Below are 229,547 nucleotides of genomic sequence, written 5' to 3' on the forward strand. Positions count from 1 at the left end.
CAGAACACCTACGTCGCCAAGCAGTTCACCGGCATCGAGGGCTCGACCGTGCCGCTGGCCGACACGATCGAGGCGTTCACGAAGATCGCCGACGGCGACTTCGACCACTTCCCGGAGCAGGCCTTCTTCATGTGCGGTGGTCTCGACGACGTCGAGCGCCAGGCCGCGGAGATCCAGAAGAACCTCTGACCCGTCCCGTGACGTCAGCAGGGCCGGTGCCGCGCGCGGTGTCGGCCCTGCTGGTGTCAAGGAGCACGGCGCCGGAGCACCCATCCGGCGCCGGTACACTTCAGACCCACCCCACTCCCCGGAGGAACACGTGAGCCAGCTGCAGGTCGAACTCGTCGCCGCGGACCGCAAGGTCTGGGAGGGCGAGGCGAGCCAGGTCAGTGCCCGCTCCATCGAAGGTGAGCTGGGCATCATGCCCGGCCACACCCCCCTGCTCGGTGTGCTGGTCGAGGGCGAGGTCCGCATCCACGGCGAGGGCGGCATCCGGACCGCGACCGTCGACGGCGGGTTCCTCTCTGTCGACCACGACCGGGTGACGATCCTCGCCGAGGCCGTCGACGCCTCGGGCATGGGCAACTGAGCCCAGGGCGGGACGTGCCATGACGCCCCTCGTCACCGCCGAGCTCGTGCTCGCGGTGGTGGTCGGCGTCCTGCTCCTGTCGCTGCTGTTCGTCTGGCTGCGCCGCCGCTGGATCTCCGGTGGCAAACCGCTGATGATCTGCGCGGTGAGCACGGGCCAACGCCGGTGGCGGCTGGGCCTGGCCCGGATCGCCGGTGACAACCTCGACTGGTTCTCGGTCGTCGGTCCGTCCCTGAGCCCGGAGCACTCCTGGATGCGCCACGAGCTCGATCTGGGAGCACCGTCGCCCCTCGCGGAGCCCGTCCCGGGACTGCCGGCCGACGCCGTGAGCGTGCGGGGGATCTCGGCCAACTCCGACTACCAGCTCGCCCTCAGCCCGGCGGCCTACACCGCGCTCCGGGCCTGGCTGGAGAGCTCGCCCCCCGGCTTCAACGTCAACGTCGCCTGACCACGGTCGCCGAGCTCCCGTCGTCCGGAGACGTCAGTCGTCGTCGGTGAGGGGGTCGTCGTCGACGGCGACCGCCCCGGCCTTGGTGGTGGGCGCCTCGGCCCGACCGCCACCCGGCTGCCAGAGGACGTCGCCTCCGGCGTCGAGGTTGGCCACGCGCGCGAGGATGAAGAGCAGGTCGGAGAGCCGGTTGAGGTAGGCCGCGGTGAGGGTGTTGATCCCGCCCTCGCCCTTGGCGGTGCCCACGTCGGTCCCATGGTGCTCGACCGCCGCCCACGTGCTCCGCTCCGCCCGCCGGACGACGGTGGTGGCCTGGTGCAGGTGCGCGGCGGCGACCGTGCCCCCGGGCAGGATGAAGGAGCGCAGCTTCTCGAGCCTGGCGTTCTGGGTGTCGCAGTCGGCCTCCAGCTCGTCCACCCATTCGGCCTGCACGCGCAGCGGTGGGTACTCCGGGTTCTCGAGCAGCGGGGTGCAGAGGTCGGCACCCACGTCGAAGAGGTCGTTCTGGACGCGGGTGAGGATCGCCCTGACGTCGTCGGGGAGGGTACCGGTCGCGAGGACCACGCCGACCACGGCGTTGGCCTCGTTGACGTCGGCGTAGGCCGCCAGCCGCGGGTCGGTCTTCGTCGTGCGGCTGAAGTCCCCGAGCGACGTGGTGCCGTCGTCGCCGGTGCGGGTGTAGATGCGCGTGAGGTTGACCATGGGGCGAGCCTGCCAGATACCTTTGCCGATTCTTTACCCGTGGCTCGTGGCCCACGTGGGCTGCGTCACGTTCAATGGTCGTCACGGGAAGGGGGACGCCATGGGGCATCCTGCACACACGATCGTCACGCTCGACGAGCGCCGTGACCACGTGGGGCACCACGTCTCCCTGCGCGGTCGCCTCGACATCCACTCCGTGCCCGACCTGCGGATGGTCCTGCACCGCATCGTCGACGACGGCAGCGACGACCTCCTCGTCGATCTCGCCGAGTGCGAGATCGGTGACGCGACCGGCTTCGGGGTGATCGTCGAGTGCCTGCGCCGCGCCCGCCGCGGCTCACGGTCCTTCCGGATCGTCGATGCCGACCCCCGCACCCACCGGCTGCTCCGTCGCGCCCGCCTCGGCCACCTCGTCGGTCCCGCCGACCCCGTGGTCTCCGTCGCCGTCAGCTGACCGCGTCCTCGATACTGGCCGGGTGACGACCTCCGGCTCCACCCCCGCACGCGTCCTCGGCCTCGACGCCGCGCGGGGTGTCGCGGTGGTGGCGATGGTCGTCGCCCACGCGCTGCCGTTCATCAGCGACCGCGTGCCGGAGGCGGTCATGTTCCTCCTGCTGCAGGTCAACGACCTGGCCTCGCCGCTCTTCGCCCTCGTCATGGGCGCCGCGGCGGGCCTGGTCTTCCCCGGACCGTCCGCGCTGCGTGGGACCGCCCGCGCGCTCGTCCGCGGGCTCGCGCTCATCCTGCTCGGGGTCGGTCTGGAGCAGCTCGACCACTGGGTCGCCGTCATCCTGCACATCCTCGGGCTGCTCGTCATCGTCGGGACACCGCTGCTCGTCCTGGGCACGCGGTGGCTCCTCGGACTGGCCGCGGTCCTCTTCGTGGCCGGGCCTCCGGTTCTCGAGGCGGTGACGCGCGCGGCGGGAGGAGTCGCCGGTGGTCAGGCACCCACCGCGGCGTGGGCGAGCAACCCGCTGGTCCAGTGGCTCCTGCTCAACACCCACTACCGGGTGCTCACGCTGCTGCCGATCTTCCTCGTCGGTGCGGTGCTGGCCCGCCGCGGCCTGCACGACGAGCAGGCGTCCTGGTGGTGCCTCATGGGTGGCCTGGCCATGGTGTGGGCCGCCTTCGCGCTCGACCTGCTCGGGATGCCGGTCGTCTTCTCCGGCGACCACCCGGACCAGGTGCAGGAGACGGGACTCGCGTTCGCGGCATACGGGCTGGTCATGGCGAGCGACATCGCTCGGCAACGACGCCCGTCCGCGGGCACGCTGCTGCGGCCGCTGGCCGTCATCGGGCAGGTCGCGCTCTCGCTCTACGTCGCGCACGTCGTCCTGCTCGTCCCGGTGATCCCGGTGTTCCCGGCGGGCGGCTGGCTGCCGTTCCTCTTCTTCGTGTGGGTGAGCGTCGCCGGCGCCTGGGCCTGGGGCCGCTTCGTCGGCCGGGGTCCGGTGGAGCGCGTCATCGACGCTCTGTCGCCCTCGCGCCGTCCTCGCGTCGAGGTGGCGGCGTGAGCACTCTCACCGGCTGAGGGCCTGTCTCGCCACCGGACCCGCCGGTAGCGTCCGACGCATGCCCGACGACCGCTTCGCCGCACTGGTGCCCGCCTCCGTCCCCGCTCGACCCGAGCGCGACCGGCCGTGGGTCATGCGCACGTATGCCGGTCACTCCAGCGCCGCTGCGTCGAACGCGCTCTACCGCCGCAACCTCGACAAGGGGCAGACCGGGCTCTCGGTCGCCTTCGACCTGCCGACGCAGACCGGCTACGACCCGGACCACGTGCTCGCCCGCGGGGAGGTCGGCAAGGTCGGGGTGCCGATCTCGCACATCGGCGACATGCGGGCCCTCTTCGAGCAGATCCCGCTGGGCCGGATGAACACCTCGATGACGATCAACGCGACGGCGATGTGGCTGCTCGCGATGTACCAGGTGGCGGCCGAGGAGCAGGCCGACGCGGCCGGGGAGGACCCGGCCACCGTCGTCAGGGCGCTCGGGGGCACGACGCAGAACGACATCATCAAGGAGTACCTGTCCCGCGGGACGTACGTCTTCGGCCCGGCGCCGTCGCTCCGGCTGATCACCGACCTGGTCAGCTACACGGTCGCCGAGATCCCGAAGTGGAACCCGATCAACATCTGCAGCTACCACCTGCAGGAGGCGGGCGCGACGCCCGTGCAGGAGATCGCCTATGCGATGTCGACGGCGATCGCCGTCCTCGACGCGGTCCGCGACGCAGGGCAGGTGCCGCAGGAGCGCTTCGGCGAGGTCGTCGCCCGCATCTCGTTCTTCGTCAACGCGGGCGTGCGGTTCGTCGAGGAGATGTGCAAGATGCGCGCCTTCGTCCAGCTGTGGGACGAGCTCACCCGGGAGCGCTACGGCGTCACCGACGAGAAGCAGCGCCGCTTCCGCTACGGCGTGCAGGTCAACTCGCTCGGGCTCACCGAGGCCCAGCCCGAGAACAACGTGCAGCGCATTGTGCTCGAGATGCTCGCCGTCACGCTCTCCAAGGGGGCACGCGCTCGCGCGGTGCAGCTGCCGGCGTGGAACGAGGCCCTCGGCCTGCCGCGTCCGTGGGACCAGCAGTGGTCGCTGCGCATGCAGCAGGTGCTCGCCTTCGAGTCCGACCTGCTCGAGTACGACGACCTCTTCGAGGGCTCGGCCGTCGTCGAGGCCAAGGTCGCCGAGCTCGTCGCCGGGGCCCGCGCCGAGATCGCGCGCGTCCAGGACCTCGGTGGCGCCGTCGCCGCCGTCGAGAGCGGCTACATGAAGTCGGCCCTGGTCGCCTCGCACGCGCTGCGCCGCCAGCGGATCGAGACCGGTGAGGACGTCATCGTGGGCGTCAACCGCTTCGAGACCACCGAGCCGAACCCGCTCACGGCCGACCTCGACACGGCCATCCAGACCGTCGACCCCGGAGTGGAGGCCGCGGCCGCGGCTGCCGTGCGCGCCTGGCGCGAGGCGAGGGACGCCGAGCCGGTCCGCCGCGACCGGGCGGCGGCTGCGCTCGACCGGCTGCGCTCGGCCGCGCAAACCGACGAGAACCTCATGCAGGCCTCGCTCGAGTGCGCCCGCGCCGAGGTGACGACGGGGGAGTGGGCCCAGGCCCTGCGCGACGTCTTCGGTGAGTTCCGGGCGCCGACCGGCGTCACCGGCTCGGTGGGGCTCACCGGCGGCGCCGCGGGAACCGAGCTGTCCGCCGTGCGCGAGCGCGTCAGCGGCCTGCGTGAGGAGCTGGGCGAGACGCTGCGCCTCCTCGTCGGCAAGCCCGGCCTCGACGGTCACTCCAACGGCGCCGAGCAGATCGCCGTGCGGGCGCGCGACGCCGGCTTCGAGGTCATCTACCAGGGCATCCGGCTCACGCCGGCCCAGATCGTCGCCGCAGCGGTCTCCGAGGACGTCCACCTCGTCGGGATCTCGATCCTGTCCGGGTCACACATGGAGCTCGTCCCCGAGGTGCTCGACGGTCTGCGCGAGGCCGGCGCCGGGGACATCCCGGTCATCGTCGGAGGGATCATCCCCGAGTCGGACGCCGCGCGGCTCAAGGTCCTCGGCGTGGCCGAGGTGTTCACTCCCAAGGACTTCGGCCTCAACGACATCATGTCGAGGTTCGTCGACGTCATCCGGGAGTCGCGGCTGGGCGCCCCTGCCTAGCCTCGGTGGGTCAGAAGTGGGTGACGCAGTGGGGCGAGGGTGACCCGTCGGCGAGGTCGGCGAAGCGGGCCAGCGCCTCGTCGCTGCCCCTGACCCGCCCGGCGCGTGCCAGCGGGTCCACCGCGACGTCGCCGAGGTAGAGGGCACCCAGCGTCTCGACGTCGAGGGTCACGTCGGGAGCGTCCCGCGACGGGGTGACGGCCGCTCGGCCGCCGGAGGCGTCGATGCGAACCGCTCCCTCGGCATGACCCAGGGGGTCGGCCATTGACAGGACGAGCGAGCCGTCGGCGAACCACGGCCTCGCCTCGAGGCAGCGGCGCACGTCGAGGATGCGCACCCACAGGTGGTCGGGCACGGAGGTCACCCGGCGCACCCGGTGGTCGACGAGCGCGTGGGCGAGCGGGTCGACGGCGGGGGCAGGCGCAGTGACGACCGGGGCCAGGTCGATGTCGGCGAGGAACTGCCACAGGTCGAGGTATGCCGTCGCGTTGGCCGTCACGAGGTCGTGCACCTTGACCTCGCCTGCGTCGTCCTCCTCCTTGACGGTGTACGCGACGTAGCCGTCCGGCTCCCCGTCGGGATCGACGCGGATGCCGAGGCGGAGCTTGCGGTCCTCGCTCTGCTCGTCCCAGTCGTAGCCCGAGAGCCACTCCTCGTAGTACGCCGGCCGGCCCAGTGCCCCACGCGTCACCTCGTGGTGGCGCGCGGTCGCCGCCGCCAGTGCCGGCCACGATTCGCCGGGGTCGGCCATGAGCACGCGCCCACCGTCGCGCGGACGGTCGCGGAGCCGGAAGCGCGAGGAGGTGTCGACGCGGACCCGGGCCTCTCGGGTCGCCGGGCCGAAGCCGAACCGCTGGTAGATCCCACCCTCGGACGCGGTGAGCACCGCCACGGGGACGTCCGCGGCGACGGCGGCCTCGAGGTTCTCGGTCATGAGGCGACGCATGAGGCCGCGGCGGCGGTGGGTCGGTGCCACCGTGACGTCGGTGATCATCCAGGCGGGGACCATCGAGGCGCCGGCGTTGAGGTCCTTGACGAAGTGGGCGAACGTCGCGACCGGGACGTCGGCGGGCAGCCCCGCGGCGGGGGAGTCCCAGACCCCGCGGTTGACCGCCCCGTCGGCGCGGGCGACGAGGAGCCACTTCTCGCGGAAGCCGTCGGTCGGGCGTCCTTGTAGGAAGCCGCGCAGGATCGCATCGAGCCACCCGCGGACGCGCGGGTCGTCAGCGGCGTCCTCTGCGTGCAGGTCGAGCGTCTCGAAGTCGAGGTCGTCGGTCACGCCGTCCAGCCAACCAGCCGCGGCGCCGCGGTGTCGACCGAATTGGGTGGGCGGACGGCATACGGGCGTGGTGTCGGTCGAGCATGGGAAGGTGAGGCGATGAGCGACCTGCAGTGTCCCGCGACGATCCTCGTGGCCCGCCACGGTGATGCTGACTACCCGCACGCGCGGGTGCTGTCCGACGACGGTGGGTGGCTGACCGAGACCGGAGTGGAGCAGGTGCGGGCGCTCGCCGCCTCACTCGCGGACCGCAAGGTGGCCGCCGTCTACTCCAGCCACCTGCGTCGGGCGAGCGAGTCGGCGGCAGCGGCCGCGGAGGCTCTCGGCGTCGGCTGGCGGGTCGTCGACGGACTGGAGGAACTCTCGGTCGGACTTCTCGCCGGACGGGAGCACGACGACCCGGAGCTGCTCGGCGTCTACGAGGCGTGGAGGGCCGGTCACCTCGGCACCTCCGTGCCGGGCGGTGAGAGCGGGGAGGAGCTGCTGCGGCGCTACCGCGGGGCGCTGGAGGAGATCGCCGACCTGCACCGGGGCGAGACGGTGCTCGTGTTCTCGCACGGCGCCGTCATGTCGTTCTGCCTGCCGCGCATGGGGCGCAACGTCCGCGACGACCTCGCGGCACAGATGTTCCTGCCCAACTGCGCGGTGGCAGAGGTGAGCATCGACGCCGACGACGTCGCGATCCTGTCGTGGCCGGGGAGCGCCGACCGCTCGGTGGTGTGAGCAGGTCCCGGGTCAGAAAAGACGGTGCTCGCTGTTGTCGATGCCCTTGAGGGTGTCGTAGTCGAGGACGACGCAGCGGATGCCGCGGTCCTCGGCCAGGGTGCGCGCCTGCGGCTTGATCTGCTGGGCGGCGAAGACACCGGTGACCGGCGCGAGGTGGGGGTCGCGGTTCATCAGCTCGAGGTAGCGGGTGAGCTGCTCGACGCCGTCGATGTCGCCGCGCCGCTTGATCTCGACCGCGACGCTCGCCCCCCGGGCGTCCTTGCAAAGGATGTCCACCGGCCCGATGGGCGTCATGTACTCGCGCCGGGTCAGCGTGAAGCCGTCGCCCAGCGTCGTGATGTGCTCGGCGAGCAGCCGTTGGAGGTGGGCCTCGACGCCGTCCTTGACGAGGCCGGGGTCGACCCCGAGGGCGTGGCTGGTGTCGCTGAGCACCTCGTGCAGGCGCACCCGCAGGCGGTCCTCGGACTTGGCGTGCTGGACCACCCACACCGCGGTCACCCCCTCGGCCACCTCCGCCTCGTCGGGCTCGACCTCCGCCATGGCGCACGGCGGCGACATCCAGTTCAGCGGCTTGTAGGAGCCACCGTCCGAGTGGATGAGCACCGAGCCGTCGGCCTTGACCATGAGCAGCCGGGTCGCCAGCGGGAGATGGGCGCTGAGGCGTCCGTCGTAGTCGACGCTGCAGGTCCCGATCACCACTCGCACCGGGTCACCCTAGTCGTCCCTCGGGGAGCGGACCGAGCCCCCCCGGGCTCCAGCGGGTACTAACGAGCACGCGCGGGTGGGAATGCGATCGCACGCTCCCTCCTTGCACAGTGGTGATGCGGGCTCATTGGTGCGCGCCGCAACCGTGAACGAATCCGACGTCCCAGGAGCCAGCAGTGCCAGCGCGCCCCGTCCCCTCATCTCCCCAGGTCCTCGCCGAGCCGATCGGCGGCGGAGGTGTCCTCACCGAGCCACGGCCCACGCCGGCCGCGGTGACGCGGCCCACGCCGGTCCCCGTCGGACGTGCCTACCTGCGGATGGTCCTCGTCCTCGGTGCCCTGGTGGCCCTCGGCCCCCTGACCATCGACACCTACCTGCCCGCGCTGCCCACCCTCGCGGACGAGCTCGGGGCCACCGAGCCCCAGGTGCAGTTCACGCTGACCGGCATCATGCTCGGCCTGGGTCTCGGGCAGCTCGTGCTCGGGCCGGTGTCGGACGCCGTCGGGCGTCGGCGGGTCATGCTCAGCGGGATCGCCGCCCACGCGTCGATGTCCGTCCTCGCCGCGTTCGCGCCCTCCATCGAGGTGCTCACCGCGGTTCGCGTCGGTCAGGGCATCTCCGGCGCAGCCGTCGCCGTCACGGCGATGGCCGTCGTGCGCGACCTGTTCACCGGGCGTCGGGCGGCCGGGCTGCTCAGCCACCTCACCCTCGTCATCGGGGTGGCCCCGATCCTCGCCCCGTCGCTCGGCAGCCTCCTGCTCCAGCTCACCGGCTGGCGTGGGATCTTCGTCGCCCTCGCGCTGGTCGCCGCCGTGCTCTTCGTCGTCGCGCTGCGCGGGATGGACGAGACCCTCCCGGTCGCGCGCCGACGCCCCGCGCGGATCGGTGCGACCCTGCGCACGTATGCCGGCCTGCTGCGCGACCAGACGTTCGTCGGCCTCGTGCTGCTCGCCGGCCTGATGTTCAGTGCCCTCTTCGCCTACGTGGCCGGATCGTCGTTCGTGCTGCAGGAGTACTACGGCCTCGACGAGCAGCAGTTCGGGATCCTCTTCGGCGTCAACGCCGCGGGACTGATCGTCGCGACCCAGGTCAACCCGTTCCTGCTGCGCCGGTGGGAGCCCCAGCACATCCTCACCGCCGGGGTCGGGCTGGGGATGGTCGCGACGACGGCCCTGCTCGTCGCCGCCCTGACCGAGGCGCCACTGGTGCTGGTCCTCGTGCCGCTGTGGTTCGTCATGTTCGCCGTGGGTCTGTCCTTCCCGAACACCCCCGCCCTCGCCCTCTCGCGACACGGGGAGGCCGCCGGCTCCGCCGCGGCGCTGCTCGGCGCGGTGCAGTTCGGTCTGGCGAGCGTCATCACCCCGCTGACCGGCCTGGTCAGCACGGGCAGTGCCGTCGGCATGGCCGTGGTGATGACCGGTGCGGTGTGGCTGGGAGCCGTCGTCCTGCTGGTGCTCGTGCGGCCCTCCCGCATCACCGCCGAGCAGGGCGAGGTCACCGGCCTGGCGTCCGCCGGGGCGCACTGACGCCCGGTCACCCTCGCGGGGTGGGCAGGCTCACGTCGGGAGGGTGACGACACGGGAACCCCACTCTGGGAGACTCGCCACCATGTCACGCGAGTTCACCACAGTAGGCGTCATCGGCTTGGGCACCATGGGTGCCGGCATCGTGGAGGTGTTCGCGCGCAACGGAATCGACGTCGTCGCGGTCGACGTGACGGACGAGGCGGTCGAGCGCGGGCGCTCCTTCCTCACGAAGTCGACGGGTCGCGCCCTCGAGCGCGGGAAGATGGACCAGCAGGCCTACGACGCCCTGCACGGGCACGTCACCTACGCCTCCGCACTGGAGTCGCTCGCCGACTGCCAGCTCGTCGTCGAGGCCGTGCCCGAGCACCTGGACCTCAAGAAGGAGATCTTCGCCAAGCTCGACGCGATCGTCTCCGCCGAGGCCGTCCTCGCGACCAACACCTCGTCCCTCCCCGTGACCGAGATCGCGGCCTCGACGAGCAGCCCGAAGCGCGTCGTGGGGATGCACTTCTTCAACCCGGCGCCAGTCCAGCAGTTCGTCGAGGTCATCCGCACGGTGATCACCGCCGACGACGTCTTCGAGGACGTCAAGGCGCTCGCCGAGCGGATCGGCAAGAAGCCGGTGATCGTCGGCGACAAGGCAGGCTTCATCGCCAACGCCCTGCTCTTCGGCTACCTCAACCACGCGGTGTCGATGTTCGAGAGCCGCTACGCCACCCGCGAGGACATCGACGCGGCCATGAAGCTCGGCTGTGGCTATCCCATGGGCCCCCTGGCGCTGCTCGACCTCATCGGTCTCGACACGGCATACGAGATCCTCGACACGATGTACAAGCAGGGCCGCGACCGGCTCCACGCGCCGAGCCCGATCATCAAGCAGATGGTCTCGGCCGGTCTCAAGGGTCGCAAGACCGGACGCGGTTTCTACACGTATGCCGCGGCCGGCTCGCCCGAGGTGGTCACCGACGCGCAGACGCCCGGCGAGGGCGTCGCCCCCGGTGTGAGCGTGCGCGAGGTGAGCTCGGTCGGTGTCGTCGGCTCGGGCACCATGGCGACCGGGATCGTCGAGGTCTTCGCCAAGGCCGGCAAGGAGGTCACCTTCGTGGCCCGCACCGAGGAGCGCCTGGCCGAGGTGCGTACGGCCATCGAGAGGTCGCAGGCGCGAGCCGTCGAGAAGGGTCGCACGACCCGGGAGGAGGCCGACGCACTCCTGGCGCGCCTGCGCCCGAGCACCTCCCGCGCCGACCTCGCCGAGGTGGACCTCGTCGTCGAGGCGATCGCCGAGGACCTCGACCTCAAGCAGCAGCTGTTCGAGGACCTCGACCGCATCTGCAAGCCCGGGGCGATCCTCGCGACGACCACGTCGTCGCTGCCGATCATCGACTGCGCCAAGGTCACCTCACGTCCGCAGGACGTCGTGGGCATGCACTTCTTCAACCCCGCGCAGGTGATGAGGCTCGTCGAGGTCGTCCACACCGTCTCGACCGCCGACGACGTCGTCGCCACCGTGCAGGAGCTCTGTCGCGAGATCGGCAAGCACCCGGTGACGTGTGGCGACCGGTCGGGGTTCATCGTCAACGCGCTCCTCTTCCCCTACCTCAACGACGCCGTCAAGATGCTGTCGGCCAACTACGCCACCGCCGACGACATCGACACGGCGATGAAGACCGGCTGCGGCCTGCCGATGGGACCGTTCGAGCTGCTCGACGTGGTCGGACTCGACGTGTCGCTGGCCATCGAGCGTGAGCTCTACATCGAGTTCCGGGAGCCCGGCTACGCGCCGGCGCCGCTGCTCGAGCACCTCGTGACGGCCGGCTACCTCGGTCGCAAGTCCGGGCGCGGGTTCCGCACCTACGCCTGACCCCCTGCCGTTCCGTCCCACGGCGCCGCGCGTGCGGTGACCGCGGGTCAGGGGTCGAGATCGGGTGACACGCGCGGCAGCCCGCGGCATCCTGCGCGTGTCACCCGATCTCGTCCGAGCCTGTGGATGACGCCGGGGCCCGCCCTCGCGGATCGGCCACAGTGCTGTCACGGCCGCCGACGCGTACCCCGCGACGCCCGTCCTCTCGCTGCTCGACGCGAGGTCGATGGGCCTGAGCGACGCCCAGTGGCGGGCGGCCGGGCTGCGCCGGGTCACCCGGGGGGTCAGGGCGACCGTCGAGCTCGACGCGCTGGCCGACCGGTGCCGCGCCTTCGCGCTGGTCCTTCCGGACGACATCGTCTTCAGCCACGTCACGGCGGCCCGGCTCTGGGGCCTGCCCCTGCCGCGGTGGGCCGAGGAGGGCCCCGACCTGGACGTCATGCGAGAGAGTGTGCGGCCGTCCATCGAACGGCGGGGATGCCGGGGCCACCGCGGCCCCGAGGTCCGTGTCGTCCGGGAGCTCGGTGGGCTCGCCGTCACCTCGCCGGCCGACACGTGGGTCGACCTGGCGGAGCTGCGCCGCCCGCGTGCCCTCACGCGTCGACGACCTCGTCGTAGTCGCCGACGCCGTCCTCATGCGCTGGGCCACCGACCTCGAGGTGGCGCCCGGCGAGGAGGAGTGGCAGGAGACCGACGGCGGCACCCGCTCCCGGCCGGACCGCCGAGCCCGGCTGGTCGCCGCGCTCGCTGCCCGAACCCGGCCACGCGGAGGAGTCCGGCTGAGGCAGTCCCTGGAGATGGCACGGGTGGGCTCCCGCTCCCCGATGGAGACGAGGTCGCGGCTCCTCGTCGTGCGCGCCGGCCTCCCCGAACCCGAGCTCAATGTCGCCATCCACGGCCCCTCCGGATGGCTGCTCGAGGGCGACCTCGTCTGGCGTCGCGAGCGGGTCATCGCCGAGTACCAGGGCGGCCACCACGGGGGCCGGCGACGACGCAGCCTCGACGAGGCCAGACGCGCGCTCGCCGAGGACGAGGCATGGACGGTCGTGGAGATCTACGCCGAGGACCACCACCGTCCGCCGCGCCGCCGGGCCCTGCTCCGTCGGCTCGCCGGCCACCTGGGGGTCGGCACGGCCGGGCTCGACCTGCGCTGACCGACGAGATCGGGCGACACGCGGGTGGTGGTGCGCGATCCCGCACGTGTCGCCCGACCTCGACGTCGCCACCCCGGCTGCAGCCGTCCGGGTGGCCGGGGTGGGTAGCCTCCGAGCGTGAGCTCCTCCGCGCTGCCCGACCGTGCCCGCGTCGTCATCCTCGGCGGTGGCGTCATCGGCGCCTCGATCGCCTACCACCTCGCCCACGCCGGGGTGACCGACGTCGTCCTCGTCGAACGGGACCGGCTCACGAGCGGCACGACCTGGCACGCCGCCGGGCTGATGACCTGCTTCGGCACGACGAGCGAGACGTTGACCGGGATCCGCCTGTACTCCCGGGACCTCTTCGCCCGGCTCGAGGCCGAGACGGGGCTGTCCACCGGCTTCCGGCCCGTGGGCGTCATCGAGGCGGTGGGGGACCGCGACCGGCTCGAGGAGTACCGCCGGGTCGCGACCTACCAGCGCCGCCTCGGCCTCGAGGTCCACGAGATCGGCCCGGCCGAGATGAAGGACCTCTTCCCGCTCGCCGACATGGACGGCCTGGTCGCCGGCTTCCACGTCCCCGGCGACGGCCGGGTCAACCCCGTCGACCTCACGATGTCGCTCGTCCGCGGCGCGAGGGCGCTCGGCGTCACGGTCGTCGAGGGGGTGAGCGCCGGCGACGTGACCACCCGCACCGACGGCGCCCTGCCCCGCGTCACGGGCGTGCGCACCAGCGCCGGCGACATCGAGTGCGAGACGGTCGTCAACTGCACCGGCATGTGGGCCCGCCAGCTCGGGGAGCAACACGGCGTCGTCATCCCCAACCAGGCCGCGGAGCACTACTACCTCATCACCGACACGATCCCCGGCCTCGACCCCGACGGTCCGATCTTCGAGGACCCGGCCCGCTACGGCTACTACCGAGAGGAGGGCGGCGGCATGATGGTCGGGCTCTTCGAGCCGGTGGCGGCACCCTGGCACCTCGACCGCATCCCCGAGGACTTCTCGTTCGGCACGCTGCCCCCGGACTGGGACCGCGTCTCGCCGGCCCTCGAGACGGCCATGTCGCGCGTCCCCGTGACCTTCGACGTCGGCGTGCGGACGTTCTTCTGCGGGCCGGAGTCGTTCACGCCCGACCGCCTCCCCGCCGTCGGCGAGGCGCCGGGGCTGCAGGGCTACTTCGTCGCCGCCGGGCTCAACTCGGTCGGCATCCTCAGCAGCGGCGGGCTGGGCCGCGTGATGGCCCACTGGATCACGACCGGTCGGCCCGACGTCGACGTCACCGCGATCGACGTCGCCCGGTTCAAGCCCCACCAGCTCCACCGCGACTACCGGCGCGACCGGGTCATGGAGGTCCTCGGCAGGACGTACGCCGCCCACACGCCGGGGGTCGAGCTCACCACCGGTCGCGGCACCTTCGTCTCGCCAGTCCACGACGAGATGGTCGCCGCGGGCGCCCGGCTCAAGGACGTCTCCGGCTGGGAGAGCGCCGACTGGTATGCCGGTGACGGACAAGTCCCGAGGCTCACCCCCTCGTGGAGCCGCCAGCCGTGGTTCGACTGCTGGGAGGCCGAGCACCGCGCCGTTCGGGAGGCGGTCGGGCTGATCGACATGTCGTTCATGGCGACCTTCGCGGTGACCGGGGCCGACGCCGGCGCCGTCCTCGAGCGGGTCAGTGCCGGTCACGTCGACGGTGACGTCGACCGCATCACCTACACCCAGTGGCTGGGGCCCGACGGCGGCATCGAGGCCGACCTCACGGTGACCAAGCGCGACGAGAACGACTTCCTCGTCGTCGCCTCGGACACCGCGCACGGTCACACCCTCGCCTGGCTCAGGCGCCAGGTCGGCGACGCGGACGTGGCCATCGACGACGTCACCGAGGCGACGGGGCAGCTCAACGTCCAGGGCCCGCGCTCGCGCGAGCTGCTGGCCGAGCTCACCGACAGCGACCTCTCGAACGAGGCGTTCCCGTTCCGGACCGCCCGGCGCGTCACCCTCGCGGGGGTCGACGTCCTGCTCGTGCGGATCACCTACGTCGGCGAGCTCGGCTACGAGCTCTACGTCGCCCGAGAGGACGCGGGCGCGGTCTGGCTGGCACTGCGCGAGCGCGGCACGGCATACGGGCTGGTTCCGGTGGGGCTCAGGGCGCTGGGGTCGCTGCGGCTCGAGAAGGCCTACCGCGACTTCGGTCACGACATCGACAACACCGACACCGTCGGCAGCGCCGGGCTCGGTTTCGCCGTGGACCCGGGGCACGACTTCATCGGCCGCGACGCGGTCCTCGCCGAGCGTGTGGCTCCCCGGCACGACCGGCTCGTGCAGGTCCTCCTCTCCGACCCCGGGCCGCTGCTCTTCGGGGCCGAGGTCGTGCTGCGCGACGGCGTCCCCGTCGGTGATGTGCGGTCCGCCTCCTACGGCTGGACGCTGGGCGCGGCGGTGGGCATCGCGTCCGTCGCCGCCGACGGCCCGGTGACCCCCGCGTGGCTCGACGAGGGCACGTGGACGGTGGACGTCGCCGGCGTCCGGGTGCCGGCCCGCGTCTCCCTCCGTCCCCTGTACGACCCGACGAGCGCCCGGGTGAGGACCTGACGGACCGGCCGCGGAGCTGTGTCCCAGGTCTCATCGAACGGTCCACGAGAGGGGACCAACGTCCCTGACGCGGAGGTGCTGGACCGGGCGAAACTGGTTGTGCCAGAACGGCACAGACACCAGAAACGGGCCCGAGCCCAGAACAGGAAAGAACCGCCATGCGACGACGTACCTTGGATGCACTGCTCACGACGGGCGGCCTCATCGTCGCCGTCGTCCTCCTCGTCGCGGGCGGCCTGCTCACCTGGGCCAGCAACTTCGTGGACGACAACGTCCGGACCCAGCTCTCCGCTCAGCAGATCTTCTTCCCCGAGGCCGGCAGCGAGCAGCTGAACGACCCGGCCGTCAAGCCCCACCTCGAGAAGTACGCGGGCCAGCAGCTCCTCACCGGCGACCAGGCCAGGGCCTACGCGGACCACTACATCAAGGTCCACCTCGACGCGTCGACGGGTGGCAAGTCCTACTCGGAGCTGAGCAACATCTCGCGCGCCAACCCCACCGACGAGAAGGCTGCCGGCCTCGTCCAGCTCGCCTTCCGCGGCGAGACCCTGCGCGGCCTGCTCCTCAACGCCTATGCCTTCGGGACGATGGGCAAGATCGCGGGCTTCGCCGCCTGGGCCGCCCTCGCCGGCTCACTCGGGATGCTGGTCCTCAGCCTCCTCGGCTTCATGCACCTCCGCCGGGTCCCCGTCGAGGAGGAGGTCGGCGTCCCTGCCACCACCAAGGTCGCGGCCACGCCGGTCACCGCCTGACCGCACCGCCCAGACCGAGACGGTCCCGCAGCACCGACGCTGCGGGCCGTCTCGCACGTGCCGCCCGGTCCGCGTCGGGATCGGCGGCCCCGACGCGGGAGACTGGTCGCATGTCCCCCCGTGCCAACCGCCGTCGCCGAGACGAGGTGCCCCTCGCGTTCGGCCGCCTCGGCGGCGGCACGACGACGGAGACGTATGCCGGCCAGCGCTGGGCGGTACGTCGCCTCACCGGGGCGTCCTCGGACCGCACCTACCTGTGCCCGGGCTGCGAGCAGGGGATCCCGCCCGGGACGCCCCATCTGGTGGCCTGGCCCGAGGAGGGCGTCGGCGGCGTGGGGGACCGGCGGCACTGGCACACATCCTGCTGGTCGGCGCGGGAGCGACGACACCCTCCGGGCGCCATCCGCTGACGGGCCCCCCGCGCGGCTAGGGTGACGCCCGAGGAGGTCACGTGAACCTGAGCTGGGGCAAGAACTCGATCCGCAACTGGCGCGACTACCGCACCCGTCAACGGGCTGCGCTGCGCGAGAGCAACCGGATCTCGCACGAGGACGAGCACCTCGAGCGGAGCCTGCTGACCGACCTCCTCGACCGCACCGACGGCGACGAGCCCGACCGCGGGTCGGACGGCGCCGACGCCGCCGCCGCTCCCGCACGCGGCTCCGGGGCGACGGCCGTGCCGCCGACGGGCTCCGGTGCGACGGGGAAGACCCAGTTCGGCGAGATGGGCCGACCGATGAACCGCCAGTCGGCGTTCTACCTCGGCTTCGTCGGTGCCCTCGGGGCGCTCATCGCCATCGGCCTGTGGCACTCGCTCGGGCGGCTCGCCACGACGCTGACCATCCTCGTCGTCGCCTTCTTCCTCACCCTCGCGCTCAACCCCCTCGTCGAGTGGCTGGGTCGCCGCAACCTCACCCGGTCGCTGTCGGTGGCCATCGTCTTCGTCGGCGTCCTCGTCGTCTTCACCCTCCTCGGGCTGCTCGTCGTCCCGCCCGTGGTGACGCAGGGGGGTGAGCTCGTCCAGCAGGCCCCGACCTACGTCGACCGGATCCTTGCTGCAGCCTGGGTCCAGGAGCTCGACAAGAACTACGACGTCGTCGAGAAGATCAACGAGGAGTTCAACAAGCGGCTCACCGACGAGACCTTCCTCAGCTCGGTCCTCGGCGGTGTCCTCGGTGCGGGCCGCGCCGTCCTCAACGGCGTCTTCCAGACCTTCACCATCCTCATCCTCACGCTCTACTTCCTCGCCTCGCTGCCGAAGATGAAGCGCACGGCCTACTCCATGGTCCCCGCCAGCCGTCGCAACCGCGTCGTCCAGCTGAGCGAGGAGATCATGCGGCGCACCGGGTCCTACGCGATCGGGCAGGTCGCCATCGCGACCATCAACGCGATGCTCAGCTACGTGATGATGACGCTGCTCGGGATCCCGTACGCCGCGGTGCTGGCCGTCCTCGTGGGCTTCCTCGGGCTCATCCCGATGGTCGGTGCCACCCTCGGCGCCGGGCTCGTGTGCATGGTGGCCTTCTTCGACGAGCCCCGGTCCGCCCTCTTCGCGGGGCTGTACTACCTCGTCTACCAGCAGGTCGAGAACTACGTCATCGCGCCCAAGATCATGCAGCGCACCGTCTCGGTCCCGGGAGCGCTCACCGTCGTCGCGGCGCTCGCCGGAGGGACGCTGCTCGGTGTGCTCGGCGCGCTCCTGGCCATCCCGGTGGCCGCCGCGGCACTCCTCCTCGTCGACGAGGTGCTTATCCCGCGCCAGCGGCACCAATAACGCGTCGCTCGGCTCGCCTTACTCCCGCTGCGCTCGCGTTCGTCGGAGGGCGCTCAGCGAGACGCCGGCCAGGTCGGTACGCAACTCTCGCCTCGTAGAAATGGCCGGCCTCTCGACGCACCCTCCGACGAACGCCATGCTCCGCTCGGGTCTCGTCAGGCGTCGCGGAAGCGGTTGATCTCGGTCTCGAACTGGGCGCGTTTGGCGGGGTCGGTGACGCCGAGGCCCGGTTCGGGGGCGAGGGTGAGGACGCCGACCTTGCCCTGGTGGAGGTTGTGGTGGACGTCGAGCGCGGCCTGGCCGACCTCGTCGAGGGTGTAGGTCCGGGAGAGGGTGGGGTGGATGAGGCCGCGGTTGACGAGCTCGTTGGCCTCCCAGGCCTCGCGGTAGTTGGCGAAGTGGGAGGAGATGATCCGCTTGAGGTTCATCCAGAGGTAGCGGTTGTCGTACTCGTGCAGAAAGCCGGAGGTCGAGGCGCAGGTGACGATCGTGCCGCCCTTGCGGGCGACGTAGACGCTCGCGCCGAAGGTCTCACGGCCCGGGTGCTCGAAGACGATGTCCACGTCGTGGCCGCCGGTCAGCTCGCGGATCCTCTTGCCGAGGCGCTGCCACTCCTTGGGGTCCTGGGCGGTGTTGTCGTCGTTCCAGAAGCGGTAGCCCTCGGCGCTCCGGTCGATGATGAGCTCGGCGCCCATCTGGCGGCAGATCTCGGCCTTCTCGGGGGAGGAGACGACGCAGATCGGCGTCGCGCCACCGGCGAGCGCCATCTGGGTCGCGTAGGAGCCGAGGCCGCCGGAGGCGCCCCAGATGAGGACGCGGTCGCCGAGCTTCATCGCCGCGCCGTTCTTGGAGACGAGCTGCCGGTATGCCGTGCTGTTCACCAGGCCGGGTGAGGCGGCCTCCTCCCAGCTGAGGTGGGTGGGCTTGGGCATGAGCTGGTTGGTCTTGACGATCGCCAGCTCGGCGAGCCCGCCGAAGTTCGTCTCGAAGCCCCAGATCCGCTGCTGCGGGTCGAGCATCGTGTCGTTGTGCCCGTCGGCGTCCTCGAGCTCGACCGAGAGGCAGTGGGCCACGACCTCCTGGCCGGTGCGCCACTTGGTGACGCCGGGGCCGGTGCGGAGCACGACGCCGGCGAGGTCGGAGCCGACCACGTGGTAGGGCAGGTCGTGGCGCCTGGCGTACTCGCTGGTGCGGCCGTAGCGCTCGAGGAAGCCGAACGTCGAGACCGGCTCGAAGATCGAGGTCCAGACGGTGTTGTAGTTGATCGCGCTCGCCATGACCGCGACGAGCGCCTCGCCGGGCGCGAGCTCCGGGACGGGGACGTCGTCGACGTGGAGCGACGTGCGGGGGTCCTTGTCGCGGGCCGCGAGACCCTCGAACATCCCCACCTCGTCCTTGTGCACGGTCGCGGCCCGGTAGGTCCCCGGGACCTCGAGGTTCGCGTAGGTCTCCTCGGTGCGGTCTCCGCTGAGGATGGCGGCGCGGATCTGGTCCATGGGTGAGGGTGCTCCTTGATCTGGGGTGGTCAGGTCAGGTGATGCGCTGTGGACGAGAGGTCAGTGGGCGGCCGGGGCCGGCTGGACGAGCTCGACGAGGATGCCGCCCGCGTCCTTGGGGTGGATGAAGTTGACCCTGGAGTCGGAGGTGCCGCGCTTCGGCTCGTCGTAGAGCAGGCGCAGGCCACGGCCGCGCAGGGTGGCACTGACGGCCTCGATGTCCTCGACGCGGTAGGCCACCTGCTGGACGCCCGGGCCGGAGCGGTCCAGGAACTTCGCGATCGTCGACTCGCGGGAGAGGGGAGCGAGCAGCTGCACGTGGGAGCCGGAGTCGCCGACGGCCATCATCGCCTCGCGCACGCCCTGCTCCTCGTTGACCTCCTCGTGGGCGAGCGTCATGCCGTAGGTGTCGCGGTAGAAGGCGATCGCCGCGTCGAGGTCCGGGACGGCGACGCCGACGTGGTCGATCGCCGCGAACAGCGGGGCGTCGGAGGGCTGGCCTGGTGCCGAGGTCATGAGGGGAGCCTAGGGACGGGAGTGGACGACATACAGGTCTTGAGGGTGTGGTGCTGGACACCTACGGGACCTGCGTCACGCCGTGTTGGGAGCGCTCGCGGAAGTGGCTAGCATCGGGAGCACGACCGTGGGCCACGGCCCGACATCGACGTTGGAGGACACGCAGTGAGCACCGCCACGACCCCGAACCCCGACCCCACCGTCATCGTCGCGGGGGCACGGACCCCCATGGGACGGATGAGCGGCAGCCTCAAGGGCTTCAGCGGCTCCGACCTCGGCGGCTTCGCCATCAAGGGGGCGCTCGACAAGGCCGGCGTGAGCCCGGAGTCTGTCGACTACGTGATCATGGGCCAGGTGCTCACCGCCGGCGAGGGCCAGATCCCCGCACGCCAGGCCGCGGCCAAGGCGGGCATCCCGATGTCGGTCCCGGCGCTCACCATCAACAAGGTGTGCCTGTCCGGCATCGACGCCATCGCGCTCGCCGACCAGCTCATCCGCGCCGGTGAGTTCGACGTCGTCGTCGCCGGCGGCCAGGAGTCGATGACCAACGCGCCGCACGTGCTGCCCAAGAGCCGCGACGGCTTCAAGTACGGCGACGTCGTGCTCAAGGACCACATGGCCCAGGACGGCCTGTGGGACGCCTTCACCGACCAGGCCATGGGCCTGCTCACCGAGGCGGCGAACACCGGTGACGCCGAGTTCAGCCGCGAGGAGCAGGACGCCTTCTCCGCCCGCAGCCACCAGCTGGCCGCGAAGGCGTGGAAGGACGGCGTCTTCGACGACGAGGTCGTCACCGTCTCCATCCCGCAGCGCAAGGGCGACGCCCTCGACTTCCGCGCGGACGAGGGCATCCGCGCCGACACGACGACCGAGTCGCTCGGCCGCCTGCGCCCGGCCTTCTCCAAGGACGGCACCATCACGGCCGGGTCCGCGTCGCAGATCTCCGACGGGGCGTGCGCCGTCGTCGTCATGCGCCGCTCGCGCGCTGAGGAGCTCGGCCTCGAGTGGCTCGCCGAGATCGGCGCCCACGGCGTCGTCGCCGGGCCGGACTCGACGCTGCAGATCCAGCCGAGCCGCGCCATCGCGAAGGCCTGTGAGCGACAGGGCATCTCGGCCACCGACCTCGACCTGGTCGAGATCAACGAGGCGTTCGCCGCCGTCGGCCTCGCCTCGACCAAGGAGCTCGGCATCGACCCCGAGAAGGTCAACGTCAACGGCGGCGCCATCGCCCTCGGCCACCCGATCGGCATGTCCGGTGCCCGCATCGCCCTGCACCTCGCGCTGGAGCTCAAGCGCCGCGGTGGTGGCACCGGCGCGGCCGCGCTCTGCGGTGGCGGCGGCCAGGGTGACGCCCTCATCCTCACCGTGCCGTCGCAGCAGTGACCGCCTGACCCGCCGACCCGAGCCCGGGCCGACCGCCATCGCGCAGACGCCACGCACCGTCGACGTCCCCTCCCTCGTCACCGACGCGAGGGAGGGGCGTCCGCGTGCGGTGGCCCGGCTTCTCTCGCTCGTCGAGGACGCGCACCCCGCGCTTCCCGAGGTGATGGCCGCCCTCGCTCCGCACGGTGGTCGGGCGCACGTCATCGGTCTCACGGGGGCGCCCGGGGTCGGCAAGTCGACGACCACGTCCGCCCTCATCACGGCCTTCCGTCAGGCGGGCCGACGCGTGGGCGTGCTGGCGGTGGACCCGTCCTCGCCGTTCTCCGGCGGAGCACTGCTGGGTGACCGGATCCGGATGGAGCAGCACGCCACCGACCCCGACGTCTTCATCCGCTCGGTCGCCTCCCGGGGGCACCTCGGCGGGCTGTCCTTCGCGACGCCCCAGGCGCTGCGCGTGCTCGACGCAGCCGGCTTCGACGTCGTCCTCGTCGAGACGGTCGGCGTGGGCCAGTCCGAGGTCGAGGTGGCGGCGCGGGCCGACACGACGGTCGTGATCCTCGCCCCGGGCATGGGTGACGGCGTGCAGGCCGCGAAGGCCGGCATCCTCGAGATCGGCGACGTCTTCGTCGTCAACAAGGCCGACCGCGACGGTGCCGACGACACGGTGCGCGAGCTGCGGCACATGATCCAGCTCGGCAACCGCGAACACTCGGTGGACTGGCGGACCCCGGTGGTGAGGACGGTCGCGAGCCGCGGGGACGGCATACCGGAGCTCGTGGACTGCCTTGCCGCACACCGGGACTGGTTGCAGGAGTCCGGGCGGCTCGAGACCCGGCGCCGCGAGCGGGCCCGCGCGGAGATCGAGGCGATCGCGGTGGCCGAGCTGCGTCGACGGATGGGTGGGGACGGTGGCCCGGTCCCCGACGACCTCGCGTCCTCCGTCGCTGCCGGCACGACCGACGTGTATGCCGCCGCGAGGCGCGTGGTCGAGCGGCTCACGCGGGAGCCACGGCGCCAGTAGCGTGAGCGCGTGACCGCTCCCGGCCCGCGTCCGACCCCCGTCATCGTCGTCCTCGGCGCCGAGTACCGCGAGGCGATGGTCGAGGAGCTGTCCCGGCGCTACGCGTCGGACGACGAGATCGTCGCCCCGACGACGATGGAGGAGACGGTCGACGTCCTCACGGACCTGAAGTCCGGGCGCCGCCCGGTCGCGCTGGCGGCATGCGAGTTCTTCGCCGACGGCGAGAAGGACATCCGGTGCGGCTCGATGAAGCGCGTCGCGGCGGCGAGCGGTGAGGGCGCCGGCGTCGTGCCGCTGGTCCCCGCGTTCCTGGCGCCCGACGCGGGCTGAGCCGGACGGCATACGGTGTCGTCATGCTCGTCGCCTTCTCCGTGTCCCCGTCCGTCACCGACGCCGAGGGTGGGGTGACCGCAGCCGTGGCCGATGCCGTGCGCGTCGTGCGCGAGAGCGGGCTGCCGCACCGCACCGACTCCATGTTCACCACGATCGAGGGTGAGTGGGACGAGTGCATGGCCGTGGTCAAGGCGTGCGTCGATGCGGTCGCGGCCCGCTGCCCCCGTGTTGGTCTCGTGCTCAAGGCCGACGTGCGGCCCGGTCACTCCGGCGAGCTGCAGGGCAAGCTCGACCGCCTGGAGGCACAGCTCGACGAGGGCTGAGCACAGGGGGCCCGGTGACGAAACCGTCACGGTTGCGTCGTGCCCCCCGGTGGTGGCCCCCGGCGTGGCTAGCGTGTCGGGGGTGCGGTCGTCGCACCGTCAGCGACCCCGGGGAGAGAACGCATGTGGAAGGCCATCCGCTACCGCGGCGGTCAGTCCCTCGTGCTCGTCCTCATCTCGGCCCTGGTCGCCACCTGCGCCGCCTTCGCGCCACTGTTCTCGCGCTCGCTCGACCAGGCACTGCTGCGCGCGACCCTCGGGCGGATGGAGGCGGCCGACCTCAGGCTGAGCGTGCTGGCGGCGCGCACCACGGAGCCCACGCTCACGGCGAACGAGGTCGAGCAGCAGCTGCCGTCGACCCTCTCCCGGTGGTACGACCCCGGCATCTCGATGATGACGGCCGCCACCGACGTCGTGCCCGTGTCGGGGCGGCTGCCCTCGCCGGTCCGGCTCGTCGCCCGCGACGAGGTGTGCGAGCACGTCACCCTCAGCACCGGCGCCTGCCCCGCTGACGCCTCCGGCATCCTCGTGTCCGACGCCGACGCGAAGGCGTGGGGGTGGACGCTCGGCACGAAGCTGCGCATGGGCGATCAGGGCGGCGGCCAGGCACCAGACACCGTCGTCGGGACCTACACCGTCGAGGACGACCCGGACTACTGGCTGCGCACCGAGCTGCAGGGCAAGTCCGGGAAGCTCGTCGAGTACGGCGACCTCGTCCCGGCCGTGGACGACTTCATCGTGGCCCCGGCGGGTCTGGGACCGGGATGGACCGGAGCCCAGCTGTCGGTCGACTACCGGCTCAAGGAGTCGCTCATCACGCTCGACTCGCTGGCCGCCGCCGGCCGCGCGGTCGGCGCGGTCCGGCCTCCCTCGGACGCCTCGGTCGACAGCCCGCTGCCCGAGATCGCGACCACGGTCGCCAACGGCAAGCGCCTCGTGCGCCAGCTCGTGCCCCTGCTCATCGCCCAGCTCGTCGCCGTCGCCCTCGCCGTCCTCGTCCTCGTCGCCGGGGCGGCGGTGGCCCAGCGGCGGCCGGAGATCGCCGTCGCGCGGCTGCGCGGTCGCAGCCGCGACGCGAGCCGTCGGCTCGTCATGGCCGAGCTGGGGCTCACCGTGCTGCTCGGGTTGCCCGTCGGCGTCCTGCTCGCAGTGGGTCTCAGCGAGCTCGTGCGGCGCCTGGTCCTGCCGCCCGGCGTGCCGTTCGAGCTCGGGTGGCTGGTCCCGGTGGCCGCCCTGGTCGCGGGGCTCGCGTCGCTCGCCGTCGTGTATGCCGCCGCGCGGCCGGTCCTGCGCGAACCCATCGCCTCGCTCCTGCGTCGCGTCCCGCCGGCCACGACGGCCCGGACCCTGCGCGTCGGCGACGTCGTCCTCGTCGTCCTGGCGGCGGTCGGCATCGTCGGCATCGTCACCGGCCAGGTCACCGGACCGATGGCGATCCTCACGCCGACCCTGCTCGCGCTGGCTGCCGGAGCCGTGCTCGGTGCGGTCGTCGTGGTGGCCGCCACCACGCTCGGACGCCGGGCGCTCGACCGCGGCGGGCTCGGGACCGCCCTCGCGGGCCTCGCCGTCGCACGGCGTCCCACCACGCGTCACGTGCTCCTCGTCGTCACGGCGGTGTCGGCCCTGGTCGTCTTCGCCGCCAACGCGGTGTCGGTCGCGGAACGCAACCGCGAGAACCGCGCCGAGGTCACGGTCGGTGCCTTCGCCGCCCTGCGGACGGGCTCCAAGGACCCCACGGCCGTGTCGCGCATCGTCGACCAGCTGCCCGCCGGCCAGCGGGAGCACGCCATGCCGGTGGGCTTCGTCGCCCAGCGCGACCCCGACTCGACGACGACGCTGGCGGCGCGTCCCGAGCAGCTGCGGCGGATCGCCTTCGCGCCGCCGGCGCAGGCCGCGCTGGCGCTCGACCGGCTCGCCCTGCCCGACCAGGCGCCGGTGCTGCTCGACGGGGACAGGCTGACCGCGACGGCGGCGTACGCGCTCGCGCCCGTCGGCTTCGGCTTCGGCACCCGGCCGGCCGACGTCCCGGCCGCCGAGTGGGTCGCGCCGGTCGTCAGCGGCAACCCCCTGCGGGTCGGCATCACCGTCACCACCCCGGACGGGGACGTGCTCACCCGGGACCTCGCTGCCCTGCCGCACACGGGGACGGGGACGCTCGCCATCGACGCGCCCGTCCTCTGCCCGCAGGGCTGCCGGCTCCAGTCCGTCTGGGTCCAGCTCGCGCAGGGCACCGAGCTCGAGGGCGTGGAGGGCCGGGTCGACCTCAGCGGGTTCGCCCTCGACGGCACGTCGCTCGGCATCGACGACGCCTCGGGGTGGCGGGCTCCCCGGCCGGCGACCACCGACCAGAGCGGCAACAGCGGGAACGTCGTCATCGACCCCGCGACCGGGTTCCCCATCGAGGACCGGGGACCTCTCGCCGACAGCCTCACCCTCGCGGCGGCACCCTCCGGCGGGCTGCGGCTGGCCTTCACCAACACCGGGCGCAACGCGGCCGTGAGCCGGGCCGACGCTCCCGAGGTGACGCCGGCCCTGCTCTCCGGCCGCCTCCCCAACGGGGGGACGGCGGAGCGGTTCGAGATCCAGAGCCTCGCGGGCCGGACGACCCCCGCCACCGCCGAGCAGCAGGTCCCCGCGCTGCCCTTCGTCGGTCCTCGGGGGGCGCTGGTCAACCTCGACCTCATGCTGCGCATCGGCGGACGTCTCCCCGCCTCGGGAGCCATGGAGGTCTGGATCGACGACGCCTTCCCCGGTGGGGTGGCCGGCGCCGAGCGGGTGCTGCGGGACAAGGGGCTCGAGGTCCTCTCCACCCGGACCCTCGCCGAGGAGCGGCGCCTGCTCGACGAGTCGGCCACCGGGTGGGGGCTGCTGCTCGCGCTCTTCACCGCGGCGCTGTCCCTGCTCCTCGCAGCCGTCATGCTCGTCGTCGTCGCGATGACGACCGGCCGCGTCGTCACGCGCGACGTCGCCGCCCTGCGTGTCGCCGGCGTCTCCGGTGCCGACCTGCGCCGCGCCGCCGTGCGCGAGTCGGTGTGGCCGGTGCTCGTCGCCGCGGTGGTCGGCGCCCTGTGTGGCGTCGCGGGCTCCGTCCTCGCCATGCCGCTCATCCCGCTGTTCGACACTCCCGCGGTCGTGCCCGCACTGGACCTGACGCCGGCCTGGGGTGTCATGGCGGCGTCGTGGGCGGGCGCGCTTGTCGTCCTGGTCGCGGTCTCCGTCGTGCTCGCGCTGCGCTCCGCGCGACAGGGCGGCACCGACCGGCTCAGGGAGGCGTGGTGACCGGGCTCCCCGTGATGACCACCGGCCTCGTCCACATCTACCGGGCCGAGCACCACGACGTCGCCGCGCTCGCGGGGGTCGACCTCTCGGTGGCCGCGGGGGAGATGGTGGCGCTGCTCGGGCCCTCGGGTGCGGGCAAGTCGACCCTGCTCACGCTGTTCGGAGGGCTCCTGCGACCGAGCGCCGGACGGATCCGGATCGGTGAGCACGAGCTGTCGCGCATGTCCGAGCCGGACCTCGACCGGCTGCGCGGCCGTGAGGTGGGCATCGTGCTCCAGGGTGCCTCCCGCAACCTCATCCCCCACAAGACGATCCGGGAGAACGTCGAGTTCGCCCAGGGGCCACGGCGGGGCAGGGACGAGGGGCTCGCCCCCGTCGACGAGGTCCTCGACCTCGTGCGCCTGGGGCAGCGCGCCGACACACCCCTGCAGTCGCTCACCCCCGGGGAGCTCCAGCGCGGGGCCCTGGCGGTCGCCGTGTCGACCCGGCCCGGGCTGCTCCTCGGCGACGAGCCGACGAGCCAGCTCGACCACGACGCCCGCGACCAGGTGCTGCGGGCGCTGGGCGACATCAACGAGACCTGGGGGACGACGGTCATCGTCGTCACCCACGACCCCGACGTGGCGGCCCGTATGCCGCGCACGGTCACCATCCGCGACGGCAGGGTCGGCGCCGAGGGCCGCGAGGGCGAGGAGTTCGCCGTCGTGTCGGCCGACGGCTCCGTCCCGCTGCCGCCGCACGTGCTGGCCACCCTGGCCCCCGGCACCCTGGTCCGCCTCGTGGAGTCGGAGCAGGGGTGGACCCTGGTCCGCGACGAGATCGAGGAGGTGCCCGATGGGCCGGCACTCTGAGCGTGGAGGTCGGACCTCCGGTGCGCGTGCAGACGACGAGCCGGGCGCGGCCCGGATCGTCGACGTCCACGACGTGAGCGTCAGCTACGGGGACGTCGCCGCCCTCAGGGGCGTGTCGTTCTCCGCGGCCCCCGGCGACTTCGTCGCCGTCACCGGGCACTCGGGGGCCGGCAAGACGACGCTCGTCAACGCCATCGCCGGCATCGTCGGACTGGCCTCCGGCGCCATCGACCTCGGGGCTGGACGCGACCGGTCCCGGGACCCTGCTGCGGTGGCGATCATCCCGCAGGGCAACGGTCTCGCGAGCGTCCTCACGGCATACGAGAACGTCCTGGCGCCGCTGCGTGCCCGCGGGTGCTCACCCGCCGAGGCGGCCGAGCGCGCGACGGCGGCACTGGCGTCGGTGGGACTGGGGGAGTCGGGGACGCACCTCGTCGAGGAGCTGAGCGGCGGCCAGCAGCAGCGGGCCGCCGTGGCCCGCGGGCTCGCGATCGACGCGGGGGTGCTCCTCGCCGACGAGCCGACCAGCGAGCTCGACCACGACAACCGGGAGCGGATCCTCGACCTCCTGCGCGCCCGTGCCGATGCCGGCGGGATCGTCGTCATGACGACGCACGACCCCGAGGCCGCCGAGCGCGCCGACCGCGTCATCGTGCTCGACGACGGCCTCGTCGTCTGAGCCCCGGACTCAGGGGCGGCGGAAGAGGGCGGCGACCCCCGGGTGGGCCCGGCGGTAGCCCTCGAGCAGCGCCCGCGCCGTGCTCACCGAGTCCACGAGCGGGTGGAGCGCGAAGGCCTTGAGCGCGGCGGACTCGGACCCCAGGCTGGCCGCCTCGATGACGAGGCGCTCCACGGCCTTGACCCGCTGCATGAGACCGAGCATGTGCCCCTCGACGGCGGGCAGCGTCCGCGCGTGGGGGCCGTCGCGGTCGACGCGGCAGGGGATCTCGACGACGGCGTCGGACGGCAGGCCCGCCACGGCCCCGGCCCCGCGGATGTTGAGGATCATCGACGACTCCTCGCCGCGACCGATGGCCGCCATGATCGCCAGCGCGACCCCTTCGTAGCCACCGCCGGCCACGTCTGCCTCGTCACGCTCCTCGTCCTCCTCGCGGGCCTCTCGCATGTAGGTCGCGTCGCGCTCCTCACGCACGCGACGCCACTGGGCGGCAGCACCCGACGGGTCCCGCGCCACGGCAGCGTAGAACGCGTCCTGCTGGTCACGGAGGAACTCACCCCGGGTCTGGGGGGCGGCGGAGATCGCCTCTCGCGCCTCACGGGCGAAGTAGTAGTAGTAGAGGTACTCGTTGGGGATGGCGCCGAGAGCGGCGACCCACTCGGCCCCGAACAGCCGCCCCTCCTCGAGTCGGGTGAGGGCCGCCGGGTCGGAGAGCAGTCCGGGCAGGTGGTCGCGACCGTCGGCGTGGAGGCCACGGAGCCAGCCGAGGTGGTTGAGGCCGACGTAGTCGATGTCGGTGTGGTTCGGATCGAGGTCCAGGGCGCCCATCGCCCTGCGCGCCAACGCGATCGGTGAGTCGCAGATGCCGATGACGCGGTCGCCGAGGACGGACTGCATCGCCTCGGTGACGATCCCGGCCGGGTTGGTGAAGTTGATGAACCACGCCTCCGGAGCGAGCTCACGGGTGCGGCGGGCGAGGTCGAGCGCGACCGGGACGGTGCGCAACGCGTAGGCGAGACCGCCGGGACCGGTCGTCTCCTGGCCGAGGACACCGAGGTCGAGCGCCACCCGCTCGTCGAGCGTCCGCCCTGCCAGGCCGCCGACCCGGATGGCGGAGAAGACGAAGTCGGCACCGCGCAGGGCGTCGTCGACGTCGGTCGTGGCCCGCACGACAGGAGCGTGCGGCAGGTCGCGACCGTGCTGGGCGAGCACCTCGCTGACGGCACGCAGGCGCGGCTCGTCGAGGTCGTGCAGGACGACCTCGGTCACGCGGTCGTCGGACTCGTCGCGCAGCAGCGCCCCGTGGACCAGGGGCACCCGGAAGCCCCCGCCACCGAGGATCGTCAGCTTCACCGGGCTCGACCTGCGTGTCGCTGCATCACTGCGCCAACGTAGCAAGACCGAGACCGCTCACCGAGCGAATGTCCTTGCAGTGGGCGGGGAGGCGGGACACGATGACGACGTGCCCCACGACCAGGTCTTCGACCCGCTCGCCTCCATCCGACACGTCGGCGACCCCGAGGTCGACGTGTTCGTGCAGGGCACCGTCTTCCTCGACATCATCTTCACCGGGCTCGCGGCGATGCCCAAGAGCGGCACCGAGGTCTGGGCCGAGGGGATGGGGTCCTGCCCCGGGGGCATCGCCAACCTGGGCGTCGCCGCAGCGCGACTCGGCCTCAAGACGTCCCTCGGCGCGGCCTTCGGCGACGACGACTACGGCGAGTTCTGCTGGCGCTCCCTCGAGGAGCAGGAGGGCATCGACCTCTCGCGCTCACAGCGCTACCCGCACTGGCACACCCCCGTGACGGTGTCGGTCTCCGTCGGCGGCGACCGCCGGATGATCACCCACGGGCACGACGCGCCCCAGTCGGCCACCGACATGATCGGCGAGGTGCCGCGCGCCCGGTCGGTGCTGCTCGACCTCGACGCCGACCGACCCCTCGGCCAGGGCCACCCCGAGCGCCGGTGGGCCGAGCGGGCCGCGGACGACGGCGCGCGCATCTTCGCCGACATCGGCTGGGACCCGACCGGCGTCTGGTCGCACGCCGTCCTCGACCAGCTCGACCAGTGCTACGCGTTCATGCCCAACGCCGTGGAGGCCATGGCCTACACCCGCACCGGCTCCGCGCACGACGCGCTCTACGCCCTCGCGGACCTGGTGCCGCTCGCCGTGGTGACCAACGGCCGTGACGGCGCCGTCGCCATCGACTCCGACACCGGGGAGGAGGCCTCGGTGCCCGCCCTCCGGGTCGAGGCCATCGACCCGACGGGCGCCGGGGACGTCTTCGACGCGGGGATGCTCGTCGGCACCCTCGCCGGCTGGCCGCTGCTCGACAGGATGAACTTCTCGACCCTCTGCTCCAGCCTCGCGGTCCAGGAGTTCGGTGGCTCGCTCGCCGCTCCCGGCTGGGGCGACATCGCGGACTGGTGGCACCGCGTCCGGCGGCAGCCGACGTCGAACGCCGCAGCGCGGTCCGTGCAGCGTCGCTTCGCCTTCCTCGACGACCTCGTCGCCGAGGTGCCACCGGGCGCCGTCCGGCGCGCGGCCGCCACCATCGCCCAGCTCTCCGACGCGCAGGCCCCGCCCGCACCTTCACCTGTCATCACCGCCCTCACCCAGGAGACCCCATGAACCGCTCGCGCACCACGCTGGTCGCCCTCGTCGCCGGCCTCGGGCTGGCACTCGGTGCCTGCGCCCCCGGCAGCTCCACCGACAGCACCGACGAGTCGTCGGGCCCGGCGCCCGGTGCCGTCAAGACGGACGCGGCCTCCCTCGGCGACGTGACCCTGACGGTCTGGGACCAGGAGGTCCGCGGCGGCCAGGAGAAGCAGATGGCCACGCTCAACGCCGAGTTCCAGAAGAAGTACCCCAACATCACCATCAAGCGGGTCTCGCGCTCCTTCGACGACCTCGTCAAGACGCTGCGGCTCGCCCTCACCGGCGCGGATGCGCCCGACGTGGTCCAGGCCAACAACACGCGCTCGCAGATGGGGGAGTTCGTCAAGGCCAAGCAGCTGGTCAACCTCGACCCGTGGGCGAAGGCCTACGGCTGGGATGAGCGCTACCCGCAGTCGGTGCGCAACGTCGCCTCCTACTCGCCCGACGGCAAGACCTTCGGGTCCGGCTCGCTCTTCGGCATGCCGCAGGTCGGTGAGGTCGTCGGCATCTTCTACAACGACGCCAAGCTCAAGACGCTCGGCATCAACCCGCCCAGGACGTGGGCCGACTTCGACGCGGCGCTGGCAACGGCGAAGTCCAAGGGTGAGGTCCCGCTCGTGCTCGGCAACCTCGAGAAGTGGCCCGCGGGCCACGTCTTCGGTGTCGTCCAGGGACGCTTCACCAAGGCCGAGGACATCCGCCGGCTCGGGTTCGGCCAGCCCGGCGGGAGCTGGGTGACGCCGGAGAACACCAAGGCCGCCGAGACCCTCGTCGGCTACGTCGACAAGGGCTACTTCAACTCCGGCTTCAACGGCCAGGACTACGACCCGGCCTGGCAGAGCTTCACCAAGGGCCAGGGGCTCTTCCTCATCGCCGGCTCGTGGCTCCAGGCGGACCTCTCCTCGGCGATGAAGACGGACGTGAAGTTCATGCTGCCGCCGGCTCCGGAGGCGGGTGGCTCCCCGGTGACGACGGGCGGTTCCGGCCTGCCCTTCGCCATCACGCAGAAGGCGAAGAACAAGGACGCCGCCGCGGCATACATCGACTTCATCACCAGCCCCGACGCGATGAAGGTCCTCGCCGAGAACGGCAACCTGCCCGTCGTCGAGACCGCCGAGCAGAAGGCACCGGACGCGCTGGCAACGGACGTCTTCGCCGCGTTCGGCGAGGTCTCCGAGAACGACGGGCTGGTGCCCTACCTCGACTGGGCCACCCCGACGATGGGCGACACCATGGGCGCCACCCTGCAGGACCTGCTCGCCAAGAAGGTGACGCCGCAGAAGGCCCTCGAGACGCTGCAGAAGGACTACGGCGACTTCACCGGTCAGTGATGGCGGCTCGCGCCAGGGCCGCGGGCCCGCCGGGGGAGCCGCGTCGCATCGGCTACCTCTACGTCCTGCCGGCCTTCCTCGTGTATGCCGCGTTCGCCCTCTACCCGTTGCTCAAGGCCGTCTACCTGTCCCTCTTCGACTGGGACGGGCTGACGGTGGGCACGTGGGCGGGGCTGTCGAACTACCAGGAGGTCCTCACCGACGAGCGGCTGCGCGGAGCGTTCACGCACGCCCTCGTCCTCATGGTGTTCTTCGCCGTCATCCCCCTCGTCGTGGGGCTCGTCCTCGCGTCGATCCTGCACCGGGCGAGCGTGCGCGGGCTGGGATTCTTCCGGACCGTCGTCTTCCTGCCACAGGTCGTGGCGATGGTCGTCATCGCCGTGGCCTGGCGCCGGATCTATGCGCCCGACGGCACGATCAACTCGGTGCTGACCGCCGTCGGGCTGGAGTCGTGGACCCGAGGGTGGCTGGGGGAGTACGCGTTCGCCCTGCCCGCGGTCGGCCTGATCGGCACGTGGTTCGAGAGCGGGCTGGTCACCGTGCTGCTCCTGGCGGGGATGTCGCGCATCCCGCGCGACCTGTACGAGGCGGCGCGGCTGGACGGCGCGGGAGCGGTGCGGGAGTTCTTCGCCGTGACGCTGCCGTCCGTGCGGGGGGAGATCGCGGTGGCCCTGACGCTCACGGTCATCGCGGCCCTCAAGACCTTCGACCTCATCTACATGACGACCTCGGGCGGGCCCGGCCACACCACCACCGTCCCGAGCTACGAGGTCTACCGGCAGGCCTTCGAGCTCGGTCAGGTCGGGCTCGCCTGCACCATCGGGGTCTGCCTCACCGTCGTCATCTTCGCGATCAGCTTCGTCATCACCCGGGTCGGCGACAGGGCGGAACGCTGATGCGCGTCTCGCAGTCCGAGCGGACGATGAACTACGTCATCCTCACGGCCTTCGCCGTCTTCGCGATCTACCCGGTCCTCAGCATCGTCGTCGCCGGGCTCCAGCCGGACGCCGAGGCCCCGGGCGGCCTCGGCAACCTCTCGCAGGCGTGGGAGATCGGCCGCTTCGGCTCCTACCTGCGCACGAGCGTCCTCGTGTCGGCGTTCGTCGTCGCGGTCAGCACGGTGCTCTCGGTCCTTGCCGGGTTCGCCTTCGGGACGATGCGCTTCCGAGGCGCCGACGCGCTCTTCTACCTCATGCTCGTGGGCATCATGATGCCCGCCGAGGCGATCGTCGTGCCGCTGTTCTTCGACCTCCGGGCGGTCGGGCTGACCGACACCTTCTGGGCCATCGCCCTGCCCCAGGTGGCGCAGTCGGTGGCCTTCGGCACGTTCTGGCTGCGGGCGGCCTTCCGGTCGAGCTCGCGCTCGGTCGTCGAGGCCGCCCGCCTCGACGGCGCCTCGACCGGCCGCATCCTCTGGCAGGTGCTCGTGCCGCTGGCCCGCCCGGCCATCGTCACGCTCGTCGTGCTCACCTTCATGTGGACGTGGAACGAGTTCCTCATCCCGCTCGTCATGGTGCCGACGAACGAGGCACTGCGCACGGCCCCGCTGGGCCTGGGCTTCTTCTCCGGCCAGTACACCCAGGGCTACGCGCTGCTGGCGGCCGGCGCGACGATCGTCGCCCTGCCGGTCGTCCTCGTCTACCTCTTCCTCCAGCGCCACTTCATCGCCGGCATGCTCGAGGGGGCGGTGAAGGACTGACGCAGGTCGTCCGTCGGGGCCCAGCCGCTACCGTGCACGTGTGCCCAAGGACCTCAGGCTGCCCTTCGACCCGATCGCCCGCGCCGGCGAGCTGTGGCGCGCGCGATGGGGAGCGAGCAGCCAGCACACCGCGATGGTCACGGCCACGTCGATCATGCGGGTGCAGCAGCTGCTGCTCGGCGAGTTCGACGCGATCGCCGGGCGCCACGGGCTGACCTTCGCCCGCTACGAGGCACTGGTCCTGCTGGCCTTCAGCAGGGAGGGCCGGCTGTCGATGGGCCGCATCGGGGAGCGCCTCATGGTGCACCCGACGAGCGCCACCAACATCGTGCAGCGGCTGGCGGCCCAGGGCTTCGTCGACCGCATCGCCAACCCGGCGGACCGCCGCGGTGCGCTCGCTGTGATCACCGACACCGGTCGTGCGGCGATGGAGGCGACCACGGCCGACCTCGAGGCGGCGGAGTTCGGGCTGGGCATGCTCTCGAGCGAGGAGCAGGGCCGGCTGTTCTCCCTGCTCAGGGGCGTGCGGGTGGCCAACGGTGACTTCGTCGAGGCCCGGGCAGCGCACGACCGCTGACCGGCGCACAGGTGCGGGTGGCACCCTCGGGGCACCCGACGAGGCCGGTCGCGATTTGGCCCCGGACGCCCTCCTTTGTCATGGTGGATGCCGTCCGTGACCCAAATGAGACCTTGCGTCACGCCCCCTGAACCCACCAAAGGACCTCTGCATGCCCACGCTCGCCAAGCGGGTCGTCGGTGCCCTCCTCGCCCTCGCGGGCCTGGTCGTCACCGTCATCGGCCTCTGGTACGCCGTCCACCTCGGTGGCAGCGGAACCGCGACCTTCTCCGCCCCGGCCACGGGCACCAACCCGGTGCTCGTGCCCCAGACGGTGCTGAACCGCGTCGACGGTCCCGTCACCGTGACGGCCACGCCCCGCGCCGGCGGCACGGTCTGGCTGGCCGCGACCACCCCGTCCGACGCCGCGGCCGTCCTCGGCTCGACCGCCCACACGTCGGTCACCGGTGTCGACACCCGCCCGTGGGAGCTGCTCACCCGGACCAGGGGAACGGGCGCCACCCCGGCCCTCTCCGGCACCGACGTCTGGCGCAACACCGAGACCGGCCCCGGTGCCGTCTCGATGACCATCGAGCAGGCCAACGCCCCGGAGGCGGTTCTCGCGCAGGCGACCAAGGGGGAGCTCCAGTCGGTCGAGCTCACCTGGGAGCGCAAGTCCTGGTTCGTCCAGTCCGTCATCGCCGCCCTCGTCGGCCTCTTCCTGCTGCTCAGCGGTCTCACCCTGCTGTGGAGCGCACGCGGCCCTCGCCGCCGTGAGGACGAGAGCGCACCGCCGGTCCCGCGCCCGGCGACCACCCAGCAGGAGATCGCATGAGACGCCACGCCCTCGCCTCGACCCTCGTCGCGCTGACCGCCGCCGCGAGCCTCACCGGCTGCGGAGTGGGCGACAGCATCGTCGGGCTGCGTGACGCCCCGGCCGAGCGCACCGACACGGCCCCCCTCAACGTCGACGGCGCCGAGAAGGTCGCCGCCCGCGTCCTCGACGCCGCCTCGGCTGCTCGGGGAGCAGCTGCGGCGGAGGCCGCGAAGTCCCAGCCGACCGTGCTGGCAGGTGCGGCGCTCGCGCAGGCGCAGGCCGCCACGAAGCTCGGCGCTGTCAGCGCCTCGGACCCGCTGCGCAAGGCGAGCGACCCCCAGGTCGTGGCCATCTCGCGCGGCACGGCGTGGCCGCGCGCGATGCTCGTCGGCACCCTCGACCAGGCGAGCAGGACCCAGACCCTGCACGTGCTCATGTCGACGGCGGCGAAGGACCCGTTCAAGGTCTACGCGTCCGTCCCGATGCTCCCCGGCACGAGCGTGCCGGCACTGGGCGACCTGGCGGAGGGCGCCCCGTTGGTCAAGCCCGCCGACAAGGCCGGGGCGCCGCTGTCCCCGACCGAGGCACTGACCGCGTACGCCGGCGGACTCAACCACCCGAAGCCGGTGGCCTCCAAGGCCGTCACGACGACGGATGCCTACGCGACCGCGCTGCGGGCCTCGACGACGGCTCAGGTCAAGGCCCTCGGCTCCCTGGCCACGTTCACCCAGACACACATCCCGGTCGCCCAGCACACGATCGCCTTCCGCCTGGCGGACGGCGGGACGGTGACCTTCGGACAGCTGACCCGCCGCGACGCGATCGTCGTCAGCCCGACCGCCAAGAACCTCGTCATCCCGGCGAGCTACAGCAAGCTCGTGGGCCGGACCACCGCGACCAAGAACCTCGTCATCAACAGTCTCGAGAACGTCGTCATGGTCGTCCCCGCCACGGGTGCCGCCACGACCGTCGGTGCGGACGAGCAGGTGGTGTCCGCCACGGCCACGTAGGCCGCACCGTTCCCAGGACCGTCCGTGACCTGGCCGCCCGCCCTCCGGCGCGCTGCCGGGTCGACGTTTGAGAGAATTCCGTCATGAGCTCCACCCCCACACCTCCCGCCGGCATCCGCGGCGCCATCGACCTGTCCGCCCTCTCGGCCTCATCGCGCTCCGCACCGGAGGCCGCGTCGGCCGCTCCCGCATCCGCTGCCGGTGCCCCGGACGCCTCGGGGCTGCCCGAGGGCCTGCTGGTCGAGGTCACCGACGCGACCTTCTCCGAGGTCATGAACCGCACCCTGCAGGTGCCCGCGGTGCTCGTCATCTGGTCCTCGGCACATCCGCAGACCGTGGGCCTCGCCGAGCGGGTGGCCGGCATCGCTGCCGGGCTCGAGGGCCGCGTGTTCGTCGTCTCCGCCGACGTCCAGACCTCCCCGGCGATCCTCCAGGCGTTCCAGCCGGTCATCGTGCAGGCCTTCGGCCAGCTCACCGTGCCGGTGACGTTCGGCCTGCTCCAGGGCCAGCCGGTGCCGCTCTTCCCCGGCCTGCCGCCGGACGAGGAGATCAGGGCCGTCCTCGACCAGCTCGTGCAGGCCGCCGTCCAGAACGGCATCACCGGCCGGGTCGACCTCGGCCCCGCCGGCGCGGCCGGTGGCTCCGGCCAGGAGGACGAGCTGCCGGCCCTGCCCCCGCTGCACCAGGAGGCCTACGACGCCATCGACCGCGGGGACTTCGACGGGGCCGTCGCGGCCTACGAGCGGGCCCTCGCCGCGGACCCCAAGGACCACGACGCCGAGCTGGGCCTGGCCCAGGTGCGGCTCATGCAGCGCACCAGTGACGTCGACCCGCAGGCCGTGCGCGCCGCCGCAGCCGCGGCACCCGAGGACGTCGACGCGCAGCTCGCCGTCGCCGACCTCGACGTGCTCGGTGGGCACGTGGTGGATGCCTTCACCCGGCTCATCGACACCGTCAAGGCGTCGGAGGGCGTGGACCGCGACCGGGCGCGCACCCACCTGCTCGAGCTGTTCAACGTCGTCGGCAACCACGACGAGCGCGTGCGCAAGGGCCGCACCGCGCTGATGAACGCCCTCTTCTGAGGTGCCACCCAAGCTGCTCGACGACCACGTCCGCTTCCGCTGGTCCGCCACGGAGGCGGACGAGGTCGTCTCCGTCCGCCTCGACTGCGACCCGGTGGTCCCCGGCGAGCGCGGGCTCACCCTCGTCGACGGCACCTGGGAGCTCGCCCTCCCGCGCCCGGACCTCCAGCGCCTCGAGTACCGCTTCGCCGTGACCCGCACCGGCCCGGACGGTGAGACCACCGAGACGGTCCTCGACCCGGACAACCCCCTCACGGTCGAGACCGCCTTCGGCTCCCGCTCCGTGATGGAGATGCCGGGGTATGCCGTCCCGTCCTGGCTGTCCGCCCCGTCCGTCCCGGGCGTGCTCACGCCGATGGCACTGGAGGGGGAGACGACGGACGACGTGCCGGTGACCGTGTGGGCACCCGAGGGCACCGAGGGTCAGGCGCTGCCGCTGCTCCTGGTCCACGACGGTCCGGAGTACGACCAGCTCGCCTCGATCACCCAGTACGCCGGGGCGATGATCGCCTCGGGCGAGCTGCCGCCCCACCGGGTCGCCCTGACCCACCCGGTGCTGCGTGACGCGTGGTACTCGGGGTCGCCGAAATACCTGCGCACCATCGCCGGGCAGGGGATCGCACGGCTCGCCGAGCACGCCCCCGTGAAGGGACCCGTCGTCGTGATGGGCGCAAGCCTCGGCGGGCTCACCGCCCTCCTCGTGGGCATGCTCGACGTCCCCGAGATCGGTGGGGTGTTCTCGCAGTCCGGCTCGTTCTTCCAGACCCGGCACGACCACCACGAGAGCTCCTACAAGTACTTCGGACGGATCTCCCGCCGGGTCCAGGAGATCCTCGACACCCGCGAGGCCGCACGGCCGCTGCGGATCGGCATGACCTGCGGCGGGCTCGAGGAGAACGCCGCCAACAACCGGGACATGGCTGCCGCGCTGCGGCGCGCCGGACACGACGTCACGCATGCCGAGGTCGCTGACCTGCACAACTACACCGCGTGGCGCGACTCGCTCGACCCGCATCTCACCGAAGTGTTGCGAGACCTGTGGGGGGACGCGCAAGGATAGGGCGCATGCCCCACGCCGAGGTGAGACTTCCCGTGCCCGGCCACGACGCCGAGCTCACCGTGGTGCGCCACGGCCACTACGGCCGGCCGATGCTCGCCTTCCCCAGCGAGGGGGGCCGCGCCGCGGACTTCGAGGACCAGGGCATGCTCGACGCGGTGCGCGACCTCGTCGACGCCGGGCGGGTGAGCATCTTCGCCGTCGACGCGATCGACGGCTTCACCTGGTCGGACACCACGATCCCCACCGACGAGCGGGCGGCACGACACGGCACGTACCAGGCCTGGCTCGACCAGGCGGTGGTGCCCTGGATCGCGGAGCAGAGTGGTGGCTCCCTCGACATGGTCACCTTCGGCGTCTCGCTCGGCGCCTACCACGCGGTGCAGTTCGCCTTCCAGCGCGCCGACGTCGCCACGCTCGCCATGGGGTTCTCCGGCAACTACGACCCGACCACCTGGAACTCGTGGGGGCACCTCGGCGACGCGACCTACTTCGCCAACCCTGCGGCATACGTCCCGCACCTGCACGGAGAGCACCTCGAGTGGCTCCGGTCGCGGCTGTCGGTGCTGCTCGTCGTCGGGGAGGGACCGTTCGAGGTCTCACCCACCCAGTCGCTGCCGTCGACCCGCGCCTTCGCCGAGGTCCTGGCACGGAAGGGTATCCGTCACGAGCTCGACGTCTGGGGTCACGACAGCGCCCACGACTGGCCGTGGTGGCGGCGCCAGCTCGCCCACCACCTCCCACGTTTCGTCTGACCGCCCGTCCGACCCACCGCAGCACCCGACGAAGGGATCTCCATGGCAGCGCAGACTGACCACCTCATCGGCCTCCTCCTCGGCGCGGAGGACGACTGGCCGACGGCGTTCGAGGCGATGGCCCGACGGCTCGGGGTCATCCGCACGGCCGACGGGTCGGACCACCGCATCAGCACCGAGCGCATGTCGATCGAGCCGTTCAACCTGCGTGACCGGCCGCGTCAGGACCTCGTCATCGACCGGCTGGCGCACTGGTACTACCACCCCCGTGAGTGGCTGAAGAAGGCCTCGCTCATGGACGACGTCTACCTGCTCAACAGCCCGTTCACGTTCCAGTCGATGGAGAAGCACTCGGCCTACTGCGCCCTGATGCGTCTCGGGATGCACGTGCCCGACACGGTGCTCGTCCCCTACAAGAACCCTGTCGACAACGCCCGCTGGGCCTACACGTCGAGCCGCTACAACCGCGGCTTCGACCTCGACGCCATCGCCGACCAGGTCGGCTACCCGATGTTCATGAAGCCGTTCGACGGCGGTGCCTGGCGCGGCGTCTCGATGATCAAGGACCGCGAGGCGCTGCACCGGGCCTACGACGAGTCCGGTGAGATGCTCATGCACCTGCAGAAGGCGGTCGACGGGTTCGAGGTCTTCGCTCGGGCACTGACGATCGGGCCCGAGACAATGGTGATGAAGTTCCAGCCCGACGAGCCGATGCACAACAGGTATGCCGTCGACCACGGCTTCCTCGCCGAGGAGACCGGACGCGAGGCGGTCACCATCGCGCAGACGGTCAACGCCTTCTTCCGGTGGGAGTTCAACTCCTGCGAGATGCTCGTCAAGGACGGGGTGGTCTACCCGATCGACTACGCGAACGCCTGCCCCGACGTGGCGGTCACGTCGCTGCACTACTACTTCCCGTTCGCGATGAAGGCGCTGCTGCGCTGGTCGGTCTACTGCGCCGTCACCGGTCGCCGGGCCCGCACCCAGGTCGACACGGGGCCGTGGTTCGACGTGGCCGACGACGGGAAGCTCGACTACCAGGGCAAGCTCGCGGCATACCAGGGGCTCTCGGACGACTACTTCGAGACCGAGCGCTACGCCGAGTTCTGCGCCACGTCACTGCCGCACGTCGACGAGATGGTGCACGAGTGGATCGGGTCCGACGAGTTCCGGACGATGCTGCAGACGACGATCCACCAGACCTACCCACCGCACGAGTGGGAGAAGTTCGAGGGGCACTTCGGCGGACTGCTCGGCCTCTGGCTCAGTGACGAGCAGCACCGCCTGACCTCGACCTCCTAGCCCGCCAGGGTCGCCGGGCCTGCCGCGGTGACGTGACCGGACCGGGGCGTTCGGGTCTCGCGCCACCCCTCGCACTGACCATGTCCGGTGGTCGGCGGCCGCTGGACAATGGGCTCGTCGTCGGCCGGGTGGACGACATGAGGCGGATGTGGGACGAGGGCATGGTCGATATGGCTGCCGGGCGGACGTGGGGCCGCGTCGCGCCCGGGGAACGTCTGCTCGCCCACCTCGCCGTGCTCCTGCCGTGCGACCTGGTCGTCCTGGCCCACCTCGACGACCACGGACGCACGCTGGCCGAGGTCTGCCATCCCTCCACCGCCCACGCCACGGCCTGGACGCGCTGCGCGCCGCGCATCGGTCTGGTCGTGCGCTGCGGTGGTGGGGACGTCGTCCAGCTCTGGCTCATCCGTCGGAGCCCGCCGTTCAGCGACGGTGAGCGGGCCGCCCTCGCCCTGGCCACCCCGGCGATGGAGATCGTCCTCCGCGGGACATGGCGCCGCGGCTCCCACGACGGCCTCACCGCACAGGAGGAGCAGGTGCTGCACCACCTGGCGGCGGGGATGTCGAACGCCGAGATGGCCACCTCCTCCACCGCAGTCCGGGCGTGAGGGGACGGAGCGGCTCAGGCGCCGAGGGCGGCGCCCACGACCTCCCTGGCCTCGGCCTGCACCTGCGCGAGGTGCTCCTCGCCCCTGAAGGACTCGGCGTAGATCTTGTAGACGTCCTCGGTGCCGCTCGGCCGGGCGGCGAACCATGCGGACTCGGTGACGACCTTGAGGCCGCCGATCGCCGCACCGTTGCCGGGCGCCTCGGTGAGCTTCGCCGTGATCGGCTCGCCCGCAAGGCTTTCGGCTGTCACCGCGTCGGGAGTGAGGGCACCGAGCTTCGCCTTCTGCGCGCGGTCCGCGGGGGCGTCGATGCGCGCGTATGCCGGCGTGCCGTGCTTCGCGGTCAGCTCGGCGTAGTGCTCGCTCGGGCTCCTGCCCGTCGCCGCCAGGATCTCCGAGGCGAGCAGTGCGAGGATGATGCCGTCCTTGTCGGTCGTCCAGACCGAGCCGTCCATGCGGAGGAACGAGGCGCCGGCCGACTCCTCGCCACCGAACGGGCCGGAGCCGTCGAGCAGGCCGGGCACGAACCACTTGAAGCCGACCGGCACCTCGACGAGCCGGCGACCGAGGTCGGCCGCGACGCGGTCGATCATCGAGCTCGACACGAGGGTCTTGCCGATGAAGCCGTCGTCGCGCCACTGCGGTCGGGCTCCGCCGTAGAGGTACTGGATCGCCACGGCGAGGTAGTGGTTGGGGTTCATCAGCCCGGCGTCGGGCGTGACGATCCCGTGGCGGTCGGCGTCGGCGTCGTTGCCGGTCGCGATGTCGTACTCGTCCTTGCGGCTGATGAGGGAGGCCATCGCCGAGGGGGAGGAGCAGTCCATCCGGATCTTGCCGTCCCAGTCGAGCGTCATGAACCGCCAGGTGGCGTCGACAGCCGGGTTGACGACGGTGAGGTCGAGGCCGTGCCGTTCGGCGATGGCACCCCAGTAGTCGACCGCGGCACCGCCGAGCGGGTCGGCGCCGATGCGGATGCCGGCGTCCTTGATCCTGCCGAGGTCGACGACGGAGGGCAGGTCGTCGACGTAGGTGCCCATGAAGTCGTAGGCCTGCACGCCGGCACGGGCCCGGGAGAACGGGATCCGCTTGACGTCGGCAAGGCCGCCGCGGATGAGCTCGTTGGCCCTCGAGGCGATGGTCTTCGTCGCGTCGGAGTCGGCCGGGCCACCGTGGGGCGGGTTGTACTTGAAGCCGCCGTCGCTCGGGGGGTTGTGCGACGGGGTGACGACGATGCCGTCCGCGAGACCGGCACGGGACGGCATACCGTCGACGCCGGTGACCTTGCCGCGGTTGGCGACGAGGATCGCGTGCGAGACCGCAGGGGTCGGCGTGTAGCGGTCGGCGGAGTCCACGAGCACCGTGACGTCGTTCGCGACGAGGACCTCGAGAGCCGAGGCCCACGCCGGCTCGGACAGGCCATGGGTGTCGCGGCCGAGGAACAGCGGGCCGTCGAAGCCCTGGGAGCGCCGGTAGTCGACGATCGCCTGCGTCGTGGCGAGGATGTGGTCCTCGTTGAACGCGGTCCGCAGCGAGGAGCCGCGGTGGCCGGACGTGCCGAACGCGACCTGCTGGTCGACGTCGTCGGGGTTGGGCTTCCCCGTGTAGTACGCCGTGACGAGGTGGGCCACGTCGACGAGGTCCTCGGGCCGGGCGGGCTGGCCTGCGCGTTCGTGGGTCATGCCTTGGCCTCCGTGTCGGCCTCGCCAGTGACGACCGCGGAGGCGACGATCGGTCGGTCCTCGGCGGGCGCGAGGTAGACGGCGGTCAGGCCGGCGAGGCGCACCGTGACGTGGAACGGCTGGTTGTTCCAGGGCTCCTCGACCGCGTCGAGCTCGAGGTCGGCCTGGCTGGGCGAGCTGTGCTGGTCGTAGCCGCTCGTGTCGAGGAGAACCCGCCACCTGCCACCGAAGGGGACGCCCACCCGCAGCCACTCCTTGGAGTCGCCGCCGAAGTTGACGACGCAGGCCACGACGTCACCCGACTGGCGGGCGGGGTCCTCGAAGCGCACGAACGAGTAGGTGTTCCCCTGGTTGTCGTCGGCGTCGAGCCACTCGAAGCCGGCCGGCTCGGAGTCCAGCGTCCACAGCGCGGGGTGCGCGCGGTAGACCCGGTTGAGCTCCTTGACGAGGTTGTGCACGCGGTAGTGCGCCGGCTGGTCGAGCAGCCACCAGTCGAGGGAGCGTCCGTCGGCCCACTCGCTCGGCTGCGCGAACTCGCACCCCATGAAGAGCAGCTGCTTGCCGGGGTGGGCCCACATGTAGGCGAGGAAGGCCCGCACGGTGGCGAGCTGGTCGGTCCGGTTGCCCGGTGCCTTGTTGACGAGCGAGCCCTTGCCGTGGACGACCTCGTCGTGACTGATCGGCAGGACGTAGTTCTCGCTGAACGCGTACATGAGCGCGAAGGTGAGCAGCCCGTGGTGGTGCTGGCGGTTGAGCGGGTTCTCGCCGAGGTAGCGCAGCGAGTCGTTCATCCACCCCATGTTCCACTTCAGGCCGAAGCCGAGGCCGCCCTCGCTCGTCGCCTTGGTGACGCCGGGCCACGAGGTCGACTCCTCGGCGATCGTCACGATGCCGGGGACCCGCTTGTAGGCCGTGGCGTTGGTCTCCTGGAGCAGCCCGATGGCCTCGAGGTGCTCGCGGCCGCCGTGGACGTTGGGCAGCCACTCGCCGTCCTTGCGCGAGTAGTCGAGGTAGAGCATCGAGGCGACCGCGTCGACGCGCAGCCCGTCGACGTGGAACTCCTCGAGCCAGTAGAGCGCGTTGGCGACGAGGAAGTTGCGCACCTCGAGCCGCCCGAAGTCGAAGATGTGCGTGCCCCAGTCGGGCTGGTCGCCGCGTCGCGGGTCCGGGTGCTCGTAGAGCGGGAGCCCGTCGAAGCGGGCCAGGGCCCACTCGTCGCGCGGGAAGTGCCCGGGGACCCAGTCGAGGATGACGCCGATCCCGGCCTGGTGCAGCCGGTCGACGAGGTGCTTGAACTCGTCCGGGGTGCCGAAGCGCGACGAGGGCGCGTAGTAGCCGGTCACCTGGTAGCCCCACGAGGGGCCGTAGGGGTGCTCCATCACCGGCATGAGCTCAACGTGCGTGAACCCGAGGTCGACGACGTAGTTCACGAGGTGCTCGGCGAGGTCGCGGTAGGACAGGCCCTGCCGCCACGAGCCCAGGTGGACCTCGTAGACGCTCATCGGGCCGCTGTGCGGGTCGCGGGAGGTGCGGTCCTCCATCCACGTCGTGTCGGCCCACTCGTGCCCGGCCTCGTCGACGACGGAGCCGGTGCGCGGCGGGAGCTCGGTGCGACGGGCCATCGGGTCGGCCTTGGTGCGCACGACGTCGTCGGCGCCACGGATCTCGTACTTGTAGACCGAGCCGGCGCCGATGCCGGGCACGAACAGCTCCCAGATGCCGCTCGTGCCGATGAGACGCATCGGGTGCACCCGGCCGTCCCAGCCGTTGAAGTCGCCGACGACGCGCACGGCCTTGGCCCTCGGCGCCCACACGGCGAACGAGGTGCCGCGCACGGTCCCCATCGGCCCGGCGTACTCGTGCACCCGTGCCCCGAGGACGGTCCAGAGCTGCTCGTGCCGGCCCTCGTTGACGAGGTGCAGGTCGACCTGGCCGAGGGTCGGCGCGAAGCGGTAGGGGTCGTCCTGGAGGTGCTCGATGCCGTCGGCCCAGGCGACCAGCAGGCGGTAGTCCATGGTCGCGGTGGCGTCCGCCCGCACGGCGCTCCACACGCCCTCGGCCTCGTGCTCGAGGGTGAGCTCCTCGCCGTCCTCGAAGCGCACGCGCACCGAGGAGGCCATGGGCCGCAGGACGCGGACCCGCAGCCCGCCGTCCTCGAGGTGCTGCCCGAGCAGGTCGTGGGGCTGCTGGTGACGGCCCTGGATGAGGGCGCTGATCGCACCGCTGACTTCATGGGCGGGGGTGGGGCTCACTTCGCGTCCTCCTGGGGTGCGGTCGTGGGGCTCTGGAACCCGGACGCCAGCCGTTCGATGGCGGCGAGCGGGATGTCGACCCACGACGGTCGATTGCGGACTTCGTAGACGACCTCGTACATCGCCTTGTCGAGCTCGAAGGCGGCGAGGAGGGCGGGCCTGCTGCGGGGGTCCTCACCTGCGGTGGCGGCGTAGCCGTCGAGGAAGGCGGACTGGGCGCTCGTCACCCAGTCGCGCGCCGAGGTGTCGGGCGTGTCGGCCGCGTGCTCGACCGCACCCCCGGCGTAGTCGAAGCTGCGCAGCATCCCCGCGATGTCGCGGATCCACTGGTCGGGTTGGTTGCGCTCGGCCAGCGGGCGCAGCGGCTCACCCTCGAAGTCGAGGAGGACCCAGCCGCCGTCGGGTGTGTGGAGCACCTGCCCGAGGTGGTAGTCGCCGTGGATGCGCTGCAGCGCAGGCCAGCCCACGTGCTCCGCGGCGTCGAAGATGGCCGAGACCGCGTCGTCGTGGTCGTGCAGTCCGGCGACCTCCGCGCGCGCGGCGGCGTGGCGCTCGCGCATCCCGTCGAGGATCTCCCGAGCGGTCTCGCCGCTCGTCGGGGTGGTGCCGAACGACGACGCGAGCATCGCGTGGACCTCGGCCGTCGCCTCGCCGAGCGCCCGCGCCGGAGCGCTGAAGTCCTCGCCGGAGCGCAGCGCGGCCAGGGCGACGCGCCAGGCGTCCTCGACGCCGGGCAGGAACTCCTGCGCGAAGGCGAAGTGCCCGTATGCCGTGCCCCCACCGTCCGCGTCCGGCGAACCCTCGGCGTCCGGCTCCGGCCACTGCCCGGCCACCGACCCGACGACGGCGGGGACCCGGCGGGAGCCGGCCTCGACGAGGGCGGACTGGAGGACGACGTCGGGGTTCTCGCCGGCCGACAGCATCCGGAAGACCTTGACGATCACCGGGACGGGCTCGCCGGAGGCGTCGACGCAGTCGAGGATGACCGAGGTGTTGGACTGCTCGCCCGACAGCACCTTGGAGCCGCGCACCGTGACGGCCCGGGTCCACGCGCGACCGGGCTGCGCGACGACGGTGTCGTCGAACGCGTCGCTCGCGGCCGTGGACTCGGCACGCACCCGGCCCTGGACGAGCTCGAGCAGCTGCGCGGCATACACCGGGTCGTGGGGTGCGTCGTAGACCCAGCGGCGGCCGAGCACGGAGTGCTCCATGACGCCGACGAGCGCGTGCTCCAGCTCGGGCACCGGGGCGCCGCGGTAGGTGAGCGGCACCTGGTAGACGACCGGCGCGGGTCCGGAGTCGTCGGCGACGACGAGGGTCTCGACGCCGACCTCGCCGGCCGGGTCGCCGAGCCGCCACGACGTCAGGCGACGCACCGAGGGGGAGGCGCCCTTGGCGGCATACCAACGCTGGGAACCCATCCACGACTGGACGAGCTCGGGCTTCGTCGGCGTGAGGTGGGCGCCCTTGTGCAGCTCAGCCACGGGTCTCCGCACCCACCCGCAGCCAGAAGAAGTCGCGGCTGCCCATCGTGAAGGTGACCCGCCCGTCCTCGGCGACCCAGGGGAAGCCGGCGCCACCGAAGAGGTCGAACAGCTCACGCTGGCCGAGCTCCTCGGGCAGCGAGATGGTGCCCGCCTGCGGCTTGTCGGAGAGGTTGTTGACGCACAGCAGGGTCTCGCCCGGGTGGTCGCGGTCACCGGACCAGGAGCGGGTGTAGGCGAGGATCGACTCGTTGTCGGTGGGGGCGATGTGCAGGTCGCCGAGCCCGAAGGCCGGGTGGAGGCGGCGCACGCCGAGCATCCCGCGCAGCCAGTGCAGCAGCGAGTGGCCGGTGGCCATCTGCGCCTCGACGTTGACGCCGTTGTAGTGGTAGACGAGCGAGGAGATCACCGGCAGGTAGAGCTTGCCCGGGTCGGCCGCCGAGAAGCCGGCGTTGCGGTCCGGCGTCCACTGCATCGGGGTGCGGACGGCGTCGCGGTCGGTGAGCCAGATGTTGTCGCCCATGCCGATCTCGTCGCCGTAGTAGAGGCACGGCGAGCCCGGCAGCGAGAGCACGAGCGCGTGGATGAGCTCGATCTCGGGGCGCGAGTTGTCGAGCAGGGGAGCGAGGCGGCGACGGATGCCGACGTTGGCCCGCATGCGCGGGTCGGGGGCGTACCAGCCGTACATCGCCGCGCGCTGCTCCGGCGTCACCATCTCGAGGGTGAGCTCGTCGTGGTTGCGCAGGAAGGTGCCCCACTGCGTGCCCGGTGGGATGGCCGGGGTCTCGGCGAGGACGTCGATGATCGGCTGGGCCGTCTGCTCGCGCAGGGCGTAGTAGAGCATCGGCATCACGGGGAAGTGGAACGCCATCTGGCACTCCGGCGCCTCCTCGGTGCCGAAGTAGTCGACGACGTCGGCCGGCGGCTGGTTGGCCTCGGCGAGCAGGATGCGCCCGGGGTACTCCTCGTCGACCATCTTGCGCAGCCGCGCGAGGAACTGGTGGGTCTTGGGGTGGTTCTCGCCGTTGTGGCCCTCCTCCTCGTAGAGGTAGGGAACGGCGTCGAGACGGAAGCCGTCGATGCCCATGTCCATCCAGAAGCGGACGACCTCGAACATCGCCTCGTGCACGGCGGGGTTCTCGAAGTTGAGGTCCGGCTGGTGACCGAAGAACCGGTGCCAGAAGAACTGCCGCCGGATCGGGTCGAAGGTCCAGTTGGAGGTCTCGGTGTCGATGAAGATGATGCGGGCGTCGGTGTACTTGTCGTCGGTGTCGGACCAGACGTAGAAGTCGCCGTAGGGACCCTCGGGGTCGCTGCGGGAGGCCTGGAACCACGCGTGCTGGTCGCTCGTGTGGTTCATGACGAAGTCGGTGATGATCCGGATGCCGCGCGCGTGCGCCTCGGTGATGAGCTGCTGGAACTCCGGCAGCGTCCCGAACTCCGGCAGCACCTGGGTGTAGTCGGCGATGTCGTAGCCGCCGTCACGCAACGGGCTGGCGTAGAACGGCGGGAGCCACAGGCAGTCGATGCCGAGCCACTGGAGGTAGTCCAGGCGGTTGATGACCCCCTGGAAGTCCCCGGCCCCGGTGCCGTTGGAGTCCCCGAAGGCCCGCACGAGCACCTCGTAGAAGACCGCCGTCTTGAACCACTCGGGGTCGTGCTTGAGCCCCGGCTGGTGCAGTCCGAGTCCTTGCGTCGCCGTCACGTTTCTCAGTACCTCTTCATCTCGATGATGTGGACCGGCTCGTGGTCCGGTCCCAGGTGGACCATGTTCTCGCGCAGGAAGTCCCACCACTGGTCGGTGATGAGGTCGTGCGCGCGGAACCCCTCGTCGGGGTGGAGCCCGAGGGCGGGCATGTCGAGGACGACGCGGCTCCAGCGGGTGCTGTGCGGGTCGAGGTTGGCGATGACGATGACGACGTCCTCGTGCTCCGGGGTGCCGGCGCGCTCGTCGGCGGGCACGACGCGACGCTTGCTGAACGCCAGGATGTTCTCGTCGTCGACGTGGTGGAACGTCACGTTGCGCAGCCAGTGCAGCGCCGGGTGGGCGCGCCGGATCTCGTTGAGCCGCCGCAGGTACCACGCGAGGGACTGGCCCTCGCGGGAGCCGCCGGGCTCGAAGTCCTCCCAGTGGCGGTTCTTGTACTGGTACTTCTCGTTGTCGATCTGCTCCTCGGCGCCGGGCCGGGCCACGTGCTCCATGAGCTCATAGCCGGCGTAGATGCCGTAGGTGGGCACGAGCGTCCCGGCCAGCGCCGCCCGCAGCTTCCACGCCGCCGGGCCGCCGAACTGCATGTAGGGCGTGAGGATGTCGTGGGTCGTGGGCCAGAACGACGGCCGCATGTAGTGCGCGGTCTCGGTGGCCAGCTCCTCGACGTACTCCTGGAGCTCGGGCTTGGTGTTGCGCCACGCGTAGTAGGTGTAGCTCTGCTGGAAGCCGACCTTGGCGAGCGTGCGCATCATCGCCGGCTTGGTGAAGGCCTCGCTGAGCCAGATGATCTCCGGGTGCTCACGGGCGACGTCCTGGATCAGCCACTGCCAGAACTCGACCGGCTTGGTGTGCGGGTTGTCGACGCGGAAGACGGTCACGCCGTGGTCGATCCACACCTGCACCACCCGGCGGACCTCGGCGTACGCCCCGGCCGGGTCGTTGTCGAAGTTCATCGGGTAGATGTCCTGGTACTTCTTCGGCGGGTTCTCCGCGAACGCGATCGTGCCGTCGGCGCGGGTCGTGAACCACTCCGGGTGCTCGGTGACCCACGGGTGGTCCGGCGAGCACTGCAGCGCGATGTCCATGGCGACCTCGAGGCCGAGGCCGCGCGCCGTCTCGACGAAGTGGTCGAAGTCCTCGAAGGTGCCGAGGTCGGGGTGGATGGCGTCGTGGCCGCCGTCGGCGGAGCCGATCGCGTAGGGGCTGCCCGGGTCCTCGGGGCTCGCGTCGAGCGTGTTGTTGGGGCCCTTCTTGGCCGCCTGCCCGATCGGGTGGATCGGCGTGAGGTAGATGACGTCGAAGCCCATGCCGGCGACGGCCGTCAGGCGCTGGGCGGCGGTGCGCAGCGTGCCGGAGCGCCAGGTGTGCGTCTCCTCGTCGTAGACGGCGCCCTCGCTGCGGGGGAAGAACTCGTACCAGGCGCCGCAGAGGGCGAGCTGGCGCTCGACGAGAAGCGGGTATGCCGTGCTCGCGCTGACGAGGTCGCGCACCGGGGTGCCGATCAGCTCGTCGTGGACCGGTCCGTGGGTGATGGCCGACATCCGCACCTGCGGGGGACGGGTCTCGTCGCGCAGGGCCGCGACGCCCTCGCGCAGGACCGCGGCACCCTGCGGGCTCCGGTCGGGGGTCTGCGCGGCACGTTCGAGGAAGAGGGCGCCCTCGGTGAGCATGAGGTCGGTGTCGACGTCCGCCCGCACCTTGATGGTGGCGTCGTGCTCCCAGGTGCCGTACGGATCGGACCATCCCTCGACCCGGAATGTCCACATGCCGGGACGATTCGCGACGACCGTGGCTTCCCAGGTGTTGAGACCGGGGTTGGTGCAGACCATCGTCGCGACGTGGTCGCGGCCCTCCGGATCGGTGAGGACGACGGACGCTCCGACGGCGTCGTGGCCCTCGCGCAGGACGGTCGCCGTGACGACGAATTCCTCTCCCACCACGCACTTCGTGGGGCGGGCGCCGCCGTCGACGAGTGGCTCGACGTCGACGACGGGGATACGGCCGATGGGGGACTGGGGAGGGGTGCTGAGCGGCGTCGCGGTCACCCGCCCGACGCTACCGGTCGTTTCCCCCCGGGCACGACTTGGCGCTCCCGCGGAACACCGGCAGGCGAAACCGTTTACGCGAAGGGGGTGCGTGACCCTAGGATGCACCCTCGTGAAGGCCATCCGTCGCTTCAGCGTCCGCCCCGTCCTCCCTGCCAGCATCGCCCCGCTCGGCGACCTCGCGATGAACTTGCGCTGGAGCTGGCACCCGCCGCTGCGCGACGTCTTCGAGAGCATCGACCCCGAGCGCTGGGTGTCCGTCGGCGCCGACCCCGTCGCCATGCTCTCCGCCACGCCGGTCGAGGAGCTCGACGCCCTCGCCGCCGACGAGGGCTTCGTCGCCCGCGTCGTCGAGGCCCAGCAGGGCCTCGAGCGCTACCTCGCCGAGGACCGCTGGTACCAGCAGTGGGCCGACGAGCAGGGCGAGGACGGCGCTCCGGCGTCCATCGCCTACTTCAGCCCCGAGTTCGGCATCGCCGCGGCGCTGCCCCAGTACTCCGGCGGCCTCGGCATCCTCGCCGGCGACCACCTCAAGGCGGCCTCCGACATCGGCGTGCCGATCGTCGGCGTCGGCCTGTTCTACAAGACCGGCTACTTCCGGCAGAGCCTCAACCACGACGGGTGGCAGACCGAGACCTACCCCGTCCTCGACCCCGACGGCCTGCCGCTGTCGCTCCTGCGCGAGGAGGACGGCACCCCCAGCGTCGTCTGCATCAACCTCCCCGGTGGCCGCGAGCTGCGCGCCCAGGTGTGGCGCGCCCAGGTCGGCCGGGTGCCGCTGCTGCTCCTCGACTCCGACATCCCGGGCAACGACGACGGTGCCCGCGCCGTCACCGAGCGCCTCTATGGCGGCGGCGGCGAGCAGCGCCTCCAGCAGGAGATGCTCCTCGGCGTCGGCGGCGTACGCGCCCTGCGCCTGTGGTCACGGCTCACCGGTGCTCCGACGCCCGACGTCTACCACTCCAACGAGGGCCACGCCGGCTTCCTCGCGATCGAGCGGATCAGCGAGCTCGTCACCGGCTCGAACCTGTCCTTCGACGAGGCTCTCGAGGCCGTGCGCGCGGCGACCGTCTTCACGACGCACACGCCCGTGCCCGCCGGCATCGACCGCTTCGAGCGCCGCCTCATCGAGATCTACTTCGGTGGCGACCTCGCTCCCGCCGGGGTGCCGATCGACCGGCTCCTCGAGCTCGGCAAGGAGACCTACGAGGGCGGCGACGCCTCGATGTTCAACATGGCCGTGCTCGGCATGCGGATCGCGCAGCGCCGCAACGGCGTCTCCAAGCTCCACGGTGTCGTCAGCCGCGACATGTTCGACGGCCTCTGGCCGGGCTTCGACGCCGACGAGGTGCCGATCACGAGCATCACCAACGGCGTCCACGGCCCCACCTGGGTGGACCGCAAGGTCTACGAGATGGCCAGCCGCCACACCGACATCAAGGACCTCGACTCCCGGGCGTCGTGGGAGGCCATGGCCGAGATCCCGCGCGACGAGGTGTGGGCGACGAAGCGTGAGATGCGCCAGCAGCTCGTCACCGAGGCCCGCGCCCGCGTGCGCGCCTCGTGGATCGAGCGGGGTGCCTCGCCGGCCGAGCTCGGCTGGACCAACGACATCCTCGACCCCGACGTCCTCACGATCGGCTTCGCCCGTCGCGTCCCCACCTACAAGCGGCTCACGCTCATGCTGAGCGACCCGGCCCGCCTCAAGAAGCTGGTGCTCGACCCCGAGCGTCCCATCCAGATCGTCATCGCCGGCAAGTCCCACCCGGCCGACGAGACCGGCAAGCAGCTCATCCAGCAGATGGTGAAGTTCACCGACGACCCCGAGGTCCGCCACCGCATCGCGTTCCTGCCGAACTACGACATCGCCATGGCGCAGCACCTCTACCCCGGCTGCGACGTCTGGCTCAACAACCCGCTGCGCCCGTTCGAGGCCTCGGGCACGTCGGGCATGAAGGCGGCCCTCAACGGCGCCCTCAACCTCTCGATCCTCGACGGGTGGTGGGACGAGTGGTTCGACGGCAACAACGGCTGGGCCATCCCCACCGCCGACGGCGTCGAGGACCCCGACCGTCGTGACGACATCGAGGCCAAGGCGCTCTACGACCTCATCGAGAACCAGGTCGCGCCGCGCTTCTACGACGTCGACGACGCGAAGCTGCCGCAGAACTGGCTCGCGATGATCATGCACACCGTCTCGACCCTCGGCCCCAAGGTCCGGGCGAGCCGCATGGTGCGCGAGTACACCGAGCGCCTCTACGTCCCGGCCGCCCGGTCGGGCTGGGCACTGCGCGACGGCGACTTCGCCGGCGCGAAGGACCTCGCGGCATACACCGCCCGCGTGACGAAGGCGTGGGGCGACGTGCACGTCGACCACGTCGAGTCCTCGGGTGTCGGTGACAGTCCCGAGATCGGCGAGACGCTGCACGTCGGCGCCTACGTCTCGCTCGGCGACCTCGAGCCGGGCGACGTCGAGGTGCAGATCGCCCACGGTCGGACCAACCACCGGGGCGACGAGCTGCACGGCGTCACGACGCTGGCGCTCGAGCACGCGGAGACCTACGAGCAGGGCCGCCACAAGTTCGCCGGCGACCTCAAGCTCCAGACGAGCGGCGCGTTCGGCTACACCGTGCGGGTCCTGCCGAAGCACTCGGGCCTGCCGTCACCGGCGGCGCTCGGCCTGGTCGCCAACGCCTGACCCCCCGCTTCCCCACGACCTACTGCACCGTAGGCGGTGTGACCGCACCGCCTACGGTGCAGTAGGCCGTTCGGGAGCGTGCGGGTCGCGGCTCAGCCGAGGCCCTCGAGCGCCTTCGCCGAGCCCGGGTGCAGCTCGACCGGTTCGGTCTCCTTCGCCGTCGCCGGGTCGAGGTCCTTGGCGGCCGGGTGGACCTTCTCGAGGTCGGCCTTCTTCTCGAAGAGGACCTTGGTCAGGGCGCACGCGTTGGCGTCGGACATGTCCGAGCGGACGAGCAGCACGTTGGGCACGACGACGGTCTTGGCGTCGGCGGCCGTGCCGTAGGTCGCGGCCGGGATGACGTCCTCGGCGTAGACCGGGTTGACCTCCTTCAGCTGGGGCAGCAGGGGAGTGATGTCGACGAACTGCACGTCGTCCTTCATCGCCGTCATGAGGTCGGTGATGCCACCGGTCGGCAGGCCACCGGACCACACGAGGCCGTCGATGCTGCCGTCCTTCATGCCGTCCACGGTCTTGGTGAGGTCGAGGCGCTGCGCCTTGACGTCCTTGGCGGGGTCGAGGCCGGCCGCGGTGATCAGGCGGTTGGCGATGACCTCTGTGCCGGACTTCGGTGAGCCGGTGGAGATGCGCTTGCCCTTGAAGTCCTCGACCTTGGTGATGCCCGACTTCTTCGAGACGACGACCTGCGTGTAGTTGGAGTAGATGCGGGCCAGCGCCTTGACGTCGGCCTGCTTGCCCTCGAACGCGCCCTTGCCGGTGACCGCGTCAGCGGCGGTGTCGGCGAGGGAGAAGGCGATGTCGTACTTCTTGTTGACGAGCTGCTGGATGTTCTGCACCGACGCACCGGTCTCGGCGGCGGTCGCCTTGAGCTCGGTGTTGGCGCTGATGACCTGCGCCAGACCGCCACCGAGGGCGTAGTAGACCCCGGTGCTGTTGCCCGTCGCGATGGTGATCTGCCCGGCGCTGGCCGTGCAGTCGTCGGCGCCTGCGGAACCGCTGGCGGCGGTGTCGCTCGTGCGGTCCTGCTTGCCGCCGCACCCGGTGAGGACGAGCGCCGCGGCTGCGGTCGCCGCGAGCAGGGTCGTGCGGATTCTCTTGCGACTCATGCTGTTTCCTCCAGTTTGGTGGTGGTGCTGTGAGCAGGTGGGGTATGCCGTCCGCCCGAGCGGGTGACCCAGGCGAGGACGATCGCGGCGGCGAGGAAGGCCACGCCGACCCCGATCGAGAAGGGCTGCAGGTAGAGCAGCAGGCCGGCGGCGGGCACGCAGAGTGCGCGCACCGCGAGGCTGGCCGGCCCGAAGAGCCAGCCGCCGGTGATGATCGCCAGGGCGCCGACCGCGAGCATCGAGACAACCGCCGTCCAAAGGATCGAGAGCGGGTCGCCCTGCATGAGCAGGTGCGAGCCGTTGTCGGTGATGACGAACGCGAGCGGGGCGAGGAAGGCCGGGAGCGTGTACTTCCAGGCCTGCCACATCGTCTTGATCGTGTCGCCACCGGTGATGGCGGACGCGGCGACCGCGGCGAGGGCGGTCGGCGGTGAGACCTCGGAGAGCACGGCGTAGTAGAAGATGAACATCGCCGTCTCTGGAGGGCTGACCCCGAGCGTCTGCAGGGCCGGACCGATGACGACCCACGCGATGATGAACGACGCGGTGACCGGGACGGCGAGGCCGAGGATCGCGATGGCGAACGCGGCGAAGACCGCGGTGAGGACGAGGATCCCGGTCTCGTTGGTCGTGATCGCCTGTGCCGCCGAGACGAGCATCGACGCGAGCGACTGGCCGATGCCGGTCTTGACGATGACGGAGGTGATGATGCCTGCCGCGGCGCAGACGGAGGCGACGGGCAGGACCGAGCGCACACCGGCGGCCAGACCGCGATAGAGCTCGACGGCATACGTGCGCAGTGCCTGCGGAAGCGGGGCACGCTCGGCGTGCGGGTCGAGCGGATCGCGGCCGGAGACGACCCGCTCGACGAGCCCGAACAGGGCGGCGACGGCGGTGGCGTAGACGACCGCCTTGAAGGGCGGTATGCCGAGCGCGAGGAACGCGACGATGACGAAGAGCGAGAGGAAGTGGTAGCCGAAGCGCACGAGCAGCTGGAGGGCGCTGCGGGTGGCGATGTGGACCTCGTGGGCGCCGAACTTCCGGGCGTCCATCTCGACGGCGAGGATGATGCCGAGGTAGTAGAGGACGGTCGGGATGGTCGCCCAGAAGAGGACCTGGAGGTAGTTGACGCCGAGGTACTCGGCGATGATGAACGCCGCCGCGCCGAGGGTTGGCGGGGACAGGATCGCGCCGATGCCGGCCGCGGCGAGCATGCCGCCAGCGGCCTCGCGGGGGTAGCCGGCCTTCTTGAGGATCGGCCAGGACACCGAGCCGAGGCTGACCGCCGTCGCGGTGCCGGAGCCGCTCACCGTGCCGAGGAGGAAGCCGCTGAGGGCGACCGTGCGACCCGGGGCCGAGGAGCTCTTGCGGAACGCGGCGAACGAGATGTCGATGAAGAAGCGGCTTGCACCGGTGGCTTCGAGGACGGCCCCGTAGATCGTGAAGAGCACGATGTAGGTCGCCGCCACGTCGAGCGGGATGCCGAAGAAGCCGGACGCGTCGTTGTAGAAGCCGTTGATGATGTCGCCGAAGTTCATCCCGGCGTGGCTGATCGACCACGAGACCGGCAGGAAGCCGCCGTAGTAGGCAAACGCGAAGAACACTGCACAGACGATCGGCAGCACGAGGCCGGTGGTGCGGCGGCACGCCTCGAGGATGAGCAGCATGAGCAGCGTGCCCATCGCGACGTCGACGGCGCCGAGCGAGCCCTGCCGGTCGAGGAAGGCGTTGAAGCCGCCCCCACCGTCGCCGACCGCGAAGGGCTGCACCGGGTAGAGGCAGACGACGAGCGCCAGTGCCGCCAGCGCCCAGTCGAGAAGGCTCGGGTTGTCGTCGCCCTGGCTGCCGTCGGCCGCGCGGCGCTTGGAGCGGAAGGTGCGGTAGCAGACGAAGACGAGGGGAAGGACGGCCGCGAGGAACAGGATGAGGTAGTACTGCCCGCCCTGCCGCAGCGGCGAGAACACCTGGTAGAGCACGAACACCGACACGAGGAAGCAGACCGCGGTGAGGACGTGGTCGAGCCGGGGCGACAGCCGGCGGCCGGGGCGCTCCTCGTCGTACTCGCCGATGAGCTCCTCGACCGACGCCGTCTGCTCGACGGTGCCGCCGGACCGCGTGACCTCCGTTGGCCGCCCCATGACCTCCAACCTAGGACAGTTCGGATCGGCTGAGGCGATCGAGGACCGAGCCATCCCTCCGTCGTCGTGGAGGTGACCGGTGACCACCGCGGAGGTGGTCGGGAAACTTGCAGGTCAGCGAGGTGGCAGGACCACGGGAGGGCGCGTCGGTCATCAAGGTGACCAGGTTGACATGACCCGTTGGGATGAAATCTCTGAATGGCGACCTCTGGTAGCCACTGGTTTCACCGTTTGGAGTACGCGCCTCGCCAGCGAGCTGTTCTCTTGGCCTGATCGCTCGACGCCCCTGCCAGGAGAAGATTCCATGCCGTCAACACCGCTGCGCTCCTCTGCCCCTCGCACCGTGTCGAACCGCAGGCGCATTTCTGCCGCCGTTGTGGCGTCGGCCATGGCCGTCGCCGGCCTCGGGGCGGGGGTCCCGGCGGCGCAGGCGGCGTCGGTGACGAGTGCGGTGTTCAGTGGGGGGGCTGGCACGTTCACCGCCGCCAACGGCACCGTGTACGCCAAGCAGGGCGCGGCGCTGACCCTGACCGTGAACACCGACGGCAACACCCGCTGTGTCGAGGTCATCGACGGGAACGGCAACATCGTCGCCATCAAGAGTGGCGGCAACAGCGCGACGTGGAGCTTCAGTGGCTCGGCTTACCCGTGGCTCACGGCCGGCACCGGCAGCGGGGCGGTGCAGTACACGACGATGGCGTGGCGCAACGTCAACGGAAATGGCAAGTGCGTCGCGAACCAGAACGAGACCTTCGGCGTCCAGGCCGCCGCCTACACGCTGGACAACACAGCGCCGACGGCAACCGGTGCGCTGACGCCCGCCCCGAACGGCGCCGGCTGGAACAAGAGTGACGTCACGGTCACGTGGACGGGATCCGACATCGGAGGCTCGGGCCACCAGAGCGTCGCCCCGGCCACCGACACCGTCACGGCCGACGGGACGGTCACCAGGACCACCGTGGTCACCGACAACGTGGGCAACACGGCCACGAGCGCCCCGGTCACCGTCAGGCTCGACAAGACGGCGCCGACCATCACCGGCTCCCGCACCCCGGCGGCCAACGCGAACGGTTGGAACAACACCGACGTCACGGTGTCGTTCGCGCCGGCTGACGCGACCTCTGGCGTCAAGAGCTCCAGCGTGCCGACGACGCTCAGCAGCAGCGCGGCCAACCAGTCGGTCACCGGCTCGGTCACCGACAACGCCGACAACATCGCGAGCACCACCGTCGGCGGCATCAACATCGACAAGGTCGCGCCGACGCTGTCCGGCACGCCGACCACGGACCCCAACGCGGCCGGCTGGTACAAGGGCGACGTGACCGTTGCCTGGACGGCAGCCGACGCCCTGTCCGGCACCACGAACCCGGCGAACACGACCGTCGCGGGCGAGGGTACGAACCTGACCTCGAGCGCCACGGCCACCGACAAGGCGGGCAACACCAGCGGATCCGTCGAGAGCGCCGCGGTCAGGATCGACCGCACCGCCCCGCACACAACCGTCACGGCGCCGCCGGCCTGGAACCGGTCCGACCTCACCCTGACCCTCGTGCCGAACGACGGTCTCTCCGGTGTCGACAAGACCTGGTACCGGCTCGACGGGGCCGAGCCGGTCGCAGGTACCAGCGTGCCGGTGACCGCCGAGGGCAACCACACCCTGAGCTTCTGGAGCACCGACAAGGCCGGCAACACTGAGGCCGCGCGGACCGTCTCCTTCGGCATCGACAAGACGTCGCCCACGATCGGCCACACCCAGAGCCCGGCCGCCAACGCCGACGGCTGGAACAACGAGAACGTCACCGTCACCTTCACCTGCTCGGACGCGCTCTCCGGCGTGGCGAGCTGCACCGGTCCGCAGACCGTGGCGACCGAGGGCAGGTCCCAGGTCGTCACCGGCACCGTCGAGGACAACGCCGGGAACTCGGCCACTGACCCGGCGTCGGTGAGCATCGACAAGACCAAGCCGGTCATCACGGTCGACGCCCTTCCGGCGCCGAACGCCAACGGTTGGTACCAGGACGACGTCACGGCGACCTTCACCGCGACGGACGCGCTGTCCGGCGTCAAGACTCAGGACACCGCCCACACCTTCGGTGAGGGCGAGGCCCAGACCGCCACCGCCGCCGCCAGCGACGCCGCCGGCAACAGCAGCTCTGTGACGACGTCGAAGGTCAGCGTCGACAAGACCGCCCCCACCATCTCGGGCAAGGTCGTCGGCGCGCCCAACGCGAACGGCTGGTTCACCGGGGACGTCACGGTCACGTGGACGTGCGACGACAACCTCTCCGGCGTGGTGGCCTGCCCGGCCGACTCCGTCGTGGGCGGCGAGGGCAGCGACCGCTCGGCCTCCGCGTCCGTGACCGACAAGGCCGGTCACACCGCGACCGCCACGCTCGACGGGATCAGGATCGACCGCACGGCGCCCACGACCGCACCCATCGGCGTTCCGGGTGGCTGGGTCAACGCTCCGGTGACCGTCGGCCTGCACGGCACGGACAACCTCTCCGACGTCGACACCACCTACTTCGTCATCGACGGGGCGAGCACCCCGACCAGGGGCGACACCGTCACGGTCGCCACCGAGGGCGTGCACGAGGTGACCTACTGGTCGGTCGACGGTGCCGGCAACACCGAGAATGCCAAGTCCTTCACCGTCCGGCTGGACCTCTCGTCGCCGAGCATCACCCCGAGCCAGTCGCCGGAGCAGAACGCGAAGGGCTGGAACAACACGGACGTCTCGGTCAGCTTCTCCTGCACCGACCAGACGGACCTGTCCGGCCTCGCCACCTGCACCGGACCCCAGACGGTGACGACCGAGGGCAAGGCCCAGAAGGTCACGGGCGCGGCGAGCGACAATGCCGGCAACAGCCTCACCGGCACCGCCACCGTCAACATCGACAAGACCCTCCCGACCATCACCGGGGCTCCCGACCGGTCGGCCAACGAGGCCGGTTGGTACAAGGACGACGTCACCGTCTCGTTCGACGCCAAGGACACCCTGTCGGGGATCCACGCCGTGACCGGTCCTCAGACACTCGGTGAGGGCCAGGCGCAGAGTGTTGCTGGCACCGCCACCGACAACGCGGGCAACAGCGCCTCGACGTCCGTCACGGGTATCAACGTCGACAAGACCATGCCGACGCTGGCCGCGGCGCCGACGACGACTCCCAACGAGAACGGCTGGTACAGCTCGGACGTCACGCTGGACTGGTCTGCCGACGACGTGCTCTCCGGTCTCGCCGGCCCCGCGCCCGCCGACTCGGTGCTGTCCACCGAGGGAGAGGGCAAGAGCGCCTCTGCGTCCGTCACGGACAAGGCCGGCAACACGCGGAGCGCTACAAGTGCGCCGGTCCGGATCGACAAGACCGCCCCCCGCACCGACGTCTCCGCCCCGACCGGCTGGGTCAACGCGAGCGCGACCGTCGAGTTCACCGCCTTCGACGCGCTGTCCGGAGTGAGTTCCACCCACTACCAGCTCAACGGCGGTTCCGACACCATCGGCACGTCGGTGACGCTGACCAGTGAGGGCACCCACACGATCGAGTACTCCTCGGGTGACCGTGCGGGCAACCGCGAGGCCACGAAGACCGTGACGGTCGAGATCGACAAGAGCGACCCGACCATCACGCACAGCCTCGACCCGAGGGCCAACTCCAACGGCTGGAACAACAGCGACGTCACGGTGACCTTCACCTGCGACGACCAGACCGACCTCTCGGGGATCGCCAGCTGCACGGCGCCCCAGACGGTCACGACCGAGGGCCAAGACCAGCCGGTTCCCGGCACCGCCACCGACAAGGCCGGCAACACCTCGACGAACTCCGCCACGGTCAGCCTGGACCGGACCAAGCCGACCATCACCGGCAGCCGCACCCCCGCGGCCAACGGCTTTGGCTGGAACAACACCGACGTCATGGTCTCCTTCGACGGCGACGACACGCTGTCTGGCATCGACAGCGTCACCGCCGACAGGACGTTCGGTGAGGGCACCGACCAGTCCCTCGAGGGCACCGCGGTCGACGCCGCCGGCAACTCCGCCAGCACCACGGTCGGTGGCATCAACGTCGATCAGACCGCACCGACCCTGAGCGGCAAGCCCGCCACGGCCGCGAACAGCAACGGCTGGTACAAGGGCGACGTCACCATCGGCTGGACAGCCGACGACGACCGCTCAGGCGTGGTCACGGTGCCCGCGAACAGCACCATCATCGGTGAAGGATCCGGCCTGAAGGACACCGCCACGGTGAGCGACAAGGCGGGCAACAGCACCACCGCCGACAGCGCTGCCGTCAATATCGACCGGACGGCTCCCACCACGGGTGCCGACGCACCGGCCGGCTGGAACAACACCAGCGTCACGGTCAGCCTGGCCCCGGCAGACGGCCTGTCCGGCGTCGACGCGACCTACTACAGGGTCGGCACCGCCGACCCGGTCAAGGGCATGTCCCTCACCATCAGCACCCAAGGAGTCCACACGCTGGCCTACTGGAGTGTCGACAAGGCCGGCAACGTGGAGCCGGCCAAGACCGCCACGGTGAGAATTGACCTCACCAAGCCCACCATCGGGCACGCCGTTACCCCCGCGCCCAACGCCAAGGGTTGGAACAAGTCCGCGGTCACCGTCGCCTACCAGTGCGATGACGACCTGTCCGGAGTCGCCACCTGCTCGGACCCGGTCGAGGTGACCACCCACGGTGCGGACCAGGCGGTGCCCGGCACCGCCGTCGACAACGCAGGCAACAGCCAGCGCGTCGACGCCAAGGTCAGCATCGACACCGTCAAGCCGACGATCACCGGCGCACCCGATCGTGCCGCCAACACCAACGGCTGGTATGCCGGTGACGTCACGGTGAGCTTCACCTGCGACGACGCCCTGTCCGGCATCGCGAACTGCCCGTCGCCGAAGACGCTCGGCGAGGCTGAGGGCCAGTCGGCCAAGGGCACGGCCACCGACAGCGCCGGCAACACCGATGACGTCACGGTCGGCCCGATCAACGTCGACAAGACTGCGCCGACGCTGAGCGGTGCTGCCGCCACCGACCCGAACACGGACGGCTGGTACAAGGACGACGTCACCGTCCGGTGGGTCGCCGGCGACGCCCTCTCGGGTATCGACGGCGCAGCACCCGGGGACAGCACGGTCGACGGCGAGGGGACGGGCCTGACGGCCGGTACCTCTGTCCGCGACCTCGCCGGCAACGAGATCTCGGCCAAGAGCGCCCCGGTGAAGATCGACCGGACCGCGCCGACGACCACGGTCTCGGACGTCTCCGACTGGAGCAACAGCGCCGTCACGGTCGAGCTGACCGCTGGTGACAACCTCTCCGGGATCGCCAACACGTACTACCAGCTCGACCAGGAGCCTGCGAAGGCGGGCACGAGCATCAGTATCGACACCGAGGGCGTGCACACGCTCCAGGTGTGGAGCGTCGACGTCGCCGGCAACGTCGAATCCCAGAAGAACATCGAGGTGAAGATCGACAAGACCGCACCCGGCATCAGCCACACCCAGGCTCCGGCCGCCAACTCGCGGAGCTGGAACAACAGCGACGTGACGGTGACCTTCACGTGCACCGACGCCGGCTCGGGCATTGCCTCCTGCACCGCACCCGTCACGAAAGGTGAGGGCGGCGCGCAGAAGGTCCAGGGCACGGCGACCGACAACGCCGGCAACAGCGCCACGGACGAGACGACGGTCAACGTCGACAAGACGAAGCCGACGGTCAGCGGCAGCCTGTCGGCCGACGCCAACGCCAACGGCTGGTTCAAGGCGGACGTCACCGCGACGTTCACCTGCGCCGACCAGGTCGGACTCTCCGGAGTCCTCTCCTGCCCGGCCGGGAAGACGTTCGGCGAGGGCGCTGGCCAGAGCGCCGGCGGCACCGCCACCGACGCCGCGGACAACGCCAGCGACGCCTACGGCATCACCGGCGTCAATGTCGACAAGACCGACCCCACCCTGAGCGGCGCAGCCACCACGGCAGCGAACGGCAATGGCTGGTACCGCGGTGACGTCACAGTGAAGTGGACCGCCAAGGACACCCTCTCGGGCCTCGACGGTGCCACCCCCGCCGACAGCACCATCACCGGTGAGGGGGACGACCTCTCAGCTGGAACCTCCGTGAGCGACAAGGCGGGCAACACCACGGGCGCCACCGTCGGCGGCATCAGGATCGACCGCACCGCCCCGGCCACCAAGGCCACTGCACCCAGCGCCTGGCAGAGTAGCGACGTCACCGTGGAGCTGTCCGCCACCGACAACCTGTCCGGTGTCGCGAGCACCCACTACGCGGTCGACGGAGGCGCTGCCGAGACCGGAACCACGGTGTCCGTCACCGCTGAGGGGACCCACCAGGTCGCCTACTGGAGCGTGGACGAGGCCGGTAACGCCGAGGCCAAGCAGACGGTCACAGTGCTCGTGGACAAGACGGCGCCGACGATCACCGGCAAGGCCACGACCGACCCCAACCCGGCCGGTTGGTACAAGGCTCCCGTCACCGTCGTGTTCACCTGCGGCGACGCCGTCAGTGGCATCGTCAGCTGTCAGCCGCCCGTCACGGTCGCGGACCAGGGAGCGAACACCGCGACCGGGACCGCGGTCGACAACGCTGGCAACAAGGGCACCACGACAGTCGGCGGCATCAACGTCGACACCGTCGCACCGATCGTGTCCATCGGCGGCGTCACCAACGGCGCCCAGTACACGATCGGGAACGTCCCGATCCCGACGGCCTCGGCCACTGATGCCACCAGCGGTCTGGCCGCCCCGGCGGCGGGAACCGTGACCGGGGGCACCAACGGCGTCGGATCGTTCACTTACACGGTGACCGCGACGGACAAGGCCGGCAACACCAGCACCGCCACGGTGAGCTACACGGTGGTCTACGGCTTCGGGACGACGCTGTTCCTCCAGCCGGTCAACGACACCGCCCACCAGACGGGCGTCGCGACCAGCGTCTTCAACGCCGGCCAGACCATCCCGATGAAGTTCGAACTGCGCAACGCGGCGGGTCAGGTCATCCAGGCCGCCACCGCCCCGAAGTGGCACACTCCCGTCAAGGGCGGTGCCACAAGCGCGGCTGTCAACGAGGCGGCATACACCGCCACGCCGACCGTCGGCGGCACTTACGCCCTCAGCGGGACGCAGTACCAGTACAACTGGAAGACCGAGAAGTCGATGTCCGGTTACTACTGGCGGGTCGGAGTCGCCCTCGACGACGGCAAGACGTACTACGTCAACATCGCCCTGCGGTGACCGCCTGATCCACGACGCGGCCCCACACCTCCCCGAGGTGTGGGGCCGCGTCATCTGTCAGCCGTCCCGGTCGTGTGCCATCCCACCCGAGGCCTGGAGGGCCGGCCTTCGCCGCGACAGGCGTCCCGCTGTCTGGCTATCGTGGCCCGGTCGGCGCCTCGCTGGGGGCTGTGGACAACTCGGCGGCTGAGGGCCGGATTTCTGCTTCGATGAGGACGGCGGTGCACCAGCGGGACGGGAGCTCGCAACGGGGCGCGATGAGAAGGAGGGGGAGACATGGACGCGGTCCGAACGGTGGAGGCCGAGGTCCGTGAGCTGATCCGCCGCTCCGGACTGGACCCGGCGCGCGAACCGAGCGCGGTGCAGCGGCTCGTGCGCGACGCCGTGGCCGATTACGACCAGCGGTCCATGCACGGCGGTATGCCGGTGCTCGGCGACGTGGCCAGGGCCGAGAAGTCGGTGTGGGACTCGGTTGCCGGCTTCGGTCCGTTGCAGCAGTACTTCGACGACCCGACCGTGGAAGAGATCTGGATCAACGAGCCGACCCGTGTGTTCATCGCCCGCGGCGGTGTCGCCGAGCTGACCACGACGTTGCTCACCAGCGACGAGGTCCGCGACCTCGTCGAACGCATGCTCAAGTCGTCCGGCCGCCGCGTCGACCTCTCCAGCCCGTTCGTCGACGCGGTCCTGCCGGACGGGTCCCGCCTGCACGTCGTCATCCCGGACATCACGCGGGAGCACTGGCACGTCAACGTCCGCAAGTTCATCGTCAAGGCTGACAGCCTCGACGACCTCGTCCGGCTCGGCACGCTGACCCGTCAGGCGGCGACCTTCCTCGAGGCCGCGGTGGCCTCGGGCCTGAACGTCCTCGTCGCCGGGGGGACGCAGGCAGGGAAGACGACCATGTTGAACTGCCTGGCAGCCGCGATCCCGGCGAGGGAGCGGGTGGTCACCTGTGAGGAGGTCTTCGAGCTCAAGATTCCCCTGCGGGACGTCGCATCGATGCAGTGCCGCCAGCCGTCGCTCGAGGGCACGGGCGAGGTGCCCCTGCGTCGGCTCGTCAAGGAGGCGCTGCGGATGCGGCCCTCCCGGATCATCGTCGGCGAGGTGCGGCAGGCCGAGAGCCTGGACCTGCTCATCGCACTGAACTCCGGACTGCCCGGCATGTGCACCATCCATGCCAACAGCGCTCGCGAGGCGATCACGAAGATGTGCACTCTTCCCCTGCTCGCGGGGGAGAACGTCGGCTCCCGGTTCGTGGTCCCCACCGTCGCCGGCTCGATCGACATCGTCGTCCACGCGGCACTCGAACGTGACGGCACGCGTCGGGTGCGTGAGATCGCGGCGGTGCCGGGGCGGGTCGAGGGTGACGTGGTCGAGATCGCCGACCTGTTCGTCCAGCGACGTGGCGAGCTGGTGAGGGCGGACGGGTACCCGCCGCACCGTGACCGGTTCGAACGAGCCGGCTACGACCTGCCGGCTCTCCTCACGCAGGGAGCGACGTGACCGGCGTCGTCATCGGGTTGATGTTCGGCACCGGCCTGTTCCTCATCTGGTGGAGCTTCTGGGCGCGCGAGGCAGTGACGCGTCAGAGTGAACCTCCCGCGCTGGTCCGGGCCCTGCGCGACGACCTCGTCCAGGCCGGCTTCGCGTCAGTGACGCCGCGGGCGCTGCTCGTCGGCTGCGTCGCAGCCTTCCTTCTCGTCCTGCTCCTTGTGTATGCCGTCGTGGGTGTCCCGGCGATCAGCTTCTGCTTCGCGGTGATGGCCGCCTGGGGGCCGTATGCATACGTTCGGCTGCGCGCTCGGCGGCGGCGATCGCGTCTGCGCGACCTCTGGCCCGATGCTGTCGACAACATCACGTCCGCGGTGAGGGCCGGGATGTCGCTTCCCGAAGCCGTCTCGCAGCTCGGCCACCGTGGACCCGAGGAGCTCCGTCCGGCCTTCGCCGCCTTCGCCCAGGACTACCGGATCACCGGGCGCTTCCACGACTGCCTCGACCGGCTCAAGGAGCGGCTCAGCGACCCGGTCGCGGACCGCCTCATCGAGTCGCTGCGCATCGCCCGCGAGGTGGGTGGGAGCGACCTCGGCCGGCTCCTGCGCACCCTGTCGGTGTTCCTCCGGGAGGACTCCCGCACCCGGGCCGAGCTCGAGACCCGACAGGCCTGGACGGTGAATGCGGCCCGGTTGGCGGTCGCTGCCCCCTGGGTGGTTCTTGCCATGCTGTCGAGCAGGCCGGAGTCCGTGCAGGCGTACTCGTCCACCACGGGGGCGCTGGTGCTGCTGTTCGGAGCGGTCGTGACCGGAGTTGCGTACTGGCTGATGATGCGGATCGGGCGCCTGCCCGAGGACGAGCGGGTCCTGCGATGACCACCCTCGTGCGGTCCGGGGCGGTGCTGGGGCTCCTCGTCGGCGCGGGACTGATGCTCATCTGGGTCGGCCTGCCTCGGCACCGACAACCGGGCCTGGCCGACCGCGTCCTTCCCTACCTCAAGGACACGCCACGTCCTTCGAGCCTGCTCGCCGGTGACGTCGCCACGCGGGGAGCGCTCGCGAGCCTGTTCTCGCCCGTCGTTCGTGAGCTGGCCCAGCACGTCGAGCGCGTCATGGGAGGAACGCCCTCCGTGAGACGGCGGCTGCTCCGGGCCGGGCTCGCCCAGGACGTCGACCGCTTCCGGGCCCAGCAGGTCCTCTGGGGCGTCGCCGGTGGCGTGGGCATGCTGGCCTTCGGCACGTTCTCGGCTGTCACCCGAGGCTCGAGCCCCTTCCTCGTCGTGCTCCTCACCGGCATCGGCGTCATCTCCGGCATCTCGGGCGCAGACTGGTTCCTCAGCCACCGCGCCACCCGGCGCGAGGCGCGGATGCTCGCCGAGTTCCCCACCGTCGCAGAGCTCCTCGCACTCGCGGTCGGTGCGGGCGAAGGAGCCGTGGGAGCGCTCGAACGGGTCTGCCGTCTCTCGCACGGCGCCCTCTCCGACGAGCTCCGCCGCTGTCTGGCCGACGCCCGCGCGGGCGCCAACCTGCCGGTGGCGCTGCAGGGGCTGGCCGACCGGACCGGGCTGATCAGCCTGACCCGCTTCGTCGACGGGATCGTCATCGCCGTCGAGCGCGGCACACCTCTCGCTGACGTCCTCCGCGCCCAGGCGCAGGACGTCCGGGAGGAAGGGCGCCGCTCGATCATGGAGGCGGGGGGCAGGAAGGAGATCGCGATGATGGTCCCAAGTGCCAACGTCTACCTGTACTAGCCGGGTATGACCGAATCGGTCGGGATGCACCCATAACTTGGCACCCGCGAGGTGCGCCAGGGAGACAGCGACTGATGGACCAGCAAGCAGAACTTCGCCTGAGCGGAGACATCCAGGCGTCGGTGTGGCACGGAAGCACGACAACTATATGGACTGAAAAACGGACCGTGAAGTATACAAATCAACCATCGCGGGAAACGTTTTGGCGCCTTTTTTGTCGGTAGCCTCTTCATTTACGTCCTCACAGCAATCAACGAAAAGGAAATCGATCATGCGCATTCGACTTGCCGCCGCAGCCGCCCTCACCGGTGCCGCTTTGCTCGTACCGTCCTCGGCCATGGCAGACATGGCAGCGGAAACGCCTTCGCCTGCTACAACTACGGAGTCCGAGAATGACGACAGCTCCGGCAACTGGGGTCTTCTCGGGCTGCTTGGTCTGGCGGGTCTTGCCGGCTTGAAGAAGCGGAAAGACAACCAGCCCGACTACTCGACTACCCGCACCCGCGACACGAACACCCGCTGACCGCGCTGCTCACCGAACGACGCCCTTGGCTTTGTGCTGAGGGCGTCGTTTCGTCAGGCGCTGCCATCCCTTGTGACTTGCTTTCGACACGACCGGCCTGACCGTTCCTGTTCGTGGCGCAGCCAGAAGGCTCCGCAACACCAGCCGAAATAGAACCGCCGTCTACACACTCAGGGATACCTGTGAGCGCAGCCAACATGGAGCCCACCCCTACTGTGGCCACTCTGATCAGCACCATGCAGCACCGGCTCGACACCATGCCGCCCGGCCGAGAGCACATGGTCGAATTCTTGAGCACGTATCGACGCACCACGTCGGCGGTGCGGCAAGCGATACGGGCATCGGCGTTCGAAGACCCGCACTGGGTCGAGACGTTGGTCGTCCACTTCGCCCACTTCTATCTCGACGCCCTGGACGCTGACCTGGAGGGCGTCAAGCACGTCACTCGACCATGGCGTCTAGCTTTCGACGCTCCTGCTTCATCACCCCCGTTGATCCACGTGCTTCTGGGGATCAACGCGCACATCAACTATGACCTGCCCCAGGCGCTGCTCGCTGTGATGCCGCGCCATGAGTTCGAAGATCCGGTCGTGGTCGAGCGGCGCCGCCGAGATCACGAGAGAATCGACGACATCTTGTCGAGTCGCGTTGCGGCCGAAGGTCACGAACTCGGCGCCCGGGTGGGCCGTCCGTTGCTCGACCGTGCGCTGACTCCACTGCACCGGCGGAGTGCGCGACGATTGCTCAGGGAGGCGCGCGAAAAGGTGTGGCTCAACACACTTGAATTGCATCGTGCGCGTTCTGTTGGCGCTGACTGTCTTTCAGCCCGTGTCAGTGAGCTTGAAATGCTCAGCGCCGCCCGCGTCGCAAACCTCCGTTGGCCGCGGCTTGTGCTGATTCGCCTTTCGATCACAGGATTTGGGGTCACCTTGCCGCCGACGAACGATAATCAGGGTGTCGGTGTCGGCACCTAGTCGGTTGCCCCATCGCGCATTCGGGTAGGTACCCCGCTATGAGGCAAGCCGGTGTCGCAGCCAGCGTGCTCGTGCTTGGCGAGCCGGCGGCGCAGTGGCGCTTTTCGTGGTCATCGACCGCCACGTCCACCACAACCCAGTGCGGACGTTGATCCTCGCTCTCGTCGCCTTGATGCTGACTGCTCAGGGGCCGCCGTGGTGCTGATGTGATGGTGTCTGGAGCAGTCGGGTCGCGCCCCACTCATGTGGCAGTGGAGAAGCGGGACGCGCGTTGCTTGCCGTCCAAGGTTGGCCCAGCCTGTCCATGGCCGGTGAGCCACAAGTGCGCTGGGGCTCACTGCGCAGCCGGAAGACGATGAGAGACGGATACCCAACGGCTTGGCGCCATACACGCCCGCCCAGCAACGTGCGGGATTGGTTTCGCCCGAGGTGGGTCATTTGGCAGTAGGTCGATGGGTTCAACCAAGACGCTCATAGGTCGAGGCATCCTCTCCGGCCGTGTTGGCCACTCTGGCCCGGCGAGGGTGCCGCAGTGCTCGCACCGGCACAGCACATCTAGAGCATTGTGAACTGTGGCAATGGATGCCGGCGCCTGCATAATGTGCGAATGAGTGAACCACCGTCCGCGAGCGAAAGCGAGGCCGTTCAGGCTGCTGTAGCGGAACTGCGGCTGCGTGCTGATCGAGCCGACGAACGCGCCCTAGTGAGCGAGGGCCGCGCCGACATGGCGCGAGAGCGCGCCGACCAATTGGAAGATCGCGTCGATGTGCACCAACACCTGATCACCGAGTTGCAGCATGAAGGGCTACTAGCCCGGGAACATGCGGAGCACCTCGAGCAAGCCCTGCGATCCGCCCGTCTGATCGGATCTGCCGTGGGCATGGTGATGGCCGACCGCAAAGTCAGCGAAGACGTTGCGTTCAAGACCCTGACACGGGCGAGTCAGAATACGAACGTCAAGCTCCGCCTCGTCGCAGAAGCCATCGTCCGCACGGGTGACGTGGGCCTGCTCCCGTTCCTGTAGGCGGGCGACGCGGGCACGGTTTGATGCTATTCGGGGACGCCGCAGCGCCCCCGCTCCATATTGAACGGGGGCACTGTAGGTAGGCGACGAGCGCCTACATGATGGAGGAGATCAGTCGTTGTCGCGGGCGTAGCCGCGGGTGCCGGACTTGGCCAGGCCGCGCGCGACCATGTAGCCGATGGTGAGGAACGTGATGTAGCGGAGGGCCTGCTCGGCGCTGAACGGGTCGGCGGTGTTGTCACCGTCGTCGTTCACGATCATGGAGGTGATCAGGACAGCCAGCACGGTGACGACGTAGGCGATCAGCTCGGTGGTCTTGCGTGCCGGGCGCGTCTCGCTGACGTGGTCGGTAACGGTGGTGGCGCCGTGGTTCTTGGTATTCGACAAAATGATGATCCTCAATGGATGCGACTCAGGGCACGTGTGTGCGCCACAGGTCTGGGGTGGTTGGCTGCTTTTCAGCCGAACACGCGATGGCCTGCTGCTGGACTCTCGGGAAGCCCCCGTTTTCGGGGCCGTCACCGGCGACTGCATATAGCGGCCGCATCTGCGCGTTGTCAGCAACCTTGCAGGTTGGCTTCAGGTAAGTCAAATTGAGCCCGCTACTCGGCACGCAACAAATGGATGCCCATGGGTGGGCGGTGCCACCCACCCTCAAAGCGCCTCCACGACCGCAGTTCCCGGTATTGACGGCGTACCCCCCCGCGCTAACCCCGCCTTCTACCGGCGGTGGCAGCGCCCCCGCCGGCCGAGTTGATCGAGCAGGGCCGACGGGGACGCCTAGATCGAGAGGCACCTGGTTTGAACTTGCCCGACCTAGTCTTACGCCTACCCGCGCCTCAGGCTCGGATTCATGGCGCTGCGGAAAAAAACCTCGGAGAGGGATCGCGCCCATACGGGAATGGCGGCTAGCGATGTTCGGTGGGGTGGGGTCGCCACCCCTCCAACCTCTGTGTGTGTAAGCCGCCTAGACCGGAGGTGCGGGCTGTGAAGGCTTGAGGGGGTGGCCCCGTGGGCGGGGTGGGGGGAGGGGCCAACGCGCGCTCAGCCCAACCCCGCTGGGGAGGCGTCCGCTGAGTGCGGAGGGTTCAGACATCAGGGGTGTTGCCCGACCCGGCACCGCAGCGATTAGGGCACTGTGATGCCGGGCCGGTGTCATTGGGGTCAGAGCGTGACGTAGGCGCGTGTCGCGTCGCGCTCTCGCTGCTTAGGGATGGCCGCTGCGTTGATCGCTTCAACGCGCGCTGTCACCTCGGCGGGTGTTGCCCACGCGAAGGTGCCGCCAAGGTGCGCGACTGCGGTGGGGGTGAACACGCCGTCGAGGTTGACCGGCCCGATCGAGCTGCCTGCGTGTCGGATGCCGGCGAGGGCGCGGGCGAATGCGCCGGCTTCCTTAACGTCGTGGAAGTGGGGCGGTTCGACATAGCGCAGGGCACGCACCGCGTCAGGGGCGAGCAGGTCGCTTGCGCCGGTGCCGTGGAGGAGCCGCAGCGGGGCTTCGAGGGACTGGATCAGCGCGTGCGCGTCACGCGCCTCGGTCCACGCGGTGTATTCGGCAGCGCTGAGGGTGGCGGCGTCGTCGGCTTTGAAAGCCTGCGGCAGACGTGCCGCCTGCTCGGTGAGGGTGTGCAGGGCGTCGGACACGGCGGGCGCGAATGCGGCGGCGATGACGTCTCCTGACTGCCGGATGCGCTGGTGCAGGACCGCGGCGCACCTGTCGAGCAGATGTGCGGTGACAGCGGCGTCAGCGTCGGCTGCTGCCATCTCGGCCGCGACCTTCGCACGGGCCTTGGTCATCGCGGCGGGGTTGCCCAGGTGCGCGGCGAGCTGGGAAGCGCACTGAGCCGGGTTGAGGGTAGCTCGGGTTCGCTGCTCGCCCTCGAGCGTTTCGAGGTGCTCGGCCTGAGCGGCGATCTCTTTGGGGAGGCTCACGCCGTGACGTGCTGCGGCGGCGGTGAGGGTGCGAATGTCGGTGAGGCGCTGGACGGGGATCATGCGTTGGGCTCCGTTTCGTCGGTGTCGTGCTCGGTGATCGCGGCGGCGAATGCTGCGGCGTTGTTCTCTCGGCGGGCCCCGACGCGGAGGGCTGCGAGGCGTTCGGTTTCGGCCTGTTCGGTGAGGCGTTGGGCGTAGATACGCCCGGCTTCCTCGAAGTCGGATTGCAGGGTCATGGCTGTGCGTCCTTTCGTCGTGCGCGTTCCTGGTGGAGCTGCAGGAGGGTGGGGCGGTGTCCACGGGTCACACACCACTGCTCGAGCTGGCGTGCGCGGCGCATGCCGGCGTTGAGCAGGTCATCGGGGATGGACTGGAGTACCTCTGGACGCGTCATGCGGCGGCCTTTCTCGGCTTCGGGTCCTTCGTGTAGTCGGTGCCGGCGTACACACCCCAGGTCGGGCGTTCCTCGACTGCGAGGGCGCGGCACGGGTCGAGCAGTGGGCAGGTGTTGCACAGGGGTGCGACGGCTTCACGTGTGGTGCGGTCCTCGGAGATCCAGCGGTCACCGTCCGTCCCGCAGGGGGTGCGGTGTTCGTTGAGGGCCTTGTCCATGGCGTGTCGTGCGGGTTTCATGTCGTGCGACCTAACTGGTGCGTCGTGAGGCGGTCCTGTCGGGGGGTGCCGCGCGGGCTACGACGCGGACGAGGGTGTCTGTAGAGCAGCATCGGGGTGGTGGTTGGGTGCCAGAGGGTGCATGCGAGCAGGTCAAGGCGCCTCGAAGGGTTTTTCTGATCCAAGAGAGAGACATGGAGCGATGGGCCGGTTCCTTGGCGCTGGTGTGGGCGGGGGTGCGGGGGGTGGTGGCTGCGCGGTCCGCTTACAAACTGGGTGTGCTGTGTATCCGGGTCGCACCCGTCCGCCGCAGAAGCGGCAGCAGCCGCAGATGAACAGTCCGCACTTGGGGCACTTGCCGCCGAGCTCTTGGGTGATCCGCGGGAGTCCGCCAATCGGCCGGCCCTTGCGCTCCGGCTTGCGCCGGGTTGGCGTGGGCAGGGTCTCGGTGGTGTTGTTGTCGTCCTCGAGGGGGTCGCCGTATCGGTCCACGCGGGGGGTCATGCGGCACCTGCCCCGCAATGGGCGTGGTGCGTGCCGCCGAGTGGAAGCGTGCTCGCCGGCAGTGATTCGCCACAGTCCAGGCAGCCACCAGCGTCAGTGGTGTCAAGGCTCCGTGAGTCGTCGCACGACTGACCTGACTGACACCACTGCGACTCACTGCCTCGAGTTGTGTCAGTGGTGTTAGTTGTGTGGTCTCCCCTAGACGGATCGCTCGACTGGCTTACGACCGGGGGGAGTTCCCAGTACGTGATACGCGGGAAGCCACTGCTGGGCGTCAGTATGCGCAACTTGGTGCGGGCGCCTCTGAGTGCACTGTCGGTGATCTGTGCGGCCTTGGCTGCCTTCTTGATGTCGGCACTAGGCACTTGCCCGCCGTGCATGGCTAGGTAGTCCTCGAGCCACTGAGCGGCCTCAGTGGCGGCACTTCGATCCTCGCCCACGTCCGCGGCGCGGCGCATCGCGTCACCAATGCTGTGGGTGAGCTCCTCTCCCCAAGTCAGGCTTCCGGTCCACGCGGTGCCCTCATCCGTTTCGATCGCATGCGATTCGATCGTGAAGGTAAACGTGGGCAGGTCGGTTCGGCCCAAGTTGTTCTTCGGTGTCCCGAACAGTCGCCGCTTGTCGCTCTCGTCGTCGGGGTCGGGCACGACGGTGTGCACCGACCGAGCTACAGCGGTGAACGCCTTCGATCCCATGACGAGCTGTAGGGGGTCGGCTGATCCGCTCTTGTTGTGGTGGATGAGTCCCAGGATCGCCATGCGGGTGCGATCGGCGATGGCGGCCAAGGGCTCGAGGGCCTGTCTCACTTCGGCGTCACGGTGGGTGTCGAGGTCACCGAGTCGCGACATGAGCGGGTCGAGCAGCAACAGAGCTGCGTCTACCTCTCGGGCGTGCCGCTCGAGGGCATGGTTGTCGCGGGGGAGCGACAGCCCGACGTGCACGTCTAAGGCATTCACGACTTCGACTCGGTAGACCCGTGCAAGGTCGGCGCCGGCTGCCATGAGTCGGGGCACGATGGTGTGCTCCCATGAGTCCTCGGTGGCGCACACGAGCACGGACTTCGGTGTGCCGTAAAAGTGTCCGAACATCTCGCCCTGTGTGATGCGGGCGGCGAGCCAGTAGCCGAGAGTGGACTTTCCGAGACCTTCGCGTCCGGCGAGCAGGGCGATGGTGCCTAGGGCGATGCGGCCCTTCCATAGCCAGAACACTGGTCGCGGCTTGATGGTCGCGGCGCTGGTTAGCACAACCTCGCGAGTGGATTTCGCGATGTTGATGTCGTCGAGTGGATCTGCGGCCTGCGGGTGGTTGGTGCCGTAGAAGCTCATGCGGCACCCCCTGACAAGACTGCGCGCTGCCCGAACTTCTCGGCCCTGCGAATCGCTGTGGCTCGGTCAGCTTCTGCGTCGCGCTCGGGGAGCCGAGACATCTCGAGCACAACGGCCACGGCGTTCCGGTGCATCGCCTCGGCGTAGTCGTCCGCGGCTCGCCAGCCTTCGGCATATCCGCGCTCGATGCCTGCCGCCATGCCAAGCGTGTATGCCTCACGCTCGGCCGCTGCGAGCGCGTGCCAGGGACGCGTATCGATGTTCGGTGGGACACTCGAGGAGACGCCGGTCAACGTCTTGGATGCCGCCCCGGTAGTAGAGCTGGGGCGGCTTCTGTTTGCGCTCAAGCCGCGTCACCGGGCCGAGGGACGAGCAGGAGCGCGAGCTTGTCACGCTGGTCTGCCGTCAGTGGTGGGGCGGCGTCGACCGTGCGCTTGATGTAGTCGGCCAGACGCTCGGCTCGCATGTTGCGGCGTGTGCTTCGATCAGGTCAGGATCGTCAGCAGTGCGGGATCGGGACAGAGACGCAATGCGCGCCCGTTCGTGGGTCCACGACATAGGAGAGGCTCCGTGGGTAGGACTTACCTGCTCCCACCCAAGGAGCCTAATTGCCGGGTCGAGTCTTCCGGCTTCCAAACGACTAACAGCGGAGCGTTATGCGTCGCCCTGAATCGTTCTACTTCACAGTCTAGCAGCGAGATCCGATAGCCGGACGGCGGACACTCCTGCGTCGGCCAGCTTGAATAGGAGCGGCCCCACGCGCTCGGCGCGCCATTTGTAGTTGACCGGTGCGCACAACTCGCAGGCGACGATGTACTTCACTCGCCAACCGTCGCCGAAATCGGCGTCATCAACGTCTACTGGCGTCCCGTCCGGGCCAATCAAGACGTGGTCCCCGCCTGAGCGCCAGTCGTCCGGGTTGTTGAGTTCCCCTGCGCGCCCGGGTGTAAGTAGGTCGGCGAGCTTGGGGAGCCTCCCGTGCTCGGCCTTAAAGGCTTCGCGCCACTGAGCGCGGGATCGCCGGCCGCGCGCGGTCTGTGCCCGGCTTTCCCAGTCCCACGCCCACGAGTTCTCGACCCATTGGCTCACATGGTCCCCCCAGGCAGCCTCAGTGAACTTTCCCACCGTCACAGTGCGACCGGCATGTGACGAGTCGTCGCAGTAGACCCTGATCTCACTCATTGGCCGCGCTTCCATTCAATGTCGATATGCTCAGGGTTGAACCGAATGCCCTTACCTGCGGGGAGAATTCGAACCGTCATCAACGCACGGATCGCGTCACGCCGCTCGCGCAGGCTCATACGCTTGGCGGCGGCGGCGACGTCGGATGCCTGCGCCAGGCGGGCCAGCGGATCGGCGCCAGATGCGTCCCTAATCCGTCGCTCGAGGTCGTCAATCTGCGCCGTGAGCCGGATGGCCTGAGTCCTCGCAGCCTCGGGGGAGAGTAGCCGGTCAGTAAGCATCGCAGCGATCGCGTCGCGGCTCTCTCGCAGTTCCACGACCTGTCTGCGGAGCTCGGCCACGTCCACGTCGGCACCGAGTAGATCGAGCGCGTCGGGGCGACTCAAGCGCTCCACGAGCATCCCCATGACCACTTCGTCTACGAGGTCCAGCCGGCGCGTGCCGTAGCACTTCAGGCAGCGGTAGATCGTCGCTCCCTTAGGGTTGGACGTGGCGAACATAACCGCGTCGTCGCAGCCCTCGCGGCCGCAATGGGCCAGCCCGGACAACAGGTACTTGACCTCGGTCGAGGGTGGGGCTTGCTTGCGGGCCGGGTTGCGCAGGATCGCCCCCAGCTGGTCTGCGGTCTCCTCGTCAAGGATCGCCGCGGCGCCCTTGCCGTAGTCCTCGCCCTTAGACGTGACACGCCCGGCGGTGCGGGGGTTGAGCAGCACGCGCCTGACGCTCGTAACGCTCCATTGGCTGCCGGTGGTTGTGTGGATGCCTCGCTCGTTGAGGTCGGCGGCAATGCTCGCCAGGGTGGCACCGGCGAGCACGGCGTCAGCAGCCTTGCGGATCTCGCGGGCCTCGGCCTTCACCACCTTGACCTCGTTGCCGTCGCGGTCGAACCCGAACGGGCGGCGAGTCCAGAGCACGATGCCATTCTGTGCCCGCTGCTTGTTCGCGGCTACCTGCCGGGCCGCCTTCTGTTCGCCCTCGTAGGAGGCGACCGACCCAAGCAATCCCGCGACCATGCGACCCGCGGGGGTAGAGAGGTCCAGATCAGACGAGCGCACAGTGGCGATGCGCAGGGCTCGCTTCTCGGCGACACCCAAGAGCGTCACAAGGTCCCGCAGTCGCCGGTAGAGGCGGTCGGTGTGCCAGCACACGAGAACCTCATGGCGGCCAGCGGACAGGTCAGCCAACAGCCTTGAGAACTCGGGGCGGGCCTTGCCCGTCGTAGCGCTGCGGTCGTTGTCCTGATAGACCTCCGCCACTTCCCAGCCGTTGCGCTCGATCAGCTCCCGACACTCCACGATCTGGCGAGAGACGGCCAAGGCGTCGCCACTCTTGTCGAGTGACTGGCGCGCATAGATGGCCGCTCTTGTTGGCATGAGCCAAAGCCTATCATAGAACAGGTAGGGGTTGACATCTGTGGTCCCGGTCGTCTTCCTCGTGCTCCCGGTCACCGTGCTCTTCGCCGTCTACCCCGGCTTCTCGTTCCTCAACTTCACGATGTGACACCACCGAAAGGCGCCCACCATGCATCACCTGCACCGCTCGCTCCTGCGGGCACAGCTCGCCGCCACGGACCTGCTCGAGGACGCTGGTCGTCGCCGGGAGCGTGGCGACGTCCCCGGCTGGGTCCTCATCACCCTCATGACCGCCGGGCTCGTGGCCGTGCTGTGGACGGTCGCCGAGGACCAGCTCCAGGCGATGTTCCAACGCGCCATGAACAGCGTCAGCCGCTGAGGTGGCCGCGCTCGTCCGTCGTGACGAGCGCGGGTCGGCCGTGGCGGAGTTCGTCATGGTCTCGGGGCTCGTCGTGCTCCTCTTCATGGCGGTCTTCCAGCTCGGGCTCGTCCTGCACATCCGCAACACCCTCATCTCCTGCGCGAGCGAGGGGGCCCGCCTCGGTGCCCGGGCCGACGCCGAACCGGGTTCAGGAGCGGCACGCACGCGCGAGCTCATCGCGGCGTCCCTGTCGGACGGCTACGCCGACGACGTCACCGTGGGCAGCGACGTCGTCGGGGGAGTCCAGGTCGTGGAGGTGCGTGTGCGGGCGCCGTTCCCGGTGATCGGTCTGCTCGGACCCGACGGACGGCTGGACGTCACTGGTCGCGCCTTCCTGGAGCGCCAGTGACGTGGCGAGGGTGGTGGGTGAGGTCGCGCGGCGAGGAGGGCAGTGCGACCGTCGAGTTCGTCGTTCTCGGAGTTTTGATGATGGTGCCGCTGGTCTACCTCGTCATGTCCGTGGGACGGGTCCAGGCGGGTTCGTATGCCGTGACCACCGCTGCGCGTGAAGCCGGACGGGCGTTCGTCACGGCAGCGGCGGGCGAGGACGCCGCTGGCCGGGCTCGGGCCGCGGCGGCGATCGCCTTCGCGGACCAGGGTTTCGACGGCTCGGGGGCACTGGAGATCTCCTGCTCCACGACCCCCTGCCTGACCCCCGACACCCGGGTCGAGACGACCGCCCGGGTCACCGTGCCGCTGCCGCTCATCCCGGCGTTCGCGCGAGACGTGGTCCCCCTCGAGATCCCGCTCTCGGCGAGCCACCTCTCGACGGTCGACCGCTTCCGAGCAGGGCCATGAGGGACGTGCGCGCACGAACGCGACGCCGTCTGCTCCCGGACAGCGACCGCCGGGACGAGGAGGGCCGCGTGGCCATGCTCGTCCTCGTCTTCTCGATGATCTGCATCCTGCTCGTCTCCGGTGTCATCGCCGTGACCTCGGTCCACCTGTCGAGGATGAAGCTTCTCGACACTGCCGACGGAGCCGCGCTGGCGGCGGCCAACGCACTCGACGACGCGGCATACCGGGGCGGGGTGGGTCAGGCGGTCCCGCTGAGCAACGCCACGGTGCAGCAGGCTGCCGCTGACTACGTCGGGAGCCGGTCCATGCCCACGGGGATGACGAGCTGGGGACTCAGTCCCGGGACGGGGACCCCGGACGGTCAGGTCGCCATGGTGCGGATGTCGTGCGTCGCCGACGTGCCGCTCGTCGGGTGGCTGCTCGGTGACGGGGCGCGGGTCAACGTCGTCTCCCGTGCCCGCGCGAACCTCGAGTAGCCCCCTCGTCCAGCGAGCGTCAAGCCGAGTGCAAGCGCCCGGCTCGACGGTGGGAGTCCACCCCACGAAAGGACCACCACCATGAACTCGCTGCGCACCCACCTCTGGCGCCTCACCCTCGTCGCCTCCGGAGTGCTGCTCGCCGTCGGCGGACCGATGCACCCCGAGTCCGACGCCAGGGACAGCCTGCGCGAGGAGCTCGCCACGATGACGGCCGACGAGCGCTGGGTCCCCGGCCACTCGATCATCGTCGTCAGCACCCTCCTCCTCGCGACCGGACTCTGGCTCGCGTGGCGCGACCGCGCCTGGCCCGAGCGGGTCCAGCGCACCCTGGGACTGGCCGCGACCGCGGTGTCGCTCTACGTCGTCGAGACCGTCGCCCACCTGGCCGCCGCCAGCGACTCGCACGCGCTCGCCCACGGTGAGGCCGCACCCGTCGCATTCACCCACGTCGGGCTCTCCCTCGTCCTCTACCCGCTGACCGGCATCGCCGTCGCGGCGCTCGCCCTGTCGTTCGCGAAGGCCCAGACGGGCTGGCGCCGCGGGATCGTCGGGCTGGGCATGCTCGCGGGGACGCTCCACGCCCTGTCGGTCCCGCTGACCATGGTGCTGCCCGACGTCGAGCTCAGCCCGGTGTTCGCCGCGGCCGCCCTCTCGACGGCCCTCTGGTCCATCGGCACCGGTCTGGTCGGCGCCCCGGCGCGGGCCCGGGCCGAGAAGCGCGACCTCGTCACCGTCGGCTGACCTCGGGCGGGGAACCGAGTCTCGGCGAACCCGTCCCCACCCGGACCTGCACGCCCTAGCCTGTGGCCGTGCAGGTCCGGGTGCTGGGCGAGCTCGAGGTCGTCGTCGACGGACGGCCCGTCGACCTCGGCGGGCCGAAGCCGCGTGCGCTCCTGGCCCTGCTCGTCGCCGCCGACGGCCGGCCGGTCCCGGTCGAGCGGCTCGTCGACCAGATGTGGGGCGAGGACCCGCCCGCTCGGGTCGAGGCCTCGATGCAGTCCTACGTGGCCCGCCTGCGCCGGGTCCTTGAGCCCGACCGTGACGCCCGCTCTCCCGCACGCGTGCTGCGCGCCCACGCCGGCGGCTACTCGCTCGACGTGTCCTCAGCCGACGTCGACGCGCACCGCTTCACCGACCTCGTCCGCCGGGCCCGCTCGGCCACCAACGGCAACCGCGCCTCGGCGGAGGCCTCGCTCCTGTCGGCGCTCGAGCTGTGGCGGGGCGAGCCGTATGCCGGGTGCTCCAGCCCGTCGCTCGTCGCCGAGGCCATGCGGCTCGAGGAGCTCCGGCTGGGCGTGGTCGCCGACCTGTGGGACCTGCGGCTCGAGCAGGGCGGCCACCCGGAGGCCGTGGCCGCCCTCGAACAGCTCGTCGGCCTGCACCCGCTGCAGGAGCGCCTGTGGGCCCTGCTCGCTCTGGCGCTGTACCGGGCGGCCCGGCAGGGCGACGCGCTCGCCGCCCTCCGACGGGCCCGTCGGCACCTCGACGACGAGCTCGGCGTCGAACCCGGCGCGCAGCTGCGGGAGCTGGAGGAGGCGATCCTGCGCCAGGACGCCTCGCTCGACCTGCGAGAGGCGCCTGCCACCGAGGCGACCCCCGCGGCCCCGGCCACCCAGCCTCCCGTCGTGGACGACGAACCCGCCGCCCTCGGCCCCCGCGCGACGACACTGCCCGGCAGGGACGAGCAGCTGCGCCGGGCTGATGAGGCCCTCGCCGACGCCCAGACCGGACGCGGTCGGCTCGTCCTCGTCTCCGGCGAGCCGGGGATCGGGAAGACCCGCCTCGCCGAGGCGGTCGCCGAGCTCGCCGCAGCCCGGGGGTTCCAAACCGGGCGGGGCGGGTGGGACACCGAGTCGTCGCCGGCCCCCTGGGGCTGGCGACGCGCCCTCGGGCAGGTCCTCGGCGACACCACCGTCCTCGACACGGAGTCGGGTGGGCGGGACGCCGCGTCGGTGAGCTTCGAGCAGGCGGACGCCGTGGCGCAGGCCCTGCGCGGCGGCCCGCCCACGCTCCTCGTCCTCGATGACCTCCAGTGGGGCGACACCGAGAGCCTGCGGCTGCTGCGCCGGGTGGCGGCCGAGCTCCCCGGTCTGCCCGTCGTCCTGCTGGCCACCGTGCGCACCCCCGTGACCGACCCCTCGTCCGCCCCCGCGCAGACCCTCGCCGCCCTCGCCCGCCTCGACCCCGTGCGGATGGACCTCTCCGGGCTCGGGGCGACGGCGGTCGCGGGCTGGCTCGGGAAGCAGTCGGGCCGCGACCTCGGGGAGCAGGTGGCTCGTGAGCTCGTGCAGCGCACCGACGGCAACCCGTTCTACCTCGGCGAGCTGCTCCGGCTCGTCGTCGCCGAGGGCGCGCTCAGTGACCTCGACGCGCCGGCCTGGCACGCCGTGCCCAGCGGGGTGCGCGACGTCGTGCGCCAACGGGTCCAAGCCCTGCCGGAGGGCGCGGCAGCCCTGCTCGTGTCCGCCGCGGTGGCGGGGCGCAGCTTCGACGTCGCGGTGCTCGAGCAGCTCACCGGCGACCCCGACGCCGTGGCCGCGCACCTCGAGAGCGCCCAGGTCTCCGGACTCGTGGACGAGGAGGGCCCGGGCCGGCACCGGTTCACCCACGCCCTCGTCCGTGACGCGGTCTACGAGTCGGTCCCTGCGGGGACCCGCAGCCGGCGCCACGCCGAGGTGGCCGCGGCGCTCGAGGAGGTGCACGCCGGCCGCGTCGGCGAGCACGCGACCGAGCTCGCCGAGCACTACCGGCTGGCCGGCCCGGCCCACGCACGTTCGGCGTGGGTGTTCGCGCGGCGTGCGGCGGCGACGGCGGCCGAGCACACGGCATACGACGAGGCACTGCGGCTGGCCACCCTCACCGTCGAGCTGCAGGACCTCGACCCCACCGTCCAGCCGATCGAACGGGAGGACGCCCTCGTCGCCCGCGCCCGTGCCCTCACCCGGGTCGCCCGCCCGGTCGAGGCATGGTTCCCCGCCGAGCGTGCCGCCCGGTCCGCGCTGGCGCGCGGTGACGCAGCGGCTGCCGCCCGGGCGCTGCTCACCGTCACCGGCAACCTCGTCTGGGGCTGGCGGGTCAACCCCGACTGGGACGACGACGCCATCGCCCTGTGGTCGGCGGTGCGCGACGCCTTGGAGCCGGACGGCACGCTCGTCCGGGCGAAGCTGACCGCCGCGCTCGCCTACGAGCACCTGTCCCGTCCCGGCTCGGCGGCGGAGTCGACGCGGCTCGCCGACGAGGCGGTCGCCGCGGTCCGCCAGTCCGGCCAGCACGACGAGGACGCGATGTCGGTGCTGCAGCTCGCGCAGGCGGCGCTGCTGCGCCCCGACCTGCTGCACCACCGGGCGCCGATCAGCGACGAGATCGTCGACCGCGCGCGCCGGCTCGACCACCCGCAGGCGCTGTCGGCGGCGCTCGCGGCCCGGGCCCAGGACCGGGGCGAGCTCGGCCGTCTGGACCAGGTGCACTCCGACGTCGTCCGCGCCCACGACCTCGCCGAGCGGCACCACCTGTCGCAGAACGCGATGGTCACCCGGTGGTGCCTCGTCGTGCGCCACCAGCTCGACGAGGACTGGGAGAGAGCGGAACGGGCCATCGCCGACAACGAGGCGTTCGAGTCGACGATGGCGATGTCCGGCTACGGCCTCGGGCTGTGCCAGCTCTGCACGCTGCGTGACCGGCAGGGTCGGCTCGGCGAGATGGAGGCGGCCCTGCGACCGGGTCGCACGCACCCCGGACTCCACGCGCTGCACTCGCTCGCGATGGTCCGGCAGGGCCGGCTCGACGAGCTGCGACTGCTCCTCGGGGAGTGGACGGAGCAGAGCGAGATCACCTTCGACTACCTCTGGCTGTTCCTCACCGCCGTGCGTGCCGAGGTGTGGTCCGCGCTCGGGGACACCGTCGCTGCGGCCGACCTCCACGACCGGCTCCTGCCGTATGCCGACCGGCTGGCGATCTCGGTGCCCGTCGCCTTCCACGGCAGCGTGGAGCTGTCACTCGGTCGCCTCGCGCGCACGCTCGGCCGCACCGAGGTCGCCCGTGCCCACCTCGCCCGGGCGCGCGAGGTGCACGAGCGCCTCGGACTGCGGGCCTGGGTCACCGTCACCGACGACGAGCTCGCCCGCACCTGACCGCGGATCTGCGGCCGGTCACGGCGTGGCCGTGCCGTGGACCCGCAGCGCGTGCCGGCGGAAAGCCCGCCGGGCCGCCCGCTGGAGGACCCATCGCACCGGCGTCGGGGCGTGCCCGAGCATCTTGGCGAAGTCGCCGGGGTCGCCGTCGTGCTGGAACATGCCGAGCGCCAGCAGCCCGTCCTTGCGTGACGACCGCGCACGGCCCGCCTCGCCGAGCGCGTCCCACTCCGCCTGGGTGAGGGTGCGGGCGGCGATGGGCAGCAGCCGCTCCTCCTCGGCGTCGAGGTGCTCGACGAGGTGGACGTAGAGGGTGTCGAGCGTGTCGGCCAGCCCGTCGCGCAGGGTGGGGTCGTCCGCCTGGCGCAGCCTCGGCAGGGCGGCGTCGACCTGCTCGAGGAGGGCGTCGACCCGCTGGTGCTGCGACTCCATGAGGTGGACGATCGGCGCCAGCTCCTCGGGCACGCGGCCGAGCAGCACCGGCCACAGCAGCTCGTCCTCGATGGTGTGGTGGTGGTGCAGGGCGCCCCGGAGGTAGTCGAGGTGGCCGGCGACGACCTCGGCGCGATGGCGGTCTCCGTCGCGGATGCCGCGCACGAGCCCACCGGCGAGGCGCAGCTCACGGCGGAAGAACGTGTGGATCGTCGGCATCGCGCTGGTGTCGACCAAGGTGGTGTCGTCGGCGTGCTCGGTGCTGGGGGAGGTGTGCGGGGTGGTCATCGGAGCTCCTCGTGGTGCGTCGGGGGAAGGACACCACCCTCGGAGCGGTCCCTTGCAGGGCACTTGCCTCCGGCTTGCAGTGCGGACCAGTCCTCCCGCCGACAGGCCGGTGACGTGCAGGGGGCGTGGCTAGGATCGACGATCATGGATCGCATGGCGCCCGCGGAGGCAGAGGCCGGGACGGCGTTCGTGACCGTCAACGGCGCACGGGTGGCCCTGCCCGGGTCCGCCACGCCCCACACGACGACGCTGGACTGGCTGCGCAACCGTGGCCTCACCGGCAGCAAGGAAGGGTGCGCCGAGGGGGAGTGCGGCGCCTGCGCGGTCATGGTGGCCCGACCGGGCGCCGAGGGGTCGTCGGCGACCGAGTGGGTCGCGCTCAACTCGTGCCTCGTGCCTGTGGCGGCGCTGGACGGCCAGGAGGTCGTCACCGTCGAGGGGCTTGGAACCCCCGCCCGGCTGCACCCCGTCCAGCGGGAGCTCGCCGACCGCGGCGGTTCGCAGTGCGGCTACTGCACGCCGGGCTTCGTCTGCTCGATGGCGGCGGAGTTCTACCGCGCCGACCGCAGTCCGGTCGACCCGGAGAACACACAGGCCGACCACGAGTGTGGTCCGAACGGCTTCGACCTCCACGCGCTGTCGGGCAACCTGTGCCGGTGCACGGGATACCGGCCGATCCGCGACGCGGCCTATGCCCTGGGCTCACCGGAGGAGGGCGACCCGTTGACGCAGCGGCTCCGCGCCGAGCCGACCCCGCCACGGCCCACCCACCTCGCGGCCGACGGCGCCGAGCTGGTGCGGCCGGGCACCCTCGCCGAGGCCGTCGAGCTGCTCGCAGGCCGCCCCGACGCGGTCCTCCTGGCCGGCTCCACCGACGTCGGTGTCGATCTCAACCTCAGGGGCGCGCGGCCACCGCTGCTCGTCGCCGTCGACCGGCTGCCGGAGCTGCGCGACCTCAGGGTCACCGACGAGGAGGTCTGCATCGGCGCGGCGCTGACCCTCACCGAGGTCGAGCGCGGCCTCGACGGCCGGGTGCCGCTGCTCGCGCAGCTGTTCCCCCAGTTCGCCTCCCGGCTCATCCGCAACGGCGCCACACTCGGTGGCAACCTCGGCACCGGCTCGCCGATCGGGGACGCCGCGCCCGTGCTGCTGGCGCTGGAGGCCTCGCTGGTGCTCGTGGGCACCGACGGTGAACGGGTGGTGCCGCTGGCCGACTACTTCACCGGCTACCGCGCGAGCGTCCGCCGTCCCGGTGAGCTGATCCGCGAGGTTCGCCTACCCCTGCCGCTGGCGCCGGTCGCCGCGTTCCACAAGGTCGCCAAGCGCCGGTTCGACGACATCTCCAGCGTTGCTGTCGCTTTCGCGCTCGAGGTCGTCGACGGGACCGTGACGCGAGTGCGGATCGGTCTCGGCGGCGTGGCCGCGACGCCGATCCGCGCCCTGCGCACCGAGGCGCTCCTCCAAGGTTCGCCGTGGACGCCCGAGAGCGTGTCCGCCGCCGCGGGTGTCCTTGCGGCAGAGGGCACCCCGCTGTCCGACCACCGCGCGAGTGACCGTTACCGGAGCGCGATGCTCGAGCAGTCCCTCCTCCGGCTGCACTCCGATCAGGGCATGCTCTCGGAGGTCGCGCCGTGAGCCGGCTGTCGGAGCGTCCCGCCGACGCGGTGGTCGGACAGGCCGTGCGGCACGAGTCCGCGGCCCTGCACGTCACCGGCCGTGCCCTCTACACCGACGACCTCCACCCGCGCACGAAGGACGTCCTGCACGCCTGGCCGGTGCAGGCGCCCCACGCGCGAGCCCGCGTCACGGCGCTCCGCACGCAGCCGGCATACGCCGTGCCGGGAGTCGTGCGCGTGCTGACGGCCGAGGACGTTCCCGGCATCAACGACGCCGGCATCAAGCACGACGAGCCGCTCTTCCCCAGCGAGGTCTGCTTCCACGGTCACGCCGTCTGCTGGGTGCTCGGCGAGAGCCTCGAGGCCGCGCGTCGCGGTGCGCTCGCCGTCGAGGTCGACTACGAGCCGCTCCCGTCGATCGTCACGCTGGCCGAGGCGATCGCGGCGGAGAGCTTCCAGGGCGCGCAGCCCACCGTCCAGCGTGGGGACGCCGAGGCCGCGCTGGCCCGTTCGGCGCACGTCTTCCACGGCGAGCTCGACCTCGCCGGGCAGGAGCACTTCTATCTCGAGACGCACGCCGCGCTCGCGACGGTCGAGGACGACGGGCGCATCTTCGTGCAGAGCAGCACGCAGCACCCGACCGAGACCCAGGAGATCGTCGCCCACGTCCTCGGCCTGAGCAGCAGCGAGGTGACCGTCCAGTGCCTGCGCATGGGCGGCGGTTTCGGTGGCAAGGAGATGCAACCGCACGCGTATGCCGCTGTGGCGGCTCTCGGTGCGACGCTCACCGGGCGCCCGGTTCGCCTGCGGCTCAACCGGACCCAGGACCTGACGATGTCGGGCAAGCGCCACGGGTTCCATGCGCAGTGGCGTGTCGGCTTCGACGGCGAGGGCCGGCTGCAGGCGCTCGAGGCGACTCTGACCTCCGACGGGGGGTGGAGTCTGGACCTGTCGGAGCCGGTGCTCGCCCGGGCCCTGTGCCACGTCGACAACAACTACTGGATCCCTGACATCCGGGTCACCGGGCGGGTCGCCCGAACCCACAAGACGTCGCAGACCGCCTTCCGCGGCTTCGGCGGCCCGCAGGGGATGCTCGTCATCGAGGACATCCTCGGCCGGTGCGCGCCGCTGCTCGGCATCGAGGCGCACGAGCTGCGTCGCCGCAACTTCTACGAGAACGGCCAGACGACTCCCTACGGGCAGGTCATCACCCAGGCGGACCGCGTCCAGCGCGCCTGGGAGCAGGTCGCCGTGGAGGGGGAGCTCGACCGGCGTCGGGCCGAGATCGCCGCGTTCAACGCCACGCACGACCACGTCAAGCGGGCGGTCGCCGTCACCCCGGTGAAGTTCGGGATCTCCTTCAACCTCACCGCCTTCAACCAGGCCGGGGCCCTCGTGCACGTCTACAAGGACGGCTCGGTCCTGGTCAACCACGGCGGCACCGAGATGGGCCAGGGGCTGCACACGAAGATGCTGCAGGTTGCGGCGACCAGCCTCGGGGTCCCGCTCGACATCGTCCGGCTCGCCCCCACCCGCACCGACAAGGTGCCCAACACCTCCGCGACCGCGGCCTCGTCGGGGGCCGACCTCAACGGCGGCGCGGTCAAGGACGCCTGCGAGCAGATCCGCGACCGGCTCGCGCAGGTCGCCGCCTCCCGGCTGGGGGTCCCGGCCCCGGAGGTGCGCTTCGCTGACGGGGTCGTCTCCGGGCTGGGCTCCGACCAGGTGCTGCCGTGGGCGGACCTCGTGCACTCGGCGTACTTCGCCCGCACCCAGCTCTTCGCAGCCGGCTACTACCGCACCGAGGGCCTGCACTGGAACTCCACCGTCATGCGGGGGAGCCCCTTCAAGTACTTCGCCCACGGTGTCGCCGCCACGGAGGTCGAGGTCGACGGCTTCACCGGGACGTACCGGACGCGGCGCGTCGACATCGTCCACGACGTCGGCGACAGCCTGTCCCCGCTCGTGGACATCGGCCAGATCGAAGGGGCCTACGTCCAGGGCGCCGGCTGGCTCACCCTCGAGGACCTGCGCTGGGACGAGAGCGACGGGGCGCAGCGTGGCCGGCTGGCCACCGCGTCGGCCAGCACCTACAAGCTGCCGAGCTTCTCCGAGATGCCGGAGTCGTTCAACGTCTCCCTGCTCGGCCGAGCCCACGAGGAGGGTGCCGTCTACGGGTCCAAGGCGGTGGGGGAGCCGCCGCTCATGCTGGCCTTCGCGGTGCGGGAGGCGCTGCGCCAGGCGTGCGCGGCCTTCGGGCCCGAGGGCACGAGCGTCGACCTCGCCAGCCCGGCGACACCCGAGGCGGTGTTCTGGGCGCTGCAGGAGGCCCGGGCGGGGCATGACGCGGAGGTCGAGGCGGGGGCAGGGCCGACCCCGCCGGAGGCCGACCCGGCGGCGCCCATCCGCCGCCCGGAGTCGGAGTCCGTCCTGCAGCACCTGTCGGAGGCCTGAGCCGTGCGCTGGCTCCGCGCCGTCGAGCAGCTCCGCACGGGGGGCCGCCCCGGCGTCCTGGTGACGCTGACGTCGGTGCGCGGGCACGCGCCGCGCGAGGCCGGGGCCAAGATGGTCGTCGGTGCGACGCAGACGTGGGACACGATCGGCGGAGGCAACCTCGAGGCGGTCGCCGTCGAGCGGGCGCGGTCGATGCTCGCCGAGGGGCGCACGGCGCCCGAGACGTTCACGTCCTCGCTGTCGGACAAGGTGCCGTTCCAGCACGGGATGCAGTGCTGCGGCGGTGAGGTGAGCGTGCTGCTCGAGCCGCTGCGCGTGGCGCCGGTCGTCGCGATCTTCGGGATGGGGCACGTCGGCCACGAGCTGGCCCGCATCCTCGCCCGCCACGACCTCGACCTGCACCTCGTGGACAGCCGCCCCGACGCACTCGCGCCCGACGCGCTGGCACCACTGGCCGACGCGGATGCGCGGGTGCACCCGCACCCCGTGCCGGTCCTGCCCGAGCTCGTCCTGGGCGAGCTGCCCGCGGGAGCGCACGTCCTCGTCATGACCCACGACCACGCGGAGGACGCGGCGATCCTCGACGCGGCCCTGCGGACCGAGGGGCTCGGCTCCATCGGGCTGATCGGCTCGAGAGCGAAGTGGGCGCGACTGCGCCGCCGGCTGCTCACCGAGGGTGGCCTCTCCGACGGCGACGTCGCGCGGGTGACCACGCCGATCGGCCTCCCCCAGCTGGCCGGCAAGGAGCCGGCGACGATCGCGGTGGGGGTGGCCGCGGACCTGCTGGTCCGGTTCACCACGACGTCGGTCGAGGCTCCCGTGGGGGCCGGGACACCGGTCGACGAGAAACGTGGCATCGACGTATAGGGTTTGTACAAGGTTTGGGCCTACGATGGGCGCGTGACGACCACGTATGCCGCGCCGACCCTGGGGATGCTCGACGCGATGCGCCGGGCGCCGTCCCTGCTCGCGGCGATCGAGCTCCTCGACTCCCTCGTGGACGCGGTGCGGGACGAGGGCGACGCCGCCATGTCGAGCCTGCGCGACGCCATCGATGACGACACCGACCAGCTGACGGCGATCGCCGCGGTGCACGCCGCTGCAGCCGGGGGAGCGGAGATGGCCTCCGCGCTGGTCGTGCCCCTGCTGACCTCGCCCGTGCCCTTCCTCCGGGAGCACGCCACCTGGGCGCTGCGCACGTGCACGCCGCTGCCGGAGGCGGTCGCTGCGTTGTGCGCGACGATGGGGCAGGGCGGCTTCGTCGGCATGCTCGCCGATGCGACGCTCGAGGCCTGGGGGGTCACCGGACCCGACGAGGACGTCGCGGTCCCTTCCGGCGCGCGTCCGCAGGACCGCGCGCAGCCGGGCCTGACGGTCGCCCAGCTGTTCCTCCACGCCGACCTCGACGGGAACCTGCGGAACGCCGGGAAGGGGGACACCGGCGGGATCGCGACCCTGCTCGTCCACCTCGGTGATGCCCTGGCCTCGGAGCCCGGGATCGCGCGGGTGCTGACCCTCTCGCGCAGCCATGGCGTGGAGGACCGCAGCCCCGACGGCGCGCCCGGTCCCGGGCACCACTACCTCCGCGTTCCTCTCCCGGGCGCGGCCCGGCCCTCCGGCGACACCTGGCCGCTCCGTGTCCCCACCCGACGCGGGATCCGGCGAGCGCTGGTCGCCGCGGCCCCTGTCGACGTCCTGCACCTGCGAATGGCCGACGTCGGGTCGTGGGCCGCGTCGGAGGTCGCCCGAGACCTGGGGATCCCCACGGTGCTGACCCTGGCGCCGGACCCGCACGCACTCATCGCGGCTCGCGAGGCGACCGGCACGCTCACCCGCGCCAGCTTCGGTGCGGCGGACCACACGGAGCACCTCGTGTTCCGGGTCCGGCTCCTGCGGGACCTCGCGGACCAGGCGGCGCACCTCGTCGCCTTCCCCCGCCCGCGGCTCGACCACGACCTGCGCGAGCTCCTGCACATCGATCCGGACGCGGGCCGGCGTTCGCTCACGGTCGTCCCCGAGGGCATCGACGTGGCTCCCCTCGACCGGGCGGCCCGCGAGGTCGCGCACGCCGCCGCGGGAGATGCCGTCTCGCCGGCCACGTTGCGCGACTTGGCCGAGCTGGACGCCCTGCTCGCGACGCTCCCGCCGGAACGCCGACACCTGCCGCTCGCGATCACGGTCGGGCGGCTGCACCGGGTGAAGGGCATGGCCACCCTCGTCGAGGCGTGGGCGTCCGACGCCGCGGCCGTGCAGGGCTGCAACCTGCTCGTCGTGGGGGGTGACCTGGACGACCCCACCAGCGACGAGGCCGAGCAGCTCTCGCGCATCTGCGCGTCGGTCGCCCGCGTCGATGCCGCCGACCGGGGCCTGCTCCTCGCCGGCCACCGCCCGAACGGGGTGGTCGCCAACTGGCTGGCGGCGGTCCGGCTCGGACGGCCCGGACTCAGCGCGCCGGGCGGGGTGTACGTCTCCGCGAGCCTCAAGGAGGAGTTCGGCATCGCCATCCTCGAGGCCATGGCCTCCGGCCTCGTCGTCGTCACCCCCCGCGAGGGAGGGCCGGCGACCTATGTCGAGCACGGGGTGACGGGCCTGCTCGTCGACACCACCTCCCACTCCGACCTGGCGCACGCCGTCGTCTCGGCCCTCGAGCTGGCTGCCGCCCCCGACGCGCCGGCCCGCGCCGGACGCGTGCGCAACCGGGTGGCCGCGGAGTTCGGCATCACGACGATGGCCTCGTCACTCGCGGCGATCTACTCGGAGGTCGCACGTGACGCTGCTCGTCATCAGTCCTGACTACGCCTCCCACCTGCTTCCCCTCGCCACGCTCGGCACCGCGTGGGGGGCCGCCGGTGAACGGGTCGTCGTGGCGACCGGTCCCTCCACGGACGGCATCGTGCGCCGGTTCGGGTTCGAGCGTGAGCACTTCCAGCTGGGACGCGGGTCCAACCCCGGGGTCATCCGCGCCGAGGACCAGCCGCGCGGCGAGGACGACGCGCTGCGCGGGTTCTTCGCGGCCACGCGGCTGGGAGCCATCCCCACGCTCGCGTTCCAGGCGGCCGCCCGCGGAGCCGACCTGCTCTGGGAGCCCCTGACCGTCGCGCGCGAGGTGCACCGGGTCGTGGAGCGGGTGCGACCCGACCACGTCATCGTCGACCACCTCGCCTTCAGCGCCCGCCTCGGCCTGGCCGCGGCGGGGGTGCCCCACGCCGACGTCGTGCTGGGCCACCCCACGGCCCTCACCGTGGGTGACGAGGTCTATGGCCACCCGCCGGCCTGGCCCCGCCGCATCCAGCCCGACCAGGAGTCGCTCGACAACCTGCGCCGCCAGTGCGAGGGCGTGCGCGACGCCTTCACCCACGAGTGGAACGCCGTGCTCGCAGCCCTGGACCCGGCGGCTCCGGCCAGCGACGACGCGTTCGCGGAGAGGGGGGACACCCTGCTGCTCAACTACCCCGGCGAGCTCCATGCTCCGGAGCGCACCGCGCTGCTGGGTCGGCACGCCTTCCTCGGCTCGGCGGTCCGCACCGAGGAGCGCGACGCCGAGGTGGACGCCTGGCTGGCCGGCAGCGCGGCGCCGGTCGTCTACGTCAGCCTCGGTAGCTTCCTCTCGGTGCGGTCGGACGTGCTGGCTCGCGTCGCCGAGGCGCTGCGCGGTCTGGACGTCCGCGTCGCCCTGGCCTCCGGCTCCACGCCCCGGGAGTCGCTGGGTCCGGTGCCCCCGTCCTGGCTCGTCCGCCCCGAGCTGCCGCAGGTCACGCTGCTGGCCCGCTCGGCGCTCGCGGTGTCGCACGGGGGCAACAACAGCGTCACCGAGGCCCTCACCGCCGGGGTCCCGTTGCTCCTCCTCCCGATGTCGACCGACCAGTTCGCCGGGTCGGCCGCACTCGAGGCGGCGGGTCTCGGCGAGGCGCTCGACCCGAACGCCGCGGACACGGGCGAGCTGCGTGACGCGGCATCCCGCCTGCTGTCCCTCGGGCCGGAGTCGGCGGCCCGGCTGGCGAGGCTGTCCTCGGAGCTCACCGGCACGCCCGGCGCCCAGCGGGCGCGCGCCGCCCTGCTGGAGGCAAGCCACGCCTCGGCCGGCGGGTCGCCTCCGGCCGGCACGGACGGCTGACCGGCGACGGACCCGCCCCACGGTCGGTCGCGGTGTCGGCCCGGTGCGGCAGGATGAGCGGGTGAGCGAGAGCGACCTGATGACCGAGGCCGAGCCGGCCCCCGAGGAGGCCCGTCACGAGTGGGCCGACCTCGCGGAGCAGGCGGCCGCCCACCAGTTCGCCTACCACGTCAAGGACGCGCCGACGATCAGCGACGGCGACTACGACGCCCTCATGAGGCGGCTCAACGCGCTCGAGGACCAGTACCCCTCGCTCCGCACCCCCGACAGCCCGACCCAGTCCGTGGGCGGGGCCATCTTCTCGACCGACTTCGCGGCCGTCGACCACCTCGAGCGGATGCTCAGCCTCGACAACGCCTTCTCGCCCGAGGAGATGCTCGAGTGGGCCGGCCGGGTCGAGCGCGAGGCCGGCACCGGGTTCCACTACCTGTGCGAGCTCAAGATCGATGGCCTCGCCATCAACCTCCTCTACGAGAAGGGCCGGCTCACGCGCGCCCTCACCCGCGGTGACGGGCGCACCGGAGAGGACGTGACCCTCAACGTCCGCACGATCTCCGGCATACCCACCGTTCTCGAAGCCAGCCCGGCGCATCCGGTGCCCGACCTCGTCGAGGTGCGCGGCGAGGTCTTCTTCCCCATCGAGGCGTTCGCCGACCTCAACGCCTCGCTCGTGGAGGCCGGCAAGGCGCCGTTCGCCAACCCGCGCAACGCGGCTGCGGGCTCCCTGCGGATGAAGGACCCACGGGTCACCGCGACCCGGCCGCTGCGGATGCTCGTGCACGGCGTCGGCAGGCGGGAGGGGTTCGAGCTCACCCGTCAGAGCCAGGCTTACGAGTCGCTCAAGGCGTGGGGCATGCCCGTGTCCACCCACTACGAGGTGCTCGACAGCATCGACGAGGTCAACGCCTTCATCGTCCGCACGGGGGAGCACCGCCATGACGTCGAGCACGAGATCGACGGGGTCGTGGTCAAGGTCGACGAGATCGCCGTGCAGCGCCAGCTCGGGTCGACGTCACGCGCCCCCCGGTGGGCCATCGCGTTCAAGTACCCGCCCGAGGAGGTCAACACCAGGCTCCTCGACATCCAGGTCAACGTCGGTCGCACCGGCCGGGTGACGCCGTTCGGGGTCATGGAGCCCGTCGTCGTGGCCGGCTCCACGGTCGAGCGGGCCACCCTGCACAACGCCACGGAGGTGGTGCGCAAGGGCGTCCTCATCGGCGACACCGTCGTGCTCCGCAAGGCCGGGGACGTCATCCCCGAGATCCTCGGGCCGGTGGTGGGCCTGCGCGACGGCACCGAGCGCGCGTTCGTCATGCCCACCGAGTGCCCCTCCTGCGGCACGACCCTCGCGCCGGCGCGGGAGGGGGACAAGGACATCCGCTGCCCCAACTCCCGCTCCTGCCCGTCGCAGCTGGCCGAGCGGCTCTCCGGGCTGGCCGGTCGGGGGGCCTTCGACATCGAGGCCCTGGGCTGGGAGGGGGCCGTCGCGCTGCTCGAGTGCGGAGTGCTCACCGACGAGTCGACCCTCTTCGGCCTCACTGACGCCGACATCGCCCGGGTCCCGCTCTACACGCGCGCGGCCAGGAAGACCGACCCGCCCGAGGCGGTCGTCGACGGCCGGGCCCTGTCGGCCAACGGCGCCAAGCTCGTGGCGAACCTGGAGGCGGCGAGGACCAAGCCGCTGTGGCGCGTGCTCGTCGCACTCTCGATCCGCCACGTCGGCCCGACGGCGGCCCGCGCGCTGGCACAGCACTTCGGCTCGATGGCGGCGATCCGCGCGGCGAGCGTCGAGGAGCTGTCCGCTGTCGAGGGCGTCGGCGGCGTGATCGCCGAGTCCGTGCGCGAGTGGTTCGACGGCGAGGGCAATGAGTGGCACAACGACATCGTCGACCGCTGGGCTGCCGACGGCGTCGTCATGGAGGACGAGCGCGACGCGTCGGTCGAGCAGACCCTCGCCGGGCTCACGGTCGTCGTGACCGGGTCGCTCGAGGGCTTCAGTCGAGACGAGGCCAAGGAGGCGATCCTGGCGCGTGGGGGCAAGGCGTCCGGCTCGGTCTCCAAGAAGACCGACTACGTCGTCGTCGGCCCTGGTGCCGGGTCCAAGGAGGACAAGGCCCGCGAGCTGGGCCTGACGATTCTCGACGAGGCGGGGTTCGCGACCCTGCTCGAGAACGGCTCTGCGAGCGCCGTGGACGAGACGCCGACCGACGACGAGGCCGACGCGCCCTAGCTCCCGGTCACCAGTGGCCGGGGTCGCTGCGGTGCGCGGGCGGCGACGCTGGCGCCGATGGCGCCGACGGCGCGGACCACCGGGGGGCGGCGGTCCACCCGGTCCCGTCCGCGTCCTCGGAGCCGTCCGACCCACCCTCGGCGGCGATCGTCGCCCGGCTGCGTGCCGTGGCCGCGGTGACGATGGTGTCCACCTCGGGTGCGTCGTCGCCGAACGCGAGCCGGCCGGCCCGGGCCAGCTGTGAGGCGACGTCCTCGCGGGCGGCCGTGATGGCCGCGACGACGTCCCCGGCCAGCTCCGCACCGTCACCACGGCAGGCGACGTCCGGGACGTCCAGCGACTGGAGGACCCCGCGGGCGTCGACGGTCGCGACGACCTGTCGCCCTCGACCCTGCCCGGTCATCGACACGGTGGCGGCCTGCCACTGCGAGGCGCGCTGGAGGCGTTGCACCATGCGGTCGAGGTCGCCCTGGGCGAGGCGCTCTCCGACGGGTGGAAGGTCGATGTCGCTCACCAGGTGCTCCTCGGCGACGGCGCGTCGCCCTGCTCGTCGTGGTCCCCGCCCGGCAGCTCGCCGAGCACCGCCGCCGTGGTCTGCGAGGTGGCGCCGAAGGCGTCGGACGTCAGCCGCTCCACCTCGTCACGCAGCCGGCCCACGGCGTCACCGTGGGCCCGCAGGATTGCGGCCGCGACCTGACGGCCCGACCGTGACGCGCCCTCGTCGGTGATGGACAGCGCGGTGACCAACCCGCTCGCATCGAGGGTGACGCGGACGCCGTCCTGCCGTGACTCGTCGGTCGCGCCGAGCGACTCGTACCCGGCCCGGAAGGCGGTGGCCCGGTCGGCCCGCTCACGCGCGCGGGAGATGCCGTCCTGGATCCGCGCCAGCGCCTCGTCGGCGGACGTCGAGCGGTGGCCGCGCGCGTCAGTCATCGGTGTCCTCGTTCACGTTCTTGACCGCGTCGGCCGTGGTCTTGATCCCGATGTCGCGGAAGAGGTCGGGCAGGCCGCTCTGCCACCCGTTGACGGCGAGGTCGATCGCCTCGTCCGAGGTGCGCGGAGCGTGCCTGCCGGCGGGGGTGAGCGGGACGGCCGGGGCCCCCTCGCTGAACCACCTCGGCATCTCGTCGACGATCGACTTGAGGTCGTCGAGCTTCTCGGCGAGCGACCGGCCCGACGTCACGACACCGGAGACCTGGGGGCCGACCTTGGCCGAGAGGGCCGCCGCACGCGTCGAGGCCTGCTGGATGACGAGGGGCGTCGCGGCACCCAGCGTGAGGATGAGCTCGGTGGCGTAGCTGATGATCGACCCGATGATGTCGCAGAGGCAGTCGCGGATGAGGTCGTGCACGAGGTCGACCAGCTCGCTCAGCGCCTCGTACGCGTCGGCCGCTCCGACCGAGCCCTTGTAGAGCACGTGCAGCTTGAGGGCCAGGGTCCTCGACTGCCGGTTGTAGGCCCGGACCGCAGGCCCCTCCATCGAGGCCATGCGGCTCCGGCGGTCGGCGTCGAGCCCGAAGCGGATGTTGCCCACCTCGTAGCCGATGTTGCGCCAGGTGGCGGCGAAGGCCGCCACGGCCTCGGGGTCGCCGGCCAGCTCGTCGAACCAGTCGTTGAACGGCGAGATGTGCTCGAGCACGAAGCCCAGGCCGGCCGAGATGAGGCTGCCGATCGGGTCCGAGTAGGTCGCGACGGCGTCGATGGCGAGGACACCGCTCGAGAGGGCGAAGTCGATCCACGAGTCACCGCTGAGGTCCGCGTGGAGGTCGTCGACCGAGTCCGCCCACAGCACGGCGGAGTCGAGCAGCCCACTGCCCTCGGTCGAGAGGGGACGGTCCGTCTCGGAGGCGACGAGGTCGTTCTCGGCGCTCACTTGAGCGTCCTGATGACGTTGTCCACCGCGTCGGCGTCGTTGTTGTCGTGCGTGTTCGCGTGGCTGCGCAGGGTGTCGACCGCGTCCTCCATCTCGGCGGCACGGTCGCTGAGCGAGTCCCTCGTCGCGGTCGCCAGCTCGGGAGGCGACGTGCCGAAGAAGTTGAGCATCGGTCCGAAGGCGTCCTGGCTCAGGGTCGTCTCCGCCGCGTCCTTCGCCGACCCGAGCCGCGTGGCGTAGCCGAGGACGTCCCTGGAGTGGTCGCGGATCTGCTCCGTGTCGACGCGGAACTGCATGGTCACCATCCCCCTGGAATCCAGCCGCCCCGGCTGGGCGACTGGGAGCGAGGCTAGCCGAGGGCCGGAGAGGAGGCGATGGGGAAGACTCCCCGTCGGCTTGCGGCCGAGGCGGGTCATCGGTGACCGTAGCGTCGTGCAGACACCGGTGAACGTCCTCCTCGCGGGCCTCGTGCTCATCTTCTTCGTGGTGCCGCTCGTGCGGGGGGCGCTCCAGGCGCTGTCGGAGCGTGACGCCTGGGCGCCGTTCGCGACCCGCCCTGACGGTCGAGGTGCCCACCTGGCACCGGGCCGGTACTTCTCGGCGCTGCGGGCACCGAGGCGCGGGGCGCGCACGAGCGCCGGCCTCGTGGCCCGCTGGGTCGGCTGGGTCGCCGTCACCCTCGTCCTCGTCGCCGGGGTCGTGCAGAGCGTGCTCTCCTCGGGCAGCGGCCGAGCCTGACACCTCGCACCGGCCGCCGGCCGGCGTCCCACCTCCGCACGCTCATCCACTCGTTCGGGGCCGCGGCGCCGCCGCCTAGACTGGGCCGCATGGCTGACCTCACCCGCGACGACGTGGCGCACCTCGCCGGTCTCGCCCGCATCGACCTCTCCGACGCCGAGCTCGACAGGATGGTCGGTGAGCTGGGCGTCATCCTCGAGTCCGTCGCCACCGTGCAGCAGGCGCCGATCGAGGGCGTCGAGCCGATGAGCCACCCGATGCCCATCGTCAACGTCACGCGGCCCGACGTCGTCCGGCCCAGCCTCGCCCCCGAGGACGCGCTCGCCGGCGCGCCGCAGGCCGAGCAGCAGCGCTTCTCCGTTCCCCGCATCCTCGACGAGGACTGAGGCGAACCCGTATGCCGTGAGGTGAGCCCACGGCATACCCCGCCCCTTCGAGCACCACGCCTCCCGCAACCGCAAGGACAGATGTGACCACCGACCTGACCCGCGCCAGCGCCGCCGAGCTCTCCGAGCTGCTCTCCCGAGGGGAGGCGTCCTCGGTCGAGGTGACGCAGGCGCTGCTCGACCGGACCGACGCCGTCGACGAGGACGTCCACGCCTACCTCCACGTGAACCGCGAGGGTGCGCTCGCGAGCGCGCGCGACGTCGACGGGCGACGCGGCCGCGGCGAGGAGCTGCACCGCCTGGCGGGCGTTCCGGTCGCGGTCAAGGACGTCATGGCGACCAAGGGCCTGCCGACGACGTGTGGCAGCAGGATCCTCGAGGGCTGGGTCCCGCCCTACGACGCGACGGTGGTGAGCCGCCTCAAGCAGGCCGGCATGCCGATCCTCGGCAAGACCAACATGGACGAGTTCGCCATGGGCTCCTCGACCGAGCACTCCGCCTACGGCCCGACCCGCAACCCGTGGGACCTCGACCGCATCCCCGGTGGGTCCGGTGGTGGCTCGAGCGCCGTCGTCGCGTCCTTCCAGGCGCCGCTCGCGATCGGCACCGACACCGGAGGCTCGATCCGCCAGCCGGCCGCCGTCACGGGAACCGTCGGGACCAAGCCGACCTACGGCGGGGTGTCGCGCTACGGCCTCGTCGCGCTGGCGTCCTCCCTCGACCAGGCCGGTCCCTGCACCCGCACCGTCCTCGACGCGGCGCTGCTGCACGAGGTCATCGGCGGCCACGACCCGATGGACTCCACCTCGATCGACGCGCCGGTCCCGGCCGTCGTCGAGGCGGCCCGTCGCGCGGACGTGTCCGGCATGAGGATCGGCATCGTCCGCGAGCTCACCGGCGACGGCTTCCAGGCCGGCGTCCGGGCTCGCTTCGAGGAGTCGGTGCAGCACCTCGTCGACGCCGGCGCCGAGGTCGTCGAGGTCTCGTGCCCGAGCTTCACCGCCGCCCTCGCGGCGTACTACCTCATCCTCCCGTCGGAGGCCTCGAGCAACCTCGCGAAGTTCGACGCCATGCGCTACGGCCTGCGGGTCCTGCCCGAGGGCGTCGACGACCCGAGCGCCGAGCAGGTCATGGCGGCGACGCGTGACGCGGGCTTCGGTGACGAGGTCAAGCGCCGCATCATCCTCGGCACCTACGCGCTGTCGTCGGGCTACTACGACGCCTACTACGGCTCGGCACAGAAGGTCCGCCGCCTCATCGCCGACGACTTCAGCCGCGCGTTCGAGTCCGCCGACGTGCTCGTCAGCCCGACGGCCCCGACCACGGCGTTCCGCTTCGGCGACAAGATGGACGACCCGATGGCCATGTACCTCAACGACGTCGCGACCATCCCGGCCAACCTCGCCGGCGTGCCCGGCATGTCGCTGCCGAGCGGCCTCGCCGACGAGGACGGTCTGCCCGCCGGGTTCCAGATCCTCGCGCCGGCCGCCCGGGACGAGCGCCTGTATGCCGTCGGGGCGGCTCTCGAGCAGCGGCTCCTGGCCGCGTGGGGCGGGCCGCTGCTCGACCGCGCACCCGACCTGTCCACCGCCACGACGACGAAGGGTGCGTAACATGAGCGCCACGACCACGGACGCGACTCTCGCCTATGACGAGGTGCTCGAGCGCTACGACCCGGTCATGGGGCTCGAGGTCCACGTCGAGCTCGGCACCGCGACGAAGATGTTCTGCGGCTGTGCCACCGAGTTCGGCGCCGAGCCCAACTCGCAGGTCTGCCCGGTCTGCCTCGGCCTGCCGGGCGCCCTGCCGGTCGTCAACGAGAAGGCGGTCGAGTCGGCCATCCGGATCGGCCTCGCGCTCAACTGCGAGATCGCGTCGTGGTGCCGCTTCGCGCGGAAGAACTACTTCTACCCGGACATGCCCAAGAACTTCCAGACCTCGCAGTACGACGAGCCGATCGCGTTCGAGGGCTTCCTCGAGGTCGACCTCGACGACGGCACGACCTACCGCGTCGAGATCGAGCGCGCCCACATGGAGGAGGACACCGGCAAGTCGCTGCACGTCGGCGGCTCGACCGGTCGCATCCACGGCGCCACCCACTCGCTCGTCGACTACAACCGCGCGGGCATCCCGCTCATCGAGATCGTCACCAAGCCGCTGCGCGGTGCGGGGGAGCGCGCGCCCGAGATCGCGCGCGCCTACGTCGCCGCCCTGCGCGACCTGCTCAAGGCGCTCGACGTGTCCGACGTGAAGATGGAGCAGGGCTCGATGCGCTGCGACGTCAACCTCTCGCTCATGCCCAAGGGCACGGAGGCGCTCGGCACCCGATCGGAGACCAAGAACGTCAACTCGCTCCGCTCGGTCGAGCGCGCGGTCCGCTACGAGATGTGCCGTCACGGCGCGATCCTCGACGCCGGCCGCTCGGTCGTCCAGGAGACCCGTCACTGGCACGAGGACACCGGGGTCACGACCTCCGGCCGCGAGAAGTCGGACGCCGACGACTACCGCTACTTCCCCGAGCCGGACCTCGTGCCGCTGGCGCCCACGCGCGAGACCGTCGAGGCCCTGCGCCAGACCCTGCCCGAGCCCCCCGCGCAGCGCCGCAGGCGCCTCCAGTCCGACTGGGGCTTCGCCGACCTCGAGATGCGCGACGTCGTCAACGCCGGCCTCGTCGAGCTCATCGGTGAGACCGTCGACGCCGGAGCCTCACCGGCGGGTGCCCGCAAGTGGTGGTCCGGTGAGGTCGCCCGCCGCGCGAACGCCGCCGCCGTCGACGTGCCTTCGTATGCCGCGGAGCGCGCGATCACGCCCGCCCAGGTCGTGGAGCTCGAGTCGCTCGTCATCTCGGGTCGGCTCAACGACTCGATGGCCCGTCAGGTGTGGGAGGGGGTCCTCGACGGTGAGGGCACCCCGACCGAGGTCGCCGACGCCCGCGGCCTCGAGCTGGTCCAGGACGACGGTGCCCTCGACGCGGCCGTCGACGAAGTCATCGCGGCCAACCCCGACGTCGCCCAGAAGGTCCGCGACGGCAAGGTGCAGGCCGCCGGCGCCCTCATCGGCCAGGTCATGAAGGCGATGAAGGGCCAGGCCGACGCCGGGAGGGCCCGCGAGCTCATCCTCGCCAAGCTCAGCTGACAGCACTCTCTCGACGTGTTGCGCACAACGGGCGCGTGACCGTTGTGCGCAATACGTCGTGGTCAGCGGCGGCCGCCGCCCAGCAGCCCGCCGAGCACGTCGAGGATCGACCCACCCGACCGCTCGTTCTGCTGGCTCTGCTGCGTCTGCTGGGGAGCCGGCATCCGGGTCGGGGTGCCCCCACCGAGGGCCCCCCCCAGGACGTCCTGAAGCATCGAGTCGAGTGACCCGGGCCCACCCTCGGTTCCCTGGCTCGGGGCCGGCGCCTGCTGGGTCGTTCCGCCCCCGAGCCCGCCGCCGCCCAGCCCGCCGCCGCCACCCTTGAGCACCCGGTTGGCCAGGTAGGACAGGACGATCGGCGCGAGGATCGGGATGAGGCGCTTGACCAGGCCGCCACCGGCACCGGTGCCGCCGAGGGCCGAGTAGACCTGGTCCTCGTTGGGGCCGAAGATGTGCGAGGCGATCCTCTGGCCGTCGCCCTCGTCGACCTGGCCCAGGTCGACCCCGCCGGTAAGCAGGTCGTCGTCGTGCTGCCCGAGCGCCTCGACGATCGAGCTGGCGCCGCCCGGGTCCTGGGCGTTGGCGTGGAGCCCGCCGAGGAGCGCGGGGAGCGCGGCCTGCGCGGCCTGCTGCACCTCCTGTGGCTCGGCTCCGACCTGCTGCGCCAGCTGGTCGATGGGCAGGCTCTGGAGGATGTCGTCGATCGCGGCCATGGTGGTGTCACCTCTCGTGGGTCGCCGGGCTCTCGCGCTCGGCGCTGCCCCTCAACGTACGTCCGACCACCACCCCGCAGGGGCTCACCGAGCAGCCCTCTGCCCGACCTCAGCCGACCGGCACCCTCACGACCCGGTCGTCGCCGGGGCGGGGATCGCCGCGGAAGGTGTTGCTGGTGAGCATCCACAGGGTCCCGTCCGGCGCGGCCACCACGTCACGGATGCGGCCGTACCTCTCGCGGAGCAGGCGCACCGGCTCACCCCGGCGCCGAGGCCCGTCAACTGCCACCTTCCACAGGGACTCACCACGTAGGGCCGCCAGGTAGACGGCGCCGTCAGCACCGACCGCGATCCCGCTCGGCGACGCGTCGTCGGTGGACCACTGGGCGATCGGGGCGACGAAGTCGTCGCCGCCACCGTCGAGCCCCTCCGCCTCCGGCCAGCCGTAGTTGCCCCCGGGGGTGATGACGTTGAGCTCGTCCCAGGTGTTCTGGCCGAACTCGCTCGCGAACATCGTGCCGTCGCGCCCCCAGGCGAGGCCCTGGACGTTGCGGTGACCCAGGCTCCACACCGGGCTCGCGCCGAAGGGGTTGCCCGGAGCCGGCTTCCCGTCCGCGGTGATCCGCAGGATCTTGCCGCCGAGGTTGCCGCGGTCCTGCGACCGGTCCGGCTCGGCCGCGTCACCGGTGCCGACGTAGAGGAACCCGTCCGGTCCCCACGCGATCCGGCCACCGTTGTGGTTGCCTGCCTTCGGTATGCCGGTCAGCACGGGAGTCATCTCGCCCAGCCCGTCGTCCTCGAGCGTGGTGCGCAGGACCCGGTTGCCGCTGTCCGAGGTGACGTAGAGGTGCACCACGCCGTCGCTGGCGAACGTGGGCGACACGGCCACCCCGAGCAGGCCGCCCTCCCCGCCCGCGTCGACACCGTCGACCTCGCCCACGTCGGAGCGCTGGCCCTCGGGCGTGACCCGGACGACCCGGGCCTCGTCGCGCAACGTGACGAGCGCGTCACCGTCCGGGAGGAACGCGACGGACCACGGCACGTCGAGCCCGGTGACGACGTCCGAGGGCGACCCCGCGGGGATCGGTGCACTCGAGGTCGGTGAGCCCGAGGCCGAGGGCGTCGCGTCCGGAGAGGCACTGGCAGAGGACGACGCCGTCGAGGGTGTCGGGGTCGACGGTGGAGGCGCCTCCTCGGAGGGCGCCGAGCACGCCGCGAGCGCGATCGTCAGGCCCAGCGCGAGGACGGGGGGCAGCGTGCGGCGACAGGACGGCATACCCGATCGTCTCCCGGCGGGAGCACGAAGACCATGCCGGCGCAGGGAACTTCCAGGATTCCGGGACCGTGCCGCGAACCTCGCCGCCGCGTCGCCTAGGGTCGAGCGCATGGTCGTCGTCTCCTTCCCGGACCCCACCCTGCGAGACGCGGTGGGCGAGGTGCCCGGTGTCGAGAGCGTGTTGTGGGACCCCGCCGGCGAGGCGGCTCCCGACCCCCGGATCGAGGTCGTCGTCGCGCCGTACCTCGGTGCTGCCGAGGCGCTGTCGGCGGTGGAGCAGCTCGAGGGGTGCCGGCTCGTCCAGCTCCAGTCGGCGGGGTTCGACGGGGTGCTCGAGGCGGTCCCCGAGTCGGTCGCCGTGGCGAACGCGGCGGGTGTCTACGACGCCGCCACGGCAGAGCTCGCCGTCGGCATGGCCATCGCCTCGCTGCGGGGCATCCCGCAGGCCGTCCGCGCCGGTGACGAGCAGCGGTGGGCGTCGCTCGGACAGCGTCCCTCGCTCGCCGACCGGCGGGTGCTCATCGTCGGGTACGGCTCCGTCGGGTCGGCCATCGCCCGCCGCCTGGTCCCCTTCGAGGTGTCCCTCACGGCCGTGGCCTCGCGCCCCCGTGCCGGTGACGGGACGGTCGCCGAGGTCCGCGGCGTCGACGAGCTCCCCGGGCTGCTGCCCGCCCACGACGTCGTCATCGTCATCACGCCCCTCAACGACGCCACCCGGCACCTCGTCGACGAGGCCTTCCTGTCGGCCATGCCGGACGGCGCGCTCCTCATCAACGTTGCTCGTGGCCCGGTGGCCGACACCGACGCCCTGGTCCGGCACGCAGGGCGGCTCCGCCTCGCGCTGGACGTGACCGACCCCGAGCCCCTGCCCGACGGGCACGCCCTCTGGGGCGCACCGGACGTCCTCATCACCCCGCACGCCGGAGGCAACACCACCGCCCTCCTGCCACGGATGGCCGCCCTCCTGCGCGACCAGCTCAGCCTGCTGGCCGCGGGGGAGCAGCCCCGCCACCTCGTCAGGCCGATTGTCAAGACCTGACAACCGGCCCCGGCAGGGGGCAAGATCGAGCCATGACCGCTGCTGCTGAGGACCGGACCCTCGTCCTCGTGCGCCACGCCAAGGCCGAGGCGGTCGGCGACGACGGGGACCACGAGCGCGAGCTGACGGCGCGCGGCCACCGGGACGCGCGGGCGGCCGGACTGTGGTTGAGCGAGCAGGGCATCGGGGTCGACGAGGTGCTGTGCTCGACCGCGGCCCGGGCCCAGCAGACCTGCGAGGACATGTGGAACGCCGGCTGCTCCGAGGCCGACGTCCACCACGACCACCGCATCTACAACGCGGCACCGGAGCGGCTGCTCACCCTCGTGCGAGAGGCGGACTCCGACGCCAACGTCGTCATGGTCGTCGGGCACGCCCCGGGGATCCCGGCGCTCGCCTCGATGCTCGCCGACGGGGAGGGGAGCGAGCGGGCGCACGACCTCATGAGCCAGGGCTTCCCCACGTCGGGCGTCGCGGTGCTGCGCTTCTCGGGGCACTGGAGCGACCTGGCCCTCGGCGTGCCCCGGCTCGACCGCTTCCACGTGGCGCGCGGCGCCCACTGACCCGCGGGCGCGCCGGCCCACTGCGGAGACGCTCAGGTGACGGAGCGCATCGCCTCGATCGCCCCGCGCAGGTAGCGCTCGACCAGCGCGCGCTCGTCGTCGTCGAGCGGGGCGTCGATCTCGGCGAGTTTGGTGAACATCGGCGCGAGCAGGGTGAACACCTCGCGGCGGCCCGACTCGGTGACGACCACCTCGGTGCGGCGTCCGTCGGCGGAGTGTGGCCGGCGCTCGGCATGGCCCCGGGCGACGAGCCGGTCGACGACCCCGGAGGCGGCGGCGGAGGTCACCCCGAGCGCCTTGGCGAGCTCGACCGGCCCCATCGGCGAGGCCGCGAGGTGTCGCAGCGAGTGCAGCTCGGAGACCGACAGACCTGCCCTGCGCGCCACGTCGTGCGGCACCTGCGCGGCGAGGTCGACGAGCTCCTGGAGCGCCTCGAGGGACGACGACGGACGGTATGCCGGCGCGACCGAGGTCACGGTGGTCATCCCCTCGTGGGTGGGGGCCGCGACGGTGTCGCGGCTTGCGCCGGAGCGCTGGTCTTCCGTAATATCACTCACCTACTTAGCAACTTGGTGAATCATCCGCCAAGCAACCCTATCAAGGAGCTCCCTCATGGCCGGCCTTTCTCGCCTCATCACCCGCAGGTGGGTCGCCGGCCTGCTCGCCCTCTGTGCGCTGCTCGCCGCCGGAGTGACCATCGGCGTGGTCGGCCAGGCCGAGCTCGGGCCGACGGCGACCGCGTCCCTGCCACTGGGGTCGGACAGCAGGGCCGCGACCGAGCTGAGCGCCGAGCTGCCCGAGGCTGAGGGGTCGGCCGCACTGGTCCTCTACAGCAGCGACGAGCGGCTCGGCGCCGATGCGCTCGCCGTCGTGCAGGAGCGGGCGCGCTCGCTGCCCGGTGCCACCGGAGCGCCGCCGGTCGTCGCCGAGGACGGCACCGCAGCCACGGTCTTCGTCCCGGTCGTCGCCGACGACGCCACGGAGACCGCGGACGTCGTGGCCGAGCTCCGCACCGCGGCGAAGGCGGACCTGCCCGACGGGCTCACCGCCCAGGTCACCGGGCCGGCCGCGATCCAGGCCGACCTCGCCGCGGTCTTCGACGGCGCCAACGTCCGTCTGCTCGGGGCCACGGCGGGCGTCGTCGCGCTGCTGCTCATCATCACCTACCGCAGCCCGGTGCTCTGGCTCGTGCCGCTCACCGTGGTGGGGGTCGCCGACCAGCTCGCGGCGGTGCTCGCGACGCGCACGCTGGCCGTCTTCGACGTCCAGTGGGACGAGTCGACCATCGGCATCCTCTCGGTCCTCGTCTTCGGCGCCGGGACCGACTACGCCCTGCTGCTCATCTCGCGCTACCGCGACGAGCTGCGGGTGCACGCCGACCGCCGGGACGCCATGGCCAAGGCCCTCACCCGCACCGCGGAGGCCGTCCTCTCCAGCGCCTCCACCGTCGTCATCGGCCTGCTCACCCTCCTGCTGTCGGCGTTCCCGACGACCCGGGGTCTCGGTCTCGCCTGCGCCGTGGGCGTCGTCGTGGCCGCAGCGTTCGTGCTCGTCGTGCTGCCCGCCGCCCTCGTCGTCTTCGGCCGGTGGATCTTCTGGCCCAAGGTCCCCCGTGAGGGTCAGGCCAGCCTGGCCGACTCCCGTTCGCTCTGGCGGCGCGTCGGCGACACCGTGGCGCGACGTCCCGCCGTCTTCGCCACCGCCACCGTCGTGCTGCTCGCGGTCGCGGCGACCGGCATGACCCAGATCCGGACTGGCCTCGACGGGGCCGACCAGTTCCTCCAGAAGCCGGAGGCCATCTCGGCAGGAGAGCGCCTCTCGGAGTCCTTCCCTGCCGGCTCCGCCGACCCGACGACGGTCGTGTCCCGAGGCGCCGACCCGGCTGCCCTCGCCTCGACCGTCTCGGCGGTCGACGGCGTCTCCTCGACCCGCGAGGTGGCCAGCGCCGGTGGCGTGAGCGAGATCCAGGCCGTCCTCGAGGCCGCGCCCGGCTCCGACGAGGCCACCGACGCGGTCATCGCGATCCGCGCCGCCGTCGCCGACCTGCCCGAGACCCACGTCGGGGGGACCGAGGCCGAGGCCCTCGACGCGTCCGAGGCGTCCAGCCGCGACCGGTTCCTCATCTTCCCGCTCATCCTCGGCCTCGTCCTCGTGGCGCTGGGCCTGCTGCTGCGGTCGGTGGTCGCACCGGTCATCCTCGTGTCCACCGTCGTCGCGACCTACCTGTCGAGCCTCGGCCTCTCGTGGGTCCTCTTCACCCAGGTGCTCGGCTTCGACCTGCTCGACGACGGCGTGCCCCTGCTCGCCTTCGTCTTCCTCGTGGCGCTCGGGGTGGACTACAACATCTTCCTCGTCACCCGGGCTGCCGAGGAGGCCCGCGGCCACGGCTCCCGCGAGGGCATGCTGCGGGCCCTGTCGGCCACCGGTGGAGTGATCACGAGCGCCGGCATCCTGCTCGCCGCGGTGTTCGCGGTGCTCGGGGTCCTCCCGCTCGTCGTCCTCGCCCAGCTCGGCGTCGTCATCTGCATCGGCGTGCTGCTCGACACCCTCGTCGTGCGCACCGTCCTCGTGCCGGCCATCGCCCTCGTCCTCGGCGACCGCTTCTGGTGGCCACGTCGCGTGGACGGGGCCGACCGGTCCGAGATCGCCTCCCGCGGTGCGGGCGACCCCGAGCCGGAGCTGGTCGCGGCCGAGAGGTGAGATCGGCGTCCCAGCCCATGGACACGCGTCCTACAGTTGGGCGCATGAGCGACGCTCCTGACATCAAGCCCCGCAGCCGCGACGTCACCGACGGCCTGGAGAAGACCGCGGCCCGGGGGATGCTGCGGGCCGTGGGCATGGGCGACGACGACTGGGTCAAGCCGCAGATCGGCGTGGCCAGCTCGTGGAACGAGATCACCCCGTGCAACCTCTCGCTCGACCGGCTGGCCAAGGCGGTCAAGGACGGCGTGCACTCCGGAGGCGGCTACCCGCTGGAGTTCGGCACCATCTCGGTGTCGGACGGCATCTCCATGGGGCACGAGGGCATGCACTTCTCGCTCGTGTCGCGCGAGATCATCGCCGACTCCGTCGAGACGGTGATGAACGCCGAACGGCTCGACGGCTCGGTGCTGCTGGCCGGGTGCGACAAGAGCCTGCCGGGCATGCTCATGGCCGCCGCGCGCCTCGACCTCGCGTCGGTCTTCCTGTATGCCGGGTCCATCCTTCCCGGGATCGCCAAGCTCTCGGACGGGTCCGAGAAGACCGTCACGATCATCGACGCGTTCGAAGCCGTCGGCGCCTGCGCCGCCGGGAAGATGTCGCGCGCGGACGTCGACGCCATCGAGCGTGCGATCTGCCCGGGCGAGGGCGCCTGCGGCGGCATGTACACCGCCAACACGATGGCCTCCGTCGCCGAGGCGATGGGCATGTCGCTGCCGGGTTCGGCCGCCCCGCCCGCTACGGACCGCCGCCGCGACGGGTTCGCCCGCAAGTCCGGTGAGGCCGTCGTCGAGCTGCTCCGTCGCGGCGTCACCGCGCGCCAGATCATGACCAAGGAGGCCTTCGAGAACGCCATCGCCGTCGTCATGGCCTTCGGCGGCTCGACCAACGCCGTGCTCCACCTCCTCGCGATCGCCCACGAGGCCGAGGTCGACCTCACCATCGGCGACTTCCAGCGTGTCGGCGCCAAGGTCCCGCACCTCGCCGACGTCAAGCCGTTCGGCCAGTTCGTCATGACCGACATCGACCGGGTCGGGGGAGTGCCCGTCGTCATGAAGGCGCTGCTCGACGCGGGCCTCCTCCACGGCGACTGCCTCACGGTCACCGGCCGCACGGTCGCCGAGAACCTCGCCGACATCCGCCCGCCGGACCCCGACGGCCACGTCGTCCGTGCCATGTCCGAGCCGATCCACCGCACGGGTGGCCTGACGATCCTCAGCGGCTCGCTCGCGCCCGAGGGCGCGGTCGTCAAGTCGGCCGGCTTCGACACCGACGTCTTCGAGGGCACGGCGCGCGTCTTCGACGGCGAGCGTGCCGCGATGGACGCCGTCGAGCAGGGCGAGCTCAAGCCGCAGGACGTCGTCGTCATCCGCTACGAGGGACCCAAGGGTGGCCCGGGCATGCGCGAGATGCTCGCGGTCACCGGCGCCATCAAGGGCGCCGGCCTGGGCAAGGACGTCCTGCTCCTCACCGACGGCCGGTTCTCCGGAGGCACCACGGGTCTGTGCGTCGGGCACGTCGCCCCCGAGGCCGTCGACGAGGGGCCGATCGCGTTCGTGCGCGACGGTGACGGCATACGCCTCGACGTCGCGAACGGGACCCTCGACCTCCTCGTCGACGACGGCGAGCTCGACCGGCGGCGCGCCGAGGGTGTGACCCACCCCGAGCCGAAGTACACCCGCGGGGTCCTCGCCAAGTACCGCAAGCTCGTCGGCTCTGCCAGCCGCGGCGCCGTCTGCGACTGACGGACCCGCCCAAGTGACCGGATGGTGGGATGTGGCGTCTCACACGTTGACACGACCGGGGCGCCGGAGGAGAGTCGTCGCGTGGCCCGGATCCTCGTACTTCCTCCGGCGCCCGGCCCGGCCTGAGACGGTCGGCCAGGCGCCTCCCTCCGTCGTCCCCACCGCGGGGACGGGAGGGTTTTTTTGTGCCACGCACAGCCAGCGACACCCATGACGATGCAGAGATGGTGACCGACGTGAGCGAGACCCAGGCAGCGCCGACCCCGGCGCGGCTCGCCGAGCAGGCCCGAGCCAAGGCACCGATCGAGGTGACCGGAGCCCAGAGCCTCGTCCTCTCGCTCGAGTGCATGGAGGTCGACACGGTCTTCGGGATCCCCGGCGGCGCGATCCTCCCGGCCTACGACCCGCTCCTCGACTCGGTCAAGGTGCGTCACATCCTCGTCCGCCACGAGCAGGGCGCCGGTCACGCGGCCGAGGGCTACGCCAGCGCCACCGGCAAGGTCGGGGTGTGCATGGCCACGTCCGGCCCGGGCGCGACCAACCTCGTCACCGCGCTCGCCAACGCGCACATGGACTCGGTCCCGATCGTGGCCATCACCGGCCAGGTCGCGAGCGCCTCGATCGGCACGGACGCCTTCCAGGAGGCGGACATCCGCGGCATCACCATGCCGATCACGAAGCACAACTACCTCGTCACCGACGCCGCCCAGATCCCGCGCGTCATCGCCGAGGCCTTCCACATCGCGGCCACCGGTCGCCCCGGGCCGGTCCTCGTCGACATCAGCAAGGACGCACTCCAGGCGAAGACCACCTTCGCGTGGCCGCCGCGCATCGACCTGCCCGGCTACCACCCGGTGACCCGTCCCCACACGAAGCAGATCCGTGAGGCGTCCAGGCTGATCGCCGCGTCCGAGCGCCCCGTCCTCTACGTCGGTGGCGGCGTCATCCGCGCCGACGCCTGCGAGGAGCTGCGCCAGTTCGTCGAGCTGACCCGCATCCCCGTCGTCACGACGCTCATGGCCCGCGGCGCCCTGCCCGACAGCCACGAGCTGCACCTCGGCATGCCGGGCATGCACGGGTCCGTCGCCGCGGTGACCGCCCTCCAGAAGGCCGACCTCCTCATCACCCTCGGTGCCCGCTTCGACGACCGGGTGACGGGGCAGCTCTCCACCTTCGCCCCCGAGGCCAAGGTCATCCACGCCGACATCGACCCGGCCGAGATCTCCAAGAACCGCAAGGCGGACGTGCCCATCGTCGGGTCCTGCAAGGACGTGCTCGTCGACCTCATCCAGTCCGTCGACGGCGACATCGACGCCGGCCGCGGCGGTGACTACGCCGCGTGGCGTGAGCGCACCCAGGGCTGGAAGCGCGACTTCCCCGTCGGCTACTCCGCGCCCGAGGGGGACACCCTCGCCCCGCAGTACGTCATCGAGCGGCTCAGCGCGATCGCCGGACCCGGCGCGGTCTACGTCGCCGGGGTCGGCCAGCACCAGATGTGGGCGGCCCAGTTCGTGCAGTACGAGCGTCCGCGGGCCTGGCTCAACTCCGGTGGGCTCGGCACGATGGGGTATGCCGTCCCGGCCGCCATGGGTGCCCAGGTCGGCGAGCCGGAGCGCACCGTGTGGGCGATCGACGGTGACGGCTGCTTCCAGATGACCAACCAGGAGCTCGCGACCTGCGTCATCAACAACATCCCGATCAAGGTCGCCGTCATCAACAACAGCAGCCTCGGCATGGTCCGCCAGTGGCAGTCGCTCTTCTACAACGAGCGCTACTCCAACACCGACCTGCACACCTCGCACGAGGGCACCCGCATCCCCGACTTCGTCAAGCTCGCCGACGCCTACGGCTGCGCCGGGCTGCGCTGCGAGAGACCGGAGGACGTGGACGACACGATTCGGCAGGCGATGGCGATCAACGACCGGCCGGTCGTCGTCGACTTCGTCGTGCACCGAGACGCGATGGTGTGGCCGATGGTGCCCGCCGGCGTGAGCAACGACGCGATCCAGGTCGCCAAGGACACCGCCCCCCAGTGGGACCGCGAAGAGGAGGTGAGCAGCTGATGTCGCAGCACACGCTCTCGGTGCTCGTCGAGAACAAGCCCGGCGTCCTGGCCCGCATCGCCGGGCTGTTCGCCCGACGCGGCTTCAACATCCACTCGCTCGCCGTGGGGGAGACCGAGCACGTCGAGATCTCCCGCATCACCGTCGTCGTCGACGTCGAGGACCTCCCGCTCGAGCAGGTGACCAAGCAGCTCAACAAGCTCGTCGAGGTGCTCAAGGTCGTCGAGCTCGACGCGGCCACCGCCGTCCAGCGGCAGGTCATGCTCATCAAGGTCCGGGCCGACGCGGCGACGCGCAGCCAGGTCCTCGAGCTCGTCCAGCTCTTCCGCGCCAAGGTCGTCGACGTCGCCACCGAGTCGGTGACCATCGAGGCCACCGGCCCCCACGAGAAGCTGGAGGCGCTGCTCGGGGTCCTCGAGCCCTACGGCGTGCGCGAGCTCGTCCAGTCCGGCATCGTCGCCATCGGACGCGGCCCCCGTTCCATCACCGACCGCGCGCTGCGCGGAGCCTGACCCCACACGCGAGCACACGGCATACGCCGTCCTGCTCCCCGACCACCACGCACGACAACCCGAGGAGAAGCCGAAAACCATGGCCGAGATGTTCTACGACGACGACGCGGACCTGTCGATCATCCAGGGGCGCAAGGTCGCCGTCATCGGATACGGCAGCCAGGGGCACGCCCACGCGCTCAACCTCCGGGACAGCGGGGTCGACGTGCGCGTCGGGCTCGCCGAAGGCAGCAAAAGCCGGGCCAAGGCGGAGGCCGAGGGCCTGACCGTCGAGACGGTGGCGGAGGCCACTGCCGAGGCCGACCTCGTCGTCATCCTCACGCCCGACCAGGTGCAGCGCACCGTCTACGCCGACTCCATCCAGCCGAACCTCAAGGAGGGCGCCGCGCTGCTCTTCGGGCACGGCTTCAACATCCGCTTCGACTACATCCAGCCCGAGGCCGGCTCCGACGTCCTCATGGTCGCCCCCAAGGGGCCCGGACACCTCGTGCGGCGTGAGTACGTCGACGGTCGCGGCGTCCCCGTGCTGCTCGCCGTCGAGCAGGACCCGTCGGGCACCGCCTGGGATCTCGCGAAGTCCTACGCCAAGGCCATCGGCGGCCTGCGCGCCGGCGGCATCCGGACGACCTTCACGGAGGAGTGCGAGACCGACCTCTTCGGTGAGCAGGCGGTCCTCTGCGGCGGCGCCAGCCAGCTCGTCCAGTACGGCTTCGAGACGCTGACCGAGGCCGGCTACCAGCCCGAGATCGCCTACTTCGAGGTGCTCCACGAGCTCAAGCTCATCGTCGACCTCATGGTCGAGGGCGGCATCGCCAAGCAGCGCTGGTCGGTCTCAGACACGGCCGAGTACGGCGACTACGTCTCCGGGCCGCGCGTCATCGACCCCTCGGTCAAGGAGAACATGCAGGCGGTCCTCGCCGACATCCGCAACGGCGCCTTCGCCAAGCGGTTCATCGACGACCAGGACGCCGGGGGGCCCGAGTTCACGGCGCTGCGCGAGAAGGGTGCCCAGCACCCGATCGAGGCCACGGGCAAGGAGCTGCGCAAGCTCATGGCCTGGGTGAAGACCGACACCGACAGCGACTACGTCGAGGGCTCGGCGGCTCGCTGACCGTTCCCCGACCCGTCACCTTTTCCGCCTCATCCCGGAAACCGACCGTTCCCCCCGGATCAGATCCGGGGGGAACGGTCGGTTTCCCGGGGAGACCTCCCGCGTATGCCGGCCGCACCGGTCCGTGGGTCACGCCGGGTGGGCGTGACCGTGCCGACGGGTGGAGCCTGCGGCGATGGCGCCGACGACGGCGATCCCGCCCAGGGCCCCGAGGGCGACCTGCAGGTACTCGACCGCGTTGTCGTCGACCGACACCGTCAAGGTGCTCGACGGTCCGAAGGAGTCGGAGTCCGCTGTCGAGTACTGCAGGGTCGAACCGTCGGGCCTGGCTGCCGAGCTGTTGAGCTCGCCCGGGTCCTGCCTGGCGTGGGCCGGGGCGATCGTGAGGAGGCCGGCGACCGCGGTGGTGGCCAGGGCCGCCGCCGCCCGACGGGAGGTGGTGTGGAGGTGCATGACGCTGTCCTTTCCTGGGGTGACCGGTGGTCCGGTCCGGGTGCCGGTGCTGCTGCGCCGGCTTCCCGACCAGTCCAGGGCGTCCGGGTCGCGACCCGGTCGTCACCTGGTGGGCGACCGGTCGCGGTTCGGTCGCGATGGCCCACCTCCCTGGAGTGAGGACGTGGACGACCTCCTCGAGGGCTGGCCCGTGTGGGGTGTCTTCGGCATGTTCTTCCTCATCGCCATGCTCCGCTCCAACGCGACGTACTGGGCGGGACGCGCACTGCGCGCCGGCGGCGCCCACTCGCGTCTCGCGAGGCACCTCGACCGTCCCGCCGTCGTGCGCACCGAGGGCCTCGTCGACCGCTGGGGCGCCCCCGTGGTCGCCGCCTCGTTCCTCACGGTCGGTGTGCAGACCTTGGTGAACGCGGCCGCCGGCGCCCTCCGCATGCCGCTCACGCACTACCTACCTGCGGCCGTCGGCGGGTCGCTGCTCTGGGCGACGCTGTACACGTCCGTCGGGGTGGCGTTGTGGGAGGCCGTCGCGGCCGGTCCGTCATGGTGGCTCCTCGTCGCAGCGGCTGTGCTCCTCGTCGTTGCCGGGACGACGAGGTGGATGACGCACGCCTCCGACGGGTGAGGCTCAGGTGGGTGAGTGCATCCGCCGGGGGAGTGGTCGGGGTTGGGCGGCGAGCCAGTCCTCGAACGGGCGTCCGCCGGTCTCCGCCTCGGGGCCGGGCAGGTTCCGGCCCTCCGCGAACCCCCGCAGAACCTTGCCGACCGGGGGGATGCGCACCGTGCGAGGCGGCCTGCGCCCGTCGTGCTCGGCCACCAGCGCCGACAGTGCACCTGCGTCGTATGCCGTGGGGCCGGCGAGCTCACGCGCCCGGACGAAGCCGTCCGGCGCCGCAGCCGTGGCGTGGTCCGCGAGCCGCGCGGCCACCCAGTCGATGTCCACAGGTTGGCTGCGCATGTGACCCACCGAGACGCTCAGCGGTCCGACGCGCAGCACCGAGGCGAGGAGGGCCGCGAGGGAGTGGAACTGGGTGGCCCGCACGATGGTCGTGGGGACACCGGCCCGTTCGAGGGCGGTCTCGGAGTCGAGCTTCGCGCGGTAGTAGGGATACGCGATGCGGTCGCACCCGACGATCGAGATCGAGACGACGTGCGCGGGCGACGCCAAGCGGCGCAGGGACTCGCCGATCCGCGTGGCTCCGGCGACGTCGACGGTCTGTGGCCGCCTCGGGGAGGTCGCCGAGTGGACAACGGCGTCGGCACCGTCCAGCACGGCATCCAGGCCCGCGCCGATCGCCAGGTCCACCCCGCTCCGACGGCTCGCGGCGACCGCCTCGTGCCCGCGCCTGGTCAGCTCCCGCACCACGCGACCACCCAGGTCGCCCGCTCCACCCGTCACGACGATGCGCATGCGCACAGTCTCCCCGTCGCTGGTCGAGAGAGTCGAGAGCCGGCGGGCCCCTATCCTCAGGTGTGACCGACACGATGGCGACCTGGCCGGCCGGGCTCCTCTGGGTCGGTCTCTTCGCCCTCGGCGTGGTCCGGGGACTCGGGTACTACGCAGCCGGCCGGGTGGCCACCCTCCGCGCCGCGCCGGACGGACGGGTCGCCGCCGCGCAGGCGAAGGTGCTCCGGTTCGGCGCGCGGTCGGTGCTCGTGACGTACCCGGTGTACGGGCTGGCGGGCGCGACCCAGGTCGCCAACGGCGCCGCGCGGATCCCACTCTCGCGCTTCCTCTGCGTGCTCACCCCGGTCTCGGCGGGCTGGGCCGCCCTCCAGACCGCACTCGGCGTCGCCGTGTGGCAGAGCCTCCTGGGCGGCTGACTCGCAGCGGAGCGGCATCCCGGTGTGTCGACGTCGAGCGCTCGGGTCCGGATGCCGGGCCGTGGCATCCACATTCTGGTCACCGGCCGTAGACTCGCCAGCGCACAACGCCGTGCATTCGCCCATCCGCGCCCCCGCCGAAGGAATCGCACGTGACCAAACCCGTCGTCCTCATCGCCGAAGAACTCTCGCCCGCCACCATCGACGCCCTCGGACCGGACTTCGAGGTCCGCAACGTCGACGGGGCCGACCGGTCCCAGCTCCTCCCGGCGCTCGCCGGCGTCGACGCCGTGCTTATCCGCTCGGCGACCAAGATGGATGCCGAAGCCATCGCCGCGGCCAAGAACCTCAAGGTCATCGCGCGCGCCGGTGTCGGCCTCGACAACGTCGACGTGCCCGCCGCCACCCAGGCCGGCGTCATGGTCGTCAACGCCCCGACGTCCAACATCACCAGCGCCGCCGAGCTCGCCGTGGGCCTGCTCCTCGCCACCGCGCGCAACATCGCCCCGGCCAACCAGGCCCTCAAGGGCGGCGCGTGGAAGCGCAGCAAGTACGGCGGCGTCGAGCTCCTCGACAAGAAGGTCGGCGTCGTCGGGTTCGGCCGCATCGGCCAGCTCGTCGCAGAGCGCCTCAAGGGCTTCGGCGTCGAGATCCTCGCCTACGACCCCTACGTCTCCGCGCAGCGCGCCGGCCAGCTCGGAGCGCGCCTCGTGAGCCTCGACGAGCTGCTCGCCGAGTCGGACTTCATCACCGTGCACCTCCCGAAGTCGCCGGAGACCCTCGGCCTCATCGGGACCGAGGCGCTGACCAAGGTCAAGCCCACCGTGCGCATCATCAACGCCGCACGCGGCGGCATCGTCGACGAGGACGCGCTGGCCGAGGCCCTGCGCGACGGTCGCGTGGCTGGTGCCGGCATCGACGTGTTCGCCAAGGAGCCGACCACGGAGAGCCCCCTCTTCGAGCACGAGTCGGTCGTCGTCACCCCGCACCTCGGCGCCTCCACCGACGAGGCCCAGGAGAAGGCCGGCGTCGCCGTCGCCAAGTCCGTGCGGCTGGCCCTCAGCGGCGACCTGGTCCCTGACGCGGTCAACGTCTCCGGAGGCGCCGTCGCCGAGGAGGTCCGCCCCGGCATCGACCTCGTCGAGAAGCTCGGTCGCATCTTCACCGGCGTCGCCGGCTCCGTCCCGGTCCAGCTCGACGTCGACGTCCGCGGCGAGATCACCGCGCACGACGTCTCCATCTGGGAGCTCGCCGCCCTCAAGGGCGTGTTCACCGACGTCACCGAGGACCCGGTGACCTATGTCAACGCGCCGCTGCTCGCCAAGGACCGCGGATGCGAGGTGCGCCTGCTCACCGACGCCGTCTCGGAGGACTTCCGCAACGTCACCACCCTGCGCGGGACCCTTGCGGACGGGTCGACCGTGTCCGTGGCCGGGACGCTCACCGGACCCAAGCTCGTCCAGAAGCTCATCGGCGTCAACGGCTTCGACATCGAGGTCCCGATCAGCGACCACATGGCCTTCTTCTCCTACAAGGACCGTCCGGGTGTCGTCGGTGTCATCGGACGCCTCCTCGGCGAGGCCGACGTCAACATCGGTGGCATGCAGGTGGCCCGCGACGACGCCGCCGGGCTGGCCCTCGTGGCCCTCACCGTCGACAACGAGATCCCGAGCGCCGTCGTGCACGCGATCGCGTCCGAGGTCGACGCCGACGTCCGCGTGGTCGACCTCGCGCAGTGAGCGCCCTAGTGGCGCAGCGCCGCTGACCGATCGACCGTATGCCGTGCGCTTTCCTCCCCGGGGAACCGCACGGCATACGTGTCGCGCGTCGGTTTCGGCAGGCTCGCCGTCCGTGATACTCGTTGTTCCTCAGACACACACGTCCCAGGAGGGTTTGTGAACCGTACGGATCTCAAGAACAAGGTTGCCGAGAGCGCGGGCATCAGCGGCGCCGACGCCGACCGCGCCATCGACGCCGTCATCGGCTCGATCACCGACGCGCTCGTCGCCGGTGACAAGGTCTCGCTGCCGGGCTTCGGCATCTTCGAGACGCGTGAGCGCGCTGCTCGCACCGGCCGCAACCCGCAGACGGGTGAGTCGCTCGACATCGCGGCCAGCACGTCCGCGGCGTTCAAGCCGGGTGCGGAGCTCAAGCGCAAGCTCGCCAAGAGCTGACCCCGCTGTTCGCGAATGCCGCGTGCCCTACCTCGGTGGGCACGCGGCATTCGTGCGTCAGGTCCGGTGCTGAGACCGCGTCCCACACTGTGGTCACTCCCTACCGGATGGTAGGACGTCCTCATAACCTCGACACCATGCAGCGGCAGGTCATCCTCATCGCCAGCCGCGGCGAGGTCCGGTCGTCAGCTTCCTCGTCGCGGAGACCCTGCGACGCACGCTGACCGGTTCGCCCACACCACGGGCTCGAGCCGACCGACCCGCCCACACCCCAGATGTCGAAGGACTGAAACCCATGAGTGAAGAAGCCAAGCAGGCCCAGCGGGCGCTGCAGGAGTCGCTGGACCTGCGCGACCAGGACCACACCGACGCCTGACCCACCCCCCTTTCCCGCCCGAAGTGGGTTCCTCTCACCCCGCCTGACGTCCTCAGCCAAGCGAACCGAGAGGAAGCCACTTCCGGCGGCGGGTCCCACGCTCTGCGTGGGCAAGTCGTCGAGGCAAGTTCGCATCGTGGGCACTGCGTCCCGCATCCCGAGATCTTCCTAGAGTGGACGGCATGAGCGAGCGCACCGCAGCGGACATCGACCTGGCCGTCATCGCCGGAGACGGCATCGGCCCCGAGGTCGTCGCCGAAGGGGTCAAGGTCCTCGAGGCGGTCACCGCCGGCAGTGGCACCAAGGTGAGCTCGACGGCATACGACCTGGGTGCACAGCGCTGGAACGCCACCGGTGAGACGCTGCCCGACGGCGTCCTCCAGGAGCTGCGCGGCCACGACGTCATCCTGCTCGGCGCGATCGGCGACCCGAGCGTCCCGAGCGGCGTCCTCGAGCGCGGCATCCTGCTGCCGCTGCGCTTCGCCCTCGACCACTTCGTCAACCTGCGCCCGGCCAAGCTCTACCCGGGAGTGGAGAGCCCGCTCGCCGTCGAGCGCGTCGCCCCGGACGGCATCGACTTCGTGGTCGTGCGGGAGGGCACCGAGGGTCCCTACGTCGGCAACGGCGGCTCCCTGCGAACCGGCACCCCGCACGAGATCGCCACCGAGGTCAGCGTCAACACCCGCTTCGGCGTGGAGCGGGTCGTGCGAGAGGCCTTTGCCCGCGCGCAGGCCCGGCCGCGCCGGCACCTCACCCTCGTGCACAAGCACAACGTCCTCACGCACGCGGGCCACCTCTGGCGGCGGACGGTCGAGGAGGTCGGCGCGGAGTTCCCGGAGGTCGAGACGGCCTACCAGCACGTGGACGCGGCGACGATCTTCCTCGCCACCGACCCGGGCCGCTTCGACGTCATCGTCACCGACAACCTGTTCGGCGACATCATCACCGACATCGCCGCTGCCATCGCCGGTGGCATCGGGCTCGCCGCGAGCGGCAACATCAACCCGACGGGGGAGTCCCCGAGCATGTTCGAGCCGGTCCACGGGTCCGCGCCCGACATCGCCGGCCAGGGCACGGCCGACCCGACCGCGACGATCCTCTCCGTCGCCATGCTGCTGGAGCACCTGGGCCGCACCGACGAGGCCGCCCGGGTCGAGGCGGCCGTCGCGGCCGACCTCGCGCAGCGGGGCAGCAGGGCCCGGACGACGAGCGCCATCGGTGACGCCGTCGCCGCCGGCCTGTCATAGGCTCGGGCACGGCCGCACCAACTGCATTCCTGCGTGGAAGGACCCCCGAGATGACCGACCTCTCGTTCACCGTCGAGCGACGTCAGGACCCGGCGACCGACGAGCGTCGTTCCGAGATCCACGCCGACCCCGGCTTCGGGGTGCACTTCACCGACCACATGGTCACGGCCACGTGGACCAAGGACGGCGGCTGGCACGACGGGCGCGTCGTCCCGTTCGGCCCGATCCAGCTCATGCCGAGTGCCGCGGTGCTGCACTACGCGCAGGAGATCTTCGAGGGGATGAAGGCCTACCGTCACGCCGACGGCTCGGTGTGGACGTTCCGCCCCGAGGCCAACGCCGCCCGCATGGCCCGCAGCGCCCGGCGCCTCGCGCTCCCGGAGCTGTCCGAGGACGACTTCATCGGCTCGCTCAAGGCGCTGCTCGAGGTCGACGAGGCCTGGGTCCCCCCGGCCGACGGCAGCGAGGCCAGCCTCTACCTTCGCCCCTTCATGTACGCCTCCGAGGCCTTCCTCGGCGTCCGCCCGGCCAACGTCGTCACCTACTCGGTCATCGCGTCGCCGGCCGGCCCGTACTTCCCGGGCGGCCTCAAGCCCGTGACGCTGTGGATCTCGCAGGACTACGCGCGCGCCGGCGCCGGTGGCACCGGCGCAGCCAAGTGCGGCGGCAACTACGCCTCGTCCCTCGCGGGCCAGCTCGAGGGCATCGAGCACGGCTGCGACCAGGCCGTCTTCCTCGACTCCGGCACGCACGAGCTCATCGAGGAGCTCGGCGGCATGAACCTCTTCTTCCTCACCAAGGACGGTCAGCTCGTCACGCCCGAGCTCTCCGGCACCATCCTCGAGGGCATCACCCGAAGCTCGATCCTCGAGCTGGCCAAGGACCTCGACCTCACGCCGGTCGAGCGCAAGGTGCCCATCCAGGAGTGGAAGGACGGAGTCGCCTCCGGCGACATCGTCGAGATCTTCGCCTGCGGCACCGCCGCCGTCGTCACGCCCGTCGGTGAGCTGCGCTGGGAGGGCGGCACGGCGCCGGCCGTCGGCGGCCCCGAGGGTGGCGAGGTCACCCGGGCGATCCGCTCGCGCCTTCTCGACATCCAGTACGGCCGCGCCGAGGACACGCACGGGTGGATGACCCGCCTCGTCTGACGGGATCCTGAAAGGTCCGCGAACGGACCATTGACGCCGGAGTCCGCCGTGGTGTTCTCTGTCCAGCATTGAGGTTTGCGGACCACAGGGTCCGGAAACAGACCATTGATGGAGAGTGCTCATGGCGACTCAGCGCGAACAGGACAGCACCACGACCGGGCACCAGAGCGACGAGGACATGCTGGCCGAGCTCGGCTACAAGCAGGAGCTCCATCGGGGGATGAGCGGCTTCAGCAACTTCGCCGTCTCCTTCTCGATCATCTCGATCCTCTCCGGCTGCGTCACGACCTTCTACCTCGCCATGGACGCCGGCGGTCCCGCGGCGATCAACCTCGGCTGGCCGCTCGTCGGCGTCATGGTGCTCTGCGTCGCCCTCGCCATGGCCGAGATCTGCTCGGTCTACCCGACGGCCGGCGGCCTCTACTACTGGGCGGGCAAGCTCGCCCGACGCAACAAGCGGGTGTGGGCCTGGTACGTCGGGTGGTTCAACTTCCTCGGCGAGGTGGCGGTCACCGCGGCCATCGACTACGGGGCCGCGATCACGTGGATGGCCCTGCTCAACCTCGTGTTCGGTCTGGAGGTGTCGCTGGCCTCGACGTTCGTCGCGTTCGTCGTCATCATCTGCCTGCACGGGCTGCTCAACACGTTCGGTGTCTCACTCGTCAAGCTGCTCTCGGACGTCAGCGCGTGGTGGCACCTGGCCGGTGTCGCCATCATCGTGGCCGTCCTCTGGCTCGTGCCCGACCAGCACCAGACGATGGGCTTCACCTTCACCGGCTTCGTCAACGAGACCGGCTGGAGCAGCGGCATCTACGTCTTCCTCATCGGCCTGCTGCTGGCCCAGTACACGTTCACCGGCTACGACGCCTCCGCGCACATCGCGGAGGAGACCAAGAGCGCGTCGACCGAAGCGCCCAAGGGCATCGTCCGCTCGGTCTGGGTCTCGCTGCTCGCCGGCTGGATCCTGCTCATCTCGATCACCGCAGCCATCCAGGACTACGCGGCGACCCGCGCCTCCGACACCGGGCTCCCCGTCGCGCAGGTCTTCATCGACGCCGCCGGTCGCAACCTGGGCATCACGCTGCTCTTCATCTGCGCCGTGGCCCAGTTCTTCTGCGGCATGGCCTCGGTGACGGCGAACTCGCGGATGTCCTACGCCTTCTCGCGTGACAACGCCCTCCCCGGGTCGCGCTTCTGGGCCAAGGTCAACCCCCGCACCGGCACCCCGACCAACTCGATCTGGCTGTGTGTCGCGCTGGCCATCATCGTCACCCTGCCGGCGGTCCGGAACCTCACGGCCTTCTTCGCGATCACCTCGATCGCGGTCATCGGGCTCTACATCGCCTACGTCGTCCCGGTCTACCTCCGCCGGACCAACCCCGCCTTCAGGCAGGGCCGCTGGAACCTCGGGCGCTGGTCCGCCCCGATCGGCTGGATCGCCATCGTCTGGGTGGCCTTCATCGTCGTGCTGTTCATGCTTCCGGCCTACGCACCCGGCACGTTCGGTGACGCGACCTTCAACTACGCGCCGCTGGCCGTGCTCTTCGTCCTCGCCTTCTCGACCATCTCGTGGTTCGTGGGTGGCCGGAAGCACTTCATGGTCGACGTGCCCGAGGGGCACGACACGATCCCGCCCGCCGAGATCTTCCGATGAGGTATGCCGTGAGGTCGGCTCCGTGACGGAGCTCCCCGTGGGCGTCGGCCGGCTTCCCGAGGCCGTCCTGCGCCCGGCGACGGCCAACGTCTTCGAGACCACGGTCGAGCAGCTGGCGACGGCGATCCGGCTCGGCGTGTTCGTCCACGGCGAGCACCTGCCGCCGGAGCGCGAGCTCGCCGAGCGGCTCGGTGTCTCCCGCAACTCGCTGCGCGACGCCATCGCGGCGCTGCGCACCAGCGGGCTGGTGACCACCCGACGCGGCCGCGGCGGGGGCACGGTCGTCACCTACGTCGCCCCGGTGCCGGGCTCGGTCCGGCCCCCGGTGCGACGCGGAGCGGCCCTCGCCGACGCGCTCGACTTCCGCCGGGTCGTCGAGCCGGGGGCCGCCTGGCTCGCGGCCGGTCAGGACCTGTCGGGTGACCAGCGGTCGTGGCTCGTGGAGTCGGCAGCGGCGGTGCGCGACGCCCCGGACGCGGCCTCGCACCGCATGGCGGACAGTCGCTTCCACCTCGCGGTGGCGACGCTGTCGGCCTCGCCGATGCTCATCGAGTCGGTCACCCGGGCACAGGCCGCGCTCGGCGAGATGCTCGGGGCGATACCGGTGCTCCCGCGCAACATCAGCCACTCGTGCGACCAGCACGACGCCGTGGTCGGTGCGATCCTCCGGGGGGACGCCGAGCGCGCCCGCGCCGCCATGGAGGAGCACTGCGACGCCACCTCCGCCCTGTTGAGGGGACTGATCGGATGAGACGAAGGAGCAGCACATGAGCGGATCGATCCACAGCAGTGGGCCCAGGCAGCTCACGCTCGACGACCTCCGGACCGGCGTGTCCACGGGGGAGATCGACACGGTCGTCGTCGCCTTCACCGACATGCAGGGACGGCTGACCGGCAAACGGCTGCACGCGGCATACTTCCTCGACCACGTCCTCGACGGGGCCGTGGAGGGGTGCAACTACCTCCTCGCGGTGGACGTCGACATGAACACCGTCGACGGCTACGCCATGTCGTCGTGGGAGAAGGGCTACGGCGACTTCGAGTTCGTCCTCGACCTGGACACGCTGCGTCGCACCCCCGGTCAGCCCCACTCCGTGACGATCCAGTGCGACCTCGCCTGGCTCGACGGGTCCGGCCCCGTGCGCCAGTCGCCGCGCGACATCCTCAAGGCCCAGGTCGCCCGCGCCACCGAGCTGGGCTGGCAGGCCATCGGGGGGACCGAGCTGGAGTTCATCCTCTTCGACGACAGCTACGCCTCGGCATGGGACCGGCGATACGTCGGCCTGACCGGTGCCAACCGCTACAACGTCGACTACTCGATCGTCGGGGGGACGGAGGTGGAGCCGGTCCTGCGCGAGATCCGCAACGAGCTGTACGCCGCGGGCGTCACCGTCGAGGGCGCCAAGGGGGAGTGCAACTACGGGCAGCACGAGATCGGCTTCCTCTACGACGAGGTGGTCCGGACCTGCGACAACCACGTCGTCTACAAGACGGCAGCCAAGGAGATCGCGGCCAGGCACGGCAAGTCCCTGACGTTCATGGCGAAGTACGACGAGCGTGAGGGAAACTCGTGCCACATCCACCTGTCCCTGCGGGGACTCGACGGCGAGGTCGTCTTCGCGGACGACGAGCGCGAGGGCGGGCAGGGCGTGCTGCACGACCAGTTCCTCGCCGGAGTGCTCGCGACGATGCGGGACTTCACCTACTTCTACGCACCGAACATCAACTCCTACAAGCGTTTCGCCCCCGGCTCGTTCGCGCCGACCGCCATCGCCTGGGGTCGCGACAACCGCACCTGTGCCCTCCGGGTCGTCGGACACGGCGCCGGTCTGCGGATGGAGAACCGGGTGCCCGGTGGCGACGTCAACCCCTACCTGGCGGTGGCGGCGATGCTCGCCGGTGGGCTCTACGGGATCGAGCACGAGCTCGAGCTGGAGCCGGCCTTCGAGGGCAACGCCTACCTGTCGGACGTGCCCACCGTGCCGAGGACCCTGCGAGAGGCGCGGCAGCTGCTGGCAGAGTCGGCGATCGCGCGTGAGGTCTTCGGTGACGACGTGGTCGACCACTACGTCAACGCCGCCGACGTCGAGATCACGGCCTTCGAGGCCGCCGTGACCGACTGGGAACGCGTCCGAGGATTCGAGAGGCTGTAGGCATGACGACAACGCATGACGTCGTGAACCCGGCGACGGAGGAGACCGTCAGGACGATCGACCTCGTCGGGGTCGAGGAGACCGACGAGGCGGTGGCCCGTGCCGTCGAGGTGGGTCCGGCGTGGCGCGCTCTCGCCCCGGCCGACCGCGGGCGGCTCCTGCGCCGGTTCAGCGACGTCGTCGGCGACCACGTCGAGGAGCTCGCCCGGCTCGAGGTGGCGAACTCCGGCCACACGATCGGCAACGCCCGCTGGGAGGCCGGCAACGTGCGCGACGTGCTGGCCTACTACTCCGCCGCTCCGGAGCGCCTGTTCGGGCGGCAGATCCCCGTCGGCGGTGGCATCGACCTGACCTTCAAGGAGCCGCTCGGCGTCGTGTCGGTCATCGTCCCGTGGAACTTCCCGATGCCCATCGCCGGGTGGGGCTTCGCCCCCGCGCTGGCCGCGGGCAACACGGTCGTCCTCAAGCCGGCCGAGCTGACCCCGCTGACCGCGATGCGCCTGGCCGAGCTGGCCCTCGAGGCCGGGATCCCCGAAGGGGTCTTCACCGTCCTGCCCGGCAAGGGGTCGGTCGTGGGGGAGCGGTTCGTCACCCACCCCGACGTGCGCAAGGTCTGCTTCACCGGCTCCACCGCCGTCGGGCAGGGCATCATGCGCGGGGCTGCCGACCAGCTCAAGCGGGTCACCCTCGAGCTGGGCGGCAAATCGGCCAACATCGTCTTCGCCGACGCCGACCTCGAGGCGGCGGCCGCTGCGGCGCCGATGTCGTTCCTGGACAACGCAGGTCAGGACTGCTGTGCCCGCACGCGCATCCTCGTGCAGCGCGGCGTGCTCGACGACTTCATGGGTCTGTTCGAGTCGGCGATGCGTGAGGTCCGGGTCGGCGACCCCGGCGACGAGGACACGCAGATGGGACCGCTCGTGAGCGACCGGCAGCGCGCGACGGTCCGCGGTTTCGTCGAGGAGAGCCAGGAGCCGGTCGACGTCGCCTTCCGCGGCACGGCTCCCGAGGGCGCCGGGTACTGGTACCCGCCCACGGTCGTCCTGCCGCGCTCCACGAGTGACCGCGTCTGGCAGGACGAGGTGTTCGGACCGGTCGTCGGCGTCATGCCGTTCGACGACGAGGCGGACGCGGTCGCGAAGGCGAACGACACGGCATACGGGCTGTCCGGGTCGATCTGGACACGCGACGTGGGCCGCGCCATCCGCGTCTCTCGCGGGGTCGAGGCCGGGAACCTCTCGGTCAACAGCCACAGCAGCGTCCGCTACTCGACACCCTTCGGGGGCTTCAAGTCGAGCGGCATCGGCCGCGAGCTCGGACCGGACGCGCTCGACGCGTTCACCGAGGTCAAGAACATCTTCATCAGCACCGAGAACTGAGAGGTCCGCAGACATGGGAGATCGACTCGCCGGCCGCGTCGCCGTCGTCACCGGGGGGTGCTCCGGCATCGGTCTGGCCACGGTGCGCCGCTTCGCGCAGGAGGGCGCCACCGTCGTCATCGGCGACCTCGACGACACGCAGGGCCCCGGGATCGCCGAGGAGGTGGGGGGTACCTACGTCCGCTGCGACGTCACCGACAAGGAGCAGGTCGACGCCCTCTTCGCGACCGCCAAGGAGCGGTTCGGCAGCGTCGACATCGCCTTCAACAACGCGGGGATCAGCCCTCCCGAGGACGACTCGATCCTCGACACCGACCTCGAGGCCTGGCGCCGGGTGCAGGAGGTCAACCTCACCTCGGTCTACCTGTGCTGCAAGGCCGCCCTGCCCCACATGCTCGAGCAGGGGAGGGGCTCGATCATCAACACGGCGTCGTTCGTGGCGGTGATGGGCGCGGCCACCTCGCAGATCTCCTACAGCGCCTCCAAGGGTGGTGTCCTGTCGATGTCGCGCGAGCTCGGCGTGCAGTTCGCCCGGCAGGGGGTCCGGGTCAACGCGCTGTGCCCCGGCCCGGTCAACACACCGCTGCTGCAGGAGCTCTTCGCCAAGGACGAGGAGCGGGCCGCGCGTCGCCTCGTCCACGTGCCGATGGGTCGCTTCGCCGAGCCGGAAGAGATCGCGAACGCCGTGCTGTTCCTCGCCTCCGACGAGTCGAGCTTCATCACCGCCAACACCTTCCTCGTCGACGGCGGCATCAGCAGCGCCTACGTCACGCCCCTCTGACCGGTGGACGACCGACCCGTCATCGGCGTCACCGCCTACGTCGAGCCCGTCTCCCGGGGCGACTGGAGCGGCCAGCACAGCGCCGTCGTCCCCTACGACTACGTCGCCGCGATCGAGCGCGCGGGCGGCGTCGCCGTCGTGCTGCCTCCGCGCGCCGACGCCGACGACGCGATGGTGCGCTCGCTCCTCTCGCGGCTCGACGCGGTCGTCATCGCCGGCGGTGCCGACGTCGAACCCTCGCGGTATGCCGCGCAGCCGCACCCGAGCGTGCAGGAGGCACGTCCCGACCGGGACGAGTTCGAGCTCGCGGTGGCCCGGGTGAGCGCCGAGCTCGAGATGCCGCTGCTGGGGATCTGCCGAGGGATGCAGGTGATGGCGGTCGCCGGCGGCGGGACACTCGAGCAGCACCTGCCCGACCGCGTCGGCCACACCGCCCACAGCCCCTCCGTCGGGGTGTACGCGTCGCACCACGTGTCGGTGCTGGAGGGGACGCGCCTGGCCGGGCTGCTCGGCACCGACGACCTCGACGTGCCGACCTACCACCATCAGGCGGTCGTCGAGCACCCCGGATATGTCGCCAGCGCCCGGCACGAGGACGGCACGGTGGAGGCGATGGAGGACCCTGATGTGCCGTTCCGGCTCGCGGTGCAGTGGCACCCGGAGGCCGGTGACGACGGTCGCCTGTTCGAGGCGCTCGTGGCCGCAGCCCGCGATTCCCACCTCGGTGAGTGACACTGACGTCGTGAGAGCTCCCGGACTGGCCATCGCCGCAGGAGGCCTGGGCCTGGCGGCGTGGGTCGTCAGGGCCGGACGTCCGGTCCCGGACGCCATCGGCGGGAGGGCCACCGGCGCGCGCGCTGCGCGGATGCAGGCCTCGCCCGAGTGGTCGGGCGGTCGCTTCCACAACCAGCAGCTGCGCTTCGAGCCCTCGTCGCGCTCGCTCGCCGGCAGCGTCAAGGAGCTCGTCGCCGGCCGCCAGGAGCGCCACCCCGTGGGGGACGTGCCGCTCGTGCGCGAGCCGATCGTCCCGCAGCCGGTCGGCACGCACGTCACGTGGCTCGGCCACTCGACGGTCCTCGTGCAGGTCGACGGCGCCGTCCTGCTGCTGGACCCGGTCTGGAGCGACCGGTGCTCCCCCTCGCCGCAGGTGGGCCCGCGCCGGATCCACCCGGTCCCCGTGGCGCTGCGCGACCTTCCCCCGGTGGACGCCGTCGTCATCTCGCACGACCACTACGACCACCTCGACATGGACTCGGTGAAGGAGCTCGCCGCAATCCGCGGCGTGACCCGCTTCGTCGTGCCGCTCGGGGTGGGTGCGCACCTCGAGAAGTGGGGCATCGGGGCCGACCGGATCGACGAGCTCGACTGGCACGAGGAGGCCAAGGTCGCCGAGGTGCGCCTCGTCGCGACGCCGGCGCAGCACTTCTCCGGTCGGGGGCTGTCGCGCGACGGCACCCTGTGGTCGTCGTGGGTCCTCGAGGGCACGACCGGCAAGGTGTTCTACTCGGGCGACACCGGCTACTTCATGGGCTTCGCCGAGATCGGAGAGCGCTACGGGCCGTTCGACGTGTCGCTGGTGCAGGTCGGGGCCTACGACGACGGCTGGCCCACCATCCACATGACGCCCGAGCACGGCGTCGAGGCGCATCTCGACGTGCGCGCCGGCGTGATGGTGCCGGTGCACTGGGGGACCTTCAACCTCGCGTTCCACCCGTGGAGCGAGCCGGTCGAGCGGGTCCTCGTCGAGGCTGAGCGCCGCGGTGCCACGGTCGTCGTGCCCCGGCCCGGCGAGCGGGTCGAGGTGACGGCGCTCCCGGACGCCCCCACCTACTGGTGGCGCTCGGTCACCTGACACCTCGGCGCTCGGGCGTGGGCGGCGGCTTCGTCGGCCCGGCGCACGAGGGTGAGCGGGTCGCCCGCGTCGACGGATCATCCACATCGACCGCAGGCATGTGCCGTCGTCCACAGCTCCGCGGTCTCGCTCGGGAGGGTGACGGCCGCCGGTGCGATGCTGGGCGCTCACACCAACCGGCGGGGGAGCCCATGACCAGCAGCACGACCGAGGCGGAGCTCATCGACCTGGCCGTGGCGTCGCTGCACCTCAGCCGCTCCCGCGCCTTCGACGATGTCGCGGTGGTCCTCGCGCAGCGGTGCTCCACGGGCGAGGGGGCTCGCGCCGTCGTCACCGCGCTGGTCACGGCCGTGCGTGCGGCGACGGCCGACGCCTGGCAGCGGGGCTGGCAGCCGTCCGACGTCCACCGGATGGCTCAGCGTCGGCTCTCCACGGATGAGCGGTCGTTCGTCCTTGACGCGATGGGCGACGAGCTGGACCGCCACACCCCGGCGACGGTCCACCCGGCCTGGTCCGCCCAGCTCGCCGCCCTCGATGCGAGACTCTGGTGGGCCCGTTCGCAGACCTGGCTCGACGCGCACCGCGAGCGCGGGGTCGACTGGCTAACGCTCGTCTCGCAGACGCTGACCGTCCTGCACCTGCTGCAGTCCCTTCCCGCGATCGAGAGGCTCACCGCACTGCCGGGAGCGTTCCGGGCTCCTGCGGGCGACGTGTCGCAGGGGTCATCGGGTCCGCCGAGGAACGTGGACTCGAGGATCCTCGAGCGGGTGCGCATGCTGCTCGCCAAGGCCGAGTCGACGACCTTCGCGGCGGAGGCCGAGACCTTCACCGCCGGCGCCCAGGCACTGATGGCACGCCACAGCATCGATGCCGCCCTGCTCGCCGCAGAGCAGGGCGGCACGTCCGGTGAGGGCGGCCCACACGGGCGACGCATCGGGATCGACACCCCGTACGACGGGCCCAAGGCCTCGCTGCTGACCGCCGTGGCGTCGGCGAACGGCTGCCGCATGGTCTGGACGCGTGAGCTCGGCTTCGGCACGGTGGTCGGCTTCGAGGCCGAGCTCGAGTCCGTCGAGCTGCTCTTCACGTCACTGCTCGTCCAGGCGAACTCGGCCATGCTGGCCGAGGGGTCGCGGGCCGACCACCGCGGGCGCAGCCGCACGAGGGCGTTCCGGTCGTCGTTCCTCACCGCGTACGCATACCGCATCGGTGAGCGGCTCCAGCAGGTCGCGAGGGACGAGGTGGAGTCGGCGGCACCGGAGGCCAGCTCCCGCGGCCGGGCACTCGTTCCGCTGATGGCGGCGCGGGTCGAGGAGGTGGAGCGGACGGTGGACGAGTGGTTCCCGTCCCTGACGCGTCGGCGGACCTCGTCCGTGCGCGACGCCGAGGGGTGGCACATCGGGCGCGCAGCCGCGGACCGGGCCCACCTCGACGGCTCGGCACCACGTGACAGGGTGGGGCGTCGCCGCACCGGCTGACCGGTGCCGCGAGCGCGTCAGTGCGACGGCGGACCGAGGCCCGCGACCGCGATGTGGACAGTGCTTCCCGTATGCCGGTCAGCCGTGCCAGTCTCTGCCTCGTGACACTCCTGTCCGTGGCCACCGCCACCATCATTATCGACTAGCGCGACGAACCTCCCGTTCGTCGCGCAGACCTCCCGTACCCGGGAGGTCTTTTTGTTGGGTCGACGACGGGGAGCCGGAGTCGGCCGGACAGAAGGCCCGGCCGACCACACCCCCGGTCACCGAGCAGCACGCGCGACGTCGACAGCGACACTGGAGCTCCACGATTCCCGAGACCGACGCACGAGATCGACCGAGACGAGATCCCCATGAGCGACCTGCACGTCTACGACACCACCCTGCGTGATGGTGCCCAGCAGGAGGGCCTGAACCTCTCCGTCGCGGACAAGCTCACGATCGCCTCGCACCTCGATGACCTCGGGGTCGGCTTCATCGAAGGTGGCTGGCCCGGGGCGAACCCGAAGGACACCGAGTTCTTCGCCCGGGCCGCCACCGACCTCACCCTCAAGAACGCGACGCTCGCGGCCTTCGGTGCGACGCGACGTGTCGGCGGCAGTGCCGCCACCGACCCCCTCGTGCGTGCCCTCCTCGACAGCCAGGCGAGCGTGGTCACAGTCGTCGCGAAGTCGCACATCGGTCACGTCGAGCGGGCCCTGCGGACCACGCCCGAGGAGAACCTCGAGATGATCCGCGACACCGTGTCGTTCCTGCGTGGCGAGGGACGGCGCGTCTTCCTCGACGCCGAGCACTTCTTCGACGGGTATGCCGTCGACCGCGCCTACGCGCTCGAGGCCCTGCGCGCCGCGGCCGAGTCCGGGGCCGAGGTGCTCGCGCTGTGCGACACCAACGGCGGCATGCTCCCAAGTCACATCGGTGACGTCGTCGCCGACGTCGCGGACGCGCTCGGCGTCGCCGGTGCCACGGGCACCGACACGCGGCTGGGCATCCACTGCCACAACGACACGGGCTGCGCCGTCGCCAACTCCATGGTCGCGGTCGACGCCGGGGCCACCCACGTCCAGGGCACCGTGAACGGCTACGGTGAGCGCACCGGCAACGCCAACCTCGTCACCGTCGTCGCCAACCTCCAGCTCAAGCAGGGGGTCCAGCTCATCGAGCCGCACCGCCTCCAGGAGTCGACGCGGATCAGCCACGCCATCAGCGAGGTCACCAACGTCCCGGCCTACAGCCGCCAGCCCTACACCGGCGCCAGCGCGTTCGCGCACAAGGCCGGGCTCCACGCGAGCGCCATCAAGGTCGACCCTGACCTCTACCAGCACCTCGACCCCAAGCACGTCGGCAACGACATGCGGATGCTCATCTCGGACATGGCCGGTCGCGCCTCGATCGAGCTCAAGGCGCGGGAGCTCGGCCTGGACCTCGACCCCACGAGCGCCGAGGACAGTGCGCTCGTCCAGCGCGTCCTGGCGACCGTCAAGGAGCTCGAGCTGCGTGGCTACACCTTCGACGCGGCCGATGCCAGCTTCGAGCTGCTGCTGCGACGAGAGGTCGAGGGCGCCTTGCCCGACTTCTTCCAGGTCGAGTCCTGGCGGGTCATCACCGACTCGCAGTCGCAGGGCGACGCCCTGTCCGAGGCGACCGTGAAGCTCACCACCGGGGGCAGGCGAGTCCTGCGCACCGGCGAGGGCAACGGTCCGGTCAACGCGCTCGACCACGCCCTCCGGCTCGCGCTCGCCACGGCATACCCCGAGATCGAGCACCTCGAGCTCATCGACTACCGGGTGCGCATCCTCGACGCCGCCCACGGCACCGACGCGGTGACGCGCGTGCTCATCGAGACGAGCGACGGGGAGACGACGTGGGAGACCATCGGCGTCGCGGCCAACATCCTCGAGGCCAGCTGGGACGCGCTGGTCGAGAGCGTCACCTACGGCCTCCTGCGCGCGGGGGTGCCGGTCCGCTGACCGACGCCCGCAGGACCGCCGGGCGACCGTCCGCTGTGCCACGATGAACGGCATGGGTGGACCCGGAGGTGACCTCGAGGTCCCGCCCGGTCCCGGACTCCCCGGCGGTCTGGTTCTCGCTGCGGACGAGCTGGTGGAGAGGTTCTCGCGCTCGTCGGGCCCGGGGGGACAGGGCGTCAACACGACCGACAGCCGGGTGGAGCTGTCGTTCGAGCCGGCCACCTCGCGCTCGCTCACCGAGTCCCAGCGCGACCGCGTCGTCGAGGTGCTTGCCACCGCACTGGTCGGCGGGCGCATCGTCATCGCGGCCTCCGAGTACCGCGCCCAGCTGCGCAACCGCGCCGCCGCCCGTGAGCGTCTCGCCGCGCTGCTGCGCGAGGCGCTGGCGCCCGCCCCTGCGGCCCGTAGGCCCACCCGACCGACGCGCGGGTCGCAGCGCCGCAGGCTCGATGCCAAGAAGCGACGCAGCGAGCTCAAGTCGCGTCGTGGCCGACCCAGCGCCGACTGACCTCAGCGCGCTCCGTCGAGGACGTCGAGGATCCGTCGGCGCAGCTCGTTGGACCGCTCGGAGAACGCTCGCTGGCGCTCGACGTATGCCGCCTTGCCGACTGCCGTCTCGATCGGCAAAGGCTCGACGCCGTGACCGGAGAGGTCGTAGGGCGAGGCCTGCATGTCGAGCAGGCGGATCTCCCGGGCGAGGTCGAAGCAGTCCATCGTGAGCGCACTGGGCACGAGCGGCGACAGCTTCGTCGCCCATTTGTAGGTGTCCATGCCCGCATGCAGGCAGCCGGGCTGCTCGAGCTCCACCTGCGAGTCGCGTGAGGGCTGAAGGGCGTTGCGGGACAGCGCCTGCGGTGTGAAGAAGCGAAAGGCGTCGAAGTGGCTGCACGCGATCTGGTGGCGCTCCACGACCTCGTCGGTGCCCGCCTGCCCGAGCCGGAGGGGCACCTGCTCGTGCCGTATGCCGTCCTCTCCCGCGCGGTAGACCATCGCCCACTCGTGCAGGCCGAAGCACCCCAGCCGGGCCGGGCGCGACACGGTCGCCTCCAGCAGCCGTCGCACGAAGTCCACCGCCCGGCCGCGGGCCTCGACGAACGAGGTCACGTCGAGCTCGACGGCGTCGCCCACCGGCCGGTAGTGCCGCCACTGTGCGCGCTCCAGGGCGGCAGCTCCCTCGAGCCGCACACCGGCGCCGGGGTGCCACCGTCGCAGCCGGCTCGGGGTCACCGAGTAGTAGCGGAAGAGGAAGTCCTCGACCGGGTGCGGCACCCCGCGGTCCCGGCGGGAGAGGTGACCGGCGGTGGCGGCGTCGACCCGTTCGGCGTGAGCCGCCTCGAGGGTCGTCCACGTGGGGTGGTCGAGGAGCGTGAGGACGGGCGACATGACCTCACCAGCGTAGGCGAGCCGAGATCTCCGTCTCGCGTCCCGGACACGGGTCCGTGTGCGACGATCCCCCCAGGTCCGCACCGTGGCGGACCGTGAGCACCCCTGGAGCCCCAGCCATGCGTCGAACCCTCACCGTCGTCCTCGCGATGTTTCTCGCCCTCGTCGCCCCGTCGGCCGCGGATGCCTCGGCCGCCCGCGGGACGGACAACGCGACGAGCTGGTACCTCGCGCTGGGTGACTCGCTCGCCGCCGGCTACCAGCCCGGCGTCGGCGACGACCGCGACGGCGGCTACGTCGGTGGCGTGCTCGACGCCGTCCAGGAGGACGCCCCCAAGGCCAGGCTCCGCAACCTCTCGTGCTCGGGCGCGACCACGGCGTCGATGCTCGGCACGGACCGGTGCACCTATCCCGAGGGCTCGCAGGTGGACGCCGCCGTCGAGTTCCTCCGGGCCCACAAGGCCAAGGTCGACCTCGTGACGATCGACATCGGCGCCAACGACGTCACGCCCTGCGCGCGCGGCACGGTCGACCCGGCCTGCGCGCTCGGCGCCGTCGCGACGGTGGAGCGCAACCTCACGACGATCCTCACCCGGCTGCGCGCCGCGACCGGTCCTGACACCGAGATCATCGTCCTCAACTACTACAACCCCTTCCTCGCCGCCTGGCTGACCGGGCCCGCGGGCCAGCAGGTCGCCGGGCTGACGAGCTTCCTCCAGACGCTGCTCAACGGCGCCGTCGCCCGCTCGGCCGCCGCCGTCGACGCCGATGTCGCCGACGTCGCGACCGCGTTCCGCTCGTTCGACCAGACGCCCGTCACCACCGCGTTCGGCACGATCCCGACCAACGTCGCCACGATCTGCGCGTGGACGTGGATGTGCACGAGGAACGACATCCACGCCAACGACGCCGGGTATGCCGTGCTCGCCCAGACCGTCGTGAGCCGCCTCGGCTGAGGGTTCTACAGTGAGCCCGTGCGCATCGCGAGATTCACGACAGGTGAGGACCCGGCATACGGGCTGGTCGACGGAGCCGGCGAGAAGATCGCCGAGATCACCGGTGACCCGCTCTACTCGCGGATCGAGCTGACCGGGGCGACGCACCTCGTCGAGGACGTGCGCCTGCTCGCACCGGTCATCCCTCGTAGCAAGGTCATCGGCATCGGCCGCAACTACGCCGACCACGCCGCCGAGATGGGCGGCGAGGCCCCGGCCGAGCCGATGATGTTCCTCATCCCCAACACCGCGGTCGTCGGCCCCGGTGACCCCGTCGTCATCCCGGGGTTCACGCGAGAGGTGAGCTACGAGGGTGAGCTCGCCGTCGTCATCGGTCGCCTCGCCAAGGACCTCTCGGTCGAGGAGGCGCTGTCGTCGGTGTTCGGCTACACCGTCGCCAACGACGTGACCGCGCGCGACCTCCAGCGCGGCGACGGCCAGTGGGCGCGTGCCAAGGGCATGGACACCTTCTGCCCGCTCGGCCCGTGGATCGAGACCGACCTCGACCCCGCTGCCTGCCGGATCACCACCCGCCTCGAGGGCGACGTCGTCCAGGACGGGCCGACGTCCGACATGGTCCACGGCGTCGCCGAGCTCATCTCGCACGCGTCACGCGCCTTCACGCTGCTGCCGGGTGACGTCATCCTCACCGGCACCCCCGCCGGTGTCGGCCCCGTGGTCGCGGGTCAGCGCGTCGAGGTCGAGATCGACCAGATCGGCACGCTGAGCAACCCGTTCGTCAGCGCGGAGTGACCTCCCCGGCGTCACCAGCCGGGGTCGGCACTCGCCGATCCGAGGGGTGCGCCACTACGGTCGGGTTGTGAGTGACGACAGCATGACCATCGACGAGCCCCAGCAACCGACCTTCGCCGACCTCGGTCTGGACGAGCGGGTGGTGCGCGCGCTCAAGGACATCGGCTACGAGACGCCCTCCCCGATCCAGGCCGCGACCATCCCCGGCCTCCTCGCCGGGAGGCACGTCGTCGGGCTCGCGCAGACCGGGACGGGCAAGACGGCGGCCTTCGCGCTCCCCATCCTCAGCCGGCTCGACCTCAAGCAGAAGTCGCCCCAGGCGCTCGTCCTGGCCCCGACCCGTGAGCTGGCGCTCCAGGTCTGTGAGGCCTTCGAGAAGTACGCCTCGCGGATGCCGGGGGTTCACGTCCTGCCGGTCTACGGAGGCCAGGGCTACGGCGTGCAGCTCAGCGCGCTCCGCCGTGGCGTGCACATCGTCGTCGGCACCCCGGGCCGCATCATGGACCACCTGGAGAAGGGCACCCTCGACCTGTCCGAGCTGCGCTTCCTCGTGCTCGACGAGGCCGACGAGATGCTCAAGATGGGCTTCGCCGAGGACGTCGAGACGATCCTCGCCGACACCCCGGCCGAGAAGCACGTCGCGCTGTTCTCCGCGACGATGCCCTCGCAGATCCGCCGGATCTCGAAGAAGTACCTCACCGACGCCCTCGAGATCACCGTCGAGCGCAAGGCGACGACGACGCCCAACATCACCCAGCGCTACCTCATCGTGTCCTACCCGCAGAAGGTCGACGCGCTGACGCGGATCCTCGAGGTCGAGAACTTCGAGGGGATGATCGTCTTCGTCCGGACGAAGAACGAGACCGAGATGCTCGCCGAGAAGCTTCGCGCCCGTGGGTTCTCCGCAGCGGCCATCAACGGCGACGTCGCCCAGGTGCAGCGCGAACGGACCGTCGCCCAGCTCAAGTCGGGCAAGCTCGACATCCTCGTCGCCACCGACGTCGCCGCCCGCGGCCTCGACGTCGAGCGGATCAGCCACGTCGTCAACTACGACATCCCGACCGACACCGAGTCCTACGTCCACCGCATCGGCCGCACCGGCCGGGCCGGGCGCACGGGTGACGCCATCTCCTTCGTCACCCCGCGCGAGCGCTACCTGCTCAAGGCGATCGAGAAGGCGACCCGCACCACCCTGACCGAGATGCCGCTGCCGACGGTCGAGGACATCAACGCCACGCGCCTCGTGCGGCTCGACGACCGGATCACGACGGCGCTGGCCTCGAGCGAGCTCGACGCCTTCCGCGACGTCATCGCCCACTACGTCCGCGAGCACAACGTGCCCGAGGCCGACGTCGCGGCGGCTCTGGCGATCGTCCTGCAGGGCGACGAGCCGATGCTCCTCGATCCCGAGCCGGTGCGCCCGCCGCGACGCGACCGGGACGAGCGGGGCCCGAGCCGGGACCGCGACGACCGTGGCGGGGGTGGTCGCACGTTCGGTGGCGGGGACCGCGGGTCGCGCAGCGAGCGCGGACCGCGGGGCTCGTCGGGGCCGATGGCGACCTACCGGATCGCCGTCGGGCGTCGCCACAAGGTCGAGCCGCGCCAGATCGTCGGTGCGCTCGCCAACGAGGGCGGGCTCGGTCGCCAGGACTTCGGCCACATCGACATCCGGGCCGACCACTCGCTCGTCGAGCTGCCCGCCACGCTGCCGCCCGGCACCGAGGCCAAGCTGCGCGGCACCCGCATCTCCGGTCAGCTCATCGAGCTCACCGAGTCGCAGGAGCGTGGCGGCCGGCCCGACAAGAAGCCCCACCGCAAGGGCCCCCGCGCCTGACCCGCGGGTGAGGCGTGGTGTCGTATCCGGGCCACCCCGTTCGTGGAGAGGATGAACGACACCGCAGGCGGCCACACGGGCAGCCGGTCGATTCCCGAAGGAGAACCCTCATGACTCAGTACCTGCTCTCGGTCCCCGGCTCCGTCGACGACGAGACCCCCTCGGACGAGGTCATCCAGCAGATGTACTCCGACGTCGAGACGTTCAACACCAAGGTCCGTGAGGCCGGCAAGTGGGTCTTCGCCGGTGGCCTCGAGCCGATCTCCACCGCGACCGTCGTGGACGCCACGGGCGAGAGCCCGACGGTCACCGACGGGCCGTACTCGGAGGCCAAGGAGTTCCTCGGCGGCTTCTGGGTCATCGAGGCGGACGACCTCGACGAGGCTCTCCAGTGGGCCAAGGAGGGCTCCGCCGCGTGCGGCGGCCGCGTCGAGGTCCGTCCGTTCGCCGGCGAGGCGTGAGCCGACCCGACCCGCACGACACGCTCGGCGCGGACGCCGTCGCCACGGTCGTCCGCGCCGAGTACGGGCGCGTCGTCGCCGGGCTCATCCGTCGCTACGGCGACATCGGCCTGGCCGAGGACGCGCTGGGGGAGGCGATCGTCATCGCCCTCGAGCGCTGGCCGCGCGACGGCGTGCCACCCAACCCCGCCGGGTGGCTCACCACCACGGCGAGCCGCAAGGCGCTCGACCACCTGCGGCGCGAACGCGTCCGGGACGAGAAGCACGCCGAGGCCGCCATGCTCACCGACGACACCCTTCCGGAGCCCACGGGCCCGGTTCCCGACGACCGGTTGCGGCTCATCTTCACCTGCTGCCACCCGGCGCTGGCCGAACCCGCCCGCGTCGCGCTGACCCTCCGCCTGCTCGGCGGCCTCACCGTCGCCGAGATCGCACACGCCTTCTTCGTACCCGAGACGACGATGGCGCAGCGCATCACCCGCGCCAAGGCCAAGATCGCCAAGGCCCGCATCCCCTACCGCGTGCCGGGCCCCGAAGACCTCGCCGAGCGGCTCGACGCCGTCCTCGCGGTGCTCTACCTCGTCTACAACGAGGGCTACCTCGGCTCCGGCCCGGAGGCCGCCGACCGTGAGGATCTTGCGCTCGAGGCCATCAGGCTCGCCCGCGCGCTGCGGTCCGTCGCCGCCGCCATCGGCTCGCCCCCCGAGGTCGACGGCCTGCTGGCGCTCATGCTCCTCGGCCAGGCGCGCCGCCCCGCCCGCATCGACGAGGCCGGGCACCTCGTCATGCTCGACGAGCAGGACCGGACCCGCTGGGACGCCGCCCTCGTGGACGAGGGACACGCCCTGGTGCGCGAGTGCCTGCGCCGTGGGCGGCCCGGGCCCTACCAGCTCCAGGCCGCCATCCAGGCCGTGCACACCGACGCACTGGACGTCTCGCTCACCGACTGGGGCCAGGTCGTGGCGCTCTACGACCAGCTGATGCAGGTCCGCCCCTCAGCCGTCGTCGCCCTCAACCGGGCCGTCGCCGTCGCCGAGCTCGACGGGCCGCAGGTCGCTCTGGCCGTCGTCGACGGACTCGAGCTGACGGCATACGCGCCGTGGCACGCGACCCGAGCGGACCTGCTGCGCCGCCTGGGGCGGGACGACGACGCCAGACGCGCGTATGCCGCCGCGATCGCGACCACGCAGAACCCCGCCGAGCGGGCGTGGCTGGCCTCCAGACGGGACCGGCTCGGTCGCCGGTGGGGGAGCCACCGCGGAACTCCCTAGACTCGGGGCACCATGAGCGAGCAGCCCCCCACCGCAGCCAGCAGCCCCCGACTCCGCGTCGCCCCGTCGCCGACGGGGGACCCGCACGTCGGCACGGCCTACATGTCGTTGTTCAACCTCGCGTTCGCGCGACAGCAGGGCGGGCGCTTCCTGCTGCGGATCGAGGACACCGACCGCGCGCGCTTCCGGGCCGACAGCGAGCAGCAGGTCTACGACACCCTGCACTGGCTCGGGCTGACGTGGGACGAGGGGCCCGACATCGGTGGCCCGTTCGCCCCCTACCGCCAGAGCGAGCGCCTCGACACCTACCGTCCCTACGTCGAGCGCCTCCTCGCCGACGGCAAGGCGTACCACTGCTGGTGCACCGGCGAACGGCTCACCCAGATGCGCGAGATGCAGCAGAAGACCAAGCAGCCGACCGGCTACGACCGGCTCTGCCACGGGAAGACCCGCGAGGAGCGCGCCGAGCTGCCCGGCTTCAGCGAGACGCCCGTCGTGCGGATGTTCATCCCCGAGGACGCCCCGCTCACCTTCGAGGACCTCATCCGGGGCACCGTCTCGGCGCCGCGGCCCGACGACCAGGTGATCCTCAAGGCCGACGGCTTCCCGACCTACCACCTCGCCGTCGTCGTCGACGACCACGAGATGGGCATCACCCACGTCGTGCGCGGCGAGGAGTGGATCAGCTCCACGCCCAAGCACGTGCTGCTCTACCAGTGGCTCGGGCTGGAGCCGCCGAAGTTCGCGCACATGCCGCTGCTGCGCAACATCGACAAGTCCAAGATCTCCAAACGCAAGAACCCCGCCGCGCGGCTCACCTGGTTCCGCGAGGAGGGCTATCTCCCGGAGGCGCTGGTCAACTTCCTCGCACTGCTCGCGTACCCGCCGGTGCTGGAGGAGGACGGCACCGAGCGCGAGGTCTTCACCTTCCGCGAGTTCAGTGACGGCTTCGACTGGAAGAAGGTGAACCCGGTCGGGCCGATCTTCGACCTCAAGAAGCTCGACTGGCTCAACGGCGTCCACCTGCGCGCGCTCGACCTGGGGGACTTCACGTCCCGGCTGCTGCCCTTCCTCGAGCGCGACGAGGTGCTCTCCGGCAACCCGTCGCTGGGTGAGCTCGGCCGGCTCAAGGCGGTGGCCGAGCTCATCCAGACCCGCATCGTGCACCTCACCGAGGCCTCGGCCATGGTGCGGCCGTTCTTCGTGGCCGACGACGCCCTCGAGATCGCCGATGACGCCCGCGCCCAGCTCAAGGACGATGCCGGCGCCGTGCTCGACGCCGCGACGCAGGCTCTCGGCGACCTCGACGACCACGGCACCGGTGTGCTGGGCACCGACAGCGGCTGGAACGCCGCCGCCATCGAGTCCGCGCTGCGCGCGGCGGTCGTCGACGGGCTCGGCATCAAGCCGAAGTTCGCGTTCGGCCCGCTGCGGACCGCGGTCTCGGGCCAGCGGATCAGCCCGCCGCTCTTCGAGTCCATGGAGATCCTCGGCAAGACGTCCACCCTGACCCGGCTGCGGGCGCTGCGCGACTCCCTCTGAGGCGTGGGCGCGCGGTACCACCGGACGATTTGGGCGCGGGGGAGCGGACCGGTAGTATCGCTCCTCGGTTCACCGGTGCAGGTGGTCCTCGGACCGCAGCATCAGTGATACCCCCTTGGGGTATGGTGTAATTGGCAACACTACGGTTTCTGGTACCGTCATTCTAGGTTCGAGTCCTGGTACCCCAGCAAGGTCAATGTTCTTGTGGCATAGACCAATTCGAAGATCTCACCGTTCTGCGGTAGTCTTCAAGCGCTGTTCGGGGCTTGCTCCGTCAGCACGGCTAGGGCCCCGTTGTGTAGCGGCCTAGCACGCCGCCCTCTCACGGCGGTAGCGCGGGTTCGAATCCCGTCGGGGCTACAAGCGAGACGTCCCCGTCACCATCACTGGTGGCGGGGACGTTCGCGTATGCCGGGTGCTTCCGTCGCGCTCTCAGGCCGAGTGCTGCTCCTCGGCCGTCTTCGCGTGACGGGCCAGGACCTCGGTGAGCTTGGTGGCGCCGGCGATGACCGTGGCCGCGTGCAGGCGGCCGGGCTGGCGGGAGAGGCGCTCGATGGGGCCGGAGATGGACACGGCGGCGATGACCCGGCCGGAGGGTGAGCGGACCGGGGCGGAGACCGAGGCGACCCCCGCCTCGCGCTCCCCGACGCTCTGCGCCCAGCCGCGACGCCGCACGCCCGAGAGCGTGGTCGCGTTGAAGGCCGCGCCCTGGAGGCCGCGGTGGAGCCGGTCCGGCTCCTCCCACGCGAGGAGCACCTGGGCCGCCGAGCCGGCGAGCATCGTCAGGCTCGCGCCGATCGGGATCGAGTCGCGCAGGCCGACAGGCCGCTCCGCCGCGGAGACGCAGATGCGGTGCTCGCCCTGCCGGCGGAAGAGCTGGGCGCTCTCGTTGGTGTGGTCGCGCAGCGCGCCGAGGACCGGGCCCGCAGCGGCGAGCAGGCGGTCCTCACCCGCGGCGGCGGCCAGCTCACCGAGCCGCGGGCCGAGCACGAACCGCCCCTGGAGGTCGCGGCCCACGAGGCGGTGGTGCTCGAGGGCCACCGCGAGGCGGTGCGCGGTCGGGCGGGCGAGCCCGGTCGCCGTGACGAGCTGGGCGAGGGTCGAGGGACCGGCCTCGAGGGCGCTCAAGACGATGGCGGCCTTGTCGAGCACGCCGACCCCACTGGTGTTGTCCATGTCTTGATACTGCCGTCCCAAGCCGTGAGACGCAAGTCCACCACTCGGAGGCGCGTGCGAACCTCGGACGGAGCGATGTCGCCGACCCGCATGCGGCGACGTCCCGGACCCGTTTCGTGGAGGTGTTGGCCGTGGGCAGGACCCTGGCAGAGAAGGTGTGGGACGCACACGTCGTGCGTCAGGGCGAGGGCGAGCCGGACCTGCTCTACATCGACCTCCACCTCCTCCACGAGGTGACGAGCCCGCAGGCCTTCGACGGGCTGCGCCTGTCGGGCCGTCCGGTGCGGCGCACCGACCTCACCCTGGCGACCGAGGACCACAACGTCCCCACGACGCCCGGTCCGATCACCGACCCGATCAGCCTGACCCAGGTCCACACGCTGCGGCGCAACTGCGAGGAGTTCGGCATCCGGCTCTACCCCATGGGTGACGCCGAGCAGGGCATCGTGCACGTCGTGGGGCCGCAGCTCGGCCTCACCCAGCCCGGGATGACCGTCGTCTGCGGCGACAGCCACACCTCGACGCACGGGGCGTTCGGCGCCCTGGCGTTCGGCATCGGCACCTCCGAGGTCGAGCACGTCCTCGCGACGCAGACCCTCCCGCTCAAGCCGTTCCGCACGATGGCCATCACGGTCGAGGGCGAGCTGGCCGACGGAGTCACGTCGAAGGACATCGTCCTGGCCGTCATCGCCAGGATCGGGACCGGCGGCGGGCAGGGCTACGTCCTGGAGTACCGCGGCAGCGCGATCAGGGGGCTCTCCATGGAGGGCCGGATGACCGTCTGCAACATGTCCATCGAGGCCGGTGCCCGCGCGGGGATGATCGCCCCCGACGAGACGACCTTCGCCTACCTCGAGGGCCGCCCACACGCCCCGCAGGGTGCCGACTGGGACGCCGCCGTGGCGAGCTGGCGCAAGCTGCACACCGACGAGGACGCCGAGTTCGACGCCGAGGTGGTCATCGACGCGTCCACCCTGACCCCCTTCGTCACGTGGGGCACCAACCCCGGTCAGGGTGCGCCCCTGGGTGAGAGCGTCCCCGACCCGTCGACGATGGACGACACCGAGCGCCAGTCCGCGGAGCGGGCGCTCGAGTACATGGGCCTCGTCGCCGGCACCCCCCTGCGCCGGATCGCGGTCGACACGGTCTTCGTGGGCTCGTGCACCAACGGCCGCATCGAGGACCTTCGGGCCGCCGCTGCTGTCGTCAAGGGTCGTCGCGTCGCCGACGGCGTCCGCATGCTCGTCGTCCCCGGCTCGGCCCGGGTGCGCCTCCAGGCCGAGGCCGAGGGCCTCGACACGGTCTTCACCGAGGCAGGCGCCGAGTGGCGCCTCCCCGGCTGCTCGATGTGCCTGGCGATGAACCCCGACAAGCTGGCTCCGGGGGAGCGCAGCGCCTCGACGTCCAACCGCAACTTCGAGGGACGCCAGGGCAAGGGTGGCCGCACCCACCTCGTCAGCCCGCTCGTCGCCGCCGCCACCGCGGTGCGCGGCACCCTCTCGAGCCCCTCCGACCTCGAGCCGGTCGCCCCGGCCGACCTCGTCCCGCAGGAGGCCTGACGTGGATGCCTTCACGACCCACACCGGCACCGGCGTCCCGCTGCGCCGCAGCAACGTCGACACCGACCAGATCATCCCGGCCGAGTACCTCAAGCGGGTGACCAAGTCCGGCTTCGAGGACGGTCTCTTCGCCGCGTGGCGCAAGGACGAGACCTTCGTCCTCAACGACCCCACGTATGCCGCGGGCTCGATCCTCGTCGCCGGTCCCGACTTCGGGACGGGCAGCTCGCGCGAGCACGCGGTCTGGGCCCTGATGAACTACGGCTTCCGGGTCGTCGTCTCGTCGCGCTTCGCGGACATCTTCCGCGGCAACAGCGGCAAGGCCGGCCTGCTGACGGCCCAGTGCAGCCAGGACGACGTGGAGCTGCTCTGGAAGCTCCTCGAGAACGAGCCCGGGACGGCCGTGACGGTCGACCTCGTGAGCCGCACCATCACCGCCGGTGACGTCGTCGCAGCGTTCGAGGTCGACGACTACACCCGCTGGCGTCTGCTCGAAGGCCTGGACGACATCTCCCTCACGCTGCGGCACGAGCCCGACATCACGGCATACGAGCAGCGTCGCCCGTTCTGGAAGCCGGTCACGAGCTGACCTGACGGTGTGCGACACGCCGTGTGGCAGTGGGCAGTTCACGTCGCGCAGGCGTCGCGACAGCGTGTGACGCATGTGACTGGTGTGACATCGCCGCGGGCGGCTCACGCTGCCCCGCGCATCGTCACGGTCGGCCGCGACACCGCAGAACCGTTGTGGGACAGGCGAACTGGCGCAACGGGTGCTGCGTTCCCCGAAGGCCCCATCGCGATGGTCCCCGAGGTGGGAGCCGGCGCAGAGAGTTCCCAAAGTCCCTGTGGGACAACGGAAACCATCGCGGGGTGATGGACTCGCCTGTTCCGCGGGCCTAACGTCGACTCCAGGACAGGCGCTCGTCTGGACCACACACCTCGTCGGGTCGTCCCGGCGGCAGACCGATGGAGAGACAGTGAACAAGGGAGAACTCGTCCGGGAGCTCGAGAAGCGTCTCGGCAGCCGCAAGGCAGCGACCGAGGCCCTCGATGCGGTCCTCGACACGATCGTCCGCGAGGTCACCAAGGGTGGCAAGGTCGGCATCACCGGCTTCGGCACGTTCGACCGCGCGGAGCGCGCCGCGCGCACCGGGCGCAACCCCCGCTCGGGCGCCAGCGTCCGCATCCCCAAGTCGAAGGCGCCCCGGTTCCGCGCCGGTGCGGCCTTCAAGGCGTACGTCAAGAAGCCCTCCACCCTTCCGAAGGCCTCCCCGGCGGCCCAGCGTGCGAGCGCCGGCACGGCGGCAGCCTCCAAGGCGGCTGCACCGGCCAAGAAGGCGGCCACCGCGACCAAGGCGGCCGCGAAGAAGGCGACGACCGCCACGACGACTGCCGCCAAGAAGGCCACCAGCACGGCGTCGACCGCCACCAAGGCCACCACCAAGAAGGCCACCCCCACGACGGCGAGCAAGACCGCCGCCAAGAAGGCCCCGGCCACCAAGGCCTCGGCCACCCCGGCGCGCAAGACCTCCGCGTCCACGGGCACCGCCAAGAAGTCGGCGACCAGGGCGAGCGCCACCAAGGCGAGCGCGACCAAGGCGACGACGGCCAAGGCGACGACGACGAAGGCCGCGGCCAAGAAGGCCCCGGCGTCGAAGACGACGACGGCCAAGAAGACGACGGCCAAGAAGGCGACGCGCTGACGCGTCCACACCATGGCAGGGCCGGCACCTCGGGGTGCCGGCCCTGCTGGCGTCAGGGGGTCAGCGGATCGTCTCTCCCGGACCGATGCCGACGATCCACACCCGCGTCACCGTGGTGCCGTCGAGCTCGATGCTGACGCGCTGACCGGGCCGCACATGGCGCAGGGCGCTGCCGGCGAAGACCTCTGCCGGCCAGGACACGAGCCGGCCGTCGTCGAGCAGCGCGGAGCCGGAGCCGTCCTCGGCGAAGGTGTGGATGCTCGCTTGCACGCCCCGACGCTATCGCTCGAGAGCGGCGAGGGTGCGGGGCCCGACCGGAAGGTGGGTCACGGCGTGCCGCAGCGAGATTTCGTCGTCCACGTCGTGCCGCAGGCCGGGGAGGTCGAGGTCGAGCCGGCGGTGGCCGAGAGCGAGGTGGCGGGCGGCGCTGCCGGGCCCGAAGGCCGGTGCCGGCACGGTCGTGAGGCTGGAACCCAGCAGTGCGGTGCCGGTGCCCTCCGCGTCGGGGACGAAGAAGGTGTCGTGGGGCAGGCCGGTGGCCAGGGCGGTGGCCAGCTCCTCCTCGGTGAGGCCGGGGTGGTCCCCGAGGAGCACCGCCACCGGTCCGGCCCCGCCGGCCCGTGCCGCGCGGATGCCGGCGGTGCTGGCCGCGTCCAGGCCGCCGCCGGGGTCGGGCACCACGGTGAAGCCCGACCGTTCGGCGTGTGCCGCCTCGTCCACGTCCGAGGTCACGACGACGAGCCCCGCAGGGCCGACGACACGTGCGGCGACGTCGAGCGTGTCGCGGACGATCGCCGCGACGAGGGCCCCGTCGTCGAGGGAGCGGCGCAGCCGTGACTTGGCCCCGAGCCCACCCTTGACGGGAACGACGAGGTGCCAGCCGGTTCCGCCGGATGACTCCATGCCGTGATCCTGCCTCACGGCCCGGCCTGCTCGACAGCACCCCCGGCGGCAACCAAGATGTCGCCAGACCGCATCGGCCCTCCGAGGAGCCCACCCGCCGACCCGCCACGAAAGGCCCGGATGAAGTTCGGACCGCGCGACTCCCCACCGGCCTACAGGTTCGTGGTCACGCTCCTGCGGCCCCTCCTCATGGCCCTCACCCGGCGGGACTGGACCGGGCTCGAGCACCTGCCTCGTGACCGCGGCTTCGTCGCCGTGTCCAACCACGTGTCGCACCTCGACGCCCTCGTCCTCGCCCACTTCCTCAACGACGCGGGAGTCGTCCCGCACTTCCTCGGCAAGGTGGAGGTCTTCCGGGTGCCCGTGGTCGGAGCCATCGTGCGGGCAGCCGACCAGATCCCCGTCCACCGCGGGACCGGCCGGGCGTCGGACGCGTGGTCGGCGGCGATCGACGCGGTGCGTGCCGGCAAGTGCGTCGGCATCTATCCCGAGGGCACCCTGACGCGTCAGCCCGACCTGTGGCCGATGCGCGGGAAGACCGGTGCGGCCCGGGTGGCGCTGCTGACCCGCTGCCCGGTCGTGCCCATCGCGCAGTGGGGCACCCAGGACGTCCTGCCTCCCTACAGCCACCGCCCGAGCGTGCTGCCGCGGCACACGGTCAGGATGCGAGCCGGTGCACCGGTCGACCTCGGCGACCTCTACGACCGGCCCCTCACGGCCGAGGTGCTCGCCGAGGCGACGGAGCGGATCATGGCTGCGGTCACCAGGGAGCTCGAGGCGCTGCGCGGCGAGCAGGCACCCCCCGGGCGCTACGACCCGCGCGAGCACGGGCTGCCGGGCACCGGGCCGCCGCGTGGCGCCACCGTGACGGGGCGTTCCGGCCCGCGTGCGCGCCCAGACCCCCCACAATGGGCCGACGGACCCAACGAGGAATCCCGGGACGGCCCCGACGACGGTGAGGACCACACGTGACGACTGCAGCGGTGTTCGGGACGGGCAGCTGGGGGACGGCCTTCGCGGCCGTCCTCGCCGATGCGGGCACCGACGTGCGCATGTGGGGGCGCCGGTCCGAGGTGGTCGACGCGATCAACGCCGGGTGCAACGACGAGTACCTCCCGGAGCTGCCGCTGCCCGAGCGCATCTCGGCGACGTCGGACCCTGAGGAGGCAGCCGCCGGGGCCGACATCGTCGTGCTCGCGGTGCCGTCGCAGACGCTGCGTGCCAACCTCACGACGTGGGGCTGGGTGCTTCCGGATGACGCCGCGGTCGTCTCGCTGATGAAGGGCGTCGAGCTCGGCACGACCAAGCGGATGAGCGAGGTCATCGCCGACGCCGCGGGCATCGACACCGGACGCATCGTCGTCGTCTCGGGCCCGAACCTGGCGCGCGAGATCGCCGTGAAGCAGCCGGCGGCGAGCGTCGTCGCCGCCGCCGACGAGCGGGTGGCGCAGCGGGTCGCGGACGCCTGCGCGGCGCCGTACTTCCGGCCCTACACGCACACCGACGTCGTCGGGACCGAGATCGCCGGCGCGACCAAGAACGTCATCGCCCTCGCCGTCGGCATGGCCGAGGGGCTCGGCATGGGGGACAACTCCAAGGCCTCGATCATCACCCGCGGGCTCGCCGAGACGACGCGGCTCGGGACGGCGCTCGGCGCCGACCCGGTGACCTTCGCCGGGCTCGCGGGGATCGGTGACCTCATCGCCACCTGCATGTCGCCGCTGTCGCGCAACCACAGCTTCGGCGTGCGGCTGGGTCAGGGCATGGCCGTCGACGAGGTCGTCGCGGTGACGAGGCAGACCGCAGAGGGCGTGAAGTCGTGTACGTCCATCCTCGACCTCGCCCGGCAGCACGGCGTCGACGTGCCGATCATCGAGCAGGTCAACGCGATGATCACCGAGGGCAGGACGGCGCCGCACGTCGTCGGCGCACTCCTCTCCCGGCCCCGCAAGGCCGAGACCGGCTGACGAGCCGGCTCAGAGCGCCCCGAGCGCCGCGTCGAGGTCGCGCCACAGGTCGTCGACGTCCTCGATCCCGACCGAGAGGCGCAGGAGGTTATCGGGCACGGCCTCGGGCTCGCCCGGCTGGCGGCGACGGCGCTCGATCTGGCTCTCGACCCCGCCCAGGCTGGTCGCGTGCACCCAGAGCCGGGTCGCGGCGGCCACGCGCTCGGCGGCGTCCGCGTCACCCGCGACGTCGATCGAGACCATGGCCCCGAAGCCGGGGTAGCGCACCCGCTCCACACCGGCGTGGCCCCCGAGCCGCTCGGCGAGGACCCGGGCGTTGGCGCTCGCCCGCTCGAGCCGCACCGACAGCGTGCGCAGGCCGCGCAGGGCCAGCCAGGCCTCCATGGGCCCGGCGATGGCGCCGTGCATCTGCCGGTGCCTCCGGAGGCGCTCGTGCAGCGCCCGGCCCGTCTCCGACGGGCCGGTGACCGTCGCCCCGAGGAGCAGGTCGCTGTGCCCGGAGAGGTACTTCGTCACGGAGTGCACGACGACGTCGGCGCCGAGGTCGAGCGGCTGCTGGAGCAGGGGGGTCGCGAAGGTGTTGTCGACGACGACGAGCAGCCCGCGCTCATGGGCGGCGGACGCCAGCGCCGCGACGTCGGCCACGTCGAGCAGCGGGTTGGTCGGCGACTCCACCCAGAGCATCGCCGCGCCGTCGAGGGCGCCGACCACCGCGTCCGTGACGGTCACGTCCACGGGCGTGACGACGACCTCACCGGCGGCCTCGCGGTCGGCCAGCGTTACGAGGGTGCCGTTGTAGGCGGCGGTCGGCACGACGACCCGCCCACCGTGGGGGACGAGCGAGAGCGCTGCCGCCACCGCGGCCATGCCGGAGGCGAAGACGAGGGCGTCGCCACCCTCCAGCGAGCCCAGCGCCTCCTCGAAGGCGGACCAGGTGGGGTTGCCGCCACGGCCGTAGCTCACCGCCCCGTCCGCGTGGTAGGTCGAGCTCATCGTCAGCGGTGCGCCGACCTGCTCACCGGGGGCGGACGGCACACGGCCGAGGGACACGAGGCGGGTGGCTGGGCTCAGCTCGACGGGTTCCACACGGGCGAGCGTATGCCGCCCGCACCGGGCCTGCGGGATAGGGTCGCTGGCGATGAACACCGAGAACACGCCCAGCGACGTCGCCGCAGGTCCGGGGTCCGACGGCGAACCGCGCCGCCTGCGGGTGGCCCTCGTCTTCGGCGGCCGTTCCTCTGAGCACGCCGTGTCCTGCGCCACCGCCGCGAGCGTCATGTCGGCCCTCGACCCCGAGCGCTACGACGTGCTGCCGATCGGAATCGCCAAGGACGGCAGCTGGGTGCTGGCCGCCAACGACCCCGAGCCGTTGCGGCTCGCGCCGGGGCACATCCCCGAGGTCGACGCGTCCGCTCCGAGCGTGCTCGTGCCGATGAGCGCGACGGCCCGCCACCTCATCGTCCACGAGGCCGGGCAGCCGCCGCGAGAGCTGAACGAGGTGGACGTCGTCTTCCCGCTCCTGCACGGGCCGTTCGGCGAGGACGGCACCATCCAGGGGATGCTCGACCTGGCCGACGTCCGCTACGTCGGGTCCGGGGTGACGGCCTCCGCGGTGATGATGGACAAGCACATGATGAAGGTCGTGTTCCAGGCTGCAGGGCTCCCGGTCGGCCCCTACGTCGTCGTGACCGACCGCGAGTGGCAGCGGGACCCGGAGGCGGCCCTCGACGCCGTGGGCGCGCTCAGCTACCCCGTCTTCGTCAAGCCCGCCCGGGCCGGCTCGAGCATGGGGATCTCCAAGGTCGACGGCCCCGAGGGGCTGCGCGCCGCGGTCGAGGCGGCGCGCGAGCACGATCCCAAGGTCGTCGTCGAGCAGGGCGTCGTCGGCCGCGAGATCGAGTGCGGCGTCCTCGACGGCCACGGCACCGATGCCCCGCGCACCAGCCCCCTGGGGGAGTGCATCGTCGTCCAGGGTCACGCCTTCTACGACTTCGAGGCCAAGTACCTCGACGACGACGGCATCCGCCTCGAGGCACCGGCCGACGTCCCGCCGGCAGTCGCCGACCAGATCGCGCAGATGGCGGTCACGGCGTTCACCGTCGCCGGGTGCGAGGGTCTGGCCCGCTGCGACTTCTTCCTCACCGGGACGGGCGAGGTGCTGATCAACGAGATCAACACGATGCCGGGCTTCACCCCCAGCTCGATGTACCCGCGGATGTGGGCGGCGGCCGGCCTGACCTACCCCGAGCTCATCGACGAGCTCATCGGGCTCGCCATGGAGCGTCGGGTCGGCCTGCGCTGACCTGTCCCGCACTGTCCTGCCCTCAGGTGCAGGAGAGCGAGTTCGTCGGGAGCCGGTTGGCGGCCTCGGTGAAGGCGGGCAGCAGGAGCGGCTCGGGCGCGTAGGCCTTGGGGACGAGCACCTCGATGGCCGGGTCGCGCCCGAAGGTCGTGAACCTCGTCCCGTCACTGAGCGGCTGGGCCACCCAGCCCAGCCCGTCGACCTCGATGCAGTCCTGCGTCGTGGGGGCGAGGGCGGGCACCCCGCACCGGGCGATGATGGCCGGGTCACCATAGGCGGCGCCGGCGCTCGCGTCGCTCACCTCGCGGCGCTCCTGCCCACCGGCCCGCGCCGGCCACGACGCCGCCACGGCACGGCAGGCGGCACCGGTCGCCAGGGGTGTGGGCGCGACCTCGACGGCCGAGGAGCACCCGGAGAGCGCGACGACGGCGGTGGCGCCGAGCACCACCGCCGTCGTCGAACGCTGTCGAGCGAGCACGCTCAGACGTGCACCACCGTGCAGGTGAGGGTCCGGGTGATGCCTTCGACCTCCTGGATCTTCGCGATGACGAGCTTGCCGAGCTCGTCCACGGTCTCGGCCTCGACGCGGGCGATGCAGTCGTAGGGGCCGGTGACGTCCTCGGCGAGGGCCACTCCCGGGATCGCTGCGATCGCCTCGGCCACGGCCGCTGCACGACCGACCTCGGTCTGAATCAGGATGTAGGCCTGGACCACTGGGTGTCACCTCACTGTCGGGGAGGGGCTCGGTGCGCCGCTCCGTCGGAGTCTTCTCGGTCTTCGTCGACCGTCGCCGGGGCGACGGTGTCTGCACGGTACCGTGCCGGGAGTCCGCACGTCTCGGGTGGTTCAGGAGGTGGGTGTGTGGCCGCGCACACGACGATCGGCTCGGTCAGCGAGTCCGAGCTGCTGGGGCGGATCCTCCCGTTGTTCGGTCGGAGCCCGTATGCCGGTGCCGGTGTCGTCGTCCCTCCGGGAGACGACGCCGCGGTCCTCGCGACGACCGGGTCCGTGGTCCTGACGACCGACTCGATGGTGCGCGGCCGCGACTGGCGCGACGACTGGTCGAGCGGGCACGACGTCGGGATCAAGGTCGTCGCCCAGAACGTCTCCGACGTGGCCGCGATGGGCGCCGTGGCCACCGGGCTGCTCGTCGCGGTCGCCGCCGACCCCGAGACCGAGCTCGCGTGGGTCCTCGACCTCACCGCCGGGATCGCCGCCGCCGCCGAGGACGCCCGCTGTCCGGTCGTCGGCGGAGACCTGTCGTCGGCGCCGAGCGGCGTCGTCGTCGTGTCCGTGACGGCGTTCGGCGACCTGGGGGGCCGGACACCGGTGCTGCGATCCGGTGCTCGCCCCGGTGACGTGGTGGCCGTGGCGGGCTCCCTCGGCTGGTCCGGGGCCGGGCTGGCGCTGCACGAGCAGGGCCGGGAGGACCCGATCGCCGGCGAGGGCCCCGGCCGCCACCTCGACGAGGTCGACAAGGCCGTGTCGCTGCTCATGTGGTTCCACCGCTCGCCCCGCCCGCCCTGGGAGTCCGGTCCGCTGGCCGCGCAGGCCGGTGCGACGTCGATGATCGACGTGTCCGACGGGCTCGTGCGCGACGGCGCCCGGATCGCGACCGCCAGCGGGGTGGAGCTGGCGCTCGACGAGGAGGCGCTGCGGCTCGGCTTCCTCACCGGCCCGATCGAGACGGCCCTCGGCGCCGAGGCGGGCTGGCCGCAGGTCCTGGCCGGGGGAGAGGAGCACTCGCTGCTCGCGACCTTCCCCGAGGGTGCGGTGCCCGAGGACGCGGCAGCGCCGTGGACGGTCGTCGGCAGGGTGCTCGAGGCCGGTCCGCAGGGTCCGCGGCTCACGGTCGGCGGAGCCGTCCCGAGCGTGACCGGCTGGGACCACTTCGCCGGCTGACCGGCATACGCCGACTGACCGGGGGGACGACGAACGGGGCGTCGTCCACGATCGGACGACGCCCCGTTCGGGGTACGGCTAGGGGGTCAGCGCTTGACCTTGCCGGCCTTGAGGCAGGAGGTGCAGACGTTGAGACGCTTCGGGGTCACACCCTTGTCACCGACAAGAGCCTTCACGCGCTGGATGTTGGGGTTCCAGCGTCGCTTGGTGCGGCGGTGCGAGTGCGAGATGCTGTGGCCGAAGCCGGGTCCCTTGCCGCAGACATCGCAGTTGGCAGCCACGGGTGGTCTCCTTGAGTCAGGTGTCATACGGGAGCGCTGGATGATCAGCCGTCCCAGGTCGATGGTCCGGTGCCCGCCCCGGAGGGGGCTCACGCGGAACCGTCAAAGCGTAGCCGAGTTCGGGTGTGGGTCCAAAACGCGTCGGGGGCGCCCGATAGCCTGCCACCGTGCCAGCCGTTCTCGACGCCGATGGAGCCCGCCTCTGGGGGGCCCTGACCCGCGCCGCGTTCGCCGCCCGGCGCACCGAGATGGACGCGCTCAACGTGTTCCCGGTGCCGGACGGGGACACCGGCACCAACCTCTATCTGACGATGGACACCGCGCTCGAGGACGTCAAGGTCGCCCACGCGGCCCAGGGCATCATCGGCACGGCCAGCCTCGTCGACGAGGCGCGCAACCTCTCCCGCGCCCTGCTTCTGTCGGCTCGCGGCAACTCCGGTGTCATCGTCAGCCAGATCGTCGCCGGCCTCAGCGCCGTCGTCATCGAGGAGGGGCTGACCGAGGTGGACGGGCCCGCGCTCGCCCGCGCCATCACGCGCGGGGCCCAGCTCGCGAGGGCCAGCGTCGCCCACCCGCAGGAGGGCACGATCCTCACCGTCGCCGACGCCGCCGCGGCGGGTGCGACCGAGGCCGCCGCGGAGGGCGGGGACGCCGCCGAGGTGGCCGCGTCCGCTCTCAGCGACGCCGAGGCCGCGCTCGTGCGCACGCCCGAACAGCTCCCCGCGCTGGCCCGGGCCGGGGTCGTCGACGCCGGTGGCGCCGGCTGCGTGCTCATGATCGAGGCGCTGCACCGGGTCCTGACGGGCAGCTGGGCCGAGGGGTCCGCCCCGCTGCACCACGCCTCCGAGGACCTGCTCCCCAAGACCTCGTGGCACATCGAGGGGGGCGCGGGCGACCCTCCCGGCGAGGAGGCCGGCAGGGCGAGAGATCCGTTCGCTCCCACGCCGACCTCCGCGGTCGGGCCCGCCTTCGAGGTGATGTTCCTCCTCGACCACTGTGACGACGAGCGCGTCGCCACGCTCAGGGACACCCTCGACGGGCTGGGCGACTCGCTGCTCGTCGTCGGTGGGCCGGACCTCTGGAACGTCCACGTGCACGTCGACGACGTCGGCGCCGCGGTGGAGGCCGGCATCGCCGCCGGGCGCCCGCACCGGGTCAAGGTCACGCACTTCGCCACCCAGGTCGCCGCCAAGGAGACTCAGCAGGTGGCCGTGGTCGCGTGTGCCGCCGGACCCGGCATGGCGACGATCCTCGAGGAGGCCGGCGCCACCGTGGTCCTCAGCTCGCCGGGAGCGCGCGCCTCGGCGGGCCAGCTGCTCGAGGCGATCCACGAGACCGGAGCCGGCTCGGTCATCGTCCTGCCCAACGACAAGGACACGCTCATGGCCGCCGAGGTGGCGTGCCGTGCCGCCACCGAGGAGGGGATCGTCACGGCGATCGTCCCGGCGCGCACCGCCGTGCAGGGCCTGGCGGCGCTCGCCGTCGTCGACCTCGGCAAGGGTCTGCGCGAGAACGCCATCTCGATGACCAGTGCCGCGGTCGCCACACGACACGGCGCGGTGTCGGTCGCCTCCCGTGAGGTGCTGACCTGGGCCGGGCACGTCACACCCGGCGACGTCCTGGGCATCGTCAGCGGCGACGTCGCGCTCATCGGGGACGACCTCGCGACCGTCGCCCACCAGGTGCTCGACCGGCTGCTCTCCGGAGGCGGTGAGCTCGTCACCCTCGTGTCCGGGGCGGACGCGGACGACGCCCTGGTCGACGCCGTCGCCGACCGGCTGGCCAAGGAGCACGCCGAGGTCGAGGTCGTCCGCCTCGACGGAGGCCAGCAGGTCTACCCGCTGCTCGTGGGGGTGGAGTAGACCCGTGTACACGGAGGCCACTCCGCTCACCAAGGTCCTCGCCGCCCGGGAGGCGAAGAAGTTCAAGGACTCCCGGGGCATCACCACGGTCGGTGACCTCCTCGCCTACTGGCCGCGTCGCTACCAGAGCCCCGAGAGCAACCTCGCCGCCGCGACGGTCGGCTCCTACATCGTCGCCGTCGCCGAGGTGAAGTCGGCGACGACGAGGTCGATGAAGGCGCGCCGCGGCACGATGCTGCAGGCCGTCATCACGGACGGGACCAAGGACCTCGAGATCACCTTCTTCAAGGCCTGGGGCCACGAGGGCAAGCTCGTCCCGGGCACGAAGGCCCTCTTCGCCGGGAAGGTCTCGTCCTTCAACAACCGTCTCCAGCTCGCCCACCCCGGCTACTCGCTGCTGAGCGACTTCGACCAGGGGAAGCGGCGCGACCTCATCCCCATCTACAAGGCGGTGGGCAACCTCCACACGTGGACGGTGACCGAGTGCGTGCGCATGGTGCTCGACCTGCTCGTCGAGAGCCCCGAGGCCATCCCCGAGGACGTCCTCGACCGGCGCGACCTCCTCGACCGCACGTCCGCCCTGCGAGGCATCCACACCCCCGAGTCGATGGCCGAGGTGGCGCAGGCCCGACGGCGCATGTCCTACGAGGAGGCGTTCGTCCTCCAGCTCGCCCTCGCCCAGCGCCGGGCCCGGCAGGCACAGGAGTCGACGATCGCCCGGTCGCCCCGACCGGGTGGCCTGCTCGACGCGTTCGACGCCCGGCTGCCCTTCACGCTCACCGCCGGGCAGGTCGATGTGGGGCGCACGCTCGCCGAGGAGATGGCTCGCGACGTCCCGATGCACCGGCTCCTGCAGGGTGAGGTGGGCTCGGGCAAGACCGTCATCGCGGTGCGGGCCATGCTCGCCGCCGTCGACTCCGGGGGACAGGCGGCTCTGCTCGCGCCGACCGAGGTCCTCGCCGCCCAGCACCACCGGTCGATCAGCGCGATGCTCGGCGACCTCGCCGAGGGTGGCCTGCTCGGAGGAGCGGAGATCGGCACCCGGGTCACGCTGCTGACCGGCAGCATGTCGACCGCGGCCCGTCGCCGGGCCCTCCTCGACATCGCCAGCGGGGACGCCGGCATCGTCGTCGGGACGCACGCCCTCATCCAGGAGCACGTGAGCTTCCAGGACCTCGCGCTCGTCGTCGTCGACGAGCAGCACCGCTTCGGCGTCGAGCAGCGGGATGCCCTGCGCGGCAAGGCCGCCCAGCCGCCGCACGTGCTCGTCATGACCGCCACCCCGATCCCGCGCACCGTGGCGATGACCGTCTTCGGTGACATGGAGACGTCCACGCTGAGCGAGCTCCCCGCCGGTCGGGCACCGATCACGACGCACGTCGTCCCGGAGGACAAGCCGGGGTGGATGCAGCGCACCTGGCAGCGGATCGCCGAGGAGGTCGCCCAGGGGCGCCAGGCCTACGTCGTGTGCCCTCGCATCGGCGACGACGACGACCCCGACGAGGGCGCCGAGATCTTCGCCGCCGACGTGACCGGCGACTCGGACGGCGACGACGGGGGTGGTGACGACGACGGCGAGGCACCCCCGCCGCGCCCGCTCGCCTCCGTCCACCGCGTCCACGCAGAGCTCGTCGCCAACCCGGCCCTGGCCGGCCTCCGGGTCGAGGTGCTCCACGGTCGCCTGCCCGCCGACGAGAAGGACGCCGTCATGCGTGACTTCGCCGCCGGGCAGATCGACGTCCTCGTCTCCACGACCGTCATCGAGGTCGGGGTCGACGTGCCCAACGCCAGCGTCATGGTCGTCATGGACGCCGACCGGTTCGGGGTCTCCCAGCTGCACCAGCTGCGCGGCCGGGTCGGGCGCGGCGGCCTGCCCGGTCTGTGCCTGCTCGTCCACGCGGGCGACGGGGAAGCCGCCCACGAGCGGCTCGACGCCGTGGCCGGCACCACCGACGGCTTCGAGCTGGCCCGCATCGACCTCCGCCAGCGTCGGGAGGGCGACATCCTCGGGTCCTCCCAGCACGGGGTCCGCAGCCAGCTGCAGTTCCTCCACGTCCTCGAGGACGAGGCCCTCATCATGGCGGCCCGTGAGGACGCCGTCGCGGTGGTGGCCGACGACCCCGACCTCGCGGCACATCCGCGACTCGCCGAGCTCGTCGACGCACGCGTCGACACCGAGCAGGCGGCATACCTGGAACGAGGGTGACATGACCAGGGTCATCGCCGGCACGGCCGGCGGACGAGAGCTGCGCACTCCGGCCGGGCGCGGCACGCGTCCGACGAGCGACCGCGTGCGCGAGGCGCTCTTCTCCGCCCTCGAGGCGCGCGACGCGCTCTCCGGCGCGCGCGTCCTCGACCTGTATGCCGGCTCGGGCGCCCTCGGTCTCGAGGCCGCCAGCCGCGGCGCCGCGGAGGTGACGCTCGTCGAGTCCGACCGTGCCGCCGCGTCGGTCATCCGCGACAACGCCGCGCGGCTGGGGCTGCGGGTGTCCGTGCTGCCGCTGACGGTGACGTCCGCGCTCGGGGGTGCGGCCCGCCCGCTGGACCTCGTGTTCCTCGACCCGCCGTACGACCTTCCGGAGGAGTCGCTCGGCGCGGACCTGACGGCACTGGTGTCGCGGGGATGGCTCGCCGATCAGGCGCTCGTCGTCGTCGAGCGGTCGAAGCGCTCGGCCGAGCCGACGTGGCCGGCGGGCCTGGAACCCGAGCGGGGAAAGAAGTACGGCGAGACGGTCGTCTGGTACGCCATCCACGAGGAGCCAGCGTCCACAAAGCCCGGGTGATCAGCGAGGATGGCCCCATGACCGACTACGCGATCCCGCGCCCGACCAGTGGCGACGTCCTCGAGCTGATCCTCACCGACCACCGCCTCTTCGAGGACCTCATCCGGGAGTGCCGGCGCAACGACAGCGACCGCTCCGCGGCCCGGAGCGCGCTCGCCGAGCTGATCGTGGCGCACGGTGAGGCCGAGGAGGAGAAGGTCTACCCCACGCTGCGCACCAAGCGCGCGATCGGCGCGCACGAGCAGGAGCACGGCGAGGAGGAGCACGCCGAGATCAACGAGGCGCTCGTCGCCTTCCTCGAGGCCAAGGGCACCGACACCGAGAAGTACGACTCCGCCCTCGAGGAGCTGGCCACGGTGCTCAACCACCACGCCAACGAGGAGGAGCAGACCATCCTCAACCCGGCGCGCGAGGAGGTCTCCGAGCAGGCCAGGACCGAGCTGGGCGAGGTCTGGCTGGCCCGTCGCAACGAGCTGCTCGACCACGGGTGCGCGAGCCTCGAGCAGGTGAAGGCGATCCTGCACCGCGCCGAGAAGGAGGGCGTCATCGCCGCGCCCGAGGCCAGGGAGAAGGCGGACGAGATCAAGGACGCCGCCAAGGAGGAGGCCACGAAGGTCGAAGAGGCCTCCAAGGCGGCCGCCGCCAAGGACTGAGCGGCGCACGGGCCGCCGAGGTCCGCACGCCGTAGGGTGGCGCGCGTGAGCGAGCAGCAGATTCGACGGGCCGTCTGCCCGGGGTCCTACGACCCGGTCACCCTCGGCCACGTCGACGTGCTCGTGCGCGCTGCCCGGCTCTACGACGAGGTCGTCGTGGCGGTGCTCCACAACCCGGCCAAGCAGGGCACCTTCGCCGTGGAGGAGCGCATCGGCTTCGTCGAGCGCTCCCTGCCGGAGGACGTGCGGCAGCGGGTGCGGGTCGAGGCCTTCGCGGGGCGGCTGCTCGTCGACGTCTGCCGTGACGTGGGGGCCGATGCCATCGTCAAGGGCCTGCGCAGCGCGACCGACTTCGCCTACGAGCTCCCGATGGCGCTGATGAACCGGCACCTCACGGGCGTCGAGACGGTGTTCCTCCCCGGCGCGCCCGAGCTCGAGCACGTGTCGAGCTCGCTGGTCAAGGAGGTGTCGCGGTTCGGGGGAGACCTCACCGGCCTCGTCCCCGACGAGGTCCGCGACGCCCTCGTCGCGCTGCGGGCGACCCCCTGACCCGGACGGCGCATTTGGGCAGGTGGACCACCCTCCGGTAATGTTGACGGTCGGTCTGCGTCAGCCGTGACGCGAACCGAACCACTCGACCACGGCAAGGGCAATGACTCGTCTCGATCCACGATCTCCACTGGTGCTCGACACCAAGGAGGTCGGCCGGCGACCCGGCTCGATGGCGGAGCTCTCGCGCGAGGTCGAGGCACCAGCCGACTTCGGCACGGAGGTGCTGCGCGTCGCCGAGGGGGAACCCTTGGAGATCGACGTGCGGCTCGAGTCCGTCGTCGAGGGCGTCCTGGTCACCGGTTCGGTCCACGCCACGGCGACCGGCGCCTGCGTGCGGTGCCTGGATCCGATCAGTCACGACGTGACTGGCCGCTTCCAGGAGCTGTTCGCCTACGCCGATCGCAACGCCCACCACCAGGAGGTGGGCGACGAGGACGCAGCCGAGGTGTATCTCGTCGAGGACGGTCTGATCGACCTCGACGAGGTGCTCCGGGACGCGGTGGTGCCCTCACTGCCGTTCCAGCCCGTGTGTCGTCCGGACTGCCCGGGGTTGTGTTCCGAATGCGGGATGCGCCTCGAGGAGGACCCGGACCACGCACATGACGTGATCGACCCCAGGTGGGCGGCTCTCACGGACCTCGCGTCCGAGCCGTCCACGACGCAGACTTCAGATAGGACCTGACGTGGCTGTTCCGAAGCGGAAAGTGTCGCGCTCCAACACCCGCCACCGCCGTGCCAACTGGAAGGCGACCCCGGTCACCCTGACCGCGTGCCCCCAGTGCAAGGCCCCGACGCAGCCGCACATCGCGTGCCCGTCGTGCGGGTCCTACAACGGTCGCCACTACGGCGTGGCCGAGCGCACCGAGCACCAGGGCTGAGCCCACCCTCATGGGTAGGGGCTCGCACAGCCCTGAGGCACTCACGCCGCGGCGCCCCGTCGCCGAGCTCCACCAGCACCTCACCGAGGTGACCGGTGGGCTCATCGACGAGGCGCTGCTCGGTCGTGCCCTGACGCACCGCTCCTACGCCTACGAGGCGGGCGGTGTGCCGCACAACGAGCGGCTGGAGTTCCTCGGCGACTCGGTGCTCGGCCTCGTCGTCACCGACACGCTCTACCGGACCCACCCCGACCTCACCGAGGGCAACCTCGCCAAGCTGCGGGCTGCCGTGGTGAACATGCGCGCGCTCGCGGCGGTCGGACGCACCCTCGGGCTCGGCGACTACCTCCACCTCGGTCGCGGGGAGGAGACCACCGGCGGCCGGGACAAGGACTCGATCCTCGCCGACACCGTCGAGGCCGTCATCGGCGCGACCTACTCGAGCGCCGGGCTGGCAGCCGCCGACGCCCTCGTGCACCACTTGCTCGACCCGCTCATGGCCAGCTCGGCCACGCTGGGTGCCGGGCTGGACTGGAAGACGAGCCTGCAGGAGATCAGCGCCCTCCACAGCACCGGCCCTGTCGAGTACGCCATCGAGGAGGAGGGCCCGGAGCACGCCAAGACGTTCAGCGCCCGCGTCCTTGTCGGCGGCACCGAGTGCGGCCGAGGGTCGGGCCGCACGAAGAAGGACGCGGAGCAGCAGGCCGCCGCGCAGGCCTGGGAGGCGCTGCGCGAGCGCCACGGCTCGGGCCTGTCCACCGCCCCCCTGCCAGACCTCTCCTGACCCCAGGCAGACTGCCGACGTGCCCGAGCTGCCGGAGGTCGAGGTCGTCCGGCGTGGCCTCGCCGACCACGTCGTGGGGCGCCGCATCGCCTCGGCGGTCTTTCACGGTGCCCGCGTCGCCCGGCGCCACGTCCCGGGCCCGCTGCACCTCGCCGAGCAGGTCGCCGGACTCGACGTCACCGAGGCGCGGCGGCGCGGGAAGTACCTCTGGCTGGTCCTCGGTGACGAGGGTCGCCCGGTGCATGGCCTCATCGCCCACCTCGGCATGAGCGGCCAGCTCCTCGTCGAGGCCTCGGACGCCCCCGACGAGAAGCACCTCCATGCCCGCTTCACCTTCGCCGACGCCGGCCCGGAGCTCCGCTTCGTCGACCAGCGGACCTTCGGCGGCTTCGCCCTCGACGACCTCGGCGACGACGGTGTGCCGCACCAGATCCGCCACATCGCGCCGGACCCGTTCGAGCCGGTCTACGACCAGCGGGCGGTCGTGCGCCGGATCAAGGCCAGCGACAGCGCCATCAAGCGGATGCTGCTGCACCAGGGCGTCGTGTCGGGGATCGGCAACATCTACGCGGACGAGGCGCTGTGGCGTGCCCGGGTCCATGGCGAGCGCGTCGCGAGCAGCCTCACCAAGCCCACGATCGCGCGGGTCCTCGACCACGCGCGCGAGGTGATGGAGGCCGCGCTCGCCCAAGGCGGCACGAGCTTCGACGCGCTCTACGTCAACGTCAACGGGGCCTCGGGATACTTCGACCGATCGCTGCACGCCTACGGCCAGGAGGGGGCACCCTGCGACCGGTGCGGCACGCCGATCCGACGCGAGCACTTCATGAACCGCTCGTCGTTCAGCTGTCCGCGGTGCCAGCCGCGCCCTCGTGGTTCTCGGACCACGACAGCGCGATGAGCTCCCGCAGGACGCCCTCGTCCACGTCGGTGAGCCGCTTGAGGTAGAGGCACCCCTTGCCGGCGGTGTGCGGGCCGAGCCGGTCGAGCAGGTCGGCGTGCGAGCCGTAGGACGTGAGGCCGTAGAGGGTCAGCGCCGCCTTGCGTGGAGCGAGGCCGACCGCGAACCACTCCCGGTCCTTGCCGTCGGCCGTGCGGTACGGCTGGCGACCGAACCCCACCATGGACCCACCCCACAGCGCCGGGTCCGCCCCCGTCACCTCCCGCATCAGCGCCAGCACGCGCTGCGCGTCCTCGCGTCGCGCCGCCGGCTCCACGGCTGCCAGGAGCGCGTCGACGTCGCCCGAGCCCGGTCTCGTCGTGCGGTCGCCATGGTCCGGAGCGTCGGGGACGGTCATGGGACCGGGAGCTCCTCGAGCGTGACGGGCGTGCCGGTGTGCCGGGTGCTCAGGTTCGCGAACGCCTGTCGGATCGTCTTGGCATAGAGGTGTGCGCCCACGAGGGAGGGGTGCATGCCGTCGGACTGCAGCTGGCCCGTGGCGCCCTGCAGCGCGGCGTCCCAGTCGGCGAGGGCGACGTTGTCGCGACCGGCGACCAGCTCGCGCAGCGCGGCGTTGTCGCTCGCGATCCGGTTGAGCCGGCCGTGGAGGGTGACGACGACCACCATGCGGTCGGGCCCCAGGGCGTCGAGGGTGGCCCTGGCCCGCTCCGGGTCGGTGCCGGCGTTGGTGCCGAGGGCGAGCACCACCGCCCGGCGGGTGGCGTCACCCCTCCGGGTGACCACGGACAGCCCCTCGGCCCACTGCCGGTTGGACCGCGCGTCGAGGCGGATGCCGGGGAAGTAGTAGCGCAGGGCGTGCACGCTCCCCACCATCATCGAGTCGCCGTACCCGTCGATCTCTGACCCCGTCGGCATCGCCCACGTCTGGGCCATCGGCCCTGCCTTCTGGCCCGCGGTCGGCGACGCACCGGCCGACGGCTCCGGCGCCGAGGGGGAGGGCGTGGTCGACGGGAGGGCCGCGGCGGAGTTGGCGTCCAGCAGCTGCTCGACGGAGGTGCGGGTCGGGACGGTCAGCAGGACCGTCGTCAGCACGATGGCGAGCACCGCCACCGCAGCCCAGACCGCGCGGGCGGTGCGCGTCCCGGCATACCGGATCAGGTGGAGCAGGTGACGCGCGCTGCCCCGGAAGCCGCGTTGGCGGACCGGAGTCTCGAGAAGGCGGTAGGAGAGGTCGGCGATGGCGACGGTGACCACGACGCACCACAGGCGGGACCAGAGGTAGCCGTCGGCCGAGCGGGCGGCCCACGGCAGGTCCGCCTCGACGATGAGGATCACCGGCCAGTGCCACAGGTAGAGGCCGTAGGACCGCTCGCCCACCCAGCGCAGGACCGGCCGGTCGAGGACCGAGCGCAGCGGTGAGGGTCGCTCGACGACACCGAGCACGAGCACCGTCGTCGCGAGGGACGCGACGAGGATCCCTCCCCGGAACGTCCACGCGGTCGACTCGTCGAGCAGCGCGAACAGCGCCACCAGGGTCGCACCGGCGAGGAGCAGCGCCGGACGGCGGGCTCGCTCCCACGCGGGGGTGGACGTCCAGGCCCGGTGCGGGGCGGCCCAGGCGAAGGCCAGGGCGGCCCCGAGCATGAGGCCCATGAGGTGGGTGTCGGTGCCGTAGTAGACCCGGGTCGCGCCGAGCGAGGGGTCGTAGCGACTGGCCATGAGGACGGCGGACCCCAGTGCCAGGGCCACGGCGAACCCGGCGCGGGCGCGCGACGACGGCGCGAGGCGCAGGAGGAGCAGGGCGACCAGCGGCCAGACGAGGTAGAACTGCTCCTCCACCGCCAGCGACCAGAGGTTCATCAGCAGCTGCGGCGCCGTGCTGTGGAAGTAGTCGGAGCCGGCCGCGATCTCCAGCCAGTTGCTCGTGAAGGTCAGGGCCCCGAGTGCCTGCCGCCGGATGCCGACGAGCAGGTCGGCCTCGACGAGGCGGGCGAGCAGGATGACGCTGGGCACGAGCAGGAGCAGGGCGGGCAGGAGCCGACGCGCGCGGCGGGTCCAGAACCCGACGAGGTCGACCCGACCGTGCCGGGCGTGCTCACGCACGAGCAGGGTGGTGATGAGGAAGCCCGAGATGACGAAGAAGACGTCGACGCCGAGGAAGCCACCGGGCAGCCAGCGCGGGTCGAGGTGGAAGGCGAGGACCGCGAGGATCGCCACGGCGCGCAGGCCGTCGAGGCCGGGCAGGCGCCCGGAGGCGCGCGGGTCGGCGGAGCGGCTCCGTGGCGCCGCGGCCGGCCCCAGCGACGGGCTGTCCACGCTCATGTCCACAGGCTAGGGAGAGGCACCGACACGGGCGTGGAGGCGCGCGGGCGTGCGCCCGACCTACGATCACGCCATGGACAGCAGCCCCGACCCGGACCCCGACGCCGTCGTCCAGGTGCGGGTCACGGTCACCGTGCGCGGCCGGGTGCAGGGTGTCGGCTTCCGCTGGTGGACCCGGGCCCGCGCCCTCGAGCTGGGCCTGGCCGGCCACGCCCGCAACACGAGCGACGGGCGCGTCGAGGTCGTCGCCCAGGGTGCCCGTGAGGCCGTCCACCGGATGGTGCTGCTGCTGCGTGAGGACCCCTCGAGCACCGGTCGCCCGGGGACGGTCGTCTCCGTCTCGACCCCGCTCGAGAGCGCCCCGCGCCCGGACGTCACCGGGTTCGTCGAGAGGTGACCGGGCAGCGGGTGACGGCCACCCGGCATACCGCGTCGTGGAACGGGCACCCCGCCCCCGGACGTCGTTCCTACGATGTGGGGATGAGCGACGTCCCCCCGGAGCTGGCCCGCCTGCGATCGAGCATCGACAACATCGACGCGGCGCTCGTGCACCTGCTCGCGGAGCGCTTCAAGTGCACCCAGCAGGTCGGCGAGCTCAAGGTCGTGCAGGGCCTGCCACCGGCCGACCCCGCCCGCGAGGAGCGGCAGATCGGCCGGCTGCGGGCGCTCGCGGACGAGAGCGGGCTCGACCCGGAGTTCGCGGAGAAGTTCATCAACTTCGTCATCGCCGAGGTCATCCACCACCACGAGTCCATCGCCAAGGGCTGACCCCAGCGCCCACCCGCAGCATCACGCCAGCCCCATCCGACCCATCGGTCACAGGCAACGCAGGGGCCCGTCGTGGTCCGGGTCCGGTCGGGGACCCGCCGGTACAGTGAGCGCTCATCCTGCCCCCGAGGAACCGAGAGCCACCGCGTGTACGTCAAGAGCCTGACCCTCAAGGGGTTCAAGTCCTTCGCCTCGGCGACGACGATGCGCCTCGAGCCGGGCATCACGTGCATCGTCGGCCCCAACGGCTCCGGGAAGTCCAACGTCGTCGACGCGCTCGCCTGGGTCATGGGGGAGCAGGGGGCCAAGAGCCTGCGCGGCGGCAAGATGGAGGACGTCATCTTCGCCGGCACCGCCGGTCGCCCGCCGCTCGGCCGGGCCGAGGTCAGCCTGACGATCGACAACACCGACGGCGCCCTCCCGATCGACTACACCGAGGTGACGATCACCCGGACGATGTTCCGCAACGGTGGCTCCGAGTACGCCATCAACGGCACCCCGAGCCGGCTCCTCGACATCCAGGAGCTGCTCTCCGACAGCGGCATCGGTCGCGAGATGCACGTCATCGTCGGCCAGGGTCAGCTCGACGCCGTGCTGCGCGCGACCCCCGAGGAGCGCCGCGGCTTCATCGAGGAGGCAGCGGGCGTCCTCAAGCACCGCAAGCGCAAGGAGCGCGCGCTGCGCAAGCTCGACGCGATGGAGGCCAACCTCACCCGCGTCCACGACCTCACCGGTGAGATCCGGCGCCAGCTCGGCCCGCTCGGGCGCCAGGCCGAGGCCGCCCGCAAGGCCGCCACGATCCAGGCCGACGCGCGTGACGCCCGGCTGCGCCTGCTCGCCGACGACCTCGTCCAGCTCACCTCCACCCTCGAGCGGGAGGTCGCCGACGAGACCGCGCTCCTTGCCCGTCGCACCGCCGTCGAGGACGCGCTCGAGGGCGTCCGCGCACGCCTGACCGAGGTCGAGCGTCAGGCGGCCGACGCCGCACCGGAGCTCGGCCGTGCCCAGGACCGCTTCGTGCGGCTCCAGTCGCTGCGCGACCGCCTCGAGTCGACGGCCTCCGTCGCGCGCGAGCGGGTGCGCCTCCTCAGCCAGGACGACGTCGACGAGACGACGACCGGCCGTGACCCCGAGGAGCTGCGCGCCCAGGCCGTGCAGGCTCGCGAGGCCGAGCAGAAGCTGCTCGCCGAGGTCGCCACCGCGGCCGACGAGCTGGCCGCCGCCGTCACCGCCCGCGAGGAGGCCGAGAAGGCGTATGCCGCCGAGCAGGACCGCCTGTCCCGTCTTGCCCGCGCCGCGGCCGACCGCCGCGAGGGCCTGGCCAAGCTGGCCGGCCAGGTCGGTGCCCGCCGGAGCCGCATCGAGGCCGGCGAGGCCGAGATCGGCCGGCTCCGCGGGATCATCGAGGCCTCGTTGGCCCGGGCCACCGAGGCCGAGCGCGACTTCTCCCGCCTCGAGGGCACCGTCGCCCACGACGAGGAGGGCGAGGAGGGGCTCGACAGCGCCTACGAGAGCGCTGCCGAGGAGCTGGCCGAGGTCGAGGCCCGCATCGCCGAGCTCGAGGCCACCGAGCGCGAGGCCGAGCGGGCCCGGTCGGCGGCCGCCGCGCGGGTGGAGGCGCTCGGGCTCAGCCTGCGGCGCAAGGACGGCGCCGCCGCACTTCTCGCCGCGGCCGACGACCGGCACGGCATCGTCGGGACGGTCGCCTCCCTGCTCCAGGTCAGCGGGGGCCACGAGGCCTCCGTTGCGGCCGCCCTCGGCTGGGCGTCCGAGGCCCTGGCCGTCGGCACCGCCGACGAGGCCGCCCGCGCCGTCGACGCCCTGCGCGACGACGACCACGGTCGCGCCACGCTGCTCGTCGGTGACACCGCCCTGCCGTCCGACCGGGCCTCCTGGCCGAGCATCGACGGCTCCGCCGTCTGGGCCCGCGACGTCGTGTCCGCCCCCGCCGAGGTCCTGCCGGCGGTCGAGCAGCTGCTCGACCGCGTCGCCCTCGTCCCGAACGCCGAGCACGCCCTCGCTCTCGTCGCCCGCGGTGAGGGCATCACGGCCGTCACCGAGCAGGGTGACGTCTACGCCCCGGGCTGGGTCCGCGGTGGCTCCAGCAGCGGCGAGTCGCTCCTCGAGATCCAGTCGGCCCTGGACGAGGCCCAGGCCGCCGTCGCCGCCGCGACCGCCACGGGGGAGCAGACCCGCTTCGCACTCGCCGCAGAGCGCGAGAAGCAGGCCGCGGTGACCGAGCGCGTCGAGGCCGCTCTCGACGCGCTGCACGACAGCGACGCCCGCATGGCCGCAGTGGCCGAGCAGCTGGGAAGCCTCCAGTCGACCATCCGCTCCAGCCGCGCCGAGGTCGAGCGCACCGAGCGCACCATCGCCCAGGCCGAGGCGGCCCTCGAGGCGGACCGCGCCGAGCTCGTCGGCCTCGCGGCCCGGCTCGACGAGGCCAGCGCCGAACCCACCGAGTCCGACGAGCCGTCGACCGACGAGCGCGACCGGCTGGAGCTGGCCGCCAGCCGCGCCCGCACGGCCGAGACCGAGCTGCGGCTCACCCTGCGCACCCGCGAGGAGCGGGCGCGCTCGCTCAAGGGGCGCGCCGACTCGCTCGAGGGCGCCGCCCGCAACGAGATCCAGGCCCGTGAGCGCCTGCGCCAGCGGCAGGAGCGCCGCCGCCGTGAGGCGACGGTGGCCGACGCGGTGAGCCGTGCCGCGGCATACGCCACCGAGCGGATGGCGAGCGCGCTGGGACGCGCCGCCCGGCTGCGCGAGGAGGGCGAGCGCCGGCGCGCCGAGCGCGAGACGGGCGCGCAGGCGCTGCGCGCCGAGCTGGGCACCCACCAGGACGAGCTGCGCGAGCTCACCGACTCCGCCCACCGCGACGAGGTGGCCCGGGCCCGCCAGGTCGCCCGCATCGAGCAGCTCCAGGCCAGGGCCGTCGAGGAGCTCGGCATCGACCCCGACGTCCTCATGGAGGACTACGGCCCGCACCAGCCGATCCCGTTCGTCGCCGGCCCCGATCACGACGGCGAGACACCCCCGCCCGCGGCGTTCGTGCGCGACGAGCAGGAGAAGCGGCTGCGCAAGGCCGAGCGGGGACTCTCCGCGCTGGGCCGGGTCAACCCGCTCGCGCTCGAGGAGTTCGCCGCGCTCGAGGAGCGGCACGCCTTCCTCACCGAGCAGCTCGAGGACCTCAAGAAGTCCAAGCGCGACCTCCTCGACATCGTCCGGTCCGTCGACGAGCGCGTCGAGCAGGTCTTCACCGAGGCCTTCCACGACACGGCCGAGCAGTTCGAGCACGTCTTCCAGCGACTCTTCCCCGGCGGCGCCGGCCAGCTCGTGCTCACCGACCCGGGCAACATGCTCACCACGGGGATCGAGGTCGAGGCCCGCCCGCCCGGCAAGAAGGTCAAGCGCCTCTCGCTGCTCTCCGGCGGTGAACGCTCGCTCGTCGCCGTGGCGCTGCTCGTCGCGATCTTCAAGGCGAGGCCGAGCCCGTTCTACATCATGGACGAGGTCGAGGCGGCCCTCGACGACACCAACCTCGGGCGCCTGATCACGCTCTTCGACGAGCTGCGGAGCTCGAGCCAGCTCATCGTCATCACCCACCAGAAGAAGACGATGGAGATCGCCGACGCCCTCTACGGCGTGAGCATGCGCGGCGACGGCATCACGACGGTGGTCTCGCAGCGCATCCGCGACGTCGCCGCCACGGCCTGAGCGGGCCCGTCAGCCCACGGAGGGGATGCGCCCGAACGTCCCGGTCGGCCAGATCCGGAACACGACCGGCCCGACGACCCGGCCCACCGGGACGAACCGGGCACAGCCCTCGGACTCGACGCCCCCACGGCAGTTGACGACCGAGTCGGCGGACTGGGACCGGTGGTCGCCGAGGACGAGCAGCCGGTCGGTGGGAACGCGGATCTCGGGGAAGCAGCGCGAGGACCGCGGCGTCGACGAGCAGGTCAGCTCCGGCGCCCGGAACGTGTGGTCCTCGTGGACGTAGGGCTCGTCGAGCGGCTCCGCATCGACCACGACCCGGCCCTGCTCGTCGCAGCACTCCACCCGGTCGCCGGGCATGCCGATGACGCGCTTGACCGTGTATGCCGTGTTGGACGGCCCGATGCCGGTGATGTCACCGACCTTCTTCACCGCCGCGAGCAGCGGGTTGCCGGACGGTGGGAGCGTCGAGTCCTGCCAGGTCGCGCCGTGGGCGAAGACGACGACGTCGCCGCGCTCCACCGACGTGTCGGTCCGGTTGACGAGGATCCGGTCGCCGATCCTCAGCGTCTGCTCCATCGACTGCGAGGGCACCCCGAACGGCTTGACGAGGAACGTCTGCACGAGCGCGACGGCGACGACGGCGAGGAGGATCTCGAAGCCGACCGGAACTCTGCGACGCTGTCGCTGGCCCCCCTCGGGCGTGGTCGTCGCACTCACGCGCAGGAGCCTACGCGGCTCCCGGGCGTCCGACCGCCGGACCGGGCACGGGGTGTCGTTTTGAATGCACGGCTGCTCTAGGACACGCTGTGGGCATGGTCGCCCTCATTCTCGGCATGCTCGTCTGCGTCGCACTCGCCCTGGTCGTGGTCGCGCTCGTCGCCGTCCCGGCGCGTCGCGACGGCCGGGGGATCCTCACTCCCAAGGGTGAGGAGGTCGTGACCGCGCTCAAGGAGCGGCAGCAGTCGGCCCGTGACCGCCTCGACCGGGGCTCCGTGTCTGGTTCTGCCGACGACGCTGACGGTCCGGGTGCCGAGGTCCTGACCGACGACGCCCCCGTGCCGAACTCGGCCGAGACCGTCGACTCCTCCGCACGCGCCTGATGCGCTCGGGTATCGACTCCTCCGCCGGCGACCCCTCGGTCCGTCCGCAGGACGACCTCTTCGGGCACGTCAACGGCGGCTGGGTGGCGCGCACCCAGATCCCGGCGGACCGCGGGCGCTACGGGAGCTTCGACATCCTGCGCGAGAACGCCGAGGCGCAGGTCCGCGACATCATCACCTCCGTGGCACAGGGCGAGCCGGAGGCCGGCACCCTCGCGCGCAAGGTCGGTGACCTCTACAGCTCGTTCATGGACGAGGCCCACATCGAGCAGCGCGGGGTGGAGCCGCTCGCCCCGTTCCTCGACGCCATCGCCGGTGCCTCGTCGGCCCAGGACGTCATGGCGCTGCTCGGCCGCTTCCTGCGCGCCGGCGTCGACGGGTTGGTCCACCCCATCGTCAACACCGACGACCGTGACTCCACCCGCTACGTCGTCTACCTCGAGCAGGCCGGCATCGGGCTGCCCGACGAGGCCTACTACCGCGAGCCCCGCCACGAGGAGATCCGGGCCGCGTACCCACCGCACGTCGCGCGGATGCTCACGCTCGCCGGTGTGTATGCCGGTGACGAGGCGACCGCTGCCGCGGACCGGATCATGGCCCTCGAGACCCGCATCGCGGCGTCGCACTGGGACCAGGTCGCCAACCGCGACGCCGTGAAGACCTACACGCTGCTCGACCGGACCGAGCTCGACGAGCTCACCCCGCAGGTCGACTGGGACGCCTACCTCGTCGCGGCGCAGGCGCCGGCGACCGCGTTCGACCAGGTCGTCGCGCGCCAGCCGGACCACCTGCGCTCCGTCAGCGAGGCCCTCGCCGACGTCGAGCTGGGCACGTGGCAGGACTGGCTGCGCTGGCGGGTCGTGCACGCGCTCGCGCCCTACCTGCCCGAGGCGCTCGTCGCCGAGAACTTCGACTTCTACGGTCGCACCCTCTCGGGCGTGCCGGAGATCCGGGAGCGCTGGAAGCGTGGGGTCGGGCTGGTCGAGGACGCGCTGGGCGAGGCCGTGGGGCAGCTCTACGTCGAGCAGCACTTCCCGCCGCGGGCCAAGGAGCGGATGGTCGAGCTCGTCGGCAACCTCGTCGAGGCCTTCCGCCGCGACTTCCAGGAACTCGAGTGGATGGGCGAGGACACCCGGCGTGAGGCCCTGGCCAAGCTCGAGGCGTTCACGCCGAAGATCGGCTACCCGGACCGCTGGCGCGACTACTCCACCCTCGAGGTCGACCCGATGGACCTCCTCGGCAACGTCGCGCGCGCAGCCGCCTTCGAGGTCGACCGCAACCTCGCGAAGCTCGGCGGGCCCGTCGACCGCGACGAGTGGTTCATGACGCCTCAGACCGTCAACGCCTACTACAACCCCGGCCTGAACGAGATCGTCTTCCCGGCGGCGATCCTCCAGCCGCCATTCTTCGACGTCGAGGCCGACGACGCCGTCAACTACGGCGGGATCGGTGCCGTCATCGGGCACGAGGTCGGCCACGGGTTCGACGACCAGGGCTCCCAGTACGACGGCGAGGGCAACCTGCGCAACTGGTGGACCGAGAGCGACCGCGCGAACTTCGACGGACGCGCCCAGCGCCTCATCGCCCAGTTCGACCAGCTCGAGTCGCGCGACGCCCCTGGCCACAAGGTCAACGGCGCCCTGACCGTGGGTGAGAACATCGGCGACCTCGGCGGGCTGACCATCGGGCACGCGGCATACCGGATCTCCACCGAGGGTGGCGAGCCGCCCGTCCTCGACGACCTGACCGGCGACCAGCGCTTCTTCTTCGGCTGGGCGCAGGTGTGGTGCGGCGTGTCCCGTGAGGCGGAGGCGGTCCGCCTGCTCGCGATCGACCCGCACGCCCCCATGGACCTGCGGGCCAACGCGGTGCGTAACCTCACCGAGTTCCACGAGGCGTTCGGTGTCACCGAGGGCGACGGCATGTGGGTCCCGGAGGACGAGCGCGTCCGCATCTTCTGACCGCTGATGCGAGGATGAGTCGGTGAGTGCCATCGACACCTTCTGGGAATTCTTCGCCATCGCCGTGGGCCTGCTGGTCGTCCTCGGCGGCCTGGCCGCCACGCTGCTCCGGGGACGGGGCGGGGCCACCAAGGAGCTGCCCCGCGAGCAGCCGACCCGGCCGGCGCCGGGTGCCGCGACCGACGAGCGTGACGACCGTGACGACCGTGGCTCCTCGGTCGACACGCTGCCCGCCTCGACCGACGACCCGACCCTCGAGGAGACCCTCCCTCCGGTCGCCGTCCCCGAGGTCGAGCGCCCCGAGGCGCCGCAGACCCGACTGCAGCGGCTGCGCGCCCGCCTCGCCCGCTCCAACACCGCCCTCGGGCAGGGGCTGCTCGCCCTGCTCTCCCGTGGAGAACTCGACGAGCAGGCGTGGGAGGACGTCGAGGACACGCTCCTCACGGCCGACCTCGGGGTGGACGCGACGACGCAGCTCGTCGACTCCCTCCGCACGCGGGTCAAGGTCCACGGCAACGCCGACGAGGCCACGGTCCGCGGCTGGCTGCGCGAGGAGCTCGTCGACCTCGTGGACCCGGCCATGGACCGCACCATCGTCTCGTCGCGCGTCGACGGCCGACCCGCCGTGATCCTCGTCGTCGGCGTCAACGGCACCGGCAAGACCACCACGGTCGGCAAGCTGGCCCGGGTGTTCGTCGCGGAGGACAAGGACGTCGTGCTCGGCGCCGCCGACACCTTCCGTGCCGCCGCGGCCGACCAGCTCCAGACGTGGGGCGAGCGCGTGGGGGTGCCCACGGTCCGTTCCGACCGTGAGGGCGCCGACCCTGCCGCCGTCGCGTTCGACGCCGTCAAGGGCGCCACCGAGCTCGAGGCCGACGTCGTCATCGTGGACACCGCCGGGCGGCTGCACAACAAGGTCGGCCTCATGGACGAGCTCGGCAAGGTCAAGCGGGTCATCGAGAAGCAGAGCCCGATCGACGAGGTCCTGCTCGTCCTCGACGCCACCACCGGTCAGAACGGCCTGCGCCAGGCCGAGGTCTTCAGCGAGGTCGTCGGCATCACCGGCATCGTGCTCACCAAGCTCGACGGCACCGCGAAGGGCGGCATCGTCGTCGCGGTGCAGCGCCGGCTCGGCGTGCCGGTCAAGCTCATCGGCCTGGGGGAGGGCCCTGACGACCTGGCTCCCTTCGACCCCGAGGGCTTCGTCGACGCCATCATCGACTGATGCCCGGCGCAGAAGGTGCGCGCCGGGCCGACCTGGGCGCGGCGCTGCGGTCCTGCACCGCCGTCGCGATCGACCTCGCGGACCGGGCGGAGGTCCGTGACGCCTGGGAGCGCGACAGCGCCTGCACCGGCATGACCGTGGGCGGCCTGACCCACCACCTCCTCGCCCAGGTGGGTCACGTCGTCACGGGGCTGCGGTCGGCCGCTCCGCCCGGGGCGCCCGTGATCGGCCTGCTCGACCACTACGCCGACGCTCCGTGGGTGACCGCCTCGCAGAGCGGCGAGACCGACCCGGACCAGGACGAGAAGGACAACGCCGCGGCGGCCGCCGGCCACGAGGCCGTCGTGGCGGCAGCGCGGGCCGCGCTCGCCGAGCTGCCGGGCGTGCTCGCGATGCCGCGCGACCCGGACGTCATCCACATCCCCTGGCAGGGCTGGTCGCTCCCGACGCCGGACTTCGTCACCACCCGGCTCATGGAGATGGTCGTCCACGGTGACGACCTCGCGGCCAGCGTCGGGCTTCCCACGCCCGAGCACGAACCGGCGGTGGTGGCGCCCGTCCTCGCGCTGCTCACCGAGGTGTCGCTGCGGCGCCATGGCCAGGTGGCGCTGGTGCGGGCGCTCAGCCGCCCGCAGCGCGCGTCGGGTGACATCTCCGCGTTCTGAGGTGGCGTGACCGCCGGGGTGTCGGCGATCCGGGCGCAACACCGGCCCGGTGGCCCCGGATCCCCGACACCGGGAGCCGCGCCGAGTGACTGAGGTGGGCGGACGGCATACGGCGCAGGCCTGTGAAACACACTTCTTACCGGCAGCGGGAACGTGCAACGTGCCGTTAACACGACGCGGCGTGGCGCGAAACCGGCGGCTCGCAGACTTCCCGCCATGAGCCCAACTCTCCTCCCTCTCGCGGCCGAGCCCGCGATCGACGCATCGGCGACCGCCTTCGTCATCATCTGCGCCTCGTTGGTGCTGCTGATGACGCCGGGGCTCGCCCTCTTCTACGGCGGCATGACGCGCGCCAAGTCGGTCCTCAACATGATGATGATGTCGTTCGGCGCCATGGGTGTCGTCGGCGTCGTCTACGTGCTGTGGGGCTACTCGATGTCCTTCGGTGGCAGCAACATCGGCGGCATCATCGGCAACCCGTTCGAGAAGTTCGGCCTCAAGGGCGTCGTCGGTGAGGCCGCCTCCGGCGCGACCGTCGACGCGGACGGCGTCGCGATCGTCGACGTGTTCGGCGCCGACGTCTGGATCCCCGAGGTCCTCTTCGTCGGCTTCCAGCTCACCTTCGCCATCATCACCGTCGCGCTCATCAGCGGCGCCATCGCCGACCGTGCGAAGTTCTCGACCTGGCTGCTCTTCACCGGCCTCTGGGTCACCTTCGTCTACTTCCCGGTCGCCCACATGGTCTGGGGCGGGGGACTGCTCAGCGGCTCCGAGGACGGCATCTCCGCCATGATCTTCGGTGCGACCGACGGGGTGGCCAACGTCCTCCCGATCGACTTCGCCGGTGGCACGGTCGTGCACATCAACGCCGGCATCGCCGGCCTCGTGCTCGCGCTCATCGTCGGCAAGCGCCTCGGCTTCGGCAGGACCGCCATGCGCCCGCACAACGTCCCGCTCGTCATGCTCGGCGCGGGCCTGCTGTGGTTCGGCTGGTTCGGCTTCAACGCCGGCTCCGAGCTCGCCGCCGACGGCCTGTCCAGCCTCGTCTGGGTCAACACCACCGTGGCGACCTGTGCGGCGATCCTCGGCTGGCTGCTCGTGGAGAAGCTGCGGGACGGCCACGCGACGTCGGTCGGCGCGGCCTCCGGTGTGGTCGCCGGTCTCGTGGCCATCACCCCGGCCTGTGGCGCCCTTTCGCCGGTCGGCTCGATCGTCCTCGGCGCCGTGGCCGGTGCGCTCGCCGCGCTGGCGGTGGGCCTGAAGTTCCGGTTCGGCTACGACGACTCGCTCGACGTCGTCGGCGTCCACCTCGTTGCCGGGCTCTGGGGCACCCTGGGTGCCGGCCTCCTCGCCACCGAGGGTGGGCTGTTCTACGGTGACGGCATCGACCAGCTCGTCGTGCAGGTCGTCATCGCCCTGGCCTCGCTCGTCTTCTCCGCCGTCCTCACGGCGATCATCGGTCTCGGCCTCAGGGCGACGGTCGGATGGCGCGTCACCGACGACGACGAGACGGCCGGCATCGACCAGGCCGAGCACGCCGAGTCCGGCTACGACCTCGTCGCCCGCGGTGGACGCATCGGCACCACCTCGGCCCCAGAGCTGTCACACGACGCCCGTCGCCACGACGAGCTCACCTCCGAAGGAGTCAAGGCATGAAGCTCATCACCGCCATCATCAAGCCCCACCAGCTGGACGCGGTGAAGGAGGCCCTCGAGGCCTACGGCATCTCCGGCATGACGATCAGCGAGGCGTCGGGCTACGGACGCCAGCGGGGACACAGCGAGGTCTACCGCGGCGCCGAGTACACCGTGGACTTCGTCCCGAAGCTCCGCCTCGAGGTGCTCGTCGACGACATGGACGCGAGCAGCGTCGCCGACGTCATCCTCAAGTCGGCCCAGACCGGTCGCATCGGCGACGGGAAGATCTGGACGCAGCAGGTCGAGGACGTCATCCGGGTCCGCACGGGCGAACGCGGCTCCGAAGCCATCTGAGCGCACCCACCACCCCGCCTCGTGTGCCTGAGCGGAGGCTCTGGCTTCCGCTCAGGCACACGAGGCAGATCTGTTCGAGGGGACTGATTCCATTGACCGACGTCGTCGACGTCGCCGCCCGCCGGCTCGACCTCGCGGGCACCCGGGCGTTCGAGACGGCCGGTGCCGGTCGCGACCGCCGGCTGCGCCTGGCCGACTTCAACCGCGAGTGGCTCGAGGGCCTCTGGACGGAGGCCACCCGGGGGCAGCGGCCCGAGGGGGTCGCGCTCGCCGCGGTCGGCAGCGTCGGGCGCGGCGACGCCGGACCGCTCTCCGACTACGACCTCGTGCTCCTTCACGACGGCCGGACCCTGGATGCCGGCGAGGTCACCCGGCTGGCCGACCGCATCTGGTACCCGGTCTGGGACGCCGGTGTCCGCCTCGACCACAGCGTGCGCACCGTCAACCAGTGCCGGAGCGTGGCCGCCGACGACCTCACCGCGGCCGTGGGACTGCTCGACATCTCCCCGGTGGCTGGCGATGTGGAGGTCGTGGCCGCCGCCCGCGCCACCGTCGGCCACGACTGGCGCGCCAACGCCCGCAAGCGCCTGCCGCAGCTCACCGAGACGATGACGCAGCGCCACCACCGCCACGGCGACCTCGCCCAGTCGATCGAGCCGGAGCTCAAGGAGGCCCACGGCGGCCTGAGGGACATGACGGTCCTCAGCGCGCTCGCCGAGGCCTGGCTCGCGGACCGGCCCCGAGGTGAGGTCGACACGGCCTACGGCGTCCTGCTCGACGTGCGCGACGCCGTGCACGTCGTCACGGGACGTGGTCGCGACCGACTGTCTCGGGACGACCACGACGCGGTCGCCGCGCTGCTGGGCCACGACGACGCGGACGACCTGCTCGCCGAGGTGTCCGACGCGGGCCGCACCATCGCCTACGCCCTCGACGGCACCGTCCGTCGCGCAGCCCAGTCGCAGCGCGCCCGGGTCCTGCGTGTCGGACCGCGCCGGCCGCAGATGACACCGCTCGGCTTCGGCCTCTTCGAGAGCGACGGCGAGGTGGTGCTCGGCTCGGGTCGGCTCGTGGACGGCGACCCGCACCTCCCGCTGCGGGCCGCGGTGCTCGCGGCGCGGGCCAACCTGCCGATCGCCCCGACGACCCTCGAGAACCTCGCGACCCGGTGCGGCGACCTGCCGACACCGTGGTCGCCCCTGGCCCGGGGGCTCTTCAGCGACCTGCTGGCCGCCGGTCCCGGACTCGTGACCGTCTGGGAGGGCCTCGACCAGCAGGGCATCATCGAACGCTGGCTGCCGGAGTGGACGGCCGTCCGGTCGCGGCCACAGCGCAACGCGGTGCACCGCCACACCGTCGACCGGCACCTCATCGAGACGGTCGTCCACGCCACCGGCCTGCTCCGTGGCGTCGGTCGCGCCGACCTCCTGCTGCTTGCCGCCCTGCTGCACGACATCGGCAAGGTCCCCGGCGCGCGGGACCACTCCGCGGCCGGTGCGCCGATCGCCGAGGCCGTCATGAGACGGCTGGGTCATGACGACGACGACGTCCGGGTCGTCACGACGCTGGTGCGCGAGCACCTCACCCTCATCGAGCTCGCGACCCGGCGCGACCACGCCGACCCGCTCACCATCGACGCGGCCAGCGCTGCCGTCGGCGGTGACCGGGACCGGTTCGAGCTGCTGCTCGCCCTCACCGAGGCCGACGCCGTCGCTGCCGGTCCGAAGGCGTGGACCGACTGGCGCGCGGCCCTCCTGGGCCAGCTCGCCACCGCGGTGCGCGCCCGGCTCGACCCCGCCGCGCCCACGGTGGGAGAGGTCGAGCCGGCCGTCGTGCCGCACGACCTCGTCCTCGAGCTCGCGACGGGCGAGCCGCACGTCGAGATCGTCGCCCACGGCGGGTCCTACCGGATCGACATCGCCGACCGCGACCGGCTCGGCCTGTTCGCCGACACCGCCGGGCTGCTCGCCGCCGAGGGGCTCGTCGTCCGGACCGCCGTCCTGCGCACGGTCGACGGGGTGGCGGTCAACGAGTGGCACGTCGAGTCGCCCAGCGGCAACGAACCGGAGCAGGCCCGCCTCGCCCGCGGTCTCACCCGCCTCGCCGGGGGTGACCGGGGCCCGCTGGGCCTCCTGGACCGACGCCGCCAGTTCGCCGCACGGCCGAGCGGGTCCTCGACGATCGGCACGCCGGGCCAGCCACGCGCCCTCGTCGTGCCGGGCGCGAGCACCGAGGCCACCGTCCTCGAGGTCCGGGCGCAGGACCGCCCGGGGCTGCTGCACGAGCTCGGCATGACGCTCGCCAAGGCCGGGGTGTCGGTGCGCTCCGCGCACATCGCGACGTATGCCGGCCAGACCCTCGACACGTTCTACGTCACCGACTTCTCGGGTCGCCTCCTCGACCCGTCGAAGGTGGCCCAGGTCGTGGCCGCGGTGATCGACACCTGCGACGGGGCACCCGCACGCGCCTGAGGGTCCGCCCGCGGGCAGGGGTCCGCGGGAGGTTGTGGCGCCGGTTAGCCTTGTGCGGTGTTCACGAGCCTCTCCGACCGCCTGACAGCGACCTTCAAGAACCTCCGCACCAAGGGGCGCCTGTCCGAGTCCGACGTCAACAAGACCGTCCGCGACATCCGGATGGCGCTGCTCGACGCCGACGTGGCCCTGCCCGTCGTCAAGGAGTTCACGTCCGCCGTCCGTGAGCGGGCGCTCGGTGCCGAGGTCTCGCAGGCGCTGAACCCGGCCCAGCAGGTCGTCAAGATCGTCAACGAGGAGCTCGTCGCCATCCTCGGCGGCCAGACCCGCACGATCCGCTTCGCCAAGAGCGGGCCGACCGTCATCATGCTCGCCGGCCTCCAGGGCGCCGGCAAGACGACCCTCGCGGGCAAGCTGGCCAAGTGGCTCAAGGACCAGGGCCACACCCCGATCCTCGTGGCCGCCGACCTCCAGCGCCCCAACGCCGTCACCCAGCTCCAGGTCGTCGGCGAGCGCGCCGGCGTCCCCGTCTACGCGCCCGAGCAGGGCAACGTCGGCGGCCACGACGCCGTCGGGCCGACCGGCGAGGGCACGCGCAGCTTCGGTGACCCGGTCGCGGTCTCCCGTGACGGCATACGCGAGGCCGGAAACCGCCAGCACGACGTCGTCATCGTCGACACGGCCGGTCGCCTCGCCGTCGACGAGAACCTCATGCGGCAGGCCGGTGACATCCGCGCCGCGATCAACCCGCACGAGGTCCTCTTCGTCATCGACGCGATGATCGGCCAGGCCGCGGTCGAGACCGCCGAGGCCTTCCTCGAGGGCGTCGACTTCACCGGTGTCGTCCTGTCCAAGCTCGACGGCGACGCCCGCGGTGGCGCCGCCCTCTCGGTCGCCGGCGTCACCGGCCGCCCGATCATGTTCGCGAGCACCGGCGAGGGCGTGAAGGACTTCGAGGTCTTCCACCCCGACCGCATGGCCTCGCGCATCCTCGACATGGGCGACGTCCTCACCCTCATCGAGCAGGCCGAGAAGGCGTTCGACCGCGCCGACGCCGCCGAGATGGAGCGCAAGTTCCTCGCCGCCGAGGACTTCACGTTCGACGACTTCCTCCAGCAGATGTCGGCGATCAAGAAGATGGGCTCGCTCAAGTCGATGCTCAAGATGATGCCGGGCATGGGCCAGATGTCGGCCCAGCTCGACGCCCTCGACGAGCGCGAGTTCGACCGCGTCGAGGCGATGGTCCGCTCGATGACACCATTCGAGCGCAACCACCCCAAGCAGATCAACGGCTCGCGGCGCGCCCGCATCGCCGGCGGCTCCGGCGTCACCGTCTCGGAGGTCAACCAGCTGCTCGAGCGCTTCGGCGAGGCCCAGAAGATGATGAAGCAGCTCGCCCGCGGCGGCGGCATCCCCGGGATGCCGGGCATGCCCGGGATGGGTGGCGGCGGTCGCAAGAAGCAGCAGCAGGTGCAGCGCAAGAAGTCGAAGTCCGGCAACCCCGCCAAGCGTGCGGCCGAGGCCCGCGCCGAGGCGCAGCGCGGCACCGCCAAGCCGGCTGCCGGTGGCGCGTTCGGTGCCGGTGCCGGCGCCGAGGCGCCCGGGCTCGACCCGGCAGCGCTCGACCCGGGCCAGCTGCCCAAGGGCTTCGAGAAGTTCTTGGGCAGGTGAGCCCCGCGGGCCCGCTGCACACGCTGACCGTCGGTACGAGCGGGCCGCGGGTCGCCTTCCTGCACGGGCTCTTCGGGCAGGGCCGCAACTGGTCGACGATCGCCAAGGCGCTGGCCGGGCCCGGCGGTGACCGGGCGCGATGCACGCTCGTCGACCTGCCCGATCACGGTCGTTCGCCGTGGTCGCAGGAGTTCTCCTTCGATTCGTATGCCGCGTCCGTCGCCGACACCCTGCGCGCCATCGACGAGGACCCGTGGGTCGTCGTCGGCCACTCCCTCGGCGGGAAGACCGCGATGGTCCTCGCGCTCCACGAGCCGGAGCTCGTGTCTCGGCTCGTCGTCGTCGACATCGCCCCGAAGTCCTACGGGTCGCTCGAGCGATTCGGCGGCTACATCGGCGAGATGCAGGCGCTGCCGCTGTCGGAGCTCACCGGCCGGGCCGACGCCGAGGCGCGCTTCGCCGAGCCGGATCCCGGCGTCAAGTCCTTTTTGCTCCAGAACCTGCGCCGCGAGGGGACGTCGTGGCGCTGGCAGGCCAACGTCGAGCTCTTCGCCGCAGATGCCGCGCGGGGCACCGACTCGGTCATCGCGGACTTCCCCATCGCGCGCGGTGACGTCGAGGCCTTCCCTGGTCCCGTCCTGTGGCTCGCCGGCGGGGAGTCGCGCTACATCAAAGCCGCTGACGGCGAGGGCATGCGCGCGCTCTTCCCGCGGGTGCGGCTGGTGACCGTCAAGGGAGCCTCGCACTGGGTGCACACCGACGCGCCGGAGGTCGTGGTCGAGGCCCTGCGCCGCGTCCTCTCCGCAGACGGGTGAGCCGTCGCTAGGGTCGTGGCCATGACGGCACCGGTGCTGCACCTGTCCGGAGAGGTTCTCGTCGGCCCCGAGGAGGTGCGACCCGAGGCCTGGGTCGTCGGTGGCCGCCTCACCTTCGAGCGGCCGACAGGGGCCGGGCACGACGTCGAGACGCTGCGTGGCTGGTTCGTCCCCGGCATGGTGGACGCACACTGCCACGTCGGGCTGGACCGCCACGGCGCCGTCGACCACGCGACGACGGAGGCCCAGGCCACGGCCGACCGCGACCACGGCACCCTGCTCATCCGCGACGCCGGCTCACCCGCCGACACCCGGTGGGTCGACGAGCGCGACGACCTGCCCAAGGTCATCCGCGCCGGCCGCCACATCGCGAGGACGAAGCGCTACATCCGCAACTACGCCCACGAGGTCGAGCCGGAGCAGCTCGTCGAGCGGGTCCGCATCGAGGCCCGCGCCGGGGACGGCTGGGTCAAGCTCGTCGGTGACTGGATCGACCGCGACAGCGGGGACCTCCTGCCGTGCTGGCCGGCCGACGTGCTCAAGGACGCCATCGCGGCCGCGCACGAGGAGGGGGCTCGCACGACCGCCCACTGCTTCGGTCCCGACTCGCTGCGCGACTTCGCCGCCGCGGGCACGGACTGCATCGAGCACGCCACCGGCCTGGAGCCCGACACCATCGACTCCTTTGCGGCACAGGGGATCGCGATCGTCCCGACGCTCGTCAACATCGCCACCTTCCCCGAGATCGCCGCGCCCGCGGAGGAGAAGTTCCCCGACTACCACCGGCGGATGCTCGACCTGCACGCACGGCGCTACGAGACGTTCGGCGCCGCGCGGGAGGCCGGCATACCCATCTATGTCGGCACCGACGCCGGAGGGTCGATCGAGCACGGGCTCGCCGCGCGGGAGGTGGTCGAGCTGACCCGGGTCGGGATGTCCCACGCCGAGGCGCTCGGCGCCGCGACCTGGGCGGCGCGGGCCTGGCTGGGTCGTCCCGGGCTCGAGGAGGGGGCGGACGCGGACCTCCTGGCGCTCGACCGTGACCCGCGCACCGATGTCACGGCATTGGGGGAGCCGAGCGCCATCGTGCTGCGCGGCGTGACGTACTGACCTCTTCCACCATGCGAGACATAATCTGATGTTGTTTGACGGATAACTTCGGCTTATCCAAACTTCGAGGTGTCCGACAGGAACCGCGGCCGCTGGCCAGCTCTGTCGGACCGTGATCGAAGGAGTCCGACCATGAGCCGTCGTCCCCGCCTCGCCCTGGCCGCCGTTGCGACCGCTGGTGCGATCGGACTGACGGCCTGCGCCGGGGGCGGCGCGAGCGACGCGACGGGAGCGGCCGCCGAGGCGGCGGATGCTGCTCCCGCGTCGACGAGCACCCTCAACCTCTTCGCGTATGCCGTTCCCAAGGTCGGCTTCGACGCGGTCGTCCCGGCGTTCAACGCCACCGATGCGGGCAGGGGCGTGACGTTCCAGCAGTCCTACGGCGCGTCGGGTGACCAGTCCCGCAAGGTCGCCGCCGGTGCCGCTGCCGACGTCGTCAACTTCTCGGTCGAGCCCGACGTCACCCGCCTCGTCGACGCCGGCCTCGTGGCAGCCGACTGGAACGCCGGCGAGCACCGGGGCATCCCGTTCGGGTCCGTCGTGACGATCGTGACCCGCAAGGGCAACCCCAAGGCCATCAACGACTGGGACGACCTCCTGAAGCCAGGCGTGGAGGTCGTCACGCCCAACCCGTTCAGCTCCGGCTCGGCGAAGTGGAACCTCCTCGCGCCGTATGCCGCGAAGAGCGAGGGCGGCAAGAACCCCGCCGCCGGGCTCGCGTTCCTCGAGGAGCTCGTGGGCGAGCACGTCAAGGTGCAGCCCAAGTCGGGCCGCGAGGCCACCGAGACCTTCCTCCAGGGGACGGGCGACGTGCTCCTCAGCTATGAGAACGAGGCGCTCTTCGCCGCGCGCAAGGGCGACCCGGTCGAGCACGTGACGCCACCGACGACGTTCAGGATCGAGAACCCCGTCGCCGTCCTCAGCAACGGCGAGAACGTCGAGAAGGCCACCGCGTTCCGAGACTTCCTCTTCACCCCGCAGGCGCAGCGGCTCTGGGCGCAGGCCGGGTTCCGCCCCGTGGACGAGACGGTCGCGAAGGAGTTCAGCGCGGACTTCCCGCAGCCCGAGAAGCTCTGGACGATCGACGACCTCGGCGGCTGGAAGACGGTGGACGGGACGCTCTTCACGAAGGACAGCGGATCGATCGCCGCCATCTACGACAAGGCGACGTCCTGACATGACGACCACCGTGACGGGCGGCAGGGACGGCACCGACGTGTCGGCCCTGCCGCCCTCCGCGCCACCAGCGCCGGCGCAGCCGCCCACCACCTCGGACAGCGAGCCGCCACGCCCGGCCGGCCGCTCCGGACTCGGCCGCGTCGGACGCCCGCTCGGCGTCGGCATCGTCGGTCTCTGGCTCAGCGTCATCGTGCTGCTCCCGCTGGCGGCGCTGACCGTGACGTCGTTCGAGGACGGCTGGGGTGGCTTCTGGGAGGCGGTCACGGCACCGGTGGCCCTCGCCTCGCTGAAGGTCACCATCGTGACCGCGGTGGTGGTGGCCCTGGTCAACGCCGTCATGGGCACGCTCATCGCGTGGGTCCTCGTGCGCGACGACTTCCCGGGCAGACGCATCGTCAACGCGCTCATCGACCTGCCCTTCGCGCTGCCGACGATCGTGGCGAGCATCGTCCTGCTGTCGCTCTACGGCCCCAACAGCCCCGTGGGGATCCACCTCAACGCGACCCAGCCCGGCCTCGTCGTCGCCCTCGCGTTCGTCACCCTGCCGTTCGTCGTCCGCTCCGTGCAGCCGGTCCTGCTCGAGGCCGACCGCGAGGTCGAGGAGGCCTCGGCGTCGCTCGGCGCGTCGAGCTGGGTGACCTTCCGCCGGGTGGTCCTCCCCACGCTGACCCCGGCGATCATCAGTGGCACCGGGCTGGCCTTCGCCCGCGCCATCGGCGAGTACGGCTCGGTCGTCCTCATCGGCGGCAACATCCCCCGCGAGACCCAGGTCGCCTCGCAGTACATCCAGCAGCAGGTCGAGATCGACCGGCCCGTCAACGCGGCGGCCGTGTCGGTCGCGCTGCTCGCGATCGCCTTCGTCACCCTGGCCGCGCTCCGCTGGTATGCCGGTCGGGGCCTTCGGCGTGAGGAGGACTCCGCATGACGACCAGCACCCCGCGGGCGGCCCCGGCGCGACTCGCGCTGCGGACGGTGGCCCTGGGCTACCTGCTCGTCCTCGTCGCGGTGCCCATCGGCCTCATCCTGTGGCGCACGTTCGAGCCGGGCCTCGGCGCGTTCGTCGAGTCGGTGCGCACCCCGGCTGCGTTGGCCGCCTTCAACCTGTCGCTGCTCATCGTCGCCATCGTGGTGCCGCTCAACGTCGTCTTCGGCATCGGCACGGCGCTCGCCCTCGTCAGGGGGAGGTTCCCCGGCAAGGGCCTGCTCCAGGCCGTGGTCGACCTGCCGTTCGCCGTGTCCCCCATCGTCGTCGGCGTCGCCCTCATCCTGCTGTGGGGCTCCGGCGGCTGGTTCGGGGGAGTCCAGGGCCTGGGGTTCCAGGTGATCTTCGGCCTGCCGGGCATGGTGGTCGCGACGCTCTTCGTCACGCTGCCCTTCGTCGTGCGCGAGGTCGAGCCGGTGCTCCACGAGATCGGCACCGAGCAGGAGCAGGCCGCCTCCACCCTCGGTGCGAGCACCTGGCAGACGTTCTGGCGGATCACCCTGCCGGCGATCCGCTGGGGGCTCACGTACGGCGTGGTGCTGACCATCGCCCGCGCCCTCGGTGAGTTCGGAGCGGTGATCATGGTCAGCTCCGGCTTCCCGGGAGTCTCGCAGACGCTCACCCTCCTCGTGCACTCCCGCTACATCGACGACCACAACACCTACGGCGCGTATGCCGCCGCGACCCTGCTCATGGGTCTCGCGGTGGCGACGCTGCTGGGGATGACCCTGCTGGACCGCAAGAGGAGCACCCGATGATCACCGTGACCGGCGCCCGCAAGAGCTACGGCGACTTCACCGCCCTCGACGACGTGTCGCTGGAGATCCCCGCGGGGACGCTCACCGCGCTGCTCGGGCCGAGCGGCTCCGGCAAGTCGACCCTGTTGCGGGCCGTCGCCGGGCTCGAGGACCTCGACGGCGGGAGGGTGGTCATCGGCGGACGGGACGTGACCGGCATACCCCCGCAGAAGCGAGGGATCGGGTTCGTCTTCCAGCACTACGCGGCGTTCAAGCACATGACCGTGCGCGACAACGTCGCGTTCGGCCTGACCATCCGCAAGCGGCCCAGGGCCGAGATCCGGCGCAAGGTCGACGACCTGCTCGAGATCGTCGGGCTGGACGGGTTCCAGCACCGCTACCCGGCCCAGCTCTCCGGAGGCCAGCGCCAGCGCATGGCGCTCGCCCGGGCGCTCGCGGTCGACCCCGAGGTCCTGCTGCTCGACGAGCCCTTCGGCGCCCTCGACGCCCGGGTGCGGGCGGACCTGCGGCAGTGGCTCCGTCGCCTCCACGACGAGGTCCACGTGACGACCGTCCTCGTGACGCACGACCAGGAGGAGGCGCTCGACGTCGCCGACCGCATCGCCGTCCTCAACAGGGGCCGGATCGAGCAGGTTGGCGACCCGGTCTCGCTCTACGACCGGCCGGCCAACGACTTCGTCATGTCCTTCCTCGGCTCGGTGGCGCGCCTCGGCGGTCAGCTGGTGCGGCCGCACGACATCGCGCTCCACCGCAGCCGGGAGCGGGCGCTGCTGCTCGACGCCCGCGTCGGGGGCTCGCCGGGGGTCATCGAGGCCGCCGTCGAGCGAGTCGTCCGGCTCGGCTTCGAGGTCCGGGTCGACCTGCGCGCCGACTCGGGGGAGCGCTTCGCCGCCCAGCTCACCCGCGCCGAGGCCGATGCGCTGTCCCTGCGCGCCGGTGACACGGTCTTCGCGCACACGGTGCAGGTGGTGAACCCCGCGGAGACCGAGCCGGCCCTCGCGATCTGAGCGCCCTCGTCGGGTCCTGTGCGGGCTCGGATCGATTGGGGAACCACCTCGTCGGTGGGACACAATGCGCCTGTGGACATCTCGGCGCGCACCGAAGGGGTCGGCCCCGGCGTCGACCCGGACGACCTCGCGACCCTGCTACGGGTGCTCGACCAGCTGCCGACCCTCGACGCCGACCACCCGGACATCCAGACCGTGAAGCGCGCGACCGGCCGCATGTACAAGCAGGTCCGCAAGGCCCGTCGCCGCGAGGCCAGGCAGCCGCAGATCGACCACGACGAGGCGATCCTCGCCAAGACCGCCACCGGCTCACCGATGCGCATCGACGACGAGACCAGGGGCGTCCTCCTCGACGTGCCGCCGGCCGGGACGACCGTCGGCGAGCTGATCAACCCGCGCGGCTGCTACATCTGCAAGGCCGACTACACGCTCATCGACGCGTTCTACCACTGGCTCTGCCCGACCTGCGCCGCCAAGAGCCACCTCAAGCGGGAGCAGCGGACCGACCTCACCGGCAAGCGGGCCCTGCTCACCGGTGGCCGCGCCAAGATCGGCATGTACATCGCGCTCATGCTGCTGCGCGACGGCGCCCACCTGACGATCACCACCCGCTTCCCCCACGACGCGGCGAGGAGGTTTGCGGCACAGGACGACTCGCCCCAGTGGATCGACCGGCTCAAGATCGTCGGCATCGACCTGCGTGACCCGACCCAGGTCGTCGCGCTCGCCGACGAGGTCGCCGCCGCAGGGCCGCTCGACATCCTCATCAACAACGCGGCGCAGACCGTGCGTCGCTCGCCGGACTCCTACTCGCACCTCGTCGAGGGTGAGCAGGTGCCGCTCGAGAGCACGATCCGCTACCCGGAGCTCGTGACCTTCGACCGGATCAGCGACGCCCACCCGGCCAACCTGCTCGGCACCCTGACCGCCCACAAGGTCGCCCACCACGAGGGGGAGTCGGAGGAGGAGGCGGCCCGGGCGCTCGCCCAGCGCACCGCGGCGTCGATGACCGAGATGGCGCTCACCGCAGGCCATGCGAGCCTCGAGGCGCACCTCGCCGGGACCGCCGTCGACGCGGGTGGCCTGCTGCCGGACACCCAGCGCAACAACAGCTGGACCCAGGTCGTCGACGAGGTGGACCCGCTCGAGCTGCTGGAGGTGCAGCTCTGCAACTCCACCGCCCCCTTCATCCTCATCTCCCGGCTGCGCCCGTCGCTGCGGGCTGCGGTGGCAGCCGGTGCCCGCCGCGCCTACGTCGTCAACGTCTCGGCGATGGAGGGCCAGTTCTCCCGCCGCTACAAGGGACCTGGCCACCCCCACACCAACATGGCCAAGGCCGCGCTCAACATGCTGACCCGCACGAGCTCGGGCGAGATGTTCGAGACCGACCGCATCCTCATGACGGCGGTCGACACCGGCTGGATCACCGACGAGCGGCCGCACCACGAGAAGCTGCGCATCGCCGCCGAGGGCTGGCACGCGCCGCTCGACCTCGTCGACGGCGCCGCCCGCGTCTACGATCCCATCGTGCGGGGCGAGGCCGGCGAGGACCTCTACGGCGCGTTCGTCAAGGACTACGAACCCAGTCCCTGGTGACCGGGGGAGCGGGTATGCCGTGACGTCCCTGGGGAAGTGGGCTCGCGACACGTTCGGGCTGGGGAAGGGACCGGTGTCCGTGACGGTCGTGGCCAGAGGGGCCGACGGGCGCGTCTCGCTGCTCACCGTCGGTGAGGACCGGTACGCCCTCAAGCAGCCGTTCGGCGCCGTCGACGAGGAGGACGTCCGGCGCGAGGCCGCCCACCTGCTCCACTTCGCCCGGGCCGGCATCGAGGTGCCCGCGCAGGTGAGCGACGGGGAGGGTCGGTATGCCGTTCCCGTCCCCGCGGAGCTCGGCGGCGGCCAGGCGCGCGTCGCCCGGTGGGTCCATGGTCACGCCGTGGGGACGGAGACGGCAGGGCTGTCCGGACAGGTCGGGAGCCTCCTCGGCGCGCTGCACGCGGTCGCCCCGCACAGCGACGAGGTGGCGAGCCGCTGGTACACGACGATGCCGGCGGCGCCGGTGTGGCAGGACCTGCTCGCGAGGAGTGAGGGCCGTCCGTGGGCCCGGTCGCTGGCGGCACGCATGCCGGACCTGCTCCACCACGCCGACCGGGTGGGGCGCTCCGGTGCGCTCCGCGGGCCGGTCGTCGTGAGCCACCGGGACCTGCACCCCGACAACGTCCTCCAGGCGCCGGACGGCTCGCTGCGAGCCATCGACTGGGAGGACTCGGGCCCGACCGACGTGCACCGCGAGCTCGCCAAGGTCCTCGTCCAGTGGCACGTCGAGGGCGACCGGGTCGACGCGACGGGCGTGGCCGAGGCGGTCTCGACCTACCGGGTGGCGGGCGGGCAGGGCCGGGTCGAGACGCTCGACGACTTCACGATGGTGCTGTGCAGCGAGACGAACTTCCTCGCCGACCAGCTCCGGGCCGCGCTCGACCCCGACCTGGCGGAGGAGCACCGCGAGCCGGTGCTGGCCGAGGTCGAGCAGGCCCTCACCGCCTACGTCCCCACCCCGGACGCCCTGTTGCGCGTGCTGAGGGCCGCCTCGGGCAGGTGAGCGGACGGCATACGCGGGTGGAGGGTGCGTCGTTCCCGGTGCGGAGCACCCCCACGGGTCTGGCAGAATGGTCGGCTGTACACCTTCCGCCGGCACCGATGTCGGCCGGATGCCTACCCCGGGCATCGGTACCCCGCGTGAGTTCTCCCGCGGTCTGGCCGCTGCCCACAACAGGAAACGGAGACCACCAACGTGGCCGTCAAGATTCGTCTCAAGCGCATGGGCAAGATCCGCGCACCGTTCTACCGCGTCGTCGTCATGGACGCCCGCACCAAGCGCGATGGCCGGGCCATCGAGGAGATCGGCAAGTACCACCCCACCGAGGAGCCCTCGCTCATCGACATCGACGGCGAGCGCGCGCAGTACTGGCTCGCCCAGGGTGCGCAGCCGACCGAGGCCGTCGCCGCGCTGCTCAAGGTGACCGGTGACTGGCAGAAGTACAAGGGCGAGGCCGGCGCCGAGGGCACGCTCAAGGTCAAGGAGACCAAGACCAGCAAGAAGGACCTCTACGAGGCCGCTCTCGCCGCCGCCGGGAAGTCCGAGGGCGACGACGCCACGGGCGCCACCACCGCCAAGAAGAAGGCTGCCGCCAAGAAGGCCGAGGCCCCCAAGGCCGAGGACACGTCGGAGGACAAGGCCGACGAGGCCCCGAAGGCCGACGAGACCGCGCCGGACACCGACACGGACTCCAGCGGCGTCACCACGGAGAACCCCGTGGAGCCCGCCGAGGGCGCCGACACCGAGGCGTCCGAGCCCACCAAGGCTGACGAGGCAGGGGCCTGACCGTGCTCGAGGAGGCGCTGGAGCACCTCGTCACCGGCATCGTCGACCACAAGGACGAGGTTGCCGTGCAGCGCAAGGAGCTCCGTCGTGGCGAGATCATCGAGGTCCGGGTCCACCCCGAGGACCTCGGTCGGGTGATCGGCCGCTCCGGCCGCACCGCCAGCGCCCTGCGCACGGTGATGACCGCCCTCGCGGGTGGTCGCCCGGTCCGCATCGACATCGTCGACACCGACCGGGTGCGCTGACCGCCCACCGCGCCACGCAGCACACGACGAACGCGTCGCACCCCCGGGTGTGGCGCGTTCGTCGCGTCCGGGCCTGAGAGGATCTGACCCATGCCCCGCAGCACCGACTCCCTGCTCATCGCCCGCATCGGCAAGCCCCACGGGCTGAACGGCGAGGTGACCGTGCAGACGCACACCGACGACCCCGAGCGCCGCTTCGTCGCCGGGCGCGAGTTCGACACCGAGGCCCAGCCGGGCACCGGGGTCCCGCGCGTGCTCACCCTGTCCAGTGCCCGCAAGCACCGCGAGGTCTGGCTGCTCGGCTTCGCCGAGATCCCCGACCGCACCGGGGCCGAGTCGCTGCGCGGGACGCGCCTGTTCGTCGAGACCTCCGAGCTGGAGGCGGCGCAGGACCATGACGAGGAGGGCTGGTACGAGCACGACCTGGTGGGGCTGGTCGTCGTCGACCCGGCGGGCGCCGAGCTGGGCACGGTCACCGGGCTCGTCGTCGGCGCTGCCCAGGACCTCCTGGAGGTGCGGCTCACCGGTGGTCGCGACGCGCTGGTGCCGTTCGTCGAGGCGATCGTCACCGACGTCGACCTCGAGGCGGGGCGGGTCGTCGTCGACGCGCCCGCCGGGCTCTTCGACCTCGACGAGTCCTGAGCGACGTCCGACATGCGCCACCTGCGACTCGATGTCGTCTCGATCTTCCCCGAGTACCTCGCCCCCCTCGACCTGTCCCTTCTCGGCAAGGCCCGGCGCGACGGGCTGCTCGACCTGCACGTCCACGACCTGCGCGACTTCGCCCACGACCGGCACCGCACCGTGGACGACTCGCCCTACGGCGGTGGCGCCGGCATGGTCATGAAACCCGGCCCGTGGGCCGAGGCGCTGACGCACGTCGTCGCCGAGGGTGCCTCCGGGCCCGGTGCGGCGGGCGCCGTCCCGACGCTCATCGTGCCCGGGCCGGGCGGCGAGCCGTTCACCCAGCAGGTCGCCCGTGAGCTCGCCGAGGAGCCGTGGCTGGCCTTCGCGTGCGGTCGCTACGAGGGGATCGACGAACGCGTCTACGAGTGGGCCGGTGAACGCATGCCCGTGCGGGTCCTGTCGCTCGGTGACTACGTCCTCAACGGTGGCGAGGTCGCGGTGCTCGCCATCGTCGAGGCCGTCGCCCGCCTGCTGCCCGGCGTCATCGGCAACGCCGAGTCCCTCGTCGAGGAGTCGCACGAGGACGGCCTGCTCGAGTACCCCGTCTACACCAAGCCCGCCGAGTGGGACGGCCGGCCCGTGCCTGAGGTGCTGCTCGGGGGGAACCACCGCGCGATCGCGACCTGGCGCCACGAGCAGCGGGTCCAGCGCACCGCCGCCCGACGTCCCGACCTGCTGCCGCCGGCCGCCGCGACCGCCGGGCTGCGCGAGCTGGAGGAGCGCGTCGCCACCCCTGCCGACGCCCCCGACCTCCAGGTCCTCACCCGCGCCTGCTGGCTGCCGGAGATCGCCCGCTACGGGATGTTCGACGTAGGGGAGGAGGACCTCGACGAGGTGCGCGACGGCATCCGGGACTGGGACACCCGCGTCTGGCGCAAGGACGGCCGGCTCGTCGCGTCGGTCCGCGTGCGACCGCACCCTCGGGAGGACCGCACCTGGCAGATCGGCCGCCTCATGGTCGCGCCGTACCTCCAGGGTCGTGGCCTGGGCCGGGAGCTGCTCGAGTATGCCGAGTCGTTGGCTCCCGAGGACGTGCGCACCTTCTGGCTCAACACCGGTGCCAAGAGCACCGAGAACCTGCGCATGTACCGCAAGGCCGGCTACCGGGTGCGTCCCGGCGAGGGGGAGTTCCCCGGCACGGTCGACCTGTCCAAGCGACGGCCCGACGGCATGATGTCGACATGAGCGTCCCCGGGAGCCCGCAGCCGACCCGCCTCGAGCTGCCGGACCTGCGGGAGGCCCACGCGGCGGTCGTCCGGCGGTTGCGCTGGGGCCGGCTGGCGGCGGTCGGGACGATGGTCACCGTCGCACTGTTCCTGGGCTTTCTGGCCACGGCGACCCAGGCGGGGCCACGGGGGCTCGTCGCCGGGCTGGTCGTCGTCCTGTGCGTCCTGGCCCTCTTCGGAGGTCTCGTCGCGTTCTCGTCACGCAGGGAGCGGCAGCACCCCGGGCCGGCAGGCCCGGGCCCGTCGAGCTTCGGCCAGGTCGCCACCACGGCGCCGGGACCCGAGGTGTGGGCCGCCGTCCATGCGGCCCTCGCGCGGCAGGGGTTCGGGCCGACGCGCACCACCGACCCCAACACCGTCGTCGCCACGCGCTCGCTCTCGATGGCCAGCTGGGGCGAGACCATCACCGTGCGCGTCGAAGGCACCCGGGACGGCAGGGGGCTGGTCACCGCGTGGTCGAGGCCGGCATACCCGCTGCAGTGGCTCGACTACGGCGCCAACCGCCGCTACGCCAACGCCGTCCTCACGGCGATCCCGGCGTCAGGTCCGGTCGCCTGAGCCGCGGTCGAAACGCCGGACACCGGCGGGTCCCGGCGCTACGTTCGCCTCATGACCGTCCAAGGGGCACCGCGCACGTCGGCACCGCCCCGTGTCGACCTGCACGTCGCGCGGGCGGACGTCGAGCGGCGGTGGCGACGGTGGAGCATCGTGTCCTTGCTGCCCATGTTCGTCGCGTCGGTCGCCATGGCTCCGGCCTATCTCGGCGACCCGTCGGGATACCCACTGAAGTGGGCGGTGTCCGCGCCGCTGACGGTGCTCGCCGTCGGCATCGCGGCACTGGCCTTCGATCGGCGCAGGAACCGTCAGGTCGGTGGCCCTGCGAGCCCCGGGCCGTCCAGCATCGGTGAGGTCGTGTCGTCGGCGCCGGGACAGGTCCTGTGGGCGTCCGTGTTCGAGGCGCTTGCCGCCACAGGGTGGACGCCGGTGCGGCTGCTCGACCCGCACACGCTCGACGCCACCCGGTGGGACCGTGGCGGCCGGTCGTGGGTCACCGTCCGCGTCGAGGGTGTGGGTGACGGCCGCGCCCTCGTCACCGTCTGGACGCACCCCGAGGTCAGCTGGTTCAGCGGCGGGTTCGACGACGGGCGCCACCGTCGCCACGCCAATGCCGTCCTGGCCGCCATCCCGCGGTGAGGACACCCCGGTTCGCGAACCGGACGCGTCCTCGCACGCCTGTTCGATCCGGCTCGGCAGTGCCGAAGCGGTTCGCGAACCGACCCGGGTCAGGGACGGAGGCGCTCCCGAAGGTCGTCCGGCAGCAGCCGGGCCCCGTTGATGAGCCGGCCGGCGACGACCGCGGTCGTCGTCTGCGCCGCCATGATCCCGAGCAGGACGAGCACCTGCGCCGCAGCCGCCTGGGCCGGGGAGCCGCCACCGAGCAGCACTCCGATGAACGCCCCCGGCAGCGTCACCACGCCCGCCGTCCGCACCTGGTCGAGACCGGGGATCAGCGCCTCGGGCAGCCGCCGGTGCACGATCTCGTCGATCGCCCCGGCGCGGGTGAGGCCCAGCGACAGCGCCGCGTCGTACTGGCCGGTCTCCTCGCGCAGCGCCGCGAACGCCCGGCGCCCCACGAGGGTGTGACCGTTCATCGTGTTGCCGAGGATGATGCCGACGACCGGGATCAGCGCGATCCCCTCGAGGGGGACCGTGCCGGTGAGGAGGACGATCGCGATGACCGGCAATAGGCCCGCGGCCATCGCGAGGGTGGTCCACGGCCACGCCCGCACGGCCTCGACCCGCCGGACCGTCGTCAGCACCGCCACCGCAAACATCCCGCACAGCAGCAGCACCGACAGCCAGAGGCTGCGCGCGACGGCGGTGATGACGAGCGCGGCCACACCGAGCTGGAGCACGGCGCGCGCCGACGCGACGATGGTGGAGCCGACGTCCGGGAGCCGCCCGACGGCATACATCGCCACGGTGAGTGCGAGGAGCGCGACGCACGCCAGGGTGACCGGCCAGCCGGGATCGATGCTCACCCGCGACACGCTATGCGTCCGGCGACCACGCGTTCCCGTCGGTGCCCGGTGCCAGACTGGGCGGCGGGAGGACACATGGACTGGTGGAGCGCGGTGCTGGCGTTCGCGGGGGCGGCACTGGGGTCGGGGCTGTCCTGGGTCGCGGCGCGCCGCGACGTCGCCCAGCGCGAGCGGGCGGCTCGCGCCGACGTGGGCCAGCGGGTCCAGCAGGCCAACCTCGAGGAGTGGGGCCGCCGCTTCACCGCGGCCCTGACGGGCGTGAGCAGCGAGAGCCCACGGCAGCGCGCGCTCTCGCGGGTGCTGCTCGTCGAGCTCGGGCAGAGCGACCTCGCCACCGAGCAGGAGAAGGCGCTCGTCCTCGCGGTGCTCGACGCCGGGGCACGGATGGACGGCGACGGCGAGGACGTCACCCGGTTCCGGGCCGGGATGCTGGTGGACGAGATCGTCTACGTCGAGGACACTGGAGACGACACCGACGTGCAGGAGGTCTCGCCGTGAAGGACAAGCACTACGTCAAGGTCACCCGTGACCAGGTCCAGTCCGCGCGCGCCCTCATCGACTTCTCCGGTGGTGAGGACAAGGTCGACCCGGTGATCGTCAAGATCGCGCGTGCCCAGCGACCCACACGACCGCAGCGGGCCGCGTCCTGACGCGGATTTCTCCGTATGCCGGTGCTCTGGCAGACTTGCTCCTTGCGTCCGTCGACACAACGCCCCCGCCACAGGGGGAGTGCAGAGCAGAGCTCCCCGCTCGCGCCGCGCATGAGGCACGACGCGCATCCTCCATTTCGAGCACCACACCGCGTGGGTGACCTGTGGCACCGCACGAGAGAGCGAAGCAGTCATGCAGCTTTTCGACGAGGTCGACAAGGCCTCCCTCCGGACCGACATCCCGGCCTTCCGCGCCGGTGACACGGTCAACGTCCACGTCAAGGTCGTCGAGGGCACGCGCTCGCGTGTCCAGATCTTCAAGGGCATCGTCATCCGTCGTCACGGTGGCGGCATCGGCGAGACCTTCACGGTCCGCAAGGTCTCCTTCGGCGTCGGCGTCGAGCGCACCTTCCCGCTCCACACGCCGGTCATCGACCACATCGAGCTCGTGACCCGCGGTGACGTCCGTCGCGCCAAGCTCTACTACCTGCGCGACCTGCGCGGCAAGGCTGCCAAGATCAAGGAGAAGCGCGAGACCTCCCCGGCCAGCTGACCGTCAAGGTCGGCGCGCTGCACGGTTCGCGCCCGGCGACTAGCATCGACCCGATGACGTCCCCGGCCACCCACGACACCGACCCGGTCCTCGCCACCACGGCGACGGCCGGGTCGAGTCGTGCCCACCCGGTGCCGGTTCTGCTGGTCGCGGGGATCGTGGCCGTCGTGCTCGTGCGCACGTTCCTCCTCCAGCCGTATGCCGTCGCCGGGGACTCGATGTCGCCCACCCTGCGCGAGGGCGAGCGGGTCCTCGTCACCAAGGTGGGGTCGGTGTCGGTCGGCGACGTGGTCGTCGCCGACGTCACCCGGGCCTGGCCGGGTCCGGACCGCTCCACCCACACCGATGACGGTCTGGTCGGTTCGACGCTCTCGTCCGCCTCGGCTGCGCTGGGGATCGACCTCGGCGAGAGGTCCGTCGTCGGCCGCGTCGTCGCCGTGGAGGGGGACGAGGTGGCCTGCTGCACGGGTGGACGGGTCACCGTCGACGCGAGCGCGGTGGGGCCGCGCCTGCCCGACTCCGCGTCGTCGTTCGCCGTCACGGTGCCCGCCGACCGGGTCTTCCTCCTCAGCGACTCCCCGAGCAGCCCCATGGACTCGCGCACCCACGTCGGTGCCGGGTCGAGCTCCTCCGACGGGACGGTCGCCGCCGACGCGGTGGTCGGCGCCGTCGTCACCCGCATCTGGCCTCTCGACCGGCTCGGCGCCCCCTCCTCCTCCACCTTCCAGTCCTGAGAGCGCAGACACCTTGATGACGAGCCACGAGGCCCGGTTCGACCCGGGCCAGTTCGACCCCGACGCGCCCCGGGAGGCTGCCGACGGGGCGCCGTCCGACGAGGGCGCGAACGGCTCGGAGGGGCCCGGCCGGGGTCGGGCGGCCGTCGGCGCCGCCGGGGCGGCGATCCGCGAGTTCGTCGTCGTGGTGGCGATGGCGCTCGCCCTGTCGTTCGTCGTCAAGACCTGGCTGATGCAGGCGTTCTACATCCCCTCCGGCTCGATGGAGGACACGCTGATCCTCAACGACCGCGTCGTCGTCAACAAGCTCGTCCCCGGGGTCGTCGACCTCCAGCGCGGTGACGTCGTGGTCTTCGAGGACCCGAACGACTGGCTGACGTCGGTGCCCGAGGTGAGCCAGGGGCCGGTCCGTGACGGCGTGGAGCGGGTGCTGTCGTTCGTCGGCCTTCTGCCCAACACCTCCGACAACCACCTCATCAAGCGGGTCATCGGGCTGCCGGGTGACACGATCGCGTGCTGCGACTCCGAGGGCCGGCTGACGGTCAACGGCGTCCCCGTCACCGAGCCCTACGTCAAGCCGGGCGACGTGCCGAGCTCGATCACCTTCGACATCACCGTGCCCGAGGGCAAGGTCTGGGTCATGGGCGACCACCGCAGCGACTCCGAGGACTCCCGCTTCCACGACCCGGACGGCACGGGTGCGCAGGGGTCGGTGCCCGTCGCCAACATCACCGGCCGGGCCGTCGCCATCGTCTGGCCCTTCGGCCGCGGTGGCTGGCTGTCGCGTCCGGACACGACCTTCGCGCAGGTTCCGGCCCCGGGCGCCACCCCCAGCACCGCGCCGGCAGAGCCCGTCCCCTCCGCCACTCCCTGACGTCCGGTCATGCCTGTCGCAGCACGGTCCCGCAAGCCCAGCCTGAGGGTCGAGCGCGCCCTCCAGCGCGACGGCTACCGGCTGCTCGCCGGGATGGACGAGGTCGGTCGGGGCGCCCTGGCGGGCCCGGTGAGCGTCGGCGTCGTCGTCATCGACGAGACCTGCCGGTCCGCCCCCCAGGGCGTGCGGGACTCCAAGCTGCTCCAGCCGCACGTGCGTGAGTCCATGGTGCCGAGGATCCGCCGCTGGGCGTTCGCGCACGCCGTGGGCCACGCCTCTCCGGCGGAGATCGACGAGATCGGGATCATCGCAGCACTGCGCCTGGCTGGTCGCCGGGCGCTGGCCGCGCTCGACGTCGTGCCGGACCTCGTCATCCTCGACGGCAACCACGACTGGCTCACGTCCCCCGACGAGGTGGGGCTGCTGGCGTTCACCGACGACGACGTCCACACCCCGCCCGTGACCACCATGATCAAGGCCGACCTCAGGTGCTCCTCGGTCGCGGCGGCCAGCGTGCTGGCCAAGGTCGAGCGAGACCGCATCATGGTGGGCCTGGCTGCGGACCACACGGCATACGCGTGGGACCTCAACAAGGGCTACGCCGCCCCGGAGCACATGGACGCCCTGCGGGAGCACGGTCCCTGCGAGCTCCACCGGCGGTCCTGGAGGCTGCCGGGGACGGAGGCGGAGGAGGGCGCGTGGACCGAGCCGGGCGTCGAGTCGCTCGTCGGACCTGACATGGTGGCCTTCACGGCCGCCCCACGGATGACGGAGTTGGACACGCATGAGCGCTGAGGACCTCGAGAAGTACGAGAGCGAGATGGAGCTCGCCCTCTACCGCGAGTACCGCGACGTCGTCGGGCTCTTCTCGCACGTCGTCGAGACCGAGCGCCGCTTCTACCTCTGCAACTCGGTGGACGTGAAGGTCCGCAGCGACGGAGGCGAGGTCTTCTTCGACGTGACCATGCAGGACTGCTGGGTCTGGGACATCTACCGTCCGGCCCGGTTCGCGAAGCAGGTCCGGGTCGTGACGTTCAAGGACGTCAACGTCGAGGAGCTGGCCAAGTCGGAGCTGCAGCTGCCCAAGGGTGACTTCTGACCCGCTGAGCACACCTCGCCGTCCACAGGGGAGCGGTCGCGATCGAGCCGTCCACAGCGACGGACCCGGCTGGTGGTGCTGCCGCCCCGCGCGTCCGAGGCTCTCGACATGGACGGACACCAGGCGCTGGGCCGCTACGGCGAGGACCTCGCGGCGCGATACCTGCGCGACCGCGGCATGACGATCGTCGAGCGCAACTGGCGCTGCGCCGAGGGCGAGATCGACCTCGTCGCGCTGGACGGCGACTGCCTCGTGATCTGCGAGGTCAAGACCCGCCGCGGCACGGGGACCGGTGACCCGCTCGAGGCGGTGACCTGGGAGAAGGCGCGGCGCCTGCGTCGTCTCGCCGCGGTGTACCTGCGGACCCGCACCGGAAGCGTCCCGGACGTGCGGATCGACGTCATCGGCGTCCTCGCCCCGCGTGGTCGACGACCGGTGCTCCGCCACGTCGTGGCGGTGGGCGCGTGAGCGCCAAGCTCGGGCGCACCCTGTGCGTCTCGCTGAGCGGCCTCGAGGGCCGGATCGTCGACGTGGAGGCGCACATCTCGGCCCAGCTGCCTCACTTCAGCATCACCGGGCTGCCCGACAAGGCGTGCGGCCAGGCGCCCGACCGGGTGCGCTCCGCCGCCGCGACGAGCGGCTTCCCGCTCCCACCGCAGCGCATCACGGTCAACCTCTCGCCGGCGTCCATCCCCAAGCAGGGCACCGGGTTCGACGTCGCCATCGCCCTCGCCGTCCTCGGTGCCGCCGGGGTGGTCGACCCGAGGCGCATCTCGCACGTGGTGCACCTCGGGGAGCTCGGGCTCGACGGGTCCGTGCGGGGGGTGCGCGGCATCCTGCCCGCGGTGCTCGCCGCGGCGCGCTCGGGAGTCCGGCACGTCGTCGTCCCACCGGACAACCTCGCCGAGGCGCAGCTCGTCGACGGGCTCACCGTGCACAGCGCGCCGGACCTCGCGACGCTCGTCCACTGGTATGCCGTCCGCGGGGGAGTCGACCCGCTGCCCGTCGCGCCGCCGGTGCGGGGTGGGTCCGACGGACCGCCGCGCCACGGTGACCTCGCCGACGTCATCGGCCAGCCGGAGGCCAGGCTGGCGGTCGAGCTGGCGGCGACGGGGGAGCACCACCTGCTGATGAACGGTCCGCCGGGCGTCGGCAAGACCATGCTCGCCGAGCGGCTCGTCACCATCCTGCCGCCGCTCTCCCGCGAGCAGGCGCTGCAGACCCACGCCATCCGGTCACTGACCGGCGACGAGATCCGGGCCAGCGAGCTCGACCTGACCCCGCCCTTCGTCGCCCCCCACCACAGCGCGTCGATGGCCTCCATCACCGGTGGTGGGTCGGGTGTCGTGCTGCCCGGGGCCATCTCGCGCGCCCACTGCGGCGTGCTCTTCCTCGACGAGGCGGGGGAGTTCAAGACCTCGGTCCTCCAGCAGCTGCGACAACCCCTCGAGTCCGGCGAGGTGACGATCGCCCGGGCCCGGCAGCTCGTCAGCCTGCCGGCGCGGTTCCAGCTCGTCCTGGCGACGAACCCGTGCCCCTGCGGACGGGCGTGGGGGAAGGGTGTCGACTGCTCGTGCAGTGCCGTCGAGCTGCGCAGCTACCAGGCCAAGCTCTCCGGGCCGCTCATCGACCGGGTGGACATCCAGGTCGTCGTCCCGCCGGTCTCCCGCGCGGCGTTCGGAGAGGACCATGGCGAGTCGAGCGCCACGGTCCTCGAGCGGGTGCTGGCTGCGCGCGGGGCCCAACGGCAGCGGTGGGGCCAGCACGGCTGGCCCACCAACGCCCGAGTGCCCGGGCACGTCCTGCGCCGTCGACCCTGGCGGCTGCCGGGTGCGGTGACGGCGTCGGTCGACCGGGCCCTGGACCTCGGACAGCTCACGCTGCGCGGCTACGACCGGACGCTTCGCCTCGCCTGGTCGTCGGCCGACCTGTTCGGACGGAGCGTGCCGACGTCCGAGGACGTCGGCCTCGCCTACACGATGCGCAGCCAGGGAAGGGCGGCCGCATGAGCCGGCGGTCGTTCTCCGAGGTTCCCGGCGGCGGGGCGCTCACGCAGGACCGGTGGGCCCGCTTGGCGTGGAGCCACGTCGTCGAGCCCGAGACCGTGTCGGCGCGTCAGTGGATCAGCGAGCACGGCGCTTCCGAGGCGCTCGAGCGGCTCCTGCGCGGCGACCTCGCCACGGACGGTCGTTACGACCAGCGCATCGCGAGCCTGGACGTGACGCAGGCCCGACGGGCCCTCGAACGCCTGCACGTGCGCATCGTCGTGCCGGACGACGACGAGTGGCCCGGGGGCCTCGACCAGCTCGACGACCCTCCGATCTGCCTCTACGTCAAGGGTTCCGCTGACCTCGGGGTGCTCGACGGGAGCATCGCCGTGGTGGGCTCGCGGGCGGCCACGGCCTACGGACTCCACGTCGCCGCGGACCTCGGCGAGGGCCTGGTCGGCCGGGGCGTCACCGTGGTCTCGGGTGCCGCCTTCGGCATCGACGCCGCCGCCCACCGTGGTGCCCTGGCCGGCGGCGGCCCCACCGTGGCCGTGCTCGCCCGGGGGCTGGACCGGGCCTACCCGCAGGCCCACGAGGGCCTGCTGCGGGCAGTGCAGGAGCAGGGTGCCGTCGTCAGCGAGCTGCCCCTCGGCTGGGCGCCCTACCGACAGCGGTTCATCGCGCGCAACCGGATCATCGCCGCCATGGGCGTGGGCACGGTCGTCGTCGAGGCGGGACTGCGGTCCGGCTCGCTCAACACCGCCCGGGTGGCGCGGGGGCTCAACCGCCACGTGGCCGCCGTCCCGGGTCCCGTCACGTCGGTGCAGTCCGCCGGCTGCCACCAGCTGCTGCGTGAGACCGATGCGACCCTGGTCACCGACACCGCCGAGGTGCTCGACCTGATGGGACGGCTGGGCGTCGATGCGGTCGGCCGGGTCCGAGCGCCCGAGACGGCGGACTCGGGTCTGGACCCCGTCGCCCGGACCGTGTGGTCCGCGGTCCCGGTGCGGGACGGGGCCGACCTGGGCCGCATGCAGCTGCTCACCGCCCTCGACTCGGCGACGCTGCTCGGGGTGCTCGGACAGCTGGCCGTGCAGGGACTGGTCCAGCGCGACGGTGACCGGTGGCGCAAGGTGCCGACGGTGAAGACCCGCCGCGCAGGTGGTTGATCCCGTGTCGACCGGATGAGACGGTGCGTGGTGTGAGTGCCACCCGGCAGGCCGTGATCGACGCCTACGAGCGTCATCTGCGTGCCGAGCGTGGGCGTTCACCTCACACCGTCCGGGCCTACCTGGGTGACCTGCGCGACTTCCTGACCCACCTCGACGGGGAGAGCGCCGACCGGCGCAAGGGCTCCGCAGGGGTGCCACCGGGGGTCACCGTGCCCCCGTCTCGCGAGGTCCCGTTCGGTGCCGTGGGGCTGGCCGACCTGCGGGGGTGGCTCGGGGTCCTCGCCGCTGCCGGCGCCGCCCGGTCGACGATCGCCCGACGGTCCGCCTCCCTGAGAACCTTCTTCGGGTGGGCCACCCGGCAGGGGCACGTGGACCCGGATCCGTCCCTGCGCCTGGTCGCCCCGAAGCGGCACCGGACCCTGCCCCCGGTGCTGGCCCGGGACGACGCCGCCGACCTGCTCGACGTCGCCGCGGTCGCTGCCGACGACGACGACCCCGTGCACCTGCGGGACCGGGCGATCCTCGAGCTGCTCTACGCGACGGGGGTCCGGGTCGGCGAGCTGACCGGCCTCGACGTCGACGACGTCGACTTCACGAGCGCTGTCCTTCGCGTCATCGGCAAGGGCGACAAGGAGCGGCGGGTGCCGTTCGGACGGCCTGCTGCCGTCGCCCTGACCGCGTGGCTGGAGCGAGGCCGTCCCCGACTGGCGGCGGAGGGAAGCGGCCCTGCGCTCTTCCTGGGTCGGCGCGGTCGGCGGGTCGACCCGCGCCAGGTGCGCAGCCTCGTGCACGAGATGCTCAGCCACCTGCCGGATGCGCCCGACGTCGGTCCCCACGGACTTCGCCACAGCGCCGCGACCCACCTGCTCGAGGGCGGCGCCGACCTGCGCATGGTCCAGGAGCTGTTGGGTCACTCGTCGCTGGCGACCACGCAGATCTACACCCATGTCTCGATCGAGCGGCTCGCCGCGTCCTACGCCCAGGCACACCCCCGTGCCTGAGGACACCGACGTGCCCGACTGGGTGAGCTCGTCGGCCTCGCCGGTCCGCGAGGACGAGGCCCCGGGCCCTCGGCGCTCCGAGATGCGCCGGACCGGCGGGCCGCAGCGGCTGAGCCGTCCTGCTGCCCGCAGTCCTCGCCGTCCCACCGGGCCGCCGCCAGAGCGCCGCCGCACCTCAGCCACCACGTTCGCCCGCCGGCGACTGGTCGCGGCGCTCGCCGTGGGCACTCTCCTCGCCCTCGTCCTGTGGGCCGTGTGGCCCGGCGCAGAGTCGACGTCCCCGGCGCGAGCCACCGCCGACATCGCGCCTGCCGCCCTGGCGCGTGTGGAGTCCGACCCGACGCCCGCGGCCGAGGAGGTCGACGAGAGCGCGACGGTGACTCCTGCCCCGGGCTCCACCGTGGTCCCGGCTTCGGGCACCGGTCGGGTGGATGCCGTCGCACTGCCCGCCGTCGCGGCTCCGACGGTCAACCCCCGGCGCACCGTCCGCGTCGGGTTCCAGGTGGAACGCGGAGCCGGCGTCGACGCCGCGGAGGCCGCCACGATCATCTCGGCCACCCTCGGCGACGCCCGCGGCTGGCAGGCCGTCGACAAGGTGCGCTTCCGGGTGGTCTCGCCGGAGGCGCTGGCCGCCGGCGACGTGGACATCACCATCGTCCTCGCCAGCCCGGCACTCACCGACCGGCTGTGTGCGCCCCTCAGGACCCGCGGCAAGGTCTCGTGCTTCAACCTCCGCAAGGTGGTGCTCAACGCGCGGCGGTGGACGGAGGGGGTGCCGGGATACGGCACGGACCTCGCGGCATACCGCCAGTACATGGTCAACCACGAGATCGGACACGGGCTCTACCACGGCCACGTCGAGTGCCCCCGTGCCGGCGCGATCGCCCCCCTCATGCTCCAGCAGTCCAAGGGACTGGACGGCTGCCGGCCCAACCCGTGGCCCTCCGCCGGCTGAGCCGCCCCCACACACCGATCAGCCGGACCGACCCAGCGGCAGCAGGATCACCGGCCCTCCACCGAGCAGAGGCCGTGGGTCGACGTAGGACCGGTCTCGCAGGGCTCCCAGGTGCAGGCACGCCCCGCCACAGTGCGACTGTCCCGACACCTCACCCAGCACGTCGCCGTCGGCGACGACCGCGCCCGTGCTCACGTGCGCGCGCACCGGTTCGTAGGTGCTGCGCAGGCCCGAGGCGTGGGTGACGCTCACCGTCCCCCGCCCCGCGATGACGCCGACGTGGCTCACCCTCCCGGAGTCGACGGCGAGGACGGACTGGCCCTGGCGGGCATGGAGGTCGATCCCGCGATGACCCGGACCGTAGGTCGACCGAGGGGGGAGGAAGGGTCGGAGCACCACGGGGCGCGGAGAGAGGGGCCACGACCACGAGCCTCGCCCGTCCCGGTCGACCCGCGATCCGGCGGCCCACGAGAGCGGCGGGGGATCCGACGCCGGGCGCGCGACCTCCGCCGGTGGTGCTGCCACGCCCGGCAGGAGGCTGCCGGTCGCACCCAGCGTGACGACGGCTCGGCGGATCGCTCCTCGCAGGTCCATCCCTCGATCGTGCGCGGCACGGTCATCCGTCGCCAGGGACGCGGCAGGATGTGGGGACGGCCGACGACTCCGGCGCCGCCTGTGGACAGGTCAGGCCCGCAGCGCCGACAGCCGGTCAGCGGCCTCGCGCAGCACCTCGTCCTGCTTGCAGAACGCGAACCGCACCAGCGTGCGCGCGGCGTCGTCGTCGTCGTGGAAGACCGAGACGGGCACCGCCGCGACACCTGCCCGGCCCGGCAGGTCACGGCAGAACTGCAGGGCGTCCGTGGCGCCCAGCGCCGCGACGTCGGCGACGACGAAGTACGTTCCGCCGGGCACCGCCACCGGCAGCCCGAGGTCGCGCAGCGCGCCGACCATCAGGTCACGCTTGCCCTGCATCGACCGGGTGAGACCGGCATACACCTCGTCTCCGAGACCCAGCCCGAGCGCGACCGCCGGCTGGAACGGTCCGGACCCGACGTAGGTGAGGAACTGCTTGACCGTCCGCACCGCCGAGACCGCCTCCGCCGGGCCGGTGACCCAGCCGACCTTCCAGCCGGTCAGCGAGAAGGTCTTGCCCGCCGACGAGATCGTCAGCGTCCGCTCCGCCATCCCGGGCAGCGTCGAGACCGGCACGTGCGCCAGCCCGTCGAAGACGAGGTGCTCGTAGACCTCGTCGGTGACCACCCAGGCGTCGTGCTCCTGCGCGAGCCGGCAGATGAGCTCGAGCTCGTCACGCGTGAAGACCTTGCCGGTCGGGTTGTGCGGCGTGTTGAGCAGCACCAGTTTCGTGCGCGACGAGAACGCCGCCCGCAGCGACTCCTCGTCCACCGCGAAGTCGGGGAAACGCAGGACCGACGTGCGGCGGACGGCACCGGCCAGCGCGATCGACGCGGCATACGAGTCGTAGTAGGGCTCGAAGGTCACCACCTCGTCACCCGGCTCGCACAGCGCGAGGACCGTCGCGGCGATCGCCTCCGTCGCACCCACGGTCACGAGGACCTCCCGGCGGGGGTCGAGGTCGATCCCGTAGAAGCGCCTCTGGTGGGCGGCGACGGCGTCGAGCAGCTCGGGAACCCCCGCGCCGGGCGGGTACTGGTTGCGGCCACCGTCGATCGCCGCCTTCGCCGCGTCGAGGATCTCCTGCGGTCCGTCGGTGTCGGGGAAGCCCTGCCCGAGGTTGAGGGCGCCGTGCTCGATCGCCAGGCCGGTCATCTCGGCGAAGATCGTCGACCCGAAGCCCTGCATCCGCTGCACCAGTGGGAACGCCATGGTCGCAGGCTACGCGCGGGGCTCCGGGCCTAGTCTCGTCGTCATGGCCGGGAGCTCGGAGGACCTCGTCGAGGCGGTGCGCGTCGCCCTGCGCTCGGAGGCGGACCCGGTGAGGGCCGTGGGGCAGCAGGGCTACATGAAGAGCACGATGCCGTTCCTCGGGCTCACCTCGCCCGTGCGCCGCGCGCTCGTGCGCCCGCTGCTCGCCGACCCCGCGAGGCGGCTCACGTCCCGAGGGGAGTGGGAGAGCGCCGTCCGCCGACTCTGGGACGAGGCGCAGTTCCGCGAGGAGAGGTATGCCGCCCTCGACCTCCTCCGCCACCGCACCTACCGCTCGTGGCACGACCCCGACGTCATGCCCCTGGTCGAGCACCTCGTCGTCACGGGGGCGTGGTGGGACGTCGTCGACGAGGTGTCGAGCGTCGTGGGCGACGTCCTGCTCGTCGACCCCGAGGGGGAGGGGTTGCGGATGCGCGCCTGGGCGGAGAGCGACAACCTCTGGCTCAGGCGGTCGGCCATTCTCAGTCAGCTCCGCCACGAGGAGCGGACCGACCTCGCCCTGCTCGCGGACGTCATCGAACCGAACCTCGACGACCACGAGTTCTTCGTCCGCAAGGCGATCGGGTGGGCCCTGCGGCAGCACGCCCGCACCGACCCGGTGTGGGTCAGGGAGTTCGTCGACCGGCACACCCACCGCATCTCCGGCCTGAGCCGCCGCGAGGCCCTCAAGCACCTCTGACCCGGTGGTGGGGAGGACCGCCGGGGTCAGGACCCCTCCGGTCCTCCCCGCGGGAGGTCGGGGTCGTCGTCGCCGGCGTGGGCGATCGAGTCCAGCTGCCGCCACACCAGTGCCAGCATCACCGCCGTCCCGACGAAGGCGAACCAGAAGGGGGCGGTGAGACCCCACTGCTGGGCGATGGGGCCGCCGATCGCCTGGCCGATGACGAGCCCGAGGAACAGCCCGGTGAGGTAGACGCTGCCGACCCGCCCCTGGTAGGCCGTGGGCACCGCGCGCTGGCGCACGGTGTTGCTCACCGTCCCCCAGGTGAAGGCGTAGGCCCCGAAGAACAGCATGATGACGATGGCCACCCAGCCGGTCGGCGCCAAGGCCAGGCCGAGGTGGGTGAGGACCTCGGCGGCCAGGCAGGCCTTCATCAGCGTCGCCAGCGAGAACCGCAGCGACAGCCGGTCGAAGCCGAGGGTGGCGAGCACCCCACCCACCGCGCTGGCGGTCGTCAGCAGACCGAAGCCGACCTCGCCCATCCCGAGGTGGTCCAGCGCGTAGAGCACGAGGACCGACCACGCGGCGCCCCAGGTGATGTTGAAGGTGAGGATGACCAGGGCCAGGGTGCGCATCGCCGGGTGGTGGCGGACCCACCGGAGCCCGTCGCGGATGTCGGCCCGCACATGCGTCTCGACCGAGCCCCGCACGCCACCCCGGGGCAGCTCCATCCGGCTGACCAGACCGAGCGCGAGGACGAGCAGCAGCACCTGGGTGACGAACGGCCAGACCATGCCGGCGGCGAAGAGGAAGGCACCCACCGGCGGTCCGACGAGCTGGTTCGCCGTGAGGAAGCCGGCCTGGAGCCGCACCTGACCGGTCCGGAGGTCCGCACGCCGCACGAGCATCGGCAACAGGGTGTTGGCCGTCGAGTCCGCGAAGACCTCGCACACCCCGTAGGCGAACATCGTCGCGAGGACCACGCCGATGGAGACGTGGTCGGTGACGATGAACGAGCACAGCACCACGACGACGAGCACTCGCAGGACGTTGGCGACGAGCACGATCCGCTTGCGGTCGAGCCGGTCGGCGACGGCGCCGGCCCACAGACCCAGGAGCAGCCACGGGAGCCGCTGGAGCAGCGCCGCCAGGGCGACGAGGGTGGGGTTGCGCGTCTGCGAGGCCACGAGCAGCGGACCGGCCGCGAGGGCGATGCCGTCGCCGATGTTGCTGGTCCAGGCCGCCGACATCAGCCACCGGAAGGGCCGCCCCAGGCGGGCCGGCGCGATTCTCTCCCCGAGGCGTGGCACGAGCAGGGAGGCTACCCCCGGCGCGATTTCTCGGGGGAGCACTTCACGCGTAGGATTGCCGGCGGTCTTCGTGTGCTCGCGCATGCGTGCGCCCGAGGACCCAATTCGCGCGTCTCACGACCGCTGACTGGCTTGCCACGAAGCGGGGCGCACCACGACAGTCCCTGTGCCTGCTCCACCGGAGCACACGGCACACGGCGGGATGCGTCGAGACGCCAGGCAGGCAGTGCACGACCCGTGCGCCGCCGACGCAACTGAAACCACGCACAAGGAGAACACGGCATGGCCGTCGTCACCATGCGCCAGCTCCTCGAGAGCGGCGTCCACTTCGGGCACCAGACCCGTCGCTGGAACCCGAAGATGAAGCGCTTCATCATGACCGAGCGCAACGGGATCTACATCATCGACCTGCAGCAGTCGGTGACCTACATCAACAACGCGTACGAGTTCGTCCGCGAGACCGTCGCCCACGGCGGCAGCATCCTCTTCGTCGGCACGAAGAAGCAGGCCCAGGAGCCCATCGCCGAGCAGGCGACGCGCGTCGGCATGCCCTACGTGAACCACCGCTGGCTCGGTGGCATGCTCACGAACTTCCAGACGATCTCCAAGCGCCTCACGCGCCTCGTCGAGCTCGACGAGATCGACTTCGACGACGTCGCCGGCTCGGGCCGCACCAAGAAGGAGCTCCTGCTCCTCAAGCGTGAGCGCGACAAGCTCGACAAGACCCTCGGTGGCATCCGCGGCATGGCCAAGGTCCCGTCCGCCGTGTGGATCGTCGACACCAAGAAGGAGCACCTCGCGGTCGACGAGGCGCGCAAGCTCGGCCTCCCGGTCATCGCGATCCTCGACACCAACTGCGACCCCGACGAGGTCGACTACAAGATCCCGGGCAACGACGACGCGATCCGCTCCGTCACGCTGCTCACCCGCGTCATCGCGGACGCCGTCGCCGAGGGCCTCATCTCCCGTTCCGGTGGCAACGCGTCGGCCGACGCCGAGGGTGCGGGCGAGGAGCCCCTGACCGAGTGGGAGCGCGAGCTGCTCGGTGGCGACGCCGACGCCGCTGCGGCCACGGCCGAGACGGTGGCCCCGGAGGCCGGCGAGACCGCTGCCGCGGACGCCGTCGACGCTGCTCCGGCGACCGAGACCGAGGCTGCCCCGGCCGCCGAGACTCCCGCCGAGACCGAGGCTGCTCCGGCTGCCGAGACCGAGGACGCCCCGGCCGCCCAGGCCTGATCCTCGCCTCACCTCCTCACCGTCCCTCTGTTACAGGAAGAAGCGCACACACACATGGCGAACTACACCGCCGCTGACATCAAGGCGCTCCGTGAGTCCACGGGTGCCGGCATGCTCGACGTCAAGAAGGCCCTCGACGAGGCCGACGGCGACCAGGCCAAGGCCACCGAGATCCTCCGGGTCAAGGGCCAGAAGGGCGTGACCAAGCGCGAGGGTCGCACGACCTCCAACGGCCTGGTCATCGCCCGGGCCGAGGATGGCGCCGGCACGCTCGTCGAGGTCCTCTGCGAGACCGACTTCGTCGCCAAGGGCTCCACGTTCATCGCCCTCGCCGACCAGGTCTTCGCGCAGGCCGTCGAGACCAAGGCGGCCTCGGCCGACGAGCTCCTCGCGAGCACGCTGGCCGACGGCACCACCGTCAAGGACCTCCTCGACGGCGCCAACGCGACCATCGGCGAGAAGATCGAGGTCAAGCGGGTCGCCCGCGTCGAGGGTCCGAACGTCGCGGCCTACCTCCACAAGACGAGCCCCGACCTGCCCGCGCAGATCGGTGTCCTCGTGGCGACCGAGGGTGGCGACGAGCAGGTCGCTCGTGACGTCGCGATGCACGTCGCCGCGTTCAGCCCGACCGTGCTCACGCGTGACGAGGTCGACGCCGAGACGGTCGAGAACGAGCGTCGGGTCGCCGAGGCCACCGCGAAGGAGGAGGGCAAGCCCGAGGGTGCGCTCCCCAAGATCGTCGAGGGTCGCGTCAACGGCTACTTCAAGGAGAACGTCCTGCTCGAGCAGCCGTTCGCCAAGGAGCCCAAGAAGACCGTCGCCAAGGTCCTCGAGGAGGCCGGCGCCACGGCGACGTCCTTCGCGCGCTTCCGCGTCGGTGGCTGACCTCAGCCGCTGAACCACGCACGTCCGGTATGCCGTCTGCTCACGAGAGCGGGCGGCATACCTGCGTCCGGGGTCAGTCGCGGGTGCGGGTGAGCCAGGGCTGGAACAGCCTCGTCACCCTCGGGAGGACGAGGTAGGTCATCAGCGGCGTCGCGACGACCGTCGAGAGCAGCACCCGCGCCCACGGCGGCCAGGACTCGGAGAAGGGCGCGAACAGGTAGCTCAGCGCCAGGCTGGTCGGGAAGAAGGCGAGCCAGATGACGACCATCTGCTTCCACCGGGGCGGGGCCGGGGGAGCGGCGGCAGCCGTGAGGTCGTCGACGACCTGCTCGGCGGGCTCGTCGAACCAGCCCTCGATGCCGGTTCGGTGCTCGACCCGGGTGTCCTCGACGAGGTTGCTGCCCGCGGTGAGCCACCGGTTGCGCTCGCTCGACCCCTGCCACGCCGCCAGCGACTCGGCTCCGTCGAAGCGGTAGAGCATGTGCCAGTCGCTGGACCCGGTGGAGGGTCGCACCCATCCCGACCCGAGGAACCCCGGGAAGTGGCTGGCCATCTGGGTGCCGGCGTCGGCCCACGCGCGCATGAGGAGCTCGTCCTCGGGACGCACCCGCCGGGTGATGGCGACGGTCACCGGTCCGGACGGGGCGGGCGGCGGCGTGGAGGTCTGGGTCACGGTCCCAGTCTGCCTCTCAGGCGCCCGGGCCCACGACGGCCGACGGGCTACCTCACCTCGTAGACCGTCACCGTCCCGGCGCTGAACCGCGGGGTGGCGAACGCCGCGAGACGGGGGGAGATCGGCGTGGCGGTGCTGTCCGCCACGAGCCAGCCGAGACCGTGCACCCGCTTCATCCGGGCGAACCCCTCCGGCGAGGGGTCGGTGAACAGGGCGTCGTTGGCGGCGAGCAGCTCCGGGTAGGGGTTGTTGCCGGTCGGGCCGCCCGAGACACTGACGTAGGCCCACGACTCCAGCACGGTCTGGCGTCCACCCAGGCCACTGACCATGTAGAGGTTGGAGACACAGCCGGAGTCCGGCGTGCCTCGTGAGCAGTGGCGGTTGGTCGCGACGACCGCGTCGCGCGGGGTGTTGAGGTTGAGCCAGTGCATGGCCGCGGCTCCGCCACTCGGGAGCGGGATGTCGTTCGCGGTGCGCGGCTGCTGCACGGGAGCCACCCGAGTGCCGTTGACGGCGTAGACCGCGTGCTGGAAGGCGGTGTCGCGGACCGCGTATGCCGGCGCGCCGAGGACGACTGCGCCCGCCACCACCGCTGCGGCCGAGCCGCGAAGGGCCGGACGCCGCCGGGAGGCGAGGTGGAACAGCAGCGCCACGACGCCCAGGCCGCCGACGAAGACGGCGCAGGAGAGGAGGTACGCCGAGCGCCACGCCTCGATGCTGGCGCGTTCGGAACGGTCGAGGACGGGAACAGCCCCTTCGGTGGCCCTGGCCAGGAGCGCCCCCAGCAGGGCCCCTGCGACGACCAGCAGGACGCGCGCGGAGCGCTCGGCACGGGCCCGCCGCGCGGCCCCCACCAGCACCCACGCGAGGACAGCGGCCCCGTAGGCCAGGGCGAGCCGGACGAAGTACACCTGGCTGTAGGCCTGGTGCGACACGAGCGCGTACGCCGCGAAGGACGAGCCGAGGGCTCCGGCGACGAACCACGCCACCGGGTCGCGTCGCACTTTCTCGTGGACGAAGCTCGCGGCGCCGAGGGCAAGGCCCAGATGGGTGAGGACCAGGCCGAGCAGCAGCATGAGGACGAGCTGGGACAGCACGCGGGGACCGAGGGAGTCGATGGCGTCGAGGACCGAGCGGTCCAGCGGGTCACCCGTCCTCCGGTGGATCTCGCGGTACAACTCGTGCCACGTCATGAAGGCCAACGGGTGGACGCTGCTCTGGCTGTCGCTGCCGGAGAACAGGGTGGCGGTCACCGGCAGGAGGGCGGCACAGGCCAGCAGGACCTTCAGCGCCGGCCGGACATGGGGCCTGAGCCGACGGAGGACGAGACCCGCTCCGGCGGTGAGGGCGGCCCCGCAGGCGATCGTCGGCAGGGCCGCCGGCTTCCCCCCGCCCGCAGCTGCCAGGAGCAGCACGAGGACCAGCCAGCCACCGAGATGCAGGCTGGCGCCGCGCAGCCCGTGGACGACGAGGATCATGGCACCCACGGCCATGACCACGACGTAGACGTGGCTGGGGCTGAACGGAACGATGGGGCTCTCGGGGAACGCCGCCGGGGGGAGCCGTAGCCCGCCGGACACCGTGAAGACCCAGGCCGCCACGAGGCCGGCGCCCCAGCCCCCGGACAGCACGCGGGCGAGCCGGACCACGAGGAGCATGCCGAGGACGACCATCACCAACGGCCAGAGCCGCAGCAGGACGACGGCCTCGGGAACCCCGGACATCACGCTCGCCGCGGCCATGTCGCCGTCGGCGAACCAGTGGTACTCCACCACGGTCCCCGCCACCTGTGGCACCTCGAGCGGGGCTCCCCGGGTGACGGCGTGGACCAGGGCGAGGTGCCACGGGAGGTCCACGTAGTACACGCCGTCATCCGGTGGCACCGGGGCGCTGAGGAAGGAGCGCAGCACCTTCGCGCCCAGCAGCGCGACCGACGTGGCGACCCCCCAGTGCCACCAGACCGGGGCCCGCTGGGACCAGTCCACGGTCGTGGCAGCCGTTCGGCAGCGACGTCGCAGGGGCGGGACGAGGAGCACGACGAGCACCACCGCGGCCGGCCAGGCGCGCAACCACGCCGGGTGGCCGGCGAGCACGAGGAGCATGATCACGGGGAGCTGGGTCGCCAGTCCCAGGACCGTTCCCAGCGCGAGGTGCTCCAGCGGCGGTCGCCTGCCCGGAAGGAGGAGCAGCACGAGCAGGGTCCCGGGAAGGGCGACGCCGACCGCGAGGTACACGGCATACCGCAGGAGGTCGCCGACCGTGGTCCCGTGGGTGACGAGGGTGACCGCGAGCAGCGAGGCGCACAGCACCCAGGGCAGCGCACGAACGAGGAGGGCGGTGACGATCCCGGAGGCGGAGCGGTTGCCCCGCTCCAACGGGGTCGCGCGCGGTTCCATGGACCGCGACGCTACGCCAGGGCGCCTGTGCAGTGTCGGACCTCGTGCGGTGTGCGAGGATTCGGGGCACCGCCAGCAGACACTGCCGAGGAGGCACGGTGACCACTGACGTCCGGACCCCGACCCAGACCCAGCCCGCTCCGGCGACGACGATCGAGGGGCGCCCGCGACGGGTCCTCCTCAAGCTCAGCGGCGAGGTCTTCGGCGGCGGCCGCATCGGCGTCGACCCCGAGGTCGTCCGCGGCATCGCCGCCCAGATCGCCGCCGCCATCCGGACCGGGACCCAGGTGGCCATCGTCGTCGGTGGTGGCAACTTCTTCCGCGGCGCGGAGCTGCAGCAGAAGGGCATGGAGCGCACGCGTGCCGACTACATCGGGATGCTCGGCACGGTCATGAACTGCCTGGCGCTCCAGGACTTCCTGGAGAAGGAGGGAATCGACACCCGCGTGCAGACCGCCATCACCATGGGTCAGGTCGCCGAGCCCTACATCCCGCGTCGCGCGATCCGCCACCTCGAGAAGGGGCGTGCGGTGATCTTCGGTGCCGGAGCCGGTATGCCGTACTTCTCCACCGACACCGTCAGCGCCCAGCGCGCGCTCGAGTGCAAGTGCGACATGGTCCTCATGTCGAAGAGCGGTGTGGACGGCGTCTACGACTCCGACCCCCGCACCAACCCGGACGCCCGCAAGCTCGAGACCGTGACCTACGCCCACGCCCTGCAGCAGAACCTCAAGGTCGTCGACGCCGCCGCGTTCAGCCTGTGCATGGAGAACGACCTCCCGATGATGGTCTTCGGCATGGAGGGCGAGGGCAACATCACCCGCGCCATCCAAGGCGAGCGCATCGGCACCCTCGTCACCGCCTGACCGGCGACGTCTCGGCGGAGCGCCCCGTGGCTCGCACCCGGGCGATTCTTTGACAGACTGGACCTCGCCGCACCACTTCAGCGGCGCGGCATACCGAAGGAGACCAGCGCAGATGATCGACGACACCATGCTCGAGGCCGAGGAGAAGATGGAGAAGGCCGTCGAGGTCGCCAAGGACAACCTCTCCGGCATCCGCACCGGCCGCGCCCACCCCGGCATGTTCAACAAGGTCGTCGTCGACTACTACGGCGCCCCGACGCCGCTGCAGCAGCTCGCGTCGTTCCAGACGCCCGAGGCGCGCACGATCCTCATCTCCCCGTTCGACAAGGGCGCGATGAACAACATCGAGAAGGCGCTGCGTGACGCCGACCTGGGCGTCAACCCGTCCAACGACGGCAACATCATCCGGTGCGTCCTGCCGCAGCTCACCGAGGAGCGCCGCAAGGAGTACATCAAGATGGCGCGCAGCCAGGGCGAGGACGCCAAGGTGGCGATCCGCAACATCCGCCGCCAGGCCAAGGAGTCCATCGAGAAGCTCGTCAAGGACGGCGACGTCGGCGAGGACGAGGGCTCCCGCGCGGAGAAGGACCTCGAGTCCACGACGAAGAAGTACGTCGACACCATCGACGAGGTGCTCAAGAGCAAGGAGAGCGAGCTGCTCGAGGTCTGACCCGACCTCGGGTGGACGTCCCCGTGATGAGCGACTTCCCCACGACAGAGGAACCGGCAGCCCCTCCGGCGCAGCGGTCGCGGCCCAGGGCAGGACGCAACCTGCCGGCCGCGATCGGCGTCGGCGTGGGGCTGGCGGCTCTCATCATCGTCTCGCTGGCCTTCCGGCGCGAGCTGTTCCTCCCCATCCTCGTCGTGGCCATCTGCCTCGGGGCGTGGGAGCTGCGGCGCGCGGTGCGCCAGGTCGGCATCGACGCCCCGTTCGTCCCGGTCCTCATCGGCGCGGTGTCGATGCTGCTCTCGGCGTACTTCCGCGGACCGGAGGCGCTGGTCCTCACGTTCGGGCTGACCTGCGTCGGGGTGCTCGTCTGGCGCGTCGCCGACGGCCTCGACGGCGCCATCCGCGACATCGCCGGTGCCCTCTTCATCGCGCTCTACCCGTGCTTCCTCGGCGGCTTCGCCGCGCTGCTCCTCGCCGCCGACGACGGCCACCTGCGCATCGTCTACTTCGTCCTCGTCACGGTGGCCTCCGACATCGGCGGCTACGCGTTCGGCGTCTTCCTCGGGAAGCACCCGATGGCGCCCTCGCTCTCGCCCAAGAAGTCGTGGGAGGGCTTCGCCGGGTCGGCCGTCACCTGTGCCGTCACCGGCGCCGTGGCCCTCGTGCTCCTGCTCGACGGGACGTGGTGGCACGGAGCGGTCATCGGCCTCGTCGTCGCCGCCGCGGCCACGATCGGCGACCTCATCGAGTCGAGCATCAAGCGCGACCTCGGCATCAAGGACATGGGGACGCTGCTCCCCGGCCACGGAGGCCTCATGGACCGGCTCGACTCCCTCGTCCTCTGCGTCCCGGTCGTCTGGGCGCTGCTCCTCTGGGCGGCCCCGTGACCCCCGCCGACCTGCCCGAGCCCACCGTCGGCCGGCCCGTGCCGGGCCAGCTGACCTTCCAGGCGCCCCGCCGCGGCAAGCCGCCCCGCCACCTCGCGGACCTCAGCCCGGCGGAGCGCAAGGCAGCCGTCGAGGAGCTGGGCCACAAGGGCTTCCGTGCCAAGCAGCTGTCCACGCACTACTTCGAGCGCCTCGTCGAGTCGCCCGAGGCCATGACCGACCTGCCCAAGGCGGTGCGCGACGACCTCGTCGCCGACCTCCTGCCGCAGCTCCTCACCCCGATCCGCACCCTCGAGGCCGATCGGGGTGCGACGCTGAAGTCGGTGTGGCGCCTCCACGACGGTGCGCTCGTCGAGTCGGTGCTCATGCGCTACCCGAGCCGGGTCACGATCTGCATCTCCAGCCAGGCCGGCTGCGGGATGAACTGCCCGTTCTGCGCCACCGGCCAGGCCGGGCTGACGCGCAACATGTCGGCGGCGGAGATCGTCGAGCAGGTCGTCGACGCCAACCGCAAGCTCCGTCACGGCGCGCTGCCCGCCATCGGGGCGACCCACCCGGCCGAGGCCGGGCTGGGGGACGAGACCGACCAGACCGGCGAGGACAGCGAGCGCAGCGAGGACGCCGCCCCTTCGCTCGGTCCCCAGCGGGTGAGCAACGTCGTCTTCATGGGCATGGGCGAGGCACTGGCCAACTACAAGGCGGCGATCGGGGCCATCCGCCGCATGACCGACCCGACGCCCGACGGGCTCGGCATGTCTGCCCGCGGGATCACGATGTCGACGGTCGGGCTCGTCCCCGGCATCGACAAGCTCGCAGCCGAGGGCATCCCGGTCACGCTCGCGCTCTCGCTCCACGCGCCGGACGACGAGCTGCGTGACGAGCTCGTCCCGATCAACACCCGCTGGAAGGTCGACGAGGCGCTCGACGCCGCATACCGCTACTTCGAGGTGACCGGCCGCCGGGTGAGCATCGAGTACGCGCTCATCCGTGACATCAACGACCAGGCGTGGCGCGCCGACCTCCTCGGCGACAAGCTCACCGCACGCGGCAAGGGCTGGGTCCACGTCAACCCCATCCCGCTCAACCCGACTCCCGGCTCCAAGTGGACGGCCTCCCGGCGCGGCGTCGAGCAGCAGTTCGTCGAGCGACTGCGCGCGCACGGCATCCCGACGACGGTGCGGGACACCCGCGGCTCGGACATCGACGGAGCCTGCGGTCAGCTCGCTGCCGCGACCTCCTGACCCTCCTCGGGGCAGCGTCTACTGTGGGGTGATGCGCATTCGCACCGCTGCGGCGGGCCTCGTCGCCGCCCTGACGCTCTCGGCCTGCGGCGGCGCCCTGCCCGACAACCTGCGGGGCGAGGACTCGCACGGGAGAACGCACGCCGCGTCACCCTCGTCGTCCGAGGCACGTTCGGGGGCGACGTCCAGGCCCGAGCCGCCCGAGGTGGCCCTGCGCGCCGGCGAGACCTTCCAGGAGCTGACCCTCCCGGCGAAGTACACCCCCAAGGCGCCCTTCGGCACCGGCACCGACGACTACCGCTGCTTCCTCGTGGACCCGGCGTTCGCCGAGGACATGATCGTCAGCGGCATCAAGGTCGAGCCCGACAACCCGGCCGCCGTCCACCACGTCATCCTCTTCAAGGTCGACCCGGAGGACGTCGGGGCGGCCGAGGCGGCCGATGCGGGGGACGAGGGCGAGGGCTGGACCTGCTTCGGTGGTTCCGGCGTCGACAGCGGACCCGGAGCACAGCTCAACAACGCCGAGTGGGTCGGTGCGTGGGCGCCGGGTGGCGGAGAGCGGGTCATGGCCGAGGACATCGGCATCCCCCTCGCCAAGGGGTCCCGCGTCGTCATCCAGATGCACTACAACCTGCTTGCCGGCGGCGGCGCGGACCAGAGCTCGGCCCGGCTGCGCCTCAGCCCGGCCAGTGCCGGCACCAAGACTCCGCTCGAGACGATGCTGCTCCCCGCACCCGTCGAGCTGCCCTGCCGCAAGGGCACCCCGGGGGAGCTGTGCGCGCGCACCCCGGCGGTCGCCGACATCCGGGCCCGCTTCGGGGAGCAGGTGGCCACCGCCGACCTCATCCACCTGCTGTGCGGCGAGGTCACGCCGGGTCCGACGCAGTCGTGCACGCGCCCGGTCAGGGCGGCCGGCCAGATCCGCGCCGTCGCCGGCCACATGCACCTGCTCGGCACCTCGATCACGGTCGACGTCAACAAGGGCACGCCCCGGGCCCGACGTGTCCTCGACATCCCCGTCTGGGACTTCGACGACCAGGGCGCGGTGCCGCTCCCGAAGCCGGCAGCGGTCACGAAGGGCGACACGCTGACCGTGACGTGCACGCACGACCAGGGGCTGCGCGACGTGCTGCCGGCCTTCAAGGACCTGCGTGAGCGCTACGTCGCCTGGGGCGAGGGCACGACCGACGAGATGTGTCTCGGCATCGTCATGCTCACCCGCGGCTGACCCGGGACCGGGAGAAGTTCCCGGTCCACCCGGGAAGGAGCCCGATCTCCCACGGACCCGCCGGCTCCATCCTCGAAGGACACCGCGACCACCCGAAGGTCGCGCCACCCGAGGAGTCCGCCATGTCACACATCCCCGTACGGCTCCGGCGCATCGCCGGCGCCCTCGCGCTCGTTCACGTCGTGCTCATCTTCGTGGGGCTTGCCCTTCAGCAGGGACCGCTGTTCGCCGACGGTGCCGGCGGCATCGAGGAATCCTACGTCCAGGGCAACCTCACCCGTTCCTTCTCCGGAGGTCTGCTCGAGGGCTTCGGCTTCGTGCTGCTCGTCCCCGTGCTCGTCATGCTGGCTCGCTGCTTCGGCTCGCGAACCGAGGCGGGTCGCTGGGCGGCGCAGACCGGGCTCGCCTGCGGCCTGGCCTACGTCGCCGTCGTCTTCGCCGTGGGCTTCCCGGCGGGCGCCGCCGCGATGTACGGCGCCCAGAACGGGTTGGACACCGACACCGCCTTCGCGATCAACAACATCCGGCTCTTCGCCCACTTCCTCAGCGCGTTCCTGCTCGCGGGCGCCACGGCCGGCGTCGCGCTGGCAGCCATCGCCGACCGCATCCACACGAGGTGGGTCGGCGGCTTCGGGGTGCTCACCGCCGCGGCCCTGCTCGTCTCACCCCCGTTGACGTCGGTCGGCTGGCAGGACATCGGCACGATGGTCTGGCTCGTGTGGTTCGTCGGCGTGGCCGTGCAGCTGCTGCGTGGCGGGAGCGCCGCCACCGAATCCGCCGGATCGACGCCGGGCACCGTCCTCGTCGGGCACCCTTGAGGCGAGGTGAGTCATGCGAACGGTGAGGGTGGCCCTGACGCTGGTCCTGGCTGCCCTCGCCGTGGCGTGCGCCCTGGTCCCACCCCTGTTCGCCACAGCCGGCCGGGACGCGTTCGACGACGCGGCGATCGTCCTCGTCATCGCGACGTATGCCGCGGTGGGGGCCGTCATCGAGCTGGCCAGGCCCGGCCACCCGGTGGGCCGGCTCATTCTCCTGGGAGCAGTGGCCTGGGGGTTGGGGGAGGCGCTGGTGGCGGTCCCGTTGCGCGCCACGGTCGTCGACGAGGCGATGGCCCTCACCGGAGTGGCCGGCACGGCGGTGCGAGGCGTCGGCTGGCTCCTGCTCGTGGTGGTCCTCCCGCTGGTCTTCCCGGACGGCAGACCGCCGCGGTATGCCGCCCGGCTGGCTGCGTCGTGCATCGTGCTCTTCACCCTGGGCTCGGTCCTGGCACCGATGCCGCTCGAGGAGCGACTGGCCGGTGTCGACAACCCCGTGGGACTGAGCGGCCCGTGGGCGGCGACCGCGGACCTCATGGCGATCGGCGCGCTCGTCATGGCCTCGGGCTGCCTGGCCGTCGCCGTGACGCGCATGGTCCGGCGCTGGCGCAGAGGCGACGACCTCGAGCGACAGCAGGTGATGATCTTTGCCGTGACCTTCGCGCTGCCGCTGGTCCTCATGCCCCTCGTCGCGACCCCGTGGGTGGAGCCGTGGATGTTCGCCGTGGTCATGGTGCCGGTGCCGCTGGCGGTCGCCGTCGCCCTCCTCCAGCGGCGTCTCTACGACATCACGATCGCCGTGAACCGGTCCGTCACCTACGTCGGGCTCTCGGCCGCCCTCGCCTGCATCTACGCACTGGTCGTCGGCGGGGTCGGAGCCATGCTCGCGGACCGCGGCACGCCCTGGTTGCCCTGGGCCGCGGCAGGTGTCGTCGCGGTGGCCTTCGCTCCTGTCCGGGACTCCCTCCAGGCGGCGGCGAACCGGCTCACCTACGGGCGATGGTCGGCTCCGGCCGAGGTGCTCGCGCAGACCGGTCGACGGTTGGCCGACGCAGCCGACGGCCCGGCGTTGCTGCGTGCCCTCACTGACGAGCTCGTGGACGGGCTGCGGCTCGAGCACGTCGAGATCGTCGATCGCACGGGTCGCGTGCTCGCGGCGAGTGGGGTGAACGGCGCGCTGTCCCACGCGGTGCCGCTCACGGCATACGGGTCCGATGTCGGCATGCTCCACTGGAGCGGGCGCAGCGTGCGGGAGCACGAGAGCAGGCTCCTCGACGACGTCGCCCGCCAGGTGGGTGGCGTCGTGCACGCCGCCGGGCTCGTCGAGGACCTGCGCGCGGCGCAGGAGCGCCTGGTCGAGGCTCGTGAGCAGGAGCGGCGTCGGCTGCGGCGCGACCTCCACGACGGGCTCGGGCCCTCGCTTGCCGGGCTGGGCTTCCAGGTCGACACGATCAGCAACCTCGTGCGCTCTGGTGCGTCGGTGGACGACCGGCTCGACCTGCTCCAGTCCGGGCTCCGCGAGACGGTGGCCGAGGTGCGTCGCATCGTCGACGGGCTCCGTCCGCCTGCCCTCGACGACCTCGGGCTCTTCGTCGCGGTCGCGGAGCTCGGGCACGAGCTCGTCGGTGCAGCCGGAGTGGACCTCACGCTCGACCTGCCGGGAACGCGGCCCGTGCTGCCGGCTGCCGTCGAGGTGGTCGCCTACCGGGTGGCCCAGGAGGCACTGACCAACGTGGTCCGGCACGCGGGTGCCACGAGCTGCCGCGTGGCGGCCACCGTGTCGCGCGACGTGCTGTCCCTCGACGTCAGTGACGACGGGGGCGGCGCAGGGACCACGTCCGCGCCGGCACGACATGGACTCGGGATCGGGCTGCGCAGCATGTGTGAGCGCGCGGACGAGATCGGCGGACGCGTCGAGGTCAGCTCGCTGGCGCGCGGCACACTCGTCTCGCTGCGTCTGCCCCTCGGCGAGGGGGCGAGCACGTGACACGGGTCCTCGTGGTCGACGACCACCCGCTGTTCCGCGACGGCCTCGTGGGCCTGCTGCGCACGGTCGACGACATCGAGGTGGTGGGGGCTGCGGGGGACGGCGCCGAGGCGGTGTCGCTGGCGAGCGCCACCCACCCGGACGCGGTCCTCATGGACCTCAACCTCCCGGGGCTGCCGGGACTGGAAGCGACCCGACAGATCCTGAGGGAGCAGCCCGGCTGTCGGATCCTCATCCTCACCATGCAGGCCGACCAGGCGAGCGTGACGTCGGCGGTCCGCGTGGGCGCGAGCGGCTACCTCCTCAAGGAGGCCGGCCAGCAGGAGGTGCTTGCCGCCATTTCCGCAGTCGCGCTGGGGGGCACCGTCATGGGTCGCGGGACGGGCTCCCATCGCGGCCGCCTGCCCGTCGACCTCACCCCGCGGGAGTCGGAGGTGCTGGCTCTCGTCGCCCAGGGCTCGTCCAACGCCGAGATCGCCCGGGAGCTCGACCTCAGCCTCAAGACCGTGCAGAACCACGTGTCGAACGTGCTCACCAAGCTCCAGGTCCGTGACCGCACCCAGGCGGCGCTGCGGATGCGGGGACTGTGACGCCGGCGGGTGGTCAGGCGCGAGAGCCCACCACGAGCTCGGCCGCCTCCTCGACGCTGTCGACGAGGTGCACGACCCGGCCGAGGCCACGGTCACGGCCGAGGGCCTCGATGGCCGGCCACACCGGGACCTCGCGCGACCAGTGGTCGACGCCGACGAGGACGAGCGGGGCGAGGGTGCGGTCCTCCTCGGCGTAGTACAGCGGGGTGATCGACTGGAAGATCTCCTGCACCGTCCCGGCCGCGCCGTGCAGCACCACGAGACCGGCGGTGGCACGCGCCAGCAGGCCGTCCTCACGGACGGCGTTGCTGAAGTACTTGGCGATCCCGTTGCAGAACACGTTGGGCGGCTCGTGCCCGTAGAACCACGTCGGGATGCCGACGGAGCGCACCGACCGCTCCTCCACGGGGATGCGCACGATGTCGTCATGAGCCTCGAGGGCGACCCGGGCCCACTCCTCGATCGAGGGACGGAACGAGGGGACGGCAGCCAGCCGCTCGAGCACGCTGCCCAGGACCTGCTCCGACGGGCAGAGCGCTCCGAGGTTGGCGGCCTCCATGGCCCCCGGCCCGCCCCCGGTCGCGACGACGAGGCCGGCGGAGGCGAGCCGGTGACCGAGACCGGCGGCACCGGCATACGCGTCGGTCCCGCGCGCGAGCGCGTGCCCACCCATGACCCCGACCACCGGGGCGCCGTGGAGGAGCTCGGTGAGGGCGTCGCTCATCGAGTCGTCGTGGACCGCTCGGAGGAGGCTGACGAAAGCGTCGTGGTGCAGGGTCGCGTCACGCGACCAGTGGTACGCCAGGGCGTCCGGCGTGCCCTCGTAGCCCCGCTCGGCCAGCCCCTCGTAGAGCTCGTGGGGCTGGTAGAGCGTGGCCCGGTAGGGGTTGACCGGCGCGTGCGGGTCCGTCGGGAAGACGAGCGCCCCGTGCAGCCTGAGGTGCGCGTCGAGGTCGGGGGAGAGACGGCCGCCCAGGACGACCATGCCGTCGAGGTCGGTGCGGGCGAGCAGCTGTGCCTCGTGGCCGGTGAGGTCGAGGTCCTGGATGCGCAGTCCGCGCAACGCCGACCCGTCGGCCAGCGTGGCGTCGAGGTCGGCCAGGCTCTCGATCTCGGTCATGGGCCCATCCTGCACCGGCCGCGCACACGGGCGGCGGTCCGGTGCCCCCACTGTGGCTAGGGTCGGTCCATGGCTGCCGTGACCCAGAAGTCCGTCCTCGCGTCCGTCCCGACCCAGCTGCTCATCGGCGGGACGTGGCGCGACGCGTCCACCGCGGCAACGTTCCCCGTGCACGACCCGGCCACCGGCTCGGTGCTCGTCGAGGTGGCCGACGGCACCGTGGCCGACGGCACGGCGGCCCTGGACGCCGCCGTCGCGGCTCAGGGCGAGTGGGCCGCCACGCCGCCGCGGGAGCGAGGCGAGATCCTGCGGCGGGCCTTCGAGCTGGTGACCGCGCGCACCGAGGAGCTCGCGCTGCTCATGACCCTCGAGATGGGCAAGCCGCTCGCCGAGTCGCGCGGCGAGGTCACCTACGGCGCGGAGTTCCTCCGGTGGTTCAGTGAGGAGGCGGTGCGCATCCACGGCCGGTATGCCGTGAACCCGGCGGGCGGGTCGCGCCTGCTCACGCTCCAGAAGCCCGTCGGACCGACGTTCATGGTCACGCCGTGGAACTTCCCGCTCGCCATGGGCACGCGCAAGATCGGCCCGGCGGTCGCGGCGGGCTGCACCATGGTGATGAAGCCCGCTGGTGAGACGCCGCTGTCGATGCTCGCGCTCGCCGCGGTGCTCGAGGAGGCCGGGCTGCCCCCGGGTGTCCTCAACGTCATCACCACCTCGTCGACGGCCGAGGTGTCCGAACCGATCATCCGCGACCCGCGGCTGCGCAAGCTCACCTTCACCGGCTCGACCGCGGTGGGGAAGCGGCTCGTCGAGCAGTCGGCGGAGCAGCTCCTGCGGGTGTCGATGGAGCTCGGTGGCAACGCCCCGTTCCTCGTCTTCGACGACGCCGACCTCGACGCAGCCGTCGACGGGGCGATGCTCGCCAAGATGCGCAACATCGGCGAGGCCTGCACGTCCGCCAACCGCTTCCTCGTCCACGATTCCGTCGCCGACGACTTCTCGGCCCGCCTCGCCACGCGGATGGGCGCGCTGACGGTCGGCAAGGGCACGAGGGCCGGCGTCCAGGTCGGCCCGCTCATCACCGACGAGGCACGTGAGGGCGTCGACGAGCTGGTCCGCGACGCGGTCGACCGGGGGGCTCGGGTGCTCACCGGTGGCGAGAAGGTCGCCGGTCGCGGGCACTTCTACGCCCCGACGGTCCTCGCCGACGTGCCGGCCGGTGCGCGGGTGCTGTCCGAGGAGATCTTCGGCCCGGTCGCGCCGGTCACGACGTTCGCGGACGAAGCCGACGCCGTGCGGCAGGCCAACGCGACCGAGTACGGCCTCGTCGCCTACGCCTACACCCGCGACCACGCGCGGGTGCTGCGCCTCAGCGAGTCCCTCGAGTTCGGCATGGTGGGCATCAACACCGGCATCGTCTCCAACGCCGCGGCGCCGTTCGGTGGGGTCAAGCACTCGGGCTTCGGTCGCGAGGGAGGCTTCGAGGGCATCTCCGAGTACCTCGAGACCACCTACGTCTCCCTCAACCCCTGACGGACGCCGGCTGACCGTCGTCTCCACCGGGCATGATGGCGCGCGTGACCACACCCGTGACCGGACGCCGCCCGGCGCTCACCTGGCTGGCGCCGCTGCTCGTCCTGGCGCTGGTGGCAGGGCTGTGGTGGGTCGCGACCCGGGAGGACACGACCGACGCCGACACCCCCACCGCCCGTGCGAGCGCCACGGCGCCGCCGACACCGGGAGCCACGGCGTCGCCCTCCGCGACCACGACCCCCGACTCGGGGCTGGACACCATCGCCGAGTCCAGGCTCCCCGGGGAGGCCCGCGCCACACTGGCACTCATCCGAGCGGGTGGGCCCTACCCGTACGACCAGGACGACCGGACCTTCCAGAACCGGGAGCGGATACTGCCGCAGCGCCAGCGTGGGTACTACCGCGAGTACACCGTCGAGACCCCCGGCTCCGACGACCGCGGTGCCCGTCGCATCGTGACCGGCCGGGACGGCGACACGTTCTGGACCGACGACCACTACGACAGCTTCCGGCAGATCCAGGAGGGCCAGTGATGATGAGGCACCTCGGCGCCCGCGTCGACCTCGACGGGCTCGTCGCCGACGCGCGTGAGGAGGGCCGCGAGGTCCAGGTCATCCCGGCGCGGTCCACCAAGGCGGAGGCCCTCGAGGCCTTCTCGGCGACCCTCAACTTCCCCGAGTGGTTCGGGATGAACCTCGACGCCCTGGCCGACTGCCTCGACACCTTCGCGCGCGAGAGCGCGGGCCAGGGGGAGTGGGAGCTCGTCTGGGACGGTGTGGCGGGGCTGCGGCAGGACGACCCGCGCGCTCTCGCCGGCATCGAGGGGATCCTCGACGAGCTGCAGCAGGACCACCCCCACGTGCACGTCACCGTCATCGACCGCTGAGCCAGCGCTGCACCCGGCCGCCCGACGGCGGGCTGACCCGCTGGCAGGATGGCGGGCGTGACGACGCCCAGTGACACCCGAGTGACCCTGTCCGAGATCATGCGCGGGACCGAGGCCAACCTGCTCGGCACCGTCCATGGCGGCCACCTCATGAAGGCCGTCGACAGCATCGCCGGGGTGGTCGCCAACCGCTATGCCGGCGGCCCCGCCGTCACCGCCGCCATGGACGAGATGACCTTCGTGACCCCGGTCCGAGTCGGCGACATCCTGCACTCGACCGCCCAGCTCAACTGGGCGGGCCGCTCCTCCATGGAGGTCGGGGTCCGCGTCGAGGTCGACCGGTGGGACTCGGTCACCGAGCGGGTGCACGTCGCCAGCGCCTACCTCGTCATGGTGGCGATCGACGCCGAGGGCCGGCCCGCCACCGTCCCGGCGCTCGAGCTCGTGACCCCGGAGGAGCGCCGCCGCTTCCGCGAGGCCGAGATCCGCCGCGAGCACCGGCTCGCCCGTCGCGCCGCCATCGAGGCCTCCCGCGAGAACGAGGCCCACGCGTGAGCCCCCGCAGCGTCGCCGTCCTCGGGTCGACCGGGTCCATCGGCACCCAGGCCCTCGACGTCATCGGCCGCAACCGCGACCGGTTCACCGTCGCCGCCCTCTCCGCCGGCAGCAACACGAGCCTGCTCGCCCGCCAGGCGGTCGACTTCGAGGTGCCGCTCGTCGCCCTGGCGACCGGCTCGGCTGACGACCTGCGCCGGGCGATCGGTGCGTATGCCGCGAGCCTGCGGCGCGGGTCCCACGCCCTGCGTGGGCCGGCATACGCGCCGGAGATCGTGGTCGGGAAGGAGGCCGCGGAGGCCGCCGCACGCGTGGGTGCCGACGTCGTCCTCAACGGTGTCACCGGGTCCATCGGGCTGCGTCCCACCCTCGCGGCGCTCGCGGCCGGGTCGGTCCTCGCCCTCGCCAACAAGGAGTCGCTCATCATCGGCGGCGACCTCGTCACCCGGGCGGCGAGGCCCGACCAGATCATCCCCGTCGACAGCGAGCACAGCGCCATCGCCCAGTCCCTGCGCGGCGGTCGCGCCGAAGAGGTCCGGCGGCTCGTCGTCACCGCGAGCGGAGGTCCGTTCCGGGGCCGCAGCAGGGCCGAGCTCGCCGACGTCACCCCCGAGCAGGCCCTGGCCCACCCGAACTTCTCCATGGGGCGCGTCATCACGACCAACTCGGCCACGCTCGTCAACAAGGGGCTGGAGGTCATCGAGGCGCACCTGCTCTTCGACATCCCCTTCGACCGGATCGACGTCGTCGTCCACCCGCAGCAGCAGATCCACTCGATGGTCGAGTTCCGCGACGGGTCGACGATCGCCCAGCTCGGTCCTCCCCGGATGCTCGTGCCCATCGCGCTGGGCCTCTCGTGGCCGGAGCGGCTCGACGACATCGACGTGCCGTGCGACTGGTCGATGGCGCAGTCGTGGGACTTCGCCCCGCTGGACGACGAGGCGTTCCCGGCGGTCCGGCTTGCCCGGCAGGTGGGGGAGGCCGGAGGCACGTTCCCGGCCGTCTACAACGCCGCCAACGAGGTCGCCGTCGACGCCTTCCACGAGGGGCGGATCGGCTTCGTCGACATCGTCGACGCCATCGCCCGGGTCGTGGACGCGCATACTGGGAGAGAATCCGACGCGTCGACCGTTGAGGGAGTGCTCGACGCCGACGCGTGGGCACGGGAGCAGGCAGCCGCCGAGCTCGGCCTCTGATCCCGGTCGCAGACCCGAACGACCTTGAGGTGTGGAGTTCATGACCGTTGTCGCGTACGTCGTGGGCGTCGTCGTCCTGGCCTTCGGCGTGGCCGCCTCGATCGCCCTGCACGAGGTGGGGCACTTGGTGCCGGCCAAGCGCTTCGGCGTCCGGGTCACCCAGTACATGGTCGGCTTCGGGCCGACGATCTGGTCACGCCGCCGCGGGGAGACCGAGTACGGCCTCAAGGCGATCCCGCTCGGTGGCTACATCCGGATGATCGGGATGTTCCCGCCTCGGGCCGGGGACGACCCCACCAAGATGCGGGTCTCCTCGACCGGGCGCTTCAGCCAGCTCGCCGACGAGGCCCGCAAGGCCTCGCTGGAGGAGATCCAGCCCGGCGACGACCGCCGCGTCTTCTGGAAGCTCCCGGTGCACCGCAAGGTCGTCATCATGCTGGGCGGCCCGGTCATGAACCTCCTCATCGCCGTCGTCCTGCTGACCATCCTCGTCACTGCCCACGGCATCCCCACCGCCCGCCCCGGTGCCGTCGTGGCCTCGGTCGCGGAGTGCGTCAAGACGGTGGAGGAGGCCACGAGCAACCCGAGCTGCGTGGGCGCCGCGGACACCCCGGCCAACGCCGCCGGCATCCGCCCCGGTGACGAGATCCGCTCGATCAACGGCGAACCGGTCACCGCGACCGCCGACGTCGGTCGGATGATCCGCCCGCGCGTGGGTCAGCCGACCGACATCGTCGTCGTGCGGGAGGGTGCCGAGGTCACGCTCACCGCCACCCCGATCCTCAACACGCTGCCGGCCTACGACGACGCGGGCCAGCCGATCCTCGACGCCGACGGCACCCAGCGGGTCGTCGAGACGGGCTACCTCGGCGTCTCCTCCGCACCGCCGTTCGACTACGAGCCGCAGCCCGTCACCGCGGTGCCCGACATCCTCGGGCAGGGCCTCGTGACGACGGCCGGCGCGATGGTCCGCATCCCGGAGCGGATGGTCGGCGTGTGGCAGGCGGCGTTCGCCGGCCAGGAGCGCGACATCGAGAGCCCGATGTCCGTCGTCGGCGTCGGCCGCGTCGCGGGTGACGTCTCCGCGGGCAGGCTCGACCGCATCGTGGGCGAGTCGTGGGGCGACAAGGCGTGGTTCCTCATCCAGCTCATCGCCTCGCTCAACCTCATGCTCTTCGTCTTCAACCTCATCCCGCTGCTGCCGCTGGACGGCGGGCACGTCGCCGGCGCGCTGTGGGAGGGCACCAAGAAGGGCTGGGCCCGGCTGCGCGGCAACCCGGATCCGGGTCCGGTCGACGTCGCCAAGGCCCTTCCGGTGGCGTATGCCGTGTCCCTGGGCCTGCTCGTCATGTCGGCGCTGCTCATCTACGCCGACATCGTCAACCCGGTCAACCTCGGCGGCTGAGGCTGCGGGAAGGGTGCGCGGACACGTGCGCAGCCGTCATACCGGATACTGGACGACATGACTGTTGGTCTCGGTATGCCGTCCCTGCCCCCGCCCGTCCTGGCTCCCCGTCGCAGGACGCGCAAGATCAAGGTCGGCAAGGTGGAGGTCGGCGGGGACGCCCCCATCTCGGTGCAGTCGATGACGACCACCCCGACCACCGACATCAACGCCACGCTCCAGCAGATCGCCGAGCTCACCGCGACCGGCTGCGACATCGTGCGCGTCGCGTGCCCGAGCCAGGACGACGCCGAGGCCCTGCCCGCGATCGCCCGCAAGTCGCAGATCCCGGTCATCGCCGACATCCACTTCCAGCCGAAGTACGTCTTCGCGGCGATCGACGCCGGCTGCGCCGCGGTCCGGGTCAACCCCGGCAACATCCGCAAGTTCGACGACCAGGTCAAGCAGATCGCCGCGGCCGCCAAGGACGCGGGGGTCTCCATCCGGATCGGCGTCAACGCCGGCTCGCTCGACCCCCGCCTGCTCCAGAAGCACGGCAAGGCGACGGCCGAGGCGCTCGTCGAGTCGGCGGTGTGGGAGGCCGGTCTCTTCGAGGAGCACGACTTCCACGACTTCAAGATCTCGGTGAAGCACAACGACCCCGTCGTCATGGTGCGCGCCTACGAGATGCTCTCCGAACGGGGCGACTGGCCGCTGCACCTCGGCGTCACCGAGGCCGGTCCGGCCTTCCAGGGCACGATCAAGTCGGCGACCGCCTTCGGGGCGCTGCTGTCCAAGGGCATCGGCGACACCATCCGCGTCTCGCTGTCAGCCCCTCCCGTCGAGGAGGTCAAGGTCGGCAACCAGATCCTGCAGTCGCTCAACCTCAAGCCGCGCAAGCTCGAGATCGTCTCGTGCCCGTCGTGCGGGCGCGCGCAGGTCGACGTCTACACCCTCGCCGAGCAGGTCACCGCCGGCCTCGAGGGCATGACCGTCCCGCTGCGTGTGGCCGTCATGGGCTGCGTCGTCAACGGCCCTGGCGAGGCGCGTGAGGCCGACCTCGGCGTCGCCTCCGGCAACGGGAAGGGGCAGATCTTCGTCAAGGGCGAGGTCATCAAGACCGTCCCCGAGGCGCTGATCGTCGAGACCCTCATCGAGGAGGCCATGCGCATCGCCGAGGAGATGGGTGAGCCGATGGACGAGGAGTCCGCCGGCGCTCCCAACGTGACGGTCGGCTGAACCCGCGCACCGGGGCCCGCTCTGCTCCTAGGCTGGGACCGTGCTGCGCACCCGTAACCCGGTGAGGTCCCTCACCCGAGCCGACGTCGACGACGCCCTCGAGCTCTGCTCGCGCAACCCGGCGGCTCACGTCTTCGTGGCCGCGCGCATCCTCGAGGGCATCCCGTCCGGGTCCTTCGACTCGGCCCTGTCCGTGCGCGAGGACGGCCGCCTCAGCTCGCTCTGCTGGGCGAGTGCCAACGTCGTGCCCGTCGAGTCCGACCCGGCGTCCCGGGCGGTCTACGCCGAACGGATGCGCCGCTGGCGTGGGCGGGTGGCCTCGCTGCTGGGTCCACGTGAGGAGGTTGTCGACCTCTGGGGGGCGCTGGAGCCGCACTGGGGCGCGCCCCGCGCCATCCGCTCGCACCAGCCGCTGCTCTCGACCTCCACGCCGCCGTCCGCGCTGGGGGTCCAGCTCGACCCGCGAGTGCGGCCGGCTCGCGCCGACGACGTGGACCTCGTCCTGCCGGCGGCGGTGCACATGTTCACGGCCGAGATCGGCTACCCGCCCTACACCGGGTCCGCGCGCGGCTACCGCGGCTCGCTGGCCTCGCTCATCGCGCGGGGGCACACCTATGTGGTCGTCGAGGACGGTGAGGTCGTCTTCAAGACCGACATCGGGTCCTTGGCGCTGGGGTGCGCCCAGCTCCAGGGGGTGTGGCTGGCGCCGCACCTGCGCGGACAGGGGCTGGCGGTGTCGATGCTCGCCTCGGTCATGGAGCAGGTGATGGCCGGACCGGCGCCGTTGCTCTCGCTCTACGTCAACGACTTCAACACCGCCGCGCTGGCGACCTACGACCGGCTCGGGTTCACGGCCGTGGGGGACTTCACCACCGTCCTCCTCTGACCTCGGGGATCTCGTGTGCCGCGCGGGGTTCCCGAGGACCGGGAGGCGGCGAGGGGGGAAGTCCGTGACAGTCTGGGTAGATCACCGGTGCAGTGCACCACCCCAACCCGAGGAGGACCCCATGGCACGTGGCGTCATCAAGCTCGCCGCCCTCGCCGGCCTCGCCAAGCAGGCCCGTGAGTACGCCCGCAAGAATCCCGACAGCGTCTCGTCGACCATCGGCAAGGTCGAGTCCGCCGTCGGCCGCAAGGTCGGCCCCAAGTACGCCGACAAGGTCGGCAAGGCCGGCAACGCCGCGCGCTCCGGCCTCGGCATCCGGCCGACCCCTCCGGCGACGACGCCGCCGACCTCCACGCCGGTCACCGGCACGGCCACCGACGGCACGGTCCCGCCGCCGTCCGTCCCGCCCACCGTCTGACACCACCCGACCGCGCCCCCGTTGCCCACGCAGCGGGGGCCCCCGTTGCCCACGCAGCGGGGGCGTCGGCGTCCCTAGGATGACGCGTATGCCGCAGACGACCCCGCCGCTCGACAAGGCCACGCTCGGTCTCGTGACCCTGTTCCTCACCTCGGGAGCCACCCACCTGCTCCGCCCGCAGGTCTTCGAGGGCATGGTGCCGCACGTGCTGCCCCGCCGGCGGGAGCTCGTCCACGTCAGCGGCGTCGCCGAGATCGTGTGCGCCCTCGGGCTGCTCCACCCGAGCACCCGCAAGGTCGCCGGGCTGGCCAGCGCAGCCCTCCTCGTCGCCGTCTTCCCCGCCAACGTCCAGATGAGCGCCTCGCACGCCAAGAGGGCCAGGCGTCGGCACGACACCGGGTCCAAGGCGTTCTTCGCCGGCACGCTGGCCCGGCTGCCGCTGCAGTGGCCGCTGATCCGCACGGCCCTGCGGGCCGCTGGTCGGATCTGACCCACTGGGCGGCTCGGCGGGGGAGTCCTACGCTGATTCCATGGCCGCCTTCGAGTTCAGCCGCAGCACCTCCATCTCCGCGCCGCCCACCGTGGTCCATGCGCTCATCAACGACTTCCACCGCTGGGAGGCCTGGTCGCCGTGGGAGGACGTCGACCAGGCCTGCGTCGGGTGTACTCCGGCTTCGACTCGGGGGTAGGTGCCCGCTACGAGTGGCAGGGCAACCGCAAGGCAGGCGCCGGCTCGATGGAGATCACCCGCTCCAGCGCCGAGCGGGTCGCCGTCGACCTGCACTTCACCAAGCCCTTCAGGGCCAACCACGAGATCGAGTTCGTGCTCACCCCCGCAGGTCACGGCACGTCGGTGGACTGGGTCATGCGGGGCAACAACACCGGCGTAGGGGCGCTCTTCGCCAAGGTCATGCCCACTGAGAAGCTGGTGGGCAAGGACTTCGACCGGGGACTGGCCAGGCTCAAGCGCGCCGCCGAGTCCGACGCGACCGGCTGACGCTGCGGTTCAGGCCCTCCAGTCGAGGCCGGCGTGACCCAGCGCGGTGTCGAGGAGCGCGAGCGCCTTGGGCCCCATGCCGTGCAGTGCGGCCACGTCGGCACGCCGCCACTCGCTGAGCTCCTCGAGCGTCGTCACGCCCGCCCTCTCCAACGTGTTCTGCGCCGGCCGGCTCGTCCGGGGAAGCGAGGTCCCCATGGAAGCCAGGGTGTCGGCGATGCGCTCACGGTAGGCCCGCTCCAAAACGACGAGGTCGGCCCGGTAGGCCTCCATCCGGCACCCCAGCCCGTTGGGCTTGCGCGCGATGCCCTCACGCTCCCAGTGCGGCCACGCCTGTGCGCGCAGCCCCTCGGCGACGTCGCCGGAGGCGTTCACCACCCGCCACCACGCCAGTCCCTCGCTGTGGTGCCGCAGGAAGGAGCCCACCTGCCTGGGTCCGACGCCGACGATGCGCCCGAGGTCGCCGTAGCTGACGACCCGGCCCTCGGGCACGAGCTCGACGAGGGTGAGCACCCGCTCGATCGTCAGCTCGCTCGCCATGGCGGCCAGCCTAGGTCGCGCCGGTGACCCGATCACCGGGGTGGCCGCACCGGGACGGCACCCGCAATGCGGGTGAACGGCATACGGGCACGTCGTTATCCTTGGGCAGTTCCCCCACCCTCACCGATGGAGACCCACTGTGGCCATGCGCATGTCGTCGCTGTTCCTGCGAACCCTGCGCGAGGACCCGGCCGACGCCGAGCTGCCCGGCCACAGGCTCCTCGTCCGCGCGGGCTACATCCGGCGTGCCGCGCCCGGCATCTACACGTGGCTGCCGCTCGGGCTCAAGGTGCTGCGCAAGGTCGAGGGGATCGTGCGCGAGGAGATGGACGCCATCGGCGCCCAGGAGCTGACCTTCCCGGCGCTGCTGCCGCGTGAGCCCTACGAGGCGACGAACCGGTGGACCGAGTACGGCGACAACATCTTCCGGCTGCAGGACCGCAAGGGCGTCGACTACCTGCTCGGGCCGACGCACGAGGAGATGTTCACCCTCGCCGTCAAGGACATGTTCAGCTCCTACAAGGACCTGCCGCTCAGCCTGTACCAGATCCAGAACAAGTACCGCGACGAGGCGCGTCCGCGTGCGGGGCTCCTGCGCGGGCGTGAGTTCGTCATGAAGGACTCCTACTCGTTCGACGTGAGCGACGAGGGGCTGCAGGCGTCGTACGACGCGCACCGTGCGGCCTACGTCCGGATCTTCGACCGGCTCGGGTTCGAGTACGTCATCGTCGCCGCGATGTCCGGTGCGATGGGCGGCTCGGCGAGCGAGGAGTTCCTCGCGGTGAGCCCGATCGGCGAGGACACGTTCGTCCGCAACGACGCCGGCACGTATGCCGCGAACGTCGAGGCGGTCGTCGTGCCCCTGGCCGCGCCCGTCGACGCCTCGGGCACGCCGGCCGCGCACGTCGAGGACACCCCCGACACCCCGACGATCGAGACGCTCGTGGCCTCGCTCAACGCGAACCACCCGCGCGAGGACGGCCGCGCCTGGACGGCTGCCGACACCCTGAAGAACGTCATCGTCGTGCTCGTCCACCCGGACGGCACGCGCGAGCCGCTCGCCATCGGCGTGCCCGGTGACCGCGAGGTCGACGCCAAGCGGCTCGAGGCGCAGGTCGGCCCGGCCGAGGTGGCGGCGTTCGAGGAGAAGGACTTCGCGGCGCACCCGGTGCTCGCGAAGGGCTACATCGGTCCGGGCGTGCTCGGCGAGGAGCGCCCGTCGGGCATCCGCTACCTGCTCGACCCGTCGGTCGCCGAGGGGTCCGCGTGGGTCACCGGCGCCGACGAGCACGGCAAGCACGTCCTCGACCTCGTCCACGGCCGTGACTTCACCGCCGACGGCACGATCCAGGCCGCCGAGGTGCGCGACGGCGACCCGAGCCCGGACGGGCAGGGCGTCCTGCACACCGCCCGCGGCATCGAGATGGGCCACATCTTCCAGCTCGGCCGCAAGTTCGCCGAGGCGCTCGACCTCAAGGTCCTGGACGAGAACGGCAAGCTCGTCACCGTGACGATGGGCTCCTACGGCATCGGCGTCTCGCGCGCCGTCGCCGCGATCGCCGAGGGCAACGTCGACGAGGCAGGTCTCTGCTGGCCGCGCAACGTCACCCCCGCCGACGTGCACGTCGTGGCGACGGGCAAGAACCGCGACCGCGACGGTGACGTCTTCGCCAAGGCCGACGAGCTCACCGCGGCCTTCGAGGGGCAGGGGCTCGAGGTCCTCTACGACGACCGCGAGAAGGTCAGCCCCGGCGTGAAGTTCAAGGACTCCGAGCTCCTCGGCATCCCGACGATCGTCGTCGTGGGCAAGTCGCTCGAGAACGGCGTCGTGGAGATCAAGGACCGCCGCACCGGCGAGCGCCGTGAGGTGGCCGTCGCGTCCGCCGTCGACGAGGTCCTGCGCGAGGTGCGCGAGCAGCAGCCCGGGACGGGCGCGTGAGCGGGCAGCGCACGCTCGAGGCGGTCATCTTCGACTGGGGCGGCACCCTCACGCCGTGGCACACGGTCGACCTGCCCGAGCAGTGGCGGGTCTATGCCCGAGAGGTCCACGGCGTGCCTGTCGAGGCCAGCGAGATGCCCGCCGAGGAGCTGGCCGAGGCCGACTCGCTCGCGATGCGCATCCACGAGGCCGAGGACCTGGCATGGAAGCGTGGCCGCACCGACCACACGAGCGCCAGTCTCGAGGCCATCCTCGAGGCGGCGGGCGTCGACCCGGCGCACGACCGGCACCACCTGGCCCTCGCGGCATACCGCGGGTTCTGGGAGCCGCACACCCACACCGACGAGCAGGTCCGCCCGCTCTGGGAAGGGCTGCGCGAGAGGGGGATCCGCGTCGGTGTCCTCTCCAACACGATCTGGTCGCGGGAGTACCACCGCGAGGTGTTCGAGCGCGACGGCGTGCTCGACCTGCTCGACGCCGACGTCTACTCCTCCGAGATCCACGTCGTGAAGCCCCACGCCGACGCGTTCCTCGCCGCCTGCGAGGCGCTCGGCGTGGAGCCGGAGTGCGCGGCCTACGTCGGCGACCGGCCGTTCGAGGACATCCACGGACCGCAGCAGGTGGGCATGCGGGCGATCTGGGTGCCGCACTCGGACATCCCGGTCGACCAGCAGGTCGACGTCGACGTCACCCCCGACGCGGTCGCGCACGAGCTGCTCGACATCCTCGACATCGTCGACGGCTGGACGCAGCCGTGACCCGCGCATGACCGCATGAACGACCCGGAGCTGATGAGCCTGGCGCTCATGGCGCTCGCGGGGTTCGTCGCCGGCTGGATCGACGCGGTCGTCGGCGGGGGAGGGCTCATCCAGATCCCTGCGCTGCTCCTCGGCTTCCCCGGGGCGACGCCCGCACAGGTCCTCGCGACGAACAAGATCGGCTCGATCGCCGGCACGGTGGCCAGCGCGACGACCTACTGGCGACGCGTCCGGCCGGACCTGCGCACCGCCCTGCCGATGGCAGCCGTCGCCTACGTCGGCGCCATCGGGGGTGCGCTCATCGGCCTGAACATCCCCAAGTCGGCGTTCAACCCGATCATCCTCGTCATGCTCGTCGCGGTCGGGGGCTACACCCTCGCCAAGCCCTCGCTCGGCACCGACACCGCGCTGCGCTGGGACGGGACGCGGCACACGGTGACGGCGATGCTCGTCGGTTTCGTCATCGGGATCTACGACGGGGCGCTCGGTCCGGGCACGGGGTCGTTCATGGTCTTCGCGCTCGTCGGGCTCATGGGCTACGCCTTCCTCGAGGCGAGCGCCAAGGCGAAGATCGCCAACTTCGCGACGAACCTCGGCGCCCTCACCGTCTTCGCACCCGGCGGTCACGTGATGTGGAAGGTTGGGGCCGTGATGGCCGCCGCGAACCTCCTCGGTGGCTACGTCGGTGCCCGTACGGCGGTGTCGCGGGGGAGCGGCTTCGTCCGCGTGGTCTTCGTCGTGGTCGTCGCGGCCTTCACCGTCCGTATCGGCGGGCAGGTGTTCGGTGTCTGGTGACGGGCTCCGGGTCGAGGACCTGGCCGACCGGGTGGCGGCCCTCGTCGCCGCGGTCGCCCCTCGTCGCGCGGTGCTCGGCATCGCCGGACCTCCGGGGGCCGGCAAGACCACGCTCGTGGCGCGGCTCCTCGCCGCCCTGGCCGACCACCCGGGCCTGACTGGTCGGGTCGCCCACGTCCCGATGGACGGCTACCACCTCACCGACCGCGAGCTCGACGAGCTCGGCAGGCGCGACCGCAAGGGAGCGCCCGACACCTTCGACACCGCGTCGTATGCCGGTGTGCTGGCTTCCGTGCGGACGGTGCCTCGCGTG

Annotated in this window: 216 protein-coding genes and 2 tRNA genes (2 of these 218 only partly in view); 168 read left to right on the forward strand and 50 right to left on the reverse strand. The window is 71.7% G+C overall.

Annotated features, from left to right (window positions below):
* From atpD to ACOJV9_RS02280, 3 genes are all read left to right on the forward strand, one after another.
* On the forward strand, positions 1-189 hold the 3' end of the coding sequence (atpD, locus tag ACOJV9_RS02270) for a F0F1 ATP synthase subunit beta (RefSeq protein ID WP_420183545.1). 1,278 nt of this gene lie to the left of the window's left edge; the window shows 189 of its 1,467 coding nt (coding positions 1,279-1,467); its start codon lies off the left edge, out of view; its stop codon occupies positions 187-189.
* A gap of 130 nt (positions 190-319) precedes the next feature.
* Positions 320-589, forward strand: a complete 270-nt coding sequence (locus ACOJV9_RS02275; protein WP_420183546.1) for a F0F1 ATP synthase subunit epsilon — start codon at positions 320-322, stop codon at positions 587-589.
* A gap of 19 nt (positions 590-608) precedes the next feature.
* Positions 609-1,037: a DUF2550 family protein gene (locus tag ACOJV9_RS02280; protein ID WP_420183547.1), complete on the forward strand. Its 429-nt coding sequence runs from the start codon at positions 609-611 to the stop codon at positions 1,035-1,037.
* Between the two features lie 33 nt (positions 1,038-1,070).
* Here the strand turns inward: ACOJV9_RS02280 and ACOJV9_RS02285 are convergent, their stop codons facing one another.
* Positions 1,071-1,739 (reverse strand): cob(I)yrinic acid a,c-diamide adenosyltransferase, encoded by a 669-nt coding sequence (locus ACOJV9_RS02285; protein ID WP_420183548.1) that lies wholly within the window; start codon positions 1,737-1,739, stop codon positions 1,071-1,073.
* Positions 1,740-1,839: 100 nt separating this feature from the next.
* Between ACOJV9_RS02285 and ACOJV9_RS02290 the strand changes: the two genes are divergently transcribed.
* The 3 genes from ACOJV9_RS02290 (at position 1,840) to ACOJV9_RS02300 (ending at position 5,390) form a co-directional block, all read left to right on the forward strand.
* Positions 1,840-2,193 carry an STAS domain-containing protein gene (locus ACOJV9_RS02290; RefSeq protein WP_420183549.1) on the forward strand — a complete coding sequence of 118 codons (354 nt, stop codon included), beginning with the start codon at positions 1,840-1,842 and terminating at the stop codon, positions 2,191-2,193.
* A 22-nt stretch (positions 2,194-2,215) separates the two neighbouring features.
* Positions 2,216-3,253 (forward strand): acyltransferase family protein, encoded by a 1,038-nt coding sequence (locus tag ACOJV9_RS02295; RefSeq protein ID WP_420183550.1) that lies wholly within the window; start codon positions 2,216-2,218, stop codon positions 3,251-3,253.
* Positions 3,254-3,386: 133 nt separating this feature from the next.
* Positions 3,387-5,390, forward strand: a complete 2,004-nt coding sequence (locus ACOJV9_RS02300; RefSeq protein WP_420183762.1) for a protein meaA — start codon at positions 3,387-3,389, stop codon at positions 5,388-5,390.
* A gap of 10 nt (positions 5,391-5,400) precedes the next feature.
* On the opposite strand, the gene ACOJV9_RS02305 is transcribed toward ACOJV9_RS02300, so the two are convergent.
* Entirely contained in the window at positions 5,401-6,669 is a 1,269-nt protein-coding gene (locus tag ACOJV9_RS02305) for a GNAT family N-acetyltransferase (RefSeq protein ID WP_420183551.1), read from the reverse strand.
* A gap of 99 nt (positions 6,670-6,768) precedes the next feature.
* Here ACOJV9_RS02305 and ACOJV9_RS02310 point away from each other — a divergent pair, with 99 nt between their 5' ends.
* Positions 6,769-7,392, forward strand: coding sequence for a histidine phosphatase family protein (locus ACOJV9_RS02310; protein ID WP_420183552.1), 624 nt, complete (start codon positions 6,769-6,771; stop codon positions 7,390-7,392).
* A 12-nt stretch (positions 7,393-7,404) separates the two neighbouring features.
* On the opposite strand, the gene nucS is transcribed toward ACOJV9_RS02310, so the two are convergent.
* Positions 7,405-8,100 carry an endonuclease NucS gene (gene nucS, locus ACOJV9_RS02315; RefSeq protein ID WP_420183553.1) on the reverse strand — a complete coding sequence of 232 codons (696 nt, stop codon included), beginning with the start codon at positions 8,098-8,100 and terminating at the stop codon, positions 7,405-7,407.
* Positions 8,101-8,276: 176 nt separating this feature from the next.
* Here nucS and ACOJV9_RS02320 point away from each other — a divergent pair, with 176 nt between their 5' ends.
* The 7 genes from ACOJV9_RS02320 to ACOJV9_RS02350 all read left to right on the forward strand — a co-directional run bounded on the left by ACOJV9_RS02320 (position 8,277) and on the right by ACOJV9_RS02350 (position 17,741).
* The gene (locus ACOJV9_RS02320; RefSeq protein ID WP_420183554.1) at positions 8,277-9,626 is read left to right on the forward strand and encodes a multidrug effflux MFS transporter; all 1,350 of its coding nucleotides are present in this window, start codon (positions 8,277-8,279) and stop codon (positions 9,624-9,626) included.
* Between the two features lie 82 nt (positions 9,627-9,708).
* Positions 9,709-11,487, forward strand: a complete 1,779-nt coding sequence (locus tag ACOJV9_RS02325; RefSeq protein ID WP_420183555.1) for a 3-hydroxyacyl-CoA dehydrogenase family protein — start codon at positions 9,709-9,711, stop codon at positions 11,485-11,487.
* 587 nt (positions 11,488-12,074) lie between these two features.
* Positions 12,075-12,641, forward strand: coding sequence for a hypothetical protein (locus tag ACOJV9_RS02330; RefSeq protein ID WP_420183556.1), 567 nt, complete (start codon positions 12,075-12,077; stop codon positions 12,639-12,641).
* A gap of 117 nt (positions 12,642-12,758) precedes the next feature.
* The gene (locus tag ACOJV9_RS02335) at positions 12,759-15,215 is read left to right on the forward strand and encodes a GcvT family protein (RefSeq protein WP_420183557.1); all 2,457 of its coding nucleotides are present in this window, start codon (positions 12,759-12,761) and stop codon (positions 15,213-15,215) included.
* A gap of 158 nt (positions 15,216-15,373) precedes the next feature.
* Positions 15,374-15,967 carry a hypothetical protein gene (locus ACOJV9_RS02340; protein WP_420183558.1) on the forward strand — a complete coding sequence of 198 codons (594 nt, stop codon included), beginning with the start codon at positions 15,374-15,376 and terminating at the stop codon, positions 15,965-15,967.
* 110 nt (positions 15,968-16,077) lie between these two features.
* Complete coding sequence (locus ACOJV9_RS02345; RefSeq protein ID WP_420183559.1) at positions 16,078-16,377, forward strand: hypothetical protein; 300 nt, start codon at positions 16,078-16,080, stop codon at positions 16,375-16,377.
* 41 nt (positions 16,378-16,418) lie between these two features.
* Positions 16,419-17,741 (forward strand): AI-2E family transporter, encoded by a 1,323-nt coding sequence (locus tag ACOJV9_RS02350; protein WP_420183560.1) that lies wholly within the window; start codon positions 16,419-16,421, stop codon positions 17,739-17,741.
* 155 nt (positions 17,742-17,896) lie between these two features.
* Here ACOJV9_RS02350 and ccrA read toward each other — a convergent pair whose 3' ends face one another.
* Positions 17,897-19,237, reverse strand: coding sequence for a crotonyl-CoA carboxylase/reductase (gene ccrA / locus ACOJV9_RS02355; protein ID WP_420183561.1), 1,341 nt, complete (start codon positions 19,235-19,237; stop codon positions 17,897-17,899).
* A gap of 60 nt (positions 19,238-19,297) precedes the next feature.
* Positions 19,298-19,753 carry a methylmalonyl-CoA epimerase gene (gene mce / locus ACOJV9_RS02360; RefSeq protein WP_420183562.1) on the reverse strand — a complete coding sequence of 152 codons (456 nt, stop codon included), beginning with the start codon at positions 19,751-19,753 and terminating at the stop codon, positions 19,298-19,300.
* 165 nt (positions 19,754-19,918) lie between these two features.
* Between mce and ACOJV9_RS02365 the strand changes: the two genes are divergently transcribed.
* The 7 genes from ACOJV9_RS02365 to ACOJV9_RS02395 all read left to right on the forward strand — a co-directional run bounded on the left by ACOJV9_RS02365 (position 19,919) and on the right by ACOJV9_RS02395 (position 27,622).
* Positions 19,919-21,136, forward strand: a complete 1,218-nt coding sequence (locus tag ACOJV9_RS02365; RefSeq protein ID WP_420183563.1) for an acetyl-CoA C-acetyltransferase — start codon at positions 19,919-19,921, stop codon at positions 21,134-21,136.
* A 109-nt stretch (positions 21,137-21,245) separates the two neighbouring features.
* The gene (gene meaB / locus ACOJV9_RS02370; RefSeq protein ID WP_420183763.1) at positions 21,246-22,157 is read left to right on the forward strand and encodes a methylmalonyl Co-A mutase-associated GTPase MeaB; all 912 of its coding nucleotides are present in this window, start codon (positions 21,246-21,248) and stop codon (positions 22,155-22,157) included.
* 9 nt (positions 22,158-22,166) lie between these two features.
* Positions 22,167-22,487 (forward strand): hypothetical protein, encoded by a 321-nt coding sequence (locus ACOJV9_RS02375; protein WP_420183564.1) that lies wholly within the window; start codon positions 22,167-22,169, stop codon positions 22,485-22,487.
* 23 nt (positions 22,488-22,510) lie between these two features.
* Complete coding sequence (locus ACOJV9_RS02380; protein ID WP_420183565.1) at positions 22,511-22,813, forward strand: thiamine-binding protein; 303 nt, start codon at positions 22,511-22,513, stop codon at positions 22,811-22,813.
* Positions 22,814-22,936: 123 nt separating this feature from the next.
* Positions 22,937-26,092: an FtsX-like permease family protein gene (locus ACOJV9_RS02385; protein ID WP_420183566.1), complete on the forward strand. Its 3,156-nt coding sequence runs from the start codon at positions 22,937-22,939 to the stop codon at positions 26,090-26,092.
* Positions 26,089-26,943, forward strand: coding sequence for an ABC transporter ATP-binding protein (locus ACOJV9_RS02390; protein ID WP_420183567.1), 855 nt, complete (start codon positions 26,089-26,091; stop codon positions 26,941-26,943). The genes ACOJV9_RS02385 and ACOJV9_RS02390 overlap by 4 nt, the downstream gene beginning before the upstream one ends.
* Complete coding sequence (locus tag ACOJV9_RS02395; protein WP_420183568.1) at positions 26,927-27,622, forward strand: ABC transporter ATP-binding protein; 696 nt, start codon at positions 26,927-26,929, stop codon at positions 27,620-27,622. The genes ACOJV9_RS02390 and ACOJV9_RS02395 overlap by 17 nt, the downstream gene beginning before the upstream one ends.
* A gap of 9 nt (positions 27,623-27,631) precedes the next feature.
* Here the strand turns inward: ACOJV9_RS02395 and ACOJV9_RS02400 are convergent, their stop codons facing one another.
* Positions 27,632-28,975: a 6-phospho-beta-glucosidase gene (locus ACOJV9_RS02400; protein ID WP_420183569.1), complete on the reverse strand. Its 1,344-nt coding sequence runs from the start codon at positions 28,973-28,975 to the stop codon at positions 27,632-27,634.
* Between the two features lie 109 nt (positions 28,976-29,084).
* Here ACOJV9_RS02400 and ACOJV9_RS02405 point away from each other — a divergent pair, with 109 nt between their 5' ends.
* From ACOJV9_RS02405 to ACOJV9_RS02460, 12 genes are all read left to right on the forward strand, one after another.
* A complete protein-coding gene (locus ACOJV9_RS02405; protein WP_420183570.1) occupies positions 29,085-30,254 on the forward strand; it encodes a PfkB family carbohydrate kinase in 1,170 nt (389 codons plus the stop codon).
* Positions 30,251-31,612: an ABC transporter substrate-binding protein gene (locus ACOJV9_RS02410; protein WP_420183571.1), complete on the forward strand. Its 1,362-nt coding sequence runs from the start codon at positions 30,251-30,253 to the stop codon at positions 31,610-31,612. The genes ACOJV9_RS02405 and ACOJV9_RS02410 overlap by 4 nt, the downstream gene beginning before the upstream one ends.
* A complete protein-coding gene (locus tag ACOJV9_RS02415; RefSeq protein ID WP_420183572.1) occupies positions 31,612-32,508 on the forward strand; it encodes a carbohydrate ABC transporter permease in 897 nt (298 codons plus the stop codon). Before ACOJV9_RS02410 ends, ACOJV9_RS02415 begins: the two co-directional genes overlap by 1 nt.
* Positions 32,508-33,311, forward strand: coding sequence for a carbohydrate ABC transporter permease (locus ACOJV9_RS02420; protein ID WP_420183573.1), 804 nt, complete (start codon positions 32,508-32,510; stop codon positions 33,309-33,311). The genes ACOJV9_RS02415 and ACOJV9_RS02420 overlap by 1 nt, the downstream gene beginning before the upstream one ends.
* 40 nt (positions 33,312-33,351) lie before the next feature.
* Positions 33,352-33,888, forward strand: a complete 537-nt coding sequence (locus tag ACOJV9_RS02425) for a MarR family winged helix-turn-helix transcriptional regulator (protein ID WP_420183574.1) — start codon at positions 33,352-33,354, stop codon at positions 33,886-33,888.
* 151 nt (positions 33,889-34,039) lie between these two features.
* Positions 34,040-34,702, forward strand: a complete 663-nt coding sequence (locus ACOJV9_RS02430) for a hypothetical protein (RefSeq protein ID WP_420183575.1) — start codon at positions 34,040-34,042, stop codon at positions 34,700-34,702.
* Complete coding sequence (locus ACOJV9_RS02435) at positions 34,699-35,694, forward strand: DUF8094 domain-containing protein (RefSeq protein ID WP_420183576.1); 996 nt, start codon at positions 34,699-34,701, stop codon at positions 35,692-35,694. Before ACOJV9_RS02430 ends, ACOJV9_RS02435 begins: the two co-directional genes overlap by 4 nt.
* A gap of 83 nt (positions 35,695-35,777) precedes the next feature.
* Complete coding sequence (locus tag ACOJV9_RS02440) at positions 35,778-36,776, forward strand: tetratricopeptide repeat protein (RefSeq protein ID WP_420183577.1); 999 nt, start codon at positions 35,778-35,780, stop codon at positions 36,774-36,776.
* A gap of 1 nt (position 36,777) precedes the next feature.
* A complete protein-coding gene (locus ACOJV9_RS02445) occupies positions 36,778-37,836 on the forward strand; it encodes an alpha/beta hydrolase (protein WP_420183578.1) in 1,059 nt (352 codons plus the stop codon).
* A 5-nt stretch (positions 37,837-37,841) separates the two neighbouring features.
* Complete coding sequence (locus ACOJV9_RS02450; protein ID WP_420183579.1) at positions 37,842-38,588, forward strand: esterase family protein; 747 nt, start codon at positions 37,842-37,844, stop codon at positions 38,586-38,588.
* Positions 38,589-38,630: 42 nt separating this feature from the next.
* Positions 38,631-39,890, forward strand: a complete 1,260-nt coding sequence (locus ACOJV9_RS02455; protein WP_420183580.1) for an ATP-grasp domain-containing protein — start codon at positions 38,631-38,633, stop codon at positions 39,888-39,890.
* A gap of 80 nt (positions 39,891-39,970) precedes the next feature.
* Positions 39,971-40,498: a hypothetical protein gene (locus tag ACOJV9_RS02460; protein ID WP_420183581.1), complete on the forward strand. Its 528-nt coding sequence runs from the start codon at positions 39,971-39,973 to the stop codon at positions 40,496-40,498.
* Positions 40,499-40,512: 14 nt separating this feature from the next.
* Here ACOJV9_RS02460 and pgm read toward each other — a convergent pair whose 3' ends face one another.
* From pgm to ACOJV9_RS02485, 5 genes are read right to left on the reverse strand one after another with little or no spacing between them, the layout of a single operon-like run.
* On the reverse strand, positions 40,513-42,177 hold the full coding sequence (pgm, locus tag ACOJV9_RS02465) for a phosphoglucomutase (alpha-D-glucose-1,6-bisphosphate-dependent) (RefSeq protein WP_420183582.1): 1,665 nt from the start codon (positions 42,175-42,177) through the stop codon (positions 40,513-40,515).
* Entirely contained in the window at positions 42,174-44,429 is a 2,256-nt protein-coding gene (glgB, locus tag ACOJV9_RS02470) for a 1,4-alpha-glucan branching protein GlgB (RefSeq protein WP_420183583.1), read from the reverse strand. Before glgB ends, pgm begins: the two co-directional genes overlap by 4 nt.
* On the reverse strand, positions 44,426-45,913 hold the full coding sequence (locus tag ACOJV9_RS02475; RefSeq protein WP_420183584.1) for a maltokinase N-terminal cap-like domain-containing protein: 1,488 nt from the start codon (positions 45,911-45,913) through the stop codon (positions 44,426-44,428). The genes glgB and ACOJV9_RS02475 overlap by 4 nt, the downstream gene beginning before the upstream one ends.
* A complete protein-coding gene (gene treS, locus ACOJV9_RS02480; RefSeq protein WP_420183585.1) occupies positions 45,906-47,618 on the reverse strand; it encodes a maltose alpha-D-glucosyltransferase in 1,713 nt (570 codons plus the stop codon). Before treS ends, ACOJV9_RS02475 begins: the two co-directional genes overlap by 8 nt.
* Before the next feature lie 5 nt (positions 47,619-47,623).
* Positions 47,624-49,669, reverse strand: coding sequence for an alpha-1,4-glucan--maltose-1-phosphate maltosyltransferase (locus ACOJV9_RS02485; RefSeq protein WP_420183586.1), 2,046 nt, complete (start codon positions 49,667-49,669; stop codon positions 47,624-47,626).
* A gap of 112 nt (positions 49,670-49,781) precedes the next feature.
* On the opposite strand from ACOJV9_RS02485, the gene glgP reads away from it, so the two are divergent.
* A complete protein-coding gene (glgP, locus tag ACOJV9_RS02490) occupies positions 49,782-52,367 on the forward strand; it encodes an alpha-glucan family phosphorylase (protein ID WP_420183587.1) in 2,586 nt (861 codons plus the stop codon).
* Between the two features lie 92 nt (positions 52,368-52,459).
* Here the strand turns inward: glgP and ACOJV9_RS02495 are convergent, their stop codons facing one another.
* Together ACOJV9_RS02495 and ACOJV9_RS02500 are read right to left on the reverse strand one after the other, a co-directional pair.
* On the reverse strand, positions 52,460-53,473 hold the full coding sequence (locus ACOJV9_RS02495) for a TAXI family TRAP transporter solute-binding subunit (protein WP_420183588.1): 1,014 nt from the start codon (positions 53,471-53,473) through the stop codon (positions 52,460-52,462).
* Positions 53,470-55,611 (reverse strand): TRAP transporter permease, encoded by a 2,142-nt coding sequence (locus ACOJV9_RS02500; RefSeq protein ID WP_420183589.1) that lies wholly within the window; start codon positions 55,609-55,611, stop codon positions 53,470-53,472. The genes ACOJV9_RS02495 and ACOJV9_RS02500 overlap by 4 nt, the downstream gene beginning before the upstream one ends.
* A 388-nt stretch (positions 55,612-55,999) precedes the next feature.
* Between ACOJV9_RS02500 and ACOJV9_RS02505 the strand changes: the two genes are divergently transcribed.
* The 7 genes from ACOJV9_RS02505 to ACOJV9_RS02535 all read left to right on the forward strand — a co-directional run bounded on the left by ACOJV9_RS02505 (position 56,000) and on the right by ACOJV9_RS02535 (position 68,631).
* Positions 56,000-62,866, forward strand: coding sequence for an OmpL47-type beta-barrel domain-containing protein (locus ACOJV9_RS02505; protein WP_420183590.1), 6,867 nt, complete (start codon positions 56,000-56,002; stop codon positions 62,864-62,866).
* A 276-nt stretch (positions 62,867-63,142) separates the two neighbouring features.
* Positions 63,143-64,372: a TadA family conjugal transfer-associated ATPase gene (locus ACOJV9_RS02510; protein WP_420183591.1), complete on the forward strand. Its 1,230-nt coding sequence runs from the start codon at positions 63,143-63,145 to the stop codon at positions 64,370-64,372.
* Positions 64,369-65,235: a type II secretion system F family protein gene (locus tag ACOJV9_RS02515; RefSeq protein WP_420183592.1), complete on the forward strand. Its 867-nt coding sequence runs from the start codon at positions 64,369-64,371 to the stop codon at positions 65,233-65,235. The genes ACOJV9_RS02510 and ACOJV9_RS02515 overlap by 4 nt, the downstream gene beginning before the upstream one ends.
* Positions 65,232-66,110, forward strand: a complete 879-nt coding sequence (locus ACOJV9_RS02520; protein WP_420183593.1) for a type II secretion system F family protein — start codon at positions 65,232-65,234, stop codon at positions 66,108-66,110. Before ACOJV9_RS02515 ends, ACOJV9_RS02520 begins: the two co-directional genes overlap by 4 nt.
* A gap of 271 nt (positions 66,111-66,381) precedes the next feature.
* A complete protein-coding gene (locus ACOJV9_RS02525; protein ID WP_420183594.1) occupies positions 66,382-66,633 on the forward strand; it encodes a WGxxGxxG family protein in 252 nt (83 codons plus the stop codon).
* Positions 66,634-66,815: 182 nt separating this feature from the next.
* Positions 66,816-67,607 carry a DUF5995 family protein gene (locus tag ACOJV9_RS02530; protein ID WP_420183595.1) on the forward strand — a complete coding sequence of 264 codons (792 nt, stop codon included), beginning with the start codon at positions 66,816-66,818 and terminating at the stop codon, positions 67,605-67,607.
* 607 nt (positions 67,608-68,214) lie between these two features.
* The gene (locus ACOJV9_RS02535) at positions 68,215-68,631 is read left to right on the forward strand and encodes an ANTAR domain-containing protein (protein ID WP_420183596.1); all 417 of its coding nucleotides are present in this window, start codon (positions 68,215-68,217) and stop codon (positions 68,629-68,631) included.
* Positions 68,632-68,742: 111 nt separating this feature from the next.
* Here ACOJV9_RS02535 and ACOJV9_RS02540 read toward each other — a convergent pair whose 3' ends face one another.
* The 8 genes from ACOJV9_RS02540 to ACOJV9_RS02575 form a co-directional block, all read right to left on the reverse strand.
* Positions 68,743-69,018 (reverse strand): hypothetical protein, encoded by a 276-nt coding sequence (locus ACOJV9_RS02540; RefSeq protein WP_420183597.1) that lies wholly within the window; start codon positions 69,016-69,018, stop codon positions 68,743-68,745.
* 777 nt (positions 69,019-69,795) lie between these two features.
* A complete protein-coding gene (locus tag ACOJV9_RS02545; RefSeq protein WP_420183598.1) occupies positions 69,796-70,626 on the reverse strand; it encodes a hypothetical protein in 831 nt (276 codons plus the stop codon).
* Complete coding sequence (locus ACOJV9_RS02550; protein ID WP_420183599.1) at positions 70,623-70,802, reverse strand: hypothetical protein; 180 nt, start codon at positions 70,800-70,802, stop codon at positions 70,623-70,625. The genes ACOJV9_RS02545 and ACOJV9_RS02550 overlap by 4 nt, the downstream gene beginning before the upstream one ends.
* Before the next feature lie 154 nt (positions 70,803-70,956).
* Positions 70,957-71,199: a WhiB family transcriptional regulator gene (locus ACOJV9_RS02555; RefSeq protein WP_420183600.1), complete on the reverse strand. Its 243-nt coding sequence runs from the start codon at positions 71,197-71,199 to the stop codon at positions 70,957-70,959.
* Positions 71,200-71,678: 479 nt separating this feature from the next.
* Positions 71,679-73,007, reverse strand: a complete 1,329-nt coding sequence (locus ACOJV9_RS02560; protein WP_420183601.1) for an AAA family ATPase — start codon at positions 73,005-73,007, stop codon at positions 71,679-71,681.
* A gap of 343 nt (positions 73,008-73,350) precedes the next feature.
* A complete protein-coding gene (locus tag ACOJV9_RS02565; RefSeq protein WP_420183602.1) occupies positions 73,351-73,473 on the reverse strand; it encodes a hypothetical protein in 123 nt (40 codons plus the stop codon).
* Positions 73,474-73,688: 215 nt separating this feature from the next.
* On the reverse strand, positions 73,689-74,189 hold the full coding sequence (locus tag ACOJV9_RS02570) for a hypothetical protein (protein ID WP_420183603.1): 501 nt from the start codon (positions 74,187-74,189) through the stop codon (positions 73,689-73,691).
* Positions 74,186-75,562: a recombinase family protein gene (locus ACOJV9_RS02575; protein WP_420183604.1), complete on the reverse strand. Its 1,377-nt coding sequence runs from the start codon at positions 75,560-75,562 to the stop codon at positions 74,186-74,188. Before ACOJV9_RS02575 ends, ACOJV9_RS02570 begins: the two co-directional genes overlap by 4 nt.
* A gap of 148 nt (positions 75,563-75,710) precedes the next feature.
* On the opposite strand from ACOJV9_RS02575, the gene ACOJV9_RS02580 reads away from it, so the two are divergent.
* From ACOJV9_RS02580 to ACOJV9_RS02605, 6 genes are all read left to right on the forward strand, one after another.
* Positions 75,711-75,920, forward strand: a complete 210-nt coding sequence (locus ACOJV9_RS02580) for a hypothetical protein (RefSeq protein ID WP_420183605.1) — start codon at positions 75,711-75,713, stop codon at positions 75,918-75,920.
* A 1-nt stretch (position 75,921) separates the two neighbouring features.
* The gene (locus ACOJV9_RS02585) at positions 75,922-76,311 is read left to right on the forward strand and encodes a TadE/TadG family type IV pilus assembly protein (protein ID WP_420183606.1); all 390 of its coding nucleotides are present in this window, start codon (positions 75,922-75,924) and stop codon (positions 76,309-76,311) included.
* Positions 76,312-76,328: 17 nt separating this feature from the next.
* On the forward strand, positions 76,329-76,760 hold the full coding sequence (locus ACOJV9_RS02590; RefSeq protein WP_420183607.1) for a TadE family protein: 432 nt from the start codon (positions 76,329-76,331) through the stop codon (positions 76,758-76,760).
* 74 nt (positions 76,761-76,834) lie between these two features.
* The gene (locus ACOJV9_RS02595) at positions 76,835-77,236 is read left to right on the forward strand and encodes a pilus assembly protein TadG-related protein (protein ID WP_420183764.1); all 402 of its coding nucleotides are present in this window, start codon (positions 76,835-76,837) and stop codon (positions 77,234-77,236) included.
* An 81-nt stretch (positions 77,237-77,317) separates the two neighbouring features.
* Positions 77,318-77,980 carry a hypothetical protein gene (locus ACOJV9_RS02600; protein ID WP_420183608.1) on the forward strand — a complete coding sequence of 221 codons (663 nt, stop codon included), beginning with the start codon at positions 77,318-77,320 and terminating at the stop codon, positions 77,978-77,980.
* A gap of 68 nt (positions 77,981-78,048) precedes the next feature.
* On the forward strand, positions 78,049-81,369 hold the full coding sequence (locus ACOJV9_RS02605) for an ATP-binding protein (RefSeq protein ID WP_420183609.1): 3,321 nt from the start codon (positions 78,049-78,051) through the stop codon (positions 81,367-81,369).
* An 18-nt stretch (positions 81,370-81,387) separates the two neighbouring features.
* Here the strand turns inward: ACOJV9_RS02605 and ACOJV9_RS02610 are convergent, their stop codons facing one another.
* Complete coding sequence (locus ACOJV9_RS02610) at positions 81,388-82,089, reverse strand: hemerythrin domain-containing protein (protein WP_420183610.1); 702 nt, start codon at positions 82,087-82,089, stop codon at positions 81,388-81,390.
* A 153-nt stretch (positions 82,090-82,242) separates the two neighbouring features.
* Here ACOJV9_RS02610 and ACOJV9_RS02615 point away from each other — a divergent pair, with 153 nt between their 5' ends.
* The 6 genes from ACOJV9_RS02615 to ligA all read left to right on the forward strand — a co-directional run bounded on the left by ACOJV9_RS02615 (position 82,243) and on the right by ligA (position 92,503).
* A complete protein-coding gene (locus ACOJV9_RS02615) occupies positions 82,243-83,724 on the forward strand; it encodes a xanthine dehydrogenase small subunit (protein ID WP_420183765.1) in 1,482 nt (493 codons plus the stop codon).
* Positions 83,721-86,159: a xanthine dehydrogenase molybdopterin binding subunit gene (gene xdhB, locus ACOJV9_RS02620; protein WP_420183611.1), complete on the forward strand. Its 2,439-nt coding sequence runs from the start codon at positions 83,721-83,723 to the stop codon at positions 86,157-86,159. The genes ACOJV9_RS02615 and xdhB overlap by 4 nt, the downstream gene beginning before the upstream one ends.
* A gap of 3 nt (positions 86,160-86,162) precedes the next feature.
* Positions 86,163-87,026, forward strand: a complete 864-nt coding sequence (gene xdhC / locus ACOJV9_RS02625) for a xanthine dehydrogenase accessory protein XdhC (RefSeq protein ID WP_420183612.1) — start codon at positions 86,163-86,165, stop codon at positions 87,024-87,026.
* 33 nt (positions 87,027-87,059) lie between these two features.
* The gene (locus ACOJV9_RS02630) at positions 87,060-88,952 is read left to right on the forward strand and encodes a glycosyltransferase (protein ID WP_420183613.1); all 1,893 of its coding nucleotides are present in this window, start codon (positions 87,060-87,062) and stop codon (positions 88,950-88,952) included.
* A complete protein-coding gene (locus ACOJV9_RS02635) occupies positions 88,927-90,273 on the forward strand; it encodes a nucleotide disphospho-sugar-binding domain-containing protein (protein ID WP_420183614.1) in 1,347 nt (448 codons plus the stop codon). Before ACOJV9_RS02630 ends, ACOJV9_RS02635 begins: the two co-directional genes overlap by 26 nt.
* 79 nt (positions 90,274-90,352) lie before the next feature.
* On the forward strand, positions 90,353-92,503 hold the full coding sequence (gene ligA / locus ACOJV9_RS02640) for an NAD-dependent DNA ligase LigA (protein ID WP_420183766.1): 2,151 nt from the start codon (positions 90,353-90,355) through the stop codon (positions 92,501-92,503).
* A 7-nt stretch (positions 92,504-92,510) separates the two neighbouring features.
* On the opposite strand, the gene ACOJV9_RS02645 is transcribed toward ligA, so the two are convergent.
* Genes ACOJV9_RS02645 through ACOJV9_RS02660 form a run of 4 tightly spaced genes read right to left on the reverse strand, consistent with a single transcriptional unit; the run spans position 92,511 to position 94,672 of the window.
* A complete protein-coding gene (locus tag ACOJV9_RS02645) occupies positions 92,511-93,017 on the reverse strand; it encodes a hypothetical protein (RefSeq protein ID WP_420183615.1) in 507 nt (168 codons plus the stop codon).
* Positions 93,014-93,436: a hypothetical protein gene (locus ACOJV9_RS02650; RefSeq protein WP_420183616.1), complete on the reverse strand. Its 423-nt coding sequence runs from the start codon at positions 93,434-93,436 to the stop codon at positions 93,014-93,016. The genes ACOJV9_RS02645 and ACOJV9_RS02650 overlap by 4 nt, the downstream gene beginning before the upstream one ends.
* On the reverse strand, positions 93,429-94,376 hold the full coding sequence (locus ACOJV9_RS02655) for a hypothetical protein (RefSeq protein WP_420183617.1): 948 nt from the start codon (positions 94,374-94,376) through the stop codon (positions 93,429-93,431). Before ACOJV9_RS02655 ends, ACOJV9_RS02650 begins: the two co-directional genes overlap by 8 nt.
* Positions 94,373-94,672: a type VII secretion target gene (locus tag ACOJV9_RS02660; protein ID WP_420183618.1), complete on the reverse strand. Its 300-nt coding sequence runs from the start codon at positions 94,670-94,672 to the stop codon at positions 94,373-94,375. The genes ACOJV9_RS02655 and ACOJV9_RS02660 overlap by 4 nt, the downstream gene beginning before the upstream one ends.
* Positions 94,673-94,808: 136 nt before the next feature.
* On the opposite strand from ACOJV9_RS02660, the gene ACOJV9_RS02665 reads away from it, so the two are divergent.
* The 4 genes from ACOJV9_RS02665 (at position 94,809) to gatB (ending at position 98,635) form a co-directional block, all read left to right on the forward strand.
* A complete protein-coding gene (locus tag ACOJV9_RS02665; RefSeq protein WP_420183619.1) occupies positions 94,809-95,114 on the forward strand; it encodes a hypothetical protein in 306 nt (101 codons plus the stop codon).
* Positions 95,115-95,203: 89 nt separating this feature from the next.
* Positions 95,204-95,500: an Asp-tRNA(Asn)/Glu-tRNA(Gln) amidotransferase subunit GatC gene (gatC, locus tag ACOJV9_RS02670; protein ID WP_420183620.1), complete on the forward strand. Its 297-nt coding sequence runs from the start codon at positions 95,204-95,206 to the stop codon at positions 95,498-95,500.
* An 83-nt stretch (positions 95,501-95,583) separates the two neighbouring features.
* Entirely contained in the window at positions 95,584-97,113 is a 1,530-nt protein-coding gene (gene gatA, locus ACOJV9_RS02675) for an Asp-tRNA(Asn)/Glu-tRNA(Gln) amidotransferase subunit GatA (protein ID WP_420183621.1), read from the forward strand.
* 1 nt (position 97,114) lies between these two features.
* The gene (gene gatB / locus ACOJV9_RS02680; protein ID WP_420183622.1) at positions 97,115-98,635 is read left to right on the forward strand and encodes an Asp-tRNA(Asn)/Glu-tRNA(Gln) amidotransferase subunit GatB; all 1,521 of its coding nucleotides are present in this window, start codon (positions 97,115-97,117) and stop codon (positions 98,633-98,635) included.
* A gap of 62 nt (positions 98,636-98,697) precedes the next feature.
* On the opposite strand, the gene ACOJV9_RS02685 is transcribed toward gatB, so the two are convergent.
* Together ACOJV9_RS02685 and ACOJV9_RS02690 are read right to left on the reverse strand one after the other, a co-directional pair.
* Positions 98,698-99,348 carry a DUF937 domain-containing protein gene (locus ACOJV9_RS02685; RefSeq protein ID WP_420183623.1) on the reverse strand — a complete coding sequence of 217 codons (651 nt, stop codon included), beginning with the start codon at positions 99,346-99,348 and terminating at the stop codon, positions 98,698-98,700.
* 109 nt (positions 99,349-99,457) lie between these two features.
* Positions 99,458-100,624 carry a PQQ-dependent sugar dehydrogenase gene (locus ACOJV9_RS02690; protein WP_420183624.1) on the reverse strand — a complete coding sequence of 389 codons (1,167 nt, stop codon included), beginning with the start codon at positions 100,622-100,624 and terminating at the stop codon, positions 99,458-99,460.
* Positions 100,625-100,733: 109 nt separating this feature from the next.
* On the opposite strand from ACOJV9_RS02690, the gene ACOJV9_RS02695 reads away from it, so the two are divergent.
* Complete coding sequence (locus tag ACOJV9_RS02695) at positions 100,734-101,663, forward strand: 2-hydroxyacid dehydrogenase (RefSeq protein ID WP_420183625.1); 930 nt, start codon at positions 100,734-100,736, stop codon at positions 101,661-101,663.
* A 32-nt stretch (positions 101,664-101,695) separates the two neighbouring features.
* Positions 101,696-102,226 (forward strand): SixA phosphatase family protein, encoded by a 531-nt coding sequence (locus ACOJV9_RS02700; RefSeq protein ID WP_420183626.1) that lies wholly within the window; start codon positions 101,696-101,698, stop codon positions 102,224-102,226.
* Between the two features lie 32 nt (positions 102,227-102,258).
* On the opposite strand, the gene ACOJV9_RS02705 is transcribed toward ACOJV9_RS02700, so the two are convergent.
* Complete coding sequence (locus ACOJV9_RS02705) at positions 102,259-102,711, reverse strand: MarR family winged helix-turn-helix transcriptional regulator (protein WP_420183627.1); 453 nt, start codon at positions 102,709-102,711, stop codon at positions 102,259-102,261.
* Between the two features lie 127 nt (positions 102,712-102,838).
* Here ACOJV9_RS02705 and ACOJV9_RS02710 point away from each other — a divergent pair, with 127 nt between their 5' ends.
* From ACOJV9_RS02710 to ilvC, 5 genes are all read left to right on the forward strand, one after another.
* Positions 102,839-104,926, forward strand: a complete 2,088-nt coding sequence (locus ACOJV9_RS02710; protein WP_420183628.1) for an MMPL family transporter — start codon at positions 102,839-102,841, stop codon at positions 104,924-104,926.
* Positions 104,927-104,970: 44 nt separating this feature from the next.
* The gene (ilvD, locus tag ACOJV9_RS02715) at positions 104,971-106,671 is read left to right on the forward strand and encodes a dihydroxy-acid dehydratase (protein ID WP_420183629.1); all 1,701 of its coding nucleotides are present in this window, start codon (positions 104,971-104,973) and stop codon (positions 106,669-106,671) included.
* 224 nt (positions 106,672-106,895) lie between these two features.
* Entirely contained in the window at positions 106,896-108,734 is a 1,839-nt protein-coding gene (locus tag ACOJV9_RS02720; protein ID WP_420183767.1) for an acetolactate synthase large subunit, read from the forward strand.
* Positions 108,734-109,246, forward strand: coding sequence for an acetolactate synthase small subunit (gene ilvN / locus ACOJV9_RS02725; RefSeq protein ID WP_420183630.1), 513 nt, complete (start codon positions 108,734-108,736; stop codon positions 109,244-109,246). The genes ACOJV9_RS02720 and ilvN overlap by 1 nt, the downstream gene beginning before the upstream one ends.
* A 79-nt stretch (positions 109,247-109,325) precedes the next feature.
* On the forward strand, positions 109,326-110,357 hold the full coding sequence (ilvC, locus tag ACOJV9_RS02730; protein ID WP_420183631.1) for a ketol-acid reductoisomerase: 1,032 nt from the start codon (positions 109,326-109,328) through the stop codon (positions 110,355-110,357).
* 129 nt (positions 110,358-110,486) lie between these two features.
* On the opposite strand, the gene ACOJV9_RS02735 is transcribed toward ilvC, so the two are convergent.
* Positions 110,487-110,810 (reverse strand): hypothetical protein, encoded by a 324-nt coding sequence (locus tag ACOJV9_RS02735; protein WP_420183632.1) that lies wholly within the window; start codon positions 110,808-110,810, stop codon positions 110,487-110,489.
* 163 nt (positions 110,811-110,973) lie between these two features.
* Between ACOJV9_RS02735 and ACOJV9_RS02740 the strand changes: the two genes are divergently transcribed.
* The gene (locus ACOJV9_RS02740) at positions 110,974-111,432 is read left to right on the forward strand and encodes a DedA family protein (RefSeq protein WP_420183633.1); all 459 of its coding nucleotides are present in this window, start codon (positions 110,974-110,976) and stop codon (positions 111,430-111,432) included.
* Between the two features lie 3 nt (positions 111,433-111,435).
* On the opposite strand, the gene ACOJV9_RS02745 is transcribed toward ACOJV9_RS02740, so the two are convergent.
* Positions 111,436-112,218, reverse strand: coding sequence for an SDR family oxidoreductase (locus ACOJV9_RS02745; RefSeq protein ID WP_420183634.1), 783 nt, complete (start codon positions 112,216-112,218; stop codon positions 111,436-111,438).
* A 62-nt stretch (positions 112,219-112,280) separates the two neighbouring features.
* Here ACOJV9_RS02745 and ACOJV9_RS02750 point away from each other — a divergent pair, with 62 nt between their 5' ends.
* The 15 genes from ACOJV9_RS02750 (at position 112,281) to arfB (ending at position 129,351) form a co-directional block, all read left to right on the forward strand.
* Entirely contained in the window at positions 112,281-112,631 is a 351-nt protein-coding gene (locus ACOJV9_RS02750; protein ID WP_420183635.1) for a hypothetical protein, read from the forward strand.
* A 152-nt stretch (positions 112,632-112,783) separates the two neighbouring features.
* Positions 112,784-114,370: a phosphoglycerate dehydrogenase gene (serA, locus tag ACOJV9_RS02755; RefSeq protein ID WP_420183636.1), complete on the forward strand. Its 1,587-nt coding sequence runs from the start codon at positions 112,784-112,786 to the stop codon at positions 114,368-114,370.
* Between the two features lie 78 nt (positions 114,371-114,448).
* Entirely contained in the window at positions 114,449-114,805 is a 357-nt protein-coding gene (locus tag ACOJV9_RS02760) for an HU family DNA-binding protein (RefSeq protein ID WP_420183637.1), read from the forward strand.
* A gap of 558 nt (positions 114,806-115,363) precedes the next feature.
* A complete protein-coding gene (locus ACOJV9_RS02765) occupies positions 115,364-116,428 on the forward strand; it encodes a 3-isopropylmalate dehydrogenase (RefSeq protein ID WP_420183638.1) in 1,065 nt (354 codons plus the stop codon).
* A gap of 50 nt (positions 116,429-116,478) precedes the next feature.
* Complete coding sequence (locus ACOJV9_RS02770; RefSeq protein ID WP_420183639.1) at positions 116,479-117,576, forward strand: branched-chain amino acid aminotransferase; 1,098 nt, start codon at positions 116,479-116,481, stop codon at positions 117,574-117,576.
* A 121-nt stretch (positions 117,577-117,697) separates the two neighbouring features.
* Positions 117,698-119,230 carry an amino acid permease gene (locus ACOJV9_RS02775; RefSeq protein ID WP_420183640.1) on the forward strand — a complete coding sequence of 511 codons (1,533 nt, stop codon included), beginning with the start codon at positions 117,698-117,700 and terminating at the stop codon, positions 119,228-119,230.
* Between the two features lie 22 nt (positions 119,231-119,252).
* Positions 119,253-119,981: a FadR/GntR family transcriptional regulator gene (locus ACOJV9_RS02780; protein WP_420183641.1), complete on the forward strand. Its 729-nt coding sequence runs from the start codon at positions 119,253-119,255 to the stop codon at positions 119,979-119,981.
* Positions 119,982-119,997: 16 nt separating this feature from the next.
* Positions 119,998-121,383 carry a glutamine synthetase family protein gene (locus ACOJV9_RS02785; RefSeq protein WP_420183642.1) on the forward strand — a complete coding sequence of 462 codons (1,386 nt, stop codon included), beginning with the start codon at positions 119,998-120,000 and terminating at the stop codon, positions 121,381-121,383.
* A 2-nt stretch (positions 121,384-121,385) separates the two neighbouring features.
* The gene (locus tag ACOJV9_RS02790) at positions 121,386-122,762 is read left to right on the forward strand and encodes an aldehyde dehydrogenase family protein (RefSeq protein WP_420183643.1); all 1,377 of its coding nucleotides are present in this window, start codon (positions 121,386-121,388) and stop codon (positions 122,760-122,762) included.
* Between the two features lie 13 nt (positions 122,763-122,775).
* The gene (locus ACOJV9_RS02795; protein ID WP_420183644.1) at positions 122,776-123,543 is read left to right on the forward strand and encodes a 3-oxoacyl-ACP reductase; all 768 of its coding nucleotides are present in this window, start codon (positions 122,776-122,778) and stop codon (positions 123,541-123,543) included.
* A gap of 3 nt (positions 123,544-123,546) precedes the next feature.
* Positions 123,547-124,275: a gamma-glutamyl-gamma-aminobutyrate hydrolase family protein gene (locus tag ACOJV9_RS02800; RefSeq protein WP_420183645.1), complete on the forward strand. Its 729-nt coding sequence runs from the start codon at positions 123,547-123,549 to the stop codon at positions 124,273-124,275.
* A gap of 10 nt (positions 124,276-124,285) precedes the next feature.
* Positions 124,286-125,395 carry an MBL fold metallo-hydrolase gene (locus ACOJV9_RS02805; RefSeq protein ID WP_420183646.1) on the forward strand — a complete coding sequence of 370 codons (1,110 nt, stop codon included), beginning with the start codon at positions 124,286-124,288 and terminating at the stop codon, positions 125,393-125,395.
* Positions 125,396-125,586: 191 nt separating this feature from the next.
* Positions 125,587-126,873: a DUF2786 domain-containing protein gene (locus ACOJV9_RS02810; RefSeq protein WP_420183647.1), complete on the forward strand. Its 1,287-nt coding sequence runs from the start codon at positions 125,587-125,589 to the stop codon at positions 126,871-126,873.
* A gap of 353 nt (positions 126,874-127,226) precedes the next feature.
* On the forward strand, positions 127,227-128,843 hold the full coding sequence (cimA, locus tag ACOJV9_RS02815; RefSeq protein ID WP_420183648.1) for a citramalate synthase: 1,617 nt from the start codon (positions 127,227-127,229) through the stop codon (positions 128,841-128,843).
* A gap of 52 nt (positions 128,844-128,895) precedes the next feature.
* Positions 128,896-129,351 (forward strand): alternative ribosome rescue aminoacyl-tRNA hydrolase ArfB, encoded by a 456-nt coding sequence (arfB, locus tag ACOJV9_RS02820; RefSeq protein WP_420183649.1) that lies wholly within the window; start codon positions 128,896-128,898, stop codon positions 129,349-129,351.
* 2 nt (positions 129,352-129,353) lie between these two features.
* Here the strand turns inward: arfB and ACOJV9_RS02825 are convergent, their stop codons facing one another.
* Positions 129,354-130,226, reverse strand: a complete 873-nt coding sequence (locus ACOJV9_RS02825; RefSeq protein ID WP_420183650.1) for a 3-methyladenine DNA glycosylase — start codon at positions 130,224-130,226, stop codon at positions 129,354-129,356.
* Positions 130,227-130,345: 119 nt separating this feature from the next.
* On the opposite strand from ACOJV9_RS02825, the gene ACOJV9_RS02830 reads away from it, so the two are divergent.
* The 8 genes from ACOJV9_RS02830 (at position 130,346) to ACOJV9_RS02865 (ending at position 137,442) form a co-directional block, all read left to right on the forward strand.
* The gene (locus ACOJV9_RS02830; protein WP_420183651.1) at positions 130,346-131,182 is read left to right on the forward strand and encodes an SGNH/GDSL hydrolase family protein; all 837 of its coding nucleotides are present in this window, start codon (positions 130,346-130,348) and stop codon (positions 131,180-131,182) included.
* Between the two features lie 18 nt (positions 131,183-131,200).
* Positions 131,201-131,974, forward strand: a complete 774-nt coding sequence (locus ACOJV9_RS02835; protein WP_420183652.1) for a fumarylacetoacetate hydrolase family protein — start codon at positions 131,201-131,203, stop codon at positions 131,972-131,974.
* A gap of 82 nt (positions 131,975-132,056) precedes the next feature.
* Positions 132,057-133,808 (forward strand): DEAD/DEAH box helicase, encoded by a 1,752-nt coding sequence (locus ACOJV9_RS02840; protein WP_420183768.1) that lies wholly within the window; start codon positions 132,057-132,059, stop codon positions 133,806-133,808.
* A gap of 110 nt (positions 133,809-133,918) precedes the next feature.
* Positions 133,919-134,269 carry a YciI family protein gene (locus tag ACOJV9_RS02845; protein ID WP_420183653.1) on the forward strand — a complete coding sequence of 117 codons (351 nt, stop codon included), beginning with the start codon at positions 133,919-133,921 and terminating at the stop codon, positions 134,267-134,269.
* Positions 134,266-135,540, forward strand: a complete 1,275-nt coding sequence (locus ACOJV9_RS02850) for an RNA polymerase sigma factor (protein ID WP_420183654.1) — start codon at positions 134,266-134,268, stop codon at positions 135,538-135,540. Before ACOJV9_RS02845 ends, ACOJV9_RS02850 begins: the two co-directional genes overlap by 4 nt.
* A gap of 12 nt (positions 135,541-135,552) precedes the next feature.
* Complete coding sequence (gene gltX / locus ACOJV9_RS02855) at positions 135,553-137,082, forward strand: glutamate--tRNA ligase (RefSeq protein ID WP_420183655.1); 1,530 nt, start codon at positions 135,553-135,555, stop codon at positions 137,080-137,082.
* A gap of 116 nt (positions 137,083-137,198) precedes the next feature.
* Positions 137,199-137,270 (forward strand) — tRNA-Gln (locus ACOJV9_RS02860).
* Between the two features lie 99 nt (positions 137,271-137,369).
* Positions 137,370-137,442 (forward strand) — tRNA-Glu (locus ACOJV9_RS02865).
* A 72-nt stretch (positions 137,443-137,514) separates the two neighbouring features.
* On the opposite strand, the gene ACOJV9_RS02870 is transcribed toward ACOJV9_RS02865, so the two are convergent.
* Complete coding sequence (locus tag ACOJV9_RS02870; protein ID WP_420183656.1) at positions 137,515-138,258, reverse strand: IclR family transcriptional regulator; 744 nt, start codon at positions 138,256-138,258, stop codon at positions 137,515-137,517.
* Positions 138,259-138,389: 131 nt separating this feature from the next.
* Between ACOJV9_RS02870 and leuC the strand changes: the two genes are divergently transcribed.
* The 3 genes from leuC (at position 138,390) to ACOJV9_RS02885 (ending at position 141,520) form a co-directional block, all read left to right on the forward strand.
* Entirely contained in the window at positions 138,390-139,817 is a 1,428-nt protein-coding gene (leuC, locus tag ACOJV9_RS02875; protein ID WP_420183657.1) for a 3-isopropylmalate dehydratase large subunit, read from the forward strand.
* Between the two features lies 1 nt (position 139,818).
* Positions 139,819-140,406 carry a 3-isopropylmalate dehydratase small subunit gene (leuD, locus tag ACOJV9_RS02880; protein WP_420183658.1) on the forward strand — a complete coding sequence of 196 codons (588 nt, stop codon included), beginning with the start codon at positions 139,819-139,821 and terminating at the stop codon, positions 140,404-140,406.
* 388 nt (positions 140,407-140,794) lie between these two features.
* A complete protein-coding gene (locus ACOJV9_RS02885) occupies positions 140,795-141,520 on the forward strand; it encodes an HU family DNA-binding protein (RefSeq protein ID WP_420183659.1) in 726 nt (241 codons plus the stop codon).
* Between the two features lie 60 nt (positions 141,521-141,580).
* Here the strand turns inward: ACOJV9_RS02885 and ACOJV9_RS02890 are convergent, their stop codons facing one another.
* Positions 141,581-141,790, reverse strand: coding sequence for a hypothetical protein (locus ACOJV9_RS02890; RefSeq protein WP_420183660.1), 210 nt, complete (start codon positions 141,788-141,790; stop codon positions 141,581-141,583).
* 9 nt (positions 141,791-141,799) lie between these two features.
* Positions 141,800-142,423 (reverse strand): 2-phospho-L-lactate guanylyltransferase, encoded by a 624-nt coding sequence (cofC, locus tag ACOJV9_RS02895; protein WP_420183661.1) that lies wholly within the window; start codon positions 142,421-142,423, stop codon positions 141,800-141,802.
* A gap of 120 nt (positions 142,424-142,543) precedes the next feature.
* Here cofC and ACOJV9_RS02900 point away from each other — a divergent pair, with 120 nt between their 5' ends.
* Complete coding sequence (locus tag ACOJV9_RS02900; protein ID WP_420183662.1) at positions 142,544-143,395, forward strand: lysophospholipid acyltransferase family protein; 852 nt, start codon at positions 142,544-142,546, stop codon at positions 143,393-143,395.
* A complete protein-coding gene (locus ACOJV9_RS02905; protein WP_420183663.1) occupies positions 143,392-144,390 on the forward strand; it encodes an NAD(P)H-dependent glycerol-3-phosphate dehydrogenase in 999 nt (332 codons plus the stop codon). The genes ACOJV9_RS02900 and ACOJV9_RS02905 overlap by 4 nt, the downstream gene beginning before the upstream one ends.
* A 9-nt stretch (positions 144,391-144,399) precedes the next feature.
* On the opposite strand, the gene ACOJV9_RS02910 is transcribed toward ACOJV9_RS02905, so the two are convergent.
* Positions 144,400-145,476 carry a trans-sulfuration enzyme family protein gene (locus ACOJV9_RS02910; protein ID WP_420183664.1) on the reverse strand — a complete coding sequence of 359 codons (1,077 nt, stop codon included), beginning with the start codon at positions 145,474-145,476 and terminating at the stop codon, positions 144,400-144,402.
* A 52-nt stretch (positions 145,477-145,528) separates the two neighbouring features.
* Between ACOJV9_RS02910 and ACOJV9_RS02915 the strand changes: the two genes are divergently transcribed.
* Positions 145,529-146,692 (forward strand): D-alanine--D-alanine ligase family protein, encoded by a 1,164-nt coding sequence (locus ACOJV9_RS02915; protein WP_420183665.1) that lies wholly within the window; start codon positions 145,529-145,531, stop codon positions 146,690-146,692.
* A 22-nt stretch (positions 146,693-146,714) separates the two neighbouring features.
* Here the strand turns inward: ACOJV9_RS02915 and ACOJV9_RS02920 are convergent, their stop codons facing one another.
* Together ACOJV9_RS02920 and ACOJV9_RS02925 are read right to left on the reverse strand one after the other, a co-directional pair.
* Entirely contained in the window at positions 146,715-147,170 is a 456-nt protein-coding gene (locus ACOJV9_RS02920; protein ID WP_420183666.1) for a DUF3515 family protein, read from the reverse strand.
* A gap of 2 nt (positions 147,171-147,172) precedes the next feature.
* On the reverse strand, positions 147,173-147,406 hold the full coding sequence (locus ACOJV9_RS02925; RefSeq protein ID WP_035951055.1) for an Lrp/AsnC ligand binding domain-containing protein: 234 nt from the start codon (positions 147,404-147,406) through the stop codon (positions 147,173-147,175).
* A gap of 147 nt (positions 147,407-147,553) precedes the next feature.
* Between ACOJV9_RS02925 and thiL the strand changes: the two genes are divergently transcribed.
* Positions 147,554-148,594 carry a thiamine-phosphate kinase gene (thiL, locus tag ACOJV9_RS02930; protein ID WP_420183667.1) on the forward strand — a complete coding sequence of 347 codons (1,041 nt, stop codon included), beginning with the start codon at positions 147,554-147,556 and terminating at the stop codon, positions 148,592-148,594.
* Between the two features lie 86 nt (positions 148,595-148,680).
* Here thiL and rpmB read toward each other — a convergent pair whose 3' ends face one another.
* Positions 148,681-148,875: a 50S ribosomal protein L28 gene (gene rpmB, locus ACOJV9_RS02935; protein WP_009778186.1), complete on the reverse strand. Its 195-nt coding sequence runs from the start codon at positions 148,873-148,875 to the stop codon at positions 148,681-148,683.
* Between the two features lie 167 nt (positions 148,876-149,042).
* Here rpmB and ACOJV9_RS02940 point away from each other — a divergent pair, with 167 nt between their 5' ends.
* The 9 genes from ACOJV9_RS02940 to mutM all read left to right on the forward strand — a co-directional run bounded on the left by ACOJV9_RS02940 (position 149,043) and on the right by mutM (position 157,288).
* Complete coding sequence (locus ACOJV9_RS02940) at positions 149,043-150,737, forward strand: DAK2 domain-containing protein (RefSeq protein WP_420183668.1); 1,695 nt, start codon at positions 149,043-149,045, stop codon at positions 150,735-150,737.
* A 4-nt stretch (positions 150,738-150,741) separates the two neighbouring features.
* A complete protein-coding gene (locus ACOJV9_RS02945) occupies positions 150,742-152,943 on the forward strand; it encodes an ATP-dependent DNA helicase RecG (protein ID WP_420183669.1) in 2,202 nt (733 codons plus the stop codon).
* Between the two features lies 1 nt (position 152,944).
* Positions 152,945-153,520, forward strand: coding sequence for a 16S rRNA (guanine(966)-N(2))-methyltransferase RsmD (gene rsmD / locus ACOJV9_RS02950; protein WP_420183670.1), 576 nt, complete (start codon positions 152,945-152,947; stop codon positions 153,518-153,520).
* A gap of 17 nt (positions 153,521-153,537) precedes the next feature.
* Positions 153,538-154,173: a hemerythrin domain-containing protein gene (locus tag ACOJV9_RS02955; protein WP_420183671.1), complete on the forward strand. Its 636-nt coding sequence runs from the start codon at positions 153,538-153,540 to the stop codon at positions 154,171-154,173.
* A 45-nt stretch (positions 154,174-154,218) separates the two neighbouring features.
* Positions 154,219-154,722: a pantetheine-phosphate adenylyltransferase gene (coaD, locus tag ACOJV9_RS02960; RefSeq protein ID WP_420183672.1), complete on the forward strand. Its 504-nt coding sequence runs from the start codon at positions 154,219-154,221 to the stop codon at positions 154,720-154,722.
* 103 nt (positions 154,723-154,825) lie between these two features.
* Complete coding sequence (locus tag ACOJV9_RS02965; RefSeq protein WP_420183673.1) at positions 154,826-155,407, forward strand: YceD family protein; 582 nt, start codon at positions 154,826-154,828, stop codon at positions 155,405-155,407.
* A 1-nt stretch (position 155,408) separates the two neighbouring features.
* Positions 155,409-155,603 (forward strand): 50S ribosomal protein L32, encoded by a 195-nt coding sequence (gene rpmF / locus ACOJV9_RS02970; protein WP_420183674.1) that lies wholly within the window; start codon positions 155,409-155,411, stop codon positions 155,601-155,603.
* Between the two features lie 10 nt (positions 155,604-155,613).
* On the forward strand, positions 155,614-156,387 hold the full coding sequence (gene rnc / locus ACOJV9_RS02975) for a ribonuclease III (protein WP_420183675.1): 774 nt from the start codon (positions 155,614-155,616) through the stop codon (positions 156,385-156,387).
* Positions 156,388-156,406: 19 nt separating this feature from the next.
* Complete coding sequence (gene mutM, locus ACOJV9_RS02980) at positions 156,407-157,288, forward strand: bifunctional DNA-formamidopyrimidine glycosylase/DNA-(apurinic or apyrimidinic site) lyase (protein WP_420183676.1); 882 nt, start codon at positions 156,407-156,409, stop codon at positions 157,286-157,288.
* On the opposite strand, the gene ACOJV9_RS02985 is transcribed toward mutM, so the two are convergent.
* Together ACOJV9_RS02985 and ACOJV9_RS02990 are read right to left on the reverse strand one after the other, a co-directional pair.
* Positions 157,230-157,685: a DUF1801 domain-containing protein gene (locus ACOJV9_RS02985; RefSeq protein WP_420183677.1), complete on the reverse strand. Its 456-nt coding sequence runs from the start codon at positions 157,683-157,685 to the stop codon at positions 157,230-157,232. The two genes, mutM and ACOJV9_RS02985, sit on opposite strands and share 59 nt — an antisense overlap.
* Positions 157,682-159,610 (reverse strand): acyltransferase family protein, encoded by a 1,929-nt coding sequence (locus ACOJV9_RS02990; protein WP_420183678.1) that lies wholly within the window; start codon positions 159,608-159,610, stop codon positions 157,682-157,684. The genes ACOJV9_RS02985 and ACOJV9_RS02990 overlap by 4 nt, the downstream gene beginning before the upstream one ends.
* Positions 159,611-159,683: 73 nt before the next feature.
* Between ACOJV9_RS02990 and ACOJV9_RS02995 the strand changes: the two genes are divergently transcribed.
* The 3 genes from ACOJV9_RS02995 (at position 159,684) to smc (ending at position 164,092) form a co-directional block, all read left to right on the forward strand.
* Positions 159,684-160,007 (forward strand): acylphosphatase, encoded by a 324-nt coding sequence (locus tag ACOJV9_RS02995; RefSeq protein WP_420183679.1) that lies wholly within the window; start codon positions 159,684-159,686, stop codon positions 160,005-160,007.
* 83 nt (positions 160,008-160,090) lie between these two features.
* Positions 160,091-160,378: a chorismate mutase gene (locus ACOJV9_RS03000; protein WP_420183680.1), complete on the forward strand. Its 288-nt coding sequence runs from the start codon at positions 160,091-160,093 to the stop codon at positions 160,376-160,378.
* A 147-nt stretch (positions 160,379-160,525) separates the two neighbouring features.
* Positions 160,526-164,092, forward strand: a complete 3,567-nt coding sequence (smc, locus tag ACOJV9_RS03005; protein WP_420183681.1) for a chromosome segregation protein SMC — start codon at positions 160,526-160,528, stop codon at positions 164,090-164,092.
* Between the two features lie 9 nt (positions 164,093-164,101).
* Here the strand turns inward: smc and lepB (ACOJV9_RS03010) are convergent, their stop codons facing one another.
* Positions 164,102-164,812 carry a signal peptidase I gene (lepB, locus tag ACOJV9_RS03010; protein WP_420183682.1) on the reverse strand — a complete coding sequence of 237 codons (711 nt, stop codon included), beginning with the start codon at positions 164,810-164,812 and terminating at the stop codon, positions 164,102-164,104.
* A gap of 95 nt (positions 164,813-164,907) precedes the next feature.
* Between lepB (ACOJV9_RS03010) and ACOJV9_RS03015 the strand changes: the two genes are divergently transcribed.
* The 22 genes from ACOJV9_RS03015 (at position 164,908) to ACOJV9_RS03120 (ending at position 187,764) form a co-directional block, all read left to right on the forward strand.
* Positions 164,908-165,195: a hypothetical protein gene (locus ACOJV9_RS03015; RefSeq protein WP_420183683.1), complete on the forward strand. Its 288-nt coding sequence runs from the start codon at positions 164,908-164,910 to the stop codon at positions 165,193-165,195.
* A complete protein-coding gene (locus ACOJV9_RS03020; protein ID WP_420183684.1) occupies positions 165,195-167,156 on the forward strand; it encodes a M13 family metallopeptidase in 1,962 nt (653 codons plus the stop codon). The genes ACOJV9_RS03015 and ACOJV9_RS03020 overlap by 1 nt, the downstream gene beginning before the upstream one ends.
* 22 nt (positions 167,157-167,178) lie before the next feature.
* Positions 167,179-168,381, forward strand: coding sequence for a signal recognition particle-docking protein FtsY (ftsY, locus tag ACOJV9_RS03025; protein ID WP_420183685.1), 1,203 nt, complete (start codon positions 167,179-167,181; stop codon positions 168,379-168,381).
* Complete coding sequence (locus ACOJV9_RS03030) at positions 168,381-169,046, forward strand: maleylpyruvate isomerase N-terminal domain-containing protein (RefSeq protein ID WP_420183686.1); 666 nt, start codon at positions 168,381-168,383, stop codon at positions 169,044-169,046. The genes ftsY and ACOJV9_RS03030 overlap by 1 nt, the downstream gene beginning before the upstream one ends.
* Before the next feature lie 216 nt (positions 169,047-169,262).
* Entirely contained in the window at positions 169,263-170,702 is a 1,440-nt protein-coding gene (locus ACOJV9_RS03035) for an ammonium transporter (RefSeq protein ID WP_420183687.1), read from the forward strand.
* Positions 170,699-171,037 (forward strand): P-II family nitrogen regulator, encoded by a 339-nt coding sequence (locus ACOJV9_RS03040; RefSeq protein WP_035938692.1) that lies wholly within the window; start codon positions 170,699-170,701, stop codon positions 171,035-171,037. Before ACOJV9_RS03035 ends, ACOJV9_RS03040 begins: the two co-directional genes overlap by 4 nt.
* Positions 171,038-171,129: 92 nt before the next feature.
* Complete coding sequence (locus ACOJV9_RS03045; RefSeq protein WP_420183688.1) at positions 171,130-173,508, forward strand: [protein-PII] uridylyltransferase; 2,379 nt, start codon at positions 171,130-171,132, stop codon at positions 173,506-173,508.
* A 57-nt stretch (positions 173,509-173,565) separates the two neighbouring features.
* A complete protein-coding gene (gene ffh, locus ACOJV9_RS03050; RefSeq protein ID WP_420183689.1) occupies positions 173,566-175,179 on the forward strand; it encodes a signal recognition particle protein in 1,614 nt (537 codons plus the stop codon).
* Positions 175,176-175,994, forward strand: a complete 819-nt coding sequence (locus tag ACOJV9_RS03055; RefSeq protein WP_420183690.1) for an alpha/beta fold hydrolase — start codon at positions 175,176-175,178, stop codon at positions 175,992-175,994. The genes ffh and ACOJV9_RS03055 overlap by 4 nt, the downstream gene beginning before the upstream one ends.
* A 21-nt stretch (positions 175,995-176,015) precedes the next feature.
* Positions 176,016-177,104, forward strand: coding sequence for an amidohydrolase family protein (locus tag ACOJV9_RS03060; RefSeq protein WP_420183691.1), 1,089 nt, complete (start codon positions 176,016-176,018; stop codon positions 177,102-177,104).
* Positions 177,105-177,236: 132 nt separating this feature from the next.
* Positions 177,237-178,280, forward strand: a complete 1,044-nt coding sequence (locus tag ACOJV9_RS03065; protein ID WP_420183692.1) for a sulfate ABC transporter substrate-binding protein — start codon at positions 177,237-177,239, stop codon at positions 178,278-178,280.
* Between the two features lies 1 nt (position 178,281).
* Positions 178,282-179,208, forward strand: a complete 927-nt coding sequence (cysT, locus tag ACOJV9_RS03070; RefSeq protein ID WP_420183693.1) for a sulfate ABC transporter permease subunit CysT — start codon at positions 178,282-178,284, stop codon at positions 179,206-179,208.
* Positions 179,205-180,023, forward strand: a complete 819-nt coding sequence (gene cysW, locus ACOJV9_RS03075) for a sulfate ABC transporter permease subunit CysW (protein WP_420183694.1) — start codon at positions 179,205-179,207, stop codon at positions 180,021-180,023. The genes cysT and cysW overlap by 4 nt, the downstream gene beginning before the upstream one ends.
* Positions 180,020-181,030, forward strand: a complete 1,011-nt coding sequence (locus tag ACOJV9_RS03080) for a sulfate/molybdate ABC transporter ATP-binding protein (protein ID WP_420183695.1) — start codon at positions 180,020-180,022, stop codon at positions 181,028-181,030. Before cysW ends, ACOJV9_RS03080 begins: the two co-directional genes overlap by 4 nt.
* A gap of 72 nt (positions 181,031-181,102) precedes the next feature.
* Positions 181,103-182,626: an SDR family NAD(P)-dependent oxidoreductase gene (locus ACOJV9_RS03085; protein ID WP_420183696.1), complete on the forward strand. Its 1,524-nt coding sequence runs from the start codon at positions 181,103-181,105 to the stop codon at positions 182,624-182,626.
* A 19-nt stretch (positions 182,627-182,645) separates the two neighbouring features.
* Positions 182,646-183,629 carry an aminoglycoside phosphotransferase family protein gene (locus ACOJV9_RS03090; protein WP_420183697.1) on the forward strand — a complete coding sequence of 328 codons (984 nt, stop codon included), beginning with the start codon at positions 182,646-182,648 and terminating at the stop codon, positions 183,627-183,629.
* A 192-nt stretch (positions 183,630-183,821) separates the two neighbouring features.
* Entirely contained in the window at positions 183,822-184,412 is a 591-nt protein-coding gene (gene rpsP, locus ACOJV9_RS03095; protein ID WP_474544033.1) for a 30S ribosomal protein S16, read from the forward strand.
* A gap of 2 nt (positions 184,413-184,414) precedes the next feature.
* Entirely contained in the window at positions 184,415-184,657 is a 243-nt protein-coding gene (locus tag ACOJV9_RS03100; protein ID WP_420183698.1) for an RNA-binding protein, read from the forward strand.
* Between the two features lie 90 nt (positions 184,658-184,747).
* Positions 184,748-185,299: a ribosome maturation factor RimM gene (gene rimM / locus ACOJV9_RS03105; RefSeq protein ID WP_420183699.1), complete on the forward strand. Its 552-nt coding sequence runs from the start codon at positions 184,748-184,750 to the stop codon at positions 185,297-185,299.
* Between the two features lie 12 nt (positions 185,300-185,311).
* Positions 185,312-186,529 carry a tRNA (guanosine(37)-N1)-methyltransferase TrmD gene (trmD, locus tag ACOJV9_RS03110; protein ID WP_420183700.1) on the forward strand — a complete coding sequence of 406 codons (1,218 nt, stop codon included), beginning with the start codon at positions 185,312-185,314 and terminating at the stop codon, positions 186,527-186,529.
* Positions 186,526-187,128 carry a hypothetical protein gene (locus ACOJV9_RS03115; RefSeq protein ID WP_420183701.1) on the forward strand — a complete coding sequence of 201 codons (603 nt, stop codon included), beginning with the start codon at positions 186,526-186,528 and terminating at the stop codon, positions 187,126-187,128. Before trmD ends, ACOJV9_RS03115 begins: the two co-directional genes overlap by 4 nt.
* 51 nt (positions 187,129-187,179) lie before the next feature.
* Complete coding sequence (locus ACOJV9_RS03120) at positions 187,180-187,764, forward strand: hypothetical protein (protein WP_420183702.1); 585 nt, start codon at positions 187,180-187,182, stop codon at positions 187,762-187,764.
* Positions 187,765-187,853: 89 nt separating this feature from the next.
* On the opposite strand, the gene ACOJV9_RS03125 is transcribed toward ACOJV9_RS03120, so the two are convergent.
* Positions 187,854-188,612: an ABC transporter permease gene (locus ACOJV9_RS03125; RefSeq protein ID WP_420183703.1), complete on the reverse strand. Its 759-nt coding sequence runs from the start codon at positions 188,610-188,612 to the stop codon at positions 187,854-187,856.
* A gap of 75 nt (positions 188,613-188,687) precedes the next feature.
* On the opposite strand from ACOJV9_RS03125, the gene ACOJV9_RS03130 reads away from it, so the two are divergent.
* The 12 genes from ACOJV9_RS03130 to ACOJV9_RS03185 all read left to right on the forward strand — a co-directional run bounded on the left by ACOJV9_RS03130 (position 188,688) and on the right by ACOJV9_RS03185 (position 197,638).
* On the forward strand, positions 188,688-189,110 hold the full coding sequence (locus ACOJV9_RS03130) for a hypothetical protein (protein WP_420183704.1): 423 nt from the start codon (positions 188,688-188,690) through the stop codon (positions 189,108-189,110).
* Positions 189,107-189,262, forward strand: a complete 156-nt coding sequence (locus tag ACOJV9_RS03135; RefSeq protein WP_420183705.1) for a hypothetical protein — start codon at positions 189,107-189,109, stop codon at positions 189,260-189,262. Before ACOJV9_RS03130 ends, ACOJV9_RS03135 begins: the two co-directional genes overlap by 4 nt.
* A gap of 193 nt (positions 189,263-189,455) precedes the next feature.
* A complete protein-coding gene (rplS, locus tag ACOJV9_RS03140) occupies positions 189,456-189,815 on the forward strand; it encodes a 50S ribosomal protein L19 (RefSeq protein ID WP_420183706.1) in 360 nt (119 codons plus the stop codon).
* Between the two features lie 53 nt (positions 189,816-189,868).
* Positions 189,869-190,549, forward strand: coding sequence for a signal peptidase I (gene lepB / locus ACOJV9_RS03145; RefSeq protein WP_420183707.1), 681 nt, complete (start codon positions 189,869-189,871; stop codon positions 190,547-190,549).
* 16 nt (positions 190,550-190,565) lie between these two features.
* A complete protein-coding gene (gene lepB, locus ACOJV9_RS03150; RefSeq protein ID WP_420183708.1) occupies positions 190,566-191,423 on the forward strand; it encodes a signal peptidase I in 858 nt (285 codons plus the stop codon).
* Between the two features lie 9 nt (positions 191,424-191,432).
* Positions 191,433-192,218, forward strand: a complete 786-nt coding sequence (locus tag ACOJV9_RS03155; RefSeq protein WP_420183709.1) for a ribonuclease HII — start codon at positions 191,433-191,435, stop codon at positions 192,216-192,218.
* The gene (locus ACOJV9_RS03160; RefSeq protein ID WP_035938735.1) at positions 192,208-192,522 is read left to right on the forward strand and encodes a DUF2469 domain-containing protein; all 315 of its coding nucleotides are present in this window, start codon (positions 192,208-192,210) and stop codon (positions 192,520-192,522) included. Before ACOJV9_RS03155 ends, ACOJV9_RS03160 begins: the two co-directional genes overlap by 11 nt.
* A 108-nt stretch (positions 192,523-192,630) precedes the next feature.
* Positions 192,631-192,990: a YraN family protein gene (locus ACOJV9_RS03165; protein ID WP_420183710.1), complete on the forward strand. Its 360-nt coding sequence runs from the start codon at positions 192,631-192,633 to the stop codon at positions 192,988-192,990.
* A complete protein-coding gene (locus ACOJV9_RS03170; protein WP_420183711.1) occupies positions 192,987-194,531 on the forward strand; it encodes a YifB family Mg chelatase-like AAA ATPase in 1,545 nt (514 codons plus the stop codon). The genes ACOJV9_RS03165 and ACOJV9_RS03170 overlap by 4 nt, the downstream gene beginning before the upstream one ends.
* Positions 194,528-195,679: a DNA-processing protein DprA gene (dprA, locus tag ACOJV9_RS03175; protein ID WP_420183712.1), complete on the forward strand. Its 1,152-nt coding sequence runs from the start codon at positions 194,528-194,530 to the stop codon at positions 195,677-195,679. Before ACOJV9_RS03170 ends, dprA begins: the two co-directional genes overlap by 4 nt.
* A 32-nt stretch (positions 195,680-195,711) precedes the next feature.
* Positions 195,712-196,683 carry a tyrosine recombinase XerC gene (locus tag ACOJV9_RS03180; protein ID WP_420183713.1) on the forward strand — a complete coding sequence of 324 codons (972 nt, stop codon included), beginning with the start codon at positions 195,712-195,714 and terminating at the stop codon, positions 196,681-196,683.
* A complete protein-coding gene (locus ACOJV9_RS03185) occupies positions 196,676-197,638 on the forward strand; it encodes a DUF3152 domain-containing protein (RefSeq protein ID WP_420183714.1) in 963 nt (320 codons plus the stop codon). Before ACOJV9_RS03180 ends, ACOJV9_RS03185 begins: the two co-directional genes overlap by 8 nt.
* A gap of 18 nt (positions 197,639-197,656) precedes the next feature.
* Here the strand turns inward: ACOJV9_RS03185 and ACOJV9_RS03190 are convergent, their stop codons facing one another.
* Together ACOJV9_RS03190 and ACOJV9_RS03195 are read right to left on the reverse strand one after the other, a co-directional pair.
* Positions 197,657-198,232 (reverse strand): murein hydrolase activator EnvC family protein, encoded by a 576-nt coding sequence (locus ACOJV9_RS03190; protein WP_420183715.1) that lies wholly within the window; start codon positions 198,230-198,232, stop codon positions 197,657-197,659.
* Between the two features lie 90 nt (positions 198,233-198,322).
* Complete coding sequence (locus ACOJV9_RS03195; RefSeq protein ID WP_420183716.1) at positions 198,323-199,483, reverse strand: pyridoxal phosphate-dependent aminotransferase; 1,161 nt, start codon at positions 199,481-199,483, stop codon at positions 198,323-198,325.
* A 43-nt stretch (positions 199,484-199,526) separates the two neighbouring features.
* Here ACOJV9_RS03195 and ACOJV9_RS03200 point away from each other — a divergent pair, with 43 nt between their 5' ends.
* Positions 199,527-200,222, forward strand: a complete 696-nt coding sequence (locus ACOJV9_RS03200; RefSeq protein ID WP_420183717.1) for a DNA alkylation repair protein — start codon at positions 199,527-199,529, stop codon at positions 200,220-200,222.
* A gap of 26 nt (positions 200,223-200,248) precedes the next feature.
* Here ACOJV9_RS03200 and ACOJV9_RS03205 read toward each other — a convergent pair whose 3' ends face one another.
* Positions 200,249-201,514 carry an MFS transporter gene (locus ACOJV9_RS03205; RefSeq protein WP_420183718.1) on the reverse strand — a complete coding sequence of 422 codons (1,266 nt, stop codon included), beginning with the start codon at positions 201,512-201,514 and terminating at the stop codon, positions 200,249-200,251.
* A 282-nt stretch (positions 201,515-201,796) separates the two neighbouring features.
* Between ACOJV9_RS03205 and rpsB the strand changes: the two genes are divergently transcribed.
* Positions 201,797-202,750 carry a 30S ribosomal protein S2 gene (rpsB, locus tag ACOJV9_RS03210; protein ID WP_420183719.1) on the forward strand — a complete coding sequence of 318 codons (954 nt, stop codon included), beginning with the start codon at positions 201,797-201,799 and terminating at the stop codon, positions 202,748-202,750.
* Between the two features lie 54 nt (positions 202,751-202,804).
* A complete protein-coding gene (tsf, locus tag ACOJV9_RS03215; RefSeq protein WP_420183720.1) occupies positions 202,805-203,635 on the forward strand; it encodes a translation elongation factor Ts in 831 nt (276 codons plus the stop codon).
* 73 nt (positions 203,636-203,708) lie between these two features.
* Here tsf and ACOJV9_RS03220 read toward each other — a convergent pair whose 3' ends face one another.
* Positions 203,709-204,308 (reverse strand): antibiotic biosynthesis monooxygenase, encoded by a 600-nt coding sequence (locus ACOJV9_RS03220; protein WP_420183721.1) that lies wholly within the window; start codon positions 204,306-204,308, stop codon positions 203,709-203,711.
* Positions 204,309-204,355: 47 nt separating this feature from the next.
* Positions 204,356-206,704, reverse strand: a complete 2,349-nt coding sequence (locus tag ACOJV9_RS03225; protein ID WP_420183722.1) for a hypothetical protein — start codon at positions 206,702-206,704, stop codon at positions 204,356-204,358.
* Between the two features lie 152 nt (positions 206,705-206,856).
* On the opposite strand from ACOJV9_RS03225, the gene pyrH reads away from it, so the two are divergent.
* The 8 genes from pyrH to ACOJV9_RS03265 all read left to right on the forward strand — a co-directional run bounded on the left by pyrH (position 206,857) and on the right by ACOJV9_RS03265 (position 214,988).
* Positions 206,857-207,570: a UMP kinase gene (pyrH, locus tag ACOJV9_RS03230; protein ID WP_420183769.1), complete on the forward strand. Its 714-nt coding sequence runs from the start codon at positions 206,857-206,859 to the stop codon at positions 207,568-207,570.
* Between the two features lie 112 nt (positions 207,571-207,682).
* Positions 207,683-208,240 (forward strand): ribosome recycling factor, encoded by a 558-nt coding sequence (frr, locus tag ACOJV9_RS03235; RefSeq protein WP_420183723.1) that lies wholly within the window; start codon positions 207,683-207,685, stop codon positions 208,238-208,240.
* 26 nt (positions 208,241-208,266) lie between these two features.
* The gene (locus tag ACOJV9_RS03240) at positions 208,267-209,127 is read left to right on the forward strand and encodes a phosphatidate cytidylyltransferase (RefSeq protein ID WP_420183724.1); all 861 of its coding nucleotides are present in this window, start codon (positions 208,267-208,269) and stop codon (positions 209,125-209,127) included.
* Entirely contained in the window at positions 209,124-210,368 is a 1,245-nt protein-coding gene (gene rlmN, locus ACOJV9_RS03245; RefSeq protein WP_420183725.1) for a 23S rRNA (adenine(2503)-C(2))-methyltransferase RlmN, read from the forward strand. Before ACOJV9_RS03240 ends, rlmN begins: the two co-directional genes overlap by 4 nt.
* A gap of 31 nt (positions 210,369-210,399) precedes the next feature.
* Positions 210,400-211,596 carry a monooxygenase gene (locus ACOJV9_RS03250; protein WP_420183726.1) on the forward strand — a complete coding sequence of 399 codons (1,197 nt, stop codon included), beginning with the start codon at positions 210,400-210,402 and terminating at the stop codon, positions 211,594-211,596.
* 122 nt (positions 211,597-211,718) lie between these two features.
* Positions 211,719-212,414 (forward strand): hypothetical protein, encoded by a 696-nt coding sequence (locus ACOJV9_RS03255; protein WP_420183727.1) that lies wholly within the window; start codon positions 211,719-211,721, stop codon positions 212,412-212,414.
* 13 nt (positions 212,415-212,427) lie between these two features.
* Positions 212,428-214,398: a sensor histidine kinase gene (locus tag ACOJV9_RS03260; RefSeq protein WP_420183728.1), complete on the forward strand. Its 1,971-nt coding sequence runs from the start codon at positions 212,428-212,430 to the stop codon at positions 214,396-214,398.
* Positions 214,395-214,988, forward strand: a complete 594-nt coding sequence (locus ACOJV9_RS03265) for a response regulator (RefSeq protein WP_420183729.1) — start codon at positions 214,395-214,397, stop codon at positions 214,986-214,988. Before ACOJV9_RS03260 ends, ACOJV9_RS03265 begins: the two co-directional genes overlap by 4 nt.
* 13 nt (positions 214,989-215,001) lie before the next feature.
* On the opposite strand, the gene ACOJV9_RS03270 is transcribed toward ACOJV9_RS03265, so the two are convergent.
* On the reverse strand, positions 215,002-216,108 hold the full coding sequence (locus ACOJV9_RS03270) for an LOG family protein (RefSeq protein WP_420183730.1): 1,107 nt from the start codon (positions 216,106-216,108) through the stop codon (positions 215,002-215,004).
* 69 nt (positions 216,109-216,177) lie between these two features.
* On the opposite strand from ACOJV9_RS03270, the gene ACOJV9_RS03275 reads away from it, so the two are divergent.
* The 12 genes from ACOJV9_RS03275 (at position 216,178) to ACOJV9_RS03330 (ending at position 225,202) form a co-directional block, all read left to right on the forward strand.
* Positions 216,178-217,641, forward strand: a complete 1,464-nt coding sequence (locus ACOJV9_RS03275; RefSeq protein WP_420183731.1) for an NAD-dependent succinate-semialdehyde dehydrogenase — start codon at positions 216,178-216,180, stop codon at positions 217,639-217,641.
* A 35-nt stretch (positions 217,642-217,676) separates the two neighbouring features.
* Positions 217,677-218,174, forward strand: a complete 498-nt coding sequence (locus tag ACOJV9_RS03280; RefSeq protein ID WP_420183732.1) for a guanyl-specific ribonuclease — start codon at positions 217,677-217,679, stop codon at positions 218,172-218,174.
* Positions 218,174-218,527 (forward strand): barstar family protein, encoded by a 354-nt coding sequence (locus ACOJV9_RS03285; protein ID WP_420183733.1) that lies wholly within the window; start codon positions 218,174-218,176, stop codon positions 218,525-218,527. The genes ACOJV9_RS03280 and ACOJV9_RS03285 overlap by 1 nt, the downstream gene beginning before the upstream one ends.
* Before the next feature lie 48 nt (positions 218,528-218,575).
* Positions 218,576-219,082 carry an acyl-CoA thioesterase gene (locus ACOJV9_RS03290; RefSeq protein WP_420183734.1) on the forward strand — a complete coding sequence of 169 codons (507 nt, stop codon included), beginning with the start codon at positions 218,576-218,578 and terminating at the stop codon, positions 219,080-219,082.
* Entirely contained in the window at positions 219,079-220,278 is a 1,200-nt protein-coding gene (gene dxr, locus ACOJV9_RS03295; RefSeq protein WP_420183735.1) for a 1-deoxy-D-xylulose-5-phosphate reductoisomerase, read from the forward strand. The genes ACOJV9_RS03290 and dxr overlap by 4 nt, the downstream gene beginning before the upstream one ends.
* Before the next feature lie 40 nt (positions 220,279-220,318).
* The gene (locus ACOJV9_RS03300) at positions 220,319-221,683 is read left to right on the forward strand and encodes a M50 family metallopeptidase (protein WP_420183736.1); all 1,365 of its coding nucleotides are present in this window, start codon (positions 220,319-220,321) and stop codon (positions 221,681-221,683) included.
* Between the two features lie 57 nt (positions 221,684-221,740).
* Positions 221,741-222,901: a flavodoxin-dependent (E)-4-hydroxy-3-methylbut-2-enyl-diphosphate synthase gene (gene ispG / locus ACOJV9_RS03305; protein WP_420183737.1), complete on the forward strand. Its 1,161-nt coding sequence runs from the start codon at positions 221,741-221,743 to the stop codon at positions 222,899-222,901.
* A gap of 40 nt (positions 222,902-222,941) precedes the next feature.
* Complete coding sequence (locus ACOJV9_RS03310; RefSeq protein WP_420183738.1) at positions 222,942-223,787, forward strand: GNAT family N-acetyltransferase; 846 nt, start codon at positions 222,942-222,944, stop codon at positions 223,785-223,787.
* 121 nt (positions 223,788-223,908) lie between these two features.
* Complete coding sequence (locus ACOJV9_RS03315; protein WP_420183739.1) at positions 223,909-224,205, forward strand: antitoxin; 297 nt, start codon at positions 223,909-223,911, stop codon at positions 224,203-224,205.
* Between the two features lie 88 nt (positions 224,206-224,293).
* On the forward strand, positions 224,294-224,695 hold the full coding sequence (locus ACOJV9_RS03320) for a DoxX family protein (RefSeq protein ID WP_420183740.1): 402 nt from the start codon (positions 224,294-224,296) through the stop codon (positions 224,693-224,695).
* Positions 224,696-224,735: 40 nt separating this feature from the next.
* Positions 224,736-224,894, forward strand: a complete 159-nt coding sequence (locus ACOJV9_RS03325; protein ID WP_420183741.1) for an SRPBCC family protein — start codon at positions 224,736-224,738, stop codon at positions 224,892-224,894.
* Positions 224,867-225,202, forward strand: a complete 336-nt coding sequence (locus tag ACOJV9_RS03330) for an SRPBCC family protein (protein WP_420183742.1) — start codon at positions 224,867-224,869, stop codon at positions 225,200-225,202. The genes ACOJV9_RS03325 and ACOJV9_RS03330 overlap by 28 nt, the downstream gene beginning before the upstream one ends.
* Before the next feature lie 9 nt (positions 225,203-225,211).
* Here the strand turns inward: ACOJV9_RS03330 and ACOJV9_RS03335 are convergent, their stop codons facing one another.
* On the reverse strand, positions 225,212-225,742 hold the full coding sequence (locus ACOJV9_RS03335; protein ID WP_420183743.1) for an MGMT family protein: 531 nt from the start codon (positions 225,740-225,742) through the stop codon (positions 225,212-225,214).
* A 139-nt stretch (positions 225,743-225,881) separates the two neighbouring features.
* On the opposite strand from ACOJV9_RS03335, the gene ACOJV9_RS03340 reads away from it, so the two are divergent.
* The 4 genes in view from ACOJV9_RS03340 to ACOJV9_RS03355 are tightly spaced (at most 15 nt apart) and all read left to right on the forward strand, a layout consistent with a single transcriptional unit that may run on beyond the window.
* Positions 225,882-227,681, forward strand: coding sequence for a proline--tRNA ligase (locus tag ACOJV9_RS03340; protein ID WP_420183744.1), 1,800 nt, complete (start codon positions 225,882-225,884; stop codon positions 227,679-227,681).
* Positions 227,678-228,439: an HAD family hydrolase gene (locus tag ACOJV9_RS03345; protein ID WP_420183745.1), complete on the forward strand. Its 762-nt coding sequence runs from the start codon at positions 227,678-227,680 to the stop codon at positions 228,437-228,439. Before ACOJV9_RS03340 ends, ACOJV9_RS03345 begins: the two co-directional genes overlap by 4 nt.
* Before the next feature lie 15 nt (positions 228,440-228,454).
* The gene (locus tag ACOJV9_RS03350; RefSeq protein ID WP_420183746.1) at positions 228,455-229,234 is read left to right on the forward strand and encodes a TSUP family transporter; all 780 of its coding nucleotides are present in this window, start codon (positions 228,455-228,457) and stop codon (positions 229,232-229,234) included.
* Positions 229,224-229,547: the 5' portion of a nucleoside/nucleotide kinase family protein gene (locus tag ACOJV9_RS03355; RefSeq protein WP_420183747.1), read on the forward strand. The gene runs 351 nt beyond the window's last position; 324 of the gene's 675 nt are visible here — the first part of the coding sequence; it begins with the start codon at positions 229,224-229,226; the stop codon falls past the right edge of the window. The genes ACOJV9_RS03350 and ACOJV9_RS03355 overlap by 11 nt, the downstream gene beginning before the upstream one ends.

Source organism: Knoellia terrae, from assembly GCF_048606435.1.
Taxonomy (GTDB): Bacteria; Actinomycetota; Actinomycetes; order Actinomycetales; family Dermatophilaceae; genus Knoellia; species Knoellia terrae.

Bases quoted from the DNA above. Each gene is read 5' to 3' on its own strand.
- ACOJV9_RS03200 (WP_420183717.1), top strand. From the start codon at position 199,527: ATGGCCGGGAGCTCGGAGGACCTCGTCGAGGCGGTGCGCGTCGCCCTG.
- ACOJV9_RS02570 (WP_420183603.1), bottom strand. From the start codon at position 74,189: ATGAGTGAGATCAGGGTCTACTGCGACGACTCGTCACATGCCGGTCGC.
- ACOJV9_RS03015 (WP_420183683.1), top strand. From the start codon at position 164,908: ATGGTCGCCCTCATTCTCGGCATGCTCGTCTGCGTCGCACTCGCCCTG.
- ACOJV9_RS03060 (WP_420183691.1), top strand. From the start codon at position 176,016: ATGACGGCACCGGTGCTGCACCTGTCCGGAGAGGTTCTCGTCGGCCCC.
- ACOJV9_RS02345 (WP_420183559.1), top strand. From the start codon at position 16,078: ATGTCCCCCCGTGCCAACCGCCGTCGCCGAGACGAGGTGCCCCTCGCG.
- ACOJV9_RS02870 (WP_420183656.1), bottom strand. From the start codon at position 138,258: ATGGACAACACCAGTGGGGTCGGCGTGCTCGACAAGGCCGCCATCGTC.
- ACOJV9_RS03165 (WP_420183710.1), top strand. From the start codon at position 192,631: ATGGACGGACACCAGGCGCTGGGCCGCTACGGCGAGGACCTCGCGGCG.
- ACOJV9_RS03195 (WP_420183716.1), bottom strand. From the start codon at position 199,483: ATGGCGTTCCCACTGGTGCAGCGGATGCAGGGCTTCGGGTCGACGATC.
- ACOJV9_RS02410 (WP_420183571.1), top strand. From the start codon at position 30,251: ATGAACCGCTCGCGCACCACGCTGGTCGCCCTCGTCGCCGGCCTCGGG.
- ACOJV9_RS02380 (WP_420183565.1), top strand. From the start codon at position 22,511: ATGCTCGTCGCCTTCTCCGTGTCCCCGTCCGTCACCGACGCCGAGGGT.
- ACOJV9_RS02420 (WP_420183573.1), top strand. From the start codon at position 32,508: ATGCGCGTCTCGCAGTCCGAGCGGACGATGAACTACGTCATCCTCACG.
- ACOJV9_RS02495 (WP_420183588.1), bottom strand. From the start codon at position 53,473: ATGAGTCGCAAGAGAATCCGCACGACCCTGCTCGCGGCGACCGCAGCC.
- ACOJV9_RS03325 (WP_420183741.1), top strand. From the start codon at position 224,736: ATGGCCGCCTTCGAGTTCAGCCGCAGCACCTCCATCTCCGCGCCGCCC.
- mce (WP_420183562.1), bottom strand. From the start codon at position 19,753: ATGACCTCGGCACCAGGCCAGCCCTCCGACGCCCCGCTGTTCGCGGCG.
- ACOJV9_RS02695 (WP_420183625.1), top strand. From the start codon at position 100,734: ATGGTCGTCGTCTCCTTCCCGGACCCCACCCTGCGAGACGCGGTGGGC.
- ACOJV9_RS02595 (WP_420183764.1), top strand. From the start codon at position 76,835: ATGCTCGTCCTCGTCTTCTCGATGATCTGCATCCTGCTCGTCTCCGGT.
- ACOJV9_RS02415 (WP_420183572.1), top strand. From the start codon at position 31,612: ATGGCGGCTCGCGCCAGGGCCGCGGGCCCGCCGGGGGAGCCGCGTCGC.
- ACOJV9_RS02955 (WP_420183671.1), top strand. From the start codon at position 153,538: ATGACCGACTACGCGATCCCGCGCCCGACCAGTGGCGACGTCCTCGAG.
- ACOJV9_RS02700 (WP_420183626.1), top strand. From the start codon at position 101,696: ATGACCGCTGCTGCTGAGGACCGGACCCTCGTCCTCGTGCGCCACGCC.
- ACOJV9_RS02995 (WP_420183679.1), top strand. From the start codon at position 159,684: ATGGACAGCAGCCCCGACCCGGACCCCGACGCCGTCGTCCAGGTGCGG.
- ACOJV9_RS02450 (WP_420183579.1), top strand. From the start codon at position 37,842: ATGCCCCACGCCGAGGTGAGACTTCCCGTGCCCGGCCACGACGCCGAG.
- gatB (WP_420183622.1), top strand. From the start codon at position 97,115: ATGAGCGCCACGACCACGGACGCGACTCTCGCCTATGACGAGGTGCTC.
- ACOJV9_RS02340 (WP_420183558.1), top strand. From the start codon at position 15,374: ATGCGACGACGTACCTTGGATGCACTGCTCACGACGGGCGGCCTCATC.
- ACOJV9_RS03155 (WP_420183709.1), top strand. From the start codon at position 191,433: ATGCCTGTCGCAGCACGGTCCCGCAAGCCCAGCCTGAGGGTCGAGCGC.
- ACOJV9_RS02580 (WP_420183605.1), top strand. From the start codon at position 75,711: ATGCATCACCTGCACCGCTCGCTCCTGCGGGCACAGCTCGCCGCCACG.
- ACOJV9_RS03250 (WP_420183726.1), top strand. From the start codon at position 210,400: ATGCGCATTCGCACCGCTGCGGCGGGCCTCGTCGCCGCCCTGACGCTC.
- ACOJV9_RS03130 (WP_420183704.1), top strand. From the start codon at position 188,688: ATGGACTGGTGGAGCGCGGTGCTGGCGTTCGCGGGGGCGGCACTGGGG.
- ACOJV9_RS02795 (WP_420183644.1), top strand. From the start codon at position 122,776: ATGGGAGATCGACTCGCCGGCCGCGTCGCCGTCGTCACCGGGGGGTGC.
- rnc (WP_420183675.1), top strand. From the start codon at position 155,614: ATGGGTAGGGGCTCGCACAGCCCTGAGGCACTCACGCCGCGGCGCCCC.
- ACOJV9_RS02745 (WP_420183634.1), bottom strand. From the start codon at position 112,218: ATGCGCATCGTCGTGACGGGTGGAGCGGGCGACCTGGGTGGTCGCGTG.
- ACOJV9_RS02460 (WP_420183581.1), top strand. From the start codon at position 39,971: ATGTCCGGTGGTCGGCGGCCGCTGGACAATGGGCTCGTCGTCGGCCGG.
- ACOJV9_RS02385 (WP_420183566.1), top strand. From the start codon at position 22,937: ATGTGGAAGGCCATCCGCTACCGCGGCGGTCAGTCCCTCGTGCTCGTC.
- ACOJV9_RS03040 (WP_035938692.1), top strand. From the start codon at position 170,699: ATGAAGCTCATCACCGCCATCATCAAGCCCCACCAGCTGGACGCGGTG.
- gltX (WP_420183655.1), top strand. From the start codon at position 135,553: ATGAGCGAGCAGCCCCCCACCGCAGCCAGCAGCCCCCGACTCCGCGTC.
- ACOJV9_RS03275 (WP_420183731.1), top strand. From the start codon at position 216,178: ATGGCTGCCGTGACCCAGAAGTCCGTCCTCGCGTCCGTCCCGACCCAG.
- ACOJV9_RS02825 (WP_420183650.1), bottom strand. From the start codon at position 130,226: ATGTCGCCCGTCCTCACGCTCCTCGACCACCCCACGTGGACGACCCTC.
- ACOJV9_RS03000 (WP_420183680.1), top strand. From the start codon at position 160,091: ATGAGCGACGTCCCCCCGGAGCTGGCCCGCCTGCGATCGAGCATCGAC.
- ACOJV9_RS02840 (WP_420183768.1), top strand. From the start codon at position 132,057: ATGACCATCGACGAGCCCCAGCAACCGACCTTCGCCGACCTCGGTCTG.
- ACOJV9_RS03280 (WP_420183732.1), top strand. From the start codon at position 217,677: ATGGCGCGCGTGACCACACCCGTGACCGGACGCCGCCCGGCGCTCACC.
- rimM (WP_420183699.1), top strand. From the start codon at position 184,748: ATGCCCCGCAGCACCGACTCCCTGCTCATCGCCCGCATCGGCAAGCCC.
- ACOJV9_RS02810 (WP_420183647.1), top strand. From the start codon at position 125,587: ATGACCAGCAGCACGACCGAGGCGGAGCTCATCGACCTGGCCGTGGCG.
- ACOJV9_RS03080 (WP_420183695.1), top strand. From the start codon at position 180,020: ATGATCACCGTGACCGGCGCCCGCAAGAGCTACGGCGACTTCACCGCC.
- ACOJV9_RS02690 (WP_420183624.1), bottom strand. From the start codon at position 100,624: ATGCCGTCCTGTCGCCGCACGCTGCCCCCCGTCCTCGCGCTGGGCCTG.
- ACOJV9_RS02765 (WP_420183638.1), top strand. From the start codon at position 115,364: ATGAGCGAGCGCACCGCAGCGGACATCGACCTGGCCGTCATCGCCGGA.
- ACOJV9_RS02395 (WP_420183568.1), top strand. From the start codon at position 26,927: ATGGGCCGGCACTCTGAGCGTGGAGGTCGGACCTCCGGTGCGCGTGCA.
- ispG (WP_420183737.1), top strand. From the start codon at position 221,741: ATGACTGTTGGTCTCGGTATGCCGTCCCTGCCCCCGCCCGTCCTGGCT.
- dprA (WP_420183712.1), top strand. From the start codon at position 194,528: ATGAGCCGGCGGTCGTTCTCCGAGGTTCCCGGCGGCGGGGCGCTCACG.
- ACOJV9_RS03225 (WP_420183722.1), bottom strand. From the start codon at position 206,704: ATGGAACCGCGCGCGACCCCGTTGGAGCGGGGCAACCGCTCCGCCTCC.
- ACOJV9_RS03120 (WP_420183702.1), top strand. From the start codon at position 187,180: ATGACCGTCCAAGGGGCACCGCGCACGTCGGCACCGCCCCGTGTCGAC.
- ACOJV9_RS02550 (WP_420183599.1), bottom strand. From the start codon at position 70,802: ATGACCCTGCAATCCGACTTCGAGGAAGCCGGGCGTATCTACGCCCAA.
- tsf (WP_420183720.1), top strand. From the start codon at position 202,805: ATGGCGAACTACACCGCCGCTGACATCAAGGCGCTCCGTGAGTCCACG.
- ilvN (WP_420183630.1), top strand. From the start codon at position 108,734: ATGTCGCAGCACACGCTCTCGGTGCTCGTCGAGAACAAGCCCGGCGTC.
- ACOJV9_RS02500 (WP_420183589.1), bottom strand. From the start codon at position 55,611: ATGGGGCGGCCAACGGAGGTCACGCGGTCCGGCGGCACCGTCGAGCAG.
- ACOJV9_RS03350 (WP_420183746.1), top strand. From the start codon at position 228,455: ATGAACGACCCGGAGCTGATGAGCCTGGCGCTCATGGCGCTCGCGGGG.
- ACOJV9_RS03260 (WP_420183728.1), top strand. From the start codon at position 212,428: ATGCGAACGGTGAGGGTGGCCCTGACGCTGGTCCTGGCTGCCCTCGCC.
- ACOJV9_RS02455 (WP_420183580.1), top strand. From the start codon at position 38,631: ATGGCAGCGCAGACTGACCACCTCATCGGCCTCCTCCTCGGCGCGGAG.
- ACOJV9_RS02650 (WP_420183616.1), bottom strand. From the start codon at position 93,436: ATGACTGACGCGCGCGGCCACCGCTCGACGTCCGCCGACGAGGCGCTG.
- ACOJV9_RS02325 (WP_420183555.1), top strand. From the start codon at position 9,709: ATGTCACGCGAGTTCACCACAGTAGGCGTCATCGGCTTGGGCACCATG.
- ACOJV9_RS02555 (WP_420183600.1), bottom strand. From the start codon at position 71,199: ATGAAACCCGCACGACACGCCATGGACAAGGCCCTCAACGAACACCGC.
- cimA (WP_420183648.1), top strand. From the start codon at position 127,227: ATGAGCGACCTGCACGTCTACGACACCACCCTGCGTGATGGTGCCCAG.
- ACOJV9_RS03315 (WP_420183739.1), top strand. From the start codon at position 223,909: ATGGCACGTGGCGTCATCAAGCTCGCCGCCCTCGCCGGCCTCGCCAAG.
- lepB (WP_420183708.1), top strand. From the start codon at position 190,566: ATGACGAGCCACGAGGCCCGGTTCGACCCGGGCCAGTTCGACCCCGAC.
- ACOJV9_RS02990 (WP_420183678.1), bottom strand. From the start codon at position 159,610: ATGAGCGTGGACAGCCCGTCGCTGGGGCCGGCCGCGGCGCCACGGAGC.
- ACOJV9_RS02440 (WP_420183577.1), top strand. From the start codon at position 35,778: ATGAGCTCCACCCCCACACCTCCCGCCGGCATCCGCGGCGCCATCGAC.
- ACOJV9_RS02435 (WP_420183576.1), top strand. From the start codon at position 34,699: ATGAGACGCCACGCCCTCGCCTCGACCCTCGTCGCGCTGACCGCCGCC.
- rpsB (WP_420183719.1), top strand. From the start codon at position 201,797: ATGGCCGTCGTCACCATGCGCCAGCTCCTCGAGAGCGGCGTCCACTTC.
- ACOJV9_RS02600 (WP_420183608.1), top strand. From the start codon at position 77,318: ATGAACTCGCTGCGCACCCACCTCTGGCGCCTCACCCTCGTCGCCTCC.
- rsmD (WP_420183670.1), top strand. From the start codon at position 152,945: ATGACCAGGGTCATCGCCGGCACGGCCGGCGGACGAGAGCTGCGCACT.
- lepB (WP_420183707.1), top strand. From the start codon at position 189,869: ATGACGTCCCCGGCCACCCACGACACCGACCCGGTCCTCGCCACCACG.
- ACOJV9_RS03035 (WP_420183687.1), top strand. From the start codon at position 169,263: ATGAGCCCAACTCTCCTCCCTCTCGCGGCCGAGCCCGCGATCGACGCA.
- trmD (WP_420183700.1), top strand. From the start codon at position 185,312: ATGCGCCACCTGCGACTCGATGTCGTCTCGATCTTCCCCGAGTACCTC.
- ACOJV9_RS02915 (WP_420183665.1), top strand. From the start codon at position 145,529: ATGAACACCGAGAACACGCCCAGCGACGTCGCCGCAGGTCCGGGGTCC.
- ACOJV9_RS02965 (WP_420183673.1), top strand. From the start codon at position 154,826: ATGACTCGTCTCGATCCACGATCTCCACTGGTGCTCGACACCAAGGAG.
- rplS (WP_420183706.1), top strand. From the start codon at position 189,456: ATGCAGCTTTTCGACGAGGTCGACAAGGCCTCCCTCCGGACCGACATC.
- ACOJV9_RS02525 (WP_420183594.1), top strand. From the start codon at position 66,382: ATGCGCATTCGACTTGCCGCCGCAGCCGCCCTCACCGGTGCCGCTTTG.
- ACOJV9_RS02790 (WP_420183643.1), top strand. From the start codon at position 121,386: ATGACGACAACGCATGACGTCGTGAACCCGGCGACGGAGGAGACCGTC.
- ACOJV9_RS03335 (WP_420183743.1), bottom strand. From the start codon at position 225,742: ATGGCGAGCGAGCTGACGATCGAGCGGGTGCTCACCCTCGTCGAGCTC.
- frr (WP_420183723.1), top strand. From the start codon at position 207,683: ATGATCGACGACACCATGCTCGAGGCCGAGGAGAAGATGGAGAAGGCC.
- ACOJV9_RS02985 (WP_420183677.1), bottom strand. From the start codon at position 157,685: ATGACCGTCCCCGACGCTCCGGACCATGGCGACCGCACGACGAGACCG.
- ACOJV9_RS03320 (WP_420183740.1), top strand. From the start codon at position 224,294: ATGCCGCAGACGACCCCGCCGCTCGACAAGGCCACGCTCGGTCTCGTG.
- ACOJV9_RS03240 (WP_420183724.1), top strand. From the start codon at position 208,267: ATGAGCGACTTCCCCACGACAGAGGAACCGGCAGCCCCTCCGGCGCAG.
- ACOJV9_RS03115 (WP_420183701.1), top strand. From the start codon at position 186,526: ATGAGCGTCCCCGGGAGCCCGCAGCCGACCCGCCTCGAGCTGCCGGAC.
- cysT (WP_420183693.1), top strand. From the start codon at position 178,282: ATGACGACCACCGTGACGGGCGGCAGGGACGGCACCGACGTGTCGGCC.
- ACOJV9_RS02535 (WP_420183596.1), top strand. From the start codon at position 68,215: ATGAGTGAACCACCGTCCGCGAGCGAAAGCGAGGCCGTTCAGGCTGCT.
- ACOJV9_RS02610 (WP_420183610.1), bottom strand. From the start codon at position 82,089: ATGACCACCCCGCACACCTCCCCCAGCACCGAGCACGCCGACGACACC.
- ccrA (WP_420183561.1), bottom strand. From the start codon at position 19,237: ATGGACCAGATCCGCGCCGCCATCCTCAGCGGAGACCGCACCGAGGAG.
- ACOJV9_RS03065 (WP_420183692.1), top strand. From the start codon at position 177,237: ATGAGCCGTCGTCCCCGCCTCGCCCTGGCCGCCGTTGCGACCGCTGGT.
- cofC (WP_420183661.1), bottom strand. From the start codon at position 142,423: ATGGAGTCATCCGGCGGAACCGGCTGGCACCTCGTCGTTCCCGTCAAG.
- ACOJV9_RS03160 (WP_035938735.1), top strand. From the start codon at position 192,208: ATGAGCGCTGAGGACCTCGAGAAGTACGAGAGCGAGATGGAGCTCGCC.
- ACOJV9_RS02770 (WP_420183639.1), top strand. From the start codon at position 116,479: ATGACCGACCTCTCGTTCACCGTCGAGCGACGTCAGGACCCGGCGACC.
- ACOJV9_RS02660 (WP_420183618.1), bottom strand. From the start codon at position 94,672: ATGCAGTTCCGCGTCGACACGGAGCAGATCCGCGACCACTCCAGGGAC.
- ACOJV9_RS02565 (WP_420183602.1), bottom strand. From the start codon at position 73,473: ATGCGAGCCGAGCGTCTGGCCGACTACATCAAGCGCACGGTCGACGCC.
- ACOJV9_RS02775 (WP_420183640.1), top strand. From the start codon at position 117,698: ATGGCGACTCAGCGCGAACAGGACAGCACCACGACCGGGCACCAGAGC.
- cysW (WP_420183694.1), top strand. From the start codon at position 179,205: ATGACGACCAGCACCCCGCGGGCGGCCCCGGCGCGACTCGCGCTGCGG.
- ACOJV9_RS02545 (WP_420183598.1), bottom strand. From the start codon at position 70,626: ATGATCCCCGTCCAGCGCCTCACCGACATTCGCACCCTCACCGCCGCC.
- gatC (WP_420183620.1), top strand. From the start codon at position 95,204: ATGGCTGACCTCACCCGCGACGACGTGGCGCACCTCGCCGGTCTCGCC.
- ACOJV9_RS02300 (WP_420183762.1), top strand. From the start codon at position 3,387: ATGCGCACGTATGCCGGTCACTCCAGCGCCGCTGCGTCGAACGCGCTC.
- ilvC (WP_420183631.1), top strand. From the start codon at position 109,326: ATGGCCGAGATGTTCTACGACGACGACGCGGACCTGTCGATCATCCAG.
- ACOJV9_RS02685 (WP_420183623.1), bottom strand. From the start codon at position 99,348: ATGGCCGCGATCGACGACATCCTCCAGAGCCTGCCCATCGACCAGCTG.
- ACOJV9_RS02900 (WP_420183662.1), top strand. From the start codon at position 142,544: ATGAAGTTCGGACCGCGCGACTCCCCACCGGCCTACAGGTTCGTGGTC.
- ACOJV9_RS02735 (WP_420183632.1), bottom strand. From the start codon at position 110,810: ATGCACCTCCACACCACCTCCCGTCGGGCGGCGGCGGCCCTGGCCACC.
- ACOJV9_RS03270 (WP_420183730.1), bottom strand. From the start codon at position 216,108: ATGACCGAGATCGAGAGCCTGGCCGACCTCGACGCCACGCTGGCCGAC.
- ACOJV9_RS03290 (WP_420183734.1), top strand. From the start codon at position 218,576: ATGGCGGGCGTGACGACGCCCAGTGACACCCGAGTGACCCTGTCCGAG.
- ACOJV9_RS02575 (WP_420183604.1), bottom strand. From the start codon at position 75,562: ATGCCAACAAGAGCGGCCATCTATGCGCGCCAGTCACTCGACAAGAGT.
- ligA (WP_420183766.1), top strand. From the start codon at position 90,353: ATGACCGAGGCCGAGCCGGCCCCCGAGGAGGCCCGTCACGAGTGGGCC.
- ACOJV9_RS03300 (WP_420183736.1), top strand. From the start codon at position 220,319: ATGACCGTTGTCGCGTACGTCGTGGGCGTCGTCGTCCTGGCCTTCGGC.
- ACOJV9_RS02560 (WP_420183601.1), bottom strand. From the start codon at position 73,007: ATGAGCTTCTACGGCACCAACCACCCGCAGGCCGCAGATCCACTCGAC.
- ACOJV9_RS02520 (WP_420183593.1), top strand. From the start codon at position 65,232: ATGACCACCCTCGTGCGGTCCGGGGCGGTGCTGGGGCTCCTCGTCGGC.
- ACOJV9_RS03285 (WP_420183733.1), top strand. From the start codon at position 218,174: ATGATGAGGCACCTCGGCGCCCGCGTCGACCTCGACGGGCTCGTCGCC.
- ACOJV9_RS02720 (WP_420183767.1), top strand. From the start codon at position 106,896: ATGGTGACCGACGTGAGCGAGACCCAGGCAGCGCCGACCCCGGCGCGG.
- ACOJV9_RS02510 (WP_420183591.1), top strand. From the start codon at position 63,143: ATGGACGCGGTCCGAACGGTGGAGGCCGAGGTCCGTGAGCTGATCCGC.
- ACOJV9_RS03255 (WP_420183727.1), top strand. From the start codon at position 211,719: ATGTCACACATCCCCGTACGGCTCCGGCGCATCGCCGGCGCCCTCGCG.
- ACOJV9_RS02705 (WP_420183627.1), bottom strand. From the start codon at position 102,711: ATGACCACCGTGACCTCGGTCGCGCCGGCATACCGTCCGTCGTCGTCC.
- ACOJV9_RS02615 (WP_420183765.1), top strand. From the start codon at position 82,243: ATGGCGCCCGCGGAGGCAGAGGCCGGGACGGCGTTCGTGACCGTCAAC.
- ACOJV9_RS03030 (WP_420183686.1), top strand. From the start codon at position 168,381: ATGCCCGGCGCAGAAGGTGCGCGCCGGGCCGACCTGGGCGCGGCGCTG.
- ACOJV9_RS02290 (WP_420183549.1), top strand. From the start codon at position 1,840: ATGGGGCATCCTGCACACACGATCGTCACGCTCGACGAGCGCCGTGAC.
- pgm (WP_420183582.1), bottom strand. From the start codon at position 42,177: ATGACCCACGAACGCGCAGGCCAGCCCGCCCGGCCCGAGGACCTCGTC.
- arfB (WP_420183649.1), top strand. From the start codon at position 128,896: ATGGGTGGACCCGGAGGTGACCTCGAGGTCCCGCCCGGTCCCGGACTC.
- ACOJV9_RS02280 (WP_420183547.1), top strand. From the start codon at position 609: ATGACGCCCCTCGTCACCGCCGAGCTCGTGCTCGCGGTGGTGGTCGGC.
- ACOJV9_RS02785 (WP_420183642.1), top strand. From the start codon at position 119,998: ATGAGCGGATCGATCCACAGCAGTGGGCCCAGGCAGCTCACGCTCGAC.
- ACOJV9_RS02505 (WP_420183590.1), top strand. From the start codon at position 56,000: ATGGCCGTCGCCGGCCTCGGGGCGGGGGTCCCGGCGGCGCAGGCGGCG.
- ACOJV9_RS02285 (WP_420183548.1), bottom strand. From the start codon at position 1,739: ATGGTCAACCTCACGCGCATCTACACCCGCACCGGCGACGACGGCACC.
- ACOJV9_RS03190 (WP_420183715.1), bottom strand. From the start codon at position 198,232: ATGGACCTGCGAGGAGCGATCCGCCGAGCCGTCGTCACGCTGGGTGCG.
- ACOJV9_RS03020 (WP_420183684.1), top strand. From the start codon at position 165,195: ATGCGCTCGGGTATCGACTCCTCCGCCGGCGACCCCTCGGTCCGTCCG.
- ACOJV9_RS02310 (WP_420183552.1), top strand. From the start codon at position 6,769: ATGAGCGACCTGCAGTGTCCCGCGACGATCCTCGTGGCCCGCCACGGT.
- ACOJV9_RS02845 (WP_420183653.1), top strand. From the start codon at position 133,919: ATGACTCAGTACCTGCTCTCGGTCCCCGGCTCCGTCGACGACGAGACC.
- ACOJV9_RS02430 (WP_420183575.1), top strand. From the start codon at position 34,040: ATGCCCACGCTCGCCAAGCGGGTCGTCGGTGCCCTCCTCGCCCTCGCG.
- ACOJV9_RS02710 (WP_420183628.1), top strand. From the start codon at position 102,839: ATGGCCGGCCTTTCTCGCCTCATCACCCGCAGGTGGGTCGCCGGCCTG.
- ilvD (WP_420183629.1), top strand. From the start codon at position 104,971: ATGAGCGACGCTCCTGACATCAAGCCCCGCAGCCGCGACGTCACCGAC.
- ACOJV9_RS02830 (WP_420183651.1), top strand. From the start codon at position 130,346: ATGCGTCGAACCCTCACCGTCGTCCTCGCGATGTTTCTCGCCCTCGTC.